The sequence below is a fragment of the Fluviicola chungangensis genome (assembly GCF_007558725.1).
GTDB lineage: Bacteria > Bacteroidota > Bacteroidia > Flavobacteriales_D > Crocinitomicaceae > Fluviicola > Fluviicola chungangensis.
The window spans coordinates 288,357-519,042 of the sequence record NZ_VLPL01000003.1 but is presented as its reverse complement, the minus strand read 5'-3'; the positions used below and the strand labels follow the sequence as shown (position 1 = coordinate 519,042).

Annotated in this window: 204 protein-coding genes, 5 tRNA genes and 2 pseudogenes (2 of these 211 only partly in view); 52 read left to right on the top strand and 159 right to left on the bottom strand. The window is 41.6% G+C overall.

The annotated features are described in order from the left end of the window. Together FO442_RS08520 and FO442_RS08515 are read left to right on the top strand one after the other, a co-directional pair. Positions 1-567 carry the 3' portion of a response regulator transcription factor gene (locus FO442_RS08520; RefSeq protein ID WP_144332737.1) on the top strand. It extends 123 nt beyond the left edge of the window, so only the last 567 of its 690 coding nucleotides appear in the window; its start codon lies beyond the left edge, outside the window; its stop codon occupies positions 565-567. Further along, positions 564-1,649, top strand: a complete 1,086-nt coding sequence (locus FO442_RS08515) for an ATP-binding protein (protein WP_144332736.1) — start codon at positions 564-566, stop codon at positions 1,647-1,649. The genes FO442_RS08520 and FO442_RS08515 overlap by 4 nt, the downstream gene beginning before the upstream one ends. A gap of 54 nt (positions 1,650-1,703) precedes the next feature. On the opposite strand, the gene FO442_RS08510 is transcribed toward FO442_RS08515, so the two are convergent. Together FO442_RS08510 and FO442_RS08505 are read right to left on the bottom strand one after the other, a co-directional pair. Continuing rightward, the gene (locus FO442_RS08510; RefSeq protein ID WP_144332735.1) at positions 1,704-2,627 is read right to left on the bottom strand and encodes a glycosyltransferase; all 924 of its coding nucleotides are present in this window, start codon (positions 2,625-2,627) and stop codon (positions 1,704-1,706) included. Between the two features lie 7 nt (positions 2,628-2,634). Further along, on the bottom strand, positions 2,635-4,569 hold the full coding sequence (locus tag FO442_RS08505; RefSeq protein ID WP_144332734.1) for a KUP/HAK/KT family potassium transporter: 1,935 nt from the start codon (positions 4,567-4,569) through the stop codon (positions 2,635-2,637). A 109-nt stretch (positions 4,570-4,678) separates the two neighbouring features. On the opposite strand from FO442_RS08505, the gene trmB reads away from it, so the two are divergent. Further along, on the top strand, positions 4,679-5,359 hold the full coding sequence (gene trmB, locus FO442_RS08500; RefSeq protein WP_144332733.1) for a tRNA (guanosine(46)-N7)-methyltransferase TrmB: 681 nt from the start codon (positions 4,679-4,681) through the stop codon (positions 5,357-5,359). A 140-nt stretch (positions 5,360-5,499) separates the two neighbouring features. On the opposite strand, the gene clpX is transcribed toward trmB, so the two are convergent. The 6 genes from clpX to porN (FO442_RS08470) all read right to left on the bottom strand — a co-directional run bounded on the left by clpX (position 5,500) and on the right by porN (FO442_RS08470) (position 13,299). Continuing rightward, on the bottom strand, positions 5,500-6,720 hold the full coding sequence (clpX, locus tag FO442_RS08495; RefSeq protein WP_144332732.1) for an ATP-dependent Clp protease ATP-binding subunit ClpX: 1,221 nt from the start codon (positions 6,718-6,720) through the stop codon (positions 5,500-5,502). A 75-nt stretch (positions 6,721-6,795) separates the two neighbouring features. Beyond that, positions 6,796-7,464 carry an ATP-dependent Clp endopeptidase proteolytic subunit ClpP gene (gene clpP / locus FO442_RS08490; RefSeq protein ID WP_144332731.1) on the bottom strand — a complete coding sequence of 223 codons (669 nt, stop codon included), beginning with the start codon at positions 7,462-7,464 and terminating at the stop codon, positions 6,796-6,798. 106 nt (positions 7,465-7,570) lie between these two features. Next, complete coding sequence (locus FO442_RS08485; RefSeq protein WP_144332730.1) at positions 7,571-8,368, bottom strand: DUF2797 domain-containing protein; 798 nt, start codon at positions 8,366-8,368, stop codon at positions 7,571-7,573. A gap of 107 nt (positions 8,369-8,475) precedes the next feature. Next, positions 8,476-10,410 (bottom strand): ABC-F family ATP-binding cassette domain-containing protein, encoded by a 1,935-nt coding sequence (locus FO442_RS08480; protein ID WP_144332729.1) that lies wholly within the window; start codon positions 10,408-10,410, stop codon positions 8,476-8,478. Positions 10,411-10,467: 57 nt separating this feature from the next. Continuing rightward, a complete protein-coding gene (gene porM, locus FO442_RS08475) occupies positions 10,468-12,207 on the bottom strand; it encodes a type IX secretion system motor protein PorM/GldM (protein ID WP_144332728.1) in 1,740 nt (579 codons plus the stop codon). A gap of 93 nt (positions 12,208-12,300) precedes the next feature. After that, complete coding sequence (gene porN / locus FO442_RS08470) at positions 12,301-13,299, bottom strand: type IX secretion system ring subunit PorN/GldN (protein WP_144332727.1); 999 nt, start codon at positions 13,297-13,299, stop codon at positions 12,301-12,303. Between the two features lie 216 nt (positions 13,300-13,515). Between porN (FO442_RS08470) and FO442_RS08465 the strand changes: the two are divergent. After that, positions 13,516-15,012: pseudogene (locus tag FO442_RS08465) on the top strand (aminotransferase class V-fold PLP-dependent enzyme). 177 nt (positions 15,013-15,189) lie between these two features. On the opposite strand, the gene porN (FO442_RS08460) reads toward FO442_RS08465, so the two are convergent. From porN (FO442_RS08460) to topA, 7 genes are all read right to left on the bottom strand, one after another. Further along, the gene (gene porN / locus FO442_RS08460) at positions 15,190-16,200 is read right to left on the bottom strand and encodes a type IX secretion system ring subunit PorN/GldN (protein WP_144332726.1); all 1,011 of its coding nucleotides are present in this window, start codon (positions 16,198-16,200) and stop codon (positions 15,190-15,192) included. A gap of 27 nt (positions 16,201-16,227) precedes the next feature. Next, entirely contained in the window at positions 16,228-17,964 is a 1,737-nt protein-coding gene (gene porM / locus FO442_RS08455; protein WP_144332725.1) for a type IX secretion system motor protein PorM/GldM, read from the bottom strand. Between the two features lie 67 nt (positions 17,965-18,031). Further along, a complete protein-coding gene (gene porL, locus FO442_RS08450; protein ID WP_144332724.1) occupies positions 18,032-18,853 on the bottom strand; it encodes a type IX secretion system motor protein PorL/GldL in 822 nt (273 codons plus the stop codon). A gap of 59 nt (positions 18,854-18,912) precedes the next feature. Beyond that, positions 18,913-20,457 carry a T9SS ring complex lipoprotein PorK/GldK gene (gene porK, locus FO442_RS08445; protein WP_144332723.1) on the bottom strand — a complete coding sequence of 515 codons (1,545 nt, stop codon included), beginning with the start codon at positions 20,455-20,457 and terminating at the stop codon, positions 18,913-18,915. 113 nt (positions 20,458-20,570) lie between these two features. After that, entirely contained in the window at positions 20,571-21,542 is a 972-nt protein-coding gene (locus FO442_RS08440; protein ID WP_144332722.1) for a PorP/SprF family type IX secretion system membrane protein, read from the bottom strand. Between the two features lie 188 nt (positions 21,543-21,730). Next, positions 21,731-22,888, bottom strand: a complete 1,158-nt coding sequence (locus FO442_RS08435) for a formimidoylglutamase (protein WP_144332721.1) — start codon at positions 22,886-22,888, stop codon at positions 21,731-21,733. Positions 22,889-23,074: 186 nt separating this feature from the next. Further along, positions 23,075-25,579, bottom strand: a complete 2,505-nt coding sequence (topA, locus tag FO442_RS08430; RefSeq protein WP_144332720.1) for a type I DNA topoisomerase — start codon at positions 25,577-25,579, stop codon at positions 23,075-23,077. Between the two features lie 250 nt (positions 25,580-25,829). Between topA and miaB the strand changes: the two genes are divergently transcribed. The 7 genes from miaB (at position 25,830) to groL (ending at position 32,636) form a co-directional block, all read left to right on the top strand. After that, on the top strand, positions 25,830-27,269 hold the full coding sequence (gene miaB / locus FO442_RS08425) for a tRNA (N6-isopentenyl adenosine(37)-C2)-methylthiotransferase MiaB (RefSeq protein WP_144332719.1): 1,440 nt from the start codon (positions 25,830-25,832) through the stop codon (positions 27,267-27,269). Positions 27,270-27,275: 6 nt separating this feature from the next. Further along, positions 27,276-28,541: a sigma-54 interaction domain-containing protein gene (locus FO442_RS08420; RefSeq protein ID WP_425460002.1), complete on the top strand. Its 1,266-nt coding sequence runs from the start codon at positions 27,276-27,278 to the stop codon at positions 28,539-28,541. Further along, positions 28,538-29,050 carry an LPS assembly lipoprotein LptE gene (lptE, locus tag FO442_RS08415; RefSeq protein ID WP_144332718.1) on the top strand — a complete coding sequence of 171 codons (513 nt, stop codon included), beginning with the start codon at positions 28,538-28,540 and terminating at the stop codon, positions 29,048-29,050. The genes FO442_RS08420 and lptE overlap by 4 nt, the downstream gene beginning before the upstream one ends. Then, complete coding sequence (locus tag FO442_RS08410) at positions 29,050-30,120, top strand: hypothetical protein (protein WP_144332717.1); 1,071 nt, start codon at positions 29,050-29,052, stop codon at positions 30,118-30,120. The genes lptE and FO442_RS08410 overlap by 1 nt, the downstream gene beginning before the upstream one ends. A gap of 1 nt (position 30,121) precedes the next feature. Beyond that, positions 30,122-30,436 (top strand): preprotein translocase subunit SecG, encoded by a 315-nt coding sequence (gene secG / locus FO442_RS08405; RefSeq protein ID WP_144332716.1) that lies wholly within the window; start codon positions 30,122-30,124, stop codon positions 30,434-30,436. A 165-nt stretch (positions 30,437-30,601) separates the two neighbouring features. Beyond that, positions 30,602-30,880: a co-chaperone GroES gene (locus FO442_RS08400; protein WP_144332715.1), complete on the top strand. Its 279-nt coding sequence runs from the start codon at positions 30,602-30,604 to the stop codon at positions 30,878-30,880. A gap of 124 nt (positions 30,881-31,004) precedes the next feature. Beyond that, a complete protein-coding gene (groL, locus tag FO442_RS08395) occupies positions 31,005-32,636 on the top strand; it encodes a chaperonin GroEL (protein ID WP_144332714.1) in 1,632 nt (543 codons plus the stop codon). 144 nt (positions 32,637-32,780) lie between these two features. Here the strand turns inward: groL and FO442_RS08390 are convergent, their stop codons facing one another. Further along, positions 32,781-34,238 (bottom strand): metallophosphoesterase family protein, encoded by a 1,458-nt coding sequence (locus FO442_RS08390; protein WP_144332713.1) that lies wholly within the window; start codon positions 34,236-34,238, stop codon positions 32,781-32,783. A 231-nt stretch (positions 34,239-34,469) separates the two neighbouring features. Further along, entirely contained in the window at positions 34,470-35,900 is a 1,431-nt protein-coding gene (locus FO442_RS08385; RefSeq protein ID WP_144332712.1) for a hypothetical protein, read from the bottom strand. A 156-nt stretch (positions 35,901-36,056) separates the two neighbouring features. Here FO442_RS08385 and FO442_RS08380 point away from each other — a divergent pair, with 156 nt between their 5' ends. After that, entirely contained in the window at positions 36,057-36,380 is a 324-nt protein-coding gene (locus FO442_RS08380; protein ID WP_144332711.1) for a 2Fe-2S iron-sulfur cluster-binding protein, read from the top strand. Positions 36,381-36,429: 49 nt separating this feature from the next. Here FO442_RS08380 and FO442_RS08375 read toward each other — a convergent pair whose 3' ends face one another. The 4 genes from FO442_RS08375 to FO442_RS08360 form a co-directional block, all read right to left on the bottom strand. Continuing rightward, positions 36,430-37,251, bottom strand: coding sequence for a hypothetical protein (locus tag FO442_RS08375; RefSeq protein ID WP_144332710.1), 822 nt, complete (start codon positions 37,249-37,251; stop codon positions 36,430-36,432). After that, a complete protein-coding gene (locus FO442_RS08370) occupies positions 37,248-39,497 on the bottom strand; it encodes a M48 family metallopeptidase (protein ID WP_144332709.1) in 2,250 nt (749 codons plus the stop codon). The genes FO442_RS08375 and FO442_RS08370 overlap by 4 nt, the downstream gene beginning before the upstream one ends. Continuing rightward, a complete protein-coding gene (gene nadE, locus FO442_RS08365) occupies positions 39,494-40,270 on the bottom strand; it encodes an NAD(+) synthase (protein ID WP_144332708.1) in 777 nt (258 codons plus the stop codon). Before nadE ends, FO442_RS08370 begins: the two co-directional genes overlap by 4 nt. 79 nt (positions 40,271-40,349) lie before the next feature. After that, entirely contained in the window at positions 40,350-41,234 is an 885-nt protein-coding gene (locus FO442_RS08360; RefSeq protein ID WP_144332707.1) for an outer membrane beta-barrel protein, read from the bottom strand. A gap of 68 nt (positions 41,235-41,302) precedes the next feature. Here FO442_RS08360 and gldB point away from each other — a divergent pair, with 68 nt between their 5' ends. Both gldB and gldC read left to right on the top strand, forming a co-directional pair. Then, positions 41,303-42,328 carry a gliding motility lipoprotein GldB gene (gene gldB / locus FO442_RS08355; protein WP_144332706.1) on the top strand — a complete coding sequence of 342 codons (1,026 nt, stop codon included), beginning with the start codon at positions 41,303-41,305 and terminating at the stop codon, positions 42,326-42,328. 40 nt (positions 42,329-42,368) lie between these two features. After that, positions 42,369-42,719: a gliding motility protein GldC gene (gene gldC, locus FO442_RS08350; protein ID WP_144332705.1), complete on the top strand. Its 351-nt coding sequence runs from the start codon at positions 42,369-42,371 to the stop codon at positions 42,717-42,719. 128 nt (positions 42,720-42,847) lie between these two features. Here the strand turns inward: gldC and FO442_RS08345 are convergent, their stop codons facing one another. Continuing rightward, positions 42,848-44,968 carry a S46 family peptidase gene (locus FO442_RS08345; protein WP_144332704.1) on the bottom strand — a complete coding sequence of 707 codons (2,121 nt, stop codon included), beginning with the start codon at positions 44,966-44,968 and terminating at the stop codon, positions 42,848-42,850. Between FO442_RS08345 and FO442_RS08340 the strand changes: the two genes are divergently transcribed. Next, entirely contained in the window at positions 44,946-45,698 is a 753-nt protein-coding gene (locus FO442_RS08340) for a hypothetical protein (protein WP_144332703.1), read from the top strand. The two genes, FO442_RS08345 and FO442_RS08340, sit on opposite strands and share 23 nt — an antisense overlap. 105 nt (positions 45,699-45,803) lie before the next feature. On the opposite strand, the gene coaE is transcribed toward FO442_RS08340, so the two are convergent. Genes coaE through FO442_RS08325 form a run of 3 tightly spaced genes read right to left on the bottom strand, consistent with a single transcriptional unit; the run spans position 45,804 to position 47,370 of the window. After that, positions 45,804-46,382, bottom strand: a complete 579-nt coding sequence (gene coaE / locus FO442_RS08335; protein WP_144332702.1) for a dephospho-CoA kinase — start codon at positions 46,380-46,382, stop codon at positions 45,804-45,806. Positions 46,383-46,420: 38 nt separating this feature from the next. Then, positions 46,421-46,804: a DUF1987 domain-containing protein gene (locus FO442_RS08330; RefSeq protein WP_144332701.1), complete on the bottom strand. Its 384-nt coding sequence runs from the start codon at positions 46,802-46,804 to the stop codon at positions 46,421-46,423. Between the two features lie 8 nt (positions 46,805-46,812). Further along, positions 46,813-47,370 (bottom strand): SiaB family protein kinase, encoded by a 558-nt coding sequence (locus tag FO442_RS08325; RefSeq protein ID WP_144332700.1) that lies wholly within the window; start codon positions 47,368-47,370, stop codon positions 46,813-46,815. A 174-nt stretch (positions 47,371-47,544) separates the two neighbouring features. Between FO442_RS08325 and FO442_RS08320 the strand changes: the two genes are divergently transcribed. The 3 genes from FO442_RS08320 (at position 47,545) to FO442_RS08310 (ending at position 49,813) form a co-directional block, all read left to right on the top strand. Further along, positions 47,545-48,288 (top strand): class I SAM-dependent methyltransferase, encoded by a 744-nt coding sequence (locus FO442_RS08320; RefSeq protein WP_186279992.1) that lies wholly within the window; start codon positions 47,545-47,547, stop codon positions 48,286-48,288. Then, positions 48,285-49,028 (top strand): ZIP family metal transporter, encoded by a 744-nt coding sequence (locus tag FO442_RS08315; protein ID WP_144332698.1) that lies wholly within the window; start codon positions 48,285-48,287, stop codon positions 49,026-49,028. The genes FO442_RS08320 and FO442_RS08315 overlap by 4 nt, the downstream gene beginning before the upstream one ends. A gap of 125 nt (positions 49,029-49,153) precedes the next feature. Continuing rightward, complete coding sequence (locus FO442_RS08310) at positions 49,154-49,813, top strand: hypothetical protein (RefSeq protein ID WP_144332697.1); 660 nt, start codon at positions 49,154-49,156, stop codon at positions 49,811-49,813. Positions 49,814-49,971: 158 nt separating this feature from the next. On the opposite strand, the gene FO442_RS08305 is transcribed toward FO442_RS08310, so the two are convergent. Then, positions 49,972-50,403: a hypothetical protein gene (locus tag FO442_RS08305; RefSeq protein ID WP_144332696.1), complete on the bottom strand. Its 432-nt coding sequence runs from the start codon at positions 50,401-50,403 to the stop codon at positions 49,972-49,974. 178 nt (positions 50,404-50,581) lie between these two features. Here FO442_RS08305 and FO442_RS08300 point away from each other — a divergent pair, with 178 nt between their 5' ends. Then, the gene (locus FO442_RS08300; protein WP_144332695.1) at positions 50,582-52,195 is read left to right on the top strand and encodes an ice-binding family protein; all 1,614 of its coding nucleotides are present in this window, start codon (positions 50,582-50,584) and stop codon (positions 52,193-52,195) included. Positions 52,196-52,274: 79 nt separating this feature from the next. Here FO442_RS08300 and hemH read toward each other — a convergent pair whose 3' ends face one another. The 3 genes from hemH to lipA all read right to left on the bottom strand — a co-directional run bounded on the left by hemH (position 52,275) and on the right by lipA (position 56,085). Next, the gene (gene hemH / locus FO442_RS08295) at positions 52,275-53,297 is read right to left on the bottom strand and encodes a ferrochelatase (RefSeq protein ID WP_144332694.1); all 1,023 of its coding nucleotides are present in this window, start codon (positions 53,295-53,297) and stop codon (positions 52,275-52,277) included. A gap of 210 nt (positions 53,298-53,507) precedes the next feature. Next, the gene (gene lpdA / locus FO442_RS08290) at positions 53,508-54,911 is read right to left on the bottom strand and encodes a dihydrolipoyl dehydrogenase (RefSeq protein WP_144332693.1); all 1,404 of its coding nucleotides are present in this window, start codon (positions 54,909-54,911) and stop codon (positions 53,508-53,510) included. A 292-nt stretch (positions 54,912-55,203) separates the two neighbouring features. Further along, the gene (gene lipA / locus FO442_RS08285; protein ID WP_144332692.1) at positions 55,204-56,085 is read right to left on the bottom strand and encodes a lipoyl synthase; all 882 of its coding nucleotides are present in this window, start codon (positions 56,083-56,085) and stop codon (positions 55,204-55,206) included. A 189-nt stretch (positions 56,086-56,274) separates the two neighbouring features. On the opposite strand from lipA, the gene FO442_RS08280 reads away from it, so the two are divergent. From FO442_RS08280 to FO442_RS08270, 3 genes are read left to right on the top strand one after another with little or no spacing between them, the layout of a single operon-like run. Beyond that, positions 56,275-56,679, top strand: coding sequence for an OsmC family protein (locus FO442_RS08280; RefSeq protein WP_144332691.1), 405 nt, complete (start codon positions 56,275-56,277; stop codon positions 56,677-56,679). Continuing rightward, positions 56,672-57,496: a 23S rRNA (guanosine(2251)-2'-O)-methyltransferase RlmB gene (gene rlmB / locus FO442_RS08275; protein WP_144332690.1), complete on the top strand. Its 825-nt coding sequence runs from the start codon at positions 56,672-56,674 to the stop codon at positions 57,494-57,496. Before FO442_RS08280 ends, rlmB begins: the two co-directional genes overlap by 8 nt. Before the next feature lie 33 nt (positions 57,497-57,529). Next, positions 57,530-58,105 (top strand): RDD family protein, encoded by a 576-nt coding sequence (locus FO442_RS08270; RefSeq protein ID WP_144332689.1) that lies wholly within the window; start codon positions 57,530-57,532, stop codon positions 58,103-58,105. A 109-nt stretch (positions 58,106-58,214) separates the two neighbouring features. Here FO442_RS08270 and FO442_RS08265 read toward each other — a convergent pair whose 3' ends face one another. The 4 genes from FO442_RS08265 to FO442_RS08250 form a co-directional block, all read right to left on the bottom strand. Next, positions 58,215-58,976, bottom strand: a complete 762-nt coding sequence (locus tag FO442_RS08265) for an SDR family NAD(P)-dependent oxidoreductase (RefSeq protein ID WP_144332688.1) — start codon at positions 58,974-58,976, stop codon at positions 58,215-58,217. A 165-nt stretch (positions 58,977-59,141) separates the two neighbouring features. Further along, complete coding sequence (locus FO442_RS08260) at positions 59,142-60,062, bottom strand: helix-turn-helix domain-containing protein (RefSeq protein ID WP_144332687.1); 921 nt, start codon at positions 60,060-60,062, stop codon at positions 59,142-59,144. 137 nt (positions 60,063-60,199) lie between these two features. Then, on the bottom strand, positions 60,200-61,930 hold the full coding sequence (locus FO442_RS08255; RefSeq protein WP_144332686.1) for a DUF885 domain-containing protein: 1,731 nt from the start codon (positions 61,928-61,930) through the stop codon (positions 60,200-60,202). 33 nt (positions 61,931-61,963) lie between these two features. After that, positions 61,964-62,830 (bottom strand): YciI family protein, encoded by an 867-nt coding sequence (locus FO442_RS08250; protein WP_144332685.1) that lies wholly within the window; start codon positions 62,828-62,830, stop codon positions 61,964-61,966. A gap of 216 nt (positions 62,831-63,046) precedes the next feature. Here FO442_RS08250 and FO442_RS08245 point away from each other — a divergent pair, with 216 nt between their 5' ends. After that, positions 63,047-63,523, top strand: coding sequence for an energy transducer TonB (locus tag FO442_RS08245; protein ID WP_144332684.1), 477 nt, complete (start codon positions 63,047-63,049; stop codon positions 63,521-63,523). Here the strand turns inward: FO442_RS08245 and FO442_RS08240 are convergent. From FO442_RS08240 to upp, 5 genes are all read right to left on the bottom strand, one after another. Beyond that, complete coding sequence (locus tag FO442_RS08240) at positions 63,520-63,969, bottom strand: KTSC domain-containing protein (protein WP_144332683.1); 450 nt, start codon at positions 63,967-63,969, stop codon at positions 63,520-63,522. The two genes, FO442_RS08245 and FO442_RS08240, sit on opposite strands and share 4 nt — an antisense overlap. A 69-nt stretch (positions 63,970-64,038) precedes the next feature. Continuing rightward, positions 64,039-65,181 (bottom strand): DEAD/DEAH box helicase, encoded by a 1,143-nt coding sequence (locus tag FO442_RS08235; protein WP_144332682.1) that lies wholly within the window; start codon positions 65,179-65,181, stop codon positions 64,039-64,041. A 106-nt stretch (positions 65,182-65,287) separates the two neighbouring features. Next, complete coding sequence (locus tag FO442_RS08230) at positions 65,288-66,004, bottom strand: YjjG family noncanonical pyrimidine nucleotidase (protein ID WP_144332681.1); 717 nt, start codon at positions 66,002-66,004, stop codon at positions 65,288-65,290. Then, positions 66,004-66,474 carry a hypothetical protein gene (locus FO442_RS08225; RefSeq protein ID WP_144332680.1) on the bottom strand — a complete coding sequence of 157 codons (471 nt, stop codon included), beginning with the start codon at positions 66,472-66,474 and terminating at the stop codon, positions 66,004-66,006. Before FO442_RS08225 ends, FO442_RS08230 begins: the two co-directional genes overlap by 1 nt. A gap of 11 nt (positions 66,475-66,485) precedes the next feature. Further along, positions 66,486-67,133, bottom strand: coding sequence for a uracil phosphoribosyltransferase (gene upp, locus FO442_RS08220; RefSeq protein ID WP_144332679.1), 648 nt, complete (start codon positions 67,131-67,133; stop codon positions 66,486-66,488). Positions 67,134-67,298: 165 nt separating this feature from the next. Here upp and FO442_RS08215 point away from each other — a divergent pair, with 165 nt between their 5' ends. Next, on the top strand, positions 67,299-69,059 hold the full coding sequence (locus FO442_RS08215) for an ABC transporter ATP-binding protein (protein ID WP_144332678.1): 1,761 nt from the start codon (positions 67,299-67,301) through the stop codon (positions 69,057-69,059). Further along, positions 69,056-69,922 (top strand): substrate-binding domain-containing protein, encoded by an 867-nt coding sequence (locus tag FO442_RS08210; RefSeq protein ID WP_144332677.1) that lies wholly within the window; start codon positions 69,056-69,058, stop codon positions 69,920-69,922. The genes FO442_RS08215 and FO442_RS08210 overlap by 4 nt, the downstream gene beginning before the upstream one ends. Before the next feature lie 88 nt (positions 69,923-70,010). Here the strand turns inward: FO442_RS08210 and FO442_RS08205 are convergent, their stop codons facing one another. After that, a complete protein-coding gene (locus FO442_RS08205; protein ID WP_144332676.1) occupies positions 70,011-70,286 on the bottom strand; it encodes a hypothetical protein in 276 nt (91 codons plus the stop codon). Positions 70,287-70,311: 25 nt separating this feature from the next. On the opposite strand from FO442_RS08205, the gene FO442_RS08200 reads away from it, so the two are divergent. Beyond that, on the top strand, positions 70,312-70,734 hold the full coding sequence (locus tag FO442_RS08200) for a hypothetical protein (protein WP_144332675.1): 423 nt from the start codon (positions 70,312-70,314) through the stop codon (positions 70,732-70,734). 67 nt (positions 70,735-70,801) lie between these two features. On the opposite strand, the gene FO442_RS08195 is transcribed toward FO442_RS08200, so the two are convergent. The 3 genes from FO442_RS08195 to FO442_RS08185 form a co-directional block, all read right to left on the bottom strand. Beyond that, complete coding sequence (locus FO442_RS08195) at positions 70,802-72,319, bottom strand: ArnT family glycosyltransferase (protein WP_144332674.1); 1,518 nt, start codon at positions 72,317-72,319, stop codon at positions 70,802-70,804. A 131-nt stretch (positions 72,320-72,450) separates the two neighbouring features. Then, on the bottom strand, positions 72,451-73,764 hold the full coding sequence (gene ahcY, locus FO442_RS08190; protein ID WP_144332673.1) for an adenosylhomocysteinase: 1,314 nt from the start codon (positions 73,762-73,764) through the stop codon (positions 72,451-72,453). A gap of 100 nt (positions 73,765-73,864) precedes the next feature. Continuing rightward, on the bottom strand, positions 73,865-74,671 hold the full coding sequence (locus FO442_RS08185) for a class I SAM-dependent methyltransferase (RefSeq protein ID WP_144332672.1): 807 nt from the start codon (positions 74,669-74,671) through the stop codon (positions 73,865-73,867). A 75-nt stretch (positions 74,672-74,746) separates the two neighbouring features. Between FO442_RS08185 and FO442_RS08180 the strand changes: the two genes are divergently transcribed. Beyond that, entirely contained in the window at positions 74,747-75,358 is a 612-nt protein-coding gene (locus FO442_RS08180; protein ID WP_144332671.1) for a TetR/AcrR family transcriptional regulator, read from the top strand. 13 nt (positions 75,359-75,371) lie between these two features. Here FO442_RS08180 and FO442_RS08175 read toward each other — a convergent pair whose 3' ends face one another. The 4 genes from FO442_RS08175 to ftsA form a co-directional block, all read right to left on the bottom strand. Then, entirely contained in the window at positions 75,372-76,313 is a 942-nt protein-coding gene (locus tag FO442_RS08175; RefSeq protein WP_144332670.1) for an alkaline phosphatase family protein, read from the bottom strand. Positions 76,314-76,403: 90 nt separating this feature from the next. Beyond that, positions 76,404-76,856, bottom strand: coding sequence for a GatB/YqeY domain-containing protein (locus FO442_RS08170; RefSeq protein ID WP_144332669.1), 453 nt, complete (start codon positions 76,854-76,856; stop codon positions 76,404-76,406). 79 nt (positions 76,857-76,935) lie between these two features. Beyond that, positions 76,936-78,468, bottom strand: a complete 1,533-nt coding sequence (gene ftsZ / locus FO442_RS08165) for a cell division protein FtsZ (RefSeq protein WP_144332668.1) — start codon at positions 78,466-78,468, stop codon at positions 76,936-76,938. A 124-nt stretch (positions 78,469-78,592) separates the two neighbouring features. Then, positions 78,593-79,879 (bottom strand): cell division protein FtsA, encoded by a 1,287-nt coding sequence (gene ftsA, locus FO442_RS08160; RefSeq protein WP_144332667.1) that lies wholly within the window; start codon positions 79,877-79,879, stop codon positions 78,593-78,595. Positions 79,880-80,234: 355 nt separating this feature from the next. Between ftsA and FO442_RS08155 the strand changes: the two genes are divergently transcribed. Beyond that, positions 80,235-82,229, top strand: coding sequence for a sensor histidine kinase (locus FO442_RS08155; protein ID WP_144332666.1), 1,995 nt, complete (start codon positions 80,235-80,237; stop codon positions 82,227-82,229). Position 82,230: 1 nt separating this feature from the next. Beyond that, positions 82,231-82,890 (top strand): response regulator transcription factor, encoded by a 660-nt coding sequence (locus FO442_RS08150; RefSeq protein WP_144332665.1) that lies wholly within the window; start codon positions 82,231-82,233, stop codon positions 82,888-82,890. Between the two features lie 633 nt (positions 82,891-83,523). Here FO442_RS08150 and FO442_RS08145 read toward each other — a convergent pair. The 15 genes from FO442_RS08145 to FO442_RS08075 all read right to left on the bottom strand — a co-directional run bounded on the left by FO442_RS08145 (position 83,524) and on the right by FO442_RS08075 (position 99,793). Continuing rightward, positions 83,524-84,330, bottom strand: a complete 807-nt coding sequence (locus tag FO442_RS08145) for a cell division protein FtsQ/DivIB (protein ID WP_144332664.1) — start codon at positions 84,328-84,330, stop codon at positions 83,524-83,526. A gap of 1 nt (position 84,331) precedes the next feature. Next, complete coding sequence (murC, locus tag FO442_RS08140; RefSeq protein WP_144332663.1) at positions 84,332-85,696, bottom strand: UDP-N-acetylmuramate--L-alanine ligase; 1,365 nt, start codon at positions 85,694-85,696, stop codon at positions 84,332-84,334. A gap of 104 nt (positions 85,697-85,800) precedes the next feature. Then, a complete protein-coding gene (murG, locus tag FO442_RS08135) occupies positions 85,801-86,904 on the bottom strand; it encodes an undecaprenyldiphospho-muramoylpentapeptide beta-N-acetylglucosaminyltransferase (RefSeq protein WP_144332662.1) in 1,104 nt (367 codons plus the stop codon). Beyond that, positions 86,901-88,076 (bottom strand): FtsW/RodA/SpoVE family cell cycle protein, encoded by a 1,176-nt coding sequence (locus FO442_RS08130; RefSeq protein ID WP_144332661.1) that lies wholly within the window; start codon positions 88,074-88,076, stop codon positions 86,901-86,903. Before FO442_RS08130 ends, murG begins: the two co-directional genes overlap by 4 nt. Positions 88,077-88,081: 5 nt before the next feature. Further along, positions 88,082-88,549 (bottom strand): hypothetical protein, encoded by a 468-nt coding sequence (locus FO442_RS08125; protein ID WP_144332660.1) that lies wholly within the window; start codon positions 88,547-88,549, stop codon positions 88,082-88,084. 10 nt (positions 88,550-88,559) lie between these two features. Further along, positions 88,560-89,903 (bottom strand): UDP-N-acetylmuramoyl-L-alanine--D-glutamate ligase, encoded by a 1,344-nt coding sequence (gene murD, locus FO442_RS08120; RefSeq protein ID WP_144332659.1) that lies wholly within the window; start codon positions 89,901-89,903, stop codon positions 88,560-88,562. After that, positions 89,903-91,156: a phospho-N-acetylmuramoyl-pentapeptide-transferase gene (gene mraY / locus FO442_RS08115; protein WP_144332658.1), complete on the bottom strand. Its 1,254-nt coding sequence runs from the start codon at positions 91,154-91,156 to the stop codon at positions 89,903-89,905. Before mraY ends, murD begins: the two co-directional genes overlap by 1 nt. A 61-nt stretch (positions 91,157-91,217) precedes the next feature. Further along, a complete protein-coding gene (locus FO442_RS08110; protein ID WP_144332657.1) occupies positions 91,218-92,678 on the bottom strand; it encodes a UDP-N-acetylmuramoyl-L-alanyl-D-glutamate--2,6-diaminopimelate ligase in 1,461 nt (486 codons plus the stop codon). Further along, positions 92,675-94,777: a penicillin-binding protein gene (locus FO442_RS08105; protein WP_144332656.1), complete on the bottom strand. Its 2,103-nt coding sequence runs from the start codon at positions 94,775-94,777 to the stop codon at positions 92,675-92,677. The genes FO442_RS08110 and FO442_RS08105 overlap by 4 nt, the downstream gene beginning before the upstream one ends. Beyond that, entirely contained in the window at positions 94,770-95,279 is a 510-nt protein-coding gene (locus FO442_RS08100) for an FtsL-like putative cell division protein (protein ID WP_144332655.1), read from the bottom strand. The genes FO442_RS08105 and FO442_RS08100 overlap by 8 nt, the downstream gene beginning before the upstream one ends. Beyond that, the gene (gene rsmH / locus FO442_RS08095; RefSeq protein WP_144332654.1) at positions 95,269-96,195 is read right to left on the bottom strand and encodes a 16S rRNA (cytosine(1402)-N(4))-methyltransferase RsmH; all 927 of its coding nucleotides are present in this window, start codon (positions 96,193-96,195) and stop codon (positions 95,269-95,271) included. The genes FO442_RS08100 and rsmH overlap by 11 nt, the downstream gene beginning before the upstream one ends. Continuing rightward, positions 96,185-96,646, bottom strand: coding sequence for a division/cell wall cluster transcriptional repressor MraZ (mraZ, locus tag FO442_RS08090; protein ID WP_144332653.1), 462 nt, complete (start codon positions 96,644-96,646; stop codon positions 96,185-96,187). The genes rsmH and mraZ overlap by 11 nt, the downstream gene beginning before the upstream one ends. Positions 96,647-97,034: 388 nt before the next feature. After that, positions 97,035-97,553 carry a hypothetical protein gene (locus FO442_RS08085; RefSeq protein WP_144332652.1) on the bottom strand — a complete coding sequence of 173 codons (519 nt, stop codon included), beginning with the start codon at positions 97,551-97,553 and terminating at the stop codon, positions 97,035-97,037. 601 nt (positions 97,554-98,154) lie between these two features. Next, positions 98,155-98,835: an RluA family pseudouridine synthase gene (locus FO442_RS08080; protein ID WP_186279989.1), complete on the bottom strand. Its 681-nt coding sequence runs from the start codon at positions 98,833-98,835 to the stop codon at positions 98,155-98,157. 226 nt (positions 98,836-99,061) lie between these two features. After that, the gene (locus FO442_RS08075; protein WP_144332650.1) at positions 99,062-99,793 is read right to left on the bottom strand and encodes a hypothetical protein; all 732 of its coding nucleotides are present in this window, start codon (positions 99,791-99,793) and stop codon (positions 99,062-99,064) included. Between the two features lie 190 nt (positions 99,794-99,983). Between FO442_RS08075 and yihA the strand changes: the two genes are divergently transcribed. Then, entirely contained in the window at positions 99,984-100,595 is a 612-nt protein-coding gene (yihA, locus tag FO442_RS08070; RefSeq protein WP_144332649.1) for a ribosome biogenesis GTP-binding protein YihA/YsxC, read from the top strand. A gap of 62 nt (positions 100,596-100,657) precedes the next feature. On the opposite strand, the gene FO442_RS08065 is transcribed toward yihA, so the two are convergent. Next, a complete protein-coding gene (locus FO442_RS08065) occupies positions 100,658-101,674 on the bottom strand; it encodes an NAD-dependent epimerase/dehydratase family protein (RefSeq protein WP_144332648.1) in 1,017 nt (338 codons plus the stop codon). Positions 101,675-101,822: 148 nt separating this feature from the next. On the opposite strand from FO442_RS08065, the gene FO442_RS08060 reads away from it, so the two are divergent. Then, positions 101,823-102,134, top strand: a complete 312-nt coding sequence (locus FO442_RS08060) for a hypothetical protein (RefSeq protein WP_144332647.1) — start codon at positions 101,823-101,825, stop codon at positions 102,132-102,134. Here the strand turns inward: FO442_RS08060 and FO442_RS08055 are convergent. Then, on the bottom strand, positions 102,131-102,490 hold the full coding sequence (locus FO442_RS08055) for an MGMT family protein (protein WP_144332646.1): 360 nt from the start codon (positions 102,488-102,490) through the stop codon (positions 102,131-102,133). The genes FO442_RS08060 and FO442_RS08055 overlap by 4 nt on opposite strands. An 80-nt stretch (positions 102,491-102,570) precedes the next feature. Between FO442_RS08055 and FO442_RS08050 the strand changes: the two genes are divergently transcribed. Both FO442_RS08050 and FO442_RS08045 read left to right on the top strand, forming a co-directional pair. Then, the gene (locus FO442_RS08050; RefSeq protein WP_144332645.1) at positions 102,571-102,891 is read left to right on the top strand and encodes a T9SS type A sorting domain-containing protein; all 321 of its coding nucleotides are present in this window, start codon (positions 102,571-102,573) and stop codon (positions 102,889-102,891) included. Positions 102,892-103,031: 140 nt separating this feature from the next. Next, positions 103,032-103,403: a DMT family protein gene (locus tag FO442_RS08045; protein WP_144332644.1), complete on the top strand. Its 372-nt coding sequence runs from the start codon at positions 103,032-103,034 to the stop codon at positions 103,401-103,403. Between the two features lie 68 nt (positions 103,404-103,471). Here FO442_RS08045 and FO442_RS08040 read toward each other — a convergent pair whose 3' ends face one another. From FO442_RS08040 to FO442_RS07950, 19 genes are all read right to left on the bottom strand, one after another. Further along, positions 103,472-104,059 carry a sugar transferase gene (locus FO442_RS08040; protein WP_144332643.1) on the bottom strand — a complete coding sequence of 196 codons (588 nt, stop codon included), beginning with the start codon at positions 104,057-104,059 and terminating at the stop codon, positions 103,472-103,474. Continuing rightward, positions 104,059-105,270 (bottom strand): DegT/DnrJ/EryC1/StrS family aminotransferase, encoded by a 1,212-nt coding sequence (locus FO442_RS08035; RefSeq protein WP_144332642.1) that lies wholly within the window; start codon positions 105,268-105,270, stop codon positions 104,059-104,061. The genes FO442_RS08040 and FO442_RS08035 overlap by 1 nt, the downstream gene beginning before the upstream one ends. 57 nt (positions 105,271-105,327) lie before the next feature. Further along, a complete protein-coding gene (locus FO442_RS08030) occupies positions 105,328-106,551 on the bottom strand; it encodes a glycosyltransferase family 4 protein (protein ID WP_144332641.1) in 1,224 nt (407 codons plus the stop codon). Then, on the bottom strand, positions 106,551-107,630 hold the full coding sequence (gene wecB, locus FO442_RS08025) for a non-hydrolyzing UDP-N-acetylglucosamine 2-epimerase (RefSeq protein ID WP_186279987.1): 1,080 nt from the start codon (positions 107,628-107,630) through the stop codon (positions 106,551-106,553). The genes FO442_RS08030 and wecB overlap by 1 nt, the downstream gene beginning before the upstream one ends. A gap of 15 nt (positions 107,631-107,645) precedes the next feature. Then, positions 107,646-108,419, bottom strand: a complete 774-nt coding sequence (locus FO442_RS08020; RefSeq protein ID WP_144332640.1) for an AglZ/HisF2 family acetamidino modification protein — start codon at positions 108,417-108,419, stop codon at positions 107,646-107,648. Further along, complete coding sequence (hisH, locus tag FO442_RS08015; protein ID WP_144332639.1) at positions 108,419-109,036, bottom strand: imidazole glycerol phosphate synthase subunit HisH; 618 nt, start codon at positions 109,034-109,036, stop codon at positions 108,419-108,421. Before hisH ends, FO442_RS08020 begins: the two co-directional genes overlap by 1 nt. A gap of 107 nt (positions 109,037-109,143) precedes the next feature. Further along, positions 109,144-110,400, bottom strand: coding sequence for a lipopolysaccharide biosynthesis protein (locus FO442_RS08010; RefSeq protein ID WP_186279985.1), 1,257 nt, complete (start codon positions 110,398-110,400; stop codon positions 109,144-109,146). A gap of 41 nt (positions 110,401-110,441) precedes the next feature. After that, positions 110,442-111,440 carry an SDR family NAD(P)-dependent oxidoreductase gene (locus FO442_RS08005; RefSeq protein WP_246073832.1) on the bottom strand — a complete coding sequence of 333 codons (999 nt, stop codon included), beginning with the start codon at positions 111,438-111,440 and terminating at the stop codon, positions 110,442-110,444. A 107-nt stretch (positions 111,441-111,547) separates the two neighbouring features. Beyond that, positions 111,548-113,083, bottom strand: coding sequence for a ribonuclease Y (rny, locus tag FO442_RS08000; RefSeq protein WP_144332637.1), 1,536 nt, complete (start codon positions 113,081-113,083; stop codon positions 111,548-111,550). Between the two features lie 78 nt (positions 113,084-113,161). Continuing rightward, the gene (locus tag FO442_RS07995) at positions 113,162-113,458 is read right to left on the bottom strand and encodes a cell division protein ZapA (protein ID WP_144332636.1); all 297 of its coding nucleotides are present in this window, start codon (positions 113,456-113,458) and stop codon (positions 113,162-113,164) included. Next, the gene (locus FO442_RS07990) at positions 113,451-113,762 is read right to left on the bottom strand and encodes a hypothetical protein (protein WP_144332635.1); all 312 of its coding nucleotides are present in this window, start codon (positions 113,760-113,762) and stop codon (positions 113,451-113,453) included. Before FO442_RS07990 ends, FO442_RS07995 begins: the two co-directional genes overlap by 8 nt. A gap of 107 nt (positions 113,763-113,869) precedes the next feature. Then, positions 113,870-115,120, bottom strand: a complete 1,251-nt coding sequence (locus FO442_RS07985; RefSeq protein WP_144332634.1) for an O-antigen ligase family protein — start codon at positions 115,118-115,120, stop codon at positions 113,870-113,872. A gap of 65 nt (positions 115,121-115,185) precedes the next feature. After that, positions 115,186-115,716: a PglD-related sugar-binding protein gene (locus tag FO442_RS07980; protein WP_144332633.1), complete on the bottom strand. Its 531-nt coding sequence runs from the start codon at positions 115,714-115,716 to the stop codon at positions 115,186-115,188. Then, the gene (locus FO442_RS07975; RefSeq protein WP_144332632.1) at positions 115,713-116,786 is read right to left on the bottom strand and encodes a glycosyltransferase family 4 protein; all 1,074 of its coding nucleotides are present in this window, start codon (positions 116,784-116,786) and stop codon (positions 115,713-115,715) included. The genes FO442_RS07980 and FO442_RS07975 overlap by 4 nt, the downstream gene beginning before the upstream one ends. Further along, positions 116,783-117,712, bottom strand: coding sequence for an NAD-dependent epimerase/dehydratase family protein (locus FO442_RS07970; RefSeq protein ID WP_144332631.1), 930 nt, complete (start codon positions 117,710-117,712; stop codon positions 116,783-116,785). Before FO442_RS07970 ends, FO442_RS07975 begins: the two co-directional genes overlap by 4 nt. Then, positions 117,712-118,629 carry a glycosyltransferase family 2 protein gene (locus tag FO442_RS07965; protein WP_144332630.1) on the bottom strand — a complete coding sequence of 306 codons (918 nt, stop codon included), beginning with the start codon at positions 118,627-118,629 and terminating at the stop codon, positions 117,712-117,714. Before FO442_RS07965 ends, FO442_RS07970 begins: the two co-directional genes overlap by 1 nt. Then, positions 118,595-119,929: an O-antigen ligase family protein gene (locus tag FO442_RS07960; RefSeq protein ID WP_144332629.1), complete on the bottom strand. Its 1,335-nt coding sequence runs from the start codon at positions 119,927-119,929 to the stop codon at positions 118,595-118,597. Before FO442_RS07960 ends, FO442_RS07965 begins: the two co-directional genes overlap by 35 nt. Next, positions 119,898-121,067, bottom strand: a complete 1,170-nt coding sequence (locus tag FO442_RS07955; protein WP_186279983.1) for an oligosaccharide flippase family protein — start codon at positions 121,065-121,067, stop codon at positions 119,898-119,900. Before FO442_RS07955 ends, FO442_RS07960 begins: the two co-directional genes overlap by 32 nt. A 157-nt stretch (positions 121,068-121,224) precedes the next feature. After that, positions 121,225-121,533: a DUF3467 domain-containing protein gene (locus tag FO442_RS07950; RefSeq protein ID WP_144332627.1), complete on the bottom strand. Its 309-nt coding sequence runs from the start codon at positions 121,531-121,533 to the stop codon at positions 121,225-121,227. 574 nt (positions 121,534-122,107) lie between these two features. Here FO442_RS07950 and FO442_RS07945 point away from each other — a divergent pair. The 6 genes from FO442_RS07945 to FO442_RS07920 all read left to right on the top strand — a co-directional run bounded on the left by FO442_RS07945 (position 122,108) and on the right by FO442_RS07920 (position 128,158). Next, positions 122,108-122,551, top strand: coding sequence for a GNAT family N-acetyltransferase (locus tag FO442_RS07945; RefSeq protein WP_144332626.1), 444 nt, complete (start codon positions 122,108-122,110; stop codon positions 122,549-122,551). Next, the gene (locus FO442_RS07940) at positions 122,552-123,661 is read left to right on the top strand and encodes an alanine racemase (RefSeq protein WP_144332625.1); all 1,110 of its coding nucleotides are present in this window, start codon (positions 122,552-122,554) and stop codon (positions 123,659-123,661) included. 4 nt (positions 123,662-123,665) lie between these two features. Next, positions 123,666-124,745, top strand: coding sequence for a mechanosensitive ion channel family protein (locus FO442_RS07935; RefSeq protein ID WP_144332624.1), 1,080 nt, complete (start codon positions 123,666-123,668; stop codon positions 124,743-124,745). Positions 124,746-124,749: 4 nt separating this feature from the next. Then, positions 124,750-126,183: a sodium:solute symporter family protein gene (locus FO442_RS07930; RefSeq protein WP_144332623.1), complete on the top strand. Its 1,434-nt coding sequence runs from the start codon at positions 124,750-124,752 to the stop codon at positions 126,181-126,183. 122 nt (positions 126,184-126,305) lie between these two features. After that, positions 126,306-127,145, top strand: a complete 840-nt coding sequence (locus tag FO442_RS07925) for a DMT family transporter (protein WP_144332835.1) — start codon at positions 126,306-126,308, stop codon at positions 127,143-127,145. A gap of 77 nt (positions 127,146-127,222) precedes the next feature. Then, positions 127,223-128,158 (top strand): hypothetical protein, encoded by a 936-nt coding sequence (locus FO442_RS07920; protein WP_144332622.1) that lies wholly within the window; start codon positions 127,223-127,225, stop codon positions 128,156-128,158. A gap of 112 nt (positions 128,159-128,270) precedes the next feature. Here the strand turns inward: FO442_RS07920 and FO442_RS07915 are convergent, their stop codons facing one another. The 29 genes from FO442_RS07915 to FO442_RS07775 form a co-directional block, all read right to left on the bottom strand. Next, positions 128,271-128,780: a hypothetical protein gene (locus FO442_RS07915; RefSeq protein ID WP_144332621.1), complete on the bottom strand. Its 510-nt coding sequence runs from the start codon at positions 128,778-128,780 to the stop codon at positions 128,271-128,273. A gap of 77 nt (positions 128,781-128,857) precedes the next feature. Beyond that, positions 128,858-129,742 (bottom strand): T9SS type A sorting domain-containing protein, encoded by an 885-nt coding sequence (locus FO442_RS07910; protein ID WP_144332620.1) that lies wholly within the window; start codon positions 129,740-129,742, stop codon positions 128,858-128,860. A 112-nt stretch (positions 129,743-129,854) separates the two neighbouring features. Continuing rightward, on the bottom strand, positions 129,855-134,135 hold the full coding sequence (rpoC, locus tag FO442_RS07905; protein ID WP_144332619.1) for a DNA-directed RNA polymerase subunit beta': 4,281 nt from the start codon (positions 134,133-134,135) through the stop codon (positions 129,855-129,857). A gap of 55 nt (positions 134,136-134,190) precedes the next feature. Then, positions 134,191-138,003, bottom strand: a complete 3,813-nt coding sequence (rpoB, locus tag FO442_RS07900; RefSeq protein ID WP_144332618.1) for a DNA-directed RNA polymerase subunit beta — start codon at positions 138,001-138,003, stop codon at positions 134,191-134,193. Positions 138,004-138,115: 112 nt separating this feature from the next. Further along, positions 138,116-138,493, bottom strand: coding sequence for a 50S ribosomal protein L7/L12 (rplL, locus tag FO442_RS07895; protein WP_144332617.1), 378 nt, complete (start codon positions 138,491-138,493; stop codon positions 138,116-138,118). A 74-nt stretch (positions 138,494-138,567) separates the two neighbouring features. Then, positions 138,568-139,089: a 50S ribosomal protein L10 gene (rplJ, locus tag FO442_RS07890; RefSeq protein ID WP_144332616.1), complete on the bottom strand. Its 522-nt coding sequence runs from the start codon at positions 139,087-139,089 to the stop codon at positions 138,568-138,570. 11 nt (positions 139,090-139,100) lie between these two features. Further along, a complete protein-coding gene (gene rplA / locus FO442_RS07885) occupies positions 139,101-139,796 on the bottom strand; it encodes a 50S ribosomal protein L1 (RefSeq protein WP_144332615.1) in 696 nt (231 codons plus the stop codon). Between the two features lie 11 nt (positions 139,797-139,807). Further along, complete coding sequence (rplK, locus tag FO442_RS07880) at positions 139,808-140,254, bottom strand: 50S ribosomal protein L11 (RefSeq protein ID WP_144332614.1); 447 nt, start codon at positions 140,252-140,254, stop codon at positions 139,808-139,810. 83 nt (positions 140,255-140,337) lie between these two features. Continuing rightward, positions 140,338-140,889, bottom strand: coding sequence for a transcription termination/antitermination protein NusG (gene nusG / locus FO442_RS07875; RefSeq protein WP_124746866.1), 552 nt, complete (start codon positions 140,887-140,889; stop codon positions 140,338-140,340). Positions 140,890-140,897: 8 nt separating this feature from the next. Continuing rightward, positions 140,898-141,119: a preprotein translocase subunit SecE gene (gene secE, locus FO442_RS07870; protein WP_144332613.1), complete on the bottom strand. Its 222-nt coding sequence runs from the start codon at positions 141,117-141,119 to the stop codon at positions 140,898-140,900. 22 nt (positions 141,120-141,141) lie between these two features. Then, a tRNA-Trp gene (locus tag FO442_RS07865) sits at positions 141,142-141,214 on the bottom strand. Between the two features lie 49 nt (positions 141,215-141,263). Further along, a complete protein-coding gene (gene tuf / locus FO442_RS07860; protein ID WP_144332612.1) occupies positions 141,264-142,451 on the bottom strand; it encodes an elongation factor Tu in 1,188 nt (395 codons plus the stop codon). 86 nt (positions 142,452-142,537) lie between these two features. After that, positions 142,538-142,609, bottom strand: a tRNA-Thr gene (locus tag FO442_RS07855). A 21-nt stretch (positions 142,610-142,630) separates the two neighbouring features. Next, positions 142,631-142,703: transfer RNA gene (locus FO442_RS07850), tRNA-Gly, on the bottom strand. A 24-nt stretch (positions 142,704-142,727) separates the two neighbouring features. Continuing rightward, positions 142,728-142,809, bottom strand: a tRNA-Tyr gene (locus tag FO442_RS07845). Between the two features lie 13 nt (positions 142,810-142,822). After that, positions 142,823-142,896, bottom strand: a tRNA-Thr gene (locus FO442_RS07840). 172 nt (positions 142,897-143,068) lie between these two features. Beyond that, positions 143,069-143,365 carry an HPF/RaiA family ribosome-associated protein gene (locus tag FO442_RS07835; RefSeq protein ID WP_144332611.1) on the bottom strand — a complete coding sequence of 99 codons (297 nt, stop codon included), beginning with the start codon at positions 143,363-143,365 and terminating at the stop codon, positions 143,069-143,071. Between the two features lie 6 nt (positions 143,366-143,371). Then, a complete protein-coding gene (locus FO442_RS07830) occupies positions 143,372-144,253 on the bottom strand; it encodes a tyrosine-type recombinase/integrase (RefSeq protein ID WP_144332610.1) in 882 nt (293 codons plus the stop codon). 96 nt (positions 144,254-144,349) lie between these two features. Continuing rightward, positions 144,350-144,826 carry a hypothetical protein gene (locus FO442_RS07825; protein WP_144332609.1) on the bottom strand — a complete coding sequence of 159 codons (477 nt, stop codon included), beginning with the start codon at positions 144,824-144,826 and terminating at the stop codon, positions 144,350-144,352. Beyond that, positions 144,792-145,850, bottom strand: coding sequence for a hypothetical protein (locus FO442_RS07820; RefSeq protein WP_144332608.1), 1,059 nt, complete (start codon positions 145,848-145,850; stop codon positions 144,792-144,794). The genes FO442_RS07825 and FO442_RS07820 overlap by 35 nt, the downstream gene beginning before the upstream one ends. 97 nt (positions 145,851-145,947) lie before the next feature. Continuing rightward, entirely contained in the window at positions 145,948-146,322 is a 375-nt protein-coding gene (locus FO442_RS07815) for a hypothetical protein (protein ID WP_144332607.1), read from the bottom strand. Positions 146,323-146,334: 12 nt separating this feature from the next. Next, on the bottom strand, positions 146,335-146,745 hold the full coding sequence (locus tag FO442_RS07810; protein ID WP_144332606.1) for a hypothetical protein: 411 nt from the start codon (positions 146,743-146,745) through the stop codon (positions 146,335-146,337). Positions 146,746-146,884: 139 nt separating this feature from the next. Then, positions 146,885-147,076, bottom strand: coding sequence for a 30S ribosomal protein S21 (gene rpsU, locus FO442_RS07805; RefSeq protein WP_124746872.1), 192 nt, complete (start codon positions 147,074-147,076; stop codon positions 146,885-146,887). A 198-nt stretch (positions 147,077-147,274) separates the two neighbouring features. Beyond that, the gene (locus FO442_RS07800) at positions 147,275-148,414 is read right to left on the bottom strand and encodes an acyl-CoA dehydrogenase family protein (RefSeq protein ID WP_144332605.1); all 1,140 of its coding nucleotides are present in this window, start codon (positions 148,412-148,414) and stop codon (positions 147,275-147,277) included. A gap of 52 nt (positions 148,415-148,466) precedes the next feature. Further along, positions 148,467-148,994 (bottom strand): adenine phosphoribosyltransferase, encoded by a 528-nt coding sequence (locus tag FO442_RS07795; protein WP_144332604.1) that lies wholly within the window; start codon positions 148,992-148,994, stop codon positions 148,467-148,469. Positions 148,995-149,232: 238 nt separating this feature from the next. Beyond that, a complete protein-coding gene (locus FO442_RS07790) occupies positions 149,233-150,093 on the bottom strand; it encodes a ComEA family DNA-binding protein (RefSeq protein WP_144332603.1) in 861 nt (286 codons plus the stop codon). A gap of 12 nt (positions 150,094-150,105) precedes the next feature. Then, positions 150,106-151,017: an SDR family oxidoreductase gene (locus FO442_RS07785; RefSeq protein ID WP_144332602.1), complete on the bottom strand. Its 912-nt coding sequence runs from the start codon at positions 151,015-151,017 to the stop codon at positions 150,106-150,108. A 12-nt stretch (positions 151,018-151,029) separates the two neighbouring features. Then, positions 151,030-151,269: a PspC domain-containing protein gene (locus FO442_RS07780; protein ID WP_144332601.1), complete on the bottom strand. Its 240-nt coding sequence runs from the start codon at positions 151,267-151,269 to the stop codon at positions 151,030-151,032. A gap of 77 nt (positions 151,270-151,346) precedes the next feature. Next, positions 151,347-152,648, bottom strand: a complete 1,302-nt coding sequence (locus FO442_RS07775; protein ID WP_144332600.1) for a DUF2851 family protein — start codon at positions 152,646-152,648, stop codon at positions 151,347-151,349. A gap of 155 nt (positions 152,649-152,803) precedes the next feature. Between FO442_RS07775 and FO442_RS07770 the strand changes: the two genes are divergently transcribed. Continuing rightward, complete coding sequence (locus FO442_RS07770) at positions 152,804-155,206, top strand: LTA synthase family protein (protein WP_144332599.1); 2,403 nt, start codon at positions 152,804-152,806, stop codon at positions 155,204-155,206. A 135-nt stretch (positions 155,207-155,341) separates the two neighbouring features. Next, positions 155,342-158,185, top strand: coding sequence for a T9SS type A sorting domain-containing protein (locus FO442_RS07765; RefSeq protein WP_144332598.1), 2,844 nt, complete (start codon positions 155,342-155,344; stop codon positions 158,183-158,185). Positions 158,186-158,268: 83 nt separating this feature from the next. Here FO442_RS07765 and FO442_RS07760 read toward each other — a convergent pair whose 3' ends face one another. The 11 genes from FO442_RS07760 to FO442_RS07710 form a co-directional block, all read right to left on the bottom strand. After that, positions 158,269-160,449: a peptidase domain-containing ABC transporter gene (locus FO442_RS07760; protein WP_144332597.1), complete on the bottom strand. Its 2,181-nt coding sequence runs from the start codon at positions 160,447-160,449 to the stop codon at positions 158,269-158,271. Then, complete coding sequence (locus FO442_RS07755) at positions 160,449-161,756, bottom strand: radical SAM/SPASM domain-containing protein (RefSeq protein ID WP_144332596.1); 1,308 nt, start codon at positions 161,754-161,756, stop codon at positions 160,449-160,451. The genes FO442_RS07760 and FO442_RS07755 overlap by 1 nt, the downstream gene beginning before the upstream one ends. Before the next feature lie 28 nt (positions 161,757-161,784). Further along, positions 161,785-162,021, bottom strand: coding sequence for a hypothetical protein (locus FO442_RS07750; RefSeq protein WP_144332595.1), 237 nt, complete (start codon positions 162,019-162,021; stop codon positions 161,785-161,787). 89 nt (positions 162,022-162,110) lie between these two features. Beyond that, a complete protein-coding gene (locus FO442_RS07745) occupies positions 162,111-162,344 on the bottom strand; it encodes a hypothetical protein (protein ID WP_144332594.1) in 234 nt (77 codons plus the stop codon). A 22-nt stretch (positions 162,345-162,366) separates the two neighbouring features. After that, a complete protein-coding gene (locus FO442_RS07740; RefSeq protein ID WP_144332593.1) occupies positions 162,367-162,588 on the bottom strand; it encodes a hypothetical protein in 222 nt (73 codons plus the stop codon). An 85-nt stretch (positions 162,589-162,673) separates the two neighbouring features. Further along, positions 162,674-165,031, bottom strand: a complete 2,358-nt coding sequence (locus FO442_RS07735; protein ID WP_144332592.1) for an outer membrane beta-barrel family protein — start codon at positions 165,029-165,031, stop codon at positions 162,674-162,676. A gap of 319 nt (positions 165,032-165,350) precedes the next feature. After that, positions 165,351-165,662: a hypothetical protein gene (locus FO442_RS07730; protein ID WP_144332591.1), complete on the bottom strand. Its 312-nt coding sequence runs from the start codon at positions 165,660-165,662 to the stop codon at positions 165,351-165,353. A gap of 250 nt (positions 165,663-165,912) precedes the next feature. Then, positions 165,913-166,977 (bottom strand): S-methyl-5-thioribose-1-phosphate isomerase, encoded by a 1,065-nt coding sequence (gene mtnA, locus FO442_RS07725; protein WP_144332590.1) that lies wholly within the window; start codon positions 166,975-166,977, stop codon positions 165,913-165,915. 85 nt (positions 166,978-167,062) lie between these two features. Next, the gene (locus FO442_RS07720; RefSeq protein WP_186279980.1) at positions 167,063-167,764 is read right to left on the bottom strand and encodes a T9SS type A sorting domain-containing protein; all 702 of its coding nucleotides are present in this window, start codon (positions 167,762-167,764) and stop codon (positions 167,063-167,065) included. A 120-nt stretch (positions 167,765-167,884) separates the two neighbouring features. Continuing rightward, positions 167,885-168,580, bottom strand: a complete 696-nt coding sequence (mtnC, locus tag FO442_RS07715) for an acireductone synthase (protein WP_144332588.1) — start codon at positions 168,578-168,580, stop codon at positions 167,885-167,887. Between the two features lie 69 nt (positions 168,581-168,649). Continuing rightward, the gene (locus tag FO442_RS07710) at positions 168,650-169,189 is read right to left on the bottom strand and encodes a 1,2-dihydroxy-3-keto-5-methylthiopentene dioxygenase (RefSeq protein WP_144332587.1); all 540 of its coding nucleotides are present in this window, start codon (positions 169,187-169,189) and stop codon (positions 168,650-168,652) included. 187 nt (positions 169,190-169,376) lie between these two features. Here FO442_RS07710 and FO442_RS07705 point away from each other — a divergent pair, with 187 nt between their 5' ends. Beyond that, complete coding sequence (locus FO442_RS07705; protein WP_144332586.1) at positions 169,377-170,237, top strand: OmpA family protein; 861 nt, start codon at positions 169,377-169,379, stop codon at positions 170,235-170,237. A 193-nt stretch (positions 170,238-170,430) separates the two neighbouring features. Here FO442_RS07705 and FO442_RS07700 read toward each other — a convergent pair whose 3' ends face one another. The 13 genes from FO442_RS07700 to FO442_RS07640 form a co-directional block, all read right to left on the bottom strand. Next, positions 170,431-170,724: a hypothetical protein gene (locus FO442_RS07700; protein ID WP_144332585.1), complete on the bottom strand. Its 294-nt coding sequence runs from the start codon at positions 170,722-170,724 to the stop codon at positions 170,431-170,433. A 19-nt stretch (positions 170,725-170,743) separates the two neighbouring features. Then, the gene (locus FO442_RS07695; protein WP_144332584.1) at positions 170,744-171,934 is read right to left on the bottom strand and encodes a T9SS type A sorting domain-containing protein; all 1,191 of its coding nucleotides are present in this window, start codon (positions 171,932-171,934) and stop codon (positions 170,744-170,746) included. 90 nt (positions 171,935-172,024) lie between these two features. Beyond that, the gene (mtnB, locus tag FO442_RS07690; RefSeq protein ID WP_144332583.1) at positions 172,025-172,627 is read right to left on the bottom strand and encodes a methylthioribulose 1-phosphate dehydratase; all 603 of its coding nucleotides are present in this window, start codon (positions 172,625-172,627) and stop codon (positions 172,025-172,027) included. A gap of 1 nt (position 172,628) precedes the next feature. Beyond that, on the bottom strand, positions 172,629-173,522 hold the full coding sequence (locus tag FO442_RS07685) for a sterol desaturase family protein (protein WP_144332582.1): 894 nt from the start codon (positions 173,520-173,522) through the stop codon (positions 172,629-172,631). 12 nt (positions 173,523-173,534) lie between these two features. Continuing rightward, positions 173,535-174,353: an orotidine-5'-phosphate decarboxylase gene (gene pyrF, locus FO442_RS07680; protein WP_144332581.1), complete on the bottom strand. Its 819-nt coding sequence runs from the start codon at positions 174,351-174,353 to the stop codon at positions 173,535-173,537. Positions 174,354-174,409: 56 nt separating this feature from the next. Further along, positions 174,410-175,189: a DUF4249 family protein gene (locus tag FO442_RS07675; RefSeq protein WP_144332580.1), complete on the bottom strand. Its 780-nt coding sequence runs from the start codon at positions 175,187-175,189 to the stop codon at positions 174,410-174,412. A 70-nt stretch (positions 175,190-175,259) separates the two neighbouring features. Continuing rightward, positions 175,260-177,581 carry a TonB-dependent receptor gene (locus tag FO442_RS07670; RefSeq protein WP_144332579.1) on the bottom strand — a complete coding sequence of 774 codons (2,322 nt, stop codon included), beginning with the start codon at positions 177,579-177,581 and terminating at the stop codon, positions 175,260-175,262. A 172-nt stretch (positions 177,582-177,753) separates the two neighbouring features. Then, positions 177,754-178,833: a peptide chain release factor 1 gene (gene prfA / locus FO442_RS07665; protein WP_144332578.1), complete on the bottom strand. Its 1,080-nt coding sequence runs from the start codon at positions 178,831-178,833 to the stop codon at positions 177,754-177,756. A 152-nt stretch (positions 178,834-178,985) separates the two neighbouring features. Beyond that, entirely contained in the window at positions 178,986-180,158 is a 1,173-nt protein-coding gene (locus tag FO442_RS07660; RefSeq protein WP_144332577.1) for an AIR synthase related protein, read from the bottom strand. 139 nt (positions 180,159-180,297) lie between these two features. Then, complete coding sequence (locus tag FO442_RS07655; protein ID WP_144332576.1) at positions 180,298-182,472, bottom strand: OmpA family protein; 2,175 nt, start codon at positions 182,470-182,472, stop codon at positions 180,298-180,300. A gap of 162 nt (positions 182,473-182,634) precedes the next feature. Next, the gene (locus FO442_RS07650; protein WP_144332575.1) at positions 182,635-183,663 is read right to left on the bottom strand and encodes an RluA family pseudouridine synthase; all 1,029 of its coding nucleotides are present in this window, start codon (positions 183,661-183,663) and stop codon (positions 182,635-182,637) included. A gap of 3 nt (positions 183,664-183,666) precedes the next feature. Then, positions 183,667-185,877, bottom strand: a complete 2,211-nt coding sequence (locus FO442_RS07645; RefSeq protein ID WP_144332574.1) for a T9SS type A sorting domain-containing protein — start codon at positions 185,875-185,877, stop codon at positions 183,667-183,669. A gap of 15 nt (positions 185,878-185,892) precedes the next feature. Beyond that, complete coding sequence (locus tag FO442_RS07640; protein ID WP_144332573.1) at positions 185,893-186,681, bottom strand: PASTA domain-containing protein; 789 nt, start codon at positions 186,679-186,681, stop codon at positions 185,893-185,895. 149 nt (positions 186,682-186,830) lie between these two features. Between FO442_RS07640 and FO442_RS07635 the strand changes: the two genes are divergently transcribed. Continuing rightward, positions 186,831-187,802: a D-alanine--D-alanine ligase gene (locus FO442_RS07635; RefSeq protein ID WP_144332572.1), complete on the top strand. Its 972-nt coding sequence runs from the start codon at positions 186,831-186,833 to the stop codon at positions 187,800-187,802. 491 nt (positions 187,803-188,293) lie between these two features. On the opposite strand, the gene FO442_RS07630 is transcribed toward FO442_RS07635, so the two are convergent. The 5 genes from FO442_RS07630 to FO442_RS07610 all read right to left on the bottom strand — a co-directional run bounded on the left by FO442_RS07630 (position 188,294) and on the right by FO442_RS07610 (position 196,574). Further along, positions 188,294-188,866, bottom strand: coding sequence for a leucine-rich repeat domain-containing protein (locus FO442_RS07630; RefSeq protein ID WP_144332571.1), 573 nt, complete (start codon positions 188,864-188,866; stop codon positions 188,294-188,296). Then, on the bottom strand, positions 188,826-189,764 hold the full coding sequence (locus FO442_RS07625) for a bifunctional riboflavin kinase/FAD synthetase (protein ID WP_144332570.1): 939 nt from the start codon (positions 189,762-189,764) through the stop codon (positions 188,826-188,828). Before FO442_RS07625 ends, FO442_RS07630 begins: the two co-directional genes overlap by 41 nt. 69 nt (positions 189,765-189,833) lie before the next feature. Beyond that, on the bottom strand, positions 189,834-193,319 hold the full coding sequence (locus FO442_RS07620; RefSeq protein WP_144332569.1) for a T9SS type B sorting domain-containing protein: 3,486 nt from the start codon (positions 193,317-193,319) through the stop codon (positions 189,834-189,836). A 131-nt stretch (positions 193,320-193,450) separates the two neighbouring features. Continuing rightward, positions 193,451-196,258, bottom strand: coding sequence for a T9SS type B sorting domain-containing protein (locus FO442_RS07615; protein WP_186279978.1), 2,808 nt, complete (start codon positions 196,256-196,258; stop codon positions 193,451-193,453). Between the two features lies 1 nt (position 196,259). Next, positions 196,260-196,574 carry a hypothetical protein gene (locus FO442_RS07610; protein WP_144332567.1) on the bottom strand — a complete coding sequence of 105 codons (315 nt, stop codon included), beginning with the start codon at positions 196,572-196,574 and terminating at the stop codon, positions 196,260-196,262. Between the two features lie 450 nt (positions 196,575-197,024). Between FO442_RS07610 and FO442_RS07605 the strand changes: the two genes are divergently transcribed. The 4 genes from FO442_RS07605 (at position 197,025) to sufD (ending at position 200,932) form a co-directional block, all read left to right on the top strand. Beyond that, the gene (locus tag FO442_RS07605; RefSeq protein WP_144332566.1) at positions 197,025-197,348 is read left to right on the top strand and encodes a HesB/IscA family protein; all 324 of its coding nucleotides are present in this window, start codon (positions 197,025-197,027) and stop codon (positions 197,346-197,348) included. A gap of 18 nt (positions 197,349-197,366) precedes the next feature. Next, on the top strand, positions 197,367-198,812 hold the full coding sequence (gene sufB, locus FO442_RS07600) for a Fe-S cluster assembly protein SufB (protein WP_144332565.1): 1,446 nt from the start codon (positions 197,367-197,369) through the stop codon (positions 198,810-198,812). An 84-nt stretch (positions 198,813-198,896) separates the two neighbouring features. Continuing rightward, a complete protein-coding gene (gene sufC / locus FO442_RS07595; protein ID WP_144332564.1) occupies positions 198,897-199,649 on the top strand; it encodes a Fe-S cluster assembly ATPase SufC in 753 nt (250 codons plus the stop codon). 14 nt (positions 199,650-199,663) lie between these two features. Then, the gene (sufD, locus tag FO442_RS07590) at positions 199,664-200,932 is read left to right on the top strand and encodes a Fe-S cluster assembly protein SufD (protein ID WP_186279976.1); all 1,269 of its coding nucleotides are present in this window, start codon (positions 199,664-199,666) and stop codon (positions 200,930-200,932) included. A gap of 71 nt (positions 200,933-201,003) precedes the next feature. Here the strand turns inward: sufD and FO442_RS07585 are convergent, their stop codons facing one another. The 3 genes from FO442_RS07585 to FO442_RS07575 are packed head-to-tail and all read right to left on the bottom strand — an operon-like array spanning position 201,004 to position 204,094. Further along, complete coding sequence (locus FO442_RS07585; protein ID WP_144332562.1) at positions 201,004-201,264, bottom strand: hypothetical protein; 261 nt, start codon at positions 201,262-201,264, stop codon at positions 201,004-201,006. A 13-nt stretch (positions 201,265-201,277) separates the two neighbouring features. After that, entirely contained in the window at positions 201,278-202,297 is a 1,020-nt protein-coding gene (locus tag FO442_RS18950; protein WP_144332561.1) for a collagen-like domain-containing protein, read from the bottom strand. Positions 202,298-202,309: 12 nt separating this feature from the next. After that, positions 202,310-204,094, bottom strand: a complete 1,785-nt coding sequence (locus tag FO442_RS07575; protein WP_144332560.1) for a T9SS type B sorting domain-containing protein — start codon at positions 204,092-204,094, stop codon at positions 202,310-202,312. A gap of 501 nt (positions 204,095-204,595) precedes the next feature. Here FO442_RS07575 and FO442_RS07570 point away from each other — a divergent pair. Next, a complete protein-coding gene (locus FO442_RS07570; protein ID WP_144332559.1) occupies positions 204,596-205,327 on the top strand; it encodes a TlyA family RNA methyltransferase in 732 nt (243 codons plus the stop codon). Between the two features lie 145 nt (positions 205,328-205,472). On the opposite strand, the gene FO442_RS07565 is transcribed toward FO442_RS07570, so the two are convergent. The 4 genes from FO442_RS07565 to FO442_RS07550 form a co-directional block, all read right to left on the bottom strand. Beyond that, entirely contained in the window at positions 205,473-207,476 is a 2,004-nt protein-coding gene (locus tag FO442_RS07565; RefSeq protein ID WP_144332558.1) for a S8 family serine peptidase, read from the bottom strand. A gap of 378 nt (positions 207,477-207,854) precedes the next feature. Further along, positions 207,855-209,210 carry a hypothetical protein gene (locus tag FO442_RS07560; RefSeq protein WP_144332557.1) on the bottom strand — a complete coding sequence of 452 codons (1,356 nt, stop codon included), beginning with the start codon at positions 209,208-209,210 and terminating at the stop codon, positions 207,855-207,857. A 3-nt stretch (positions 209,211-209,213) separates the two neighbouring features. Further along, on the bottom strand, positions 209,214-209,732 hold the full coding sequence (locus tag FO442_RS07555) for an RNA polymerase sigma factor (RefSeq protein ID WP_144332556.1): 519 nt from the start codon (positions 209,730-209,732) through the stop codon (positions 209,214-209,216). Further along, positions 209,732-210,400 carry a hypothetical protein gene (locus tag FO442_RS07550; RefSeq protein WP_144332555.1) on the bottom strand — a complete coding sequence of 223 codons (669 nt, stop codon included), beginning with the start codon at positions 210,398-210,400 and terminating at the stop codon, positions 209,732-209,734. Before FO442_RS07550 ends, FO442_RS07555 begins: the two co-directional genes overlap by 1 nt. Positions 210,401-210,499: 99 nt before the next feature. On the opposite strand from FO442_RS07550, the gene FO442_RS07545 reads away from it, so the two are divergent. The 4 genes from FO442_RS07545 to fabF all read left to right on the top strand — a co-directional run bounded on the left by FO442_RS07545 (position 210,500) and on the right by fabF (position 213,902). Then, positions 210,500-211,735, top strand: a complete 1,236-nt coding sequence (locus tag FO442_RS07545; RefSeq protein ID WP_144332554.1) for an aminotransferase class V-fold PLP-dependent enzyme — start codon at positions 210,500-210,502, stop codon at positions 211,733-211,735. 57 nt (positions 211,736-211,792) lie between these two features. Then, the gene (locus FO442_RS07540; protein ID WP_144332553.1) at positions 211,793-212,209 is read left to right on the top strand and encodes a SufE family protein; all 417 of its coding nucleotides are present in this window, start codon (positions 211,793-211,795) and stop codon (positions 212,207-212,209) included. Position 212,210: 1 nt separating this feature from the next. Next, a complete protein-coding gene (locus tag FO442_RS07535) occupies positions 212,211-212,516 on the top strand; it encodes an SUF system Fe-S cluster assembly protein (RefSeq protein WP_144332552.1) in 306 nt (101 codons plus the stop codon). Positions 212,517-212,660: 144 nt separating this feature from the next. After that, positions 212,661-213,902 carry a beta-ketoacyl-ACP synthase II gene (fabF, locus tag FO442_RS07530; RefSeq protein WP_144332551.1) on the top strand — a complete coding sequence of 414 codons (1,242 nt, stop codon included), beginning with the start codon at positions 212,661-212,663 and terminating at the stop codon, positions 213,900-213,902. Positions 213,903-213,949: 47 nt separating this feature from the next. On the opposite strand, the gene FO442_RS07525 is transcribed toward fabF, so the two are convergent. The 12 genes and pseudogenes from FO442_RS07525 to FO442_RS07470 form a co-directional block, all read right to left on the bottom strand. Beyond that, a complete protein-coding gene (locus tag FO442_RS07525) occupies positions 213,950-214,783 on the bottom strand; it encodes an alpha/beta hydrolase family protein (RefSeq protein WP_144332550.1) in 834 nt (277 codons plus the stop codon). After that, complete coding sequence (locus tag FO442_RS07520) at positions 214,773-216,017, bottom strand: T9SS type A sorting domain-containing protein (protein WP_144332549.1); 1,245 nt, start codon at positions 216,015-216,017, stop codon at positions 214,773-214,775. The genes FO442_RS07525 and FO442_RS07520 overlap by 11 nt, the downstream gene beginning before the upstream one ends. An 87-nt stretch (positions 216,018-216,104) precedes the next feature. Beyond that, entirely contained in the window at positions 216,105-216,980 is an 876-nt protein-coding gene (locus tag FO442_RS07515; protein WP_144332548.1) for a DUF2279 domain-containing protein, read from the bottom strand. A gap of 56 nt (positions 216,981-217,036) precedes the next feature. Then, on the bottom strand, positions 217,037-218,602 hold the full coding sequence (locus FO442_RS07510; protein WP_186279974.1) for a YceI family protein: 1,566 nt from the start codon (positions 218,600-218,602) through the stop codon (positions 217,037-217,039). Between the two features lie 672 nt (positions 218,603-219,274). Then, entirely contained in the window at positions 219,275-220,018 is a 744-nt protein-coding gene (locus FO442_RS07505) for a tyrosine-protein phosphatase (RefSeq protein ID WP_144332546.1), read from the bottom strand. A gap of 2 nt (positions 220,019-220,020) precedes the next feature. Continuing rightward, positions 220,021-221,079 carry a dTDP-glucose 4,6-dehydratase gene (gene rfbB, locus FO442_RS07500; protein ID WP_144332545.1) on the bottom strand — a complete coding sequence of 353 codons (1,059 nt, stop codon included), beginning with the start codon at positions 221,077-221,079 and terminating at the stop codon, positions 220,021-220,023. A gap of 178 nt (positions 221,080-221,257) precedes the next feature. Beyond that, positions 221,258-221,498, bottom strand: a pseudogene (locus tag FO442_RS19040) (IS1 family transposase); the annotation flags it as partial. A 189-nt stretch (positions 221,499-221,687) separates the two neighbouring features. Next, positions 221,688-224,756 carry a T9SS type A sorting domain-containing protein gene (locus FO442_RS07490; protein ID WP_144332544.1) on the bottom strand — a complete coding sequence of 1,023 codons (3,069 nt, stop codon included), beginning with the start codon at positions 224,754-224,756 and terminating at the stop codon, positions 221,688-221,690. A gap of 138 nt (positions 224,757-224,894) precedes the next feature. Beyond that, complete coding sequence (locus FO442_RS07485; protein ID WP_144332543.1) at positions 224,895-226,451, bottom strand: helix-turn-helix transcriptional regulator; 1,557 nt, start codon at positions 226,449-226,451, stop codon at positions 224,895-224,897. A 290-nt stretch (positions 226,452-226,741) separates the two neighbouring features. Continuing rightward, positions 226,742-229,087, bottom strand: coding sequence for a PKD domain-containing protein (locus FO442_RS07480; protein ID WP_144332542.1), 2,346 nt, complete (start codon positions 229,085-229,087; stop codon positions 226,742-226,744). Between the two features lie 159 nt (positions 229,088-229,246). Beyond that, complete coding sequence (locus tag FO442_RS07475) at positions 229,247-230,548, bottom strand: nucleotide sugar dehydrogenase (RefSeq protein WP_222101979.1); 1,302 nt, start codon at positions 230,546-230,548, stop codon at positions 229,247-229,249. Then, positions 230,526-230,686, bottom strand: partial view of a Gfo/Idh/MocA family protein gene (locus tag FO442_RS07470; RefSeq protein ID WP_144332541.1) — the end only. Its footprint extends 880 nt past the window's final position; the window shows 161 of its 1,041 coding nt (coding positions 881-1,041); its start codon lies off the right edge, out of view — the gene reads right to left on this strand; the stop codon is at positions 230,526-230,528. The genes FO442_RS07475 and FO442_RS07470 overlap by 23 nt, the downstream gene beginning before the upstream one ends.

Here is a 230,686-nt window from a genome sequence, read left to right as displayed (position 1 = left end):
GGAGTCGAAATGGCTCAAAAAGTTTCTCCGGACCTGATTCTGATGGATGTGATGATGCCGAGAATGGATGGAATCGAAGCATGCCAGACTATCCGGCAAGATCTTCAGCTCAATTCACCTCTGATCGCCTTTTTGACATCCAGAGCGGAAGATTATTCACAAGTTGCCGGCTTTGAAGCGGGAGCGGATGATTATATCACTAAACCGATCAGACCGCGCCTGTTGGTATCGAAAGTAGAAGCCTTACTTAGAAGGGCGGGGCGCATCAATGGTACCGAAGCTGAAATCAAAACCTCTTCCATTACCGTTAATCGCGAAAAATTCCTGGTTTTCATGAACGATCAAGAGATCCAACTGCCCAAAAAAGAGTTTGAACTGATCGAATTATTGGCTTCCAGACCCGGAAAAGTCTTTACACGCGAACAGATCCTGACAACCGTCTGGGGAGATGAAACCATTGTCGGTGAACGAACAATCGATGTTCATATCCGAAAATTGAGAGAAAAATTAGGAGAATCGTATATTCGTACCATTAAAGGTGTTGGTTATACATTTTCTGAAAAGTGAAAAAATTAAATCCGTTTACCATTATTCTTATTGGAAGTGGCATCGTTGCTGTTTGCTTAGCACTCATTCTCATCGTTGTTAATTTCTTCTATCCGATTCCGGTCGGTGTATTTGTTTCAGTCATTTTGCCCGGAGCACTGGGAACTTTCATTGCTTTCTATTTTCTGTTTAGGGCTTTTATTTACAACCGATTGCGCATTCTCTACCGTTCTATCCGAAAGGGAAAAATGATGCCGGATGAAAAGTTGTATATCAATATGTCGGAAGATATAATCGGAAATGCCGAGTCGGATTCCAAAAAATGGAGCGAGCAACGAACCTCCGAGATCACACAACTGCAGCAACAAGACAAATTCAGACGGGAATTCATCGGAAACCTCGCTCACGAATTAAAAACGCCTGTTTTTTCCATTCAGGGATATGTTTTGACACTATTGGAAGGTGGACTGGAAGACGAACGGGTCAACCGCATGTTCCTGGAACGTGCTTCCAAAGCAATCGACCGGATGACCAATATCCTGAATGACCTGGATGAGCTCACCAAATTGGAAGTAAATGACCTGAAAATGGACATGCGTCCTTTTGATCTGAAAGAACTGGTAAAAGAGGTACTGGAAAGTTTAGAACTGCGTTCACAGGAAAAACACATCAAGCTTCGTTTTGCCAAGGAATACAACAAAGAAATCATGGTGCGCGCCGATCGGGGGAAAATCGCGCAAGTATTAACAAATCTGATCAGTAACTCCATTTCATACGGAAATGAGAACGGGGAAACACAAATCCGGTTTTACGAGGTAGATGATTTGGTCTCTGTAGAAATCTCGGATAACGGACCGGGAATCGAACCGCATGAGTTACCGCGCTTATTCGAACGTTTTTACCGCGTGGAGAAAAGCCGTAACCGAAATGAAGGAGGATCCGGACTGGGTCTTTCCATCGTAAAACACATCCTGGATTCTCACAATCAAACAATTTCTGTCCGCAGTACGATCGGTGTTGGAAGTACATTTACCTTTTCATTAGATAAATTTGAAGGAACTTCTTCTACACTGGTTACTTCACGAGGGATCACAATCAAATAATTGAAAATGTAAAATTGAGTTCCGATAGCTATCGGAATGAAAGGATTTTGAAGCTTACCCTATCTTTTCAATTTTAACATTGTCCATTTTTAATTCTACAAGGTATTCCTGCTCCAACTGCCCCGGCGTCGGGATCAGTACCGCTTTCTTTTTCAAAAACTGTAAATCCATCAAGGTTGAATATCCATTCCGGGAAATCAGCGTGTCTGCCGAAGCTATTTCCGCATCAGCCTGTCTCCAATCGGTAATGGCGGTTACATGTTGAGGTATCTCAGAATAGACTCTGGGAGTAATCAACGTTAAACTCGCTTCTCCATACTGTTCCAGTATCCAATGAAAGAACTGCTCCGAGTACGGTTCCGGACCGCTCACAATTCCCACCATTTTTCCGGGAACGAGGGAAATCTCCCGATTCTGAAAGCGCGAATAAAATCCGATATAAGTCGATTTTGGAACAGGTTTACTCAATGCGCCTGCAAGTCGTTTTTGTTGATCATCCATGATCCAGATCTCCGAAAAGCGATTCATCCATTTTCTGTGAATACGTTGCGCAATCCAACCGGCTTTCGGCGGTAAGAAAACCTGGTGCGTAATAAAAACGGATTTAACCGTATCGGAACGAAAACCGTAACAATGGTCCGACAGAACCAATGAAATCTGAAATTCACTTACAAGTTTTTCAACCTGTCGTTGTTCTTCGCTGATAGCACGGGAAAAGCGCCAGGCATTGCGCCGCATTTCCGAAGTAAAGTTGCCGTCGCCTTTAAAGCGGAACAGAAATCCCTCAGCCACGATATACTTTGCTGTAATTCCGTATTCGGAAAAAATTGCTTTTTGAGCCGGATTACAACAAATAAATAATTTGTTTCCCTGGCCGGACAACTGCTTCAATAAAGAAATCGATCTGGCCGTATGTCCGTGTCCCCAATTGAGGCAGGCAAATAATATGCGCTCTCGTGACAATTCAGCCGGATGCATACTTACTCTATTGACTTCGTTTCAGATTGATCGGAGCAGCTTTAGAAAGTACATATGGGAAATTTTCCTCCACGTAGGAACTCGGATCCAATCCGAATTCGTTCTTTTCCGACAGGGCTCTTCCTTTGATAAAGAAGTAAGCATTCATAATCAATTTATGGAACCAGGGCAATTCATTGTCATTTGATAAGAACTTACGAATTACAATAAATCTAAAGTCCCCGATATGGTCACTATGATGGTATTCACATGCATAACGCGAGCGGATCTCAATTTCTCCATTCTGCACCAATTCTTCCACTACCTGCTTGAACATCATGTCCAGTTTCGGCTGAATGCGAAATCCTAATTTGAAATCAATCCGAATCAAATCGTTTTCATCGTGTTTGGTAACCTTGTACTCTTTCGTATACGGTTCATCCGAAGTAATCACATGTACAAACCAATAGCGCTCGGCACGTTTGGGCTGTTGCTCCAGGATCGAATAAAACACTTTAGACTCTACTTCATCAACGCGTTCTGCACTGGTCAGGTAAACCAAATGGGTGGCATACGTCGGGATCTGATCATCCACGGACAATTTACGAAGGATCGGTAAGTAACTTTTGATCTTTACAAAGTCAATGATGCTGTTTCGAATGATCTTACTCTTGAAAATAACATACATCACCGACATAACGGAAAGTGCGATCGTCAAAGTAATGTAACCACCCTGCGGGAACTTATCGATCTGAGCAATCAGGAAACTACTCTCAACGATGAAGAACAAACCGATCAAACCGTAACGCAATATCGGATTCCAATGCTTGCGAAGGAAATAGAAATACAGCAACACCGTGGAACTGATCATCGTCAGAATGATGGACAAACCGTAAGCGGCTTCCATATTCTCTGATTTTTTGAAAAGGTAAACAATAGCAATACATCCCAGCATTAAGAACCAGTTGATCGACGGAACGTACAATTGTCCTTTGATCTCGGAAGGAAAGTTCACTTTTACGCGCGGCCACAAGTTCAATCGGATAGCCTCATTGATAAGCGTAAACGAACCGGAAATCATTGCCTGAGAAGCAACAATTGCAGCTACGGTTGCGATAATAACGGAAGTCAGTCTGAACCCTTCAGGAACAATCGAATAGAACGGATTTCCTTCAATATGTCCATGCAGGTTGTCCATTAAATAAACTCCTTGTCCGAAGTAATTCAACAAAAGCATTGCCTTTACAAAAACCCAGCTTACACGGATATTTTCTCTTCCGCAGTGCCCTAAATCAGAATAAAGCGCCTCACCACCGGTTGTACATAAGAATACAGCCCCAAGCAGCCAGAATCCTTTTGGATAATTCACTAAAAGATCATAAGCGTATGTCGGATTAATTGCCTTTAAAATTCCCGGATCTTTCATGAAATACATAAATCCGACTGTCCCGATCATCAGGAACCAGATCATCATTACCGGACCGAAAAAACGCCCGATAAACTTGGTCCCGAACTGCTGAATAACAAAGATCCCGATGATAATAGCTATGGCAATCGGAACAGTATTGATCTTCGGGTTAATATACCCAAGTCCTTCTACAGCCGAAGAAACCGAGATTGGCGGTGTAATAATTCCGTCCGCCAGCAAAGAAGCCCCGCCGATCATCGCCGGAATCACCAGCCATTTCCGCTGCCGGCGTACCAATGTATACAAGGAGAAAATCCCCCCTTCACCTTTGTTGTCTGCCCGCAATGTAATAATTACATACTTCAGTGTCGTTTGAAGCGTGATTGTCCAGAAAATACAGGATAACCCCCCAAGTATCAACTGTTCAGTGATTTCTCTTTTTCCGGCAACTGCCTTTAAAACATAAAGCGGTGAAGTTCCGATATCCCCGAAAATAATTCCCACCGTGATGATCAATCCCGCGAATGAAAGCGCGTGATGATGACTTTTTGACATAAGGCGTAAAAATTAAACCGTAAAGGTACATATTGGGAAAGTTACATACTAGGATTTGGTGAAAAATCCTCAAAAAACTTTCAGGGATTGTGTACTTTTGCACCGATTTATGGGAAAGAATAAACTGAGACGCTTTGCGGAAATGAAAAATTGGGATAATGTGTTCGAACCAACACTTGAACCGAATCCGCAGGAAGCATTTCCATTGAAGGGAAAATGGCATCAAGACTACTTTAAGAACACGCATCCGATTGTCCTGGAACTGGGATGCGGAAAAGGAGAATATTCCGTTGGATTGGCAAAGCACTATCCCAATAAGAACTTTATCGGGGTTGACATCAAAGGTTCCCGGATGTTCGTGGGAGCAAAAGAAGCATTGGATGAAAAACTTACGAATGTTGCTTTCCTGCGAACCAAAATTGATTTTATCGAATCGTATTTTGAACCGAATGAAGTCGATGAAATTTGGCTGACCTTTTCAGACCCGCAACCGATCAAACCACGAAAAAGATTGACTTCCGAACAATTTATTGCGCGTTACAGACGCATTTTGAAACCGGGAGGCCTGGTTCATTTGAAAACGGATTCGGATCTGTTGTTCGAATCAACAGAAGAACAAATCCGGGAGCACGGATATGAACTGATTGAATCGACCTGGGATTTATACCAATCCATCCCGGAAGATCTGGATCCGACGATCCGCGAAATTTTACATATCAAAACGCATTACGAACAACTGTTTACAGCAAAAGGTTCGGTGATTAAGTATTGTTCGTTCAAGATCAATTGAAAATGTAAAATGGAGAATTGAAAAGATTTTTAATTCTCCGATACTACAAAATCAGATTTCTAAAAAAGAAAAATCCTCTCTGTTTTCACAAAGAGGATCAAATAACTTTTCAATTTTTACATTCTCAATTTTCAATTCGCTTATGCGACTTTCAATCGTGCCACCTTGCTTTTTGAGAACTGTGCTTTCGCATATTCCAGGTCGACACGGAATTCCTTTTCATTTTTGGAAGGTAATTCGTACATCGCATCCGTCAAGATTGCTTCACAAATGGATCTCAATCCACGTGCTCCCAATTTAAACTCAATGGCTTTCTCCACGATAAAATCCAATACGTTTGCATCAAATGTCAAACGGATTCCATCGATCTCGAACAATCGTATATATTGCTTAATAATTGCGTTTTTAGGCTCTGTGATAATCCGTTTCAAACTTTTGGCATCCAACGGTTCCAGGTAAGTCAATACCGGGAAACGCCCGATCAATTCGGGAATCAATCCGTATGATTTCACGTCTGTCGGTGTGATGTACTTTAGGAAATTATCCTCATCCACTTTTTCCGTTACATGAGAACCAAACCCGATCGTTTGTCTGTTCACGCGGCTCGCAATGATTCGTTCAATTCCGTCAAAAGCTCCCCCACAAATAAACAAAATGTTCTTCGTATCGATCGCGATCATTTTTTGTTCCGGGTGTTTTCTTCCTCCCTGCGGCGGAACATTTACCGTAGAGCCTTCCAATAGTTTCAACAAGGCCTGTTGAACTCCCTCTCCGGATACGTCACGCGTAATAGATGGATTATCGCTCTTACGTGCAATTTTATCAATCTCATCAATGAATACGATCCCGTGTTGCGCCGCCTGAACATTGTAATCCGCAGCCTGCAATAAACGGGAAAGAATGCTTTCCACATCTTCTCCCACGTAACCTGCTTCCGTTAAAACTGTTGCATCCGCAATACAAAACGGTACGTTCAACATTTTTGCAATGGTCTTTGCAAGCAGGGTTTTTCCTGTTCCGGTGCGTCCGACTAAGATCACATTCGATTTCTCAATCTCTACTTCTTCGATCTTGGTTTGATGTAAGCGTTTGTAATGATTGTAAACCGCAACCGAAAGCGTTTTCTTGGCATCGTCCTGTCCGATTACGTACTCATCCAATCGTTCCTTGATATCCTGCGGTTTTAATACATTTACCGGAGCTCCTTGAGTAGAAGTTTTGGTTGTCTGATCTTCATCAACTATCATTCTTGCCTGCGCAATACAATGGTCACAGATGTGTCCTGACAAACCCGCTATCAATAAACCTACTTGACTTCGTGGTCTCCCACAAAACGAGCAGGAAGTTTCCTTTTTTGACATATTCTAATTTTAATCGACAAAAAAGTCATCCCGGCTGAGCTGGGATGACTTAGGATAATATGATGCAAAGTTAGACTATTTTGGGTTGCGAAGCAAGATCTCGTCCACCATTCCGTATTCTTTTGCTTCTTCAGCTGTCATCCAGTAATCACGGTCTGAATCAGCCCAAACTTTTTCATACGATTGTTTCGAATGGGTAGCGATAATATCGTACAATTCTTTTTTCAATTTCTGGATTTCTCGTGCTGTGATCTCGATGTCAGAAGCCTGTCCCTGAGCACCTCCAAGTGGCTGGTGAATCATTACACGTGCGTGTTTCAGCGCAGAACGTTTTCCTTCAGCCCCAGCACACATCAGAACCGCTCCCATTGAGGCGGCCATTCCAGTACAGATCGTTGCAACATCCGGTTTGATATACTGCATGGTATCATAAATTCCCAAACCAGCGTATACGGATCCTCCCGGTGAGTTTAAGTAAATCTGAATATCTTTTTTTGCATCCACAGATTCCAGGAATAATAACTGCGCATTGATGATATTCGCGACCTGATCGTTAATTCCGGTTCCCAGGAAAATGATCCGATCCATCATTAAACGTGAGAACACGTCCATTTGTGTCATATTCAAATGACGTTCTTCGATAATATACGGTGTTAAAGAAGATTCGATGTAGCTTTCTAAGTGCATGCTTGAAATTCCGACATGCTTTGTGGCGTACTTATTAAATTCGTTTTTGTCGAACATGTTGATAGATTTTTTAAGAATATTAAAATTAATACGAATCCGAACAATTGATTCTTTTTTTGGCAGAAATTAACTAGAATAATTACAACATCAAAAAGTTCAAAACTTAATCGTGTGTAAATTCGATTTCATAGCTTGTATGTTTTCGGATATTCAGAACCCGTTCATCATCAAAAATCAAGTACTGGCCTTTAATCCCGGCTAATTTTCCCCGAATCACAGGTGACTTGTCAAAGCTTACACTTTTCACTTTCAGCGGATATTTTTCAACCGGATAATTCAGCGAAATAATCGTGTCATTCATACTTACAAAATCACGCATGTCGAATGGCAATAAATCTTCCACTCTTCCCTTTTCATCCAGCAAATCCAATTCGTGGTTGATCTCGTTTTTGAGCATGCGCTGCCAGTTCGTTTTGTCTGTCATGTAGGATTTCAACGCAACTTCAATTATTCCGGCCTCATATCGATTGGTTGTTTCGGCCAGGATAATTGCATGGGATGCTCCCTGGTCGATCCAGCGTGTTAATGTTTGTTCGGCACGAGTCACTCCGACTTTGATGGTGTCGGAAGCGGCCAAATATACCACATGTGGCTGATTGTGGTGTTTATGTTCCCACTCGATATCTCTCCCTTCACCCAGATGAGCTTTACAAAGCTCCGGGTTGATGATACACGGAGCAGCTTGCGGTGCAGACTGAAAACAATTGAAACAAAATCCCTGTCCGAAGGAATTCTTTGTTTGTTTTCCACAATTCGAACAAATGATTTTTCCTGTCCAGTTTAATTCAATTTCTCTTCCGATCAGGGCATTCATCCCTATTTGCGGTTCGTTATTTAGAACCAGCTGGTATTGAATGGGCTCCTCGAAAGAAACCCGCATTTTATCTAATAATCCTTTCATCTTTTTTGGATTTTAAGACTCTCAGATTTCAGGATTTCAGGACACGAATTGACTTAGTTATAATGTCATGTAATCCTAATATCCCGATGTCCTAAAGTCCTGCTGTCTTAATCTTGTATACTTTCCAATTCTTCCGTTGCTTCCATCCACAAATCCGAATAATAATCCAATTTGGATTTCACTTCTTCAAATGCTTTCAAAACCGGGGTTGTTTTCGTTGAGTCAGAAAAATCCATGGTAGCCAGTTGATCTTCCAGTACTTTTACTTCCTTTTCCAGTTCCTGGACACGTTCTTCATGCTGTTTTATTTTATTCTGAAGCTGATTCTTCTTGCGCTTCAATTCTTTTCGTTCCTCATTCGACTGAACCTTTACCTCAGGTTCTTCTACCACTTTCTGCGTCGGTTTGTTTTCCGTTTTGGCCGAAGCCGGTTCCATAGACAATTTGCGCTGCAGGTATTCATACACGCCGAAGTGATGGATTTTCAGGGTTTGATTCTCAATATCCCAAATCCGGTTTGTCAACCCATCCAGGAATTCCCGGTCGTGAGAAACGATTAAGAAGGTTCCTTCGTATTGCAGCAGTGCCTTTTTCAATACCTGCTTGCTTTGGATGTCCAGGTGGTTTGTCGGCTCATCCAGGATCAAAACGTTCGAAGGGCTTAGGAGCAATTGGCATAAAGCCAGCCGGGTACGTTCTCCTCCCGACAATACACCAACTTTTTTATCGATGTCTTCCCCTGAAAATAAAAATGCTCCCAAAATGGACCGCAGATCTTTCCGGACATCACCGGAGGCAACCAGGTCGACTGTTTCGTAAACGCTTAGATTCTTGTTCAATCGTTCGGCTTGATCCTGAGCAAAATAAGTAATCTTCACATTGTGACCATATTCCACTTTTCCTTCAAAGTCGATTTCTTTCGTTAAACATTTGAATAAGGTGGATTTCCCCACTCCATTGGGTCCGAGCAACGCGATTTTCTCACCTCTTCCCACAGTAATGGAGATCTCTTTAAACAAGGTCCTGGATCCGTAGCTTTTCCCCAAATGGTCCATTTCGAGTACCCATTTTCCGGGTTGAACATTCAGCGGAAAGAAAATATTCATTTTTGCTACGACATCACTTTCCAATTCGATGCGTTCCGTACGGTCCAATTTTTTGATCAGTGATTGTGCAAATGCCGCTTTATTTTTTTTCGCCCGGAACTTATCGATCAATTCCTGCGTTTGTTTGATTTCCTTATCCTGCTGCTTCTTTGCATCCGCCAGCCGTTCCAGCTCTTCAGCCCTCAATTCTTTGTATTTGGAATACGCATAAGGGAAATCCAGGATTTTTCCGAAAGAAATTTCCCAGGTCCGGTTCGTTACATTATCCAGGAACAATCTGTCGTGGGAAATGACAATAACAGCACCGTCAAATTTTGTCAGGTAATTCTCCAACCATTGAATGGAAACAATATCCAGGTGGTTTGTCGGCTCATCCAGCAACAACAAATTCGGGCGATTCACCAGGATCTTAGCCAATTCGGCCCTCATTTTCCATCCGCCGGAGAACGAATTTAGGGGTTTCTCAAAATCTTCTTTCTGAAAACCCAATCCGTCCAAAACAGATGCAATCTTTTCTTCCCATTGGAATCCGTCGTGAATATTGAACAGGTCATTGGTAGCATTCAGATCATTCAACAACTCCAGGTAGGATTCGGATTCATAATCTTGACGGGTTGTCAGCTGTTTGTTAATTTCATCAATGTGCTTACGCAAATGGTTCAACTGATCGTTCGAAAAAAACAGGTAATCAAATACACATTGGGTGGTATCGATGACAATATCCTGGGTCAGGAAACCCACTTCCAATCCCTTCTGACGATGGATCTGGCCGTCTGTTGGTTTTTCTGTTTGAGCGATCAATCGCAACAGCGTTGATTTTCCTGCACCATTTTTACCAACCAGACCAATTCGATCTCCTTGATTCACTTGAGCAGAACATTCCTCAAATAAATAACCTTGCGGGAAATGCACTCCCAATTTTTCCAAAACAAGCATGTACAAAGGTATAAAATGTAGAGGCGGAAAATTTCCACCCCTCCATTTTTTTTGAACCTAAAGCACAAAAGATGCAATTTTTTTACGTACGACCTTGTCCGGACCTACATAATCCATTTTAACATTTACGATCGTTCCCGGTTTTCCCTGACGTAATAGTTTAGTTGCCTCCTCAGAAATCCGGCTTCCTTTTCCTTTTTCAGGTCTCGGCGCTGTGTTCAAACTCAATTCCCAATTTAAAATTGTAAATTTTGCGTCCAGCGGACTGTCTTTATATCGTGAGAACAAATTCTTTTCTGCAGGTGAAATCCTTCCTCCTTCTTCTACTGCTCCAAAAAAGAATTCAGGATTTGGGAGTGTCATGATACGAAATGAAAAGGTTCCCAACTTCACCTTTTTCTTTGAAATAGAATTCATTCCGTAAATCTCAATGGATGCTGTTTTGCTGCTGGTATTGACTCTTGCTATGAATTGATCACCCGATTTTCCTAAACTGATTCCTGTATTGCTGCTTAGGATCGTCTGATCATAGCCGGAGGCAACTCCTTCAATCAGGTTATCGTAACCTTTGTAAAGTACATTCATCTTCGGCAGGGAAATCGTTCCTTGTGGCTTCATGATCTTAATGGTGTGTGACCAATTTTCTGTTTTCATTTGCCCGGATTTATTTTTAATCGACACAGTTCCGTTTAGTGTCACCTCTGTTCCCGATCCCACTTTTGTTCTGATCAATCCTTTTCCATCCGTACCACGGAAAGAACTTCCATTATAGGTAACTGTCGGTTGATTATCGGAATCAAAGGCTGCCATCATTACGTTCAGCTCCACTTCATCCCCGGCATTTGCTATTTCAGGTCCGTAAACCAGCCCAACAATCTTATTAAACGAATATTCTCCGACAGACACTTTCGACTTCAAATGTGCCAAAGCCATGGAGCGGGCAGAAAGTACATCCTGCTGCATAGAAGACAACGAAGCCAAGGCAGCAACAAGAGGTGCATGATCAAAGGTTTGCCCGATCCAATGTACTCCCGAAATATCGTTTTGAGAAACCCGTTCGGGTTTTGTCAGGTTCATATATATAGACGAAAGGACTTCTTCATCGTCTTTCAGATTTGCTTTCGAATCCCGGAGCATCCGGTCAACCTGGTCCTTCAGATCCTGATTATTTTTAAACGTATTGATGCTTTTCGGTTGAATGGAATAAGTATGTTTTCCTTCGCTGTAGGTTCCGACTGCCCGGATTAATTTCGAACGGAACCCGTTGTAGTCGTTCCAGATCTTCTTCCCTTTTCCTGTCGGATTCTTAATATCATCTCCAATTAAAATATACATGGGAATGTCGTACTGATCTTTTGCCTGAACTGCCATCAGGTTCATGCGTGTCGGTTTGCAGCCGGTTCCTTTCTCCCAGATAATGGCCTGGTTATCCAGTGGCTTCACTGTAGCCACGTCTTCACCCGATTCTTGCAGCAATTGCATCTTTACCTGATCAATTTCCCGGATTAAATTCGCAGAAAGCTTATCCACCTGCTGCATTTGATTCATCACTTTTTTGAGCTTTCGGAGCTTTTCGGCGTTCTCTTTTCCGTTTGTCGAATTAATTTCATCCGATACATCAGAGATTAGCTCTGACCCCCGGTCAACTTGCATTCCATTTGATTTCTGGGTATTTTCTTCAATCGCAACAAATGCGTCGAGAATCGTTTTCGATACATTCAATGCCAAAAGTGCGGTGAGTACCAGGTACATCATCCCGATCATCTTTTGTCTTGGGGTTTCTTTTCCTCCAGCCATGACTTAAATTTTAAGGTTATACCAATCGAATGTGGTTTATCCGATTAGTAACAGCTGAGTCAAAAAAAAATGCCGATTTTCACCGGCATTTTTTTAAAAGTTCCAAACGTCCTGTTCAAAGGTCCGGATACTTTCGATAATATCCACAGATTCCTGTAAGGCATCCACACCTGTGCGATAACTGTCTATTGACCGGTCGAATACGTTACTTTCCTTGTAAACGTTACTTGAAAACCTGCGTTTCCAAAAAAGATCATCGAAACTCATCCATTGAGCGTCATTCTTTTCGTTGTATACATAATAATTCGAAAGCAGGTATCTCAAATGCGGAAAATAAACCCAAAACTTGGTTTCCAGCCCTGAGATCATTTTTTGCCCGTTGGGCGCCGTTTCTTCTTTCAAAACTACCGGAGCAATTCCCAGTATCCGGACATCCATAACGGAACGTTCCTTATCAAAAAACCAATCTTCCTTCAAGAGGTACTTCACAATATGCTCCGAATCAATCCACATCGTATCGGGATCCGCATAAACATATTCTTCCACGCCGTTCACCCATCTGGTCGAATCTCTTCCATCCCAGGTTGACAATATGACATCTGATCCGGGGCCTACTTTTCCCAAATAATAAAACACTTCATCCCGGAATACGGAATCATTGCAGTAATTCCCTCCCGGTCCCGGTGCAATGGGATATTTGAATTGATCACCATCCAGGATATCAAATTGATAAGGGTTATAGGGTGAAAAGATCTTTAATTCTCCCTGAATAATATGATGCCTCATAATTGTCCATAAAGACCAGCAATTGGTATTCCTCACATATTGCCCGGAAGGCGTGTGGTGATCAAACGGATAATACAGCGGATGATTGATTTTCTCTCTCAAATCAATCTCCCGCCAAACCCGTTTACTCCAGACAACATCTGCCTCTCGGACATATTCGTAAGGAATGGTCCTTTTAGTCAGGATGTGTTCTTTTACATACGGATAATCCAGGGTTGGCGTCATGGAAATAAAATCCGTTGATTCACATTGCGCATTCACATCATAGATTGCAGCAAAAAATAAGATAAAGGTAACTTTCTTCATGGCTTGGGTTTTTCAAATAGCGCAAAAAAACTCCTTTCGTTACAACTGATATCCAAGCGATTATTAAGAATGTTACCACATTTTTCTATTCTTCTACCCTATGTCAGAAGTCTGTATCAAAGAACTGTTTTCCCTGAAATTTTGCGCCCATTTGCGCACTGCTATGAAACCTCTTTGAAATACTTATATTTGGGTCGAAACTAAAAGACTGATTGGATGCCGGCTTCAGAAAAGACTCCTCTTAATACAGAACTTGAAAACTATTTCCTCCCATTCCGCCAAAATATTATCGGAATAGAACAGGAGTTCGACTCACCGTTCGGTAAACAACGTATTCTGTATACAGATTGGACAGCCAGTGGAAGATTGTATCGTCCCATTGAGGAAAAGATTACCAATGAATTCGGACCTTTTGTAGCAAATACCCATACAGAAACTACCGTTTCGGGAACTGCAATGACCAAGGCTTATCATGAGGCACGTCACATTATCAAACAACATGTAAATGCGGGCCCTGATGATGTGTTGTTAACGGATGGTACGGGAATGACCGGGGTTATCAATAAATTTCAACGGATTCTCGGTCTGAAAGTACCCGAACAACTGAAAGGATGTACTGAAATTCCGGAGGCATTGAGAATGGTTGTTTTTGTTTCGCACATGGAGCACCACAGTAACCAGACTTCCTGGTTGGAAACAATTGCCAAAGTGGAAATAATCCCTGCTAATTAGCAAGGACTCCTGTGTCTTGACAGTTTGACCGAATTGCTTGACAAATACAAAACATATCCGCTGAAAATAGCTTCCATAACTGCCTGCAGTAATGTTACAGGAATTAAAACGCCTTACCATGAAGTCGCTGAGCTTATGCACAAAAACAACGGTTTGTGCTTTGTGGATTTTGCCTGTTCGGCTCCGTATGTCACAATCGATATGCATCCGGCAAACAGCAGTGCCTGGCTCGATGCCATTTTCTTTTCCCCACATAAATTTCTAGGGGGACCAGGTACAAGCGGCGTGCTCATTTTCAATAAAAAACTATATAGCAACACCATTCCTGATCATCCGGGTGGGGGTACCGTTAAATGGACAAATCCTTGGGGAGAACACAAATATTTTGACGATATCGAAGAGCGTGAAGATGGTGGTACTCCCGGGTTTCTTCAGGTGATCAAATCAGCTCTTGCCATAAAGTTAAAAGAGAAGATGGGCATTGCTAAAATCCTGAAGCGTGAAAAAGAGTTGATTGATTACATCTTTGAACAGCTTGAAGAAATACCAAACCTATCGCTTCTTGCACCCCAGCATAAAAACAGGCTCGGCGTAATTTCCTTTTATATTGACAAGTTGCATTTCAACCTGGGCGTAAAACTACTTAACGATCGGTTTGGTATACAGACCCGAGGTGGTTGCAGTTGTGCAGGCACTTATGGTCATTACCTGCTGCATGTTGACCAGGAACAGTCAAACTACCTCACCGAAAAGATCAGCAGTGGAGACCTTATGGTGAAACCGGGATGGATCCGGATGTCCGTGCATCCCACAACGACCAATGAAGAAATACAATACGTTTGTGAAAGCATCCGGCAACTTGCAGAAAACCATACGGAGTGGGCAAATGATTATCACTACCACGCTGCAAGCAATGAATTCATTCACCATTCGGTAAACACTGTAGAAATTGATCTGGTTAAACAATGGTTCCGATTATAACCGGTACTGAGAAGATAATGTTCTGTCGTTCCTTCCAATCACCGACATAGAACTAACCATCTTCAAACTTGCGCCTATTTCAAAGAATAGTTCAAAACAATTTTGGCTTCCGACTACCCATAAAAAACCCCGGCCTTCTGTTACGAAACCGGGGTTCATTTTTATTCTTTGATTCGATTAGAAGTTCCAAACATCGTGTTCGAAGTTTCTAATTTCTTCAGTAATCTTTTCAGATTCCATCAATGCATCTATACCTGTTTTGTAGCTGTCAATCTCGCGATCAAACACGTTACTTTCACGGTAGATTGTACTAGTAAATCGACGTTGCCAGAACAAGTCATCAAAACTTTGCCATTGTGCGTCATTCTTATCGTTATACACAAAGTAGTTAGCTAAAATGTAACGACAATGCGGGAAATACAACCAGAACTTTTCATCCATTCCGGTAATTGTCTTACCACCTGTTGGAGAAACTTCTTCTCTGTATACAACCGGTGCAATTCCCAAAATACGCACATCCAATACAGATCTTTCCTTATCGAAGAACCAATCTTCTTTGAGACGGTACTGAACGATTTGTTCAGAATCAATCCACATGGTGTCAGCCGGAGGGTATTTGAAAGTGATCGTTCCGTCAGGAAGAGTAATTTCAATCGGATCTCCGAATTCGTTTGTTAATGGAACATCACTTTGAGCACCTAATTTTCCTAAATAATAGAATACCTTATCGCGGAATAAAGAATCAGTATAATAATTCTTACCTGCTTCAGGTACGATCGGATATTTGAATTGATCTCCATCTAACATATCAAACTGATATGGGTTGTAAGGCGAAAACACTTTCAAGTCTCCGTTGATGATATGGTGACGCATAATTGTCCACAAAGACCATCGGCTCGTATTTCTAACGTACTGACCAGACGGAGTGTGATAATCAAACGGCAAATAAATCGGGTGATTCATTTTTTCACGCATATCAATCATGCGCCAAACACGATGACTCCAGACTACATCAGCTTCACGAACAAACTCGTACGGAATCATTCTTTTGGTAGGGATATGTTCTGTCATATACACCCCGTCAATTACATCCGCCTGAGGAACATTCACTGGTCCACCATTGATCTCCTGCGCGTTCGTTAACAACGAACCGGCAAGCAAGGTACTTAATAGAACTAAACGTTTCATGATTGACACTCTATTATTTATTATTTATTAAATGGTGAACACACCACTTTTCTTACGTAGGATCCCATCCGGCCCTTTAACCTGAGTCATAAAGCTGATCGTAGATCCCGGTTTTGCTTGTTTCATTAAGCTGATTCCATCTGCGTTCAATGTGTTTCCGGTTCCTTTAGCAGGACGCGGAGCACCCGCAACATTTAATTCCCAAGATTGAACTGAGAACTCAGCTTTCAACGGACTATCAGAGTAACGTGCAAACAATCGGGTTTCTGCTTTTGAAGCTTTACCACCGTCTTCAGTTGCTCCGAAGAACAAAGATGGAGGAGGCAAGTTCATCACGCGGAATGTAAATGTTCCTAAAGGAACTGTCTTGTTGGTTACAGAGTTTTTACCGGAGATAGAGATTGTAGCAGTTCTTCCTGCTCCACTCACACGACCGATATACTGATTTCCTGATTTTGTCAAAGAAACTCCATTACCGTTCAGGATTGTCTGATCGTAACCAGAAGCTACCCCTTCAACAATATTGTTGTATCCTTTGTACAATACATTCAATTCAGGAAGAGAAACCGTTCCTTGTGGTTTCATAATCTTGATTGTATGTGTCCAGTTCTCAGTCTTCTTAATTCCTGATTTGTTTTTGATAGACACAGTACCACTCAATACCATTTCTGCACCACCAGCAACTTTTGTTTTCAAAGTTCCCTGACCTCCTTCGATTGTAATCGCTCCAGGACCTGTTACTTCAGGTTGGTTATCCGAGTCGAATGCAGCCATCATTACTTTCAATTCCACTTCATCTCCAGTATTCGCAATCTGAGGACCGTAAGCCAAACCAACAATCTTGTTGAAAGAATACTCTCCTGTTGAAACTTTTGATTTCAAGTGAGCTAGTGCATAAGCACGAGCAGACAACACATCTTGTTGCATAGAAGTTAAAGAAGCAACTGCTGCAACCAATGGAGAGTGATCAAATGTAGCCCCGATCCAGTGGATACCATCCATATCGTGAACCTTCACTCTTTCCGGTTTTGTCAAGTTAATGTATAGGTCACTCAAAGCCTGGTCATCCTCCATGTGATTCACATTGCTTTTCTTAACCATATCAGTTACCTGCTTTACCAAATCAGCATTACTTTTGTAGGTATTGATAGCTTTCGGGGTGATAGTATATGTCTTTCCTCCTTCTTTGTAAGAACCTACTGTACTTACAAGGTCTGCACGGAACTTGTTAAAATCAGCCCACAACTGCTTTCCTTTCCCGGTTGGAGTTTTGATATCTTCTCCTACGATCTCATGCATTGGAATATCGTACTGGTCTTTCGCCTGAACAGCCATCAAGTTCATACGGATAGGCTTACAAACAGAAGCTTTCTCCCAAAGAATGGTATTCTCATCATCCTTTTTGTATTCCTTTACAGCCTCACCGGATTTTTCTAAGATTTCCAATTTAATTGCATCAATACTTTTTAGTAATTTATCAGACATTTTATTTACCTGATCCATTTGACCTAAAATTTTCTGCAATTTTTCTCTCTTAGCAGCATTTTCGGCATTCTTAGGAGTTGTAGTCAACTCTTCTTCAACATCCGATTTGAATTTATCACCTCGCTCAATCTGAGCGATGTTTGCTTTTTGTATGTTTTCTTCAATTGCGACAAAAGCGTCGAGAATCTGCTTTGATACGTTCAACGCCAAGAGCGCCGTCAATACCAAATACATCATACCGATCATCTTCTGTCTTGGGGTTTCTTTTCCACCTGCCATGACTTCTAAATTTTGTTATTTACTGTTAGTAATAAATATTCTAATAAAGTTTCTGTTGACTAATGAATTAGTCTCTTGAAATTGTCATAGCTTTCAACATGTTGCCATAAACTGCATTCAAATCAGTTAAGTTTTTAGACAACATTGCCATATTTTCTTTGTAACGACGAGTATCTTCCGCTGAATCAGATAAGTTCTTCATCATTTCAGTTACCTGACCCTGGAATTTCTCAGTAGCTTCCAAATGAGCAGAAGAACCTTTTAATTGTAATTCGTAAACATTGTTCAAAGCAGCCAAGTTTTTAGAAACTTTTTGCATTTGCTCACCGAACGATTCACCTTCTTGAGTATTTGAAGTCATTCCGGAAATAGAAACAGATGCTCTTTCGTATGCCTCGGATAATGAAGATACTTTATCAGATGCTGCCTGTAATGAAGAAACATAAGAGTCAGTTGCCGCTGCTGCAGATGTTACACCTTTCAATTGAGAAGCATTCTCACCCAATTGACGCATTCCATCTCCTAAACGCTCCAATAATTGGCCATCGATTTTTGCTTCCTCTAACATTTTGTCTAAGTGCTCTGTAATTCCGGTTCCTCCGGAATTTCTTCCTCTTCCTCCTGCTGCCGGTAACGCATCGTGATCTAAATCGTCACTGTGAGCAAAAGCTAATTCAGGATAAACAAGCTCCCAGTTCGGATCTTCATGAATCGGTTCGAACGCCGAGAAGATGAAGATAATAGCCTCAGTTGACAGACCGATTACAAGCATCGGACCAGCTCCCGGCCAGTGCATAATTTTAAATAAGGCTCCAACGATTACGACTGCCGCACCGAAACCGTATAATTTCGCCATAAACTTTTTCCATCCTTTACTTCCTGGTTTCATAGTTTTCTTTGTTTTTTAGGTTTAACCAAATTTATTGTTTTGTAATTGTTTGTTTATTCCTAGCGAAGTTGGATATCGCTACGAATTTCTTCGCCACCCTCTTTTGAGAATTCACGTCCACCGCGACCTAAGTGTGTTGCCACATTTCGGAATCCGACGTACGATTTAGCCGTATCTTGATACTCGTAAGTACGAGTTGAAGTTTGCAAATAATACCCGACATCTTTCCAGGAACCTCCGCGAATCACTTTACGTTTCATTGCCGGCGGATCCCAGTCCATTGCGTCGTATCTGTATTCAGTATTCAAGTCATGCGAGAATTCATACATTGCCTCATCGTAAGCCGTTTCACACCATTCCGAAACGTTACCTGCCATGCAATAAAGCCCCCATCCGTTTGGATTGTAAGAATAAGCTTTTACCGTGTGGAAACCACCGTCTTCAAAATAACGACCTCTCATTGGTTTGAAGTTACCCAGGAAACATCCGCTTTGGTTACGAATATACGGTCCTCCCCATGGATATGGTGAGTTATTCAAATCCCCACGAGCAGCTCTTTCCCATTCAGCTTCCGTAGGCAAACGGAAATCATTCACAAATAAATCTCCCATTGCTGTCAACCAACTGTTCAGCAACTGTGTTCTCCAGATGGAAAACGCTTTAGCCTGTACCCAAGTGATCCCGATCACAGGATAGTTATCGTATGCCGGATGCCAGAAATACATATTCGTCATCGGATCGTGGAATGAATACGTAAAGTCACGTACCCAAACTAGTGTGTCCGGATACACATTGATTTCTTCATCAATGATAAATCGCTGACGATTCTCGTGACCACGAAGACCTGTACTTTGACCTTTTTTGTTGAAGTAACTCAAATCCTTATCCAAACCTTGAGGTTCTTCCGTAAATGGATGCGGAGGTGTAATCAGGTCGCGGTGCTCCGGACTGATTTCATTCCCGTCTTTATCCACTCCATTGTGAACGATCTCAATACGCCCTCTAACAGCAGCTTCTCTTAAGTCAATCCAATAATACTTGAAATTCAATTTTCGCGTATCCACTTCACGACGCTTGTAGAAACGCTCAGGCTGCGGGTAATACATATCTGCCAACAATGGCATCAAATCCGGGTCATCGTATGAAAATCTACGATCCCAATTCAATGAAAATTGCGCACGATTCACATCGCGATCAGAAGGTTCGAATTCAACCATCTCCAATGCACCCTCATCGAAATACATGTCTTGGTAATTGATGTAGCGGGATGCTTCATCATCTTCCTCTAATCCGGAATAGATTCGTTCACGCGCCATAGAGTCTCTCACCCAATCCACAAATTGACGATATTCGTTATTTGTGATCTCAGTTTGATCAATATAAAACGCCTGGACAGACACCGTCTTCGCACGAGTTTGGTGCAAGAAAGGAACATCCTGATCGTTTTCCCCCATAATGTAGGAACCCGATGGAACATAAACCATCCCGAGAGGAATCTCAGGCTGATAAATTTTACGACCTAATGTCCCCGTCAAGTGGCCACTACGTGAGCTACAAGAGGCAATGAAGGCCCCAATTAAACCGATAAACAACAGTTTTTTCATTCTAGTTCAATTTTACAGTTCCGGATTTATCGTTAACATTCTACAGGATCAATTTTGCGATATAACGGAATCGAATAAAAAATGGTTACAAAGATTCTTATTTTTTTTTGATTTTACAACCATTTAGGGTGATGTGCTTTTGTAATTGGTATCACAGGGATATAACAAAACTTAAGCGCAATCTCGTGTGTACCATTGGAAATCTTTGATAATCTACCAATTGTGATATCATAAGAATAACCTACCCACATAAACATTCTGTTCTTTGGCTTGGTAATATTAAATGCTCTCCAGCCTAATAACACAGAAATCGCATCACTATTTCTATAACCTACTCCTCCGTAAAGGAACCCGTTAAAGATATATCGTGCGTTGATATTTCCGGAATACTTTAACAAATCAGTTTGCAATGTTGCCTGAATATCCAAATCACCGGGACCCAACGCTTTGAAGGTATAACCTCCCATTGCATAATAATGGCGCGCCAAATCGTAAGGAACTGTTCCTGTACCGCTAGCAAGCGGAACCGAACTGGTCAGATTCAAAGTTGAAGCCTGCAAGTGACTGGAAGACAATCCTGCGAACCAATTCTGCGCACGGTAATACAACCCGAAATTCAAATCGAATGTGATAGCAGAACTGGCTCCGGGAAAAGTAGGGTCAATTTGTGTCTGCGGCCCAACCCAAGTAGGATTCATACCGAAATTCACCATTCCGACACCCAATCCGATACCTAAACGGCCATTCCCCAATTGAATGTGGTGCGAATAATTCAACATCACATTATTCTGTCTGTTAAAACCGATCGCATCGTGTGTAAAGTTCAAACCAAATCCGCCCGTCCATTTACCAAAGCTTTCCATGTTTGCTTCAGCGTTAAAAACGACAGAATTCGGTGCTCCGTTTACTTTATCCCACTGATTACGATAAATTAAATTTCCACACAACCCTTCTTCAATACCAGTAGCGCCCGGGTTGATGGCGAACTTATTGTAAATAAAATGTGTCAATGCGATATCTTGTTGAGCAGAAGCTCCGAAAGAACACAACACAAACGCTGATAAAATACGTAACGTTTTATTCATATTAAAGGGTCCTAATTATGGTTTTAACATGCTTGACTTTAACAAATTTTAGCCAATTGGCGACTAAAATAAGTATTTTTTAGAACAAACAAAATTTTTTAGTGCAATCAATTCATCTTTTCCACAATGAAATGTTGAAGAGATAAATATTTAACACAAACTCTTAGTACGGAACAACAGGTAAAAGGTTACCCCAGCTTTTGATACGTTTTCCACCACAGATTTGGTATATCACCGTTCAACGCGTTGTTATACTGTGATTTATCACACGGAACCATGTGATGTCTCTCGTATTTAATTCCTTCTTTCGGAGGATAGGGAACTTCCATCCACCAGCGTTCCGAACGATTGCTGCGGTAAAAAATAATGTCGTGATTTATTTCATCCAGGAAAACAGTAAACTTAGTGTAATCCTTTTTTGAGCCGATCGGGAAGTCACCGACACGCTGCGAATAACCGTCTATAAAATACCAGATGATCTGAGCAATTTCAGCATGAGCACTTTCTGCAATATCTCCCGGCAACAAATTAAACAATCCGACTGAAGTCAATTTATCTGATATCCCTGCATACCTGGCAATTTGGCAAATATCCTGGTTATCCAGTCCATTCGGTTGAGAAAAATATTTTCCTTTAAAATCGGATGCTTTTATAGCCTGGAGATCAATACTCAAGAGATCGGTATTTCGAAGAAAAGGTTCTGCAATTCTGAAATCCGCCTTAAATTCTCCCAAGCGGACCGCATCAAAAAACAATTTTTCAAACAGGTCAATTTCCGATGCTTTTACCAATGGAGTCTGATAACCGATTACAGAGAGATTAAACAGGTAACAAGGTCTGTGCATCAGTAATTTGCTTACATACGCATCTTTGCCAATCGGAAGTTCCGGATCTCCCAGATCCAGTTTGGAATCAATGTTCAGGACATTGATTAATTGCTCCAGTTCCTCATATCCCTGGTACATAGCATATGTTAGGTCCTGAGATCCTCCGATAACGATTGGGATCACTGATTTTTTTACCAACTCGGCCACCACCTGTCTCAATGCGAAGTATGTATCCTCTACCCGCTCTCCGGGCATGAGGTTTCCTAAGTCGTAGATTTTAAAATTCCAGCTTCCTGCCGGGAAAAAAGAATTCAAATGATTTCTGAAACGATCATCCGTTTGTCCATGCAGGGAGGGTTCGCCATTTCTGAACTCAGGGACATAAATTAATGCGAGTCCTGCACCATCTATTTCAGGAAAACCGGATGCATCATGACGGAAAATAAATTCTCCTAACGATTCGGAAATGGGATTCCCAACGGTTTCAATGGAACTGAAATAAATAGATATATCCTTCATTCTAGCTGTCTTTCGACAAAAATAACCGAATGGGGTGTTGCAAAAACAGTTCTTGCAATTAAGAATAAAGAGTCAAAAGTTAATAACTCACGTTAATGAAAAATGAAGAATGGTAAAATTGAAAAGAAGAACATATAATTTCAATTCTCATTCCTATAGCTACCGGAATTACATTTTCAATTATAGTTACTTCTTCTTGGCAGCAGGCTTTTTAGCCGGAGCTTTTTTCTTCGCCGGAGTTTTCTTTTCGATTAGTTCCTTCACTTTCTCAAGTGTCAGGCCGGCAGCGTCCACGGTACTCGGAAGTTCTATTTTCAATTTTCCTTTCAGGATAACCGATTTCCCCCAACGTGCCTTTTCAACGCGAATTCCTTCTTCCTTCCAGTCATGAATGACTTTGTCAATGTCTTTCTGGATTTTTTCAGCAACTAAGGTTTCAAGATCATTTTGCGTGAGGTTATCAAAGTCATATTTCTTGCTGACATTAATAAAAATCCCGTTCCATTTGATAAATGGCCCAAAACGGCCCACCCCTTTTTGAACCGGCAATCCATCTACTATTCCAATCGGAGCATCTGCCTGCAATTTGGAATCAATCAATACGATGGCGCGCTCCATGGTTACATCCATCGGATCATCACTCTTGGCAAGAGAAATAAACTGATCGCCAAATTTCACATACGGACCGAAACGACCGACATTTACCTCAACAGTCATTCCTTTATATTCACCCAGACTTTTCGGCAACTGGAACAAATCAAGCGCTTCCTGCAGGGTAATGGTATGTATGGATTGGTTTCCAAGAAGTGAAGCAAACCTCGGCTTGTCCCCATCTTCTTTTTCATCGCCGATTTGGATCATCGGTCCGAAACGACCGATACGTGCAATGACTTTTTTATTGGATACCGGATCAATTCCCAATTCACGCTCACCGGTAGCACGGTCGGAATGCTCCAACGTGTCTTCTACATTGTGATGGAACGGTTTATAAAACGAATTCAACATTTCAGTCCATTCCATTTTTCCGCGTGCAATTTCATCGAATTGCTCTTCCACTTCAGCAGTAAAATGATAATCCATGATTCCACCGAAATGATCGATCAAAAAATCTGTTACGACCATCCCGATATCTGTCGGGAACAATTTATTTTTTTCCTTACCCGTGATTTCTTTTTTTGTCTGTTTTTCAATGGCGGACCCTTTCAATTCCAACACCTGGTAAGCACGTTCTTCTCCTTCTCTTTCCTGCTTTTCAACATATCCACGTTTTTGGATGGTTGATATCGTAGGTGCATAGGTAGAAGGTCGTCCGATTCCCAATTCTTCCAGTTTCTTCACCAAAGACGCTTCCACATAACGTGCAGCCGGTCTTGTAAATCGCTGGGTCGCGCGAATGAAATCACGGTTCAAAACTTCTCCCACCTGAACCGCAGGAAGCAATCCTTCGGTTTCGCTCTCGTTTTCTTCCTCATCCAGGTTTGTTTCCAGGTAAACCTTCAGGAATCCGTCAAATTTGATCACTTCTCCTTTCGCCTGAAAAACTTCCGGAAGTTTTTGATCTCCGATGGAAATGGTGGTTCTTTCCAATTCTGCATGACTCATTTGAGAAGCAATGGCACGTTTCCAGATCAAGTCATATAAGCGCACTTCATCTCGTTCCCCAAAACTCAATGCATGCATGGCAAAATTGGTCGGACGGATGGCTTCGTGAGCTTCCTGTGCATTGGAGCTCTTATTGGTGTATTTGGTCGGATGCGAATATTCTTTTCCGTAAGCAGACAGGATTTCATTTTTGGCGCCCTGCATGGCTGTTTCCGATAAATTCACGGAATCGGTACGCATGTATGTGATGTGCCCTGCTTCGTATAATTTCTGAGCAACCTGCATTGTTCTTGAAACGGAAAACCCTAATTTCAAAGATGCTTCCTGCTGCAAAGTAGACGTTGTAAACGGAGATGCCGGAGTTTTCTTAGCCGGTTTTTGTTGAACATCCAGTACTTTGAAGTCCACATGCGCACAGCTTTCCAAAAAGGAATTAACCTCCGAATCCGTTCCGAAATGCCTGGAAACTTCTGCCTTGATGCGCTCCTTTCCTTTTAGGAACTCTCCTGTCACGCGGAAATAACTTTCTGCATGGAAATTCTGGATTTCCTTTTCCCGTTCAACGATCAGCCGCACTGCAACGGATTGTACACGGCCCGCCGAAAGGCTCGGCCTTACTTTTTTCCATAATACCGGGGAAAGTTCAAAACCTACCAGGCGGTCCAATACGCGTCTGGCCTGTTGTGCATCCACAAGCGGTTTATTGATTTGGCGCGGATTTTCGATTGCTTTTAGAATCGCGCCTTTCGTAATTTCGTTAAAAGTGATTCGCTTGGTGTCTTTTTTAGCTAAGCCCAATGTCTCGTACAAGTGCCATGAGATGGCCTCTCCTTCGCGGTCCTCATCGGTAGCGAGCCATACCACATCGGATTCTTTTGCTAATTTCTTCAATTCGGCAACCAGTGCTTTCTTATCTGAACTGACCTCGTATTCAGGAGCGAAGTTATTCTCCACATCAATTGCCAATCCTTTCGAAGCCAAATCGCGCACGTGTCCGAAACTTGATTTTACAGTAAAGTCTTTTCCCAGATATCCTTCAATGGTTTTTGCCTTTGCAGGTGACTCAACTATTACTAAATTCTTACTCATGCTAACTAAGTTTTGTGCTTCGAAACGATTCGAATCGGTGCAAATATAAATGGATTTAAAAACAAAAAACAAGAACTTGCGGGTTGAAAAAAAACCGGGCTTCTATTTAAACGATAGTTTAGATTTTTTTGAAAACCAAAATTTCATTCAAAAAAACACATTCCTTTTCTAAAAAATTAACACAGATGTGACCATGACATTTTGACATGTCTATCGTAAAACCTATTTTTGCACCTCTTAAAATTCAAGCATGTTAGAGAATCACGGTTTAAATAAAGTTATTGACGAGAGCAGACAGGGAGAAGCAATCATTCTGGAAGGTGGAACGGGCTCCAAAAAACTTTATGTGGAAAGTTATGGTTGTCAAATGAATTTCAGTGATAGTGAAGTAGTGGCTTCCATTATGACGAAAGAAGGATACACAACCACTCGAAACATTGACGAGGCCGATGTTGTCCTTATTAATACATGCTCTATCCGGGAAAATGCCGAAACCCGTGTTCGCAATCGCCTGACAGAATTTAAAAAACGGAAAGCAGACCAACCGAACTTAGTGGTTGGGATCTTGGGTTGTATGGCCGAACGTTTGAAACAATCCCTGCTGGAAGAAGAACAATTGGTTGACTTGGTCGCAGGACCGGATGCGTACCGTGATTTGCCGAATCTGATTGACGAAGTAGGAACAGGCCAGCGCGCAGTGAATGTATTACTTTCCAGAGAAGAGACCTACGCGGATATTTCTCCTGTACGTATGGATCAGGGCGGGGTCAGCGCTTTTGTAACCATAACGCGTGGTTGCGATAACATGTGTTCTTTCTGCGTCGTTCCTTTTACACGAGGAAGAGAACGCTCAAGAGATCCGCAAACCATTGTTCAGGAATGCAAAGACTTGTTCGCTAACGGCTACCGGGAAGTCACTTTATTGGGACAAAATGTGGATAGCTACCGTTGGAATATGAGCAGCAAAGGGGTTATTAAGGATGAATCCATCCCGACAACGAACTTTGCTCAGTTGATGGAAATGGTTGCTTTGATCCACCCGGATCTCCGTATACGTTTTTCCACATCGCATCCAAAAGACATGACCGATGACGTATTGGAAGTCATGGCGAAATATGAAAACATTTGTCCGTACATTCATTTACCTGTTCAATCAGGAAATTCCAATGTACTGGAACGCATGAACCGCGGGTATTCCCGTGAATGGTATTTGGACCGTATCGCAGCAATCAAGCGGATCATTCCGGATTGTGCGATCTCTACAGATATTATTACCGGTTTCTGCGGAGAAACGGACGAAGAGCACCAGGAAACTGTTTCTTTAATGCGGGAAGTTTCTTACGATTTCGCTTATATGTTCAAATACTCCGAAAGACCAAAAACACTGGCTGAACGTAAATTCAAAGACGATGTTCCGGACGATGTGAAAGGAAAACGTTTGGAAGAAATTATTGCTTTACAATTGGAAAGCTCGGCTGCTTCACATAGAAATCAGGTCGGTAAAATTGCCAAAGTTTTGGTGGAGGGGCCATCCAAGCGTTCCGAAGAACATTTCTGCGGAAGAGACGGAAGAAACTCCATGGTGGTATTCCCGAAAGGAAATGCGAAAAAAGGAGAATACGTATTAGTTAAAATTACCGATTGCACTTCTGCAACACTGATCGGTGAATTGGTGAATCACGCTAATTAAGACAAGATGAGTAATATGTCACTTCAACAAATCAAGCAGCGGTTCGGGATCATTGGAAATGCTCCGCAATTGAATCGCGCCTTAGAAGTTGCGATGCAGGTGGCACCTACAGATATTTCGGTTTTGGTGACCGGGGAAAGTGGAACAGGTAAAGAAATCATTCCGCAGGTCATCCATCAATTGAGCGCCCGCAAACACAACGAATACATTGCCGTAAACTGTGGAGCAATCCCGGAAGGAACGATCGATTCGGAATTATTCGGACACGAAAAAGGATCTTTTACCGGGGCAACCGGAAGCCGGCAAGGGTATTTTGAAGTGGCAGACGGTGGTACTATTTTTCTCGACGAAGTTGCTGAATTACCAATGCAGACACAGGTTCGTTTGCTGCGCGTTTTGGAAACGGGAGAATTTATCCGGGTCGGTTCTTCGAAAGTGATCAAGACCAATGTGCGTGTCGTTGCGGCTACGAATGAGAATATGCAACGGGCAATCCAATCCGGAAAGTTTCGCGAGGATTTGTTGTACCGATTGAGCACTGTTCCGATCCCATTGCCTCCTTTGCGTCAGCGACAAGAAGATATTTATTTACTTTTCAGAAAATTCGCAAGTGATTTTGCAGAGAAATACCGCATGCCGGCAGTAAAACTGACCGGAGACGCCGTTGAATTGCTGAACGCTTACCATTGGCCGGGGAATATCCGCCAGTTGAAAAACCTGGTGGAACAAATTTCCGTAATCGAACAAGAGCGCGATATTGACGGACCGCGTTTGCAATCTTATTTGCCACATGCAGAGGAATTTTTTCCTGCAGTAGTGAACGCCCAGGAAACCAAGATCGACGAACGGGAGCTGATGTACAAGTTCCTTTTCGATATGAAAAACGACCTGAATGAATTAAAAAAACTGGTGGTGGAATTATTAAACAACCAGGGCGATTTCAGTTTATCCAACGACCAGGCAGCTGTTGTCAACCGCTTATATCACGATATCAACCTGGGAGAAAAACGCATTCTGCCTCCAACGCCGATCAAAACCGAAACAGTAAAACCGGTTGTTTTCGATTCCGACAATTACCGGGATCCGGACACAGAAGATTATGAGATCCACGAAGAAGTGCAGGAGTCCTTATCCCTGGAAGACCGTGAAAGGGAACTGATCCAAAAAGCATTGGACAAACACCGCGGTAGAAGAAAGTACGCTGCGGAAGAGTTGGGAATTTCGGAACGAACTTTGTATCGCAAGATCAAAGAATACGATATCCAGGGATGAAAAAACTAGCACTTGCACTTATTTTATTGACAGCTTTAACCGGCTGCTGGCCGAAAACATTCATGAGTCCTATTGATACCTCGATGCCTGAGGATTGGAAAAAATTCTACATTACTCCGCTGGAACTAAGCGCTGCAACGGCTCCTTCCAATTATCCGGCGAATCTTTCCGAATCGCTTCGAAGCGGGATTCAAAACAATACCCGTCTGAAGTTAGCTTCCGGTTTAGAAGACGCCCAGGTAAAAATCAGCGGAATTGTTTCAGGCTACAACACTTCACCGATCGCAATTCAGCAGGGAGACCTGGCGGCAAAGAACCGTTTAACGGTTTCAGTTAATTTCACTATTATTACACCATCCAAAGGATTGGAAAAGATGGAATTTACCAGTTCGCGTTTTGCTGATTACGAATCGAATGAACAATTGGTCGATGTGGAGACCCGCTTATTGGAATCCATTAACCAGCAAGTGGTACAAGACGTCATCAATAAATTGTTATCTAATTGGTAATGCTCAATACAGAACAAATAGCTGAATTTATCCTGCGTCCGGAGCTCATGCGTTCCGAAGACGTGGAGACTTTGCGCGAATTATCTGAAAAGCATCCGTATTCCTCAGTTTATTCGCTCTTGTATCTGCAGGGAGTCTCCTTGTTTCAATCTGTTCACCTGGATGAGATTCTTCCCAAACAAGCCTATAAATTATCGGATCGTGCACGCCTGTTCCATTTACTGCATGCTGCATTTGAAGCAGAGGAAGCATCGCTTTCGAAGGCTGAAGCTTCATTCGACAGAGATGAAAAGCTGGAGGAACAAGCGTCGTTTGCCGGACAGGATGAACCAGGTGCAACAAGTGAAGCTAAAATTATACCGATAATCCCTGAAGAAAAGGAACCGGTACATTCACAAATTGAGGACAGCATTCGTCAGGAAGAAATCCTAATTTCAACGAACGAAATGCAGGCTGAAGAACAACCGGCAGTTTCGGAGACAACAGCAGAGGTAAAAGATATTTTCGACTTCGAAACGGTAGCTGCTACTTTATCACAGGATTACCTGGGCATTAGTCCGGAAGCGGAAGAAAAGCAGGATGAATTTCCTGCTCTTAAAACGCATGCTCACGCAGAAATGAACGAGACGGAAGATCAGGAAATAAGCGAAGAACCATATATTGAACCTCATGTGCATGAGGAAAAACAAGCTCCATCTCCTCTTCATCCCGATGCAAAGCGCTCGTTTACAGGTTGGCTAAAAGCAGGACAACACGAACATACGGAATCCAAAGCAGAGACCAAACCGGAGCCAAAAAGCACCCAACAGGCAATTATCGATAAGTTCATCGAAACCAATCCCAGCATGCCAAAACCGAAGGCTGAATTTTATTCTCCTTCCAAAAAAGCAAAAGAAAGTTTGGATGATGAGCGCATTCCGGTTTCGGAAACTTTGGCAAAAATATATGCCGCACAAGGGAATTTTCCAAAAGCAATTCATGTTTATCATCAATTAAGTTTGGCGTTTCCAGAAAAAAAGAGTTTATTTGCACTCCAAATTGAAGAATTAAAGAAAAAAATTACCTCATAAAATGATAGCATTAATTTCAATTTTACTCGTATTAGCAAGCGTTTTATTAATCGTAGTGGTGTTTGTTCAGAATCCAAAAGGAGGAGGTTTATCTTCTGATTTCGGTGCTGCTCAGCAAATTGGTGGTGTACAACGTACCAATGATTTCATCGAAAAAGCAACATGGACACTTGCAGCAGTAATCTTAGTAGCAAGTATCGGTTTGACAAGCATGATGAAACCGGCAAAAATAAAACAACCGGAGAAAAAAGAGCAACAAGGTGGACCTGGAAGACCGGGACAACAAGGTGGTGCTCCACAAGGACAAGCTCAGTAAGCAGTCACCCGACTATAATAGCATTTGAAATGTCAGTATGTCACACATACTGACATTTTTTATTTATATCCCTTCATAAAAATGAAAAATTGACACCCGGAAAGAAATGGCATAATCTTAGTCAAAAGAAATCCGTCAAATTTTATCTAAAAAAAGAATAACAATATGTCAACAACATTCAAACCTTTAGCAGACAGAGTGCTAATTGAGCCTGCAGCAGCAGAGCAAGTAACAGCAAGTGGTATTATTATTCCGGACACAGCAAAAGAGAAACCGTTAAAAGGGACCGTCATTGCAGTTGGACCTGGTAAAAAAGACGAACCGATGGAAGTAAAAGTAAATAACATCGTTATTTACGGTCAGTATTCCGGTACAGAGATCAAAATCGACGGAAAAGATTATTTGATCATGAAACAAGGTGATATCTACGGAATCGTAGGATAAGTTTAAAAAGTTAAAGAGTTCAAATACGTTCAGAAAATTGAATCGTGAAGTGAGAAGTTGTTAAGGAAAACTTTGAACTTTTGAACATTCATTCAAACAATTAACATCATTAAGAAATAAGAAAATGGCAAAACAAATCTATTTTGACGTTGAAGCTCGTGAGAAGCTTAAAAAAGGAGTTGATTCATTGGCAAATGCGGTGAAGGTAACCCTTGGACCAAAAGGAAGAAATGTGGTGATCGGGAAGAAATTCGGAGCTCCGCAAGTAACGAAAGATGGTGTTTCGGTTGCTAAAGAAATTGAACTGGCTGACCCAATAGAAAACATGGGGGCTCAGATGGTGAAAGAAGTAGCCTCCAAAACAGCAGATATTGCGGGTGACGGAACTACCACAGCAACAGTATTGGCTCAGGCAATTATCACAGCAGGATTGAAAAACGTGGCTGCCGGAGCAAATCCAATGGACTTGAAAAGAGGAATCGATAAAGCGGTTCTTTCGGTAGTGGCAGATTTGAAGAAAATCTCCAAAGAAGTGGGTTCAGACAATGATAAGATCAAGCAAATTGCTACTATTTCTGCCAACAACGACGAAACGATCGGTTCTTTGATCGCAGAAGCGATGAAAGTAGTCGGTAACGACGGTGTCATTACTGTGGAAGAAGCAAAAGGAACGGAAACGGATGTAAAAACGGTAGAAGGAATGCAATTCGACCGTGGATATTTGTCTCCGTACTTCGTTACAAATACGGATAAAATGATCGCTGAAATGGAGCATCCGTTGATTTTGATCTATGATAAGAAGATCAGCAACATGAAGGAATTGCTTCCGATTTTGGAACCGGTTGTTCAAAACGGAAAATCATTGATCATCATCGCTGAAGATGTCGACGGTGAAGCATTGACCACTTTGGTTGTAAACCGTTTACGCGGATCCTTGAAAATAGCTGCTGTGAAAGCTCCGGGATTCGGTGACCGCAGAAAAGCCATGCTGGAAGATATCGCTATCCTGACAGGTGGACAAGTAATTACTGAAGAGCGTGGTTTGACATTGGAGAACGCGACTTTAGACATGCTTGGAACTGCAGAAAAAGTAGAGATCGACAAAGACAATACAACGATCATCAACGGTGCCGGACAGAAAGATGCTATTCAGGCACGCATCGGTCAAATCAAAGCACAAATGGAATCCACTACTTCCGATTACGATCGCGAAAAGTTACAGGAACGTTTAGCGAAACTGGCAGGTGGTGTGGCTGTTCTTTACATCGGAGCTCCTACGGAAGTGGAAATGAAAGAGAAAAAAGACCGTGTGGATGATGCACTGGCTGCAACAAGAGCCGCTGTGGAAGAAGGAATTGTTCCGGGTGGAGGTGTTGCCCTGATTCGCGCAATGGATGCATTGGATACGCTGACAGGAGTAAATGAGGATGAAACAACAGGTATTGCCATTGTAAAACGCGCAATTGAAGAGCCATTACGTCAAATCATTGCCAATGCGGGTGGTGAAGGAGCTGTTGTTGTTCAGAAAGTCCGCGAAGGAAAAGGGGATTTCGGATACAACGCACGTACGGAACAATACCAGAACCTGTATGAAGCAGGTGTCATCGATCCGACGAAAGTGACACGTATTGCTATCGAAAACGCTGCGTCTATTGCCGCAATGTTGCTGACGACAGAATGTGTCATTGCAGATGAACCGGAAGCAGAAGCTCCGCATTCACACGGAATGCCGGGTGGAATGCCGGGAATGATGTAATTTCGAAAATAATTAAATCAGATATAACAGGGGCAGAAAATTTTCTGCCCCTGTTATTTTTTAGCTGAATTTTGTTACCCCAATTATCACCAAACAAAAAAAGCGTTGTGAACTCACAACGCTTTCAATAAATACGATAACTTACTAAAGATCGATCTCAGTAAACTGCATTAAAAAAGTTGCAGGGGCTGCAGCATTTGCAAATCCTGTTTTAAATTCCATGAAATACCTCACGGCAACAAACTTCTTGTTTCCAACTTGTGCGATGAAACAATTTTGACGAAGATCATATACATTTAATCCTTTTTCGGCCAATGGTTTACTTAGTTTAGCAATCAATTCCTCCTGATCCTGAAATTCGATATCAAATTGATAATAAGCATCTTTTTCAACATCATAATAACCTAATCCTTCTTCGCTTCTATCAATGACAGACACATTTTGTTCTTTATCGATTATTACATAAGCCGGTACCGGATCTTTACCACGCTTGTTCTTAACAAAATTACCCGCTAAGACAGAATAATCATCGCCCTTTATGTTCTTATAATCAAACACTCCGTAAATCTGAGGCTGAAGAAGAGATACCACTTCTACAGGGAAAACATGATCGTTTGTTGTAACTTCTCCCGACTCTGAAAGGCTGTACATCCTTCTTTTCAAAGCATACTTATCTGAATTAGCTATATGCTCTGTCCAATTCAAAGAAATTCCGGTCGGATGGGTTTGAATCGAAGTATACACAGCATCAGATGCTGATTCAATGGTTATTTTCCCTATGGCTTTCGTTTCTTTTGTTTTGATATTGTATGTGTACATTTCATAATCTCCGGAATACTTATACCCTCTGATTTGGGGATGTATCAACTTTTTATTGAAATTGGAAACTCCTATTTGAAATTCATTATTTTTAAATCCTACAATTTCGATCAACGCTTCAGCATCATTGCTTCTGCTAATTTTAAACACATCCTTCATAACATATTCCTCATTGATCTCCATTGATTTCAAATTGATGTATGTTAACCTTACAAATGAATTATACGCATCTTTTTTCGGTGTTTCAGCTCCATGGCTATTCTTCGACATGGAAACATAGCTTCTGGCAATCACCACATTATCTTCATTGATAAAATGAACGTCTGTGCTTATAGCTGGTTTGCTGGAATAATAATTAAAATCAGCTTTCTTGTCATCGTGTTTGTAAATCGAACCTTTGAAGTTTTCCAGTTTCGGAACAGCAACTTCTATCAATTCCGGTTTCTCAGTGGAATAGTTCTTAACAAACACATAGTTTCCGTCCATCAACAAACAGTAAATATCACTTTGAGCAATATACCCAGTGTATTGGTCCAAATCGTATTTATACTTTTTTGCAGTAACAGGGTTGACCGTACGATGCGCTATCTTTCCCTGCGGATTAATCAGGATTAGTTCCGAATCAAATCCAACCAGCATACTTCCGTCGGTCGTTTGAAGCATGGTTGGCGCATTGTATTTGCCTTTTCCTAAAAGTTCTTTGACATCGATTACCTGATCTTGCGCACTAACTTTTGGAACAGATAACAGACAAGTGATGGTTAGAAAAATAAATAATCTCATAGTTATAATTTTTAAGTTTTAGATCAATTATCCGGCAAATATACAAACCAAATCACCAGCCTCCTAAGAAAAGGATCTACGAAGAAAAATCTGTAACTTTGAATCAACTTACAGTTCTCCCGTAAATACGGGAGGGCTTTCCGATCCTCCTTCCCTCGGCTCAGCCGAGGATAGACAGGAACGACTATATATAGATCCGGCAGTAAATCTTATCGATGACTGCCGGATCACTTATAACTCTATTTTTCCGGTTTTCAGGAACAATTGTTTTGTCTTACCTGCCTCTTCAAGGCTTTCCAGGTGTAAAACAAGGATCGTATTCCCAACCTTTCTCAATTTTAAAATTCGCGTATGCGGCACTTGTGAAGGAATCGCTTCCGGCAAATCACTCAACAGCTTGTTTTCCTCCAAGGAAAGATCCTTCAAACAGGGAAGGCACAGTAAATCAGCGTCTGACAATACGAAATTTTTGTTCAAATCCCATTTCAACAGGTCGTTGTGCCCTATTTTCAGTACGGAATTTTCGTCCATCATAAAAATAGTCGGATCATTCGGGATTGCCGTACAATACAATTCCCTCCCGATTAAGTCCTTATAAACCCGTATATTGGGCGTTTGGGATTTTTCCAATTTAAATTCCCGCGACGGAAAATGGACAGTGGCTTCCTGAACATCATAATCCCTATCCAGTTTAAATCGGCGTGCATGAAACGTATAATAATCCTCTCTTGGCTCGGTCCAGCTCAGAAGCCATCCACCATTTCCAAAAACCAAACTCACGGACGAAGCACTCTTCACCGATTCAATAACGGTTGAATAGACCTTCTTCTGAGAATAATCGCTGAGATTGACAGACCAAATGTCGATCCCCGATTTACAATAATCCACTCCTTTATAATCACTCAATGAAAGTGGTGGAGCGTCTCTGTCTTTAAACGATGTTTTACTGACACTGAAAAGCAATTCCTGTTCTGCATTCATCCCGATACACTTAAAATCAAACAGATCAAGTACCTCCTTTTTTTTTCCGTAAGCCGGATTAAACACATCGATCAAAAGGTATTCGTATGAAACGGTATAATCTTCCAGGTTTACAATACTCAGCCTCATGTAGGTATTGATTCCTTTTGGTTTGAACATCCCCGGATGTGTATTTGTCGAAATGGCGAAATACGTTTGATAAAGGATTATTTTTCCTTCAATGGAAGTAATGATGCCTGCATCCACATGATTGGAATTATTTGAATATTCATCCCAAACACTTTTCACTACATGTTCCTGTTTCTCCAAGGGAATGGCCTTGTACTCGTTGTTTCGGTCAGGAAACATACGCTCAATATGAATGATATTATCAGCCAGTGTGTAACGAATATTTTTCTTCATATCAAAAGCAGTGCAGCCGCTCGTCTTTTGGTCCGGAGAACCTTCTACTTCCACTATCAGCTGAATTAAACTTCGATCTAACACTCCCTGGCTGTTGAACTTAAAGCGGTAATTTCCCTCACTTAACTGAAAAGATCCGTCTTCAAAAAGATAGCTGCCGATCTGATAAGGTGATTGATCCTTAAAGAATTCGGAGTTCTCTGTCCAGGTATTGGACTGCGCCAGGCAGATGGAGCAAAAGAAACAGAATGAGAGTGAGAAAGAGAACGTCCACAGCATGAAGAAAATTTTAGTTTATTAAAAATAGTGTTTTTAAGATGCGGGTTTAAAAAGTTAACGAAGATAAAATACCATCAGTTTGTTTACTCATGAAATTTCAGAAGAATTCTATGCTGAAATCGGGTTAGTTAGTACCTTTGCAGCAAATTCTATGCAATGGCAGACATTAAGGTAACAATTATTGACCGCGAAGGAGTTGAACATGTATTGGATGCTCCTACAGACATGAACATGAACATCATGGAGCTTTGTAAAGCTTACGAACTTCCTGTAAAAGGCGAATGTGGTGGAATGGCCATGTGTGCTACATGTCAATGTTACCTGGAATCCGACACTCCCTTGGCGGAACAGAGCGATGCCGAACTGGATATGCTTGACCAGGCATTTTATGTAAAACCGAACAGCCGCCTGGGATGCCAAATCCCTATTTCCGAAGAGATCGACGGGATTGTTTTGAGATTGGCGCCGGAAGCGGAGTAATTAAATACAAAAAGAAACAGTAGGGGTAGAAAATTTTTCGCTCCTACTGCTATAATGTAAATGTAAGACCAGTTCCAAAACTAAAAATACCGAGTTGTCTTCGGAGATTTACTTTGGACCAAAGCTCCCGCCCAGAGAACCAATATTCGGATTCATCCATACGCCGGAATTTCTTTTTACTGAATTGAAAGGCATACTGATAACGGAAACCGATGTGAAATAAGACCCGTTTGCTTATCGGATAATTCATCCGGAAACCATACATAAAAACCAATCCTCGGAATTCTTCCGCTCTGGAATCCAGCAACTTTTCTTTCACCTGCGCTGCCTGGTCAGCATTTGTTGAATTCAGCAATTCAATATCCAAATTCCTATTCGGAAATTGGATCAGTGAGTAACCTATTCCGATTTCACTTGCAAAACCACACGGTACACGGCTGTCATTTAACGCAATCAAAAGCTTCGGCATGAAAACGGTTTCACGGATCGGGAGGTATGCTACTTTTGCAGGCAAATATTCCGTAACCATCGTCCCCGAAGTATCTGTAAAATTCCGGGTAATCTCATCAATCGACTGTAAGTTCACCTGGTAAAAGCGCTGCGAAAATTCGATTCCGAATCCCACAGGTTCCGTAATTGCAACATTCAAGCTTGCCCGGTATCCCAGATCGAGCAGGTTATACGAACTATTAAGCGTTCCATTTTTTGAAACATAACCTTTCCGTTCCCCGAATACATTTTGAAGCAGTGGAATTTGTCCCTGTCCGTCCAATTCCAAAAAGATGCGATGTCCGTAATACCCCACTTCCTGAGCTCCCGAAACAAAACTGCACCCCAACAAATAACCAAGAAGAATTCCTTTAATATTCATTCTTTGCCTTGTTTTAATTGATGAAACAGGCCGTTAAGGCGTGAACCGATACTGTGCCTGGAGGCCGGTTCATTGACATAGTAAGATCGTTCCAGCGCCAATTCTCCTGTTTTCAGATCCAGTACATAGAATTGCCAATCGGAATAATGCCCGGAAAGAAGGGCGATGGGAAAGTAAACCAATCCAACCGGGAGCAATACGGTAAATAAAACAACATTTCCGGCATATAAATCGGGCGCAAAGCTATGCTGGTACTCCAAAAACAATAGTTTTTCCGTCTTCAACCTGGAATGGATCACATGGAGGTCGGCAATATCCAATACGAAATAATCATTTTCATAATCCGCGATCGCACGGGTCAGACTGCGTTGAAGCAATGAATAATCGTTCCAATCTTCTGCACGCAACATTTCCAGATCTTTCAGGCTCAAACTTTTCAGGTGAATGTTCAGATCCGCTGCAGTTGAATAAATCTCTTTGAAAACCAGGTCCCGCGTTTTAAAGGTTTTGTATACATCCACTTCAGATGACCGGGTAGTCTCAAAAATCGCCGGTTGAAAGATCAGCATGGTGTCCATTTCCAAATGAACCGCATTGTCGTATTTGAAATACTCATGTTCTTCCTGTTCGGCATCTGTCATCAGGTTAAATTCATCCCGGTCCTTGTCAATAATGCCTTTTTCAAGCGAAAACCGTCTGAACTCTTTCATAAAATTGCTGTCCCGGATAATATCCGCAATCCCATACATGAAAAACTTGGAAGAATCAATTCCAAAATCTTCCGTCACCCCCTTCGACTGGTTTTCAATGATTGTATATTTATCCCATTCTACGGCGTGTAACTTTGATTTGGACGAGGTATCCTGTTTCAGATTTTCCAGGTAAGCCAATGTTTCGGAAAAGTTTGTGGTTGAAAACTTTTCCGGTTCAAAATCATCACTTTTCACCACCAAACGAATAGCTGTTTCATAGCAGCTTTTCGCTACCGGGTTAGTTGTATCCGATTGGTAAACATCGTAGATAATCCGCAGTCCCATGGCTAATTTCCCCGTTTTCGGGAGAACATTTATAAACTGGTTCAAAACGGAAATCTGTCCTTCGTGGTGCTTCATTTTTTTCCTGTTCAGGGAAGTATATTCCGTGTAAGCCGTTCCTTCCTTTTTGATGGTTGTTTTCATAATATCCAGCCAGGCCTGGGACTTGCAAGTATTCAGGAAGGATGATCCGGGGTATTTCTTCTCCAAAATGTAGATCGCATACAATGCTTCAACCGGTTCGTCTGCATATACTTTGTTCAGGACATATTCAAACCGGGCAACATCGCGGATGTAATAAAACTGAAGACTATCCTCGTATAACAGTTCTTTGTCCCAATTTTTGAATTTGTCAATTTGATCGGTCACCTGTTCCTTGCGTTTAGCCAGGTTCGGATGAGACATCAGGTAGTCATTGTATTTAAATTTTGCAGAAATTTCATTTCGTTTGAAGTCAAAGTACATTTCAGGCACATACATTTCACGGGTGTTGAAATACGTTTTATCGAGCTTCATTTCTTCAAACGGCAAGTACGAATAAAGCAACACGTCAAAGGTTTTGTTGATCTCGCTGGATTTGTAGCCTGCATCGTGAACCATTTTAACCGCCAGGCGATCCGCTTCCAGTTCATTCTCTCTGGAATAATTGCTTAAAAACCTGGCCCGTTCATTATAGGAGTAAAACTTCTCTTTGATCGCATGTTCGAAGAGGTCCAGCACATGGTGTTCCTGGTAATGAATTATTTCATGCGATATAACAAACGCCAACTGGGCTTCCGATGTCAGCTGTGCAATCAAACCGGTAGTAACGAACACGATTCCCTGCCTGGTGGAAAAAGCATTTGCTTCGGTAGAATTGTAGACATAAAAACGTAATTTTCCGCTCAGGTCCGTTTCATTGGCAACCAAGCGGTCTCCCAATTGCTGAAGGTAATTACTGATAGTATCTCCAAAGGTCACATTTCCGGAATGCAAAATCTCATCAATCGAATAATTGATTTGCTCAACGAAAAATTCCCGCTTTTTGTAGTTCAAAGATTTCAGATCTTCCCGTTGGTCCCGTTTGATTTTTGCAAGCGTGGAACTGGAGAAATCCACGGGAACAGGACCTTTACTGCACAAGGATTTGTAGTGATTGAAATCACCTTGTCCAACTGTTTGAAACAGCAGCATCAGCGCTCCAAAAAGCAAGTTTGTTCCCTTGTTTGTCATTTGATGTTTTTCGGAAGCAAACAAACCGGAATCGGTTCCATTTTATGTTTATTTGCTCTGTTCAATTTACGATAAATTGCCAAAACTTCCTGTTGTCTTGAATTCAATGATTCTTCGTTTCCGCTAAATTCCATTGCCCATTCCAATTCGGGGTAAGTCGCTCCCATCTGGTCTTCATCCGAACGCCCATCTTCCCACAATCCATCCGTCGGTTTTGCCGTCAGAATCGATTCCACAATATTCAGGGAACCAGCCAGTTCAAAAACTTCTGTCTTAGTCAAATCTGCTATCGGGCTAAGGTCCACTCCGCCGTCTCCGTACTTTGTAAAGAATCCGACTCCAAAATCTTCAATTTTATTCCCTGTTCCGGCTACCAGTAACCCATGAGTTTGTCCCAGAGCATATAGGGTTGTCATGCGCAATCTTGCCCTGGAATTTGCCATCGCCAGGTGGTTTTCCACGGTGTTTGCCGGAAACGTTTTTTCAAGTTGATGGAACGTATCGGTAAGATCAATTGTCTGCGCCTCCACATTCGAGAAATTGGTCTGGAGCCAATCAATGTGTTCCGTAGCTCTCCCGAATTCAACTTTCGGCTGGCGAATCGGCATATTCAAAACGAGTACCTTCATTCCGGTTCTGGCACAAAGAGTCGATGTCACTGCGCTATCCACTCCGCCCGATATTCCGACCACAAATCCATTTGCTCCCGCATTCAATGCATATTGCCTCAACCAATTTGATATATAATCGATTACTTCTAGTTCTTTTTCCATAAATCCTGGTAGTAAAAATAGAAAAAAATCCCGTCTCGGCTAAGCCAAAACGGGATTTCTAAAAGGATTACTTTATTCGTCAGAACAAAATACCGATTTTCAAACAAAACTGAGTTTGGGTTGTTTTCAAACCGAAATAATCGCTTGAACTAGGGGATCCCACCGTTCTGTTGAACAATGTTTTGTTTTTTCCGCTTCCTTCGATATTGATTGGAGTTAATCCATAGTAAAATCCTAGTTCCGCAAACAACATCGTATTTCCTGTAAAAGTCCACTGGGTGCCACCTGCCACACCTAATGAACAGCGAATAGCACTGATATCATTTCCGTAAGGTGTTTTCATTCCCTCCATTTCACTTCCTGTAGATGAAACAGCTGACGAATTCATCGCGATTGCATCAATATCCGCTCCAGTAGCCTCGTTGTTCCCGACTTTGAAAATATTCCCCTGATCAGTTTTCGTGGATTTTACCAGGAAACTTGTTCTCGCTCCGAATTTTCCGTAGTAACGGAAATCACCCAAGGCATTGGTTCTAAAGATCAACATCGTAGGAATGGTTGCATAAATATTCTTATATTTTCGCCCGGTCAGCTCGAACACTTTATACTTGCTCATATTTGCTTCGTCTCCATTCAGTTCCTCTTCCTGGATAATTTTGTTGTCGCTGTATAAATAATAATTAGCTCCATTCAAGGTATTCATGGACACTTTGTAGGATTCAAAATCGAACTCTACGCCTGTAGCAAACCCAATATTGTCGTTGAAGTTGAAATTGATATTTAAGCCAAATGCATTTTGAACTCCCACTCCATCCTTATCAATTCGCTTTGTTCCCGGTTTTGTAAAGTTTAATCCTAATTGATAGGCAATACCCATATTCACTTTTCTGTCGGTACCGCCATCCTGAGCAAAAATTGAAGCTGAAATACTTACAGCCAAACATGTTACTATTAATCTTTTCATAAGTTATATTAAAAGTGAATCAAATATAGTTTCTTTCATTGAGACTAGAATGATTATTTTTGACCAATATGAATTACACGCGAAAAATCGGGCTCCTTTTGTTACTGTCACAGGCCTTGCTCATCATGCAGTCGTGTTCAGACGATTTGCTGGATACAGATATTTCAAAGAGTAACTACCAACTCAAAAGTGTTCATTTGGATAGTATCATCAAGCACACCCCGGATGCACAATTGGGTGCCGAACTTTTTGACCTGTCGCAAAAATTCCCGGAGATCGTAGACTATCAATTCTACTACTGTTACAAAACCGGGCTTCCGAAAGACACCGTTTTCCAGGCAAACTGGATTGAATTCACTCATAATCCGTATTATAAGCGCTTATCGAAACGAATCGACGAGCGATTCCCGGATACAGAGCACTCCCGGAAGATCATTGAGGATGGATTCAAGCGGATCCACGTGCATTTGCCGGATGCAAAACTTCCGAAAACAATCTTATTTATGAACTCCTTCTTTTCATCCAGTATGTACTGCACGGAAAACGAAATCGGAGTTGGACTGGAACGCTATCTCGGTGCCAAAACAGATGTTATTAAAGAACTTCCCGGCGATGTTTTCTATGAATGGATCAAAGAAGCTATGGAACCGGAATACCTGGAACGCGATGCCGTTTGTGCCTGGGTCTTGACCCACATTTGTGAGCCGGGGAAAGACATGAATAACATCGAGGCAATCATTCAATGGGGAAAAATCCTGTACATCACCAAAGCAGCTTTGCCCGAACAGGAAGAGCGCATCTTATTGCGATATCCTGCAACGGATTATACATGGGCCATCAAAAATGAACGTGCCTTTTGGGAATACCTCGTAAAGCACAACATGCTGTTTGTCAAAAGTGAAACGGATCAGGCAGCATTTTTACAGGAAGCACCCTTTACATCCGGACTTCCCCAAAAAGGACCGGATCGCTTGGGACAATTTTTAGGTTATCGCATTGTTGCTAGTTATATGGAACAATATGATGTAACTTTGCAGCAATTGTTGGACAAACCATACAATGAAATTTTGGCTGAATACGAGATAGATGATTAGTCATTAGCAAATAGATAAAACATACTATAATTAAAGCGACATGGAAGAGGAAATAGTAAACAAACGATCTTCAATAACTGTACAAATCGGGCTTAACGCAAACAACTTACCTTTAGAAATGCATTGGTCTGCCGAAGATGGCGGAATTACAAATGCTCCGGCAAAAGCTATGATGCTTTCCCTGTGGAATCCGGAAGACAAGAATACCATGAAAATAGACCTTTGGACAAAAGATATGTCCGTTGAAGAAATGAAACAATTCTTTCATCAGACCTTGTTAACTATGGCAGACACCTTTGAGAAAGCGACAGGAGAGAACCTGATCTCCGAAGATTTAAGAGATTACTGCTATCACTTCGCGGAGAAAATGGATATACTGCCTGAGAAATGACAATAGGACTTTTGGATATTAAGATTTTAGGAGTTAGATCCACAAATAAAAAAGCCTTTGGAAATCCAAAGGCTTTTTTATGACTCCAATTCAAGTCCTGGTATCTTGATGTCTTAACATCCTAAAATCTATTTCACCAACTCCATTTCATCTACCAAATGCTTCGCACCGCAATACACATCCATCACCCACATCACATAGCGGATATCTACCACAATGTTTCTGCAGCGATTCGGATCGAAATAAAAATCGCTCATCGTACTTTCCCAGCTACGGTCAAAGTTCAATCCCATCAGATTTCCGTTTGCATCCAATACCGGAGATCCCGAATTCCCACCGGTTGTGTGGTTTGAACCCGTAAAACATACCCAAAGCTCTCCGTTTTGGGAATAATTCCCATAATTCTTTGATTGGTATAAATCGATCATGCGTTGATCCAGATCAAAATCCGGGTTCCCGGTGTTGTACTTATCCACCATTCCTTTCAGTGTTGTATGTTCCGTATATGCCATTCCGTCAACCGGAGCAGATCCTTCCAGCAAACCGTAAGTTACCCGCAACGTTGAATTGGCATCCGGCCAGTTTTTTCCATCCGGGAACATCTTTAGCTTTCCTTCCACAAAATCTTTCAGCAGGGCATCCATTTCAACATTGTAGTCGTTCGCCCCTGCCGCGATCTCATTGCGCATCAGAGTAAAACACTCAACAAATAATTTGTATCCCGGATCTTTCGCCAATTTAGAAAATGATTTCTCCGTCAGTTTGCTCAGGAATGCAACATATTTTTCCTTGTTCACGAGGATGGATTTCGAATAAACCTCGGAAGCTAATTTTTGGTTGCTCAGCGAAGGGATCACGAAGCGTTTGTCCAGGTAATTCTTAAACGCAGGAGTCTGTACATCAAAGATTCCCTTGTCTACATTGACATCGTAATTCTTAAAGAAACTCTCTGCAGAACTGATCAGGGTCTTTATTTTCGCTTCCAGTTCATTATTTTCACGGTACTTACCGTAATTACGCTCCAAATCTTCCATATTTCTCGCCAGTCGGAAAAACTCGGGACCGACGAACAGGTACTCTACAAACAAGGTATAATTGTATTCGTAAACGGCTTTTTCGTCCACTAATTTATTCATGCGGTCAATCAAAGGTGCATATCGGTTCCACTCTTCTTTCGAATTTGCCTTTGCAATATACTCGGCTTCAAATTTCTTTTTCAGGGAAACTGCATCCAATTGCTTCAATCCGTCAATCTGGCCGATGTATTTTTTCCAGGCGTTGGCAATGCGCGCCTGTTTTGCCATATACTGAATGCGCGTCAAATCTGATTTGGTCATGGCCTCATTGATTACCGCCAAACTTTTTGTACGCATATCAATTTCCATCGGCCGTTGTTTCTCGATGTAGTATTTCAGGTTCCCGGAAGTCAAATGTTGTTCCGTTTGGCCGGGAAAACCATAAACCATCGTAAAATCACCTTTCTTCCGGTCGTTAAACGCAATTTTCAAATGTTTGATCGGAGTATAAGGAACGTTTTCTGTATTGTAAGCTGCCGGGTTGTTATCCTTTCCTGCATATACGCGGAAAACGGAAAAATCGCCGGTATGTCTCGGCCAAACCCAATTGTCCGTATCACCACCGAATTTCCCGATGGAACTTGGAGGAGCACCAACCAGGCGCACATCCGTAAATACTTCCTTCACCATGAGGTAGAAACTGTTCCCGTAATCAAATGCCTGGATATCTCCCTGGTAATGAGTTCCCCTCGTAGCATCTTCGATGAGTTTTTTCATGTTCCGTTTCAGTACTTCTGCAATCTTATTTCCATCTTCCAATCCCTGAACGCCAAACATCACTGCTTCCGTCACATCTTCGATCCGAACAATACGTGTAGCGGTCAATCCAGGATTCGGAAGTTCATCGCTGAATTGTTTTGCCCAAAACCCATTTTTCAGGTAATCGTGTTCTGTTGAAGAATGCTTCTGAACGGCATCCAATCCACAGTGATGATTGGTCAGCAATAATCCTTTTTCCGAAACCAGTTCTGCGGTACACCCTCCGCCGAAATGCATAATGGCATCCTTTAATGACGCATGATTCACCGAATAAATATCTGCGGCTGAAAGTTTCATTCCTTTTGCTTTCATATCCGATTCAAAGGCTTGAAGTAATGAAGGGATAAGCATTCCCTCCTCTGCGTGAAGCGCAAAGCCGAGAAAGAGGATCATGGCAACCAAACAATTTTTCATATTCACAATTTTGCCCAAATATACCAATACCCTGCCAAAACAAGTTGTTCAATTCAACCCTTTTTCGCATTTTTGTTCTGTGGAATTTATCAGTTTAATCTTTCGACTGGGAGTCATTTTAGCGATTTTCAGTTTTATTTGGGGAATTTTAAAATTCGGATTTGTACTGCTCCGGGGTGGTGTACCGATGTCGTATCCCTTAAACCTGGCATTTAAAACGCTTCAATACCTGCTCATTGCTGATGTTGCGATTATTTTCTGCGAGAATAATCCGAAAGGGAACTTGTCTACTTCGATCATTACCGGTCTCATTTTATTGATGTACTTTATCGGGAAGGTCCAAAATATGCAATTCAGGGCCATGATGTCTATCCAGATCCAGGGGAGAAACCTGACAGAAGGCCCGAAACCCAAAATGGGTCTTGAATTCGGAATTGTAGCTCTGGCGATGGCAGTTTTCGGTTTTCTGTTGTGGAATCCCGAATTTGCAGAGAATGCTATTTCGAACTGGTTTTATAGGAACATTATAGATATCGAAGACACTCCGATCTTCGGATTTATCTTCAAGATCGTCGGGTTCTTTTTCACTATTGGAATGCTGATCCGAATGTTTAATGCCTTAAGTATGATCTTTTCAGGCAGGGCTTTCGGAAATCAACACCAGGATCAAAACCAAAGAGACGAACGGCGTGACAATGACCGTTTTGATGACTATGAAGAAGTGGAGTGATCCGGTAGAATAACGCAAAGGAATTAAGCAGACTTTTTAGCTGTAAGCAATTGTTTCTCGCTTGACACCACGCCAGCTTATCTCCTGCTAAGGAACTCCCGGATGTTATTTGAACTTCTTGAGCAATTCGAGGATTTGGGGAACGAGTAATTGGTTGCCATCGTTGTAAATGACCAGGTCCGTCAACTTCATTTTTTCTGCTTCGGGCATTTGCGCATCCAACCTGGAGCGAATTTGCTCATCTGTGAGCCGGTCGCGTTCTTTTACACGTTTCATACGGATTTCTTCCGGCGCGCTAACCAGTATGACCGCATCAAATGATTTATAATTCCCTGTTTCAAATAACAGAGCGGATTCCTGGAACAATATCGGGGATTTTTGACGGCTTGCCCAGTGTTGAAAATCTTCTCTTACAGCCGGATGTACCAATTGATTCATAGCCGTTCGCTTGGAATCATCCCGGAAAATTTGTGCAGCAATATACGGGCGATTGAGTTTTGAATCCAGGTAGGCTTCTTCTCCAAACAATTCTTTTAAACTGCGAATCAGCGCCTGATTTTCGTTCATGATTTCTTTCGCACGCTGATCGGATGAATATACGGGATATCCCATCAATTGCAGAATCCTGGATACCATTGATTTTCCGGAACCAATTCCGCCGGTTATGCCAATCTTTTTTGCCATAAAACAAAAATCCTCTGCCAGCTGACAGAGGATTCGGATTAAATTTCTTCTACTTCAATAATATTGAAAGGCAGACTGATGATTGCCTGGTAATCCTGACCGGCCTCTTCCATATCTTCATCATCTTCCTCAAAGAACCAGTTCACAACAACTTTTGTTTTAGAACCGGAAATGGCTTCCAGTTTTTTAAACAAGTCTAGAATGCACTTGGAAGAAGAGGTATTAAAATATTCTAATTTAACATCCACAGATGTTTCTGCGATCGGATCCTTTCCATAAGCATCAATCCAATCATTTAAGGGTTTGTAAAATTCCACTGAGTTTTCAGGAATAGAACGACCTTTCAACTCAAGTTTTCCAGTAGCGGCATCAAAATGGATCGAAGGTGTTTTTGCTGATCCTTCTAAGTGTAAATTTTCCATATTCGTCATTAATCAATTTTTATATTCAAGCAGAAAAAACTATTGACGTCGTTTATTGGCAAAAACTGATACTCTAGTTTATTTCCCGATTTTCTTGCAATATCAATCATACCAAGGCCTGCCGTTCCCTTATCCGATAAGGTCCCGTTACTAAGCACTTCCTGGTAATATTTTTTTAATTCATCCTTATCCATTCCATTGATCATATCCAAACGCTCTTCCAAATCAATCGCGCTTGCCTTATCAATATAATTTCCCGTTCGAATAACAAAATGATCGTCTTTTTTCGCTATCATGAATAAGGCAGATTTTACCTCAATTCGCGTAAAGCTGCGATCCTGCTCTTCATTCGAATCGATATGGTGATACAAATTCTGAAGGCATTCCACCAACACATTGAAAACCTTTTTCTTCATTTTTGGAGATTCATCCATGTAATCCATCTTGGACTCCATAATTGAAAGAACGGATGATAATAATTCCGAAGTAACTACTCCTTTAAACGATAACAGGATGTTCTCCCGCTCCATTGTCTGGTAAAGTTCGTAGATATCGTTTTTTATCATTGTAGTTTTCGAAGTGCAACAAATATAATAATCCTATCGAACTAATAGTGTTATTCGCCGAAAAAAATGAGCAGATGGTAGAATTTTCGATTGGGATTCATTGGCTGGGTACTTACCCAACTTTCAGGGGTAAAATTGATGCAGTTTCGTTCAAGTTTTTGTACTTTTGCAACAATGATGCATTTAGACAGGCAAAAAGAATGGTTCTCTACGTGGTTTGACTCTCCGTTCTATCATGTATTATACGACGAACGAAATGAAAAAGAGGCCAACGAATTTTTAAATAACCTGGTGGCGCTGCTGAATCCCGAACCCGGATCAAGTGCCTTGGATCTGGCTTGTGGCGCAGGAAGACATTCCAGGGCCTTGGCTTCACACGGATTAACCGTTTCCGGTTGCGACCTGTCTCCAAACAGCATTGAAGAGGCAAAAAAAAATTCAGATCCTGACCTGAAGTTCTTTGTGCACGATATGCGCGAAAAACTGGATGAAAACTATCAGTATGTTTTCAATTTATTCACCAGTTTCGGCTATTTCGAAGATGTCTGTGAAAATGCAAAGGTCTTAAAAAGTGTTTACGATGCACTGATCGATCCGGGAATCCTGGTGATTGATTTTATGAATGCACACAAGGTTGTGCGTGACCTGCGTAAGCGCCAGGAGATCAAAAAATGTGATATCCTATTCCACATAAAAAAAGAAGTCGTGAATGGGCGCATCGTTAAAACGATTGCTTTTGAGCACGACGGGAAATCCTATTTCTTCCAGGAGAAAGTACAGGCGTTGGAACTCCGGGATTTTGAAAAGCTTTTGTCTGATGCACATTTCGAAATTATTCAGTTAGCAGGAAACTACCGGCTGGAAGCTTTTGATCTGGAACAATCGGATCGTTTAATCCTAATTTGCAAAAAGAAATGAGTGAAACCATCATGACCATTTTCTTTTTGATGCTATCCGTTGCGGCGGGTGGCGTGTTGGTCGTTTTTCTGGAAAAAAAGAACCAGGCAACCTTCATTAAGCTTTCCCTTGCTTTTAGCGGTGGATTCCTTCTGGCGATCGCTTTCATTCATTTTTTGCCGGAACTGTACGCCGAACAGCATACATCCATCGGAGTTTGGGTCCTGGTTGGGTTCCTGGTACAGCTATTTTTGGAGTACTTTTCAGGCGGGATCGAACACGGACATATTCACGCACATGCAAATAAAAGGATCCCCTACGGATTATTGATTTCCCTGAGCATTCATTCGTTCATTGAGGGAATTCCACTGGCCAATTCTGCCATACACGAGCATACGCATGCTCAGGAACAGCTGATCGGTCATCACCATCATTCGCTCCTGCTTGGAATTATTCTTCACCAGCTTCCGGTTGCCATTGCACTGATGACCTTGTTGCGAAAATCCCTGATCAAATCAAGTACCTCGTGGATCCTGTTGATTGTTTTCGGATTGATGACTCCTTTGGGGCTGATCTTTGGAAAATTCATTCCGATGGACTCTTCCATTCCTTTCATGGATATTTTACTGGCATTGGTAGTTGGTATGTTCCTGCATATTTCAACGACCATTATCTTTGAAACAAATGAGAACCATCGTTTTAACCTGGCAAAGCTCACAGCCATTTTGCTGGGTGTTGGTTTGAGCGTAGGATTAATCTAGTTCAACGAGATTCGAACGAGGTTGCAAAGTTCAAAGGGGTTCAAAAGAAGTACAAAAGTTTAAAGAGATTCATTTGAACAGTGAGCCAACCAAATATTTTTTAATTTTACCTAAAAAATCAACACATGAAGATACTCTTCTCACTTATATTCATCCTTTGCGGTGTCACCATCTATGCCTTTAAATCCTTTGAACTTGGTTTGTTGAATAATGGGTTTTCCTGGACTATGTCCAAACTGCTTCCTTATTTGACGCTCGGAATCGGTGGAATTCTTCTCGCCTATTCTTTTGCGAAAGGTTTTAAGATCAACTCCAAACCAGTGAAGATACTCGCTGTAATCATCCTCTTCGCCGCGCCATTTGCCGTTGGATTTATGTTACACCCTATTTTTGACGGGGATTTCAGTTCAGAGGGAAGTGAAGTAAAAGCAACTGCCGTGCAAGTTGATGAAAAATACGACTTACTGATCGTTACCATTCCGGATTGCCCGTATTGTTTGGAATCCATCTTCCGTTTGAAATTAATCAAGCAACGCAATCCATCTGTGAAAATGCTTTTCTCAGTGTGTTCGGATGACAAACAAAAATTGAAGTTATACAAAGAGATTATTGCCGGCGATTTTGATATCGCACTGGCAAAAGATATTGACGCTTCGGTTCAATTGGCAGAAGGTCATTTCCCAACCTTTGTCAAATTGAAAAACGGCCTTCCGTCTTATAAATGGTCGAATGATCAATTCGGAGCCGGAGCTATCGATGAGTTTGAGGGGGAAATTAGCAAGTAATTTCTACCCATTTAATTATCCAAATCCCGCTGTGTCACTGCTCAAACAGCTCCATATCTATCCATCTTTTTGAAGGGTGTTGACAGATTAAATCTCTCAGGCAGCTGATACAACTAAAACCAGGGGATGATACGCGAAATTGCAGGCAACTTACCGGATCACCACTGCAGTTCAACGCTCTGGCATTCATTCGGAGACGCTTGAAAAGTTCCCTGGAAATGTAAGGTACCATCTTGTGCCCGGCCTTCGTAAGTATAGGTTTTTTTCTCTGTTCCGGTATACGCATTATGTACCGTAAGGTTGTTTCCTCCGCAATCGGCTCCTGTCTTCCAATCTGAAACAGCAATTTGTCCTACTTCTTTATCATCTACATAAATATGTAATGTGGTTACACCGTAAGAAATCAAATAATTGGATTTTTCTTCACTGAACCAAAAAGACACCCGGGATTCAAACTCACATTTCCCGTCATTCAATTTTGCCTTCTTACTGTAGTTGGTTGCATTTTCATAGGTACATCCTTTTCTTTTGCAGGAATAGGATGTTGACAAAACCATAAGGCCCAGTGCGATAACGAAAACTTGTTTCATGATATGAAGTAATTATTTAGTTTGACTTCAAAAATACTATTTAATCTTTAAAAATTCTTCCGTACCAAATCTTATGCGCAGTTCCTATTTACTGCGATCAGTGATTTATGTAACTTTAATCAGTTCAAATAGCCTACCTTCACCCCGGCAGATATTCTTTTGCCATTAATCCAACTTTATGATAAATAAGTTACTTTCTATACTCACGGGTATTATCGTGTTAACATTCCCCCTTTCTATCATCGCACAAGCACCTGATCTTGGAACTACTGCTAATTTCGCACTATTCTCTACTTCCGGCGCTATAACCAATACAGGACTGTCTCAAATCACAGGCAATGTCGGCTCGAATAACGGCCCGATTACCGGATTTGGCAATGTAAACGGTTCGATGCATAACAGTGATGGGGCAACAGCTCAATGTTCTGCTGACCTTCTGATAGCCTACAATCAACTGGATGCTGCCGTCACCACCAATTCACCTGCACCTTCATTGGGAAGCGGTCAAACACTTTTTGCCGGAGTTCATTCAATTTCAGGAAACACGACTATTAACGGAGTTTTAACCCTTGATGGTCAGAACAATCCCGATGCAGTCTTTATCATCAAAATCCAGGGAACCCTATCTTCGGGAGCTGCCGCAAAAGTGACGCTTACGAATGAAGCACTCGCATGTAACGTTTTTTGGAAGGTAGAAGGTGCAGTAAACCTAGCTTCGGGGACCTTTATGTGTGGAAGTATCATCGCAAATAATGCCGCGATCGATATGGCAACCGGAGATACGCTTCAGGGACGTGCACTTTCTACGGCCGGTGCAGTTACATTAAACGGAACGATGGTCTATACACCGATAGGTTGTGGAAGCCCTGTTCTGGATGGCCCTACAGCTCCGCAACTCGGTGCTACTGCCTGTTACGCTTTATTCTCATCCAACGGTGCGGTTTCCAATACAGGGACAACCTATGTTACCGGCGATGTGGGCAGCAATACGGATGCCCCAACCGGTTACAATCCGGCGTTCATCAATGGTACGCTTCACCTGACGCCTGACGGATCAACTGCACAATGTGCTTCCGACCTGTTGCTGATGTATAATTATGTGAATACGCTTCCTCATGACATTGAATTGCTGTATCCGGCACAATTCGGAAACAACCTGGTGTTGACTCCACACACATACTTGTTAGACGCTGCAACTACATTAAACGACACGCTGTATCTGAATGCAATGGGAAATGCAGATGCCATATTCATAATCCAGGTAAACGGCGCACTCACCGCCAATACCAACTCAAATGTCGTTCTGATAAATGATGCACAATCGAAAAATGTTTTCTGGAAAATCGAAGGAGCAGTTGACATCAGCGCCAACTCCATTTTCAGAGGAACACTTATTTGCAACAATGCAGCTATTGGAAATTCCGGTGTTCTGCTTGACGGACGGGCCCTGGTTACTACCGGCGCATTATCTACCGACGCGACCATCGTGGTTGCAACGACAATTCCAACGAATTGTGCCACGTTAGGCCTTACATCTCTTGAAGCTGCAAACATCATTTCAGTTTATCCGAATCCTTTCACTGCTTCTGTGACGATCGAATTCGAAGAGACGAGCCTGGTAACCAATTCTGAATTGTATCTCTACAACCTGCTTGGATCAGAGCAATCAAAGACTTTGATTACCGGTAAGAAGACCACATTGAATACGGAGCGATTCCCTTCAGGTGTGTATTATTACAAGCTTATCAATAATGGGAAACTCATTCAGACCGGAAAACTGACAGCACAATAAAGTAAAAAGTCATCGGATTATTTAGGAAGCCATCCTCAGTAAAAACAGAGGGTGGTTTCTTTTTTCCTTAACTTCGATCTCAAGAGGATTTCCTTACCAAATCTTCCAAACAGTCGATAAAGCGCGGATGATCATTCGAGCTTGGAACCAATTGCACTTTTTCACCTCCGTTTTCTTCGAAAATTTCCTGGTATTCCCCACCGATTTCAATCAATGTTTCCAGGCAATCAGCAACGAAAGCCGGACTGAAAGCCAGAACCCGTTTCTTTCCTTCTTTCCCCCATTGTTCAATTACTTTATCGGAAAAAGGCTGAATCCATTTCTCATCCAAACGCGATTGAAAACTAACGATGTATTGGTCTTCCGTCAAGCCTAATTTGGCTGCGATCAGGCGGGTCGTTTCATAACTTGTTGCCTTATAACAGAACTTATTTTCTTCTGTAATTTCTTTTTCACAATCGTGATCCTGACACAGTCCCGAGTCGTATACTTTGTCTACCTGTCTTTCCGGAAGCCCATGATAAGAGAACATGATCTTGTCGTAGGAAGCGATATCGAATTCCTTTGCCCTTTCCACAATCGAATCAATGTATCCTTCGTGATTATAGAATTGAGAAACGACTCTGATATCCGGGATTACCCACCATTTTTTGATGATTTCCATGGCTTTATCCACAGCAGATCCCGTCGAAGCACTTGCATACTGAGGAAACAAGGGCAAGATAATGATTTGTTCATAGTTTGCTTTGCGCATGCGTTCCAAAACGGATTCCATAGAAGGATTTTGGTAGCGCATCGCCATTTCAATCGTCACATCTTCTGAAGCGAAACGTTGCTGAAGCAGGCTTTTTACCGATTCCGTATAAGTCAAAAGTGGTGATTTACCGTTTCCGAGTTCCCATAATTGTTTATAGATTTTGGCGGATTTCGGGGTTCTGAAAGGAACAATAATTCCTCTAACAAGCAGCAATCGGGAAAAAAACGGGATGTCAATCACACGCGGGTCCATTAAAAATTCTTTCAGGTACCGACGAACATCACTGTTTTTGGGACTATCCGGGGTTCCCAACTGAATCAATAACACACCGATTTTCTTACTCATCTCATTTGTTTAAAGGCTGTGCAAAAATAATATAAAAGGCAAGAAGGGAGGATGACCTATGTCATTATTTCCCGCAGATTTCGCTGAGGTATGCAGATCTATATTTTGGCGGGAAGCACATCAAAAAAGAACAGGATGCATATCATCAGCGGAGGAAAACAAAAAAGCCCTTCCTGCAAAGGAAAGGCTTTTCAAATTTTAATTTATCCGTTAAATATGCAATGCTCTGTTGTCTGTTGCAGCCAAAGCCGCTTCTTTCACCGCTTCAGAGAATGTTGGATGTCCATGGCAAATGCGGGAAATATCTTCAGCTGAAGCACGGAATTCCATTGCTGTTACCGCTTCCATGATCATATCAGCAGCGCGTGCGGCGATCATGTGAACGCCCAACACCTCATCTGTTTTCGCATCCGCTAAAATTTTAACGAAACCTGCAATATCCATCGATGCACGTGCTCTTCCCAAAGCTTTCATTGGGAAAGAACCTGCTTTGTACTCTACTCCGGAAGCCTTCAGTTCTTCTTCTGTTTTACCAACAGAGGCGATTTCCGGCCAGGTATAAACTACTCCTGGAATCAGGTTGTAATTGATATGCGGTTTTTGTCCTGCCAATTGCTCGGCAACCACCACTCCTTCTTCTTCCGCTTTGTGAGCAAGCATTGCTCCGCGAACTACGTCACCGATTGCATAAATATTCGGAACTGCCGTTTGCAAATGATCGTTCACATCGACCTGACCGCGATTATTTACCGTCAAGCCCACATTCTCAAGACCTAAACCTTCCGTATATGCTTTGCGTCCAACTGCAACCAGGCAATAATCCGCCTCCAGGGTTACTTCTTCGTTCTTTTTGTTCAAAGCAGTCAATTTAACACTGTTTCCAGTATTTTCAACTTTCTGAACTTGGTGTTCCAAATGAAATTTGAATCCTTCCTTCTTCAGGATTTTCGTCAATTCTTTTCCTAATGAAAGGTCCATCGTTGGAAGGATACTCGAAGCGAATTCCACTACTTCTACTTCTGTTCCCAAACGCGCGTAAACAGACCCCAATTCCAAACCGATTACTCCACCTCCGATCACGATCATCCGTTTCGGGATTTCCGTCATTTTCAATGCTTCCGTAGAAGTAATGATCCGTTTTTTATCCGGTTCCATTCCCGGAAAGAAATTAGGTTTGGATCCTGTAGCGATAATGGTATTTTTCGCAGTAATGTTGGTGCTGTTTCCTTTGTCGTCTTTGATGGCGATCGTCGTTTTATCCACAAACGAACCCACTCCCTGGTAAACAGTTACCTTGTTTTTATCCATCAGGAATTTTACGCCGTTGCATGTTTGGGCAACCACCTCTTCCTTTCGGGCGATCATCTGCGCAATATCCGCCTCTACGTTATCTACTTTGATTCCATGAGTTGCAAAATTGTGCTTTGCGTTGAAAAAATGCTCCGATGAATCCAATAATGCCTTTGACGGGATACATCCTACGTTTAAACAAGTTCCTCCAAGAGTTGGGTATTTTTCGATCAAAGCAGTATTCAATCCTAATTGTGCACAGCGAAGAGCAGCTACGTATCCACCAGGACCTGAACCGATAATCGCAACATCAAACGTACTCATAGTTTCAATTTCTAAAATGTGGGATAAAGGTAGGAATTAATTGAAAATGCAAAATGTAAAATGCAAAAGAATGTGCTGAAATTGCTATGACTGTAGGAATAAGATAATAGCTTTTCTTAAATTAAATCTTGACCAAACCTTTTCAACAGATTGTTCTCAACAAATGAAATACCGGCTAAGGTTAAAACTAGCGTGAATTATCTGCTGCGATCAGATTCTTATTCTTAAATATCCACCTATTTCTTTAACTACGTTTACCTTTAGGACAGAATGAACTTCCTGTTCGATTTATCTATAAATCAAAAATATGCTTCTCCGCATGATAAGAAGAACGCACCAGTGGTCCGCTTTCCACGAAACGGAATCCCATTTTCAATCCGATTTCACGGTATTTATCGAAACGTTCCGGAGTTACGAATTCAACAATAGGTAAATGTTTTGGCGTTGGCTGCAGGTATTGGCCCAAAGTCAGGATATCTACACCGACAGCTCTCAAATCTTCCATTGTTTCAATCACTTCTTCATCTGTTTCACCCAAACCAAGCATGACCCCTGATTTGGTTCGCATTCCTCCTTTTTTCAGGCGGAACAGCACTTCCAGGCTGCGGTCGTATTTTGCCTGAATGCGCACTTGTTTTGTAAGTCGGCGCACTGTTTCCAGATTGTGTGAAACAATTTCAGGAGCGACATCGATGATCTGCTGTAAATTTTCCCATTTACCGGCAAAATCAGGGATTAGGGTTTCCATCGTTGTTCCCGGACTTTGATGACGAACCGCTTTCACGGTCTGAACCCAGATTCCCGCTCCGCCATCTTTCAGGTCATCACGGTCTACCGAAGTAATTACCGCGTGTTTGATCTGCATGGTTTTAATAGAATGAGCTACTTTTCCAGGTTCAAATTCATCGATTGCTTCGGGCTTCCCGGTTTGAACCGCACAGAAACCACACGAACGTGTACAGATATTTCCAAGGATCATAAACGTAGCCGTTCCTTCCCCCCAGCACTCGCCCATATTCGGGCAGGAACCACTTTCACAAATGGTATGCAATTTATGCTCATCCACCAGAGCACGTACCTTCTTGTAATTCTCACCGATCGGTAATTTTACACGCAGCCAGTTTGGCTTTTTGATGCGAACGTTATTTTCTGCTGTTGTAATTTCTTCTGACATAGTCGTGCCTTTCCCTTTTCAAAAATTCAGTACCTTTGGTGCTGAGAAATTTGATACTACAAAAGTACAAAGAACAAATAAACGAAGTTCAAAAAGTTTAAACTGTTCAAAAAACATAAGAGTTCAATTCAGTGTCACATGGAGGAACATTTGAACTTTCAACACGTTGAACTATTAAACAATTAAGTTATGCCCACATCAACAGTAAAATACCTTGGAGGACTGCGCACAGAATGCACGCATCTTCAATCGGGAACGGTGATCCACACCGATGCGCCGACAGACAATCACGGAAAAGGAGAGAAATTTTCACCGACAGATTTGGTTGCAACTGCCTACGCTTCCTGTATGATCAGTATTATCGGTATCTACTGCAATGAGCATGGACACCATTACGAACATGGTTCTGCAACGGTCACCAAGATTATGGCGGCAAACCCGAGAAGAATCGGGAAACTGGTCATTGAGATCGACCTGAGAAACAACGGTTGGGACGAAGCAACCAGTGAAAAGGTAAAACGCACTGCCCTGGCTTGTCCGGTTGCAAAATCAGTAAGTGAAGATATCGAACTTGAAATCACATTCCATGTATAATAAGAAAAACGACCGCGAAGAAAGCCGCGGAGGATTTAACAAAGACAAACGCAATTTCGAACGCAAACCAAAAGAAGATCCTTCGGATATCATCTATGGAATTCGCGTAGTAATCGAAGCGATCAAAAACGACGTTGAAATCAATAAGATCCTGATCCAAAAAGGAATTGACAAGGATTTGTTCGAAGAATTGAGAACGGTATTGACGGGTAAAGATTACCAATTGCAGTTTGTTCCTATAGAAAAATTAAATAAACTGACGGCAAACAATCACCAGGGAGTGATTGCATTTACTTCTCCGGTTGCCTACAAAAACATCGAAGATCTATGTGACCAATGGCTTTCGGAAGGAAAAGAACCGTGTATATTGGTCCTTGACCGCATCACCGACGTTCGTAACTTCGGTGGAATTGCCCGCACGGCAGCTTGTATGGGCGTCGATGCAATTTTGGTCCCTTCCAAAGGAAGTGCACTGGTTTCCGCTGACGCCATTAAAACATCTGCCGGAGCATTACACAGCATTCCTGTTTGCAAGACCGATTTACTGAAGAACAGTCTCTTCTATCTGCAGCAAAGCGGTTTCCAGATCGTTTCCTGCACAGAGAAATCGAAAGTTTCAGTTGAAAATTACTCATTCTTTGGTCCGACAGCTATTATCGTGGGATCCGAAGAAGATGGAATTTCACATGATTTACTGAAAATGTCGGACGTTCGTTTATCCATCCCGATGGCCGGAGATATTTCTTCGCTAAATGTTGGAGTTGCAACCGGAATGATCTTGTATGAGCGATTAAAGCAGGTAAAAGCAGTAAAATAATCTTTATCTTTAGCTCGAATTTAAATCCACCTAATGAAAACAATCGAAAATCTAAGAATTGAGAAAACAGTCTTTAAAAATCAGCGAGACGAAAACGGAATTGTCATTAAAGTACCGGAAACGAAGATGGTAGGTAGACCTCCTGAAGTTGTAAGTCAGGGAGTGCGCTTTGGATATTTCATGATCGATGTGGTATTCTTTTACATCATAACGTTTATTGTCGGAATCCTTATCGGAATTATTGTGGTTGCTACAGGCAATGTAGAAGCCTTGAGACCTGATTCAACCCTTATAGGGGTGCTGAACTACATCGGCTACCCGATCTTCTTCCTCTATTATGCTATTAGTGAAGGACTGGGAGGAGCTACTTTAGGCAAATTGATTTGCGGTTATACGGTTATCGACGAATACGCAAATAAAGTAAGTTTCCCGAAAGCTTTGTTAAGGACTATTTGCAGATACATTCCCTTTGAAGCTTTTTCGTGCTTTGCAGAACGCGGTTGGCACGACACTTTGTCCAAAACATACGTGGTCAAACGATCCGAAAAAGCAGAACTTCAAAAACTATTGGGTTCGTATACTTCCAAAGAAGCAGATATCCTGGATTAACCGGAATTTTAGAATTTTAGGACTTGAAACCATAAAGTTAAAAAGCCCCGGAGGTATCTTCCAGGGCTTTTTTTGGTACATATCCAAGTTTTAGCATCTTGAAATCCAACTATAAATGTGTTCCTCCGGAAACTTCAATGCGTTGTCCGTTGATCCAACGGGATTCATCCGTACACAGGAATGCCACTACGTCCCCGATATCATCCGGTAGCCCCGCTCTTCCAAGCGCGGTTGCATCTGCGATCATTTTATTGTAATCCGCATTATCGCGCACTGCTCCGCCTCCGAAATCTGTTTCAATTGCTCCCGGAGCCACACAGTTCACACGGATTTGGCGCGAACCTAATTCTTGGGCCAAATAACGCGATAGTTGCTCCACTGCTGCTTTTAACGATCCGTAAACCGAATACCCGGGCGCAGTAAAACGGGCTAATCCACTGGAAATATTCACAATTCCACCTCCGTCATTCACAAACGGAACGATCAATTGCGTTAAGAAAAACGGTGCTTTGAAATGAATGTCCGTCAATGAATCAAACACGGATGGTTCGGTTGCTCCCAGCGGTGTAGACAACCCAATTCCGGCATTGTTTACCAGGAAATCAATTTTCTCTTTGTCGAAGTTGCTTTTAATTGAACTTCTCAGTGTTGCAACAAACGACTGAAAGGTGTCTGCTTTACTTACATCCAACGGAAGAGCAAGTGCTTCTGCTCCCTTTGACTGAATTTCTGCCACTACTTTATCTGCTTCTGCTTTGTTGGTGTGGTAAGTAATCACCACATTGATGCCCTTTTCTGCCAATTTGTTTGCCATGCTTCTCCCCAAGCCACGGCTTCCTCCAGTAATGAGTGCTAATTTACTTGTTTTCATGTATTTAAATTTGATGAAACAAAAATAGCCCATGAATCAGGTGGTTTGTTTGCGCGAAGCAATCCAAGAGTTGCAAAAAACAAATAATTATCAATTATGAATGCTTCAATTATCAAGAAAGCAACTTTTCAACCGTTTGATAATTGATAATTTCGTCATTGATCATTAATTCCGGAAGGAATTAGGAGTGATTTGAGTTTGTTTGCGAAAGAAATTGGAAAAGTGCGCTACTTCTTCAAACCCCAAACAGTATGCAATCTCCGAAACGGTCCAGTTTGTTTGTTTCAACAAGATCTTGGCTTCCTGCGTAATCCGGTTTCCTATCACCTCGGTGGTTGTCCTTCCGGTATTTTCTTTTAACACCTTATTCAAATGGTTCACATGAACCGCTAAACGATCTGCATAATCCTTTGCCGTTCTCAAACCGATGCGTTGCTGATTGGACTCGATCGGAAACTGGCGTTCCAACAACTCCACAAATAACGAACTTACCCGTTCAGAAGCAGAGTGTTTCGGATACAAAACAGACGCCGGTTGCAGTTTTTGGCCCTGGTGGATCAGTTCCATGACATAAGTACGGATCAAATCGTATTTAAAGGCATAGTCCGAAGCCTGTTCCGTTCTCATTTTAGAAAAAACCGTTCTCAGGTATTGGAATTCATCTTCCGTTAATTCAAAAACCGGTATACTTCCCGGACTGAAGATAGGAAGTTCATCCAACATAAAACCGGTATTCGATCTGGTAATGAAATCCGGACTAAAAACACAAAATACCGCACTGTGTTCTTCATCTTCGGATGTATAGTTATACGGAACTTTCGGTGTGGCAAAAAGCAAACCGTATTTCTCAATATCTATTACTTTATCGGCGTACTCAGCTGTACTTCTTCCTGAAATCAGGCTTATTTTATAGTACAAACGCCGATTGTAGGGCATTTTTCCTTTCTTACCGCTGTTTTGCGCCAGCAATTCGTTGGTATCAAACACATTGAACTGTCCCAGTTCTTTGCTAATCCCCTCCGGAACTATTGATGAGCCGCCATTACAAATCGACCGGTAAAATTCTTCCAGGCTGATAAACTCCATTCACTGATAAATTGCAAAATTCAAATATACAATAATTAAAAATGGACAATTGAGAATTGAAAAGATCAGATTGCTCTAAACAGGTCGATTTAGGCAACTTTAAACGAAATTCTTTTCAATTTTTGCATTCTCCATTTTCAATTAGCAAGCATCATCGCACGGATATCTCTCACCGGGGCGCTTCCATAACTCAGGAATTTTTCGTGGAATGTCTTGAGATCAAACACCTTTCCTTGTTTTTTCATTAATTCCCTGCGCAAATTGCAGATTTCAGTGAAACCGGTAAAGTAGCTGCATAATTGCACCTGGCTCAAAGTCGCCCGTTTCCACTTCCCTTCAGCTTCAGCTTGCTGCTGGTAGGCTTCATTGACCAATAGGTTCATCGCCTGCTCTTTCGTATAATTCAGGTTATGAACCGAGTAATCCAAAATGGTATTGCAGGTAGTTCGTAAATTCCATTTGTAATACATCAGCCACATTTCCGGGCTATTGTTGCCGTAACCGTTTTCCAACATCATCAGTTCCGCATAAACCGCCCAGCCTTCTACCATTGCTCCGTTCCCAAAAATGGATTTGATGATACTCGGTGAATTATTGCTATAAATCAATTGGGTATAATGCCCCGGAACCGCTTCGTGAATATTCAGGATCTGCAAAACATGATCGTTGTACTCCCGCAAATAACTTTCCGATTGTACAGCCGGCCAGCCATTCATGCTCCCCACATTGTAATACGTATTTCCTCCTTTATCGTATGGTCCCGGAGCAGAAATGGAGGCTCCTGCAACTCCGGCCATATAATCCGGTTCTTTTCGAACCACCAACGGTTTCTTCGGGTCCAAATAAATCAACTTCTTATCCCGAACGAACTTCTCCAATTCCGGAATCTGTTTTTCAATGTCTTTCTGGAAATTTTCCGGTTTGGTATGTTGAAGGGAAATTTGATCGATTAATTGTTTCACCAGTTCGTATTCATTTCCGGGCATTGTTTTTTTCCCCATATGCTTACTCCAAATACTGCGTGAAATCTTCACCATTTTTTGATGCAGTTCCTTTTTGTGTGTCAACGCATTTTCGTAGATTTCTTTAGCCGATTGATCCGATTGAATGTCAAACTCAAATTTCTTTGCATACAACGTACTTCCCAAACGGAAACTACGTGGATGCGGATTCGGCAATTTTTCCAGCCAGAAAGCATACTCTTCAATAGCTTTTTGTGCAGCCATACTTCGTTTAAGCAATTCTGATTTTTCGGTTTCGCTCAGTTTACTTTTTTCCAAACTTGCGGGAAGATCCGCAGAGAAAACAGATAACCCTCCCCTGTTCTGTTCAATTGCCAATTGGGTATGTTCTTTTGTAGGATTGTTGATGTTCTTTTTTGCTGCTTCGTAATAGGCCGGAACATGTTTCAAACGGATGGAGAAATTTCGCAAGCGTTCGTCCAATGGAGCGTAATTATTCCCCAGCATTTCAGCAAATCCGCCGCAAACATTGTAATTGGAAGGATTCCATTCTCCGGACTTCAGGGTAGTTTGTTCCCAAAGTGCTCCTTCCAGGTAATTCCGTATGAGCTTCCAATCAATTCGGTTTGCTTCCGAAAGTATTTCAAGCTTAAATTCATGAAGTTGTTCCAGTTCCTTTTGAATAAATGCACGTTCTTTTTCCTGCCGAGTTTTATCCGGAACAACTAATACCGAATCAAATTTGTGATATCCCACACTGCTGGCCCAACCCGGATTCATTTTCCACAAGCGTAAAACAAACGCCTCTTTGTAGTGATTAAAATCCACATCTGTTTTTACTTTCTCCTCCCGACAAGCTGTTAGAAGAATGAAAATCATCATACTGAAACCAAGGTACTTTTTCATACGAATTAATTTAAATTGAGGTATACGGGACCATTAAAATTTCTTGCGCCAGATCTTATCGGAAGCATCCAGGTATTCGGAGAGCGCCGCTGAACCGTACCAGGGAATCAAATCGTACGCTAGTAACCCAGAATTCACTGCCGGATCCGTTTTCAATAATGCTTCGGCTTCTTCTTTTGTTTTCACATTAAAAATGAACAATCCGCGATACGTCAGGTCGTTTTTACCAAAAGGTCCCGCAACAATTAATTTCCCTTCATCCACCAGGCGTCCGATATTTCCCATGTGTCCGGTGAAACAACTATCGATGTACTTTTTATCCGTGGTGGTATTCGTTCCTGTTTTCAACGCAACAAACACATAGCTTTTCATTCCGTAATCGTCGCCTTGTAATTTTTCTGCCAATACCTTATCGTACTTCGGGTTATCTGTTGCATTCTTTTCATTGATTGTTTCGGCAAGCGGCTCTTTTTTCGTCATTTTGAAGCTGAAACCGGTGTTTTTATCTCCCAGAACCTGAACAAAGACCTCTGTGGCGGAAAGCATTTTGTAACAAATTTTCTTGGGAAAATCGTGTGTTTTATTTTCAAAGACGAATGCGGAATCCGAGGAAGTCAATTTGAATTCGACCGGTTTTCCGTTATTCTGTCCAATGACTGTCGGTATGTAGAACGTTCCGTCCTTTCGTTCTATCAAATCCAGGTATTCATTCACTTTAATCTCTCCGTTCTTTACTACGTAAGAATAGCCTTTCATGGAAGACGGGGAAAGTTTGTCCCAATGCTCGTAGGTACTTTGGTCTTCAGAAAACCAGGTACCCACCAGGAAATCAGGGAATTTATTTTGTGTAAAAACGGAACCTGAAATACCAAGTCCCAATACGAATAAGAGCTTTTTCATAAGTATCGATCTGTCTTTCAAAAATAACCAATTTGACGAGGAATCATTTGTCTGTTTTTTCCAACAAAAAAAGACAAACCACTTAGGTCATACAATGCATATATTTTTTTTGGTTTTATTTTGAGATGGCCCGGTAAAATAAACAAAAGTAATCGATTACTATTTCACAGAAAGCTCTTCCGGTTCTTCACCTATATTTGTTTGAAAACTCAGTCCATGTTCTCTATTCAAAATATTCATTTTCAACTGGCTGTTAAAATCGTTATCGGATTGATCAGCTTTTTTCAACCTGTTCACGCGCAGGAAGAAGTTGATCCTTTTAAGTTCCCTGCAACCAACACAACTTCCATTTCATGTAGAGACGTTTCTGATAAAAACAACGGGGTTGATCTGTTCTTTGACGACGGCTATCCTGAGTATCCCGGCGGGATCATTGCGATGCGAAGTTTTTTAGAAGAAAACATCATTTATCCTTCCGATAGCGTGGAGGGAAAAATTTATGTGTCATTACTTATTGATACGATGGGACATGTAACAAAAGTCAACGTTAAAAAATCACTGAGCCCGTTGGCCGACGCTGAAGTTATTCGCGTAATGAAATTGATGGTTTTCAAACCAGCACTTATAAATGGCAAACCAATTAATTCAAGGATTTCACTTCCCTGTTCCTTTAGCCTCGGAAAGAAAGATTAAACTTCCACTGTTCCCTTACCCGCCATTCGATACGTGTGCGCCGTAAAAATATGCCTGCGTGCAAAACGCTCCGGTGTTGCACTTTGGTTCAGTTTCTTGTAAACATTGTTTGGAACTCCGAAATATTCGAATACCTGTCCGTTCAGGAAAGTCACTTTTAAGGTTAAGCCTTTGTAGTGATAATCAGCAATCATGGAAGTATTGATCGTTTCCTGGTATTCTTCCCTATTTTGCTCCAGGGTTTCAGGCGCAATGCTCACCAGGAAATGGTAGGCATCAATGATTTCCAAACTACGTTGTTCAGCTTCTGCCTTCAGGGGATCTGCTTCCTGGTATTTATCCGGATGCCACTCTTTTACCAGTTTGCGGTAAGTGGTTTTCAATTGGGATAACGTGATTTCTTCTTCTACCTGGAAGAGTTTTTTATATGCTGCAATGCGTTTCATACTTTTTAGATTTTAAGATTTCAGGATGTTAGGACTGAAACCCGGTCTGTTTGGTGTTTGGAGAGCGAATTAAAATCCGTTCAGGTCCAGTTGGTCTGTTTCCTCAAAGGGAACCTGTTTTCCCATTTTCTTTTGAATGATTTTAAAATGGTGTTCGTCTTCCGGACTGACGAATGTGAGCGCCTCCCCGGTTGCTTCTGCCCTTCCCGTGCGACCAATCCGATGTACAAAATCCTTTGGAGAACGGGGCAACTCGTAATTGATCACGAAAGGCAAAAACTCGATATCGATTCCACGGGCAATCAAATCCGTGGCAACCATCACTTTTAAATGTCCGGCCTTGAAATTACGCATCACGCGCGTTCTGGCATCCTGGCTTTTCTTACTGTGAATAGCCTGTGCATCAATGTTATTTTTCCGCAGTTTCTCAACCACCTGGTCGGCCTTAAAAGTAGAACTTGTAAAAACCAGTACCTGTTTCATTTTACGCGAACGGATCAAATAACGCAACAAGGGGCCTTTTCGATCATCCGAAACACGATAAGCGGTTTGTTGGATCAGGTCAATGGAATCTTCTTCTTTTTCGATCTTCAATACAATCGGATCATGCAACACCAACTGAGTAATCTCGGAAACCTTGTCGTTTAAAGTAGCTGAAAACAATAAGTTCTGGCGTTTCTTCGGGATCCAGCCCAAAATGCGTTTCAATTCCTCCTGGAAATCCAGGTTCAGCAATTTATCGGCTTCATCCAGCACCAATGATTTCAAGGCTCCCAATTGGATCGCATTCGATTCTGCCAGTTCGATCAAACGTCCGGGAGTTGCAATCAAAACGGAAACACCCATCATGGCTTTCATTTGCGGATTGATGGAAACCCCACCGTAAACTGCTTTTACTTTTTGAGGCTCCGGAAATGAACGTGCAAATTCCTTGAACACTTCTTCTACCTGGATCGCCAATTCGCGGGTCGGGACCAAAATAAGTGACTGAATATGCCGGTTCTTTGCTTTTTCGGCTTTGGAAAGTTGTGTTAAAATCGGAAGTACATAACTCGCTGTTTTACCGGAACCTGTAGGTGCAATACCCAAAACATCTTTCCCTGTCAAAATTGCCGGAATAGCGATTTCCTGAATGGGAGTCGGCTTTTCGTAATTCGTTTCGCTTAAAGCTTTTAATAAAAATGGCGATAAGCCGAAAGAAGAAAAGGACATCCTGTTTTATTTGAGGGCACAAAGATAGGGAAATTAGCTATTATGATGCTAAGACTTCGGGATATTAAGACAGATCAGACGCTCAATTCCTGCATTTTCAAGAAATTTAGCTTGCCACGATCGGTAAAAGATTTACCACTTCCGGAATTTCAGCCAATTCCCGGATTCTGGGAACATTTCGTTCTTTCTTGTACTTGTGCTCCGGATCAAAATGAATCGCGGTCCAGCCGGCGTTTAACGCGCCGATGATATCTGCTTTGAAATCGTCTCCGATCATGATGGCATGAGCTGTCTTACAATTAGTTAAGCGCTGGGCTTCCCGGAAAATTTCCCGATGCGGCTTGGTGAAACCAATTTCTTCGGAGCAAAGCACGGTATTGAAAAAATGACTGATGCCGCTTTTCTGCAACTTGATGTGTTGTACTTCCTTAAACCCATTGGTGATAATATGCATGGAATAATCCTGCTGTTTCAAGGATTCCAGCGTTTCGATCGCTCCCGGGAAAAGGTTTGTTTGCTGTGGAGAAAGCTCGATGTATCCGTCACTCATCTGCTGTGCCAGTTCAAGGTCATGAATTCCATGATGAGCCAAAGCCTTCCGAAAACGATTATCCCTCAGTTCCTCTTTGGTTAATTTTCCGTTTCCGTACTGCTGCCATAAATCCGCATTAACCCGAATATAGGTGTGATGAAAATGCATGAAGTGCTCGATTGTTTCTCCCAATTTCAAATGGTCATACAAATGCTGCAGCGCAAAACGCGAATTGGTTTCAAAATCCCAAAGGGTTCTGTCCAAATCAAAAAACAATTGACGAACTTTCATTAAAACAGGGCTTTGACTCCGTATGCCAGTCCGGTTGTAATGGCTCCATTGATACAAATACCGAGCAGGATCAGGGGAAATGTTCGTTTTTCTTTTCCATAAAACTTTGCTGTCACGATGGATCCCAGGGGAACCGACAAAAACAAGGGTGCGTAAAAAGCAATTCCATAAATTCCGAAACGGCGTTTCAGCTTCACGATCAATTTATTGAAGCGTGTAAACTTCGGCTTGTATTTCAGGGGAGTTCCTTTTGTTATGGAATCGTGCAATGCGGCTTTACGTTTTTTGTGCGCACGAATCATGAAAAACTCGCTGGAGAAGTAAAAAATGAAGGCAGCTGTGAAAGCTCCGGCGATACAGGAAAGGTAAGTTTCAAAAAAATTTAATTTCATTGCCGGACCACCAAACGGAGCGAACATGAATTTGATCATGGATAATCCAAAGAGTGAAAAATACAGGTGCCAATGCATAATTTATCTCCTTAACATTTTACTCCGTAAGCCAAATCGCCGGCATCACCCAATCCAGGAACAATGTATGATTGAGCGGTCAATTCTTTATCGATCGCTCCCACCCAGATACATGCGGTATCCGGAAGGTGTTTTTTTACAAACTCAATGGCTTCGGGAGCAGCAATTGCAGACACAATATGAATTTTGGACGGTTTTCCTTGTTTCAATAAGGCTTTATAGACCATCACCATCGAACTTCCGGTTGCCAGCATCGGATCCGAAATGATCAGTGTTTTCCCGTCAATAGAAGGAGATGCCAGGTATTCTACGTGAATATCAAAGTCCTCGGCAGTAGTGTGTTTCCGGTAAGCAGAAACGAATGCGCTTTCCGCACGATCGAAATAATTCAGCAAGCCCTGGTGCATCGGCAAACCTGCACGCAGAATAGTTGCCAGCACAGGTTGCTGCTTTAAGGTCGAAACTTCCGCTTCACCCAGTGGTGTAGTTACCAATTCCGTTTGGTAATCCAAATGCTTACTTAACTCATAAGCCAATACTTCGGCCACGCGTTCCAAATTACGTCTAAAACGCATGGGATCAGTTTGAACGGTACAATCTCTTAACTCTCCCAGAAAGGTATTGAAGATGGATGTTGACTGACCTAAATTGTAAACCATAGTATTGAATATTGGAGGTGAATTATGTGCTTTCTCATCAGACATTTTGCCTATCCGCAAAATAAAGGAATAAAAGCAAACAATGGAAATAAAAATGTGTTTTGTTAGTGAATTTTAGTAGTTAAAAATAAGTCATATCCCAATCCTTAGATGTAATTTTGTAACATGGCCAAACAAAGCAAAATTGATTTTCGAATTTTCAGACGCTTATTGAAATTTGCAAAACCCTATAGAGGGCTTTTGATTTTGGCTTTCATCTGCACCGTTTTACTTTCGATACTTGGCCCATTACGCCCTATGATTATCGGGAATATGGTTCAAAAATACGTTGTCGACAGTCCGAATACCAGCTTATTTTTCCAATGGACCCTGATTGTCGGAGGAATTTTAATTTTCGAAGCGCTCCTTCAATTTTCGGCGGCATATTTCTCCAATTTGATGGCCCAATCGGTCATTCGCGATATTCGCGTGAAAGTTTTCAATCACTTGTCCACTTTCCGGATGCAGTTTTTTGATCGCTCTCCGGTTGGTGGTTTGGTTACACGGGTAGTTTCTGATATTGAAGCGATCTCAGAGGTTTTTTCTTCAGGATTGATCGATATCCTGGGAGATTTACTCATGTTGGTTGTGGTTTTGGCATTGATGTTTACAAGCAACTGGCAATTATCTCTCCTGACACTGATTCCTATCCCGATTCTCATTTTTGCGACCCGTGTGTTTGCTAAGGCCATGCGCAAAAGCTTCCAGCAGGAAGGAACCGCTGTACACCGCCTGAACTCGTTTGTCCAGGAACGATTGACCGGAATGAACATCGTTCAGGTTTTCGGAAGGGAAAAAATGGAGTACGTCGCTTTTCAGGAAGTGAATAAAACCCACCGGCAGGCGCACGTTAATGCAGTTTGGGCGTTTTCCATTTTCTTTCCCGTAGTCGAGTTCCTGAGTTCGCTTTCTGTTGCTTTACTTATTGTTTGGTGCGCTTTTTCCATGACAGACGAAAAAGTGGGAGACAAACAATTGTTCGGAACGGTGTTTAGCTTTACTCTTTGGATCCAGATGTTGTTCAGGCCCATTCGTATGCTGGCTGATAAATTCAATATTCTTCAGCGTGGAATTGTTCGTGCCGATAAAGTATTCGAATTGCTGGATACGCACGAACATGTGCAGGAATCAGGAACGGTTACACATTGTGATTTCGAGCAGCCTTTAAAATTCGAGCATGTTTATTTTGCATACAAGGACGAAGATTGGGTCTTAAAGGATATCAATCTGACGATCCAGCCGAAAGAAACAATCGCATTTGTGGGAGCAACCGGAGCAGGTAAAACGTCAATCGTTAACCTGTTGAGCCGCTTTTATGAATACCAGAAAGGAACAATCCACATTGGCGAGTTGGAATTGCGTGAAATCCAAATGGATACGCTGAGAAAGAACATTGCCATTGTGCTCCAGGATGTTTTCTTGTTTTCGGATACGATTCACAACAATATTACCTTGGGAAACGAGGAAATCAGCCGGGAAGAAGTGATTGCGGCAGCAAAAGCAGTCGGAGCCGATAGTTTCATAGAAAAACTGCCGAATGGATATGATTACCAGGTCGGTGAACGTGGAGGAGTACTTTCTGTGGGCCAAAGACAATTACTGGCATTCATCCGCGCATACGTCTACAATCCGCATATCCTGATTCTGGATGAAGCGACTTCGAGTGTTGACAACGAATCGGAACTCCTGATTCAGCGTGCTACCGAGCAGCTTACCAAAGGGCGGACTTCTATTGTGATCGCACACCGATTATCTACCATACAAGCAGCAGACAAGATAATTGTCCTGGACAAAGGTGAGATCCAGGAAATCGGATCCCACGAAGAATTATTACGCAAAGATGGAATGTACCGAAAACTGCATTCCATGCAATTCACAAAAAAATGACAAACGAATTAGGTCTTAAGATTGGTGGTGTTCCTGAACATTTTAATTTACCCTGGAGATTGGCAATTGAAGAAGGCCGCTTCCAGGAAATCGGGTTAAATCTGCATTGGTCTGACATGAGTGGCGGAACGGGACAAATGATCCGCGGACTGGAAACAGAATCGCTTGATATTGCTGTACTTTTGACGGAAGGAATTACCAAGTCCATTCTACAGGGTTTGGATGCCAAAATCCTGGAAGTATACGTCGTTTCCCCCTTAAGCTGGGGAATTCACGTTCCCAATAAAGGTGCGATCAAAAAACCGGAAGACGTCAAAGACCAAACTTTCGCTATTTCGCGCTATGGTTCCGGATCTCATTTAATGGCATACGTGATGGCAGATCAGTACGACTGGGGCTTGGAGGACTTGAAATTTAACGTTATCGGTGACGTTTACGGAGGATTGTGGGCATTGGAAAACAATGAAGCCCAGGCTTTCCTTTGGGAAAAGTATACGACTTTTCCTTTTGTAGAACAGGGAAAATGTGACTATGTAGGCGACGTGATCACTCCATGGCCGTGTTTTGTTATCGCGGCACGCACGGAAATCGCAGAGAAATATCCGGAAATGTTAAAGAAAATGTGCGCAATCGTTAACCAAAAGGCATTGGAAGTAAAGAAACAGCCAGATTCTGCAGAAATGATCTCCTGGCGCTACAACCTGCCATTGGAACAGGTAAAACAATGGTTATCAGAAACGGATTGGAATTATAAAGGGGCTGAGTATCCGCTTGCATTTGAGAAGACAACCCATTATCTGAAAAAATTGAATTTACTGTCGGAAGAAGAGGCAGAAGACTGGGAAGAGAAGTTGTTTGTTTAAGTATCAAGAGTTCAAAATGAGTTCAAAATGAGTTCAAAATGAGTTCAAAATTGCAACATTTTAAACATTTGAACCTATTGAACTTGTTTTACCAGCCATTCGACTGCCGTTTCGCTCTTTTTTGGCGTTTTGCATTTCGCTTGACACTTTTCTTGGCGGCTTTGGATTGCCTTGCCCAAAAAGCTTTTTTGGATTTCTTTGCTTCCTTTTTGGCGGCTTTGGCTTCTTTCTTTCTGCGTTTTGCGATCGTTTTCTCGGCTTTGGCAACAGATCCGTCCTGGCCATAGGATGAAGTCACAGATCCCGCGCCAAAAATAAACAGCCCACACAATACAATCCCTTGTAAAATCGTTCTTAACTTCATAATTTTGTCATTCCAATAAGGTAAAGTGAAAATACGAATCTTTTTATTGATTTTAGTCTTAGCCGGCGTTTCTTGTAAAAAAAACAGGACACACCCGGTTCCGAGTGTTGCATTCGATTTTCAGATCGATTTGACTTTACCCTCATACCAGGAACTGAACAGCGTGGGAGGCTGGTCTTACGTTTCAGGCGGAATAAAAGGAATTGTTGTCTACAGACAATCCCTGGACGTTTTTGTAGCCTGGGAGCGCATGTCTCCGGAAGATCCGGACAATGTATGCGCCACGGGATTAACAGCAGATTCCACCAATTTCCTGCAATTAAAAGATCCCTGTTCGGGTGCCGTTTTTTCGATGTATGACGGATCTCCCATTTCGGGATCCAGCTGGGGCTTGCGCAAATATCAGGCTATCTGGAACGGAAGTAACTTGTTGCGGATTTATAACTGATAGTTCAATCGTTCAAGTTTCTAAATGAAAACTTTTTACTTTATTGATTTTATCTGATCCCCTAAACTTATTTTTTGAACTCTTTTGAACTCCCATCCGCTTCGGTTTTCCAGATCTCTACATATGAGTTCGAATTTCTTGGATTTATTCCGTGTAAGAATTTATCTACGAACCCCGGTTCTATCTGGGATTCCAAATGCATATCCGGATAAATTACCTTGAAGGTATCAATACGCTGTTCCAAATTCTTCTGTCCAAAGAAGAAAATATAATCCTGTGGTTCAACAGTATAATAGCTTGCCGGATTAATGGTATCCGTATTCCAGCGTTCCAGAATCGTATACTGCCATTTTCCCGAATAGAAATACGGCATCATTTCCGGATTGGTTTCTCCTGTTGCTTCAATTAAAATGTGTTCATCCCCATGCGTTTTCCCATACAGCGCATACATGGTATTCACCCGTGATTTCTTTGAAGGCATCACCGTTACGATGCAAAAGAGCGGAATATTTAAAATCCAAAATCCGATCCAGGAAACTTTCCAGAAACCATTCCAGAACTTGCGTACCCGGAGTTGTTCTATCCCAAGGAAAACCAGGATGACTACCAAGGGAAAAATTGTCAAAATAAACCGTTCCTGCCTGTTTGGAAAGATGGTGTGAAATAAGAGGAAAACGAAAGTAGGAATAAACAAAATGAGGTACTTCCTGGCAGACTTGAAATAAGCTATCAAAGCCAGAATTCCGAGTGGAAACAGTAAAAACCCGAAAAGTACATAGAAATACATGAAGTAATTCGCATTTTTCATGTAGCGGGTTCCTTCGTTCATGTTATAAACCACATACCCTTTGAATTCAGCGAACGGATATCCCCAAATGAAGTAATCTACCACGCCTTGTGTCAGCAGAAACATCACCAGAGACCCCGTACTCATTAAGATCAATTTTCTCCACTCCCCTTTAATGAGATAATAAATCCCCAAACCAACTGCATAAATTGTAATCTGGTAACGAAAAGAAATGGCTACTCCTATCAGCAACCCGGCATAAAACAATGCCCATTTGTTGTCTTTCAAACTCAGCCAGACTGCCCACATCAGGAATGGAATGCTCACCACTTCCACCAGGTTTCTGACAGAAAGGAAAGGCATTGCCCATAAAAGTGCCAGTAACCAGCCAACATACGCCGCTGTTTTCTTGTTGGATAACTTTTCAGTGATCAAATACCCGAATCGGATAACCAGCAATGAAAAGAAGGCATGAACAACTCGGTTTATTAGCATAAGTGTTTTAGGATCTGAAATCCCTATCGACTTCAAAGCAGAGAAAAACAGGTAATTCAAACCAACATAGGTAAAACTGTGCCCTTCCGGTGCTGCACCGGCCGGTTTATTCCACGGAAGCCAATGATTGTAATCAAATCCATCTGCCCAGGAACCGGCAGCTTCGATGACCAAAAAATGATCATCATGCATACTGTAACCTTCTGAGAAAATTGCAGCTATTAATCGGACGATCAATCCAACAAATAAGATGGTTTGGAGCGATGTCCAATCTATGGTTTTAATTCTTTCAGAAAATTGCATGAAACAAAATTAGTGAATCTGGTAAATTATCCAATTAAGTTATTATTACTTCTGTGTGCCATCTGCAGGAAGCAAAAAAAGGGATCTTCGCCGAGGCTGAGATCCCTTTTTCAATATATACTAGCTGTTTCTTAGTATCTGTAAGCATCCGATTTGAACGGACCTTCAACAGTTACACCGATGTAATCTGCCTGGTCCTGTGTCAATGTTTCCAATTCCACACCAATCTTAGCCAAATGCAAACGAGCTACTTTCTCATCCAAATGTTTCGGCAACACGTATACATCGTTCTCATAGTTTGCAGAATTTTCCCACAATTCCAATTGAGCCAATGTTTGGTTTGTAAATGAATTCGACATTACGAATGAAGGGTGACCGGTTGCACAACCCAGGTTCACCAAACGACCTTCAGCAAGGATAATCACATCGTTTCCTTTTACATTGTAAATATCCACTTGTGGTTTTACTGTAGATTTAGTAGAACCGTAGTTTGAATTCAACCAAGCCATATCGATTTCGTTATCGAAGTGACCAATGTTACAAACGATTGTTTTATCTTTCATTTTCTCGAAATGACGCCCCATTACAATGTCTTTGTTTCCTGTCGTTGTTACCACGATATCCACATTGTGAACGACGCTATCCAATTTCTTTACTTCAAATCCGTCCATTGCAGCTTGCAACGCACAGATCGGGTCAATTTCAGTAACAATTACACGAGCTCCTGCTCCACGCAAGGAAGCCGCTGAACCTTTACCAACATCTCCGTAACCACAAACTACAGCAACTTTACCTGCCATCATCACGTCCGTAGCACGACGGATAGAATCCACTAAAGATTCTTTACATCCGTATTTGTTATCGAATTTTGATTTGGTAACCGAATCATTTACGTTGATTGCAGGCATTACCAATGTTCCGTTTTTCTTGCGCTCATACAGACGGTGAACACCCGTTGTTGTTTCTTCGGATAATCCGCGGATATCTGCTGTCAATTCAGGGAAGCGGTCAAACACCATGTTTGTTAAATCACCACCGTCGTCCAGAATCATGTTCAATGGTTTTCCACCTTCGAATGCGAACAAAGTTTGCTCAATACACCAGTCAAACTCCTCCTCGTTCATTCCTTTCCACGCATAAACAGGAATTCCTGCAGCAGCAATTGCAGCAGCAGCGTGATCCTGCGTTGAGAAGATGTTACAAGAAGACCAGGTAACTTCAGCTCCCAATTCAACCAATGTTTCAATTAAAACAGCTGTTTGAATTGTCATGTGTAAACATCCTGCAATACGCGCTCCCTTTAATGGTTTTTTTGCGCCGTATTCCGCACGTAAGGACATTAATCCTGGCATTTCAGCTTCTGCTAAAACGATCTCTTTACGACCCCACTCAGCAAGTGAAATGTCTTTTACTTTGTAAGCTAATTTTTCAGTTGTATTGCTCATAAATGATTGTTTGCTCTTATTTTAAGACAGCAAAGATACTGTATAGGTTTGTGAATTAAAAATTATCAATTACACAATTGTAAATTATCCGGGACATCTTTTACCAATTATTCACTCGCAGCTGATCATTTTTCAATCTTTTCGGTTTTCCGATCAAATGCAAAATGGTTACCGGGCCACTTTTCACCTTACCGATGTTCCAATCGTAGTTTTCATGTCCTTTTACCCGGTTTACCAATTCCTCCATTTCCGGAACAGTATACGTGCGCAAAGCGGAAAGAATTCCATCGAGCATGACAAAAAGCGGCACCAAAGGAATGATATATGTAAAGAAAATACGTCCAAGTGAAAATGGTTTAATAAACGGTGTCATCAGTAACACGTTGACAGGCGAAAAGGTCATCGCAAGCACACTCTTTACATTCCGTTCCTGTGATTCGAACAGCGCAATCCGACTGTTGTTGTCTACCGCATTTTTCAGGATCTGAACCGCATCTTCTTCCCGGAAATGATGCAGAGATAAAAACTGGGTGCGTACCCCTTTTAAACGTTCAGGAACCTTACGCGCATCCACTGACTCTTTTTCATAAGTGAAATTCGCGGATTGCTGATGAACATATTCAAACGCTTTCCGATTCGGGTAATAATCGGTGAGGATGATCTTCAAGTCCGGATGCTGCTCCTTTAAACGATTCGACAAGCGATACAAACCACCACCGCCACCTGATGCCAAATCCACAATCGTATGGTTCCCATCTTCCGATACCAATTCAGATAAAAACGGTGTAACCTTTTTATAAATGTCAAATTGATTGGATATAAACTGAAGAAAATCTGTCAGATAATTTCTCAAAAAAGCAGGAAACCATGTTTGATCTTCAAATTCAAATAGCTGCTTACGTTTCATGATAGAATATTTTGTACCTTTAGGTCAAAGGTACTAAAACAATTTGAATTAGGTCAAGTTTACTAAAAAATTAATATGAAAACACGGGATAAAATATTACAAACGGCCTTGAACTTGTTCAACACCTACGGAGTTCCCAATGTTACTTTGCGCAGGATTGCTTCAGAAATGTTTATCAGCCAGGGGAATCTGAACTATCATTTCAAACACCGGGAGGACATCATCGAAGCACTTTATTTTCAACTTCTGGAAGTATTTAACGAGGAGAAAGGAAAACTGGATACGGAAGAAATAAACTTTCAATTTGTACTGGATTCCACCCGTGCGGGAATGGAGGCTTTGTTCCGTTACCGTTTTTTGATGATCGATTTCAACCAGAATATGCGCGAAAATCCGAAATTGCATGAGCATTTCAAACAATTGGAGGAGGTGAGACGAACCACGTACCTGCATTCATTTGACCTGGCAATCAAATCCGGAGTGATGCGTGCACCTGCTTTTGAAGGAGAATATGACGGATTAAATGAACGCATTCGTGTTTTCAGTGACTACTGGATTGCTTCGGCAGAAGTTTACGGAGAACCCGTGGAGACAACTGTCGACAAATACCACAACTTACTGGTAGAAATGTTCTTTCCTTATTTCACGAAAGATTCTCAAAGAGAATTTTTATTGAAGCGATTGTGATTTGGCCGGACAATTACCTAAACAACTCTGTCATTACTTTTCCTTTCCCGGTATAAAAGGGAAAATGAAGCAATTCACCGATAGTGGCGGAAATATCCAATTGATCGTACGGTGTGTTCAACTGCACATTGGATTTAAAATCGGGCGACAATGCGAATAACTCAATATGCCGGCATCCGTCACAATTATCTCCGTGACTCTTATATCCATCTGAAATCCCATCGAGATGCCTTCCATGATCATTGGTAATGATCAACGTGGTTTTATCTTTATAAACAGGTGAGTTCTGGATATAATTCCAAATGATCCCAAGGTATTCGTCTGTTTTTCGGATGGCATCGATATACCGTGCAGAATCGCCTTGATGCCCAAAAAAATCCGGATCCTTAAATGCAATTAACATCAACTTCGGTTGATTAGCTGCCAAGACATTCAATGCGATTTCCAGCGTTACCGAATCAGCCCGGTAACCTCCTGTGCCATCGCCGTTCACGCCACAATTAAAAAATGGCCGATACTGGTCCTGGTAATCCGGATAAAGGCAATTGGACAATACCCGTAACTTATCTTTTGAACCAATGATCCCACATTTGGTGTAGGTTTCGTTGGTACTTTTCAGCCACATCTGGAAAATAGAAGGATAATTGGGCAATTGTGATCCGTCGTTTGCAATGGATTGGTAATTTCCGGTACAAATCGCAGTATGTCCGGGAATAGTGAAAGTTTCTCCCAGGTTCCTGAAATTAGTGAATAACGCTCCGTAAGCGGATAAACTGTCCCGGACCGGAATATTGATGCGTAGCGGGTCGCCCCAGGTTTCAGAGTAGCGCGGACCATCAATGGCGATGATAATTACATTTTGAGTTTGATACTTCCGATACGGGGAGACTTTGTCGTGCGTACAGGCGAGCAGTATCAAGAACACAAATAAGACAGAGAAAAATCGAAAGATCATACCACAAGGTACAAAAAATCCTCCGGCTGAGCCAAGAGGATTCTCCAACAATAAAAACAGAGTCTAAGGAAACTCTTGTTTAACAATACACTATAACTTGGCCAAAGCTTCCTTTACCAACTCGGAAACACGTTTTCCATCAGCCTTTCCTGCCAACTGACCATTTACCGGCCCCATTACTTTCCCCATATCCTGAGGTCCGCTGGCACCAATTTCAGCAATTTTTGCAGCAATTAACTGACGTACTTCGTCGTCGGACATCATTTTTGGTAAATAATCCTCCAACACTTTAGCCTGAAACAATTCTTCTTCCGCCAAATCGTTTCTTCCCTGGTCAACATAGATCTGATACGTTTCCATGCGCTGCTTATGAAGCTTCAGAACAATTTTGTTTGCTGCCTCTTCTGTCAATTCACCTGAGCTACCTGATGTTGCCTCCAGTAATAATTTGCTTTTAATGTCACGCAAAACAGCCAGGCGTTCTTTCTCCTTTGCAAGCATTGCGTTCTTGATATCCTGATTTATTTTTTCTGTAAAGTCCATTTTCTGAGATTTAAGACTGAAGACAAAAGACCATAGACGGATCTGTCTTTAGTCTTGCATCTCAAGTCTATAAGTCTAATTAATCTACGTTATCGTGTAAGAACGAGTTGTTTGTTTTAATCCCGTCATCTGACAATCCGAAACGGCTCACATTGGATTCTTCGCTTTTTACGACTTGGTCCAAATGAATATTTCTTCTGACGAATGCCGGTTCATCTTCCAATTCTTTCAACCCTTCTGCTTTCTTCAATTTGTTGTTGTAATTCTTGATACGTTCCATACGTTCCAGGTTACGACGTTGTAACTCTTCTGCACTTACGGGAGCTTTCTGAACAACATTTTCCAATTCCACTTTTGCTTCCGCTTCATCTTCCAAGAAATAACGCTTAGGCTGCTCTTCTACAGAAGGAGTTGACATGGGTGTAACCATTGGTTTCGCTTCTGATTTCACTTCCCAGTCAAACTCGATAGTTCCGGAAGTTGCAGATTTGATCTCTTCAGTCTTCGGTTCCGATTTCAAAAACGGTTCTTCTTCTTTTTTCTCAGGAATAACCTGGTGAGTTGGAGAAGTCAAAGGAGTCTTGATCTCATTCTTCGGCTCGTCTTCCAAAACAGAAACCGTTTTTTCCGGAGCTTTTTCAAAACCCGTGAACGGCGTAGAGTTAAATCCGGTTGCCACTAAAGTAACACTTAATTTATCTCCCAAGCTCGGATCGTAACCATGCCCCCAGATAACGTCTGCAGTTGATCCGGCTTCTTCCTGGATATAATCGGTAATCTCACCGATCTCATCCATTGTTACTTCGATATCTCCGTAAGTAATATTCAATAAGATGTATTTCGCTCCTTCGATGTTATTATCGTTCAGTAACGGAGAGTTCAATGCTTCCTGTACAGCAGTAATTGCACGGCCTTCACCTTCAGCAACAGACGATCCCATAATCGCCACACCGGAATCACGCATGACTGTGTTCACGTCGTTGAAATCCACGTTGATCGCTCCTGTTGTGGTAATTACATCTGCAATTCCTTTTGCAGCTGTTGCCAATACATTATCAGCCATGGCAAAGGCCTGGGCCAACGACATATTGCCGCCAACTTCACGCAAACGCTCGTTATTGATCACCAATAAAGTATCCACACACTGGCGCATCACATCCAACCCTTCTTCTGCTTGCTGGCGGCGGCGGCGGCCTTCAAAAGCGAAAGGAACCGTCACGATACCAACAGTTAATATATTCAACTCTTTAGCAACCTGGGCAATTACCGGTGCAGCACCTGTTCCGGTTCCCCCACCCATTCCGGCAGTTACAAAAACCATTTTGGTACCGCTTGAAAGCAACGAACGGATATCTTCAATATTCTCTACCGCAGCATTTCTACCGATTTCAGGAATTGCACCCGCACCACGTCCTTCAGTCAAGCTAGGTCCCAACTGAATTTTATAAGGCACCGGAGAGATATCCAAGGCCTGACGGTCTGTATTACAAACGATGAAATCAACACCTTTGATTTCCTGATCGAACATGTGGTTTACAGCATTACTTCCACCACCACCAACACCAATTACCTTAATAATTGAAGTTGTTCCTTTTGGCAAATCGAATTCCATATGCTTTTTTTTATTGTTGTTGTTATTGTTGTCTTTTTAATGCATTGGTTTAACTTCTTTTGAAAATGTTAAACGCTTCATTGCTGTCATTCCGGATCAAAAACCCATCGTGGCGAATATAGTATTACTCCTCTTCCGCGAAGAAATTTTTACTTTTTGTTAACAAAGTATCAAAGAAACTTCCTCTTGTCTTGGTAGAATGTCCTTTCACCTGACCGGTTACAGACTCAACCTGCTTTTGCGGAGCTTCATTTTCAAATCCTTTCATCACCAGTCCGATACCGGTTGCGTACATCGGAGAAGTAATCGCTTCAATGGTATTCGTTGATGCCAAGTGTTCTGTCGGAAGACCGATTCTCGTTGTCATACCGGTCATGTATTCAAATAACTGAGTGATGTGTTTCAATTGAGAACCACCACCTGTTACTACAATACCTGCAATCATCTTCTTCTCGTATCCTGAATTCACAATTTCATAATGAACGTGTTCGATGATCTCTTCCATACGTGCCTGAATAATACTTGCCAAGTTGCGAAGCGTGATCTCTTTCGGATCTCTTCCACGCAGTCCAGGAATGCAAACAACCTCCGTTTCCAGGCTTTCAGAAGCAAGTGCCGAACCAAACTTCACTTTCAATGCTTCCGCATGGCGACGAAGGATCGTACAACCTTCCTTGATATCGTCGGTAATCACATTCCCGCCGAACGGAATCACTGCTGTATGACGAATAACTCCTTCATGGAAAATAGCTACGTCTGTCGTTCCACCACCGATATCGACCAAAACCACTCCGGCTTCTTTTTCCTCATCGTTCAAAACAGCATCTGCCGAAGCAATCGGTTCCAAAATGATATCCTTCACCTGGAGACCTGATTTATCAACGCACACTTTGATGTTCTTTGCCGCATTGATCTGACCTGTAATGATGTGGAAGTTTGCTTCCAAACGCACTCCCATCATTCCGATCGGATCAATGATACCCTGCTCGTTATCTACAATGTATTCCTGTGGTAAAACGTGAATAATTTCTTCTCCCGGAGGCATCACCAACTTGTACATATCATCGATCAACGCATTGATATCCTTTTGAGCAATTTCCGTATCCGGATTATTTCGTGTGTAAATTCCACGGTGCTGTAAACTCTTGATATGCTGTCCTGCAATTCCGACATTCACCACACGAATGATCAAATCTGCGTCCACTCGGTTCTGAGCTTCTTCCACAGCGGATTTAATGGATTGAACCGTTTTCTCAATATTGGACACGATTCCTCTGGCAACGCCCAAAGACTCGCTCTTACCCATGGAAATAATTTCAATTTTTCCGTGTTCATTTTTCGTACCAACCAAGCATGCAATCTTGGTTGTTCCAATATCCAATCCAACTACAATCTTTTTTCCCGCTGACATAAAATCTCCTTATTTCTTCAACCTACATCCCGGCATTCATCGCCCGAACTAAATTCGACCGCTTCTAACAGAGTTAACAGAATTTTATCCGATTAAACCTTGTCTTTATCGGGTAAAAACCAGCACATATCGATGTTTTGGTTCTTACCCATCATACGGTATGTACAAACTTAAATTTTATTTTGTCGCGTTTTTCGTGAATTTAGAATACTTATTAAACAACTATTGTTAATAAAGATAGCGTGTTTTTTCAGCTCAAAACCACGCTTTACCCCAGTAAAATCAATGCCTTTCAACTAGTTTGTTAATTATCAGTTCATTCATCATTTGAAAACAAAAAATTTATTTAACTTTAATGACTACGCATGAACCAATTATTGCCATGTCCAAACGACTGTTAATTGTCCTATTATTACTCCCGGCCTTTCAGGTCTTGTATGCTCAAAAAACTGACCTGCAAAGACTTGAAGATTTAAAGCTTAGAATCAAGCAGGCAACCTACTACGACAGCTCAACGGTGTTCACACTCGGAAATCAATGCATCCGGCTTGCAAAAAAACTGCACAAGGAAAATGAGATCGGATACGTTTACCAATATTATGGAAGTTTCAATTATTACGCGAACAATTTAAACCAGGCAAAAAAATACTACTCCAAAAGCATTTCGATCGGGGAAAAAACAAAGGACTACAAATTGATCAATTCCACCATGATCCGGCTTAACTTCCTCACCTTAGACCAGGACGCCCTGAAGGCTGAAGACGGATTCCGGAAACTTCTTCAGGAGGCCCAAAAAAGAAACTACATCGAAAATCAACTGGAAATATACAATGGTTTCGGAATCATGTATGAAACCAGGCTTATGTATGATAAAGCCACTGAAAGTTATTTGAAAGGATTGCGAATATCCGAAAAATACGATAAAAAATTTGCTACGGGATACCTGCTCAACAACTTGGCGTTGCTCAAGTTAAAAGCAAAAAAATACGAAGAAGCAAAAAAAGATCTGGAACGCGCACTCGTCCTCTCAACCGAAACAAATGAATCCCGACTGCGACTCAATGTACTGAATAACCTGGGATTGGTAACGCATGAGATCAAAGACTATAAAGGCTCCGTTATTCATTACAAACAGACTGTTTCAGAGGCAAAAAAAATTGGATTTCCGGCTGGAATTCTCGCTGCATACATCAATTTATCCTCTTCCTATTTAGATAACAAACAGTTAACCGAAGCTTCAAAAAGCAGTGATTCTGCGCTCGCAATTGTTCAAACATATCGCGATCCGCTCTTCCTTATCAATGCGTATATCATGAGGGGAATGGTTTCAACCGAACAAAAAGACTTCGCCACTGCCAAACGCTGCATTGACTCGGTTCAGCTCTTTCTGAAATCCTACAACGATCCCAACTTCCGAAAAGAATTGATCGCGTTACAATCCAAACTGGCATCAGCTCAGGGAAATTTCAGACTGGCATACGACCTGGAACGCGAATACAGCAGTTTATCCGATAGTATCCGGGAGGTTTCAAACGAAAATGAGCAAACGCGACTTCAAACCATCTATGGAAAAGAACGTCTTGAAAACGCACTGACCGATTCGAAACAGCGGAATAAAATCCTGCGAACCAGAAGTGAACTAAAATCTGCAAACTACCGATTTATTTTCCTGGTCGTTCTGTCGGTATTCCTGCTCGTAATTGCAGCCATTTATATTTACAACGTCCGCAAATCACGCCAAATAAAATCCATTTTTTCGCAAAAATTAATCGAACAAATCGATGAAGAGCGTTCGCGCATTTCCAAAGACCTGCATGACGACATCGGTCAAAGCCTGGCCGTGGTCAAATCCAAACTGAATTTGTTTGTTACCGGCAAGATCACACAACTGGACGGTGTTGATACGGAAATCGGGGATATCCTGGAACAAACCAGGGTTCTCAGCCATCAACTGCATCCAACCGCATTGGAAAAAATCGGTTTGGAACGCGCATTAAATTCTATTATTGAAAAAACACAATCCGGAACCGACATGCTGTGTCATTTTGATTTTGATCTGGGCGGTAAGGACCTGGGCCTGGAAACCAGTTCCCAAATCTACCGGATCATCCAGGAATGCATTTCCAATACGATCAAACACGCCCATGCAAGTGCACTGAAAGTAAGTATCATACGCAACAATGATGAACTGGTCATTCAATACAGGGATAATGGAATTGGTATTTCAGATGCCCAGGATAAACTCGGATTAGGCCTTTTAACTATTCATGAAAGAACAGCGATTATAGGCGGGCGATTAGAGATGAAAACGGGTACTAATAAGGGAATTTTTCTAACCATAACCATTTAGGATGAAGGTAATTTTAGCAGACGATCATCCAATCTTCAGAAGCGGTTTAAAATTTCTCCTGGAATCTTCTTTTGACCATGTAGAAATTCAAGCCTATGAAAATGGCTCCCAGGTAGTGGAAAACATTCCACTGTTCAATCCCGACATTGTACTATTGGATATTGACATGCCCGTTTTAAACGGATTGGAAACCTGCTCCATCATCCAGCAACAATACCCTGATTTAGCCGTCATTATCCTTTCCATTCACAAAACAACCGATATTATCAAACTTGCTTTTTACAATGGTGCGAGAGGTTATCTGATCAAAGACAATACTTCAGAAGAAATTGTGGAATGCATCAATTGGGTGAGAGAAGGAAAAACTTATTTGCCGCTTGTTTTGAGAAATCAGCACGACAGGCGTGAAATTGATCCCCGGATGGAATTGATTACGGACGAGATCAATTCGTTGACACCCACTGAACTGAAAGTTTTAAAACTGGTAAGTAAAAAATACTCCAGCAAGGAAATCGCAAACTTGCTTTTTGTTTCACCGAAATCAGTGGAAAACTACCGCTCGCGCATTTGTAAGAAATTGAACCTGGATGCACGCAACAATAGCCTGATCCTGTGGTGCATGGAAAATAAGTTTTTATTGGATTCAGACCAGCTTAAATGAGTTTCAAAGGTTTAAAGAGTTCAATTTGAACATTTGAACTATACCATCCCCAAACAACAAAGAGATCTTATTTTCATAAAACCTCTTTGTTTCGGGGCATAGTTGTGTGTGCCTAAATATGCCTTATGCAGCAGTAAGTAAAGTAGCAGTGTGATAGTGTTTAATATCATATTCCTGTAAACCCTCTTTGTCATTCAAAGATTGCCAATTCGGTCACTTCAGAAAACGGATCTTACCAGATACGCAACTTGCTCCCACTGGGAATATCAATCGCTAAAAGCGTGAATATAACCAGTAAGAGCTTTTATCGTTGCTTGCAACCGCTCAATTGGTATCTCTCCATTTTCGCCACCTTGACTAAAGCAGCGTCCACTACCAAGTTGAACAGTTTGCCGATGATTTAACGTAACATCTTGTTGTGTCACAGAACTAAAATACACAACTTGAAAAAAAGTAGTAGTAGATTATTACGTGTCATCTATTCTTAAAAAATTCTTAGTTAAGTTTATACTGACAAATCTATAAGTACAAAAGCATATATTTAAGAGGGCTGCCCCCTCAAAAAAAAGTTACTAAACTTTAGTGAAGTGAAATTTCAACGACTCCTTGCTAAATTTGTTTAAAAACAAACAGTTAAAGCGTGTCACGCAAATAGGTGCATACCACTTGATTGTGGTATTTCAGGTTAATCGTTTTGTATTTATTCCAACCAACATACGGGAGACCATTGGTATAAAAAACAACGAGTTTTTTTAATTTTTCAGTGATCTCATGCTCAGATGGTGCCGGCCCCAAAACAATTCGTTGTGCGCCTACACGCGGGATCAGGATGAAATCCCCCCATCGGTCCCGGTGAACCTGACTGATTTGAGCACTTAAAAACGGGTTTTCATGAATAACCTTCGCAATATGAAAAATCTCGTCCAGGCTTCTTTCATTCTTTAATTTCGGATTTGCTTCTATATCACTTACAAGCAGCGTATCAGACTTATCTTTGATATTTCCGGTGAAAACCAAAATCCGGGCAGTAAAATTAGGGGTCGGGTCCATGGTTGCACCTTTCGAATCAACATAAAAGCTTTCACCAAACTGGTTGAATACACGAGCGTATGGCTGTCTTACTTTTAGTTTAATTCCCCAGTTTCCGCCCAATTGTTTATAAACGTTCACCTCTTCTACTTCATGCATTTTCCGAATATTTTCTTCAATTGCTTTTGTATTGAGGTTTTTCATGAGTTGATTCGGATAAAAAAGATTTAAACGCTTCAAACGAACCAGCAATTCACTTTCCGTTAAAAACGCATTCTCATCCACAACGGAAATCGAAATATTGGGATCCTGAACGATGGTTTCATCCTGATTTTTACCCGCCAGCAACAATACCGTGATAACGGCAACAGCAAACAAAGCCCAGGCTGCTATTTTCAGTTTCTCTTTCAATTTATTTTTTTTCCAGTATTCTCTTCATTTCCGGAACAATCCGGTCAATATCCCCCGCACCGATTGTCAACACCACACCTTCCTTGAGTGTATTCGCAAATTCCAACACTTGTTCGGGCGTTTTCAAAGTAGCTTGCTTGCCGATCTTCCTGACCAATTCGTCACTTGTGACTCCCGGAACCGGTTCTTCCCTGGCCGGATATATCGGCATGATGATCACTTCATCCAACTGCCCCAGTTCGCTCACAAATCCTGCTTCAAAATCGCGCGTACGCGAAAACAAATGCGGTTGAAAAACACCGATTATCTTCTTATCCGGGTAAAGTAACCGAATGGAAGAAACCAGTGCTGCTATCTCGGTAGGGTGATGCGCGTAATCATCGATATAAACCAGTTTCTCAGTACGCACCTGGTATTCAAAACGTCTCTTAACCCCTTTGAAATTCTTTAATCCGGAACGAATTTCTGCTTCGGAAAGCCCCAATTCCCGGCACATGGCAGCCACTGCAAGTGCATTTTCCGCATTGTGAATCCCCGGAAGACCCAAAACAACTTCTTTCCAGACTTCCTCTCCGAAATGAAGGTCCATCAAGAAACGACCGTTTTCATAATGCAATCCGGTTCCGAAAACCATGGCATCCTGCTGGTTAATCCCATAGGAAATCCCCTTAAATCCGGTTTGACGAAGAGGAAGCCCGTATTTGTAGATCAACAACTGATTCTGCTTATGTTTATCGGCGTATTCCTGAAACCCTTCAATAAACGATTCTTTGGTCCCGTAAATATCCAAATGATCCGGGTCCATTGCCGTTATAATACTCGCATACGGCTTGAGCCGCAAAAAGGAACGGTCAAATTCATCTGCTTCAATAACCGAATATTCAGCCGAGGGATCAACCAATACATTGGAATTGAAGTTGGAAGAAATTCCACCCAAAAATGCAGAACAGTTCACATGAGATTGACTTAATACATACGCCAGCATCGTAGAAGTGGTTGTCTTACCATGAGTTCCTGCAACTCCCAGTCCTTTGCTGGTTTGAGTAATCAGTCCCAGCACCTCGCTTCTTTTTAAAACCCGGTGTTTTTCCTGTACATACACCAATTCTCCCATTGTTTTTGGAATTGCAGGTGTGTAAACCACCAGGGTCGATTCAACTTCCCGATAGGCAACCGGAATATTTCTGCCTAAATCTTCGAAATGAATCGCGATGCCTTCTTCCTGTAATTCGTCCGTTAAAGGAGACGGCGTTTTATCGTACCCGGCCACATCAAAGCCCTTCGCTTTAAAATAGCGTGCCAGTGCCGACATCCCGATTCCGCCGATGCCTATGAAATAAAAGCGTTTTATGTTGTTTAAATCCATTCCAAAATCTCCCCCTTTGAAGGGGGATTGAGGGGGATGGCCTTCCCCGGTTATTTTGTATTGAGCAGGCGCCACCCTCCTCAATCCTCCCTCAAGGGAGGAAGCTAAATCATTGTCTCAATCACATCCACAATATCTGCTGTTGCATTCGGTTTTGCCATTCGTTTAATTGCAACGCGCAATTCATTCATTTTATCGTTGTCATTCAGGATTTGTATAGCGCCTGAAATCAATTGTTCTTTGGCCACATCATCCTTAATCAGGATGGCCGCCTGATTTTTTACCAGTGCCATTGCATTTTTTGTCTGATGATCTTCAGAAACATTCGGCGAGGGAACCAGGATCGCTGGTTTCCCAACGATACACAATTCAGAGATCGATAATGCACCTGCCCGTGAAACAATGACATCGGCAACGCCGTAAGCAGCATCCATTCGTGCAATGAAATCTGTTAAGTATACCGGAGCTTTTTTACGTATCTCCAACTCCTGTTTCATCGCTTCAAAATAGTATTTTCCGCATTGCCATAAAACCTGTGTATTTGAATCCGCCAACCGATCCAATCCGTGAAGTACCCCTTCATTTAAAGTGCGTGCACCTAAACTCCCCCCCATCACCAACACGGTTCGTTTCGTCGGATCCAATGCCGGAAACTCCCGAAACGCTTCTTCTTTGGTAATAGAAGTACGATTCAACTCTTCCCGGACCGGATTTCCGGTTAAACGAATGGTCGCCGGAGGAAAGACGTTTTCAAGCCCTTCATACGCTACACAAACCGCCTTGACTTTTTTAGATAATAAGCGATTGGTCTTTCCCGGGTAAGAGTTCTGTTCCTGGATCAGAGTCGGAATTCCCAAACGCTGCGCCATCCGCAATGTCGGCCCACTTGCATAACCACCTACTCCAATGACAACTTCCGGTTTGAAATCTTTCAATATATTTTTCGCAAGGGAAAGGCTCTTCAACAATTTAAAAGGAAGCGCCAGGTTTTTAACGGTTAATTTTCTTTGCAGACCGACAATTGGCAACCCGACAATTTTGTAACCGGCTGCAGGAATTTTTTCCATTTCCATTTTTCCTTCCGCACCTACAAACAAAATTTCGACTTTCGGATTCCGTTTCTTAATCTCATTAGCAATGGCTAAAGCAGGAAAAATATGTCCTCCTGTTCCACCACCCGATATCACTATTTTTTTCAATTCTTTCATGCAAAAACACCTTCAGATTCGACAGAAACTTTTTCTTCTTGTTTTTGGGCAACTCCCTGCACAATCCCAATTCCCACACACGCCATGATCATGGCGGATCCTCCCATTGCCAGGAACGGCATGTTTTGACCCGTGACCGGGAAAATCCCCGTACAAACCATCATATTTACCGCTGCCTGGGAAAGCAACAAAATTCCAATTCCCAAACAGATGTATGTTTCAAACAACTGGTTCGACCGGAGTGCAATCCGCATAATCCGGTAGAGCAGAATGAGGTAAAACAGGATGAGAATAATGGCTGAAAACGATCCGAATTCTTCCACAAAAGAAGCGTAGAAGAAATCGGCATAGGCTTCCGGAATGAATTCCTTCACCTTTCCTTTCCCAATTCCCTGCCCGAGGAAACCTCCCAAATAAATTGCCTGTTCGGCATTGTTTGCCTGCAGATTCCCGGCCTGGTCAATATCTCCGCTGTTCTCATACCGATTTGAAATCCGGTTCATCCAGGTATCAAAACGCGGAAGGATATTCAATTCCGGTAGTGCCTTGTGCAGACCTACCGCCATAAAAAAAAGGAGCACACCGGCAAAAATGACCGAAAACAGTTTGGAAAACGGCACTCTCCCAAGGAAAAGCAGCGTAAAGCTGATCATAAACAGGATGGCAGCCGTTGAAAAGTTATCCTTAACAATCAACCCACAAATAATAACTATCGGTGCCATCACAGGTAAAAAGCCTTTTTTCCAATCATTCATTTCATTCTTCTTCTTGACCAACATCCTGGAAACATAGATCAACAGGGCCAGCTTGGCAAAATCGGAAGACTGAAAGGTTAATCCCACAAACGGGATTTTCACCCACCTGCCTGCTTCGTTCACTTTTGTTCCAAAGAAAAGGGTGAAGATCAACAAGGCAATTGAACCGTAATAAATAATCCTGGACATTTTGGAAATAACCATCGGGTCGCGTTTATGCACCCAGTACATTGCCAAAACAGCAAGAAGTATGTAAATAAAATGTTTGAATAAGTATTTAAACGGTGTTCCACCCTCAATCTTTACCAGAATCGGGACAAAACTGTACACAGAAACCAATGAAAACCCGAGCAAGATGAGTGTAATCACCCAAATCACCAGATCTCCCTTAAAATGCTTTCTTAAAAACTGTACCATGTTACTTACTGATGTAGCTTAACAAAGTTTTCGAACACCTCCATTTTTGTTTTCCATTCGTTTCCCTGAACGGTAAAGAGCAGAATGTGTCTTGCCTGTTTTGTTTTTTTCAAAAACTCCAATGCATCTTCAAGCGATTCCGTGCCGGTAACCAACGGCATTCCGGAAATAATGTCGGACGGAATGGAAAGTTGCGGATTATCGAATTGAGCACACCACTGAACGGAACGCAACGTTTCCGGATCCACTTGTGCCATTTCCCGGATATTGATTTCGCTTGACAACCAAAAAACCGGAAAAGGGAAGGTAGAAATTGTCGCAGAAAGTTCAACAACAGCCGGTTTATACCAGGTAAACACATCCATTCCCCACAACTTACCCAATGGTCTCAGGGACATCCGCTCGGCGGCATCAAGCGATTCTTTTCGTGCCTGAAGCAATTGAGCCTGCTGATCAACCTTTTTAATTTCCATGACACCGGTATTAAAGTGAACGAACGGCCTCTTTAAATTGATTTCCTCTGTCTTCGTAATTTTCGAACAGGTCAAAGCTTGCACACGCAGGAGACAATAAAACTGTTTCATCCTTTTTCGCCAGACGGTATCCGTAAGCAACCGCTTCCATTGCCGAACCCGCTTCTACAATGGTTTCTACATGGCCGGAAAACGTATCAATAATCTTTTGATTGTCTTTTCCGAGACAAATAATTGCTTTTACTTTTTCCTTTACCAGGTCCAACAATTCGGAATAGTCATTTCCTTTATCCACCCCACCAACAATCCAAACGGTCGGCTGCTCCATGCTCTCCAAAGCAAACCAGGTTGAGTTTACATTGGTAGCTTTGGAATCATTGATAAATTCAATCCCGCATACTTTGGCAACAAATTCCAAACGGTGTTCCACATTAACGAAGTCGGACAGACTTTCACGCACGATTTCCTTGCGAATATCAAGGATTCTTCCCGCCAGCCCGGAAGCCAGGGAATTTTGGGTATTGTGCTTACCCTTCAATGCTAGTTCATGTATTGACATAGTGAATTGATTGTTAAAGTTTATGATGAGTTGTTTGTTTGCTACATATCCGCCTTCTTCAAATTCCTGAGTCAATGAAAAAGGAAGTTTTTTTGCCGGAATCGAGCGTTTCCCGATTTCAGCCATGATTGTTTTGTCGTCTGCGTTGTATATGAAGTAATCATTCGCAGTTTGATTGTTCAGTATCCGGAACTTTGAATTCACATACAATTGCATGTTGTATTCATAGCGGTCCAGGTGATCCGGAGTAATGTTCGTCAGGATGGCGATTTCAGCTTTGAAATCTTCCATATCATCCAACTGAAACGAACTCAGCTCCAATACGTAGATTTCATTCTCTTCCAAAGCCACCTGTTTTGCAAAGCTATACCCGACATTTCCCGCCAGTCCCACCTTCAATCCAGCTTTTTTGAGCATGTGATGAATCAGCATCGTTGTGGTCGTTTTCCCGTTACTTCCGGTAATGCATACTTTCTTAGCAGTTGTGAAGTATCCCGCAAATTCGATCTCAGAAATTACTTTGATTCCCTTTTCGCGAATGGCTTTCATAACCGGTGCCTTCTCAGGAATTCCGGGAGACTTAATCACCAAATCGGCTTCCAGGATGCGCTCCATGGAATGCATTCCTTGTTCCCACTCCAATTGGTATTCATTCAATTCAGCCTGAAACGAATCTTTAATCATTCCAAAATCCGAAACAAAGGTTTTTGCGCCCTTCACCTTTGCGAGGATCGCAGCACCAACACCGCTTTCACCGGCGCCCAAAACAACCACTATTTTGTTTTGAATATTCATTAACGGAGCTTCAGAGTTACGATGGATACAACTGCCAGTAAGATTGCCACAATCCAGAAACGGGAAACAATCTTCGCTTCGTGCAATCCTTTTTTCTGATAATGGTGATGAAGCGGTGCCATGCGGAAAATGCGCTTTCCTTCACCCAATCTGCGCTTGGTATATTTGAAATAACCTACCTGCATGATTACCGATAAATTCTCGATCAGGAAAATTCCGCATAGAACCGGGATTAATAATTCCTTACGAATCGAGATCGCAAATACTGCAATGATGCCACCTAAAGCCAAACTTCCCGTATCTCCCATGAAAACCTGTGCCGGATAGCTGTTGTACCACAGAAAGCCAATACAGGCGCCAACAAATGCTGCAATGAAAATTACGAGCTCTTCCGCATAGGGAACATACATGACATTCAGGTAATCCGCGAAATGAACATTGGATGTCACATAGGCAAGTACTGCCAACGCTATTCCCGCAATGGCACTCGTTCCGGTGGCCAGACCATCGAGTCCGTCCGTCATATTTGCGCCATTCGAAACCGCAATTACCACGATGATCACAAAGGGAATGAACAAGGCCCAACCGTATGATTTGTCGATGTCACCGATCAGCCAGTTGTAATTGAATTCGTTGTTTTTCACGAAGGGAATCGTCGTTGTCATATCACGCGTCACAATCCATTTCGAAGGAATCGTATCCGAAACCACATCTTTCGAGTGCTGGTGTGTCACGAATGATTCTCCTGCCTGCAACTGGTAATTCGCAGCAACGCGTTTGTGAACCTGCACATCCGGATGGAAGTATAAGATTGATCCGACAATCACTCCCACTCCAATTTGACCGACCACTTTGAATTTTCCTTTTAACCCTTCTTTGTTCTTTTTGAATACTTTGATGTAATCGTCGATCAGACCGATCGCTCCCAGCCAAACTGTTGCTACCAGCATGGTAAACACATACACATTATGCAGTTTTGCAAACAAAAGAGTCGGGATCAGAATAGCGGAAAGAATGATAATTCCTCCCATTGTCGGAGTTCCTGATTTTTCAATCTGGCCCGCCAAACCCAGGTCACGAACGGTTTCACCGATTTGCTGACGACGCAGCAGGTTAATCAATCTTTTCCCGAAAATAATGGATACGATCAGCGAAGTAATCAAGGCCATTGAAGCTCTGAATGAGATATAATGGAAGAGTCCCGCTCCCGGAAAATCCAATTGTTCTAAATAATTAAAGAGGTATGTTAACATGTCCTTCTATTTAAAATTTCCTATTCATTGCGCTCATCCGCCGCAGCAGATTTCGCTTTTCTTATTTTTTCAATTTGTCAAAGTAATTTTTCACTACATCGAAATCATCAAACGGATATTTTACTCCGTTGATTTCCTGGTATTTTTCATGTCCTTTTCCTGCAATCAGAATAATGTCTTTTGGCTGTGCCAGAGAAACGGCCGTCTTAATTGCCTGATCCCGATCCAAAATCGAAAGAACCCTCATGCTTTGGTGCGCTCCAACACCTGCTTCCATTTGTTTCAGGATTTCAGCCGGATCTTCTGTCCGCGGATTATCGGAAGTCAAAATGACTTTATCGCTTAACTCACAAGCAATCCGTGCCATTTCCGGACGCTTCATTGCATCGCGGTCACCGCCGCAACCAACAACCGTAATCACCTGCTCATTTCTTGTACGGATATTTTCAATGGTTTTCAACACATTTTCCAAGGCATCCGGCGTATGCGCGTAATCCACGATCGCCGTAATATCTGTTTCGCTTTTGGTGAACTGGAATCGGCCGTCTACCGCCTCCAACTTGCTCAAGACCGTAAGTACTTCCGTTGAATCGGAACCCAACAACTGGCTGATCCCATAAACCGCGGCAATATTGTATGCGTTGAAATCCCCGATCAACCGAGTCCATAATTCGACTCCGTTTACTGTCAAAAGCAAGCCGCTGAAACTGTTTTCAAGAACCTTCACTTTGAAATCCGCATGGGTTTTCAATGCGAATGTGGACACTTTGGCTTTGGTGTTCTGGACCATCACCATTCCGTTTTTGTCGTCTGCATTCACCAAAGCAAAAGCATCTTTTTCCAACACATCAAAGAAAGCTTTCTTCGCAGCTATATACTCTTTAAAAGTTCCGTGGTAATCCAGGTGATCGTGCGTAATATTCGTAAACGCGCCACCTTTAAAAACCAATCCCGCAATGCGATGCTGTGCAATTGCATGAGAACTGACCTCCATGAAACAATGAGAACACCCCTGGGCAACCATATCAGCCAGTAGCGCATTCAACGCAATCTGATCGGGTGTCGTGTGCGTAGAAGGGATCACTTCTTTTCCGATTAAGTTGACCACTGTTGAAAGCAATCCGACCTTATATCCCAAACCCGTATACAAATCATGTAAAAGCGTAGTTGTGGTTGTTTTACCGTTTGTACCGGTCACACCAACCAGATGTAACGACCTGGAAGGATAATCATAAAAGGCATGTGCCAATTCACCCAAGGCCAAAGCGGTATTCGGAACAACCAACAAAGTGACATGCGCCGGAACATCCACCACTCTTTCCGCAACAACTGCCGTACACCCTTTTTCAATCACCTGCGGAATGAAATCGTGTGCATCTACCTGTGTTCCTTTTACAGCAACAAACAGCGTCCCTGAAGTTGCCTTTCTGGAGTCGGAAATAAGCGCAGAGATTTGCGCATCAGCAGGTCCTATCCACTGATTCACTTTCGTTGCTTTTGCTATTTCACTGACTGTTTTCATTCCAATATTAATTCCATTAATCCTCCGGCCACCACTGGTGATCCTGCGGGAATTGTTTGTTTAACTACTTTTCCGCTTCCACGGATATACACATGTATCCCCAGCCGTTCTATCAGGTAAACCGCATCTTTGGCAGTTAATCCGGTGACACTCGGCACGGTTGCGGAAGAAATTTTTCGGGGAACGATCGAAATATGTGATTCCGAAACGCGCACCCTGGACCATTCGCTGTAAGCATCCATTTGATAAGGCAAATGCAAGCGTTTCAGGACAACCAGCAGGTCATTGATATTTCCATCCTTAATCAGCGGAGCCTCTTTGACGCGTTTTTTCTCTTCGTTAATTGCCTTGTGGTAATTCAAAGAATTGGAATAGACTTTATTTGCAATGGCAGAGAATACTGTTCCCGAAACCGTAGCCCCATAAATATCTTTGGATGGAGCTGCAACGACTACGATACACGAGTAAAGCGGTTCGTCAGCAGGAAAATATCCAACGAAAGATGCCTGGTAGGTTTTATTCCCATCTTCACCATAATGACCATCCTCGTTTTGTACCACTGCCGTTCCGGTTTTCCCGGCAATATCGAACAAAGCCGATTTCAATGCGCTCCCGGTTCCACGCTTTACAACTCCTTTTAAACATTCCTGCATCAAATGAAGCGTTTGGTCCGAACAAATTTTCGGACGCAGCACTACCGGCTTAAATGACTTAACAATTCGCTGTCCTCGACGTATATGCTCCACAAACTGCGGACGAACCAAGGCTCCGTTATTCGCAACTGCATTGTAGAAAGCAAGGGTTTGCAACGGTGTTTGCCGCACTTCATAGCCGATCGACATCCAAGGCAATGAAATTCCGGACCAGTTCTTTGTTCCCGGAGAAGGTAATGTTGGTCTTGGTTCACCCTGGATAGCAACACCCAATGTATCTCCGATTCCAAAAGTCCGCAAACGATCAATAAACACCTGCGGTTCTTTTCGATACGCATTGTTGATTACCCGCGCGATCACATTCGAGGACAATTCGAACGCTCTTCTGATTGTAATCCGACCATAGCCATACGGATTGGAATCTGTTAACTTAAGATCGTAGAACTGATATTCACCCACTGCATTCACTGTATCATCCAAGGTAATTTTCCCATCTTCCAAAGCAGCCATTAAAGAGGCCAGCTTGAAGGTTGAGCCAGGAACTTCTTTCGTACCAATTGCATGGTTATACAACTCGTAATATTCTCCATCCGAAGCCATTTGCAAATTGGCCATTGCACGAACAAAACCGGTTTTCACATCCATTACGATTACGCAGCCACTTTTCGCTCCCTGGTTTTTTAACTGACGGTACAATTCCGAATGCGCCACTTCCTGGATTTCCATATCAATGGAAGTAATCAGGTCTGCCCCTTCGATCGGTTCCCGAATCATTTTACCCGTCTTTTTCCAACCGGAAGAAATACGCTGCTCCACTTCCTCACCGGGTTCTCCGGCCAAAACCTCGTTGTAAGCCCCTTCAATCCCTACACGTAATTCTTTTGAATTCCCGTTGTTTTGATAGTATCCCAGCGTTCGTTTCAGAATTTCTCCATGCGGACGTTTTCTCAAAATCGTTTCATCCGTATCAATCAAACCACCTTTATTTCTTCCCAAATTGAAAATCGGAAGTTCCTCCAGGCGATGCCTTTGTTCGTTCGTAGCCTTTAGTTTAATGGTGATATACCTCCTTTTGAGCGCCCTTCCTTTTCGAATGTAATTTTCAAAGTCACGCGCCGAAGTTTCCGGGAAAACCTGGTTCAATCCGTTGCACAATGCGCCGATTTCCTTATCAAAAACCTCCTGATCCACTACCGTAGGATCCATGTGTATGTCAAAGAACGACACCGATGTAATCAGCGGTGTATAATTCCGGTCCAACACCTCTCCGCGACGCGGGTATTTTTTCACCGCCCGGGTTGGAATCTTTTCTTTCGTTGCTGTAAACAAAGAAGCGCTGCCTTCAGACTGAATCATGATCGTTTTCACAATCACCACAATCAAGGCAATGAAAAAACCTATGTAAACCAGGTAAGCCCGCCACATTAAGTCTTTTTTATCACTCATTGTCTTTTCGCTTTAATCGTATCACCTTCACCGGATTGACCGTCTCTTTCAACCCCCTTTTCTCCAATGCCTGAACCAATCGGTAACGCGAGGTCGATTCCTCCAAACGCGCTTTATTCTCAATATATTCCGCCGTACGTGCATCCACATCAGCCTGCAAATCAGTTATATCTTTTTGCAATTGCTTTCCGTAATATCCTTTTGCCACCATCAACATCAGGAGCAACAAAATGAAAAAGATGAAAGTCAGATTGTTTAACACAAAATCCCTTGTCAATATCTCCCCGTTCAACACCTGAATCAAAATATTTTGACGCTTTGGCTTAACCTTCGCAGCAGTGGTTTTCGTTTTCGCAGAGGAATTTGCAGCAGCAACCTTTTTAGCACTTTTCTTTCCACTTTTTTCATTCGGAATTTCCGTAGAATAAGTCGTGCGGGATGCCTTGCCCCGTACAGCATCCATTGGATTCACATCCTCCCGTTCTCTGTACTCATTTTCCATCGGCTACTCTTTTAGCAATTCTCAACTTCGCACTGCGCGCACGCGTATTTCGCTGAATTTCTTCTTCTGTTGGAAGAATTGGCTTTCGGTTCACTTCTTCAAACGGCTTCAATACCTTCCCGAAGAAATCCTTCTCAATCGAACCATCCAGATTCCCGCGTTTCATCAGATTTTTAACCAACCGGTCCTCCAATGAATGATAAGACATTACCACTAAACGCGCTTCCGGTTTCAACACCTCCGCGGTTTGCAGAAGAAACTTCTCCAGCACTTCCATTTCCTGATTCACCTCAATCCGAAGTGCCTGGAACACCTGCGCAAAGAATTTATGATCTTTAAACTTCGGCGCCACCGGCATCAGCGCTTCCATCAATTCACCGGTTGTTTTGATCTTTGATCTATTGCGCGCTTTCACCAACTCAACCGCTGTTTTGAACGGATGGTCCAATTCGCCATACTTCCGGAAGATAGCTGCCAATTGCTCTTCATCGTAAGTCTGAACAATTTTCGCAGCCGTAAAATCCCCGGCCTGATTCATTCGCATATCCAACACTTCATTGGAACGAATGGAAAAGCCGCGTTTTGCATCATCGAATTGATGAGACGAAACACCCAGATCAGCAAGAATCCCATCCACTGCCGGAATTCCCAAAACACGTAAATGATTTTTCAGGAAAGCAAAGTTTGCAGCCACAAAATGGAAATTCGGAGCTTCCCATGCATTTGCACGGGCATCCGGATCCTGATCAAAAACGATCAGCTTTCCCTTTGAAGAAAGTTTTTCGAAAATCGCACGGGAATGACCGCCGCCACCAAAGGTTACATCCACATAAATTCCATCCGGATTAATATTCAATCCATCCAGGCACTCCTGTAACATGACAGGCACGTGATATGTCGCGTCATTATTCGTCATCATTCCCCAAATCACCCATTACTTCATCTGCCAAATCAGCAAAATCAGCCATGTTTCCATCGATCAACTCGAAGTATTTGGACTTATCCCAGATTTCAATTCGGTCGTTGTATGCGATCAGCATCACCTCTTTATCCAAACCAACACGCTCCATATGCATTACCGGGATCAAAACACGACCGGCATTATCCAGTGCGATTTGCTTTGCTCCCTGATGGAACAAACGGTAGAACATACGGTTCTGCGGCTTAAACAAATTCAGCTTCGACAATTTTGCCGACAATTTATCCCATTCGTTCATGGGGTAAAGCGTCAAACATTCCTCAAAGCCTTTATTCAACATGAATTGTTCCTGAGCTTCCGGAGCGAGTTGTTTGCGCAAACCAGCCGGGAAAAGAAATCTTCCTTTTCCGTCCAGCTTCACCTCAAATTCTCCGACAAGTCCAGCCATAGCTATTAATAATGGGTAAAATTAGGGAGAATCACCCACTTTTTACCACCAAATTACACTTTGTTGATAACTTCTAACGTAATCAAGCTCCACAAGGTTACAACAATTTACGCAAAACTACTGTATTTACTGATTTTTTATGATTTAAACAGATGGTGGTAAAAAGTGGTAGAAGATGAAAAATTGTGGAAAAAATGATTGCTTAACAGGATTATACATGTCATTAAAAACACGGAAAAGCGTTTAGGATCAACCTATTTTGAAAAAAGGCAAGATAAAGGGTCGGAAGCCATACCCAGATCAAGGTCGACCAGATAAAAAACAAATGAAACAGGGCAAGAAAACCGATCCTGCTTGTCAATTTCACCAAAGAATTTCGGTGGTTAATCTAAATTTTTGCGGCATTTACCCTGGTCTTATATTGATCGATATCTTTTAAAATAGATTCGATTAATTCGGATCGGACCAGGCGTGTTTTTTTGGAGTAAACGTCTCTTCTTATTTCAAGCAAAAACTCACTGATCAACGCCAGTAATTTAACGGTGTACGTATCCCATGTTTCAGGATCGGTTCGATACGCGTCACTCTGATAAAAAGATTGTATTATTTTATTGAAGGTTTTCAATGTCTGATCACTTCCAAAAGTTGTCAGATCAACAATTGCCCGTTTGTATTCCAGGGATTGTAATTTTTCTATTTCACGATTCCGTTCTTCATCCGAAATGGAAACAGTGAATGCAGCGATAAACGGTTCCAATAATTTGCGATAGGTAGTGATCTTAAATTCCCGCGCTTTTTCTTCAGCATTAACCAATTCGTCTTTCTTTGATTTTAAAAACCAGGAAATAAGTCCGCCACAGGTTATCAAAACGGGTGAAAGAATTGTAATAAATAAGGAATTTTCCATCTTTAAGGTTCTGAATAGTGACTACTGGCAAACAAATTTGCCATTTATTTCGTTAAAGTAGTCATTTTCGAAAAAATATTGCAGAAAATTACCGCGTTAATTTTCAATCACTTAAAACTAAAAATTTCTTACAAAATCGATTTATCTGCGGAAAACCACATTTTCATTTTCAGTATTTATACGGTTGCGCAGCGCTTAATAAGTCATTACCTTTGTCTCAACACTATTCGCAAGGGGTCAGAAACTGTTTCAGGCAAACCGTTTATCAAAAAACAGGTGCACTGTCTGACAGGTATTGGATGACTTTAAGGAATTGAATACGACTGGGAATTTTAGATTCGCAAGAGTTAATTTCCCAGTCGATTCACCAAAAGAGAAATTAGTTAGTCAAAGATATGGAGCACTTGCTGTTCAAACAGCGCAAAACAGTAAGTCTTCAAGGTACTCTTACGCAAGAGTTAGTTAGGTTAAGTTGTAGTAGAAAAGCCCCGGTATTAATACCGGGGCTTTTTCTTTACCCTTTTGTGGTAATTGACGTAATAACGCAATATTACGTCACATACTTTAGACAGAACAGGTTAAGTCACTTCAAAACAAATTGTCAACCAATAAACAATTCCCAAAAACCAGGTAATTCCGCCCGCAACCTAATTTCTTCATGCGTAAACGGATGTCTAAATTTCAAGTGGTATGCATGCAGGAACAATTCCCCGATTCCCAGTTTATCCTGAAAATAATGGTTGTGGTGACGATTTCCATATTTCGGGTCATTGATGATCGGATGTGCAATCTTATTGGCATGAATTCGCAATTGGTGCATTCTCCCGGTCACCGGAATCATTTCCACCAAACTGTAGCGCTGCTTTTCATAAGGCGGAATCGTGTAATCGCGCTCAAAGTGCTCCAAACATCTGAACCGGGTTTTTGCCTCCTTATAATTTCCCCGGTCATTTTTTACCGGAGAATCAATTTCTCCTTCGGCTTCCAGATGCCCCCGCAACAAGGCCAGGTATTTTTTTTCAATTGCTCCGTTTGCAAATAGGGACTGAAAATCTGCAACCCATTCGGCCTGCTTTGTAAAAAGTATCAGCCCGGAAGTTTTGCGATCCAACCGATGAACCGGGCAAGCTTCTGCCCAACCTTGCTCCCTTATGAGTTCTGTTAGAGAGGTTTCTTCGATGTTTCTGGCATAGTATGAATGATGTACAATGAGGTTATTGGGTTTATAAACTACCAAGCACCACTCATCTTCAAAAAGCACCTTTACCAATTCTTCACTCACACTTGTTAATTGAAGCACAAAGGTATTCCGAAAATTCAGAAACAAAAAAACGTGGAAGAATACTCCCACGTTCCAGGTTGGTTTTGGTTTTAATTTCGTTGAATTGGCAAGATATCCCTTCCGAAAGAAAGGCTGTTAACAACCGCGGGAAAACACCGCACTATCGCAACAGCAACATTATCGCCTCAGAAAATAAACCCTGTTTCTGCACTTTAATCAGCTTACGCTATTCGATTGTTACCGCCAATTGGTTAACACGTTCCTTTCCAAAATAGTAATTCTTCCCGTTCACATTTGCCTGCATTAATTTGTATGGAACAATCATCACCACCGACGTACCCGCGCTTAAACCGCTCAATTCAGAAGAAGAAAAGGTACAGGAATTAGCACTTCCGCTAATGGTTTTAGATACGTTTCCAACCAGGAACAACGTAGAATCAGCATCGCTAACCGTAGAACAAGCTAATGTATACCCGCTTGCTTTTGTAACAGTAGCCGAACTGGTTATTGCCGAACCCACAGGAAATGCTAAAGAACTTGCATCATACGTAAACGCTGCATGACCATTTCCACCTGTAACCGCCCAGTTAGTCGATGATAAATCCAATCCTGCAGGCATCGTCTGGCTCGGAGAAAAAGTGTACGCGTTATTCGAAGACATCGTGAGGTTCGTTGAATTTACAGAAACTGTTCCCACATTCACCAGATCTGTTGTTCCATTCATGAAAATCCCAACTGCTGTTCCGATGTCAATAGTGAAACCCTGAACCGAACTGGTTGATTTGATTGCCCACATGACACCGTCTGCGTTGGTTGGAATTGGAGTTGTGCTTCCTGCCGGGGTACTCACCGGCGTCGGAGCCGGTTCCTCCGGCAGGATGTCTTCCTTTTTGCAAGAGGACACAAACAGACTCAACGAACAGAGTAAAACAAACAGGGTCGTTTTTGAATTTTTCATAAGGTATTATTTATTGGTTACTGCAAACTTATCCCAGCCAATGCAATCATTCAATACATCATATGCCGTATTTTCCTGGAAAACCAAGTTTCAGCACTCACACCCAGGTCCCGTCTAATTGGACGGGAATAACTTGTGACATGAGGTATAAGATTAAATTCTCGTAACTTTGCAGGCAAATAGAGAAACAATGATTATCAAGGAAGCCAAATTCGTTATCAGTAATACAGACATTAAACTTTGTCCGACAGACGGGAAACCGGAATATGCCTTTATCGGCCGATCGAATGTGGGAAAATCTTCCTTGATCAACATGCTGGTAGACAAAAAGGATCTTGCCAAAACTTCCGGAAAACCTGGAAAAACACAGTTGATCAATCACTTTTTGATCAACGATGAATGGTACCTGGTTGATTTACCGGGATATGGATATGCCAAAGCCTCAAAATCGAGCAGACATCAATGGGAAAAGTTCATTTCGGAATTCCTGACAAAAAGGGAAATGCTGATCAATATTTTTGTATTGATTGATTCGCGTCTGGAACCTCAAAAAATTGACCTGGAATTCATGACCTGGTGTGCTGAAGAACAACTTCCATTCTCCATGGTGTTCACGAAGATTGATAAACTTTCCAGTTCGGCATTGCAGAAAAATCTTGCTGCTTACAAAAAAGAAATGTTGAAATATTGGGAAACGCTTCCGCCGGTATTTACAACTTCCAGCGAATCTCAATTCGGCCGTGAAAAAATCCTGAATTACATTGAACAGATCAATACGGATCTAGCGAACAGCAAAGGGTAATTGGGTAATTGAAAAGGTAAAAAACAAGGTTTCGCCAGAAAGCGAGTCCGTTACTTTTCAATTCAAAGATCTGTTCTTCCTTTGATCGTTACGGCGATTGTTTCTTCTATGGGAGTAAACTTGAAATCCGGGAAATCGCGCAATAATTTCTCATTTGAAAATTGAGAACTGCTTTGAGAACTCCGTGCGCTTTCCTTGGTAATAGTGGGTCGTTTTCCTTGAATCCGACCAAGAATTCCGGATAATCTCCAGGCCAAACCGGTCAAGAAAGGCCCCGCTAATTTGGATGGTGCTTTTACATGCAGTTGTTCGCAAATCCGGTCAAATAATTCTTTGAATTTCAGATTTGAACCTGTCACCAAATAGCGCTCCCCGGTTTTTTCCGTCTCAATGAGTTTTAAAATCAATGTTGTCACATCCCGGACATCCACAAAAGCATTCGCCCCTTCGGTGTAATATTTCAATCCTTTATGAAGCGTTCTGAATATTTTGAGAGAGCTTTCTTCCCAGGAACCGGGACCAAACATCACGCTTGGGTTCACGATAGAAACCCGTAATCCCTCCTCACTTGCTCTCCATACTTCCTTTTCAGCACTGAATTTGGATAATGAATACCCACTTACTTCATCGTTCGGATTCCATAAATTACTTTCACGTTTCATGCCATCTGTAGCTTGAGAATCACTTCCTATGGCAGCGGTCGATGAAACATGGATGAATTGATTTACATCAGAATTCAGTGCAAAATTGACCAGGTTGGCCGTTCCGCGACGATTTACCCTGAAAAGCAGATTGAAATCTCTTCTGTGAAAAGATACAAGCGCAGCGCAATGCACTACTTTCGAAACTCCAACAAGTGAATCCTCCACATCTGCCAGATCCAAAATATCTCCCCGAAACCAAGTTAATTTTTGAAGGAATACTTCCTTTTCTTCCGGGTAATAGAAATCGATTAAGCGGTAAACAACCTGTTTTCTTTCCTCGTCACGAAACATGGCTCGTACTTCATACCCTTTACGAAGTAATTCAACCACTACATGTGATCCGAGAAGTCCTGTTGAACCGGTTACCAAAATCATGCTTCACAAATGTAAGCAGGATTCTCGAGTGTAAAATAGAATGCTCCGATTATTAATTTGAATATTCTATCAGAAAAAATGAATATTTAACGCTTTTGAGAAAACAACCGATTTTTTTAATTGATTGGTTTGTATGTACCTTTGACACATGAAATGGAAAAATCTACTACAAGTCCTTTCAATTCTTGCGTTTTTGAGTTCATGTCAGTCGGAATATGAGCGCCAGATTGATCATGCAAAAAAATTAGTTGAAAAAGAGCGTGGCTTACTGAATCAACTAAATGAACTGGAAACTGTCTCTTATAGTTATACCACCCTGGAAGCAATTCAAAAAGAACTTTCGTTCCGTGCGCATCTTTCAGGCAATGAAGAGCTTTTCAACGAGGAGATTGCAGATTACCGGACAGATTGTGAAATCAAAGCCGGCGATAGCCAAAAATTGATTTCCAAATTCCCTTAATCGATCTGTAATTCAGTCATTGGATCCCAAAAAACCTCTTTCCAATTGACAATCTGATCATTTTTTACTTCAATTCCATCCAGTTGAAGTAGCTCTTCCATTTTGGTAGGTGTCTCGAAATGCATTTTACCAGTCAACTGGCCGTTTCTGTTTACTACACGTTGTGCAGGGATTTCGCGAATGCTATGTGCCGCATTCATTGCCCATCCTACCATCCTACTTCCGCTTTTTGCACCCAGGTATTTTGCAATTGCTCCATACGATGTGGCTCTCCCTTTCGGGATTAAGCGCACAACCTGGTACACCCGGTCAAAAAAATCGGCATTGGCTTCTGAAAGTTTGATTGGTTTTATCATGAACCAAATTTAATTGAAAATGGAGAATTGTTGTAACGTTTCCCAATTCGTGCAATTATTAAGGTTAAATCCAAAATACCATGAAAACCTTAGTTTTATTAGGTGGGCTACTCCTTTTTTCCAGCTCATTGTCGGCACAAAGTACAGATCCTCCGGTAGAAAATCAGTTACCGGACTGGGATTTGAAAGTATATCCGAATCCAACGAGCGATCTGCTTATGGTTACTTCCTCTCTCGAAATTAAAGACATCACCATCATCGATTTGAACGGCCAGGTACTGAAAAACCACGCACTGCCGAATTGGTGCTTTTCGCTTCATGACCTTCCGCAAGGTTGGATTTTTGTTTACATCGAAAGTGTTGACGGGCGGATTGAAAAGAAAAACGTATATAAAAACTAATCCGATTCCAGGTTGACAATTCCAAATCCTTACTTTTTGGAAGCATCCCAAATTATTTCTGCCAAAAAAACAATCCGAAATCCTCTTGGCTTAGTTAAGGGGATTTTTTATTCCTATTACATTTGCGGGAAAAAGGAATTATGAGGGCTCTTCTTACAATCGCGTTATTACTTGTTTCCAATTCATTTATGACCTATGCTTGGTATGGTCATTTAAGAGATAATCCGGAAGCGAAAAAAACGGGGGTTTGGGTTTTTGTTACAACCATTTTAATCAGTTGGGGAATCGCTTTCTTTGAGTATATTTTCATGGTTCCTGCCAATAAACTGGGTTATTACGGAAACGGCGGTCCCTTTTCCCTGATTCAATTAAAGATCATTCAGGAAGTTACTTCCATCTTGGTTTTCATGGTTTTCTCCCTGATCTTCTTTAAAGACGAAGCTTTTAAATGGAATCATGCAATGGCCTTTTTGTTGATTTTGATTGCGGTTTATCTTGTTTTTAAAAAGTAGCGTTCAAAAGGGTTCAAAAGGGTTCAAAAGGGTTCAAAAGTTCAAGAAATTCTATTTGACCATTTGAACTACTTAACCATTTTCAAAAACGTCAGCCACATGATTTTGATATCCTGACCCAAGGTTGGATTGGCAAGGTATTTTTTATTCAATTCAATTTTGGCGGGCATGATTTCATGAATGTAAGTGTCTCTTGGATTATCCGATTGCCCCAACAATTCATTTTCTTTGAAATACTCCAATGAAGCATAATCTGTAATACCCGGTTTCACGGAAAGCACTGCACGCTGGTCGGGTGTATACAGATCTACATACTCCTGTACTTCCGGACGTGGGCCTACGATACTCATTTCACCGAGTAATACATTGATAAATTGAGGAAATTCATCGAGTTTCGATTTACGTATAAAATAACCCACCCGGGTAATTCGCGGGTCGCGCATCCCTACTGTTAACTTTCCCGATTTATCAGCATCCACACGCATCGTTCGAAATTTCCATAACAGAAAGGGAATGCCGTTTCTTCCTACCCGTTGCTGCCTGTAAAAAACACCTCCTCTGCTCTCACAAACAATTGCAATGGAAATGAGGATTCCGAACGGTAGAAACAGCATTAAAACAATGAATGAAACACATATGTCAAACAGGCGTTTCATTATCCCAAGACCTGTTTTACCGCATTTTTAACCGCTTGAATGACAATTTGTACCTGTTCATCCGTTAAGTCAAAATAAACCGGTAAGGTGATCTCATTCGCGTATTTATCCCAAGCTTCCGGGTAATCTTCTATTTTGTATCCCCTGCTCTTATAGGCAGTTAAAACCGGAAGTGGCTGAAAGTGAACATTCACGGAAACATCCTGATCAAAAATGGCCTGCATGATCGCATCCCGCTGTGCTTCAGAGGCACCTGCAATTCGTAACTGGTATAAATGATAACACGTCTCACGTTTTTCGTCCTTCATTTTTGGGAGAAGTGCCCAGGATTCGTTTTTCAAGCCCTCATTATATGCCAGACAAATGGTTCTTCTGCGATCCAGGTTTTCCTGAAAACGATCCAGCTCCACTAAACCGATTGCAGCCTGAATATCTGTCATATTGCATTTAAACCCTGGTTCTGTTACATCGTAACGCCAATTCCCTTTCTGCGTTTTTGCCAGTGCATCTTTATTTTGACCGTGAAGGATTTTTACACACAAATCCTTATAAATAGCTTCGTGATCAAACCCATCCGGTAAGTTGATGGACATGGTACCTCCTTCCGCAGTCGTCAGATTTTTTACCGCGTGAAACGAGAAACAACTCACATCTGCGATTGCCCCGGAGCGTTTCCCACCATATGTTGCGCCAAAGGAATGAGCAGCATCAGCGGCAACCAGGATACGTCCCAATCGTTTTTGCAGATCCGAATTCGGTTGAAACAGGCTTTTAATGGACGGATCATTTACAATTTGAAAAATTCCGTCATAATCGCATGGAAAACCTGCTATATCTACAGGCATAATAACTTTCGTTCTGGGAGTAACCGCTCTCCGGATAGCTTCAACGGAAATATTGAAATCATCCGGGTTAATGTCTACCATGACCGGTTTAGCTCCGGTATGTATCACCACATTTGCAGAAGCACAGTAGGTAATTGCCGGAATAATAACTTCGTCACCCGGACCTATTCCCCACCAACGCAATACCACCTCCATTCCTGCTGTCCAGGATGCAACAGCAACCGTACATTTGTTCCCGCAATATTCGGTTAATTGCCTTTCGAACAACTTGGTTCTCGGACCGGTTGTAATCCAGCCTGAAGTTAAGGCTTTTGTTACCTCATCAATTACGCGTTGATCTATTCTGGGAGGTGAAAACGGTATCATGTTATAAATTTTGAATCAAAGTTAACTAAATATAAAGGGAAGAATCCAACCGAATGATTACTCACTCAATGTTTTTAAAAAGTTGGAAGCGATCACATCCCGGTTGAATTGGATCTCTGCATATTTTCTTCCTTTTTTTCCCATTTCCTTGGCCAATTCCGGATTATCTGCCAAAAACAAGACATTCTCTGCCAAAACGGAGGCATTTTCAGGCTCTACAAAAATAGCAGCTTGTGCCTTGTCAGCGAAATGAATCCGTGCCTCCCCATTGACGCCTAAAAGAATCGGTATTTCCATTGCCAGTGTCTCAAAAACCTTGGAAGGGATCGCCCCTTCAAACAAGTCCAATTTTCTGAGTGGAATTACAGCGACATTAATTTCTTTTAAAACTCCGGGCATTTCGGATTTGTCTACAGGAGGCAAAAAATGGACGTTTTTAACATTCATTTCTTTTTTCAATTCCAGTAACCGTTCTTTTTCCGGGCCTGCACCCTGAATGATGAATTGAATTTCCGGACGGTGTTCCACTAATTTAGCAGCATTCAGGATCACGTCCAATCCTTGTGCATAACCAACCACTCCTCCATAAAAAAACAAGATATCCGATTCATTCAGATGGTTTCTTTTACGGTACCCGATCGGTTCAATCTCTGCTGGATTATAATAACCCAAATCCACTCCATTCGGAAGCCACACTACTTTTTTATCCGGGAATCTTCTCGAAATATCATCCACAATCCCCTGCGTCTGACCGGTAATTAAAAAGGATTTCCGGTAGCATTTTGCCTCCAAACGATAAGCCATTCCCAATAAGAACTTATTGGTAACCAACCCTAATTTTTCTGCGCTTTCCGGCCACAAATCAGAAACATTGAAAATCAGTTTTGCCTTTAGTTTCCTGGAAAGCCGCATGGCTGAATAGCCTAAAAACAACGGCGGAGATTCAACCATCAGGAAATCGAAGTTCTCCAATTTCTTTCCTCTCCAATAAGAAGTGAATACAAAACTGAAATAGTTCAGCAAGCGTTTGACAATTCCTTTGGAAGCAGAAACGTAAATTTTTGCTCTATGAACCGGAATTCCATCGATGGTTTCTTCTAAAATCTTTCCATTTCGGTAAGCTTCATGAATTTCCATCTTTGGATAATTCGGCATGGCAGTAAGCACTTCAACATGAAGGCCCTTTGCTTTCAAACGAACAGCCAATTCGTGCAGACGATTTTGCGGGGCGCCAATTTCAGGCGGGTAATATTGAGTTAAAATAAGTAATCTTAATCCCATTAGATCCCTTCTTTTTTATAATTTAAAATAGGATCTACCATTAATTGAGAGGCATTTCCTTCTCCAAAATACGTTTTTCGTTCACTGGTCGGGTTAAAGCTTCTGATTGCATCCACAATCTTTGCTTCATTCGCTCCAACAAGTATATTCCAGCCGTTATGAACGGTTTCAACCCATTCTGTTTCATCTCTCATGGTAATGCAAGGAATCCCAAGGAAAAAAGCTTCCTTCTGAATACCTCCGCTATCTGTCACGATTTTCTTCGCTGTAGATTCCAAACGAACCATATCCAAATATCCGACAGGTTCGATCACCCGTATCGTATCCGCCAGTTTCAACCCATAATCCGTGATGTACTTCAATGTTCTGGGGTGAAGAGGTAAGACAACCAATTCTTTGCAGGCATTCAAACCTGAAACGATGGCCGTTAACCTTTCCAGACTATTCGTATTCTCAGCGCGATGGATCGTACATAATAAAAATTCACCGGCATTCAGATTCAATTCTTCAAGAATATTACTTTTCTCCTGCGCAATTTTAGTGAAATGTAAAATACCATCGTACATCACATCTCCAACCAAATGAACACCTTTGGTAATTCCTTCATTCTTCAGATGATCTGCAGCCGTTTGTGTCGGAACAAACAACAAATCGGAAATATGATCGGTTAGAATCCGGTTTTGTTCCTCCGGCATGGCCTTATTGAAACTTCTTAGTCCCGCTTCCACGTGAATCACCGGAATCAGTAATTTGGACGCAGCCAGAGACCCTGCAATCGTTGAATTTGTGTCTCCATAAACCAACACAAAATCCGGCTTTTCAATTTCCAGTACTTTTTCGATCTCGGTCAACATCGCTCCAGTCATAGCACCATGCGAACCTGAACCTATATTTAAATGGTATTTCGGATTCGGAATATTTAATTCTTCAAAAAACACATCCGACATATTTGCATCGTAGTGCTGCCCGGTATGAACTAAAATTTCATCAAAATACCTGCTAAACAGTGAAGAAACTGCCGCCGCTTTAATAAACTGCGGTCTTGCACCTAATATTGTTACTATTTTCAATTTTCCCATTGAGAACAAAATAAACTATTTCCGTTGAATACTTGAATAAATTCTTTTTAAACTCACATGATCCGGATAAGAAATTAACACGGCCGCGTGCTTTCCATGGAAGACAAACATGCTTCCGGCAGCAACCGCTGTGGCACCACTTTCAACGCCCTGACACAAATGTTCTATAGATCCGGCCCCTCCACTGGCTATGAGCGGAATGCTAACTGCCTGTCGAAGAGTCCTGATCAGATCCAGGTCGAATCCGCTGCGGGTTCCTTCCCGGTCAATTGAATGGATCAATAATTCTCCGACCTGCAATTGTTCCAGCTTTTGAGCATATGCGATCGGATCACCTTTTACCAATTTTGTTCCTGATCGGGTGTACAGTGCATATTCACCCGAGGTACTTTTTTGGATATCCAGCGAAACACAAATGCTCGAACTACCGAATTCCATTACAGCCTGTTTTACGAATTCCGGATTTTCAATGGCCTCGGTTCCGATAATTACTTTTTCAATTCCTATCTGGATAATCTGACGGATATCTGCTATTGTTTTTATTCCGCCGCCGTAAGCCAGAGGCATAAAACATTCTTCTGCAATTTCTCCTAACAACCGAAAGGGAATCGGAGTTTCCATGGCAGAAGCATCCAAATCCAAAAAAACCAGTTCATCCACTTCTTTTTCATTGAAGATCCGAACAGCATTTAGCGGATCACCTATGTATTTAGGGTTCTGAAACTGAACCGTTTTGACCAAAGCTCCATTCTGAAGCAGGAGAACAGGAATACATCTTGGTAATGCCATCAGAAACCGGAAACAAAATTGGTTAATAATTGCATCCCGTAATTGTGGCTTTTTTCGGGATGGAACTGAACCCCTGCAATGTGACCTTTTTGAATGGCAGCGTCAAATGGATGAATATACTCCGCTTCCAAAATCACCTCTTCCCGGTTATTACAACTTACATAATAGGAATGTGCAAAGTAGAACTTCGTTTCCTCATCAAAACCCTTTAAGAGCTCACTGTGAGTTTTAGTGAATGAAACATATTCCCACCCCAGGTGAGGAACAGGAAATAACCGACGAACCTGCGGATCTAATTTTTTACTTTCCTGATCAACCCAAGACAACCCCGGCAAAGTCCCTTCTTCGCTTTTTCGCCCGAATAACTGCATTCCCAGGCAAATTCCCAGGATTGGAACACAATCAACCAGGACGCGCTGATTCAAAACAGGGATCAGCTCCCTTTCATTCAAATTCATCATTCCCTGATCAAAGGATCCGACCCCCGGAAGAATCAGTTTATTTGCCGAAGAAATCTGGTCTTTATCACTGGAAATTATCGCTTCAAACCCGATAAATTGAAGCATGTTCTTTATCGAGCCCAAGTTCCCCAAACCATAATCAACAATTACTATCATACTAAAATAAGTTCAAAAGGTTTAAGGGTTAAAAAGTTCAAACCATTTCATTATTAAAGCTAATTTGAACATTTGAACTAGTTCATCTTTTCTATCAAATATACTCTTTATACATTATCAGCATACAGCCTTTTGGTCAATCTCAAAAAGAGCACGATAATGATCAAATAAACTGCCGATAATAAAACCGAATTGAATCCCAAAATCCAATGAAAGGAACTAAAACCCGTATCCGTGAAATGAAATTTATCCAATACCTTCATCAACACAGGAAGCACACCAAAATCGAACAACTGGAAAAAGGCTACCGTCAACCCAAAACCGAACATGAGTTTTTGCTTCGACAAGACCAAAGAAAGGGACGAAATTGGGGAAACAATGAAATTCAACATCAAAGCCGGTGCTAATATCTCCGCAATTCTTCCCGCTTCAATCCAACGTTCACCGAAAACGACCCCAAATAAGTCACTTCCGAAGAAGAAAAGCAGAGTGAACGGAACAATAGATAGGAAAAACAAGGTTCGAAGCGTTTTCATTGTTAAAGGGTACAGGGATTTTTGTTGATTGGCCAATTCGGAACTTTTATTGAAAAAAACCTGGCCAAGTGACTGTCCGAATAAGGATAAAGGAAGTTTCAGCATCAGATACGCATAACTGTAAGATCCAAAAGTTCCCTTCCCATAAAATTCCACGATACATGCTGCCAGCGCCAAATCAACCGATAAATCCAGCAACACATGCGGCAGGTAGACCGTTGGATACGATTTGTAATTTTTTGCCAGGACCCGCATCCTTTTCAAATCAGCTGTAGAGGCATAACTTTTCTTATTGGACAAAAAGGTTTTTACAAACGCAAAAATAGATAAGAATGAGCCAAGCAATGTCCCGAAAATCAATCCGAACGCACCCCAATTCAACACTCCAAAAATCAAACGCAACGCGTTCACGGATACCGAATTAATCATGCGTTGCACGGAAATCTGTCTGAAGAGTTTTTTCCTAACAGACCAATTTGTTCCCAGGTTGATCCAAACACTGACATACGCACTCAGCACAGAAATCAGCAGGAAAATATAATTGGAAAAGTTATAAGGTCTTAACAGGTAATAAGTCATCCCGATCATAAATACAGCTGTTAAAACGATCAGCGAGATCCGGAATGACAGGCGGTACAATGAAAAGGCATGATTATCCTGCTTGGCGACGGGTAAGGTTGCTTCGTAACGCGCAGTAGCTATTGCTGCAATAAAAGCAACCAGACGGGTATACACTCCCAATTCTCCCATATCGGCAGTGGAGTAAATGCGTGTTAGGATCGGGTAAATGAGATACGCTATTAACTGGGCAATTGCAGTACCTGTCATCAACGTAAGTACTGATTTTACAAAGTCAGATTTGAGCGCTTTTATTTGCATTGCAATACATGCCGAAGGTATTCATGGATTCCTTCTTCAAAGGTGTATACGGGTTTATAATTCAAATATTGCTCCATCTTAGCAGTTGAAGCCAATGAATCTTTGATATCACCCATCCTGGGAGGACCATAACTCAGCGTGTTTTTCGGAACAGTGCCCAAATCCTTCAACCCTTCCTGCAGACTGTGGATCACATGATTCAACGTCAAACTCCGACCACATGCCACATTGTAAACTTCTCCGAACGCTTTTTCATTTTCGGAGATCAGGGAAAGGAGGTTCGCATGGATCGCGTTTTTCACATAGGTAAAATCACGCGATTGTTCGCCGTCTCCATTTACTAAGATTTCACCTCCCTGCAACATTTTATCCAGGAACTTCGGAATAGCAGCAGCATAAACTCCGTTCGGGTTTTGAAAAGGCCCGAACACATTGAAATAACGCAATCCGATTGTTTCCATCCCATGCAATTGATGATAAACCTGTCCGTACTCTTCATTTAATTGTTTCGTCGCAGCATACGGCGATAGCACTTTTCCTTCCTGCCCTTCATGCTTTGGTGAAGCCTGGGAATCTCCGTAAACGGAAGACGAACTTGCGTATACAAAACGTTTCACATTTGCCTGTTTCGCTTCATGTAAAATGGTCAGGAAACCGGTTGCATTTACCCGGTGTGTATTCAAAGGAAATTCAATGGATCTCGGCACCGAACCCAAAGCAGCCTGATTGGAAATTGCATCTACCTCTTTGAGCAAATGACGGTAATCTTCCGGGTTGCAAATATCCCCATTTACGAAGCGGTAATTTTCGTAATGTGACAGCCGATCAACGTTTGATTGAAGCCCTGTTTCCAGATTGTCCAAAACAATAACAGAGGCCCCTATTTTTAATAGTGCCTCTGTTAAATTCGAACCGATGAAACCGGCACCGCCGGTCACCAGAATGGTTTTATCCTTTAATTTTTGTACAATTTCAATGGGTGTATTCACAATTAAATCACATTAAACATTATTCAACCCTTTGTCAATACCAATTATCAATTCATCGTCTCAGGTCCTCACTAACGTTTGACCAACATTGAAAGCGACGCTTTCTCTTATTTCGCGTAATTTACGGAACGTTTTTCACGGATCACAGTGACTTTCACCTGTCCCGGATAGGTCATTTCCGTCTGAATTTTTTGAGAAATCGCGAATGATAATTCATCTGCACGTAAATCGGTTACTTTTTCACTTTCAACCAATACACGCAATTCGCGACCTGCCTGAATTGCATAAGCTGAATTCACCCCGTCATAAGACAATGCCAAATTCTCCAGGTCTTTGATTCGCTTAATGTATGATTCTACAACCTCACGGCGTGCTCCCGGACGCGCTCCTGAAATGGAGTCACAAATTTGTACGATCGGTGATATCAGGGATGTCATTTCGATTTCGTCGTGGTGCGCACCGATCGCATTCAATACATCCGGTTTTTCTCCGAATTTCTCAGCAATTTTCATTCCCAGGATCGCATGTGGCAATTCCGGTTCTTCGTCCGGCACTTTACCGATATCGTGTAATAATCCTGCGCGTTTCGCTACTTTCACGTTCAGGCCTAATTCGGCTGCCATGATGGCACACAAATTGGCAACTTCACGACTGTGTTGCAATAAGTTCTGCCCGTAAGAAGAACGGTATTTCATACGTCCGACCATGCGGATCAATTCCGGATGTAATCCGTGAATTCCAAGGTCGATACATGTTCTTCTTCCCGTTTCAGCAATTTCTTCTTCCAGGGATTTCTTTGTTTTAGCAACCACTTCTTCAATGCGGGCCGGGTGAATACGACCGTCTGAAACCAATTGGTGTAAAGCCAAACGGGCAATCTCTCTTCTTACCGGATCGAAACACGATAAAATGATTGCTTCAGGGGTGTCATCTACAATAATTTCCACTCCCGTAGCAGCTTCCAGGGCACGAATATTTCGACCTTCACGACCGATAATACGTCCTTTTACCTCATCCGAATCGATGTTGAAAACAGAAACGGCATTTTCAACTGCCTGCTCGGACGCTACACGTTGAATTGTTTGGATCACAATCCGTTTTGCTTCGCGGTTCGCATTTAGTTTTGCTTCCTCGGTGATCTCTTTGATGTGGACCATTGCTGAAGTTCTTGCTTCGTCCTTCAATGATTCCATCAATAGGTTTTTCGCTTCTTCAATCGACATTCCTGTGATTTTTGTTAGCTCGGCAACCCGCTTTTGATGCATCTTATCCAGTTCCTGGTGACGAATCTCGTTTGCCTCTACCTTCGTAGCCAATTCTGCCTGCAAGCGTTCTGTTTCCTTCTCTTTCCTGGAAACCTCTTCGATTTTTTGGGTCAGTGATTTTTCTTTGCTCTTCACCCTGTCCTCATTCGACTGCATGCGTCTTTCACGTTCTTTCACGTTTTCCTCATGCTCTTCTTTCAGTTTCAGGAATCGTTCTTTTGCCTGAAGGATTTTGTCTTTTTTCATTGCTTCACCTTCCAGGTCAGCCTCTTTCAAGATTTGTTCTTTTCTTTTCTTGAGCATCGTATTCTGGATAATGAAAGTAGCCACACCACCTCCTATTAACCCGATCAATGCTCCAATAATTACATTTACCATAGTTTCTTAAATAAAAAAATCCCACTGCTTACGGAGATGTTGCGTAAACAAGTGAGAAAAAGACCAGCTGTAAAGCAATTAATTCAATGCATCCAAATCATCAGAAAGTGCTTTCAATGCAGCAGTTGCTTCAGAGAAATCAGCTTGAGGAGCATTCCCTGCAGTTGCGGGCGCTTTTCCTCCTCTGGTAGACAATTGTAAGGCGGTCATCGCCAATAAGTCTTGCATATCGCGGACAGCAAAATTGTCTTGAAGTTGTTTGATTGCTTTATTAATATCATCAGCTGCATGCTGTACCTTTTCAACTTCCGTTTCCTGGACAGTTAAGGGATACGTGCGGCCGGCAACCACTACTTTTAAAGACACCTTACTCATTCGCTATTTTTAATTGTTGAATGCAGAAATCAATCTCTTTCACAAGTACATCAATTTCAACCCCATTGGTTGAAACAGGTTGTACCTGAACTTGTTCACGCGCTTGGCTCAATTCTGATTTCAGGTTTTGGAGCTCATCCTCCATTGCCTTTTTCTGGCTTTGATACTCAGAAACCTCAGCATTGAGACGATTAATTTCATCTGTCATAGAACGAACGCGTTCTCTTTCAGTCACCAAGGATTGGTGTAACTGACGAGATTTCGCGCCAATTTGTTCAATTAAAGATTTCAACTCTGACGTCATCCAATAAGCGTTTGTACAAAAATAACAGGTAAAACCAATTCTACAACAATTTTATTGTAAGTTGTGAACAGTTTTTTGGCGATAACCGGAAAATTCCCGACCATGCCTTATGATTTCGGGTCGAAATTCGAGCTCTTGTTTTGAAGGTAAACGGTAAACAAACAGAAAAGCAATACGTAAAAAACTATTCCGCTTTGTCTCTGGAACATAGATTCGAACAAACAATTGAAAGCGAGGTTCAATGTCAGCCAAAACAACAAACCAAAGCGGTATCTTTTGGCCATTCCGAAATAAAAAACGAAAATCGAAAGAAAGATCAGCAATCCAAAAATACCGATTTCAACTGCTACCTGGAGAAACTGGTTGTGCGGATTGTATTTCAATGCGGCATAATCATCCAGGCCATGCGCTGTCAATCTTTTCCCCAGTTTATCATCAAAATTTGCCGTTCCGGATCCCATGGGATGCTCCAAAAACTCTTGGGTTGAAACCGTCCACATCAATAATCGCGTTTGGTTTCCGGAAGGATGACTCCTCACTTTCTCAAACACCAGGTCGGGATTTTGAATATACGCCTGGAAATCCTTCAGGGTACTATCGACCTCTATTTGCACGTGAATGTTTCCGTAATAAGCTCCCATCGGGATCAACGGAAGCAACAGCAACCCCAAAAAGAACCACCTGCGCGAAAATTTTTTATAGAAAAACGCGATTAAACTCACCACAATGATCAGAAAGAAGAAAAGCAGCGATGCAAAAGAAAAACAGAACAGTAAATTGGCGCAGGTCAGCAGGAAATATCCTCCTAATGTCCAATAATTAAATCCCTTCCAGTGATTCCGAAATCCTTCCCGCACCATTAATAAAGTGATTGTGACAATGGCTGCAAAATAGGTCGGATGATGAATGTAAGAATAACTGGTACTGCCAAAGCTATTGTTAAAATCGTGAGTGAATTGATAAACCTGTATCGCGTGAATCACTGACAAGACAGTTGTAACACACGTTCCAACTATTAATCCCCATGTAATGGGTCTTAAATCAATCCGCTTCTCGAAACGAAAGGAAAACAGTAAGGGAAAAAGTACCAGCACCAGCTTCTTCTCCAAATATCCCAGTGCATCTCCCAGGTGATCCGTAAAAAGAATTCCAACGGCATAGGCTGCGTAAAGCAAAACGAAGGAGAAAAGAACCGGAGAAAACACCCATTTCATTTTCTTTCGGATTACCTGGATTGCCGTAAACAAAACCAGAATCATTACAAAAAGACTGATCGATTTCGGAGCAAAACAAAAACTGGCCAAGGCAAGAGCCAATAAATACTCATACGATTTCTCTGCAGTCATTTGTAAATTCATGCGCGTTGCTTCAAATTCGACTTGAAGTTATCCAAAAAATGCAGAATGGGACCAATTTAATTGGTTTAAATCTGTGAGAAAGAAGGAACAGCCTGGCCAATCCCGGTAATCGTCAATTCACCGACTTCGGAGTTACTGCCTATCAGTGTACCGATAGAAAGGTGAACAAACTCACCGATCCGTGAATCATGATCAATTACCACATTTGCATTGACAATGCAATGGTTTCCGATTTTTACCTGAGAACTGATGATAGTTCCCGCCAACACGACAGTTCCGGAACCGATAGACGCACTTTCGGAAATTACAGCATTCGGATGGATAATGGTTTCAAATACAATGGTTCCGGACCATCGGTCCGCAATGTGTTTCCTCACTTCATTGTTCCCGATACCAATCACAAACGCATCACATTGTGCAGCAATTTCATTGAGCTCACCGATGGCACCCAAAACAGGCGCATTCTTATGAATCGGAAAACCCCGTTCGATTTTGTCATCGATGAACCCAACAACCTGAAAAGAACCTATCAAATCAATAGTTTCTGCGATGACTTTCGCATGTCCGCCAGCTCCAATGATTCCTATCTTTTTCATGACTTGACTAATTGATGATACAAGGCCTCCATTCGTTTCATGTTATTCTGCCAAATTCCATTTTCTTCCAGTAATTGTTTATTGATCGGTTCAGCCTGTTTGGTTAATTCATCATACCTGTTCCTGGTTTCGATGAGTTTTTCCGCAAGTAGCCGGACATCGTCTACGGGAATTAAAAACCCGTTTTTATTGTCTTCTATCCATTGTCTGTTCGCCGGAATATCTGTTGCTATATTGAACGTCCCGCATGCCATTCCTTCATTGAGCGAAATATTGTTCCCATCGGATAATGAAAGACTCACAAAAACATGACTTTGGTTTAAGAGTCGCGCCATCTCCGGCTGTGTTTTCTTTCCTGCAAACGTTACATGCTGATCGATCCCCAAATCCTTACTCATCCGGATCAATTCTTCCTTCAGACTTCCTGCTCCCAGGAGAGTTACATGAATATTCGGAATTTCGGGTAAGACCAGTTTGATCGCCTTCAGCAAATGTGGAATATTATAAATCGGTTCAAAATTGCGGGTACTGATAACCTCAAACCGCTCTTCGGACAATTTGCGGTTTCCGGAATTGAAGACCAATTGATCGACTCCCATTGGAATTGCAAGCACATTTTCGGGTTTTGCTCCCAGTTCAATTGCCGCAGTCCGCATATGCTCTGCAACAACGGTTATTTTATCCGTTCGTTTAAATGCATACCTGAGCAATATCCGGTAAATTCGGGATTGTTTCGGACTGATGAGAATGTCTGTGCCAAGTGCTGTGATAATATACGGATGAAATGAACAAAGCGCACCTGTAATCCCATAACTTGTAGCGTAGAGTGAGTGAAAAATATCCGGTTTGATCTCTTTGAGAAGCTTTTTTACCGCCCGGTATTTGAAAAGTGTTTTCCAATTTCCCCCGGAGGTTTTGATTCCTTCCATGTTTAACGGGTAAACAGATATCCCCTCTATCAAAGCAGATTTCAAACTTATCAGGTGTACGTCATACCCCATCGATTTGAAATAATTACACCATCTGATGGTATGAATACTCTCACTATCTGCAAAAAAACAAACCTTCATTTTAACATGCCCTTTTTACGAAAGTAGTCAATTGTTAAGTCTAATCCCTCATCTATCCCGAATTGATAGTCACCCATGAGTTTTTTCAATTTGGAATCATCGTATATAACCCGGTTTGAAATGGCTCGCAATTTATGGATACCAATCAGCTCTACACATCTTATCAGGAAATAAGGGATTGCCCATTTTTTGCCCTTTACCTTCAATTTTTGTTCTATTTTTTCATAGAATTCAATCAACCTGATCGAATTTCCTACCTGAAAAACTCCCGGATGCCCCTCATTTTCCAGGAACCACCGGATGGATTGACATAAATCTCCCACGTACAAGTAATTAACCTGTGCCTGTTTGGTATAAACCATTGTTTTCCCGGACTGGATGTGATTCAATAAATTATTCAGGGCATTGAAAGGGTGCATTTCTCCGAACACATTGGTAGGACGAAGAACGACCAGTTCAACCTGCATTTTGTGTACTTCCAAAAGCAATTCTTCAGACCTTAGTTTGGTTTGTTCATACCTGTTTTGCGGCGTCGGAAGTTCATTTTCATTTACCCGCAACGGTTCCGAACTGTACCCCTTTCCAACAACTCCCACACTGCTTAAATGGATGACTCTTTTGATTCCGGACGAACGGATGGCTTCGATTAGATGCTGTGTCCCGTTGATATTGGTTTGTTCCAACAATTCCTGATTCCTTACTTCAGCCGCGAGATTAATCAGGATGTCCTGGTCACGGAACGCCTTTTTTAACGATTCCGGATCATTCAGATCTCCGCAAACGACAGAAAACCCTTCTGGGTTCGCAGATAATTTATCCGGATTTCTTGTAAGTAACGTGTACTGGTACTTTGTCGGGTCCAGGAATGTCAATAAATGCTTTCCAACAAATCCGGTAGCTCCCGTAATAATAACGTTCTTTTTCATCAGGCAATTCCTTTTGGCGGATTAAACACTTTCGGAAGAGTGTATAAGTACGCTTTTAATTTTCTAAAATAAGTGACTTTGATGGGAGAAAGCAACCCAAACAAAATAATCTTAAATACGACATGAAACAAACTGATCCACTTCACCATTATGGCCTGAAACCGGCTTCCATGCTTTGAGAAAAATTTGATCTTATTAAAAATCTGGTTTGATAAGGAAATGGTATAATTTTTCTTGGCACTTTGTCCAACGTGGTGCAGGATCTGGGTACCGGGGAAATACATACTTTTCAATCCTGAATGATTGATTCTCCAGCAAAATTCCACATCTTCTATCCAAAACATCGTTTCGTCCAGCACCCCCACTTTTTCGAAGAGCGCCCTTCTGAAAAAAAGAGCAGCCCCCGAAAAGGATTCTCCTTCAAATGGTTCGTTGAAGTCCTTATCCGCATAGTTTTTCTTTTTGAGGAAAAATGTCAGGTAAAATGCTTCGCAAAAAACAGATTTGACGGTTGGATATCTCCAGGCACTTAACTGAAAACTCCCATCCGAATTAAGCAGTTTAGGAGCAATCAAAGAAATGTCCGGATGCTTATCGAGGTAATCTGTCATCCGGTCAATGGAGTTCTCTTTAAACTCCGTATCCGGGTTTAGCATAAAAATATATTCACCGGTAGCGAGCTCAAATCCCTGGTTGTTTCCTTTGGGAAATCCCGCGTTAAAGTCATTCTCCAGCAAGATGACCTGGGGAAATTCTCTTTTTATGGCATCACAGGAATCATCTGCAGAATGGTTATCCACAACGATTACTTCCAGATTTTCGGAAGAATTAAACTGGTACAGCGTTCTGAGACTTGTCAGAATCAAGTCTCTTACATTATAATTAACTATGACTACCGAAACTTTCTTTCCTAGCATTCCCGTTTTGTTTCAATTTGAAGACAAATATTCCCAGTAAAAACCAATACAAGTATGCAAAAAGATAGAAATCCAATACATTACTAACAATGTTCACCAAACCGGTCACCACAAAAATCGTAAAAATAACCGTTACAAAATCGAACCTGTTCTTGCTGATATACTTTATCATCGCGACAAAGAAAATCAGAGCCATTGCTAAATACAGTACCAGCGCAGGAATCCCCGTTTCGATCATTAATTTAAAATACCAACCATCGGTAGAGGCAAAAGAAACTCCCGGCGTATTCGGTGGAAACAATTGCACTGCCGTATGCCCTGCCTTACCCAATCCCAATCCCATCGGATCGTGTTTAATCGAATGAATAACATCCGTCCACAAACTTACCCGTGTATTCGAAGTTTCAAGGGTTGCCGTCTGTTTGGATGAAACAAACACCCATTTCATAAGTGGTATAAATTGTTTTTCAAACAATGTAAGAATAGCGATTTCGAAGAGTATAATCCCGGAAATAATCCATTTCAACTGATTTCTTTTTCCCAAAAATAATAGAAGTACAAACGCTACAGCAGAAGTAATCATCGGACCTCGTGAAACACTTAAAAAAACCGCATTGACCATAATCAATGAAAAAACAAGCGCGAAGTTGTTCCCCGTTTTCAGGTAACGGTACGTCCAATAAATAAATCCTGCCAGCATCAACATGGCAAAAACTACCGGGGTCCACAAAATGGATGTCATCCGTATAAATCCCTTAAAGGCCATTACGATCGGTTGGTTCCCGCTTGCGATCCGATGGAAATAAAGATGTATTTCGGGGAAAATAAAATAGATTATCAATCCGATAACTGCTATTAAAACCAGGATCCGGAAGAACCCGCGGAAAATGCGTTCGAGGTCTGCTTCCTTATCCCAATAATACGAACAGACAAAGTATCCGAGCATTGGGAGATAGGTCAATCTGAATCCGTATAAACTCGCTTTCAAATCATGGGCCAGGTAAACACCGATCAGAATATTGAAAAGAAAATAAGCAATGACCAGCTTATCCAATAGGTGCGTTTGCCGATCGGGATCCTGTAAAAAACGAGTCAATGACCAAACCAAAATCAACACGAACAGCAATTCCGGAATTAACCCGAATACCAGATCCAAACCTGCTGCGTGTCCTGAGCCGACAACAAGGAGCCTGGCACTTGGAAAAAAAACCAAAACACTCAGGAATACACTTAACTGATTCGATTTAAGATAATTATAAACACCCATTTTATTGATGATCGCGATTAGATAATTTGGCATCGTAAGCTTTAGAAATTCTTACAGTCCAGTTAATGAGTGCGAATATAAGCAAAACTTGTAAAGCTGAAGTAATCATCAGGATCATTCCCAGCCGAAGTTCCATAAAATGCCCTATTATGAAAACGAGCAGGATCAGCAGGTTACTTGTGATTGAAAAAATCAGCAAAACGTGATGTTTATTGAAAATCAACGGTATTTGTGATAAAGACGCCCGAACGAAATCCATGCAGACCCAAGCCGCCAAATAGCGTGCATATACTCCTGAACCAATCCATGCCTCGCCGTAAACGAACGAAAACAATAAAGGGCCTGCAACTACCAGAATCACAAAAACGGGACTAATGACCAGGCAACTCATTTTTAGTGTTCGCTTGACATGGGGAAACAAAGGTTTATTTTGATGTACCAGGGAATTCGCTTCCTGGTAAAAAACCTGGGAGATCGCTCCTCCGATGAAACCCATTGGCAAAAATAAAATGCGGATTGCCAAAGAAAAAACACCTACGTAATAATCACCGAACAAAAAAGAGATGATGTAAATCAGACCATTGAGCTGCAAAGCATCCAACAAGGCCTGAAAGGTATTAATTAGCGGAAAACGAACATATTTCTTTCCAACAAACCACATTCTGCTCCAGGATAACCCGTTGATAATCAATCGAAAATCAGACCTGATCTGGTAAATAGCAACAAGCAGGGAAATTAACCCGGAACCCAGATACGCCAACAGTACCCCGTTGAAAGGAACTTTTGCAAGGCTGGTGGAAATTGAAAAAACATTGTTGAAAAGCGATTGAGAAACACGGAAATTCGCTATTTCCCGGTATTTCTTTCTCCTGTTATTCCAGGCCACCACTGATTGACTAAAACCGACTATCAGCACGAAGACCGGTAATAAATAATACCAAACTCCGAGCCGTTCTCCAAAACCGGCAAGTGCGATTAAAAATAAAACCAGGTAAAACAAGAACGCAAATCCCAGGTTTACAACCAGGGAAAGCCCCAATAAATTAATGGCCTCCACGTTCCTTTTGGGAACAAGTAAAGCAACTTCGTATCTTCCGCAGGCAACCAGTGCAACTACACCATATATGGAACTCACCAATGCAAAGAATCCCCATTCTTCCTGGGTAAACATTCTTTGAACTATCGGCGAAAATGCAATGGTAAGTAACTGCGCGATAGCAGTACCTGTGATTAATTTCAGAATATTCTTAATGAATTCAGACCGATTTTTAAGATTCAGCTTCGCAACCAATTGATTCTGATTAATGAATAATAATGATGTAAATCAATTAGGCCTGATTCATGGTCCCTCCAAAATTCATGGGCGGAAACGGCGGTGTGTCAACATCGTTAATCACCCCATTCAATTGTTCATATTTTTGGATATTCTCAGTCAAGGCACGCATCAAACGCTTTGCATTTTGCGGAGACATAACTACTCTTGACCGCACTTTTGCTTTCGGCATTCCCGGCATCATTTGGATAAAATCCACTACAAATTCGGACTGTGAATGGGTAATTATAGCCAGATTCGAATAAACCCCTTCCGCCAACTCTTCGTTTAGCTCAATATTAATCTGATTGTCATTTTTTTCCATACAACGAAAATACGAAATCCATTCCAAAAGAGCCGCTAATCCTGTTAAGACAAATCCATCTTTTTGGATAATTGTTGTTGGTCAAAGCATTTTTTCATAGTTATCCAATACGTGTGTTTTTTCAATGGTAATCAATGAGACTGATGACAAGACCGAATAATTTTATGATATTTTAACATTTAAATCCTTTTTCTGACAGAGCCAAATCCTGTGAATCCCTTCATCTGCAACGAAAAGCGAATCATTTAACCTGGTATTCCCAAACACCCGATTTTCTGTAAAAAGGAGCTTGTAAACCATTCAACCCGCGTGCTGGCGAGGCGTCTTTTTTTTTAACCCATCAAATTTAACTAACTTGATAAAGGAAATTTTTCGAATTGACAATTCAGATCTGTTAATCCCGCCGGGATTTTGTCTAAAAGATTTGTGTCAATTCCTCACACTAAGTGTTGCCGCCGGCAGTGCTGTCATTCGGGACTTAAACCTCCCGGAATAATTAATTGAAATAAGGGCACAGCCCGCAAAATCAGGCGCACTCATGAACTTCGCTTCAGAGAGCGCCAAACTATTTTTTATGATACAACATATTTACACCCCCGAAAACCCGCTCACAGAGTCTGAAAAGAAAGAACTAGTTGCTTTTCTTCATGAACACCTGGAACAATATGGTGACTCAGAACAGGATATTCTTAAAGCAATCAATTACGCGCTCTCACCCGAAAAAAATAAAGGTGGTCTAATCATTACTGCGCATTATGACAGATTGCTTACCGGTGTCGTCGTAGTCAATATAACCGGCATGGAAGGATATATTCCTGAAAATATCCTGGTTTACATTGCCACTCATAAGGATTACCGGGGAACAGGAATAGGAAAAAAACTTATGAAGAGCACCATCGAAAACACAAACGGAAGCATTGCCCTTCATGTTGAAGCGGATAATCCGGCTTTGCGTTTATATGAAAAAGTGGGATTTGTAAATAAATACCTTGAAATGAGATTAACCAAATATTCATAAATGGCATATATTACACTCAACACACATAAGCTCAAAGCAAATTTTCAGTATTTGGACAACCTATTCAAATCGCATCGGATAGAATGGTCCGTTGTTGTCAAAGTGTTTTGTGGAAATCGCAAATTCCTGGAAGCAATCTTCCGGGAACTGAACCTGAAACAGGTTTGCGACAGCAGAATTACCAACCTGAAAATCATCAAATCCATTGCCCTTGAAATTGAGACCGTTTTTATCAAACCTCCGCCAAAAAGGATGGTTTCCCGGATTATCGAATTCGCTGATATCAGTTTTAACACCGAATTGGAAACCATTAAACTGCTTTCAAAGGCAGCCGTTCTGCGCAATAAAACACATAAGGTGGTGATCATGATCGAAATGGGAGAATTGCGCGAAGGAGTAATGAGAGAACAATTCATTGATTTTTACGAAGCGGTATTTGACCTGCCCAATATCGCCATTGTCGGAATCGGGACCAACCTGACCTGTATGTCCGGTGTCCTTCCGAACCAGGACAAACTGATCCAGCTCTGTCTTTATAAACAATTGATCGAAGCTCGATTCAATAAGGTAATTCCCTACATATCCGGAGGAGCCTCTGTAACAATACCACTCATTGAGCAGGGACTTCTTCCTTTGGGGGTCAATCATTTCAGGGTCGGTGAAACCTTGTTTCTCGGAACAGATGTCTATAACAACAATCCGCATCCGGAATTGCATCAGGATATTTTCAAGCTTTATGCCGAGATCATTGAACTGAGCGAAAAACCGTTAGTTCCAAACGGGGAACTAGGGAAGAATTTACAAATGCAGGAACTTTCCATTGACGAGACCTTACTGGGAACATCTTCGTTCCGGGCTATTGTTGACATTGGCTTATTGGATATTGATGAAACAACTATTCAACCGGTCTCTAAAGACATGACGATCGTCGGTGTAAGTTCAGATATGTTCGTGCTGGATTTAGGTACAAACCCCAGAGGCCTGGAAGTGGGAAATCTCATTGAGTTCAGCATGAATTACATGGGTATTTTACGGATCATGAACTCCGATTATGTAGATAAACGATTTGAACTCAGTGATTCAAAAAACAGCGTATTAGCATCGAAATAAAATTATGAAAAAACTACTCGCTTACCATTTTCTGGGTAATAGCCTATATGCATGGATTGTTGCTCTTGGGATTGCGTTGGGAACAATGATTGTCATTAAACTCTTCAGCTTATTGGTTATTCGTAAAATTAAAGCTCATTCGATAAAAACGGTCAATACATGGGACGATCATTTGATTGACGGTATCGAACGGTTCGTCATCCCGGTGCTTTATATCAGCGCGGTCTATTTTTCGATCTACTATCTTCAATTTACGGTCAAAATCCGGTTCGTTTTACATACTGCTTACCTGGTTGTTTTTACATACTTCAGCTTGCGTGTCATTAGCAGCATTTTTAAGAAAATAGTCAGTTCTTTCGTAAAGAAAAACAACGGAGGAATCGATAAAATGGAACAGGCAAATGGGTTGATCATTGTTGTAAACGTTCTCATTTGGTTCATCGGTATTTTGTTTTTATTCGACAATCTCGGCTACGATATAACAACTTTACTTGCCGGTTTGGGAATTGGTGGTATTGCTATTGCCCTGGCGGCACAGGCAATCCTGGGAGATCTTTTCAGCTACTTTGTCATATTCTTTGACCGCCCGTTTGAGATCGGAGATTTTATTATTGTTGATGATAAATCGGGAACCATTGAACAGATCGGAATCAAAACCACCCGGATAAGAACCCTGGGAGGAGAACAACTGGTCTGTTCCAACACGGATTTAACAAATTCAAGGGTACACAATTACAAACGGTTGGAAAAACGACGAATTGTTTTTCAGCTCGGAGTTACCTATCAAACTTCTCATGACCAATTAAAACAGATTCCCGGGATGGTAAAATCGATTATTGAGTCCGAACAGGATGTGGAGTATGAACGCGGTAACTTTTCAGGCTTTGGTGATTCAAGCCTCAATTTTGAGTTTGTCTATCATGTATTATCCACTGATTTTGATTTTTATATGGACAAACAAGAGAAAATATACCTCGGTATCTATGGACTTTTTGAACAGTTAGGTATTGAATTTGCTTATCCGACACAAACATTATTCGTGCATTCGGAGAAACCTCTTTCACCCGAAACATTAAACGCTTAAACCTATGGCTTGGATCGACATCGTAATTTTTATCATCTATTTTCTTTTAATGCTTGCTGTGGGTCTTTATTTCTCCGGAAAACACAGCAATGAACGCGATTATTTTGCCGGTGGAGGAAACATGAGCAGTTCACATGTCGGGCTCTCGGTTGTTGCAACGGATGTGGGAGGAGGATTTTCAATCGGTTTGGGAGGTATTGGTTTCACAATGGGACTTTCAGGTTCCTGGATGCTTTTCACAGGACTCATCGGTGCATGGGTAAGCGCGGTCGTCCTTATTCCCAAAGTATTTCACTGGCAGCGTGCACATGGAAGGCATTTCCTTACATTACCACAGGTATTTGGTTTTTTATACAGCAAAAAAGTAGCGTTTGTCGCAGCTATTATCTGCATCATCGGTTACAGTGGCTTTACCAGTTCACAGTTGTTGGCAGGATCAAAATTATCGGCAGCGGTTCTTCCTTCTGTCGACAGCGAAATCATGCTTTGGGTCATGGGTTTTGTGGTGGTGTTCTATACCATGCTCGGAGGAATGAAAGCGGTGATCTACACAGACACTTTTCAATGGGTTATTTTACTGTTCGGATTAATGGGAGTGGCGATTCCGATTGCCTGGTCTACTTTGGGAGGATATGAGGGAATCAGACCCTACTTAAGCAAAGACATGTTATCTCTCACCAATATCACCTGGAGCCAAATTGTTAACTGGAGTGTTACGATTATTCCGATCTGGTTTGTAGGGATGACATTATACCAGCGTATTTTCGCTTGTAAAAATGAAAAAGCCGCTAAAAAAGCCTGGTATATTGCCGGAATACTTGAGTGGCCGTTTATGGCATTCACCGGAGTTGTATTGGGAATGCTTGCGAATGTTGCCGTTCAAAAAGGAATCATTCCCGTAGCTGAAGGGACATCAATAGACAGCGAAATGGGACTTCCCATGCTGATTCACCGGATCCTTCCTGTTGGGTTTGCGGGAATTGTAATCGCAGCGTATTTTTCAGCCGTCCTTTCAACTGCAGACAGCTGCTTAATGGCAGCGTCCGGAAGTGTGGTAGGTGACCTGATTCCCAAAAGCTGGAAATTCAACAATTCTTCTGTGGTAAGGATTTCGCAAATAACCACACTTTTAATCGGGGTGATTGCAATTCTTTTAGCATCCGTCATGCAAAACGTTATTTCACTCATGTTGTACGCTTATGCTTTTATGGTTTCCGGTTTGTGTGTCCCGATAATCGCTGCATTGATCTTAAGAAGGCGTTTTCCTCAACCGGCTTTATTTTCAATGATCACCGGCGGCGGCGTCACCCTCATCCTGATCCTGATTGATAGGCCTCTTCCCTGGCAGCTGGATGCAAATATTTTCGGGCTAACCGCAGCGATCTTGGTATATTCCATCACACACCGGGTTATGATTCGAAAGAGGCGTCTGATCTAAAATCTAAAACGGCCTTTTTTAGTTTTTCACATGTGCACGTGCAATTGATCCATTGTGTACATTTGCCTTCTAAAAAAGGAAAATTGCCAAGATTTGACAACACTGTCAGCCTCACCGCTGCAATGATTATAAGTATGATTATTTGGGGCATCAGCTGGCCATCCAACAAAGTACTGACTTCTTTTGCATCACCGGCAGTACTTGGAGTATTCCGTTATAGTCTCGTCCTAATCAGTCTCTTGATTCTGCTCATATTGCTTAGAACAAAATTGGTCATTTCCAAAAAAGGAATTCCTTTTTTATTGGTCTCAGGAACGCTGATGGCAACTTATAATTACACTTTCCTTGCAGGATTAAAGAACGGAAGTCCGGGAGCGGGAGGAATTTTGGTTACGACCCTGAACCCGGTAATGGCTTATGGTCTGGGAATGTTAATCGACTGGAAAAAACCCACTAAAAATGAGATCATCGGTTTACTGTTTGGTGTAATTGCCGGATTGAGCCTTTTAAAGGTATGGGGAAACAAGGATATTTTTGCCGAACCGGGAAATCTTTTTTTCCTGTTAAGTGCACTTACATGGGCCGTTATGAGCAAATTTACATCAAAATCTGCGAAATACGGTTCACCCTTCGCCTTTACCTGGTGGATGTATTTTGTAACGCTGACCTGCCTCATTCCCTTCTCCGACTTTACAGAAATCGGTAAGTTGGTTCAAACAACGGATATGCATTTCTGGGGAAATGTACTGTTCTCAAGTGTTATTACCGTGACTTTGGCAACGACGACCTACTTTTTCGCCACCTCCAAAATCGGGGCGGAAAAAGCCAGCAGTTTCATCTTTATTGTTCCCTTCAGTGCGGCTGTTTTCTCTTTTCTGATACTTGGTGAAAAATTGGAAATCCACACAATTGTTGGGGGGTTACTGGGAATAGCAGCGGTTTATATGATTAACAAAAAGTAGTATCGTTGTACCGAAACCGTTATCACTTCGAACAAGTCTTTTATTTTCTCTATTTTTGACCCTCTAAAACATGAAACATGAAAAAACTAACGCTTCTGCTTGTTCTGCTTGCTGCTACTTCAATGGGATGCAAGAAAAAGGGCTGTACGGACCCCAACGCGACGAATTACAATTCCAACGCAAATTCCGATGACAAAAGTTGTACTTATCCGGAAGAAACGGGCCCTTATTTAATTATTAAACTACATTTTGACTCTTTGGCCCCACGCCTGGACAATTTCGGAAATCCGGCAACGATTCCGGCAAATCATGGCACTCAGTCTCCAACATTTTACGGAATGAGTGCACATTATATTGAATTTGCGCAAAACATGTATACCCAGCTCGGAGCCGGTGAAATTTTGTATCACGGAGCTGAAACAACCGCAGGTGGTTCTAACGCGGTTGATTTTAGCAAAGCGATTATTAAAGGAGACAATGAGGTCTTCCTGAAAATTCCATTGAAAAACATTTCTCCGGATACCTACAATTGGGTTCGCATGTCATTGACCTATCAAAACTACGATGTGGATTATTTGTACAATGGTGTGGATTACACAGGCCGATTGGCATCTTTCGTAGGGTTCAACACCTACATTACCAATTACAAAATCTGGAATCAGACAGTTACCTTGAACGCAAACAAACTGCAAGGTTATTGGGGCTTTGAAAATCTTGGAATTGTCTTTCAAGGACAAGCTGCTTCTACAACCGTACCTAATCCATTGTCCGCAACTTCACCGGTTCCTGCCGGGTCTTGTGTAGTAACAGGAAGTTTCGACACACCGTTTACCATTACAGGAAATGAAACCCAGGATATTACTTGTACGATGTCCTTATCTACCAACAAAAGTTTTGAATGGTATGATGTAAATGGGGACCACAAATACGAACCATTGTTACCAAACGGAAATTCAAATGATTATCCGACAGATATGGGATTAAGAGGTTTGAAGCCAATTATTTCTCAGTAATATAAAATCATTGATTTTGAAAGGAGTTCGAATTCGGACTCCTTTTTTTATGCCTGATTTTACCGGAAAAAGGTTCTTATCTTATTCAAAAAACCGGCAGAGCTATCTGTTATTATTTGGCTGCATTTGCCCTTGTTTCGGCAATTTCCCGGGCACTTGCTTTATGTACATCAAAAAAATAGAGAAAACTGGTACTTCTTTTTCTTCGGGCGGAAATAGTTACCGGTCCGTCTGCAGGTTGGGATATTTCAAAAACATACGGGTAAATTGTTGGACTGTTGAAGTTGTTTGTCGCATGAATTCGGATAACCGATACCCCATCAACTATCACCGTTTCCAAACTATCAACCGTCCCGTTAAAAAAGAACGAAGTTCTGGGTGTTCTGGCCCCTACGCTGATTTTCCCATCTTCCACCTGGAAAAAATTCACTCCTCCCACTACAGTTCTCTTATCCGGATTACGCGGATCGGTATACACCCTATCAATCATATAAAAGCAGGTGATATCGTCTTTAGCTATAGACTTTGTGTTTCCCGGGCCCTCGATTTGTGCATAACCACTGGCATAAAATGCGAGGACAAATAACTGGATAAATAACATCTTTTTCAAAAGCTCATTCATAACACATGTGTTTGGAGTTACTTGTGTTTAAAAATAAAAAATCCCGAACTAGTCATCCGGGATTCTTCTTATTAAAATTACATTTTCTGAAATCTTAAAACTTTTTGGTTTTCATTTGCTGAAAGAAAATAAATCCCGTTTTTCAATTCCTTTATTGAAATACCGGAATGGATGTCTGACAAAGGAATCTTTTGAATGATTGTTCCTCTTGTATCGTAAATGGCCAAATCGGATATTCTTGTCACATCTCCCGAAAGATTAATAGTTTCAGATGTCGGGTTCGGAAACAAATCAATTTGGATCAAATCATTTTCACTCATTCCCAAATCACACATGGGTGTCCAGGGTGTTTCCTGTCCCGGAGGGGTTTGCTCACCATCTTCGCGGTAACAAATCTGCTCTTCGGAAAATTCAAATCCATTTACATTCAACAGCCCTCTGTATGAATTCAAACTAAAGGAAATATTCGGTTGCGGTAAAACTTCCAGGCGATAGGTCGTACTATATGTTCCATTCGATTCGAGAACACTATCTGCCTGCGCAATCTGAAAAGTATCGCAATTTGTACAAATTCCCTGCATATCCACATAGCATCTGAAGGTATTCAACAAAGCAGAAGTATCTGTTATTATAGTACCAACAGTTAAAAAAGGACTAATGGTAATTTCTGTCTCTACATTACTCCCATTGATAAAAAATCGTTGTTGATTCGGAACATCTTCACGAATTCCTCCGACATAAGAACCATACTGGAAAATCCTTACATAATTTTGTCCACCAATGGCTGTGTCTCCCGACCACACTGTTTTATGAAATGACTCCACATTTTCACTTCCGTTCCAATGTTGATGACGATAAACATATTGTGTGTAATCTCCATGGATAGGTTGATAACTAATGGTCTGGGCTTTCAGTGTCAGAAAAGAAAACACGCAGCATGAAAAAAGTAACTTCTTTTTCATAAAAAATCGATTTAGTTGTTTCTTTATTAATACACAAAAGTATCAATGGTTGTAAAAAAAATCCCCGAATTAGTTAAGAATTCGGGGATTACTATTTTCAGATAATCAAATCTTAAGAGATTGCATCCATTTCTTCCTTGTTTGCAACAAGTACTTTTTGGAAGCGGCGCACACCTGTCCCAGCCGGGATCAAATGACCAACAATTACGTTTTCTTTCAAACCTAATAAGTGATCTTCTTTTCCGGAGATTGCAGCTTCATTCAATACTTTCGTTGTCTCCTGGAAGGAAGCCGCTGAAATGAACGATTGAGTCTGCAATGAAGCACGGGTAATACCCTGTAACAATGGAGTTGAAGTTGCAGGAACTGCATCACGTGATTCTACCAATTTCTTGTCGGCACGTTTCAATTGTGAATTTTCGTCACGCAATTTACGTGCAGAAACAATCTGACCTGCTTTCAACGTGGAAGATTCTCCCGCGTCAACTACTACTTTCATTCCATAGATGGAGTCATTTTCTTCCATGAAGTCTGCTTTGTGAACAGATTGTCCTTCCAGGAATCGGGTATCTCCCGCATCCACGATCTCCACTTTCAACATCATCTGACGAACGATTACTTCGAAATGTTTGTCGTTGATTTTTACCCCTTGCAGGCGGTAAACTTCCTGAATCTCATTTACAATGTATTCCTGTACTTTCGTCGGACCTTGAATATTCAAGATATCGTTCGGTGTAATTGCACCATCGGATAACGGTTGTCCAGCGCGTGTGAAATCGTTCTCTTGTACCAGGATGTGCTTGGAAAGCGGAACCAGGTATTTGCGAACATCTCCCGTTTTGGAAGTAACCTGGATCTCCCGGTTACCACGTTTGATCTTACCGAATTCAACGATCCCGTCGATTTCAGAAACCACCGCAGGGTTAGAAGGGTTACGTGCTTCGAACAATTCCGTTACACGCGGAAGACCTCCTGTGATATCCCCGGTCTTACCAGCAACACGAGGAATCTTAACAAGGATCACACCTTCTTCCACTTTATCACCTTCACCTACGGAAATATGGGAATCAACCGGAATGTTGTACTCACGCAATACTTCTTTCGTTTTCGGATCAATAATATGAATCGCAGGGTTTTTCTTCTTATCACGCGATTCGATGATCACTTTTTCAGTAAATCCGGTTTGCTCATCGACTTCTTCACGGTAAGTAACACCATCAATAATATTTTCAAATACTACTTTACCTGCAACCTCTGAAATGATGACCGCGTTATACTGGTCCCATTTACAGATCACATCACCTTTCTTCACGGTTGTATTGTTTTCAATCAACAACTCAGCTCCATAAGGGATATTTGAAGTCATCAATGCAACTCCGGTTTTAGGATCTGTAATTTTCAATTCAGCCGAACGGCCAACTACAATTACTTTATTTGTTCCATCTGAACCTTTACGTGTAATCGTACGCAATTCGTCGATTTCCAATTTACCGGCAGATTTTGCTTTCAAATCGGATTCATCCGTAATGTTCGATGCAGTACCCCCAACGTGGAATGTACGAAGTGTTAACTGTGTTCCCGGCTCACCAATTGACTGAGCAGCAACTACACCAACAGCATCTCCATCCTGCGCAGGGCGGTGAGTTGCCAGGTTACGTCCGTAACACTTGGAACAAACTCCGCGACGCATTTCACAAGTCAATACCGAACGGATCTCCACTTCTTCAATACCTGCTTTCTCGATTTCATCAGCAACTGTTTCAGAGATCAATTCACCCGCAGCCACAATTAATTGTTCTGTTTCAGGGTTGAAAATATCATGAACAGAAGTTCTTCCTAAAATACGATCGATCAACGGTTCAACGATTTCATCGTTCTTCTTCAATGAAGTAGCAACCAAACCTCTCAATGTTCCACAATCCACTGCATTAATAACAACATCTTGAGCAACATCCACCAAACGACGTGTCAGGTAACCTGCATCCGCTGTTTTCAATGCTGTATCGGCCAAACCTTTACGCGCACCGTGAGTAGAGATAAAGTACTCCAAAATCGAAAGACCTTCCTTAAAGTTGGAAAGAATCGGGTTTTCGATAATTTCCTGTGCAGAAGCTCCTGATTTCTGAGGTTTCGCCATCAATCCACGCATACCGGACAACTGACGAATCTGTTCTTTCGAACCACGGGCCCCGGAATCAAACATCATATAGATGGAGTTGAATCCTTGATCGTCATTCTTCAACTGATCCATCAACGTATTCGTTAAACGAATGTTGGTATGTGTCCAGATATCAATGATTTGGTTATAACGTTCGTTATTCGTGATAAGTCCCATGTTATAATTGGCCATTACCTCTTTCACGTCTGTTTCAGCTTTCGCTACCAAAATCTCTTTCTCTTTCGGGATAATGATATGATCCAGGTTGAACGACAATCCACCGCGGAATGCCATGCCATACCCTAATTCTTTGATATCATCCAGGAACTTCGCTGTTTTAGCTGTTCCACAGATTTTCAATACATGTCCGATAATATCACGAAGTGCTTTTTTGGTTAGTACATCATTGATGAAACCAACTTCTCTTGGAACAACCTCATTGAATAAGACACGACCACACGTGGTATCGATCATCATCAAAGTCGGCACACCTTCATCATTCAAATCGTATGATTTTACTTTGATCGGAGCATGCAGATCCAATTTTCCTTCGTTATTCGCGATAATTACTTCTTCCGGAGAGTAGAAAATACTTCCTTCTCCTTTTACTTTATGCTCCGGGGTACTTGTACGCATCTTTGTGATGTAGTAAAGACCCAAGACCATATCCTGAGAAGGTACCGCAATCGGTGCTCCGTTCGCAGGATTCAAAATGTTATGAGAAGCAAGCATCAGCAATTGTGCTTCCAAAATTGCAGCGTTACCCAATGGTAAGTGAACCGCCATCTGGTCACCATCGAAATCGGCGTTGAATGCCGTTGTTACCAACGGATGCAAACGAATCGCCTTTCCTTCGATCAATTTCGGCTGAAATGCCTGGATACCCAAACGGTGAAGCGTAGGAGCACGGTTTAACAATACCGGGTGTCCTTTCAATACGTTTTCCAAGATATCCCAAACAACCGGCTCTTTGCGGTCAACGATTTTCTTTGCAGATTTAACCGTTTTCACAATTCCACGTTCGATCATCTTACGGATGATAAACGGTTTGTACAATTCCGCTGCCATGTCTTTTGGCAAACCACATTCATGCAGTTTCAAATCCGGTCCAACAACAATTACCGAACGTGCTGAATAATCCACACGTTTTCCCAATAAGTTTTGACGGAAACGTCCCTGCTTACCTTTCAATGAATCGGAAAGGGATTTCAACGGACGGTTTGATTCTGTTTTAACAGCAGATGCTTTACGGGAGTTATCGAATAATGAATCGACAGCCTCCTGCAACATACGCTTCTCGTTACGCAAGATTACTTCCGGTGCTTTGATCTCAATCAAACGTTTCAAACGGTTGTTACGGATAATTACACGACGGTAAAGGTCGTTCAAATCCGATGTTGCGAAACGTCCACCATCCAGCGGAACCAACGGACGCAATTCCGGTGGAATAACCGGGACAACTTTCACAATCATCCATTCAGGATGGTTTTCGATACGTGTTTGAGATTCACGCATTGCTTCAACCACCTGGAGGCGTTTCAAAGCTTCGTGCTTACGTTGAACGGATGTTTCCGTATTTGCCTGGTGACGTAACTTGTAAGATAAGTCTTCCAGGTTTAATTTACGCAACAAATCATATAACGCTTCAGCACCCATCTTAGCGATGAATTTATTCGGATCCGTATCTTCCAAATACTGGTTTTCTCTCGGCAAAGTATCCAGGATATCCAGGTATTCTTCTTCCGTAAGGAAATCTTTTTCAGTAAGAGAAGTCCCATCCAAATTATTTGCGATACCCGGTTGAATAACTACGTAACGCTCATAATAGATGATTTGATCCAATTTTTTGGTAGGTAATCCCAACAAATAACCGATTTTATTCGGCAATGAACGGAAATACCAAATGTGTGCTACCGGAACAACCAACGAGATGTGTCCCATACGCTCACGACGTACTTTTTTCTCAGTAACCTCAACACCACAACGGTCACAAACAATTCCTTTGTATCGGATACGTTTGTACTTACCACAATGACATTCGTAATCTTTTACCGGTCCGAAGATGCGTTCACAGAACAATCCATCTCTTTCCGGCTTGTATGTACGATAGTTAATTGTTTCAGGCTTGAGTACCTCACCGCTTGACTGATCGCGGATCACCTCAGGAGAAGCCAACGAGATTGTAATCTTGTTAAAGCTACTTTGTTTTTTCGGTGTTTCTTTTCTGTAAGCCATGTTATAACTTTCTTTAATTCAATTTGACAATTTGTTTTCGAATGACTTCTTGATCTTAATCCATTGATACATTCAACCCAAGACCTCTCAATTCATGCAACAATACGTTGAATGATTCCGGAATTCCCGGTTCAGGAATGTTATCACCTTTAACGATTGCTTCGTATGCCTTCGCACGACCCATTACGTCATCGGATTTAACTGTCAAGATTTCCTGTAGGATATTAGCCGCTCCAAATGCTTCCAATGCCCAAACCTCCATCTCACCAAAACGCTGACCTCCGAATTGAGCTTTACCACCCAATGGTTGCTGTGTAATCAGTGAGTATGGTCCGATTGAACGTGCATGCATTTTGTCATCCACCATGTGGGATAATTTCAGCATATAAATCACTCCTACAGTTGCCGGCTGATGGAAACGGTCTCCCGTTCCTCCATCGTACAGGTAAGTTTTACCCGAACGTGGAACACCTGCTTTGTCTGTCCATTCATTGATCTCTTCCGGTTTAGCACCATCGAAAATCGGAGTAGCGAATTTCACACCCAATTTTTCTCCGGCCCAACCAAGTACTGTCTCGTAAATCTGACCTAAGTTCATACGGGAAGGTACTCCCAATGGATTCAATACGATGTCCACCGGTGTTCCATCCTCCAGGAACGGCATATCTTCAGCACGTACAATATTTGCAACGATTCCTTTGTTACCGTGACGACCAGCCATTTTATCACCCACCTTCAACTTACGTTTCTGAGCAACATATACTTTCGCCATTTTAACGATCCCTGCAGGTAGTTCATCTCCAACTGAAATATGGAATTTTTTACGTTTGTAAATCCCCAACAAATCATTTGCCTTAATCGTAAAGTTGTGTAACAAACGACTAATCAATGCGTTTACGTGAGGATCCGTTGTCCAGTTTGTTGGGTTCACGATCGTGTAATCGATCATCAACAAATTCTTATGAGTGAACTTCGTTCCTTTCTTAATGATCTCTTCTTTGAAATTGTTGAATACACCGGCTGATTTGTTCTCACCTAAAACAGTCATCAACTTATCAGCCAATTTTTCTTTCAATTCAGCATAATCCTTGTCGTATTCCGTATCCAGAACTTCCAACACCGGTTTGTCCTGAGCTTTCGACTTACGATCTTTGATTGCACGAGAGAACAATTTTTTCTCAATCACAACACCGCGTAGAGACGGACCTGCTTTCAATGAAGCATCTTTCACGTCACCTGCTTTATCGCCGAAGATTGCACGTAATAACTTCTCTTCCGGAGAAGGATCTGTTTCACCTTTCGGAGTAATTTTACCGATCAGGATGTCACCTTCTTTGATCTCAGCACCAATGCGGATCAAACCGTTCTCATCCAAATCTTTTGTTGCTTCTTCCGAAACGTTTGGAATATCAGAAGTTAATTCTTCCATTCCTCGTTTGGTATCACGAACCTCCAAAGAGTATTCGTCAATATGAATCGATGTAAAGATATCGTCACGAACAACACGCTCAGAAATTACAATCGCATCCTCAAAGTTATACCCTTTCCAAGGCATGAATGCAACTTTCAGGTTTTGACCCAATGCCAACTCTCCTCCTTGTGTTGCGTATCCTTCACATAGAACCTGTCCTTTCTCAATTCGGTCCCCTTTGCGAACAATCGGCTTCAAGTTGATTGTTGTACTTTGGTTTGTTTTCTGGAATTTTGTTAATGAGTAACGAGTTACCTCACTATCAAAGCTTACTAATTTGTCATCAGCAGACCAATCGTAACGGATCACGATTTCGTTTGCATCAACATATTCAACGGTTCCCGGACCTTCAGCATTGATCAATACACGTGAATCACGTGCCACCAATTGCTCAATTCCAGTACCAACTACCGGTGACTGTGGTTTCAACAACGGAACAGCCTGGCGCTGCATGTTAGATCCCATCAAGGCACGGTTCGCATCATCATGCTCCAGGAATGGAATAGAAGATGCTGCAATCGACGCGATCTGGTTTGCACCAACGTCCATCAGGTTCAAATCTGTCGGTGGAACAACCGGGAAGTCACCTTCATAACGTGCTTTCACAACGTCTGAAAGGAAATTTCCTTTTTCATCCACTTTCGCATTTGCCTGAGCGATCATTTTAGCATCCTCTTCCTCGGCAGATAAGTAAACCGGCTCAGAAGAAATATCTACTTTACCGTTAACTACCGGGCGATATGGAGTTTCGATGAAACCTAGTTTATTTACCTTCGCGAATACACACAACGAAGAGATCAAACCAATGTTTGGTCCTTCCGGTGTCTCAATCGTACACAAACGACCGTAGTGCGTGTAGTGAACGTCACGAACCTCGAAACCTGCTCTTTCACGAGAAAGTCCACCTGGTCCTAGTGCAGACAAACGACGCTTGTGAGTTACCTCTGAAAGCGGGTTGGTCTGATCCATAAATTGAGACAACTGGTTTGTTCCGAAGAACGAGTTAATAACGGAAGACAAAGTCTTCGCGTTAATCAAGTCAATCGGAGTAAAGACTTCATTATCACGAACGTTCATACGTTCACGGATAGTACGAGCCATACGAGCCAAACCAACACCAAACTGAGCGTATAATTGTTCCCCTACAGTACGAACACGACGATTTGACAAGTGGTCAATATCATCCACATCCGCTTTCGAGTTGATCAATTCGATCAAATATTTGATGATTGAAAGAATATCGTTTTTAGTCAAAACACGAGACTCTTCCGAGTTATCGATATTCAACTTTTTATTCATTCTGTAACGCCCTACTTCACCTAAGTCATAACGTGCATCCGAGAAGAACAACTTCTCAAAAACGCCTTTTGCCGTTTCATAATCAGGTGGTTCAGCATTACGTAACTGACGGTAAATATGCTCAACAGCTTCTTTTTCAGAGTTTGATGTATCTTTTTGAAGCGTGTTATAAATAATGGTATAATCAGCCGTATTTGCATCCTCTTTGTGGAAAATAACTGTTTTCACACTTGCATCAAGGATTTCGTCGATGTGGTGATCTTCCAATACCGTTTCGCGATCAAGGATCACTTCATTACGTTCGATAGATACTACCTCTCCTGTATCTTCGTCTCCAAAGTCCTCAATCCAAGACTTCAATACACGAGCAGCCAGTCTTCTACCAACACATTTTTTCAAATTAGCTTTGTTTGCTTTCACTTCATCAGCTAATCCGAATATTTCTAGTATATCTTTATCTGTTTCATATCCAATCGCACGGAAAAGAGTTGTGACAGGCAATTTTTTCTTACGATCGATGTAAGCATACATTACGCTGTTGATATCCGTTGCGAATTCGATCCAAGATCCTTTAAAAGGAATCACACGTGCAGAGTACAATTTTGTACCGTTTGCGTGACGGCTTTGACCGAAGAATACCCCTGGTGAACGGTGTAACTGGGAAACAATCACACGCTCGGCACCATTGATTACGAACGAACCTTTTGGAGTCATGTATGGGATTGTACCTAAGTATACATCCTGCACGATTGTTTCGAAATCTTCGTGTTCAGGGTCTGTACAATATAATTTTAGTTTAGCTTTTAGCGGAACACTATAAGTTAAACCTCTTTCGATACACTCATCAATAGTGTATCGGGGTGGGTCGATGAAATAATCAAGGAACTCCAGCACGAATTGATTTCGTGTATCAGTAATTGGGAAATTTTCCGCAAATACCTTGAACAATCCTTCACTTTCACGATTCTCAGGTGTTGTTTCCAATTGGAAAAACTCCTGGAAGGATTTAAGCTGAATATCCAAAAAATCTGGATAAGCGAACTGATTTTTGCTAGAAGCAAAATTAATTCTCGTTGATGTATTGCTTGTTGTTGCCAAGGCGAAATAAATTTAATTGAGAAAAGGACTTTAAAATTGGCTAAAACGCCGAAAAACAGGAATAGGCATCCGTCAAATGACGGACACCTCTCCTGCAAAATTTAGTAACTAATTACTTGATCTCTACTTCAGCACCAGCTTCTTCCAGAGACTTTTTAAGGCCTTCAGCTTCGTCTTTAGAAACACCCTCTTTCAATGTAGCAGGAGCTCCGTCAACTAAGTCTTTAGACTCTTTCAATCCGTTACCAGTTAATTCTTTAACCAACTTAACTACTGCAAGTTTGTTAGCACCACCTGATTTCAAGATTACATCGAATTCAGTTTTTTCAGCAGCAGCTTCACCACCACCAGCAGCACCACCAGCTACCATTACAGGAGCAGCAGCAGCAGGCTCAATACCGTATTCGTCTTTCAAGATTGTAGCTAGTTCGTTTACTTCTTTTACTGTCAAGTTTACTAGCGTTTCTGCGATTTGTTTTAAATCAGCCATTTTTATAAATTTTAAAAAAGGTTCTTAAATAATTTGTTTTTAACTACACCTTCGCCTATGCTTCGGTGCAAGCTTTATGCTCTTTCTTCGAGCGTTTTAAGGATTCCGGCAATTTTGGAACCACCACTTGTAAGACCGGAAATAACATTTTTCGCCGGGCTTTGTAGTAATCCGATGATATCACCTAGTAATTCTTCACGAGACTTGATTGCTTCAAGCGCATCCAATTGGTTATCACCAATGAAAATTGCTTCTTCAATATAAGCTCCCTTCAGAATCGGCTTATCATTTTTCTTACGGAAATCTTTAATCAATTTTGCAGGAGCATTTCCTACTTCCGAGAACATGATAGATGTCGGACCACTTAGCACGGATGCCAGGTTATCGTAATTTCTACCCTCAACCTTCGCCATTGCTTTAGCCAATAAGGTGTTCTTCACTACACGTAGTTCGATACCTTGTTGAAAACAACGACGGCGTAATTGGTTGATTGTTTCTACTGTAAGAGCTGCCGTATCTGCAAGATAGAAGACATTTGCTTTCGATAAATCTTGAGCAAGATCTTCAATGTACTGTGCTTTTTGATCTTTATTCATACTTCAAGATTTTAAGCTACAACAGATTTAGCATCAATTTGGATACTTGGAGACATTGTAGAGCTGATGTAGATACTTTTAATGTAAGTACCTTTTGCAGCGGATGGTTTCAATTTGATCAATTGCTGGATCAATTCAAATGCATTGTCGCGAATCTTAGCTCCTTCGAAGCTTGCTTTCCCAACAGATGAGTGAATGTTACCGAATTTGTCCACTTTGAAATCAATCTTACCTGCTTTCACTTCTTCAACAGCTTTACCGACTTCCATTGTTACAGTACCTGTTTTTGGATTCGGCATTAAACCGCGAGGTCCAAGGATACGTCCTAAAGCACCTACTTTACCCATCACTGAAGGCATTGTAATAATTACGTCGATGTCTGTCCAACCACCTTTGATTTTGTCAATGAATTCATCCAATCCAACGAATTCAGCACCAGCTGCTTTTGCTTCGGCTTCCTTGTCCGGTGTACAAAGTACCAATACTCGTACATCCTTACCAGTTCCGTGAGGCAATGCAACAGTACCACGAACCATTTGATTCGCTTTACGCGGATCTACACCCAAACGTACAGAAATGTCTACTGATGCATCAAACTTAGTAGTTGTAATGTTTTTTACTAAATCACACGCTTCTACCAAGGTGTAAGTTTTAGTCAAGTCATACTTTGCTAAAACTTCTTTTCTTTTTTTAGAAATTCTTCCCATGATACTCGCGATTATTTAGTTGCAGGAGCTTCACCTCCTTTAACAGTTACACCCATACTACGTGCTGTACCAGCGATCATTGACATTGCAGAATCAACTGTAAAACAGTTCATATCCGGCATTTTGTCTTCAGCAATTACACGGATTTGATCCCATGACATTGATCCGACTTTGCTTTTGTTAGGCTCAGAAGAACCTTTTTTAAGCTTAACGCTGTCAATAATCTGCACTGCTGCTGGAGGAGTTTTGATGACGAAATCAAATGATTTGTCACTGTAAACAGTAATCACACATGGTAATACCTTTCCCGGCTTATCTTGCGTACGCGCATTATACTGCTTGCAAAATTCCATAATGTTGACCCCTTTCGCACCAAGTGCGGGACCAACTGGAGGAGCTGGATTGGCTTGACCACCTTTGATCTGTAATTTGATCAATGCTGCTACTTCTTTAGCCATTGTTTATTTAAATTATGCAGTCGTAACGTGGGCGTTAAAGGGAAGCTTTAATCAATAATCCCACTGCTGCGGTTAATACATGTTTATCCTTCTTTCTCCACTTGCATATAGCTAAGCTCAAGAAGGTTCTTGCGACCGAAGATTTTAACCATTACTTTCAACTTCTTCTTCTCTTCATTGATCTCGTCAATTACTCCGGAGAAATTGTTGAACGGTCCGTCGATCACCTTAACCGATTCTCCGATAACAAATGGGATTTTCACTTCCTCTTCTGTTTCGGATAATTCGTCAACTTTACCTAAAATCCGATTTACTTCAGACAAACGCATTGGTTGTGGGTCTCCCCCTTTTTCAGCTCCCAGGAAACCGATTACATTCGGAATCCCTTTAATCACGTGAGGAACCTCACCGATCAATGCTGCTTCAATCAATACATATCCTGGTAAATATGCTTTTTCCTTTGAGATTTTCTTTCCGTTACGGATTTGGAAAACCTTCTCAGTTGGAATCAATACCTGAGATACATAATCGTCCAGTTTTAAACGGGAAATTTCCAGATCCAGATACTCCTTCACTTTTTTCTCTTTTCCACTTACTGCACGTACTACGTACCAACGTTTTTTAATATCTCCCATTTTTCTAATTAAAAGAAAGAATAGATAAACCCAACAACACCCTTCCAAGTAGAAGTAGGAGTTCCGGTAATTCCAAAGACATTGTCCATTGCGAATATCAACAACGCAAAAATCACAGACGCAACCACCACGATCAGTGCATTACTCTGCAATTCTTTCCACGTCGGCCACGTAACATTCTGAGTCATCTCAGTAATTGTTTCGCTAAAATAATTTCTAAACTTTGACATGGTCAATTTATTTTGTTTTTTGCACGGGCGGTAGGATTCGAACCCACGACCAATGGTTTTGGAGACCACTACTCTACCAGCTGAGCTACGCCCGTGTAAAAAGGGGAGTTTTAGCTCCCCTTTCATTCAATATGTTATCGCGAATTAAGCGATGATTTCAGTAACCTGACCAGCACCTACTGTACGACCACCCTCACGGATAGCGAAACGTAGACCTTTGTCCATTGCTACAGGTACGATCAACTTAACATTGATTGTTACGTTATCACCTGGCATAACCATCTCACGTCCGTCTGTCAAGAAAATCTCTCCAGTTACGTCAGTCGTACGGAAGTAGAACTGAGGACGGTATTTGTTATGGAATGGAGTGTGACGACCACCCTCTTCTTTCTTCAATACATAGATTTCAGCTTTGAAGTCAGCATGAGGCTTAACAGATCCTGGCTTACAAATAACCATACCACGTTTGATTTGAGATTTCTCAATACCACGTAATAAAAGACCTACGTTGTCACCAGCTTCTCCACGATCCAAGATCTTACGGAACATCTCAACCCCAGTTACAGTAGAAGTCAATTTCTCTTCACCCATACCTAAGATTTCAACCGGATCTCCAGAGTTAATAACTCCTGTTTCGATACGACCTGTTGCTACTGTACCACGACCTGTAATCGTAAATACGTCTTCAACCGGCATCAAGAAAGGCTTATCAACATCACGAGGAGGCAATTCGATATAACTGTCAACCGCGTCCATCAACTCTTCTACTTTAGCAACCCACTCCGGCTCACCGTTCAATGCACCTAGTGCAGAACCTTGAATAACCGGTGCATTGTCACCATCGTAATCGTAGAAAGACAACAATTCACGAACTTCCATTTCAACTAGCTCTAACAACTCAGCGTCATCTACCATATCCACTTTGTTCATGAATACAACTAGACGAGGAACACCAACTTGTTTTCCTAATAGGATATGCTCACGTGTTTGAGGCATCGGTCCATCAGTAGCAGCAACTACCAGGATCGCTCCATCCATCTGTGCAGCACCAGTAACCATGTTCTTTACGTAATCCGCGTGACCTGGACAGTCAACGTGTGCGTAGTGACGGTTAGCTGTTTCGTACTCAATGTGTGACGTGTTAATAGTAATACCACGCTCTTTTTCTTCAGGTGCGTTGTCAATTGAAGAGAAATCACGAACGGCAGCTAATCCTTTAGCAGCCAATACGCTTGAAATAGCCGCAGTCAAAGTGGTCTTACCGTGGTCAACGTGACCAATAGTACCAATGTTTACGTGCGGTTTGGAACGATTAAAACTTTCCTTAGCCATTTGTTTTTATTTGTTACGTAGTTAATAAACCTTTTTCTTACTAATACAAAATTTCACCCATAAAACTAATGAGTGAATCCCTGCAGAGCCAATGACGAGAATTGAACTCGTGACCTCTTCCTTACCAAGGAAGCGCTCTACCCCTGAGCTACACCGGCCTATTCTTTATTTCGTAATTGAGCGGGAGACGAGATTCGAACTCGCGACCCTCAGCTTGGAAGGCTGACGCTCTACCAACTGAGCTACTCCCGCTTATTATTATAATTTTCCTTGTCGTGGGAGTGGCTGGACTCGAACCAGCGATACCGTGAGGTGACAGATTTACAGTCTGCTGCAATAGCCACTATGCGACACTCCCATCCTTTAATGCGAGCCGGTGGAGGGACTCGAACCCCCGACCTGCTGATTACAAATCAGCTGCTCTAGCCAGCTGAGCTACACCGGCATTAAAGTTTGGTTTTTATTACGATTTTAAAGAACGATTCTTAAAGTGTTTTCCCGTTTGGGTTTGCAAATGTAGTAAAGAAATAAATAACTGCAAGGGGTTGAGCGAAAAAAAATCAAAAAAAAATGGACGGCTCAAAAGGCCGTCCATCTAAATTATTCATTTCCAATTACTAATTAGCTAATTTGCCTTTGTATTTTTTTACCTGTGTCCGCAAGGCATCAACACACAGATCTGCCGCTTCTTCAAAAGATTTACATTGTTTCTTTGCAAACAATTCTTTTCCGGGCATTAATATTTTCACTTCTGCTATCTTGTTTTCTTTGTCCGAATTCTTATCCAATCGTAAAAAAACTTCCCCTACAATGATGTGATCAAAAAAAACCTGGAGCTTTTCTACTTTGTCGTTAATAAAATTAATGAGTTTTTGATCCGCTTTAAAATGGATAGAATGCACTTTAACGTCCATGACTTTTTACTTTTTGCGCCCACGTGGATGAGCATGTGAATATATCGAGTTTATTTGGGCGAACGAATTATGCGTGTAAACTTGAGTTGCAGACAAATTTGCATGCCCCAAAAGTTCTTTCAAAGTTTCAAGCCCTGCACCATTGTTTAACATGTGGGTAGCAAATGTGTGACGCAAGATGTGTGGGCTCTTTTTCTCCGCGTTCGTTACACTTCCAAGATATGTATTAATTTTTCGATAAACAAACTTTGACGACATTTTTCTGCCATCTTTTTTGACAAATAACAAAAGTTGGCTGTCGGGTCCGGAAGGCTTGAGTTTCTCGTAGGAACGGATGATTTCATAAAGGTCTTTCCCGATCGGGATAATCCGTTCTTTATTCCTTTTTCCCAATACTTTAATGCTCCCGCTTGTGACATCTTTGTTCTTCAATTCAATCAGTTCACTTAGACGGATGCCAGTCTGATAAAACAATTCAAACATCAATCGGTCGCGGACACCTTCAAAATCGGAGGAAAACAACTGCTCTATCCGCACAGAATCTATTTCCGATTGTTTCACGAACTGGGGAAGTCGTTTTTCCACTTTTGGCCCGCGAATGCGAAGCATCGGATTCTGCTCCACCTTTCCGTTCGACAGGAGCCATTTAAAAAAAGAACGCAAACATGAAAGCTTACGTGAGACCGTGCGATTAGTCTGCCCGCTTTCTATCAAATGAACGATCCAGGAGCGAACCAACTGGTGATTCACCTCGTTCCACTCTGCCGATTTCGACAATTCCGCAAAGGTTGTGAATTGATCCAAATCTTCTTCATACGCTAAAATGGTATGTTTTGAGTAACGCTTCTCAACTTGCAGGTAATGTATGAAGGAATCTTTGTAAGACATAACAGAAAACAAGGTACAAAAAAGGCCCCGACAATAACCAGACTTTTTACATTATCTGAAATTCAGAAAAACTTCTTACAATTTCAATGATTTAATTTATGATACTTTCGATTTGAAATGGGTCCTGACTATTTTACGCATACTTTTAATTCCTTCTTGGTAATTCCGGGATAGCTGGTTGATTTCCTTTTCTTTAATAACGTGAAATGATCCGTTTCGAATTATTGCCATTCCGACTGTACCAAACTCATCAGGTGTAAGCTCTGATTTTGACACAAAAAATAATCTCGCGTTTTGAATCGGTTGAAAATTGGAAATAGATAACAAACTAAATCGTTCAACAATTACAAGCACCTTTTTACCCATTGAACATTTAACCAAATATTCAGCACAACCAATACAAAAAGCATCCTTCACAACCACAAAACTCTCAGAATCCTTTATCACAGAATGTATTTGATGTCTCTTTCCTTGTTCATCATAAACTGTAAGTGCTGATAAATCTTGACTTAGAACAAAAGACCAAGAAGCTAAACAGCTAATTATTACTAAAAACAAACTTCTCCAGCCCATAATGAAATTCGTTTGAATCTTTGAAAGATGCCTCAATATCTTTTACCCTATCAAAACTCTCTGTTTTCACTTTTGGGTAATATGGAAAAGAAACACAATAAATTTGACCATTACTTATTCTTAAATCAAATACATTTTGATACAAGTTTCCCAGAAACGTATGTTGATCATCATAAGTCTCACCATCCTTGTAAATTTCGTCTCCTGCAACTTGAAGTTGTAAGCGCCAAACACCAGAGCTTTTGTCCCACATATCCAATCTCACTTTCCCTTTATCAGTAAGTGCCTCCTGGGATAATTTAGAAAACACCAGCACTTGAGTAGAATTCAGCATTATAACTTTCCTTATTCGTGAGAACTTTTCATCATCCAATTTCATGAAATTACTTATTCCTTCTTTCGAATATAAATCCGCATTATTAATCAAACCCGTATCAAGCTTAAATAATTCATCAGATAGTTCAATGGAATCAATCGGTAAGAACAGGTCATTATAAAACATTACTTTATACTGACTTGTACTTGCATGAGCAATAGTTCTTTCATAAGTTGAGACCCACGAATTAACGAAACTTCCAAACTTGGAATTATCAATTTCCGGTGTAAATAACTTACCAATCTCCAATGAGGACATATCAAGTTTAACCCATAAATTAGTTTCTGTCTGATCCATAGGATGAAACGAATAACATACGTGCAGCAGAAATGAATTGCCCAATTTTTCAATATGATCAAAACTGTAGCTGTTTTTTATAGTCTTAACTACTTGAAAAGAATTTCGATCTCTGCGAAAAAAATGAATTGACTTATTTGAAAGGACAATAAGATTGCTCCCTGATACAGCAAATTGAATTAGTCGTTCATTCTTAAACCCCTTAATTCCATCCTCTCTTATTGTGAGCGGTTCTTTAGACCGACCATCCAAGTCAACCAAATAAATTGATCGTTCCTTTTTATCGGTATACGACGGCATAAAATACACAACACCATTATCGATACAAGAAAGAACATTTCCTGTTTGCAAACTACCAGTCTGGGGAAGTTTAATTATGGTGGATGTTACTATTTGACTATTTGAGATTCTCCCATTTGAAATAAAAACAAACAGGAGAATCAAACTTTTAAATGAGACCTTTATCACGAGCTTCAATCAATGTATAAATATGTACTTCTTGTTTATCCGCATCTCGATCAAACGTATAGCTAACATAATAATCGCTAGTTTGAAATGAACCAGAACTACTGCCATTCATACATTCCTCATCAACTTTTAAAAGAATACTTTCATATCTGTCATTATTACTTGACAAGGATGATGACCATTCACATTTCAATTTACCAGGATCCGTACAAGTCAAACTTCTCCCAATCGGTTGCTGAGCTTGGTGAACGGTTTTATAACCGAAAATTCCTCGATTATATTTTGTTATAATATCTTCAGCATGAAGATTAGATAGTAGCATTAAAGCTACCAAAGTAAAAAACAGTTTTTTCATAAAATCAAATCGTTAAAAATTAACTCCATATCTTCGAGCCTGAGGAACTGAATAAAGCGTGTATTCTAGATCGTCAGCATCTTCATTAAACAAAAATGTGATTACAACCTTATCGTCGTAAACAATTGTCCCGGAATTTTTTCCAGACAACACCAGGTCATCAATCATACGTTCAATGCTTTCAATGTTCGTTTCAGTCAAGGAAATCTCACCATCATCTCCTACAACGGTAATACCCTGCGCCCTGCAAGCGATCAATCCAGGATCTCTACATGACAACATTATTAAATCTGGAGAATTTGTTTGAGTTACCGTTTTGTAACCAAAAAGGCCACGATCTGATTTCCATTTCTTAACTGGCGGTTCAGCTAGTGAAACTAATACTAACAACGAGAAGGTTGTCAGGGTCAATAGTTTTTTCATATATAATTATTTAGATGTTACTCAAACATAAATAAAAAAATGAAACTCACAGCGACCTTGATAAAAATTCATGCAAATAAAAAGGCCCCGACAAAGAATGTCAGGGCCTCAATTTTTTTCTAATGCGAATAACTCCGTATTAAATCTCTTGAGACTTCATTTTTTGAGCATAAGCTGCACGAATGTTCGCTTGACGATCAACCACAGAAGGTTTTACGAATTCTTTGCGACGACGCAATTCTTTCATGACATTTGTTTTGTCATATTTCTTCTTGTACTTCTTAAGCGCTCTTTCGATGTTCTCGCCTTCTTTAACTGGAATGATTAACATATTCTATTTAAATTCTATTGTTAGCTTTTTAATACCCATCCGCTGATAGGGAGCGCAAAGATATAAAATTTTCCTTTAATACAATCTTCTTTTAAAAAATAATTGTTGAAAACTTCAATTTATCGTCTAAAAACAATTTATCGTTCAAAGAAGTTCAAAAAATTTCAACTGTTAAATGATTCAATTTGAACATTTGAACTATTTCAAAATTTCTCGTGAGATCACTAATTTCTGAATTTCAGAAGTTCCTTCACCGATGGTCATCAATTTCGCGTCACGCAAAAATTTCTCAGCCGGATATTCTTTCGTGAATCCGTAACCACCCATGATCTGAACGGCTTCATTTCCGCATTTTACAGAAACCTCCGAAGCGAAGTATTTTGCAAATGCTCCCTGAGTAGTCATTTTCACGTTTCTATTTTTGTAATCTGCTGCCTGGAATGTCAACAATTCTGCCGCTTCCACTTCCGTTGCCATATCAGCCAGTTTGAACCCGATTGCCTGGAACTTTCCGATCGGCTGACCGAATTGCTCACGTTCTTTTGCGTATTTTACAGATGCTTCGTAGGCACCACGCGCAATTCCACAAGAAAGTGCCGCAATGGAAATACGACCTCCGTCCAAAATATGCATTGCTTGTTTGAATCCTTGTCCAACCTCTCCGATTACTTGTGATTCGTGTAAACGTACATTATCAAAGATCAATTCTGCTGTTTCAGAAGCACGAACTCCCAATTTATCTTTAATTTTTACCGCTGAGAATCCAGGTGTTCCCTTTTCAACGATAAATGCAGTGATTCCATTTGAATCCAACAATTCACCCGTACGAACCAAAACCACTGCCACATCTCCCGACAAACCGTGTGTAATCCAGTTTTTCGCACCGTTGATTACCCAATGATCCCCATCTTTCACAGCAGTACATTTCATACGCATCGCATCCGAACCTGTATTGGGCTCTGTCAATCCCCAAGCTCCGATAAATTCTCCTGAAGTTAATTTCGGAAGGTATTTTTTCTTTTGTTCTTCGTTTCCGTGGTAATAGATATGTCCGGTACACAATGAGTTATGCGCAGCAACGCTCAAACCGATCCCTCCGCATACTTTTCCCAATTCCATCAATGCCGTTGCATACTCCAGGTAAGAAAAGCCGCTTCCTCCGTATTGTTCCGGGATGTAAATCCCAAGCAGACCAAGTTCACCCATTTTCTTCATGGTATCTACCGGGAAATACTCATCAGCATCCCACTGGTTCATGTTCGGGCGGATTTCTCTTTCTGCAAAATCACGCACCATTTGCGTGATCATTTTTTGATTTTCGTTTAGTTCAAAGTTCATGATTAACAGTATTTTGGGGTCTCCGTTAATTTTTTATTTCGATTAATAAATTTTAATAGGCCACTAAATTAGTAATATTATTAGAGTAGTTTTTCAATTTCTCAATCCCATTTAGAAAATTTAACCCTACCAGGAAATTAAAGCCCGCCACTTCTCCCCCGCATTTCTGAATAAGTTCCGCCGCAGCTGAAGCCGAGCCACCTGTAGCCAGCAAATCGTCGTGGATCAATACACGCTCGCCTTTTTGAACGGCATCCACATGCATTTCAATAGTCGCAGAACCATATTCCAAATCGTATGAATGACTAATTTTATGGTAAGGCAACTTCCCCGTTTTGCGGATCAGAACAAAAGGAAGCCCCAATTCCATTGCCAAAGGATAACCAAATAAAAATCCGCGGCTTTCAATACCGGCAATTTTATCCAATTTTTGATCCTTGTAAATGGACGCCAAATAAGCTACTATTTCTTTGGATAAAGCAGGATCCAACATAATTGGAGTAATGTCTTTGAATACAATTCCTTCCTTCGGAAAATCGATTACATCTCTGATTACGTCTTTAATTTTTTCTTCTATCATTCTTCAACTATAAGGTAATGCCGCGGCTTTTCATACTGTTTATCTGTTCTCAAAACTGATTTTGAGCCCGCAATTTTACGGGAGAATTTGCCAAATTCCAAGAAATCTTCCGGATTTGCTTTCTTTAAATCAAGAACCATTCCATTTTTCTAAGTCGGCACTTTCCTGTTTCTCTATTTTTCTTTCCTCACATCGAACGTATTTATATTCATCGGAGAGGAATAAATACGTAACCGAATTATTCTGTTACAAGGTAATGCTTCAATTTTTCAAACAGCTCATCTGTCATTAAAACAGATTTTTTAATCTCGCGTACTTCTTTATAAAATCCGTTTTGAGAACGTATTTTCACCAGGGAGTTTGCCAGGTTCCAGGAAATATAAGGGTGAAAGGATAATTCTTTCGTACTTGCTGTATTGATATTGATCTTGCGGATGTTCTCCGGATCGATGCGTAGGTATTTTTCCCAAACGGCCATTTTTTCGGGAGTTGCCTGCCAAACTTCACTTAACTGACTCATCGAATAAAAGCCACCGAACCGGTCTCTTGTCTTGATGATTTGCTTGGCGTCAAACATGCTGATATCCTGAGCCTGCAAGAGGTCATCCAGACTGGCGCGGTTGATTTCCACCACAACCAGTTTTTGTTCCAGCTTGTATTCCGTTCGATTATCGAAATTTTTTGTTCTTTCCGGGTAAACAGTCGAATCCTTAATCAAATTGTAGAGTTCTTCCGGAATGACAAAAATCCGTTTCAATTCTTCGTTTGAATAGATCTTTTTGGAAGTAAACTTCAACACAATCGCGCTTTGTTTTTCAGAAAGTCCGAGCGACATCCATTCTTCCAGGGTATAATCATTCGGGTTAAAGCGGGACAAGGGCCTTGAATAGTGTTTCTTCTTCCGGCCTTTGCTGTAATTGAAGCCGGATTCCAGGTTTAATTTTTGAGTGACCTGCTTTTCTTCATTAGACCATTGTTCAATCCTGATTTCCGGTTCCGGCCTGAAATATTGGATTAAATCCGGTGTTATAAAAATAACAAGCAACAATCCGGTGAAGAGGAAGATGCCTCGTTTAGTAGATTTTGAATAGTGGGTCATTTTGTAGTGAAATTAGCGGTAGTGAATCAAATCATGTTGAAGGAGCGGTATGGTTTCCCGGATATCCATCGGATGGTAATCCAGTAATTTTTCAGCCTTTGACAAATCGAAACCTGTTCGCGGAGGTCTTTTAGCAGCCTGGTTCAAAGTATCGGAAGAAATGGTTTCGATAGTGAAGTCCTTCAATCCCAAAGCCCTGCCTACTTCTTCCACGATCTCATTGACAGCTCTCGTTTTTGGTCCTGAAAGATGAAATACTCCTTTCTGATTTCTCAAGACAATTTCCACACATCCGTATGCCAAATCATCTGCCCATGTCGGAGCACGGAACTGATCATCAACTAATTTCATCACTTCACCTTTCGGAAGAGCTTCCAAAGCCCATAGGATCATGTTGGAGCGGGACAATCCAAAACCGGTCCCGTAAACAATAATTGTTCTGGCTATAGACCAATCCCTGTAATTGTCCGGATCTTTCAATAACACCTGTTCTGCATCTACTTTCGATTGAGCATAAACACTCAGAGGATTTACGGGGTCTTCTTCTTTGTAAGGACCGTTCTCCCCGTCAAAAACAAAATCAGTAGATAACAATTCAAAATGTGCACCGATGCTTTTCGCAGCATCAAAAAGTACTTTGGTAGATACCACATTTACCTGGTGGCATTCTTCCGGGTGCATTTCACAATAATCCACATTAGTTAAAGCAGCCGTGTGAATAATGGCCGTTGGTTTTTGGTCAGCCACCAATTGGTCCACCTCATCAGTCTGAAGTAAATCCAGGCTAATGTAATTGCTTTCCGGACATTCCGGATTTCTGTTTGACCCTTTTGATGTTGCGATAAACGGAATTTGGTGCCTGATGCAGCGCTTGACAATTTTTTGTCCCAACAAGCCATTTGAGCCGGTGATAAGTATTTTCATGAAAGTTCAGGCTTATAATTCCCAAATAGAGGCGCGTTTAGATCTTCTAAAACCAAAATAATGTTTATGCTCTAAAATCCAGGCCATGATAAGATAAGGAATCAATGGAGAACCCAAACCGATGCAGGTAGCATAGATAAAACCCAAACGCACTTTATTTGTTTGAATTCCCAATTTTGTTGCCCACCAGGAGCACACTCCGAATGAGCGCATCTCAAAGAAAAAAGCTATTTTTTGTAAGGTTCTTTTCATCTTCTTATCCTGTATCAAAATTACGCATTTTTTAAATTCAAAATGGACAATTGAGAATTGAAAAGTTATTCAATAGTCTAAACTCTTTTCAATTTTACATTTTCAATTTTCAATTCACGCTTTAAAACAGCATTCCCAATGACGCATTTCAAGCAGGCCTTTTTTGAACAAAACTCATTTGTAAGTTCTATCAAACCTTGGGATTCCAACCCATTTGCAGGATTGATCCCCATTCTTTTCCAGGTGTTGATTTTCTCGTTCTTTTCAGGTGGAAGCAAAGTAAGGATTTCGAAGGCTTTATTGCGGTAGGAATCGTCACTCAACCGATAAGACAACCACCACAAAAATGGAACAATGCTGTTGATGATAATCGTGTTGGCAGTTGCCAAACTCATCGTTGACGGGGCTTTTTTCTCCTTCCCGAAATCAAAATGTGCGATCCAGTATTCATGAGTAGGTTTCATTAAGCGTGTTTGCAGCATTAAAAGCAATTCGTTTGCCGGTAAATACCAACTATCCGAATCCCAGTTCATTTCATGAATAAAGGTCGCAAATTGGGCCAGTCTCTGGGTTGGAAAACCTCCCGGCCTGCAACCTTTGAACTTCCAGCTGTGCTTATTTTGCGCTTCCAATTTGAGTTTGTAGCGTTGAAAATCCCACTCTTGTTTTAATTCTTCATGGTAGGTACTGGCTTTGCTTTCATTTAAGAACCCTCCCGCTCCAAATGCAATTGCCATTTTTTGTTTTTGACTGGCTTTCATAAACTTTTCAAAAGGAATGCCCACTGCCAATTCCTGGAACGGCAGCTGGTTGACTTTCATGCCAAATGCTTTTGAAATCGCATGAAACAATACTTCCTTGAAGGACAATTTCCTGCTCTGGCACACCTTCTCCAGTTCCATCATTTTTCGTTCCATTCGCTGAAAAAATGCGCGTTCGACCTGGTTTACAACAAACGTTCCTGCAATTCCTTCCAGAAAGGGTTCACACAAGATCGTGTTTGTTCCTTTGTAATAGCTGGAAAACCAATGGAAGTGATCCCAATCGATCACTTGTTTCAATTCCACTGTCGGAAGCGGGATACCCTCTACAAAAATCAATTGGTCATGTTCATACACGACGTGAAGGATCACGTTGGAATAGGCTTTGTCAAATTGATGTCCGTGCAGATTCCAGTCTGAGGATTTTACATGGATTTCGATATTTCCCGAATGTGTGATTTCATTCAGGAGGATCCTTCCGTTGAAAAAATCCGGTCCGGAATCCAGGTTGTGAATTCCTACGTGAAGAATTTCAATTTTTTTGCCATCAACGGTTTGCAAGTAATGGAATGGAAGTCGTTTGTTTTTCCACAGAAAATGCAGGTAATTTTCATTCATTTTTCAACTATTTGAAGCTTGTTTTGAATCAAAAACAATGCTTTTCCTATTTAATTTAAGAAAAAAGGTCGTTTGCTGCAAGCGCTTTTTTAAAAAAGAACGTTTCATATGAATATTATTAAATTTGTGTTAAGCCAATATATCTAAACCGTGAAATGAACCTGCTCAAATCAATATTTAAAAGAGTTCTTCCCTATTTCCTTTCCTTTTTTTTGGTCCTGGTTATCTCACGGATCTTTCAAATGATTATGGAACCTGATGAGATTTTCCGCACGAAGATCAAAACGGAATATCACGTGAAAGGAATGCTAATGGATTTGTTGCTGGCCCTTTTGGTTTCGGCAACCGGAAGCGTTCTGATCATTCTAAGCTCCTTATTCTTTAGAAAGATTCACCTGTTCTTTCTTCACTTGCTGGCTATCATTGCTATCCTGTGCAATTATGCACTTACGGTTTATTTTGTGAAAACGAATCAGCTGTTGGGTGACGTTTTCTATCAGCTGAGTTATTCTGAATTAACAACTTCTGCTAATCTGGATTCCAATCTCACTTTTTTCTCGGTCACCTTTCCGGTCGCATTGCTTTGCATTTACTTTTTTGTTGGGTTTCGCCTGCGAAAAGTTCGTTTCAACAAATTGGTCTTCATCGGTTTTGTTTCGTTGATGTCTCTTTCTTTTATTGCCTATCCCTGGAAAGTGATCAATTCAAGGGATTACGTGGGGGATATGGTAATCAACAACAAGCTGATTGCCTTTATCGGTGTAAGTGAAAGGCATTTTTTCGGAGAAAATGAATTGGACCGGGTAAATACTTCCGTTTTTAAACAGTTGGATGATTCTTTTTTTCCCGATCCGTCTGTGCGGGACGAAGAGTATTCCTTAATTCATGAACTGAAGCCTCAAAGTGAGTTGGGGAATTATCTGAACAAATCGTCAAAAGGGCCTCCGAATATTGTCATTATAGTTGTCGAGTCTTTGTCTACCTTTTTGATCGGTAACAACGAAAACAATCCATGTCATTTTATGCCTTTCCTGGACTCACTGTCTAAGAAAAGTCTCTACTTCCCGAATTTCATGTCGACCTGCGAACGAACACACAATGTGCTTCCGGCAGCGCTGGCCTCGACTCCCAATCCACCTGAAAAAGAATTTATGCAGAAGGAGGAATACCCGCGGCATTGGTCACTGGTTTCATTGCTGGATCCTTATTATTCGCGTTTCTATTGTGGTGTTGACCTAGGGTTTGCCAATATGAACGAGTTCATGGAGTATAACCAGGTGGATTACCAGGTTCATTCCTGGGAACCTCAATTCTCAACCGAAACAAACGGTATGGCAAATTTTTGGGGCTATTCGGACGATCAGCTATTTGAAAAGTCCTTTGTTGATGATCGTAAACACCAGCAAAAACAACCAAAGCTGGACATCTTTTTGACAATCAGTACGCACGAGCCATTTTGCTACCCAAACAAAAAACAGTACATCGCACGTGTACTGAAAAAATTGATGCATTCCCGGTGCACCATCAGGCAGAGAGAAGAAATTCTCCGGCTTTCAGAGATCTACGGAAGTTATCTCTTTACGGATGATGCTCTGAAAAACTACTTTCAGAAAGCATCCAAAAAATCCACTTACGACAACACCATTTTCTTCATTTTCGGAGATCATGGAAATCCCCTGTTCCCGAGAAACGAAATTCAAAAATACCAGACGCCCCTGTTTATTTTTTCTCCTCTATTGAAAAGAACCCAGCAATTCCATGCGATTTCTTCTCATAACGATCTTGCTCCTACGATCCTGAACTACCTGCGAATCAATTACCCCGAACTGGAGCTGCCAAAGCAAGTTCCTTTTTTCGGGAAAGAGATTTCTTTTGAGAAACGTTTTATATGTAAGCGGACGTTGCCCTTAATCACCCTGGACTGCGAAACCAAACACCTGATTTATGGGAACCATTACCAATATGAAGGTCAACTGTACCGCATCCGAAAGGGAATGAAACTGACTCCGGTGAATGATCCTGTTTTGAATGATCGACTTACCGGTCAGCTCTTTGCTTTTCGAAAACTGGCCCAATATTACCACGAGAACGACAAAATTCTTCCCAGGGAACAATTCCAGCGATTTGCACGCAAAGGAAAAAAGACGGTTCTGCGCAAAGATTTTGTGAAAACCATCATCCATGATCAGTCCCGGGACCAATTCATAAAACTGGCTGCGAAAATTCGCATCAAAAAAGGGTGGAAAGCACTGGAGGTAGAACTTACCGGTGAGATCTTCCTAAACAACCGAAAAGAGCTGGATGAATTTGTCAGGTTGTGTTACGCACTCGAACGGATCAAAAAGAAAAAAATGGTCCGGTGGGACGACCATCGTCCGAAACTGCAAGATCCGCTTCAGGTAAAAAAGTGGAACAAGATCACTTATTCTTTCTGCATCGATGTTCGGAAATACAGTTTGGAAGATCAGAAATACGAATTGGTTTATTACCTGTTCAATCCTCAAAAAAACAATGTGAAACTCCGAAAAGGGATGATCCAGGTAGTTGCATGGAAATAATCATCTTGTTTTCTTCTGAAACAGAAGGATAACGTATTAACCAGTTCAATAAAACATTTGTACACTTCACATTTATTTTTTTCCTACCGGGCAGAAATTGGGTAACTTAACCTCAAATCCCTTTATATCCTACCTATGAAAAAAGTATTACTTGTATTTATTTCGATTTTTTTCTTGACCCAGCAATCACACGCACAGTTCAAACGCACCTTTCTGAACAATTACAACAGCCTGCATATTCAGCGACTCAAAGTTCTCGATTCGGATGTTGGGAATATGAAACTTTTGAGCCTTCATGAAGGAGGAAGCGCCACCGCATTTAAACTGAAAGTTTCCGAAATAAACGAGACCGGTGACTTGTTATCTGCTACTGATTTTTCATTGAATATTCCATCGGCGAGCGGGAAGTCCGTTTTCATTTCGAACGGTTTTGAAACAAGTACGGAATACGTGTTCAGTTTGCTGATCAAGTCACCATCCGATCAGCTCCTTACTTTCTTCAAAGTGAGCAAAACAACAGGGCAGGTTATTCAAAACTTTGAACTCCCGGATACATTCATGGTTGGATTTGTGGAGACTCAGCACATCAATAATGAATTGGTCACATATATGGTAAAACAAGGCGGTGGTTTGTACCGAACCTCCATTTCATTTTCCAATCTGAACACCTATTACACCGAACTTGTCGATGGCTCTTTGACGGTCTCAACCGGTAATTCTTCCTATGTAAACACGAAAAGATCCACGGAACTCGAGCTAATCGGAGGAAAAGAATTAACCGTGATGAGCTATCAAAATTATTTGAAGATCTACGTTCGGAACAGCCTCAATAATTTCACTCCGAATACGATTTCCGGCTCCAATGGTTCGGGTATTCACCTGATCCCGCTTTCATTGGATACCTTGCTTGCATGCGATGCCGTGAGTTGGTACAAATTAAATTCCGCTGCTCAGGTATTGGCCTCCGGATCGTTTACCACCGGGTCCAATTTCGTCCAGCACCTGATTGTCAAAAAACCGAATGGATTTTATCGGCTGGGAAAGACCGGTTCGTCATTTCTGTTCGAAAACCTGGACAACCATTTAAATTTATTAAGCAGCAATACTTATCCTGGAATTCATTTCATGAATGAATTCGTTTCCCGGCAGGACCAGCAAATTCTTTTGGGAGCTTCTACATTCATTTCAGCCACTTTTGATATCAACGGAAATGATAAAGAAGCGTATCAGGCATTTGTTCATTTAATCCAAGATGACCAGGTAGATTTTAAATTACCCCAGGAATACCAGACATCCTTCACAAAGGATGATATTGAATTGAACTTTAGTGAAAGTTCCACTGTAATTAGCGGTTATTATGCCTTCGAAAGTGGTGCCAAATTCAAAGGAAACAAGCGTATTGCATATGACCTGGAGCAAGTTTATACCGGTATTACCCAAAACGGGGACACTGTTGGAAAATTCAACGGAGGCTTATTCGAATTTTCACGGGTTGGGCCTTATACTGCGAACAATTTGTTCAATGATGTCGTTGAAAGCAAATACAATCGTGGTTTTTATGTTACCAAAGCCATGATCGAAGCACATATTGACTCTATTCAATCAAATTCTGCCGGCTACGTGGTTCCTCATGGCATACGGGAATGGCCCGGAAACGGAGATGTTTCTCTTGGTCAAAGTGCCCAAATCGCTCCGTATGTGGATGTAAACTCAAACGGCATTTACGAACCCATGCTGGGAGAATATCCGATCATTTACGGCGATGCCTGTTTCCTTCAGATCTGGCATGACCATCCGAACCTGGAACGGCCCGGCGGGATCGAAACCCACAATTATGCTTACACCTTTGACTGCGACACTACTGATACTTATAGCAATGCGATTTTCTTCAAAACAAAATACATTTCGCGCGAAAATGATTTCAGTCGTTTCAGTATCGGAAGCTTCCTGGACCTGGATAACGGAAATCCGACCGATGACTATATCGGTACACACGTGGAATTGGGAATGGCCTATTGCTACAACGGGGATTTGTTTGATGAGCCATTCGGCTCGGACAGCAATTTTAAAGATACCTTACCTGTTCAGGGATTCATGGTTTTAAAAGGAAATAAAATGGATTCGGACGGGTTAGACAATCCGGAAGATGCTTCTCCTATCGGATGTACCAACGGACTCGGTTTTAACGACGGGATAATTGATAATGAATATTTTACACTGGAACGGACACTGGCTTCTTCTGCTTATGGTGGTATAACCATTCCTGATCCTCAAACAGCAGCGGAATGGGAACGAATTACCAATGGTTTCTGGCCAGATGGAACCCCGTTGTTCTACGGTGGAAATGGAAACATTTTTTCCGGTACCACTACAAATACAAAAGCCCGTTTCATTTTCCCAGGCGGAAGCGATACCTTGTTTTATGGAACGGATGGTATAAATCCCGGATTTGACTGGACACCGCTTCAAACAGCTGTATCATCGGGACCAATACTTCCTCCTACGGATTATCGCATTTATGCTTCCCATGGTTCCCGTGCTTTTACGCAAACGGATACCATCGAGTTCGACTACGTGTACATACTGTATTATGATTCAACACATGCAACAACCAGTATAACAGAACCTTTGGGTGGCTTGTTTGCCAAAGCGGAGAAAATCAAATTGGCCTACAATCAAAATGCAGGACCTTGCGGAACGAACTTCAATCCCATTGACAACGATCTGTCTGTTAAAGGAGCCAGTCTGCTTCAGATCGGAGTTTACCCGAACCCGACAACCGGTATTATCCGATTCAGTGGAGTCAATGACACAGAAACATCGGTGGTTGTCTACGATGGAAGCGGACGCACCCTGAAAAAGACACGCATCCAATCGGAAACGGATTCCATTGATCTTTCCGATTTACAGGGTAACTTGTTTTTTGTGAAAATCCAGCAAGGACAAAATATTCGTACGCATAAGATCATTAAATACTAACAGAATCAGTTACTATGTCCTATGTGGAAAACAGCAAGAGACCACCACAAACCTCATCTAAAAAAAGTCCATGAAGTACAAAATTATACTCCTAATTCTAATTGGTTCTCTACGAGAGAATAATATGCTCCACGTTGTGAAACCAAACTTTGATGTGAACCTATTTCGACGATCTCACCTTTTTCCAAAACGATAATTTGATCAGCATTTTTAACTGTTGACAAGCGATGCGCAACAATAACAACCGTTTTATTTTCGAAATATTTATTCAGGTTATCGTAAATAATGCGTTCATTCTCTGAATCAAGTGAAGAAGTAGCTTCGTCTAAATAGAAAAAATCAGCGTTTTTGTACACAGCGCGGGCGATTAATAATCTTTGCTTCTGTCCACCAGAAATTCCTACTCCTGAAATTCCCAGTTTTGTGTTCTCACCTAACGGAAGATCATTAACAAAATCTGTCAGGTTAGCAATTTCGATTGATTGATTGAATCGTTCTTTGTTCTCAGTTGATCCCATAACCACGTTTCTGAAAAGCGTTTCCGAAAAAATGAATCCATCCTGCATTACAACTCCACAATTTGCCCTCACACTTTTGGCAGTCAAATTGTTTATTCCAACATCATTTATTCTAATTTCCCCTTCAGAAACCTTGTAATACTTCAAAAGCAGTTTTATTAGAGTTGTTTTTCCACTACCGCTAGTTCCTACAATCGCGGTAGTTTTTCCATGAGGGATTGTGAAGTTTAGATTTTTTAAAACAACAGGAGATTCAATACCATCGTATTTAAATGAAACATTATCAAATTGAATGCCTTTTTCAATTCTTTTGGCCTCAGCAATATCTATTTGGCTATCGTTGTCCTCTGAATCGTAATCCTGAATTTCCGATAAACGCGAATAGCTTAGTTTGGCTTCCTGCAAGGAACGGCTAAATTCAATTATATCGCTAATCGGTGCATTCATTTGACCAACAATATAGGACACACTTAGCAAAGAGCCTAATGTAAGATCGCCTGTTGTAACCAAATTAGCTGCAAAGAATACAACAAGGATGTTTTTCACTTGATTCAGAAATTCATAACCGAAACTTTGGATCTGTCCTAACTTCATTTTTCTTAATCGAATTCGAACAAATTCTTCCTGGACTTTTTTCCAATTGTTTTGCTTGTATTCTTCCAGGCTATTTAGTTTCATTTCCGACATTCCAGTTAAAATTTCGGCAAGTGAAGCATAATTTTTTGATCCAATCTGGAAAATGAGGTAATCAATCTTTTTCTGTTTTTGCAGCCAATAATAGGACCATATCAATGCAAGACTTGTCAAACTTAAATAGGCAAGTAATATAGAGAATCCGAAGTAGGGTAAAATACACAGATATACAACCAGGGTTACAATAGAAAAGGCTGTGGTTATACTTTGGTTCGTTAAAAACTGCTGTATTCGATCATTGTCTGAAATTCGTTGATGCAAATCACCGTGCATTCGTGATTCGAAAAAACTTATTGGTAAAGTGAATAATTTCGAAAGAAACTCTATAACGACCGTTATCCCGATTTTCGATCCGATAAACAGCAAGTAACGATTTCGAAATACGTCGAATATGGTCATTGAAATATACAGTGTCAATTGAGCGATTAGTACATATGTTATGTAACCTAAATCTTTATTACCGACACCATTATCAATTAATGATTTTGTAAGGAATGGGAAAGTCAAAGAAATTGCATTTCCCAGCAGCATCAAAATTATCAAGATGAAAAATTGTTTTTTATGCGGTTTTATATAACCTAACAATTTCGTCAGTTTTAATTTTTTCTCCAGATGATTTTCGATACTGTAAAAATCCTCAGTAGGTTCTAAAAACATACCAAACCCTGAATTGTCTTCACTGATCCACGCTAACTCAAAGTTTTTCTGCTTCAGTTTAATTTTTCCATAACTCGGATCGTAGACTACAAAAATATTCTCGCCCTTTTTCTTGATAATTTCCTTAAGAACTACAAAGTGATTTGAATTCCAATGCAAAATCACCGGTAGTTTGAAATTTTGAATTAAATAATCTACAGTAAACTGTCCGCAGGCTGTCTTAAAACCGATTTTTGAGCAGGTATGTTCAATACTCAATAATGAAATACCTTCTCTAGTTAGTTGGCTTTCGCTCCTTAGATAGTCTAATGATAGTGTTTTACCATAATGGGATGTGACCATTGCGATACACGATGGTCCACAATCCATTATGTTCTGTTGGCGAATATATTTCATTAAGAAATGTAATATAGGTACTTGTCTTTAATTAAATCTGTTTTTTTGTCTTCATCATAGTCGTACAAACAATAATCCCGGCCCGCATGTTCCATTGCTTGCTGCGAACACCCTCCATTACAAATAGGTAGTAATTTACAACTTAAACAAGGTGCGTTTTTAAATTTGGATTCCATTCTTTTAGAATAAGTCTGGTTCCATTCAATTTCACCATTTTCTAATAAAACCCCTTCTCGAGAACTTGATTCAAAATCACGTGCTGTACATTTAAAAACGTCACCATTGTAATTGATGGTGGCCTGATTGTTTTTATCTGCGTAACAAGAACTTCGCATTGAGTCTATATTTGCTCCATGAAATAGCGTGTGTAATCCCATACTTCGGAAACGGTTAACAACTTCCTGAATGTCGCCCACAATGTCCTTTTCCTCTTGCCAAACCTCATGAAAAGAAAAATTCATGTACTCTTTTTCCGAATCGGTCAAATCACTAAAATCTTCTGTTATTTGCATGATGTTTTCCAAAGTTTCTTCAGATACGTTAATTCTAACTGAAACTCTTACTTCATTTTTTACACAAAGCTTGATATTGGAAACTATTTCATCGTATGAACCTCTTTCTTTACTCACATATCTAACCTGATTATGTCTTTCCCGATGTCCGTCCAGAGTTATTTGAAAGAAGTCTGACCGGTATTCCTTACATAAATCAATTACTTTCTGATCAATCAAAAATCCGTTTGATGTGAACCCAGCAGTAAATTGAACGTTTCGTTCTTCACAAAACGGCACAACTTCCTGTAAAATTGGAACTACGGTTTTATAGAAATACAACAATGGTTCCCCCCCGAACCAGGATAGGCTAAAATACTCCAGATCACTGTTCCCTGAAACAACCTTCTTTACGTGATTCACAACATTTGTAATTGTCTGTTCACTCATTTTAGAATCCTTGATGTGAGTTTCATAACAATACCAACACTTGAAATTGCAATTCATAGTTGGATTAATAGTCAAAGTATATGATTTTCGATCATTCTGATCCATTTCATAAACAGCCTTCTTTACTTTTTCTACCTCATTCGCATCATCTGGGATAATAAATCCTAATTCCACTAGTGCATCAAAAAATTCAACATGTATTTCTTGTAATCCTACCCAATCTTTGCTTTTGATAACGTCTTGCAGGATTGAATACAATTCCGGGTTTAATTCCAAGAATTCATTAGAGTATCCGTTATAGCCAACCATCATTCCCTCATGAGGAAAGAATACATTAAATTGACTGTTTTTATAGTTTGTGTTCATGGTTGAAAAATTAAGTTATTCCATTAATTCATTCGATCGTTCTACAGACTCCCGCGTTTTGAGTATCTATACAACTCTCAACATGGATATTTGTACAAAAACTCCTATTTAAATTATCCCGACAAGCTTTATACTCTTTATTTGTGCATGTATCATTAACGATGATACCTCCAGTGATTTTCTTTAGCTTTTCATGTGACAATACCGAAAATCCTCCTTTTAATTTTTCATTCTCTTGAATTAAGTTTAATTTTTTTTTTTTCATAATGTGATAATTTTATTGGTTATAAAGTGACATAGTAAGGAGGCGAACTTAATCGCCTCCAAAGTTGATTAAAGCTTGATACACCAGAATTAACTAGTTCTATTTTGACAATAATCAGCGTTGTAAGAATCCGCACAATGCCCATTGTAGTTAGTACAGGTGGTTTTGTTGGTGGTATTACAAACCCTTGAGTCGTTATTCGTACACTTTGTGTTTGGATCGGCAACACCGCCATTGATTCTTCTTAGCTTCTCAGTTGATAACACCGAAAAGCCCCCAAGCAATTTATCATTTTCTTGGGTCAATGCTAAATGATCTTTCATAGATTTTTTGAATTGAAGATGATTAAAATTTCGTGCAGACAGTTCTATTAAGTGCCTCTGCACAACCGTACTGATTTTTGCATTCCTGTGTGTTAACAGATGGACACGTACCGGAATTAGTACAAATACGGTTTATCTGTTCCCCTCCCTTGATTTGTGCCAACTTAGTTGAACTCAATTTTTGGAAGCCACCAGATAGTTTTTCATCGACTTGTTTCAATTCAAGTCCTTTTTGTTTACTCATGATGAATAGTTTAAATGCACGCTTCGCACTTTGCTAGGCGTATTTAGATACAATGGTCTGCGCACAACTCCTGTATCTAAATATCTTACTTACCGATCCTACCTGCTTCGCCAGTACTATTAGTACTATGCTGATTCACTAACAATCGGGTATTTCCCAATTTATATGTGAAACAAAAACGAACTTCTTGAGTATCGTAATAACTAAATTGTTTTATCGTCGTTTGATTGCTCGTAGTGTTTGTTGATCTCCTTTGAAATCTGAAAGGATCACTACAACTCAATTCGAGCGTTATTCTGTTTTTTAGAAGATTTTTTTTCAATTTCACCCCCATGCTAGGCCTTGTTGTGGTTAATGAAATTTGTTCAAAATATGGTGTGTGGTAACTGATAGCTGCTTTAAGAAAAAAACTTTCTCTTTTATCTAACACTTGGTTTACTGAAACATTGATATAGCCAGAAAAAATATTTAAGTTCTGAGATGCAATCGTCGATATTACAGTACGGTTAACGTAACCACAACTTATATATGCATCAATTGTAGTTCGCTTCTTTATAGTCTTGTAGTAGTTCACACTAAAATCAATCGACCGAGACGAAAAAAGATTAGAAATGGTGGTTTGTTGAACTTGTGTCGCTTCATCGTAGATCGTTACATTCGTTTGCATTTTTTCGATGTAACCAAAAGAAAGGTAAAATTGGAAATCCTTAACACCGGTTGAAACAGATAGATTATGCAAAATTATTGGTTTTAGATAAGGATTACCTGTGGTATAACTATATGCAGTAGTATAATATTTAAACGGGTTCAGGTCAGTATAATTCGGACGCACGAAATTTCTCGAGTAGTTGAAGTTCCAGTATTGACTTTTTTTTGTTTCAAACATCGCAAATGCTTTGGGCAGCAACTCAAAATAATCATTCTTTATTGACAGGGCAGATGTTGGTGAATTAGCCAAATAATATGTATTTTCTCCACGAATACCTAATTGGAATGACCATCTATTTTTCTTCCATTGCATTTCTGCATACCCTGCCTGGATATGTTCAAAATAGTTGAACTTGTTACTTTGAGATGTATCTGGAACTTCCGGATTAGTTAGGTTATTAAAAACAGCCAAATCTGTATTATTCTCTGAATAAGAATATCGAGCGCCAAAACTTAGATTTACATTCTTTTTTGGAAGAACATAATCAATTCCTCCGGATAATAAATTAGCACCAGCTAGGTTTTGATTTCTAATAGATGTGTGGGTGCTACTCATCAGATCTCTATTATCAGTTTCAAAATTAATTTTTCCGTTCCTATTGTAATTGGTATAATCAACGTTGAAATCTAACTTTTGCCCAAGTGAATCGAGACGCTTTGATAAATTTAGATTAAATGCGTATTGATTCTTAATTCCTTTGTTAACGGTTAAGTTATCAATTGTTCCATAGCCTAAATTAGAGATTTTCTCAATAAAACTACGATCGGTATTTCGTCCGTTAAAATTATCGACAACAGCCAATAAGCCTAATTCGGTAGAGGAGTTTATTTCATAATTTAAACCGACAGAACCTGTAAGCATACCTAGTTCTGCAACTGTAGTACCATTCTCATTCCATTGTAAGGTATCGTAGTCAATTGTTTTTGTGCTTATGTAATGGTATTTTTCTTTATTTGCACTAATATTTGAGTATAAACTGAATCTTCCGGATCTGTATGAATAATTCGCCATCAATCCTAATTGATTGTAAAAACGCTGCCCAAAATCGGCACGAAGACTTCCTTTGCTTTGTCTACTTTTTGCACCAATAACTAGTTTAATATTAATCAAACTACCACGAACAGTTGCTGCATATTTCACGGGAGGTATTGGAATAATCTCCACATATTGAATGTCTTCTGTGGGAATTGATCGAATAAATGAAATCAGAGGCAATCCTGTTAGTGGTATCAGCTTATCATTAAGCATCACTTGTGCCGAAGAACCACCAGCCACTTGAATATTATCACCATTTATAATAACTCCAGGTGCAAACTCGATTACATCTGATGCATCTCCACCAACAAGAGCAGGTATGTCAGTAGGATTAAAAATAGTACGGTCAACCTTCCTAATTACTACTGGCTTTTTTCCAATAATCTCTACATCGTCTAAGTATTTCCCATCATCAATTTTTAGATCTACAATGGTCGGTCCGTTTACTACAACCATTGTATCAATCGTTTGAAATGGAACTCTTATACTTAGTTTGTATTCACCCGAAGAAACCGATTCGAAAGCATAATTCCCGATTGAATCTGTACCCACAGTTTGTAATACCATAGAATCCTGAATCAGTAACAACTTGCAATAAATCTGTGGTTCCCCGGAAATATTTGAGATTTTTCCTGATAGGGTGCTTTGTGCCACTAAAGTAAATGGGAATAATATCAGTGCTAGGGTTAGTAACTTCATAAATAGTGCTAAGCTCTCCACTCTTGCCACCGTGGAGGTTAATGGTGTTGAATTAGATTAATGTAATGTGCTAGTTCAAACAATGTTACAAAATTATTTTGATCACAATCAACTTTTTAGAAAATTGTACTTAAAATAGAATAATTCCAAATAAGTTAAATATAGAATAACCTTTAGCAATTAGATCTTCAAAGAAGATAACATATTTCTTCTTTGTATAATTAATAAAATCCGAGTCTTTTATTTGGGGCTTAAAACAAGAAAAGCGGCTTAAAACGCTGAATTTTTCTTTATTCGAACTAGACCTATCGGAAAATAATCACGATTTTACTTGCTGTTTCAGTCCTAAACGAAAACAGATTAAAGTTATAATCAAAAAAGCGACAGAAATCAAGGTCGCTTTTTTATTGATTTGAAGAAGTATTGCCCGTTTGGATTTTTCCGTGGGTAATTTTTCTACTTCATTCCAATCAGATTTCTTAACTTTAACTCCAGTATAATAGCGAAGCGGTTTATATACATAAGTTTGCTTCAAAGCATCAAACTCTTTGTACCCGAAGTTCATTACAGCTAATACAGGAATTTCTCCTTGAACTCCTGTTTTTAATATGAAATTGATCTTTAATTTCATGGTGATTCATTTATTTGGTTGATTCAAACGTATAAGTAATAACTTATAGTTTGGATACTAAAAAGGGTAGGAAAATTGGAGGTTTGACCCCCAATTCCCCTAAATTCTTCTTGGTTCCTTCCCATATAACGAATGTGCTGAATCCTTTATTGTAACTGGGCTACAGAGATTTCAAAGGATTTTAAAGATTTTGGCTATTTGTCCTATGTGGTTTAATAAAAATGAACCACATGGGACATAAGGAACATCCTTAGTTGTATTCCGGGAAGAGCTTCAACAATCCTTCTTCGCTGGCATTGCAAACTCCGCGTTCTGTAATCAATGCCGTTACCAAACGTGCGGGAGTCACATCAAATCCGTAATTGCTTGCCTGCGTGGTTTCCGGGCAGATCAGTACTTCATCCAACTGACCGGTGATCTTGCTTTTACCGACCACATAGCGTACTTCATTCTGGTTTCGCTGTTCGATCGGGATTTCTTTCAAACCATCACGAATCGTCATATCCAAAGTCGTTGACGGAAGCGCTACATAAAACGGAATGTGATTATCGTGTGCTGCAAGTGCTTTCAGATAGGTTCCGATCTTATTGGCGACATCTCCCTGACGAGTCGTTCGATCTGTCCCAACAATACACATGTCAACCATACCGTGCTGCATCAAATGTCCGCCCTGGTTATCTACAATCAGTGTATGCGGAACATCGTGTCTTGTCAGTTCATAACAGGTCAGATTTGCACCTTGCAGGCGCGGACGTGTTTCATCCACCCAAACGTGCACTTTAATTCCTTTTTGGACAGCCTGATAAATCGGTGACGTAATGGTTCCCCACTCGATGCAACCCAACATTCCTGCGTTGCAATGCGTCAGGATATGAACCGTTTCTCCCCTTTTTTTCTTTGAAATAGCCTCAATCAAAGGCAAACCGTGCACACCGATCATGCGGCACGTTTCGACGTCATCTTCCACAATTTGAGCGGCTTCTTCCCAGGCAGTCTGAACCAGGTCTGTTGCACCGGCAAGTTTTGCTTTCATGCGGTCTAGTGCCCAGAATAAATTCACTGCTGTCGGTCTTGAAAGTCGCAAATCGGCAAATGCCTCATTTAAATCCGCACCTTCTTTTGCTGCCAGGTAAATACCATAAGCAGCAGTAGCACCAATTAACGGAGCACCACGAACAACCATCTCTTTGATTGCACGTTCCGCGTCTTTATAGGAAATCAATTTTTCAACTACCCATTCATGGGGTAATTTGCGTTGATCAATAACTTCCACGTAGTGGTCCTCGGTTGTCCAAATGGTTCTGAATGCGCTCATAAACTTATTTTATGCCGCAAAATTAATCTATTTGAACCAATTCAATTGACCGGGAGTCTATTTTTAGATTTACAGATGAAAAGATTTAATGCGAAACTATCAGTTTCCTGACAATCGTTCCTAAATCATTCGTGATGTTCAATAAATAAACACCATTTTTCCAGTTAGAGCAATCAATCTTCTCTCCGTTATCCCGGTTAAAATCCACCCTGTTTCCTTGCAAGTCCATAACGGAGACAACTGAATTCTCATCTGCCCCGATTAAACTAAAATGATCATTTGCGGGATTAGGGCCTATTTTAACAGTGGAAAGTTCATGTGTGGAAACAGATAAATTATTGGAAGTAACATGAACTGTAATACAATCCATATTATTCGATTGGTCGGGGTCTTCAATTGGATTTTGGGCGTTTTCAGGTTTCACATAAACGCACACATCTACTGTCATTCCAACAAACTGGTCTGAAAATCCGATAATTCTGGGAATATCAAAACTCTGCATTGGAATCAGTGAATTTCCTGTGTAGTCCAAATGATTTTGGTTATTCTGTGCAAAAACTGTTGTGTCACCAAAAAGAATAAAATAATAATAGACTGAATCCGTTGCTTCCAGACTTTCAACAGAATCAGCGTTTTTGACGTTTACAACGAAATTAAACGGTACCTCCGCTTCAATCGTATCTCCATTTTGAGGAGCAGTGATGGTGAGTTGTAAATCAAGCAATCGTTGCGCGCTTCCCCAAAAACAAAGCAAGCCCATACTTAATGAAAGTAGTATTCTCTTCATAGTTATGTAGTTTAAATTTTGTTCCATGCGAATATCACATGGGCAAGACCAAGCTACAGAATATAATACCTCATTTTATTGAAAAATTGCGAGCTGTGTTAAGAATTGATTCTTCTGTTATTATTCAAAAGTTATCTCATCAAACGAAGTCGCAAAGTGCTTCCAGGTTGGAGTCATCCCTTCTCTTGCCAGCTGAATGGTTTGAAAACCGTTTGAATCAGCCGCTTCCAGTTCTTCGGAAATATCACTTAAAAAAAGAATTTCGGATGGTTTCAGTTGAAGCGCTTCGGCAATTTTTGCATAAGTCTTTGCTTCTCTCTTTCCGCCCGTATTGGTATCGAAGTAGGCAGAAAAATAAGGTGTCAGGTCTCCGGAAACACTATATCCGAAAATGAGTTTTTGTGCCGGAACAGAACCCGAAGAAAATACTCCCAAGTCAATTCCCTGCCCTTTCCATTTCTTCAGATTCGCAGCTACTTCCGGGTAAACATGCCCTTTTAGTTCACCGTCGCGGTAACCTTTGTCCCAAAGAACTCCCTGCAAGGTTTTCAACGGCGTAATTTTACGATCTTCCACACTCCATTCGTATAATTTATCGATGATTTCCTGATCGGTAGCAATACGTTCCCCATCTTCGGACCAAGCCAGTTCCACAGTTTGTTTAAACGCTTCTTTTACAACCGGATTATCTGTCAATTCCATTAAGTCAAGAATGTTATTCCGGAAATAAGGGAACAGTTTTTCTGCAACAAATGAAATGGAAGAAGTGGTTCCTTCGATGTCCGTGAGAATGAATTTGGGTCTTTGAAGTGTCATTTTAAATATCTTTATTAGGGAATTGTCTGACGTAATATTGCGTTATTACGTCAGAGAACGCAATCTGGTTTATTTTGAGACCCTAAAATTGCTAAATCGCTCCTCCAGCCTCGATTCCGTATAATGAGGAACCCACCCGCTCATATCAATGAAAATGCGGATCGCTTTCACAAACGGATTCGTTTCACCTGCATCGAACCAGTGTTTTGTGCCTGCGGGTACAGAAATCAGATCACCCTGTTCACAAAGCAGGTTGAAAACAGGTTCATTTTCCAGGTTAAACCAAAACAAGCCATGCCCATCAACGAAAAAGCGAATTTCATCTTCGGAATGGGTGTGTTCTGCCAAAAACTTCGCACGGATCGCTTCGTAGTTTTCCGTCAGTTTATTGATTGTAATCACATCTGCTGTCTGATAACCGCCCGCATGCATGAATGGAGTCAAACTTGATTCATATGCTTTCAGGATTTCCTCCTGACTGGCACTGTCTTCAAAGACGATGTCTGCCTGCCATTGATCGAAAAAGATTCCTCGTACCTGCATAAACTCGCGGATTTTCTGCGGATCACGCTCCGTAATATTCAAATCTGGAATGGATAATATTGCCATGAAACAAAGTTAATTAATTGCGAATCGCAATGAAGAGAATATACTAAAAAAAATGTGTGCATGAAGTTGTCTGACAGATCCCCGTAAATCACAATTAATTCCAAACTATCCTAAAAAAACCTAATTAGCTTGAACCGCTTTTTCCGAATTCCTTTTCTTTAATAAACCAATTATAAAACAAAGAGTTATGAAAGTATTCAACAAATCCATTCTGATAGGCACACTCGCCGTTGGAATGCTGGCAGTGTCCTCTTGTAAACCGATTTATAAATGTGGTGACCCTATTCCGGAGAAACAAAAAGGTGGAAAACGGCTTCAGGCTGTTGTAGCAGAGCGCGATTCATTGTGTACTTCCCTCGCTGATCAAAAATCTGTTAACGAGCGACTTACAGCGGATAACAGAAGTCTGCAAAATAAACTTTCCGGCCAGGAAAACATCAACGAAAATCAGTCTGCACAGCTCAGCCAAAAAGAGCGGGACCTTCAAAACAAGAACAAAGATCTCCAGGAGAAAGAACGCATGCTTCGTGAAATGCAGGCGATTATTGCACGCCAGGATGAAATGACCCGGAAACTGAACCAAACTTTACGCGATGCATTGGTCGGATTTAACTCGGATGAATTGACCATGGAAATCAGGGACGGTAAAGTGTACGTTTCGATGTCGGACAAACTCCTGTTTAAATCAGGGTCCAATACCGTTGAACCGAAAGGGGTGGAAGCTTTGAAAGTATTGGCCGATGTACTGAACAAAAACCCGGATATCCAGATCCTGGTAGAAGGTCATACGGATAATGTACCGATCAAGACAGCTGTTTACAAAGACAACTGGGATTTAAGTGTGGCGCGTGCCACTTCCATTACACGTATGTTGAACGAAAAATACGGAGTTGCTGCAACACGTATGACCGCTTCCGGTCGTGGTGAATACTATCCGAAAGCATCCAATGATACGCCCGAAGGAAAAGCAAAAAACCGGAGAACGGAAATCATTCTTTCTCCGAAACTGGATGAGATCATGAATTTACTGCAAAGCTCTGGAAAATAAGGGAATAACTTATTTATCGTAATAAACGGTAGCAGGGATGCAATTAATTGCATCCCTGCTACCCAACTCTAAACCTTCTTCTCTTCCAACGTGCCATCCGCGTGCAATGCAAAACGCGTTTTATTCCGGTCGTGTATCTGGGAGAAACCGTTCATTGCAATTGAGTTTTAGAAAAGCATGTAAAAACAGCTCATTATTTCTGCTTCTTTCTCCAGAAAAAATTCACCAGCAAAGAAGCCACACTTGTTAGCAACAACCACGCAGCAATTTGAAACCCTCTTTCATAAGCAGGGATTTGATCATCGGAAAGAGTTCCCTGATCCAGGAAAAAACCGTAGAGGAAATAGAAAGTGATGCCACAAACAATACTGAAAATGGATATCACATAAAAAATTCCCTTATTAGATTTTAGCTTGATAAAGAGCGTTATCAACTGGAATACGATCAATAAACAAATGAAACCGAATGCGAGTAAATTCCAATCCATATCCCAAGACCTTAATTGATTATTCTTTAACCAATTTACGCATAATGGTTGATTTTTCGGAACAAATCACAGCAAAATAAATTCCCTTCGGACAAGCCCTCAAATCAATTTCGTTTCCATTTTTTACAAAAGCAACACGCTGACCGTTTGCAGCTAAAACTTCTATAGAAAAATCACCGGATAAATTCCCGGAAACCTCAAAAATTCCATTTCCCGGATTCGGACCGATCTGAATACCTAACTCATCGTTCTCTTCCAAATCAGCCGTATTCGCTGCCAGTCGCAAAATCGTTCCGTTCAATCCGCAGGAATAGCCTATCCCATTTCCAGGAAAACAAACTGCCAATTGTCGTGAAGATGATGATGAGACCGGTGACCAGGAAGCCCCCTGTCCCGTTGTTTTCATGATCACGCTCGTATTACCGCTAAAACTTCCTCCCACGGCAAATCCAAGAGAATTGTCGGGGTAAAAACCCAATCCGTTTAAGACCGTTCCGGAAAAAGTATTCGAAGTCCAAATAGAACCCGCATTGGTTGTACGCAAAATGATTGCTTCGTTTGAAGCAGTGATCCCTCCGGTCACAACTCCGGTATTTCCGTCGGTAAAATAAACGTCTGTCAAGGAATGCGTATTGGTCCCGCTGGTCAGAAAATTCCATGCCTGGCCCGCATTAATCGTTTTCAGGATCGTTCCCCCATCTCCTACTGCGTATCCGATGAGGTCGGAAACAAAAAAGATCTTATTCAATTTGAAGGAAATCCCGGTATTGGTCGCTGTCCATGCATTACCGGAATTGGTCGAAATCAGGATCGTACCGTTCACCCCGGTAACATACATATTCAACCCGTTTACAAAAATTCCTGTCAGGTCATTAGTCGTACCCGAATTAACGGTTGACCAGCTTGTTCCTGAATTGGTTGTTTTGAGAATGGTTCCATTCTTACCGACTGCCAGGCAGGTCGTTGCATTTAAGAATGCTATTCCCGTCAGATCCTGCATAGTCCCGGAATTCGAAGCCGTCCAGTTTAGCCCGGAATCGCTCGTTTTTCGGATTACACCGGAATTACCGGCAACCATCCCAACAGAGGGGCTAAAAAAATCAATTGCGTTCAATTGGACAGATACACCGCTGTTTTGAGGGGAGAATGTTTGCCCGTAGGAAAATAATCCGGCGAATAATGTGATGATCACTGTAAAACGTAATTTCATATTAGATGCTGCTTTGGTCTTTTCTTAAATTGATATCAGGGATATCAATTCACAACGAGTGTCCGGAAAAGATGGTTGGGTAAATTTTGCTTAATTGGAAATTTTCCAATCTACTTCGAACAAATATTCCGCTGTTTCCAGGTGACGTTTGGCTTCAAACAAGTTTCGTCCCCAAGCATAGGTACCATGTTGACGCATAATGAACGCCGGAACAGTCAATCGTTCTTTTTCGCGCTCCAATACATCCGCAAAAGCAGGCATGTCTTGTGTATTGTCGAAAACCGGTACTTGAACGGTTGTTTCGTGAGTTTTAATGCCTTCAAAACCTTTCAGGACTTCATAACCGCTCAATTCAACAGCGGCTCGGTTCTTCATGGATTGCAAAACCGAATACATGGAATGACTGTGAACAATACACATCATTTCAGGAAACAATTGGTACAATTTGCAATGGATCAGGGTTTCAGCAGACGGACGGATTCCTTCATAAGCAGGGAGTGCTTTTCCTGACATATCCACTTCCATAAAATCAGCAGCCGAGAAAAGTGATTTGTCAATCCCCGATCTGGAAACACTGATCACATCCGGATTTTCAACCGTTCGGAATGAATAGTTGGTGGAAGTGGCTGGTGACCAGCCTTTTTGGTGATAAGCACGAATCACATCTGCCAATTCTCTTTTGATTTCTTCCATCCTATTCTTTTTGTCCTTGTTTTATATGATCACGCAATTGCTTCGAGGTCAGGGTACTGCCATCATGACTCCATCCGGGTGGTTTGGTAATGTATAACCATTTATTTTTCAACCCGTTTGTTTTACGGATATCTTTATAAATGGAAACCCATTCGTGAAAGATGACATTGGCCGGATTATTGTCAATTTTTTTTTCGTACAACCCGAATTCAATCGGAAGTCCGTCAATTTCAGCCTGGAATGTACCGAACAGTTTATCCCATATGATCAGGATCATTCCCATGTTTTTATCCAGGTATTCCACATTGGAAGCATGATGCACCCGGTGATGCGAAGGCGTGACCAAAAAGTATTCTAATATACCCATTTTTCCAACCGTTTTGGTATGCACCAAAATCCCGTAGGTTTGGGTAATTGAATACATGATGAAAATATCAAAAGGCTCAAAACCCAAAAACACCAGCGGAATAAACCAAATGAAGCGATATACCGGCTGAAAAACGGATGACCGGAAACCGGTCGTCAGATTATACTTATCGGATGAATGGTGTGTTACGTGAATTGCCCAAAAGAAACGGACTACGTGATCAATGCGGTGAATCCAGTAGAAAATGAAATCCTCGGCAAAAAAAAGTGCTCCCCAATAATACCATGCACGTGTATCCCAACTGACTATTCGGTAATCAAAGAAGAACAGGAGAACAAATAAAGTAATCCCACGCATCAAGACATCGACTCCCATATTGGCAATCATCAAATACAGGTTCTGAACGGTATCACCGACCGAATAGAGCTTTCTGTTATGCCAATTACTCAGAATGATTTCACCCAGGATCAGGAACACATAAATCGGTGTACTGATAAAGATGATGAGTTTTTCTACGTAATCAACCATACAAATTTCGTTTTAGAAATTCTTAGCCGTCAAAATTTGAGCCATTTCCTCCTGCAATTTTTGAGCTTCTTTTCGTGCTTCAATTGCAAAGTCAGCTGAGTTTGATGCATAAATAACGGATCTGGAAGCATTTACCAATAAACCACAGTCATCGTTCCAACCGTACTTGGCTACATCTTCCAGGCTTCCGCCCTGTGCCCCTACTCCGGGAACCAGGAAAAAGTGATGGGGAACAATTTTACGTACTTCGGCTATTCCTTCAGCCCGGGTTGCACCGACAACATACATCAGGTTATTTTCAGAACCCCATTTGGAGCTTTTTTTCAATACTTTTTTGTACAATTCTTCACCGGAAGCATCTGTTGTAAATTGAAAATCCAAAGCACCTTTATTCGAAGTGAGTGCCAGTAAAATTACCCATTTACCTTCAAATTCCTGGAAGGGGGTGACGGAATCTTCTCCCATATACGGAGCCACTGTTACTGCATCGCAATTTAAATAGTCAAAGAATGTTTTAGCATAATAAGTGGATGTATTCCCGATATCGCCGCGTTTTGCATCTGCGATAGTCAGACAGTGAGCAGGAATATAATCGATCGTCTTTTTTAGGGACTCCCAGCCTTTCGGACCCAAGGCCTCATAAAATGCAACGTTCGGTTTATAAGCTACACACAAATCCTTTGTAGCATCAATGATTGCTTTATTGAATTCGAATACAGGATCTTCCGTCTGCAATAAGTGAGCAGGAATTTTATCCAGATCGGTATCCAGACCAACACATAAAAACGATCTTTTTTCACGAATTTGTTGAATCAGTTCCTGTCTTGTCATCACGTTGTTTTAAGCCTGCAAAGATAAGCAAATAGAACTAAAAACAAATGCAGGTACTACTGTCCTACAACAATTGTCCGGGAGTCAAACGTCCGTGCGGAGAAATATCCCACGCATCCGCCGTTCAGATTGGAGATCGGATTAGCCGGAGTAGCCTGGCTGGAAGAATTTACTCCCAATTGATTGAAATAGGTATGAATCGGTTTGTCGATACAGAAAAAATCTACACGAACCGTATCTCCTATTGCCAAATCAGACACAAATAAAGGCTCAACAACCAAGTTTCCATCTGTGAACTGATCATCCTGGATGTAAACTGTTTTATCTCTTTCCCCGTTCACATACACGTGGAATTGATAATAATTGGCAATTCCCTGCTGGTCAAAATGAGCCGGAACCAACGAAATCAGGGTGTCTGTGCCAAAAGGATAGAATTCAACATATAAATCCTGCAAGGGCTGATAAGCAGGCAGGGTGCTACTTCCGGAATACGAGTTTCCGTCGACAACTGCGGTTAAAGTATAGGTTCTTCCTTCAAATCCCGGGTAATTGGTCAATTCATACCATCCGTTCCCAACCGAAGTAAACGTTCCCGCATTCCCCAAATTGTCTATCACGGTTATGGATGCATTATCCACCACCGGAGGAGCGGTGCTCTCATCAAAATTCTGTGTTTTGGTAATCCTGATCCGTTGAACGGTATCTCCGTGCAAAATGAATCCTTCTATGACCACTTTCTGTTCCGTATCGTTCAGATCCACATCGATTACTTTCTCGCAACCTGAAAATACAAGGATAAAAGTAAAAGAAACCAAGGCTGTAATTATGAATTTCATCTTTGTTGCATTTAATTTGTTCAATCCGCTTCCGTGAATGCTTTATCGTCTGCCGCGGTGGGTTCTGTTCTTATTTGAATTTAAAATTATAGGTAATTGCGGGAACGATCCGGAACAGGGTTGTTTGAACCGCTTCCGTTTTGGAAGGATCGTCCTTATTCTCTCTGAATGTAATGGAATAGGCATTTTCATGCGCATAAGCATTGTAAATGGAAAAGTTCCAACTGCTTTCAAACTTTTTCGTGTTTTTGCGAAGCCAGGTAACCCCCAAATCCAGACGGTGGTAATTCGGCATGCGGTAGCCGTTGCGTTGGGTATAAATGAAATAGGTCTGACCATCTACCTGGTATTTTCCGGAAGGAAACGTCACAGCATTTCCGGTATAGAACACGAACAATGCCGAAACCGACCATTTCGGTGTGATCTCATAAATTCCTACAACAGACAAATCGTGTGTTCTGTCCTGCTTTGCCAGATACCATTTTCCGTCATTGATCCCATCGATTCTCCGTTCTGTGCGGGAAAGGGTATAACCGATCCAACCGGTAAACTTGCCCGACTTCTTCTTCAACATAATTTCCAACCCATAAGCACGGCCGATCCCTGAAAGTAATTCTCCTTCCAAGCGCTCATTAGCCTGTTCATTTGCCCCATTTTTATAATCCAATTGGTTTTGCATCCATTTGTAATACACTTCCGTACTCAGTTCCAATTTATTGTCCAGGAAGTTCTTGAACCATCCCAAAGCAACCTGATCGGAAATCTCCGGTTTGATGTTCAAACTGGAAGAAAGCCAGACATCTGTCGGCGAACCGGAAGTAGAATTCGAAACCTGGTGGATATTTTGCGTATTTCTGGCATATGCTGCTTTGATCGACTGCCCTTTCAGGTATTGCCAGCTGAAAGAAAGTCTGGGTTCCACAAAAAAGTAGGACTTCAGCAACTTGTTTTTCGACCAGGTATCAGTTGTTGCTACTGTTCCGTCCGGATTGTAGGTGTACATTTCGTCGCCACTTGCAAGTGCCATCAGATTGGAACCGCGCAATCCATAACTCAGTGTGAAGTTCTCGGTAATGGAATAGTCATTGGTGATATAAACTGCATTTTCAATGGAGTTGGTTGGTTTCAGACGCTTCGTATTAATGCCCGAATTTTCATTGGCATCAATTTGTCCCGGAGTGATCCCGTGATTGATCACGTTCAAACCGATCTTCACTTTGTTTCGGTTATTCGGGAACCACTGGAATTCCTGCTTCAAATTAAAATCCTGGATTTGTGAAGTAATATCAAACTTTACATCTCCTCCCGAAATGGAAATTTTGTAATCGTATTTGCTATATATAAAGGAAGTATTGGAAAACCACTTTTCATTGATGATGTGATTCCAGCGCATCGTTCCGGTTGCATTTCCCCAATTAATTCCAAAAACATCTCCCAAACCGAGCTTGTCCCGTCCGAAATATCCCGATAAAAACAACCGGTCTTTCTTCCCGATGCGGTAATTCACTTTCGCGTTCAAATCATAAAAGAACAATTTATTGTCTTTGAATTTATCCGATAATTTCAGGAAAAGGTCCGCATATGTTCTTCTTCCGGAAATTAAAAAGGATGCCTTATCTTTCGCAATCGGCCCCTCCACGATCAGTTTGGAAGAGATCAATCCGATTCCACCGCCGACATTGTAGCGTTTCTGGTTTCCATCGTTCATTTTAATATCCAGTACAGATGAAAGCCGTCCACCGTAATTCGAGGGTTGATTTCCCTTATAAAGCATTGCATCTTTGATCGCATCCGAATTGAATGTCGAGAAAAAACCCAATAAATGGCTTGCATTGTAAACCGGTGCCTCATCCAACAAGATCAAATTCTGGTCTGCTCCACCACCACGCACATAAAACCCGGAACTACCTTCACCTGCATTTTTCACCCCGGGCAATAATTGCATGGTTTTGATCAAATCTTTTTCACCGAAAATCACCGGGATCTTCGAAATTTCTTTCGGGTCGATTTTCTCCACTCCCATCAACGGGTCCCGTACATTTCCATCCGGCCTGTCGGAAGAGATGACTACTTCTTCGAGTTCTTTTTCATCCTGTTCCGTTTTCAACTGAAAATCGATTGATTGAGAGGCGGAAAGATCCAGTTCCTTTTCCATTAAAAGGTATCCAACTGCCGATACCTGAATAGTGTATTTTCCGGCAGGAAGTGTCAAAGAATAAAATCCGTATTCGTTTGTTACGGCACCTAATCTCTGATCCTTTACCCGGATAATGGCTCCGATAATTTCTTCACCTTTTGCCTGGTCTTTCACTGTTCCGCTCAAGGTTGCGTTTCCCTGACCGAACGAAATGACGGTGATTAGAACAAATAAAATGGGTAATCCTAATTTCATGTTGTTGAATTGTGGTATAAAATTCGCATTTATCTTTCAAAAGCATCAAAAAAAAATGGCGAATGGTTGTCATTATTCGGTAGAATGAAAAAACTCTCCTTAAATGGGAGAGTTTTTTCATTGTTCAAAGAGTTAAAGATGTTCAATGGTTCGAACGCTTTTATCTGTTGAATTAATTCAGCTCGCCTTTCATTTTTTCCGCATTTTCTGCCATTTTCAGTGCATCAATCATTTCCTGGATATCTCCATTCATAAAAGCTCCGAGATTGTACATCGTTTTATTGATTCGATGATCTGTAATCCGGCCCTGCGGGTAATTGTATGTTCTGATCTTTGCAGAGCGATCTCCGGTCGATACCAAAGTCTTTCGCTGAGCCGCTCGTTCCTGGTGGACGCGATCTAACTCTGCCTGGTATAAACGGGAACGCAAAACAGATATTGCTTTCTCTAAGTTTTTATGCTGTGAACGGCCATCCTGGCACTCTACTACTACTCCTGTAGGAATATGCGTCAAGCGGATCGCAGATTCTGTTTTGTTAATATGCTGACCACCCGCTCCGGATGCTCGGAAGGTGTCTTTGCGCACATCATTCATATCCAGTTCGAAATCCACTTCTTCCGCTTCAGGCAACACCGCCACCGTAATTGCAGAAGTATGCACCCGTCCCTGGGATTCGGTTTCGGGAACCCGTTGCACACGATGTACACCGGATTCGAATTTCAGCATTCCGTAAATTCCCGCTCCTTCAATACTCATAGAGATTTCCTTATAGCCTTTCCCCGAAGCTTCGGAGGAGTTTGCAATCTCGTAATTCCACCCCATCTCTTTGAAGTACATTGTGTACATTCTGAATACGTCTTCCACAAAAATACAGGCTTCATCTCCACCTGTTCCGGCACGCAATTCGAGAATGGCATTTTTATCGTCTTCCGGATCCTTCGGGATCAGCAATATTTTGATCTCTTCTTCCAGCTCCGGTTTCTTTTGTTCCAGCTCATTGATCTCCATTTTCGCCATTTCACGCATTTCCGGATCTGTTTCCACTTCGAGCATCTCTTTCGAACTTTTCAGGTTGTCCAAAATATTCTTGTATGCTTTGTATGTGTTATCTACCTCCTCCAGGTCTCGGTATTCTTTATTTAATTTCACGTAACGGTCCATATCCGAAATGATATCCGGATCGGTAATCATTTTACCAACCTCAACAAATCGGAAATGAATGGCTTCCAGTTTACTTAATAAATCTTGCATCTATTCTTCTAATCTTTTAATTCTTATTCTTCCTGAACAAAGAGCATTTCAAGCTTTGCGCTCTTTTGCTTCTTAGCAGCAGGAATAAATCGTGTATTAAACCGCCAGAAATGAGAGGCGCGAAAGGCGTAAGATCTCTTTATTGATTCCAGCTATCCGTTGTAAATAAATTCACCAACTTCCGAGCGAACGGTCACCTGTTTTCCCGACATTTTTTCTACCCGGCCGATAATTTGTGCATCAATTCCAAACGATTGGCTGATCGAAATGATTTGCTGTGCTTCACTTTCCGGCAAATACACTTCCATGCGGTGTCCCATGTTAAAGACTTTATACATTTCTTTCCAATCGGTACCTGATTCTTCCTGGATCATCCTAAAAAGTGGCGGAATCGGGAATAAATTATCTTTAATCACGTGAACATCATCCACAAAGTGCAATACTTTCGTTTGCGCTCCACCCGAACAATGAACCATTCCGTGAATGGAAGAGCGGCATTTGTCCAAAATCGCCTTGATAACGGGTGCGTAAGTACGCGTAGGTGAAAGGACTAATTTTCCGGCATCTACAGGAACTCCTTCAATCCGATCCGTCAGGTTCTTCGACCCGGAATACACCAATTCGTCCGGAACTGCGGCATCAAAACTTTCAGGGTACTTCGCAGCCAGAGTTTTGTTAAATACATCATGACGGGCAGAGGTTAATCCATTCGAACCCATTCCGCCATTGTATGCATTCTCGTAGCTTGCCTGACCATAAGAAGCCAATCCAACGATTACATCTCCATCCTGGATGGTATGATTCGAGATCACCTCGGAACGTTTCATGCGGCAAACAACCGTTGAATCCACGATAATTGTACGAACCAAATCGCCAACGTCAGCAGTTTCACCCCCTGTTGAATAAATCCCGATTCCCTGTTCCCGAAGTGTTTCTAATAATTCTTCTGTCCCATTGATAATTGCCGCGATAACTTCCCCGGTAATGAGATTCTTGTTTCTTCCAATGGTTGAAGAAAGTAAGATATTTTCCGTTGCTCCTACACACAGCAGATCATCAATATTCATGATCAGTGCATCCTGGGCGATTCCTTTCCAAACGGAAATATCCCCGGTTTCTTTCCAATACATGTATGCCAAAGACGATTTTGTTCCTGCTCCATCGGCGTGCATCACAATACAATACGCTTCGTCTCCTGTCAGATAATCAGGCACAATTTTGCAGAAAGCTTTTGGAAACAAGCCTTTATCGACTTTTTTGATCGCATTGTGTACTTCTTCTTTTCCTGCGGAAACACCCCGTAAATTGTATCGAATATCTGACATACTAAAAATTGAAAGGGCAAAGTTACAAAATTCAATTGAGAGGAAAGCCCACAAAAAAAGGCCTTTGAAACAAAGACCTTTTTTGTGACTGCGCTGACGCTTATCTTTTATCGAAAGCAATGCTTTCTCATATTTAAAATTACCTTGCTTTTGGAAGTGGTTTAAATATCAGGTAATCCGGATTTGCAGGAGGTGCATTGGTTGCATCGAACTCCAGTGTAACCACTTTACCTTCCGTACGTCTGTTGTACTGTTGCAATTGCTCAAACAATTTCTTGTTTGTTTTCTTGAACTGGTTCATGTATGCTTCTTTTAACACGATTGTCTGTACTCCTGGAAGTACATTTCCATCCGCATCTCTCGGTTCAGATTCCATGTATACACCACCTGATAAGTAAACTGTTCTCGGTTCACGCTCTCCTTTTCCAACCGGGATAATTCTGCGCGGATCAATTCCTTTTTCCTCTACCAGGAACTTGTAGCACGCTTTCGCACGGTTTTCGGAAAGAACCTGGTTGTACACGTCATTACCTCGTGGATCCGTATGAGAACTCAACTCCAGAACCAATCCCGGATTATCTGTTAACAAATCATATACGAACAACAGGGAATCCTTAGAATTAATGGAAGAGTCAACTAACAAATCCCATTTTGCCAAAGGATAACGTACCTCCGGAAGACGGATTGGTTTTTTCACCGGGAACAATCCCATATCCAAAACGAAATCCTGGTTGTACTTCAATCCTTTTGTTGAAATGGAAGCTCCTGCTTTGTTCTCATAATATCCTTCTTTGGAGATCATGATCTTGTAATCGGATTCTTCCTGAATATAACGGTCACCGTTTGGTTTTTTATCCCAGAATACAGATCCGTCTTTTGCAGTTAATCCTTCCCACTTTTCGTTTGCGTTGGATCCGGTAACTACTACTTTCACACCATCAATTTTTGTTTGACGCGTCTTATCCGTCAAGTCAAACACATTGATTTTTAAAGAGAACACGTTCGGAGGCAATTCATACATCCATAAATCCGGGCTGAATTGCTCACCCACATTTCCTTTACGCTCAGAAGTAAAATATCCTTTGCGGTCATCCACTTCCACCATGGCATAGTCGTTGAACTCGGAGTTGATAGGAGACCCATAATTTGTCGGTTTCTCCCATTGATTCTTATCTCCTATTTTTTCAGCACGGAACATATCCAATGCACCCATTCCCGGAAGACCATCGGAAGCATAGATCAAATCTCCGTTTTTCGCAAAACTTGGGAATAATTCATTTCCTGCGGTATTGATTTCAGGCCCCATATTTGTCGGCATGGACCATGAATCGGATTTTTTGTCATAAGTAGTGTACCATAAATCATGTCCTCCCTGACCTCCCGGCATGTCAGAAGCAAAAATCAGGAATTTCGCATCGTCCGACACACATGGATGTCCAACTGACAAGGTATCGTTTGGTTTCAAAGAAAGTTTTTTAGGACGTTCCCAACCTTTACCACCCATTTCAGACATATAGATATCACAACCTAAGTTTTTCTTTTTCAAACTCGGACAACGTGTAAAGAACATCGTTTTACCTCGTGCATCGATACACATTGTACCTTCGCTGTCTTCCGTATTGATACTGTCTCCTTCGATTGGTTTCGGTTCCAACCAGTTTCCTTTTTTATCCAATTCAGATACGAAGATGTCCATATACTTTTGACAAGTCAACGGATCTTTCGCTTTTCCCTGAAGGCCTTCACGCTCACTGGACGTTCCGAAAGCAATTTTTGTTTCTTTCTTATCAACGAACATCGGCGCCATTTCGAACCCTTCTTTGTTCAGGGCCTTTACATTGGAAACCGTATGACGTGTTCTGTTTTCTTTGAATTCTTCGAACATCTTGCATGAAGCAATTCCCACATCTGCTCTCGGATCGTCCGGAACCAATGCTTTGTAAGCCATGTAATTCTCCTGTGCTTTTGTCAGTTCGCTCATTTGACGAAGCATATCAGCATTATATAACAAAACAAGCGGTTCCTTTTTCTGGAACTTTAACAAGATGGCTTTTTCATACCACTCATTAGCTCTTTTGAAATTATCTGTCATTCTGTAACATTCAGCCGTTTTAAAAGCCATGTCACCTTTCATTGCAAGACCTGATTTAGACTTACGTTTGATTTTGGAATAGGCTAATTCACATTTTGCTGCAGCTTCACAGTAATTTCCACTTCTAAACTGAGTATTTGCATCTTTAATTTGTTTCACTTGTCCGAAAGACACGCTGGAAACAACTAAAAGTCCAGATAAAATAAGCGTTTTAACATTCATAGCAAGGTGCAATCTTTTTATAATAAACACAGTGACAATAGAGAAACTATGGCTTAAAGGTATAGTTAAACAGTTGTCGTGATTGCCGAAATTAAATTAAAATTTTGAATACGCGTTATTTATCACGGAAAAAAAAACGTCTAACCTGCTTTTTGTGAGATTTTACTCAGAGACGTATCTGTCCCATTTTTGCAGTAAAACTTGAAATCCGTCGGGTAAATCGGACTCAAATTGCATCCACTCTCCCGTTTTCGGATGTTGGAATCCTAACGATTTGGCGTGTAATGCCTGGCCGGGGACTAAATCAAAGCAATTGGCTATAAACTGCTTGTACTTATCATGGGTTGTTCCTTTTACGATGCGGTCTCCGCCATATTCCAGATCATGAAACAACGGATGGCCTTTCCATTTCAAGTGTGTGCGAATCTGGTGTGTCCTTCCGGTCTCCAGTTTACATTCGACTAAAGTCACCAAACCATACCGTTTCAGGACCTTCACATGAGTAACTGCATGTTTTCCATGATCTCCTTCGGGAAACACCGTCATGACCTTTCTGTTCTGCAAAGAGCGTCCCAGGTTTCCTTCAATCCGGATATCTTCTTCCAGATCACCCCAAACCAATGCCTGGTATCTTCGCTCGGTGGTTCGGTCATAAAATTGTCTTGCCAGGTTCGTCAATGCGTCTTCCGTTTTGGCTACAACCATAATACCGGTGGTATGTTTATCCAAACGATGAACCAAGCCGGGCCTTCCGAAATAATCCGATTTTCGTTCCGGTAAATTATCGAAGTGATAAACCAGGGCATTAACCAGGGTTCCTGTGTAATTTCCGTACCCCGGATGAACAACCATGTTTGCAGGCTTATTTACGACAATGACTTCCTGGTCCTCGTAAACAATGTCTAAAGGTATGTTCTGCGGAATTAATTCAATTTCGCGCACGGGATAAGGCAAAACAATCGCCACCTCGTCATGCGGTTTGATCTTATAGTTCGACTTAACCGGTTTGCCATTCACCACGACACTGCCGTTTTTGGCTGCCGATTGGATTTTATTCCGGGAAGTATTTGGAAGACGGTCCAGTAAATACTTGTCTATCCGAACGGACTCTTGTCCCGGATCTGCTTTAAAACGGTAATGTTCAAAAAGTTCCTCTTCTTCTTGCTCAACGTCCTGAACATCGTCATTCATCTCTTATCTGATAATTTTTTTAACTGTTTGTGAGTTGTTTAATCTCAAAAAATAAATTCCCGAAGGAGCATCACTCAAATCAAAGCGAAGGTTGTCCGACTCAACAGTTAAAAGTGTGCGTCCTTGTGAATCTACCAGAACCGCACCCGGAAATGCCGCTTCCGATCTCCAGTTAATATTTACGATTCCGTTAGTCGGGTTCGGGTAAACATTCCAGTTGATCTCTTCTTTTGAAAATTCATCCACCGCAAGATCAAAATTATCCATTGTTCTGATAATCGGCCGGATCATTGGTACTCCCTGTTGTGATGAATTTGACCAATTGACACCCCCGTTCAGGGAGAAAAACAATTTTCCGTTTTGCGGTGTGTTCTTATCAAATCCAATATTCAACGGATCCACATCAATTTGTCTCATCCCAACGTAGAATGGGCCCGAACCCAGTGGAAGGCGTTCACCGTCATTCAATAAATAATCTGTAAAGACCCCTCTTCCATCTTCATAGATCGGTGTTCTCGGGTAGAAAAATTCATCCTCGTAAAGTACCGCACCGGGCACACCGTTATTGTCACCCCAAACAGTCAACAAGAATAATTTGTTGGATAAATCCTTAACTGTAGGCACAAAACACATTCTTACTCCAAGCAAGGTATCTGCCTGGTAAGGCTGAAATTTCAATGCCACTCTTCCCTGTACCTGTGAAATTCCATAAGCTGCTTCTGCCGACCCGTCGTCATAGGCGTATACATTTTCAAATACCTGTTGTGTATACGAAGAATCGTTGAGTGCCAAATTCGGGAATTGCGCACCGGCACTACCAATGATATCGAATGTTTTTGTGTTGACTGCCGGTGTAGTTGAGAACGTATAACCTCCTGTGAAATCATGCAAACTTGAATACGTGGTCCGTGGTGCATAATTGATATTACCACCTGATAAGGTCTGAGCCACCAGGGTAAATGTTCCTTCCGTCGTTCCACCGAAATCCACTTTCACATTTCCGTTCAGGTTGTTTTCCGGAACATTCGAATTGTTTCTCACGGTTACTTTCACCGCTGGGTTCATATGTGTCGGATCATTGACCCAATGCTCCCATGGAACCTGAGTATAGGTATCTATCAATGAACCGATTGGGTAAACAAAGGCAAAATCCTTGAAAAGGGTATCCTGATAACCACTTCCGTTTCTTAAATGCACATAATCCAGATGGAATTCATCCAGCATTCCTGATAGTCCTCCGTAATTCTTAAACCGGAAACGGAATCCGTTTGTTAAATAAGCTGCATTGACAATTCTCAGATGCCCCACTTTAAAATCACCCTGCACTCCACCGTTTATAGCCCAAACACGGTCCCATTCATCGGTATTCTTGTCGTAAAACTCCAGGACCAGGGAATCCTGCAGTTCCGGAGCATCTCCGAAACCCTGGCGCTGAACTAAAAAGCTTAAATAAATAGAATCACCCGGTGTGTAGGAAGAAAGATCGATTGTTTTGGACGTCAGGAAATCTGCGTAACCGGTTTGAGTAGTATTAATTGCATACGGATAACCGGTTTCGTCCAGTCCGTCAAAAGTAACAACTCCCAATGTCCACGGATTAACTGCATGGGTGTAATTATGATATGCCGACAGGTCAGTCCAGTAAGCGGTCGGATCTGCTTCATGTGCAAAGAAAATAGTCACTGAATCCTGTTTGACATCCGGATTTGACAGGTTGATCGTATCGGTAGTATTCGCAAAATCAAGCGTGTCATAAATGTTGTATGGCGGATATAACTGAATCGTTGAATAAACTACCGGATAGTTTTGAAAATCAGCCATTTTAATACTGATTAACGGTAAATCCGTTTGAGTAGTGGTTCCTGCAGACGTGGTATAACGTCTGGTTGGAGAAGTGGAAAACACCCGGTCATTCGACAACGGAACATCCGATAAGTCTGTCAGGTAGAAAAACTTCTGTTCAGTCACGTTTGCATCTCCGGGCTGTGCATCCAGAATCGGAAATTTAGAATGTGAAAACTCGTCCAAAAGTGGTAAGGACAAGGTATCAAACGAATACACAAAGGTACTGTCAATATTGGCGGTACTTTTCAAGTGAAGGGATCTTTTGGCAGAAACCTCTCTTTTCATTGCTCCGATCGGACTCAACACTTCCTGTCCGAACGAAACAAAACCAATAATAAAAACAAAAACGGTGACTAAACTAAATTTCATCCAATTAAAAATTACCTACTTTTTTTCAGCTGAAACCATAATTGTAGTACCGGATGGAACCGTAGCTCCTTCCATAAACTCAGGGCTCTGAGAATAAATCTCAGCATTGGCTGAATCGGCAGCATTTGTACATCCGTCGCATGCACCAACTGAAATCTGTAGCGATATTCCACTTAAACGCGCTTTGGCATCAGATATTGTTAACCCGATCAAATCAATTACTGTAACCGGTTGTGCCTCGTTATTCTGACCGACTACCAGGGTAATGGTACTTCCAACCGGAATCTTTGTTCCTTCCTTGATTTCCTTACCGTTATAAAGCTGTCTCAACACGGCTCCGTTTGATTCCGATGTCGGAACATACGTTTTTCGGCATTTCAATCCTCTGTTCTTTAGAATACTTTCGGAAATGCGTTCCGATTTATCAATCAAACTCGGCATTTCAACCAACCGCGATTTTTTAGAAACCTGCACGCGGATAATCCGGCCCGGTTTTACACATACCAATGATTTGGAAGTTGGCAGCGGATCTTGTGAAACAATTGTTCCCGCAGGCAATTCAGGTTTGTAGACCGAATCCAATACTTCTATTTTCAATTCCAGAGCTTCCAGTTTCGATTGAGCGCTGCTGGTTTTCAACCCAACCACATTCGGAACATCAATTTTTTCACCGTGATTGGTATATTGGTCCAGATAAACGATCAATATGGAGATCACGATAATATAAGTAAGCAAAATGAAGATTGCATGCTTCAAAAAATGCCTGCTCCAAACAAATGCCTTAAGCTTCTGAAAAAACTTCATAAATCGATTGTAAGTTGCACAAATATAAAAAGAATGTTCCTCCAAGGACACAATGCCTATACGAAGCTTTTAACAATCGATTCTGAAAACTTTTCCACTTGGGTCAAACGTCCTTTTAAATATCGGCTAATTTTGTGAAAAATGACGATATGAAGCTGGTTGGTTTGTTTTGTGGCGGGTACTCTTCGGAATTTGAGATCTCATTGAAAAGTGCTCAAACTATTATGGATAATTTTCCGGAAACCTATGAAGTGGTGCCAATCCATGTATTTGAAAACGGATGGTTTGTTCCCAGTGGTTCGGAAAGACTTCCGTTTTCTATTGAAAGCATGAGCTATCCGATCAACGGCGAAGAACGCAGGATCGATGTTGGCCTGATATATATTCACGGAGATCCGGGCGAAAACGGCAAAATCCAGGCATTGCTCGACATGAAAGGAATTCCGTATGTGAATTCCAATGCACTGGCTTCCGAGTTGAGTTTTGATAAATGGTACTGTAACCAGTTCCTTTCCCGCTTCGGCATTCCAGTTGCGAAATCGTTGTTTTTAAAATCCCGGGACCAGTATACAACGGATCAAATCATAAACGAACTGGGAATACCTTGTTTTGTCAAACCCTCCGATTCCGGGTCAAGTTTCGGGATCAGCAAAGTTTCCAAATCAGAAGACCTGCAACCCGCGTTAGACAAAGCATTTGAAGAAGGAGATACCGTTGTGATCGAATCTTTCCTGAAAGGAACAGAGGTAACTTGCGGAATTTATCGCTCTCCAAAGGAATTGGTCACCTTGCCCTTGACTGAAATCGTTACTGAGAACGATTTTTTTGATTACGAAGCAAAATACCTGGGTCAGTCACAGGAAATCACCCCTGCCCGCGTTTCGGACACGATCCGAAATGCCGTTTGGGAAACGTCAAAAGAAGTATATAACCTCCTGCAATTAAAATCGATCGCACGTATTGATTTTATGTTGGTAAATGATATTCCACATGTCATCGAAGTAAATACAACACCGGGATTCTCAGCAGCAAGCCTGGTTCCTCAAATGTTGGCGGAAGCAGGAATTTCGATCACGGATTTCTGGACACAGATTTTTGAAGTGGAACTGGGCAAACGATAGGACAACATTTATTTAACCGCAAAGGAAAGAAGGACGCAAAGTCTTTAACCTTGTTATTTTAACAAATTTCTTTTTGAAGAAGCTGAAGCATATTCTAACTCTGCGTTCTCAGCGCTCTTTGGAATGAAAAGGAAAAGAGGATTTGGTTTTAGGAAACCTTATAAAATGAAAAAGGGTACAATCCAAAAAGTACCCTTTTCCAAACCTAAAACCCAATTTACCAAACCAATCAGAGAGATTTCTGATATATACTTGACACCCCTATGATGCGGCATTTTTTAAAAGGTTGGAAAAAAAATAATTATTTTTTCAGATAATTAAAATTCAAGCAGGTTATAAATTATAACCTTGTTTGAATTCGTCCGTTTTCGCGAGCCTTCGGCTTGCTAGTCTTGTGAGACAGAGCCTCGGTCTTCGTCCACTTTCACGCGCTCCCTCGGCTTGCCTGTCTTGTGAGACAGAGCCTCGGTCTTCGTCCACTGCGTGGACTCTTACTCTACGCAATGGCAAGGCGGATCAAAATACCACTTGACCTGCGGCATTCCCTCCTGCCATTTTTGCTGGAAATGCGGTCCCAACATAATTGCTCTCATATCCACAGCTTCCAGCTTTTTCAGGTTCATAACCTCATCGGGAAGTACATTGATCGGGTTATCCCAGATATCCAGGATTCTTAAATCGGTCAGATATCCGATACAAGCCGGCAAAGAGCTTATTTTGTTTCGTGCCAAATGCAATTTCTGAAGTTTCGGCATTTGACAGATCACAATGGGAGCCTGTTCAATATTGTTCTTTGTAGCATCCAATGTTTTCAGCGATTTGAATACCGCCATTTCCAATGGAAGTTCCTTTAATTTATTTTTGGAAAGATTTAAATACTTCAAATTCTTGAATGTGTACAATTTTTCAGGAATCTGATCCCATTTCAATTTCGATGCATCGATAGCCAAAACCGTATCGGGATTTGCCTTTTGGACCATTTCCCACGGGTAAATCCGTAAGGTATCCTGAGCGAAAATAATGTTACTTATACAAAGAAAAATAAGTGCGGGCAGTAATTTCATCGAGTTGAATTTGATGTTTCAGATCTTCTATATTTTCAAAACGCTTTTCATCGCGTATATGTTGCATTACTTCCACTTTAATCTGCCGGTCATAAATTTCCTCATGAAAATCGAACAGGTAGATCTCAATGGTCACCCGTCCATTATTTGCAACGGTTGGTCGCGTACCGATATTCATAACTCCATAAATCAGCTGATCGCCAAGATATGCTTTTGCTGCATATACTCCGTTCCCGGGAATGATTTTCTCCGTATTTTCCAGATCAATGTTTGCTGTCGGAAAACCAATTGTCCGGCCGATTTGTTGTCCTTTCACTATTTTTCCCTGCAACACAAAAGGGCTTCCCATCATTTCGGCAGCATATTCGACTTTCCCTTCTAAAATGGCATTTCGGATCTTGGTAGAGCTGATAGTAACATTACCAACAGAAATTGCAGGTAACTGAAACACCTTAAAATGATAGATTTCACCCAGTTCCTGTAATTCCTGGAATGAACCCTCCCTATTCTTCCCAAAATGATGGTCATGTCCGATATGCATTTCACTCACTCCAATTTGGTTCACCAATACATCCCGTACAAATTCCATAGCAGACAGACGGGAAAATTCTTTCGTGAAAGGAAAAAGGATAACAGTGTCTAATCCAAGTTTTTCGAGTTTTGCCAGTTTTTCGTCGACTGTATCTATCAACTTGACCGAATAACTTTCCGGATAAAGTACTTTTCTGGGATGCGGTTCAAACGTGAACAAAACAGATTCTTTGTTTTCTCTTTTAGCCTTTTCCACCAGCGACGTGATAATTTCCTGGTGTCCTAAATGAACTCCATCATAAGTCCCCAAAGTAAGAATTGGATGATTAAACTTCGTATCTGAATTCAACTGCCGAACTACACGCATAGTACAAATGTAGTTAAACAAAAAAAGACTACAACTGATGTAGTCTTTTTTGATTGAAGTTTCGTTTGTTTATCTGATTAATTGAATATCTCCCTGTCCGGTAAGTACTTTTCCATTCATTCCTTCTACTTCATAGGTAAAGAAATAGACACCCTCTGAAGCCATATTTCCATTAACCGTTCCATCCCAGTAAGCTTGTACACCTTCATAATTACACATTTTATCTCCCCAACGGTTTACGATCGTTACTTTAACCGATTTCGCATAACTTACCGTAAGAAAGAATGTGTCGTTATTATTATCCCCGTTTGGAGTAAAGATATTTGGAATTATTACGATCGGGTCCGGAAGTGGATTAACTGTAATATGAACAGTATCTGTATCCGTACACGATCCGTTTGCAGCAGTCAGGACAACCCAATATTCTCCCGGACTTGTATAGACATATTGCTGTCCGGAGGTGTTGTTGGAATTTACCTGAGCCCCATTTCCAAAATTCCAATGATAGGTAGCAGCATCGAATGACATATTCTCGAAATTCACGGTCAAATCCGGGAAACCTTCTGTTACATCGGCAGAAACAACCGCTGTCGGCATCGGCACGATAGTAACTGTGATTTGATCGGTGTTTACACAACCATTGATATCTGTTCCGGTCACCGTATATGTTTGAGTAGATCCCGGGGTAAATGGTACTCCGTTTGTAACTCCATTATTCCAAACATACGTTTGAGCTCCTGAACCCGAAAGGGTCACTGCACTTCCGATACAAATGGATTGATCTGCTCCGGCATTCACATTTGGAAGCGGATTTATCGTTACAGTTACCTGGTCGGTACTTTGACAACCAAGAGCATCCGTACCGGTTACAGTATATGTTTGGGAAGCTCCCGGTATAAATGAAACGCCATTGGTAACCCCGTTGTTCCAACTATATGTTTGAGTTCCCGTTGCCGTTAGTGTTACAGATCCGCCCTGACAAACCGATTGGTCGATTCCGGCATTAACAGGAGCAGGTAGATTTACCGTTATGGTTACCTGGTCCGTATTCGTACAACCGTTCGCATCAATTCCTGTTACAGTATAAGTCTGTGTGGAACCAGCCGTGAACGAAACTCCATTTGTAACCCCGTTATTCCAGGTATAGGAAACTGCTCCCGAACCATTCAATGTGACAGAAGTTCCCTGACATACTGATTGTGGTGCACCTGCGTCAACTGGAGGAAGTGGATTTACGGCAACAACCACTTGATCCGACCCTTGACAACCATTAGCATCTATCCCTGTAACTGTATAAGTTTGTGTGGAGGCCGGTGTAAATGAAACACCATTTGAAACACCATTGTTCCAGGTATAAGACTGCGCACCCGATGCGTTCAATATTACCGAACCCCCGATGCAGATTCCCTGATCACTTCCTGCATTAACCGGCGGACTCTGATTTACTGTTACCTGAACGATTGAGTTTGCAGCACATCCGTTCACATCGGTTGCAGTAACGGTGTAATTGGTCGTTGCTGCAGGACTAACCGAATTGCTTGGTCCGTTTGGCAATGAATTACTCCAGGTGAAAACGTAAGAACCATTCCCTCCGGTTGCCTGGGCATTCATGGCTACACTTCCACCACTACACATGGATAACGGAGTGTTTGTTGTCACATTTACCGGAGTAGGCTGGGCAATTGTAACTGAAATTGTATCGTGGCAATTATTCCCGTCTGTTACAACATAATCATAAGTTCCCACTGCTAAACTTGAAAAAGTGTTTGAAGCCTGAGAAGAACCTCCTACAAGCGAATAGGTATATGGCAACGGAGTTCCTGTTCCTCCAAGCTGCACGCTTCCATCACTTAATCCATTACAGGATACATCCTGATTATCTACCAAAAGAGCTGTCAGGTTGTTTACGGTACCTACTGCAGCCATTACAGATGCAGGACAACCATTATCATCTACAACCTGAATCGTATATGTTCCGCCCGCAACATTGCTAAACGTCGGACTTGTTTGAGACGCTCCACCATTCGAAGAATAATGCAGTGTTCCTGTTCCTCCTGCTCCGGATACAGTTAAACTTCCGTCACTGCCCGAGCAACTTGCATCTGTTGCAGAAACAAAAGAAAGCGTTACAGCTATCGGTTGTGTTATGGTTACGGGTTGAGTATCGGTACATCCGTTCGCATCCGTTACCTCAATTGTATAGGTTCCGGCCGCTAAGTTCGAATATGTCCCACCTGATTGGGCTGATCCCCCGTTTAAGGTATACGTATAAGGAAGTTGCCCACCTGAAATAGCAGTTACAGCCGAACCGTTTGACCCCCCGTTGCAAGAAACGTTGGTACTGTTTGCCAATGTTAAATCAAGCGTACTTGCCGGACCTACTGTAGCAGCGATGCTTCCCTGGCAACCATTCATATCCTGGACCAGGACGGTATAGTTCCCCGCAGCGAGGTTGGTAAATACTCCGCTTGCCTGCCAGTTCACACCATTATCAATCGAATATTGATAACCGCCTGCACCGCCGATCCCCTGAACTTCAAAACTACCTGTAGCCCCGGAACAAGAAGGAGGTGTTGAAGCAATTTCATTTCCTGAAGGAGTAGCAGGATCGGGAGTAACAACCACATCATCTGTTTTGACAATAACTGTTCCGTCACAGGCTGTATAAGTAGTCGTAGCCGTGTATGTAGTTGCTGCAGTAGGACAAACGTTTATTGTGGTATTGGTTCCAAGACTTGTTGCTCCCTGAAACCATTCGGTAGTATAGATTGGAGCACCATTCGGAGTAAAACGCCAGCCTTCCGGTGTTGAAACTGTCCAATTGGGTGAGGTATTTCTGTTTGGAGCCGCAATTCCTGCAGTTCCTGCCGGATTTTGAATCCCAATAATTGCTGCACCACCATTCCAGGAACCACACAAACCTTTGTTATTGACATATACGTCGATCACATTCGTAGTTTCGTACAATACCATCATAAAGGTGGAGAAAACGCTGTTGTTACAAGATGCGGAATAGTGAGGTAAATTATTATAAGACACCACAAATATTCTACAAGGAGCTGCCCCTACAACATACCATTTTACAGTTCCCCCGTAAGAAGGATCGATATCGTGGTAAATACCAAAAATATCCCCTGCCGATGTCAAACTGGTAGAAGGACATGAAGCCGTAAATGACCAGGGTTGTGATGTTGGTGCATAGGTACCGAATTTAATGGATCCGTTCGATCCGATCTTACAGGACGTATACGATTGTCCATAGTAACAAAATGTAAACGGCAGAGTAATTTGCGGACTCCAAACATCATCAGTACCAACGGAAACTCCTGTTCCGCCTGTTTGATTGTAAGCAATGGGCGGGGTATGGGGAATCGAAGCAACAGTATATGTACTGGTAGCACCGGCATGAAACGGAGTGGCAGTCAATGTGGCACATGGTTGGTTACACGTAAGTGTCTGATCCGCACCGGCGTTGACACTCGGGCATCCCGGAAATTGAGCTAATGCTGTTGAAAATACTGACAGAATCCCTATCAGTGTAGTAGTAAGTTTCATATTTAGTAGCAATAAGTAACGTAGTCTAAAACGAAAATACACAAAAAAGGTTGCATTCCAAAAAAAGATGTGCAAATCATTGAATATCAATGTCCGCACACCCTTCACACTTTTCTATGTATTTATCCGTTTTAATCTCTCATCAACTCTACATTTCCTTGCCCAGTTTGAATGGTACCGTCTAATCCGGTTGCCGTATAATTATAGAAATAAACTCCTTCAGCCGCCGGGTTACCATTTATACTTCCGTCCCAGGAAGCTGCCAGGCCGGAGAAAGTAACCATTTTATTTCCCCATCTGTTTATGATTGTAACATCCACGGATACTGCATTCTCCAATCGAATGAAAAACACATCATTCTTTCCGTCACCATTCGGTGTGAAAATATTCGGTGCCACAATATTCATCGGAGGGAAAGGAATAACAATCACTTCCAGATGTGACGTATCTTCACATATTCCATTACTTGCCGTTAAAACAACCGTGTAGGTTCCAGGTGTCTGATAAGTTGCATCCGGTTCTGCCGAACTATTTGTGGTATTGTAGGAAATTCCATTCCCGAAAGCAAAATTGTAAGAATTCGCATTCGTACTGGAATTGGTAAACTCAACTTCTAATCCGGGATAACCTGTAAGTGGTGAATTACTCTCCAGAACGGCATTCGGCACCAAAATAACCGTTACAACAACGGTGTCTGTATTTTGACAACCGGCAGCCGTAGTTCCTGTTACAACATAGGTATTGGTTCCCAATGAAGGCACAAAGCTTAAATTATTCTGCACACCATTCGACCAGGTATAAGAAGTTGCGCCGGAACCACTCAATATAACCGGACTTCCTTCACAAATGGTTTGGTTTGCTCCGGCACTGACAACCGGAATCGGATTGACAGTTACAACCACCTGATCTGTTCCCGTACAGCCATTTGAATTTGTACCTGTTACGGTATAAGTAGTCGTTGTCCCCGGGGTAAATGAAACCCCATTAGTTATTCCATTGTTCCAGGAATAAGTTTGAGCACCGCTAGCCGTTAAAGTAACGCTTGTTCCCAGACAAACTGCCTGATCAACACCCCCACTTACCGTTGGTGAAGGATTAATTGTAATAGTGACTTGATCCGTATTGGTACAACCATTCGCATTTGTTCCGGTAACGGTATAAGTTTGTGTTGCATTGACAATAAATGGAACACCATTCGTAACACCATTGTCCCAGGTATATGTTTGTGCTCCCGAACCCGAAAGAGTAACCGATTGTCCGGAACAAACCGTTTGATTTATTCCTGCATCCACTACCGGAAGCGGATTTACCGTCACCAAAATCTGGTCAGTTCCGGTACAGCCATTTGCATCTGTTCCTGTCACCGTGTATGTCATTGTGGATGCCGGTGCAAAGGAAACCCCGTTCGTAACTCCATTATCCCAGGTATATGTTTGAGCTCCCGAACCCGAAAGTGTAACCGATTGACCAATACATACCGCTTGATCCGCTCCGGCATTTACAGGAATCGTTGTGTTCACGGTTACCAATACATCGTCCGTATCCGTACAACCATTTGCAGCTGTTCCAACAACTGTATAAGTAGCAGTTGCTCCCGGAGTGAATGGGACACCGTTTGTTACTCCGTTGTCCCAGGTATATGTTTGTGCTCCGGAACCCGAAAGTGTTACCGATTGTCCCATACAAACTGTTTGATCAGGTCCCGCATCCACAACAGGATAAACAACAGTTACGCTCGTTGAAGCAGGTGGCGGCGAACACGTTGTTGTTCCATACGTTGTTGTTGCTGTCAATGTAAACGTGGATGTTCCAGCAGGTAACCCGCTTGAAGTCGTGTTACCGGTAGTCGGGTTTGCAATAGAACCCGGACCGGCCCACAACAAAGTTGTTGTAGCCGTAATCGTAATCGGTGTGCTTAAGGTTGGTGAAACCGGCACCTGGAAAATAGAAGCTGTCGCTGCTGAACAGGAGTTATCATTAATTGCCGAGTTGATTGCGCCTGAACTATATCCGATCGAAGTCGGTGATCCACAAATCGATGTCAGGTTTGAAAAAGTGATGTTCGCATTAGTTAACGCTCCGACATCCTGACCGATACAGTCATAAATTTGCACTGCCCATCCTCCTGCCGCAGCATTGCAACCTATCAGGCTCGACCAGTTGATCGGAGTATTGGAAGGACCATACGTGCTGTAAGTTCCGCTCAAAGAAGAGGGTGACGGGTTACAAACATTGATGTTTCCCCCACCAGTAGTTGTAAAGCATAAGTTATTCACATTATCACCGCTGTTACAAGTAGATCCCTGTCCAATTGCTCCTGGATTCGGAAGCAGTAAGATCGTAGGAGAACCACACGCCGGCGGACCAACTAAATAAAATGCCAGGTCAGAAACAAAGGTGTGATTTGCTGTAAAACAAACCTGGATTTCCGTATTGACATTAATCAGTGATTGCGGTGGCGGCGGATTGTAGTATGAAAATGATCCAGTTGTATTTACAGTAGAAGACAACGAGGCATTATTACAGTTTGACAAGGAACTGGAAGCAGTAACTTCAGTGTTGAGGTTCCAGACCCAAGCCACAAAACAATCGGTCAGTGTATTCGATGCGTCTCGTATTTCTACGCGGTATCCGTCACTTGCCAAATTAGAAATGGTGGAAGTACCCACTCCTGCATCAACAGATAAGGACTGCCAGGAAGAAGTGCTCTGATCATGATAAAACCAGTTGAAGGTGAAAGGTCCTGTTCCGCTTGTAGGGGTTGCCGTTAAACTTCCCTGCTGATCACCGAGCGCGTCCCCGCACCAAATATAAATCGGGTCATTGGGCGCACCGTTGGTGTAAGAAGTCGTAGAAGAACCGGAGTTTCCATTGGGAACAAGCTGCCCGTAACTGTACACTGAACTGATCAGTATCAGAAGAATCACTAACTTTTTCATCTTAATTTCCGGATTTAAGTTCATTAATACGTTGAACAATGCGTCCCTTTTCGCTCAGATAGCGTGCACGTTCCTGTTCAGATGCTTCATTCAGCTTCATTTCCGTATGGGCCAAAGCATCAATGCATTCCGGAAGCGTCCAGTCCTGTAGGGTTCTTACATGCATCGGCTCTTGCTTTGTTGCTTGCGGGGTTCCTTCCACTCCCTGCGCCTGGTGAACGACTACACCGTTGGGCAATTGAGTGGTATTTGTTTGTGAATGGCCGAATGTATGGATAGCGCATACAGACAGACCAAAAAGAATGATTTTCTTCATTTTAGTAGGTATAACAATATTAAATGGTTGCTTCAGCAATGTCTCTTGAAAAACGCACACTATTTTTGAAAAGTTGCACCCTTTCAACGTTTTTCTTCGTTGATATATCAAGCTATAAAGCCTTTATTTTACTGGGATTTAAAAAAATACAGAGGCATTTCACACCACAATAAAGAGGCTGCAAAAGCTGATTTTGTTCGAATCGACGAATATGGACACAACAACTTGACAAATCAAGCATTTCGGCGATTTTAAACACTAAAAAACAGCAAAATAAATTTCAACTATTTTTAGTGGCACGCACCTATTGGGGTGATTTAATATAAAATAACAGTGATATTCAATAATCTTTGTCATTTTATTGCACCAATACCATAAATGTGGTATTTTTGTCAACGAAATACAGCTTTATTTAAAATTAATCTAAATAAAGGATACAAGATACTTGTCATGATTACAGTAACAGAACAAGCAAAAAAACAGGCAATTCGCTTGATGGAAGACGAAGGCAAAGCAGGCTATTTCATTCGTGTTGGTGTAGAAGGAGGAGGTTGCTCCGGGTTAATGTACCAACTGACATTTGACAATCAAGAGAACGCAGACGATAAAATTTTTGAAGACAACGGAATTAAGGTCGTTGTTGACAAAAAGAGCTTTTTATACCTCATCGGAACAACATTGGATTTTTCCGGGGGATTGAACGGAAAAGGGTTTGTGTTTTCCAATCCAAATGCGGGAAGAACTTGCGGTTGCGGGGAATCCTTCTCATTATAATTATAGTACAAAGTTTAGATGGGTTATACTGAAAACGATTTAGCGAAAGACTTAGAAAATTCGGAATACAAATTCGGTTTTACAACTGATATCGAGTCGGATAGAGCTCCCCTTGGGTTGAACGAAGACATTATCCGGTTTATTTCCGCTAAGAAAGAGGAACCGGAATGGTTGTTGGATTACAGGTTAAAATGCTACAAAATCTGGTCTGAAATGACCGAACCTTCCTGGGCACATATTACATATCCGAAACCTAATTTTCAGGGTATTTCGTATTATGCAGCGCCAAAACAAACCAAAAAATACGAAAGCTGGGACGACGTGGATCCGGAGATGAAAGCAACCATGGCAAAGTTGGGAATTTCATTGGAGGAACAACAACGCTTAACAGGTGTAGCCGTGGATTTCGTAATGGACTCAGTTTCTGTTGCTACCAGTTTTAAATCCAAATTAAAAGAATTGGGAATTATTTTCTGCTCGTTTTCGGAAGCTGTTCAGGAACACCCCGAATTGGTCAGACAATACATGGGATCAGTGGTTCCTGCAACGGATAACTTCTATGCAGCTTTGAATTCAGCAGTATTTACTGACGGTTCATTCTGCTATATCCCAAAAGGTGTTCGATGCCCAATGGAATTGTCGACCTATTTCCGGATCAACGAAGCAAATACGGGTCAGTTTGAACGCACATTGGTGATCGCAGACGAAGGTTCATATGTTTCCTATCTGGAAGGATGTACGGCTCCTCAGCGCGATGAAAACCAATTGCACGCAGCGGTAGTGGAATTGATTGCATTGAAAGATGCCGAGATCAAATATTCAACAGTTCAGAACTGGTATCCGGGTGATAAGAACGGAGACGGCGGAGTTTTCAATTTCGTGACCAAACGCGGAATTTGTGAAACCAATGCAAAGATTTCCTGGACACAGGTAGAAACAGGTTCAGCTGTAACCTGGAAGTACCCGTCCTGCATTCTGAAAGGAGACAATTCAATCGGGGAATTTTATTCCGTAGCCGTTACCAATAACTATCAACAGGCTGATACCGGGACAAAGATGATTCACCTGGGAAAAAATACCAAGAGCACCATCATCTCCAAGGGAATTTCAGCAGGAAAATCACACAATTCTTACCGTGGATTGGTTCAAATACACAAAAATGCACACCATGCAAGAAACTTCTCGCAATGTGATTCGCTGTTGATGACCGATGAATGCGGAGCGCATACTTTCCCATACATTGAATGTAAAAACCCGAGTGCCAAAATTGAACATGAGGCAACTACATCTAAAATCGGGGAAGACCAGATTTTCTACTGTTTACAACGTGGAATTTCGGAAGAAAAAGCAATCAGTTTGATCGTAAACGGATATTGTAAAGAAGTGTTGAACCAGCTTCCTATGGAATTTGCCGTAGAAGCTCAAAAATTGCTGACCATTAGTTTGGAAGGGTCGGTAGGATAGTTAAAATAATTAGCAATGAATCAATTATCAAGCTTCATTCTGCTTGATAATTGATTACTCAGCGATTCATAATTGAAGAATAAGATGTTAAAGATCAAAAATTTACATGCGTCGATTGACGGAAAAGAAATATTAAAAGGGCTTAACCTCGAAGTAAATCCAGGTGAAGTTCATGCGATCATGGGACCGAACGGTGCCGGAAAAAGTACTTTGGCAAGTGTTCTGGCAGGACGCGAGGAATACGAAATCACAGAAGGTACTGTTGATTTTGAAGGAGCGGATTTACTTGAAATGGCAACGGAAGACCGTGCCAGAGAAGGTTTGTTCTTAGCGTTCCAGTATCCGGTTGAAATTCCGGGAGTTTCCAATGTAAATTTTCTGCGTACGGCTTTAAATGAAATTCGTGAATACAGAGGAGAACCTGCTATTTCTGCAAAAGATTTCATGGCCCTGGTTAAAGAAAAAAGTGCCATTGTAGAATTGGATGCCAAACTGGCTTCCCGATCTGTAAACGAAGGATTTTCAGGAGGGGAAAAGAAACGCAACGAGATTTTCCAAATGGCGATGCTGGATCCGAAATTGGCCATCCTGGATGAAACGGATTCCGGTCTGGACATTGATGCACTTCGCATTGTTGCCAACGGGGTAAATAAATTGAAGTCAGATAAAAACGCAACCATTGTAATTACTCATTACCAACGTTTGCTGGATTATATCGTTCCGGATTTTGTTCACGTGCTTTACAACGGTCAGATTGTAAAATCAGGCCCGAAAGAATTGGCTCTTGAACTGGAGGAAAAAGGATACGACTGGATTAAAGCAGAATTTGCTCATTAATTTAAATCATGCAGATGCAAACCATTGAAAAAGAATCGGCAGCAAGTGTGAATTGGCAATTAAAGGGGACTTTTCTTTTAAATCCCGAACTGCGGCAAAAAGCACTGGAAGTCCTAGAACATACTCCTTTTCCGACTACCAAAACGGAAGCTTGGAAATACACACGTGTTGCGAAAATCAAAAACAGCAACCTGGCCATCCAGGAAAATCCGGTTACACTTACAGGAAATTTCGGATTATCAACTGAATCCATTCAATACGTATTTATAAACGGGCATTTTTCCGAAACTCTTTCTTCAAAAACTTATCCCGACGGACTGAAAATCGGTGCACTTTCTCAAATGGATGACGCGGAAGTACGGGTTATGGGTGGAAATGTCCTGTTGGACGGAGAAGTTTTTTCTTCCATCAATACAGCCTATGCAACAGATGGATTGTACGTTCACGTTTCGGCAAAGATGCAAATTGAACCGGTCATTGAAATCATCCAGATCAATACGGATCAACACATGCTTTCCAATTTACGCCATGTATTGGTTGCAGAGGCATTTTCAGAAGTGAAATTCGTTCAGCGTTCGATTTCCGTAAATGGTTCGGATAATTTTACCAATGTCATTTCCGAAATCCACATTGGGAAAAATGCAAAACTGACAATGGATAAACTGCAGGAAGAAAACGAAACGTGTTTCCAAATTTCCACCGAGCTGGTAAATCAACACCAGGACTCAAATTTCACCATCAATACGGTCACTTTAAACGGTTTATTGGTTCGCAATAACCTGACAATCGAAGTAGACGGTCAAAATTGTGAAACACATTTGAACGGAGCGTATATTTTAAATGGAAACCAGCACGTTGATAATCACACCGTAGTGGACCATAAAGTGGCAAATTGCGAATCCAATGAGTTATACAAAGGAGTTATTGACGGAAAAGCTACCGCTGTTTTCAACGGAAAAGTTTATGTTCGAAAAGATGCTCAAAAGATCAATGCTTTCCAATCCAACGCAAACGTATTGTTAAGCGACGACGCTACGATCAATAGCAAACCGGAATTGGAAATCTATGCAGATGACGTGAAGTGTTCGCATGGTTCAACGACAGGTCAATTGGACGAAGAAGCTGTTTTCTATCTTCGTGCAAGAGGTTTGAGCGAAGCAAGTGCAAGACAACTCATGGTAGGCGCTTTCATCGAAGATGTGATCCAGAAAATTGAAAACGAAGCGGTTACTGACCGCATCCATGAAATATTGAAAGAACGATTCAATTGGGTTATTGAATAAAAACAATACTTTCAAAAAAAAGAAAATCCAGCCTTTCAGCTGGATTTTTTATGATCTATTATCCCGGAAACCTATTCCGGTTTTCTATTTGTAGAGTTCAAAACAGGTTTTTCCTGGCTATTGGAGTCCTGATTCTCTTTAGGCACGACAGGAGAAATCAGATTTATTTGCTTGGTTGCAGAATTTACACCAATAGAATCCGAAACTTGCAATTGACTTGTGTTTGCTTCTACCGGAGCCGGAGGTAGTTTTTTTGCATTCGAAATCTGCTGTTGAGAGAAAGCAGCTGTCGAGCATACAAACAGTCCGATCAATACTAAAAATTGCTTCATGATCAATACTTATTTAGTTTAACACCATAATTGTCAACTCTCCCGGATTCACTTCCAAAGCAGAGTTTCCACCGATCGTTACAACCGAAGTTCCTGAAGAACGGTTTGTTCTCAGATCAATTGTATGTATACCTGCAGGAAGTGTGATCATTGTATTGATAGCACAGTTCCCCAAACCTGTTGTAGCAGACGTATTTGTAATGAACATACGGTTCCATCCCCCATTTGCCAAAGGGTTCCCGTCCACATGCACTACCATATCAACAGTTGAATAACCAGTAGTTGTCAAAGTAGTGTTTAAAGCTCCAATAGTCGCCCAAATAATCACTGTCGAAGTAGCTGATAATGTAAAGGTCTGAGTCATTCCCGGTTGCACCGTTAATGCGGTAGTGTTCACTCCTGCTCTTCCCGATGTTCCATACACGTGATATTTATTAATCACTCCCGGAGGGCCTTGCGGACCCGTTGCCCCCGTTGCTCCTGCCGGACCGGTCGCTCCTGTTGCTCCCGTAGCACCTGCCGGACCCGCTGGACCTTGTGGACCAGTTGCACCAATTGGGCCTTGTGGGCCGGCTACACCATCCACCCCATTTGTTCCCGCAGGACCTTGAGGACCCTGAGGACCAGTCGGACCTGCAGCACCATCCATACCATTTGCTCCCGCAGGACCTTGCGGACCGGTTGCTCCTGTAGCACCTGTCGGACCAGCGGGACCTGCCGGGCCTTGTGGACCAGCCGGACCAACTCCACCGGCATTGCATAAACTTAACCAGGATGTCGTACTGCTTTCGTAAAAGAAGAAGCAATTCACATCAATATCATAAACCAGCAATCCTTCGGTTGGAGCGGCTATTGCATTTCGTTGAACCGTTGTCATCCTTGGTACCAGAACTCCCTGGCTGGTTGACTGCATTTCCAAAATGGCGTTCGGATTCGGGGTAGTCGTTCCGATCCCGACATTGTTCTGAGCATGCACCACATTCAATCCGAATACGAATGCGATAGCTGCAATAAAGTTCTGTTTTTGTTGCATAGTACTTTTTGATTAGTTTCTGACAACTGTTACGTTGCCTTGATAGTTGTATTCTTTGGTAGCGGAGGAAGCTTTTAGTTTATAGAAATAAACGCCTTCATCTACCGGTTTTCCATCGCTTTTCCCATCCCAGATCACAGTCGGGTCACTTGACGTAAAAACGGTATTTCCCCAGCGGTTAACGATGATCAGGTCATACGATTTAATTCCTGCTGTTTTGATTAAGAAAAAGTCGTTTGTCCCATCGTCATTTGGAGTAATGATGTTCGGAACAGTAATATCCTGGAAAATTTCGATTAGTTGAGTAAGGCTCGCCATACAACCATTTGTTGCTGTTACCTGCAAGGTTACCGAATAAGAATCCCCGTTATCTTCGTATACATGCACCGGGTTCTGACTGGAAGAACCCTGTCCGTCACCAAACGTCCAGTTCCATGCAGTGATTGAACCTGCAGTTTCATCCGTAAAGCTGTAATTTGTTCCTTCTTCCGTGTACGAAAATTGTGCTGCAGGAGACGGTTTAATGATTGGTGTACAGGTCCCTGGTTGTGAACTGCATCCGTTTGATCCCATATCAACAACCGTTATCTCCCCGCTTCCGGTGTTCCAGTCAACAAGTACAGTAGCTGTTCCCTGTCCTGAAGTAATGGTTCCGTTTGAAGGAAAGGTCCATTGAAAATTTCCCGATCCCCCATTCACGGAAAAGACATTGTTAAAGGAATTCTCACAAATTGACGGGCAATTCAAAGCAGGAGGTCCCGGTTTACTTGTGGACAAAATATAAGGAAATCCCGGATTTGCAAAAGTCCAGGCAGTTTTAGTTCGCGTAGTAAATCCACCGCTAATGTTCGATGACGTAGCCGGCATATCATTCCAATCGGAACTTGCTGTTCTCCAATGAGACATTCCCGTCCAGTCGCCGTCGTCAGCGATGACATAAAACAACCGAATGTCCGTCGGCGCATTACCTATTAAACGTTCAATCGAATGATAGTATGCCGGATTCAGGGCACACATGTTCCCATCCGTCTGCGTACGGTCAAATGCATCCGTATTGGCATCATAATTATTGAAGCGAACGGTGTATTCCGATCCTACATTTGTTTGAGGGGTCAATTCAACCGGTCGGAAACGCAGCGTTCCAGCACTTGAACCTGTCGGGAAAATATACGTATTTGCGAAATTGGTGATCCGGGAAAGTGTTCCCGGCTCCAAGCTGCTGACAAACCCTTCAGATCCAAACACATTGGAATAAGTAACTGCTGAAACAGCCGGATTTAAAACAAAAAACGAATTTGTTTGTGTCTCCAATTCCCGGTCATTCAGCTGGAGAGTTCCGGATGCACCGGTAGATGCATTGACGCTCTGCAGAGTCTTTTTCCTGTTATTCCCCACTCCTGCTCCGGTAAGAACCAGGTTATTAAAAACCGTTGAAACTCCATTGGTGGAAGTAATAAATTGTTGGGTATTTCCGAACAAAGTAACGGTTGATGTTCCAAAGTTGAATATTCCGTCATTTACCCAATCCTGTTCAACCAGGTAAAATCCATTTCCACTGACCGCGGAATTGTTCCCTATTTTAAATGTTCCCGGATTTGGAAAAGTCGAATTCTTTGTAATCGTGACAGAACCTTCATTGGTCAAAGTCGTTGTTTGAGCCAGCTCAGCACCCCCGTTTATTTGGACCAATGTTCCCGCAGAAATGGTAAGCAAAGCACCATTTGAATAGAGAATCTGTCCCATGGAACAAAGAGGTAAAAATAGTGCCGGTAGCAGCGCACCCGTTAGTAGTTTCATGTAGTGTCCAATTAATGTATGACAAAGATAATTAACGCTTTCAGAATTATCTAAAAAGTAGACGTGTAAATGCGCGAATTAGTTGCCTATCCCATTGATTTTATTGAGATTAGGTGAAAACACGGTTTGGTTTGTTAAATAAATCCTGTCCACTTTTCATATTTTAATTTTACGGTTAAAAAATGTATTCTTTTTCTTCCTTCACGCTCTCTGAATAATTTACTTAAAAGCTACCAAAACCGGATCAGGACCAATCACTTTTTCCCAATTCAGGCGGATAAGCCGTTGGTTAGAAGCTTCAGAAAAACAGTTCTAATAAAAAACGCGTTATCTGTAAGTAAGTTTACTAACATGCTTATAGCTCCACATTGGTTTTGTCCGATTGACTTAACCGTAAACCAGTTAGTCCATTGCATTTCAACACTTCTTCCTCCCTATTCAACCTTCGGAATTAGAATACCGAAATCATCAGGACGTAATTATTTAAACTAACTTTGCAACATGGAAGAACGTTTGGATAAACTATTGGTTGATCGCGGATTGGTAACCTCCAGGACACGAGGTGAAGAGCTGATCAAAAACGGCGATGTACTCGTTAACGGCATTTCTGTGGAAAAACCCGGAAAGAAGATCGCGATTGATTCCAAAATCCTAATGCTAAATGAAGAACTGACCTGGGTTTCAAGAGGAGCATTGAAATTACTGAAAGCGATCGAACACTTCCAAATAGACGTCGCAGATAAAACATACATTGACCTGGGAGCTTCTACTGGTGGTTTCACCGAAGTATTGCTCAGCAAAGGTGCCAAACATGTTTTTTGCGTGGATGTAGGTCATGGACAATTGCACGAACGCATCCGAACTAATCCTTCCATTACAAATATCGAGAAAACACATATCCGCGAATTGACAACGGCTCATATTCCCCAACCGGTTGATGGGATTGTAATTGACGTTTCCTTTATTTCACTGGAAAAAGTGCTTCCGTTTACCGGTTCTTTCGTAAAAGAAGGCGGAATCCTGGTTGCATTGATTAAACCGCAGTTTGAATTGGAAAAACGCTTCCTGAACAAACACGGCGTGGTGAAAAGTGCCGCTGTTTACCCGGAAGTCTTAAAGCGGATCGAAAAAGCGGCTGTGGATTCGCATTTTGAAGTGAAGGGAATTATTGATTCTCCGATTATTGGAGGAGACGGGAACAAGGAATTCCTGATGTACGCAGTTAAAAAATAGCTCCCGCAGATCGCGCGGATTACGCAGATATTACATGTGTTTTGCTTTATTGAGTAGCTTATAATGAATCCGCGGCATTAGCGTAATCAGCGGGAGACAAACAAAAAAAGTCCCCCGAAAATTCGGGAGACCTTTCTAAAACATTTTATCTCACCAATTTCGAGTTAGCACTCAAAGTACCTTTATCATACAAATTCAGAATATACATTCCATTACTATAATTCTCCAGAGATATCAGTGTGTTCATAGAATTCAAAGTTCCGGTTTCCCAAACCAATTCTCCCAAGGTATTGTACAATTTCAGGTTTTGGTTCCCTGTCAGTTTATCCAGCTTCAATTCATACAAATGATCACTAATTCTGGCAATGTTCAATTCATCCAAATGAACCTCCGGTAAACCTACTACTTCATTGAGTGAGTTAATACAGCTTACACGGCCATAAAAAGCTGATATATCAAAACCAGGTGTTCCTGGAAAAGCATCATAAACATACATTCCAAGTCCTGTAGTAGGATATAAATTGAAATCGTGAACTTTATCCGCACCATCTCTAAGAAATTGTGTGATCTCATTATTCGTTAAAGTCGGATTCTTCTCCAAAATAAGAGCTGCAATAGCGGAGACGAGTGCACTTGCAAATGAAGTTCCTGTTTTTACAACATAATCACTAGAATTATAGCCATCACTTCCTTGTAAATCGATTGTTTGGATCAATTCACCAGGAGCAACAACATCGTAACCATACGAAGGGGGCCCATTAGCTGAAAAATTAATTCCATTGGTAGTAGTCCAAGAAATGGTTGGATCAGCATAATGTCCAACGACAACATCCGTTGGATTTGTCGCTCCAACTCCTATTACACCTATTTGATTTGCGGGAAAATTTCCATCATTCGGACTATTAGGAGGCCACTCACCAACAGAAGCGATCAAAACAATTCCAAGATTGTTTCTACCTATCAAACGGGCATTATTTAATTCATTTACTATATTGGAATTATGTGCAATAACGAAGCTCATATTGATTATATCCACTTCATCTTCAATTGCTTTTTGTAAGGCGATCACTACATGAGCAGCTGAAATATTGGTTCCAACCAAATAAGGATGAATCTCCGCATTATAAGCAACACCAACAGCTATTTTATCTCCATTACTATTGTTATTGGGAGTTGCTCCAATTACACCTGCCACTGCCATTCCATGACCATCGTAATCGGTATAGGTATTCGTGGTGAAGTGACTCCCATTATTTACAGTACAGTCATAACCCGGAGCCAAATTGGCTAAATCCGGATGATCGTATTCAAACCCGCCCACATCAATAATTCCGATTTTAATTCCCTCCCCGGTAAATCCTTCTTCCCAACACTCACAAATATCTGCATCCGCATCCACTGTTCCGTTCATTCCATTCCAGATGACTCCTCCATTGTTATCAATATGCCAGGTTCCATGTGTTGCATTCGGATTTAATGACGTTTCACCTACCAATTCGCAATCCATAGGATCACCTCCTATAATATTCGGCTGTGCAATTTTCACCAGGTTTGACTCGTACAAATACAACATATTCGCCAAAATCATACTGTTCATAATCGTATCCGGTTTTCCCACCATTCTGAAAATATAGGTCCAACTTACATCGTCATCCAGATTTATAGACGGTTTATGTACCAACTCTAAACTGTATTCGTTCATCAAACTATCTACAGTTAGCGAGTCAATTAAGGGATCGTGAAACGTGACCAACACCTGGTCATCCGTTCGGTAATACAATTGCTGCACATTCTGATCATAGGGATATTGCGTCAAAACTGGAGCAAAAATACTAAACTGCCCGGAATTGATAATCGAGTCTTTCAAATCCATAAAGTCTTGAAGCGTGGCATTGCTGTTGAGTAAAATCTCGTTGAAATTCTCTAAATCGTCAAAACCGAAATTTAATTCATCAATCACCACCGTATCGATCCAGCCTGTGTATGCACTATCATTTTGACATCTAAATAATAAAACATCCGGTTGCAAGTACCACCAACTTTTAGTTCCATCTTCATTATAGTAGAAAACACTGTCTATGTTTTGGGTGTACGAAAAATTGGAAAATCCAAGAAGGAATAGCAAGGTTGCTAGAATAGTTGTTCTCATGTGAATAGCATTAAGTTTCTGGCTATGAATATACTAACAAATGTGAGAAAAACACTTTTAAACCAAATTATTTTTTAATCACCTGAAATGCAAATCAAAAAATCAATCAAATTGAAATTACAGCGACCATTAGGTGTCATTGATATTTGCATTTGTGGTAAAAAAATCCGCGCCATCAGCGAAATCAGCGGGAGATAAATGGGGAAACAAAAAAGTCCCACTTACGCGGGACTTTTGTTCAAGCCAGTTCTACCTTGCCTCGACTATTTCGTTATCGCTTTGAGCTGTAGTAATTTTTCAAACTCCTTTGGAGAAGTTGACAACGAAATAAATATCTTTCTTACCCCTTAGATGCATTTCATTTTGAAAGGTTGGAAACTAAAATGAATATTTTAACTGGAGCTTCACCCCTTGTATGTCATTGAATACCGTATTCTCACTTTTCAGCCTGGAAACAAACTGGTATTGAACGCCTAAGCCCAATGCCGTTTTATTCCGGAATGGCGTGAAATGATAATCCACTCCGGCCATCGCACCGATCTGTAGTTTCTTCGAATTATACACGTTGGTAATCGCTGTTCTGTTCTCTTCATATCCGTTCAACAACCGATTGACAGCAATTCCACCATAAAAAGTCACTCCTTTGAAAGTGTATCCCACAGAAGACATCAGGTGGATCGTATTCAGTTTTTGGCTTGAATTCGTATAACGTCCATTCACATAACTTCCATTGGATTGCGCATACTGGCTGAATCCAAGATCCTGTGTAAATCGCCACTTTCTCAGGTATGCATGGTATTGTGCATCTGCTGCAATTCCCATAGAAGGAAGTGAGCTGGAGAATGCATCGCGGTTTTTCTCATTGATAAAGGAGAATTGTCCACCAACCAGTACACTGAATCGCGGTTTGAATGGCGCCTGGAACGGAAGGAAGTCAAAATCCCCGATCACACCTGGCTCAGAAATTGTTCCCGGTGCTCTTGCAGGAAGTTCATCCAATGAAGCCAGATCGTTTGCAGTTGTGTTCTCTTCACTTACTGTATTTGAAGAAGTCGTTTCAGTTCCACGGTTATTGTCATTCGCATTTGCGATCAGTACATTATTCTGATTTCCGTTGGTTTGTTCCGGATTCCCTAAACCATTCGGACTGTTCGTTTGCTTGTTGTTTGCAGCAGCCATCAGTTTCTGAGCATTTCCTTGTTTAGGAAGTGCATTCATTCCTTTATTGAAAACCGCATGTGTTCCATTTACAGATGCAATAGCTCGATTGTTATTTCCGGTTGAATTTGAAGTGCTTTCAGTTGAAGTCACACCGGCAAAATTGGACGACTCCCTGTTCGATGTAAACTGGTAATCCGTATAGAATGCAAGGAAAATAAACAACACAGAAGCTGCCGCCATTTTCATCCATGGAATACGGGTTGTAACCGGGTAACTTAATGTTGTATTCAATCGGGTCCAAACGCGTTCCCTGGAAAGCTGTTCTTCCAAACGCGACCACCCGTCTCCGGATGTATTCGGTGACCAGTTTTCGTACGATTCCACCAATGCCTTGTCCGCAGAACTTCCGTTTGCTTCCAGGGTTTCGTCCAAACGGTCCCAAACAGCAGAAACAGCCAAATCCGCCTCCAAATTCTCCCACAGATCAGCAGACGGTTCCCCTGTCTCCCAATTCTCAAAGGATTTTTGAAGCGTTTTGAACTCCCGGTTTGTATTTCGTTTTTCTAAAGACATGAATTAAGACACCAGTTTTTGTTTGAGCACCGAACGTGCATAGTTTAATTGTGACTTGGAAGTTCCAACCGAAATTTCCAGTTCTTCTGCGATCTCGGAATGTGACCATCCCTCGAGTGCATATAATTTGAGTACCAGTCCTGCTTTGGTAGGCAACAGATTGATCTCTTCCAGTACTTTTGCAAACGGAATTCCTGTTTCCAGTTCGCTTTCCTCCTGGTCTATAAAAGGAACATCACCCAATTGGGCGAAGTTCTTTCTTTTACGCAATGTCTGAAGGCAGCAATTTACGGTAACTCTGCGCAGCCAGCCTTCGAATGACCCGGTAAAAGTATAGGAACCGATGTTTTTATAAATGTGCATGTAGGCATCGTGCAGCATGTCCTCTGCATCCTGCGTATCCGCGCCGTACAATTTACACACCTTGAACAAATCCTTGGAGAACAACCGATACAAACGTTCCTGTGCAGATCGTTCCCAATTTGCACAGCCTTCGATGATATCTTTGTATTCTGCAGACATTATTCGACTGTTATTACCAATGCATTTGGTAGTTGTGCTGTGATTGCAGCATACATTTGTCCACCACCATTAGGATTATTGGGTCCATTAAGAACTACCTTTTCAACTCCGTCTTCAACCGAAATGGGTGGAGACTGAAGAAAGGTGTTGGCAATATTCAACAGCTTACTCACATCAAATCCAATGAAAATCTTGTAATTCTTTTTCTTTTTCAGGAAGAATGGGTTTTGCACCTTGAAATCCAACTCATCCAGGTTGTTCCATTCTATTCTCATCGGGTAAACCAGGTTCCCTTTGGTATACGTTCCTTCTAATTTCAAACACGGTATATTTGATTTATCCAGTAAGGTTTTCAAAGTAAATTCCGTATAATCACCCATCGGAACATCCAGGGAAATCCCCAAGTCATTTTGGGTCGAAAATTGAATCTTATTGAGTTGATCCGGCAAATCTTTTGTGATTTCAACCGGAGATCCTTTTTCACGGGTACCTGAAATAACAAAGGACTTGGAGTAAAAGTACCCATTCGTAATGCTGTAATTGCCCTGAGCATTGCTGGTATTCGCAAATCTCCAGTTTACAGCCATATACGCCGGTTGTTTCAAGTTATATTTCTCACAACCTGAACCCAAAACAACCAATATCAATAGTAGGTATAATGCCCTCATTTGTAATCCATTTACTGCTAAGATACAGCTAAAATAAAAAGGTTGGAAATTAATCTTATTTAGAAGGATTACAAATAGCATTATAACTATCTTTGTACTATGGAAAATCCATCAAAAAGAAAATTCAGTGTGCGTGAGATTCGTCAGGACTTCCCTGCATTGCGCCAACAGGTATACGGAAAGAACCTCATCTATTTCGATAACGGAGCAACATCCCAAAAACCGCAGATGGTTTTGGATGCTATCAACCAATATTACAGCATGGACAACGCGAATATTCACCGTGGAGTCCATCACTTGAGCCAGAAAGCAACCAATGAATACGAGGAAGCGAGAGAGATCATCCGCCGTTTCATCAACGCCGGGAAAAAAGAGGAAATTATTTTTACCAAAGGAACAACCGATGGAATCAACCTGGTTGCCAGTTCGTTTGGCGAATTGCTGAGTGCCGGAGATGAGATCATCATTTCTGCCATGGAACACCACTCCAATATCGTTCCCTGGCAAATGCTCGCCGAACGCAAAAAACTGGTGTTGAAAGTCATCCCGATCAATAAACGGGGCGAATTACTGATGGAAGAATACCAGAACATGCTTTCTTCCAAAACGAAACTGGTTGCGGTTACTCACATTTCAAACAGTTTGGGAACGATCAACCCGGTGGAACAGATCATTGAATCTGCGCACGCCGTGGGAGCAAAAGTACTGATCGACGGTGCGCAAAGCGTACAACATACGAAAGTGGACGTTACAGCGATGAACTGCGACTTTTTCGTGTTCTCCGGGCACAAAGTTTTCGGTCCCACCGGGATCGGAGTTTTATACGGAAGAGAATCCATTTTGGATGAAATGCCTCCTTACCAGGGGGGCGGAGACATGATCGCAAAAGTAACTTTCGAACGCACAACATATAACGAACTGCCCTTCAAATTTGAAGCGGGAACTCCTCATATTGCAGGTGGGATTTGTTTGGGAACGGCTTTGAATTACCTGGACCAATTCAACCCGAAAGAACTGGAAGAATACGAACGCGAACTGACGGAATACGCCCAGGAAATGCTGGAAACCTTTGAAAATATCAAATTGATAGGAACAGCAAAAAACAAAACTTCCGTAGTTTCTTTTGCCGTGGATGGAATTCATCCGTTTGACATCGGAACACTGCTGGACAAACAAGGAATCGCTGTCAGAACCGGACATCATTGTACACAGCCCTTGATGGACTTTTACCAGGTTCCGGGAACGGTTCGTGCTTCATTCGCATTTTACAACACACGGGAAGAAATTGACCAATTTATAGCTGCAGTGGAGAAAAGTATTTCCATGCTGGGTTAGAAGAGAAAGCACTGCTTTCGAAGACCTGGCGCCAGCGCCGGGACAATTTGACAGATTATGACAATAGAACAAAAACAACAAGAAATCATTGACGAATTTGCCATCTACGATGACTGGATGGAGAAATACGAATACATCATTGAGCTTGGAAAAGAACTTCCCTTAATCGATCCCGGAAAAAAAACGGATGATCGCTTGATTGAAGGCTGCCAAAGCAGGGTTTGGCTCGACGCAACAATCGAAAACGACAAACTTCAATTAACCGCAGACTCGGATGCAATCATTACCAAAGGAATTATCGGTTTATTGATCCGGGTACTGGATAACGAAAAACCGGAAGACGTGGTGAAAAGCGATCTTCATTTCATATCAGACATCGGACTACAGGAACATCTTTCACCGACACGCGCGAATGGTTTACTGAGCATGGTAAAAAAAATCAAATTATTGGCATTGTCCGCAATCCCAAAATAGCATGGAACATTTAGAAGATAAAATAGTAGAAATCCTAAAAACCATATTCGACCCGGAAATCCCGGTGGATATTTACGAATTGGGATTGATTTATGAAGTCCGGATCTCCAAAGAAGGAGTAGTGGAAATCGATATGACCCTGACTTCTCCGAATTGCCCGGTCGCTGAATCGCTTCCAAAAGATGTCAAAGAAAAAGTTGAAAGTGTGGAAGGAGTTACTGAAGCACATGTCAATATTGTATTTGATCCGCCTTGGGACAAAGATATGATGAGCGAAGAAGCAAAACTCGAACTGGGTTTTTTATAAAACCAGTTCAAAGTTGAAATGTTCAAAAGTTCAATTTAAACTTTTTGAACGCTTTGAACGTTTTGAACCCCTTTAGCATTTAAATTTGCAACGCAGGATCGATCATCTTATCGGATTCGCAATTATTAATCGAAACTTTATATTATGACAAGAAGAGTTGTAATTACCGGTTTGGGAGCCCTTACACCCATCGGGAATAACGTTCCGGATTTTTGGAACAACATGAAAGCAGGTAAAAGCGGTGCAGCACCAATTACCAAATTTGACACCTCCAAATTCAAAACAACTTTTGCTTGCGAAGTGAAAGGATACAATCCGGCAGATCATTTTGATGTAAAGGAAATCCGGAAATACGATCCGTTCTCTCAATATGCCCTGGTTTCCGTGCGCGAAGCAGTTGCTGATGCCGGAATCAACTTTGAAGAATTGAACCGCGACCGTATCGGCGTGATTTGGGGATCCGGAAACGGGGGAATCCAAACATTCCAGGACCAGATGAAGGAATACTGTGCTGGTGACGGAACTCCGCGCTTCACACCGTTCTTTATCCCACGGATCCTGGTGGATATCGCTTCCGGAATTATTTCCATGGAATACGGTTTGCGCGGAATCAATTACTGCGCGGTTTCCGCTTGTGCTACTTCCAATACGGCGATGATTGATGCCTTTAACTACATCAAGTGGGGAAAAGCAAACATGATCATCACCGGAGGATCTGAAGCAGCGATAAACGAAGCCGCAATCGGCGGATTCTCTTCTGCCCAAGCTTTGTCCAAACGCAATGATTCCCCTGAAACAGCTTCCCGCCCATTCGACGTAACGCGCGACGGATTTGTGATGGGAGAAGGTGCAGGAGCCATTATCCTGGAAGAATATGAACATGCGGTAGCGCGCGGCGCAAAGATCTATGCGGAGGTTGTCGGCGGCGGAATGGCGGCTGATGCTTACCACTTAACAGGAACTCACCCGGAAGGTGACGGTGCCGTTCTGGGAATGGAAGAAGCTCTGCGCGATGCGGAAATTACACCGGACCAGATCGATTATGTGAATATGCACGCCACTTCTACTGCGCAAGGAGACAACAGCGAATTGATCGCATTGAAACGGGTGTTCGGTGAAAGACAATCACTGAGTGTTTCCGGAACGAAATCCATGACCGGACACTTGCTGGGAGCTGCGGGAGCCGTGGAAGCCATCGCATGTATTCTTGGAATTCAGGACTCCGTTGTTCCTCCAACGATCAATACAACAGAAATAGAACCGGAATTCAAGGACCTGTATGATTTCCCGCTGGCAAAAGGAAAATCCAAAGAGATTCGTTATGCAATGAGCAACACCTTCGGATTCGGCGGACACATTGCTACGGTGATCTTCAAGAAAATATAAAAACAGATGCCGCCTGTGTGCACGCGATTAATCGCGTGCACACAGGATTATAAATTTTCAATCCAATTCACCACCTGTTCACAAAAAAAGCGTAACTCTTCCGAATCACGTTTCATCGGATGTGTCGTATTCAGCGTATGTCCCGCATTCGGGATCGGTAAAAACGCATTTTGGGAATTGTTTTTATACACCCAGGAAAAAATCGTACGTCCATGCTCAAAAGGAACTGACTCGTCGTCTACTGCATGAGCAACAAAACACGGAATGGTCAGTTTCTCCACAATTGGCTGCATATTCCAGGTTGTACCACTCGCCAACGTTTCCGCTAAAAACTCAGGACCCTGAGGCAGTTCTTGTTTGGTGCGCATATTGGACCGGAAATAAACCCCATTCGCCTTCCATTCTTCCATGATCTCGGGGGTTCGCACATCCAATGTCCGCAGCGCATTCAATAAAATAATTCCAGCAAGTTCGATCCCCGAATTTTGAATAGTTTTTGAAGCAAATACGACCGAAAAACCACCCATGCTATGTCCCAGAAGGAATAAATGATCCGGTTTGTGGAAGAGCGGATTCGTTGCAATCTCTTTTGCCATAAAAGTCAGATCCTCCACTTCCAGTCTGCGACAATTCGCTTTATATCCTTCCAGGTCATTGAAATAATCCCCGTCATCTGAAATACCACAATGCGTGTAATTAAATGCAACGGAAGAAATGCCTTTTTCAGCAAGAAGTCGTTGAATCGTGGGGAACATCCCGAAATGATAAAACCCATTGTGCCCGCAAGCCATCAATACCAGCGGAGAGTCTGTACCGCAAGAAGTGAAATTTCCCCGTATGGTTCCGTTCGGGCACTCGATTTGAATATGCTTATTTTCCATTTTTGATCAGTTGTACAACTCCCACATTGGTTTGTACAAAGTAAACACCTTCTTTCAAATATTGTGCTTCAAAAGAATAACCCGAAGCTACCTTTTGCACGTTTACCGGCAATTCGTGTCCAAGCACATCAAATACATGAATTTCAGTTAGTTCAATCGTTGTTTTAAGCACAAAATCCGACTGAAAAGGATTCGGGTAAATGTTTATTGAATTCCGTTCATTTTCGGAAATTCCATTCAAAGGTTCACAGTAAGCAATTCGCAAATTGATCGTTGAGTCACATGGAAACTGGTAACTCGACATTGGCCGCGTAATGTATGGAGCATCGGTCTGAAGCATCGGTTTCAATCCGCCAGGAAGTGTGACTTGGGCAGACGAACCATTTCCAAGGCAAACGTCCTTCGCCGCCATATTTCCATTCCAGGTATAATCTGCCAAGGCATCGAGTATGCGGTAAATTCCGTAATAATCGTGTGCATTCAATGCAATCACCGTATTCGGTGTGTTGTGATCTGCCGGGTAAACATATCCATTTACCGTATCTCTTTGAAGGACCAGGAAATCCTTCTCTGCATTTGAAATGGAAATATTGCGGAAAATGTCTGCTGCCAACCGGTGATCATTCGTGGAATCGCTTTCGTAAATCTCCGTCACCAGTTTCACATCCGAAGGAAAGCTCTGCAAATCGTTCTGGTTGATGTTGTAGGAATACCATTCTGCAGAAACATAGATGAATCTTCCGTTACTTCCCCAATTATTCTCTGTAAAACAGGTGAATGCGTTCCCGAATGAAGCTCCGCCGCCAAAAGAATGTCCCATGAAAGCTGCACGAGTGGTATCAATGATGTCCGGATAATCGCGTGCTGCTTTGCGGAATCCTTCCAGCAAATTGGCATAACGATCCGGAACTGTGACTCCCAGCGTTTGGTAAGGAACGAATACCAGCGCATATCCCTTTTTCGCGACAAAATCAGTCAATCCTTTGATGTAAACGGGATTGTTCCCGCCGTAACCATGTGAATAGAAAATCGTCGGGACCGGTGTGGTAATTTCCTGCGGGTGATAAATCACGATGTTCTCCCCATTGTAATGGTCATTATTAAAGGCCTCGGAAGCAACCGTATACGTTCCGTCCGACCCATAACCGGAAGTTGGTTTACCTACATTCGGATCCGAATATTGAGCGGTAAGAAATAAAGGGAAAATCAGAATGAATGAGAAGATAATTTTCATGTGTGTTCGTTTGTAACATTTAGATGCACGCGAGTCCCGATAGTTTAACCCGTTTGAGAAAACAGGACACCACTTACCGAAAAGTAATTAAAACATCCCGAAATAACACACCCCATTCCTCCAAAACACAGCAGGAAAAGGTATTTTAATCGCATTCAAAGGTTTCAATACTTTTTTTAACCACGGTTTTTTGATGGGAAGTTGCGACCAGTCTATATCCAATGAAAGGGCATATTCTGACCGTGCGAAATAGGTCTTCCCCGTATTTACGTCCGTATAGGTGTTTAAATCTCCGTTCAGTTTCGCATCGATGCTATATCCAAAACCGATTTGGATCCATTTCGGAAATGTTGATTCTTTGAGAAAAGTGCCGGGGGCTACACACAACCAGTAGCTTTGTGCATTGTAGTCCTTTAATAAGCGTTCGGAGAAAGAAGAACCCAGTGTATTCGGGCGAATTGCCGCATAAGGCGATGGTTTGTATCCGAATTTGAGCTGGAAACGCTGTTCGTCCCAACCTAATTGCTGACCGATGAATAAACCTACTCCGGCCGTATTTGCTGTCAGATCTGCCCAGGAAAATCCCCATTCGGCACTGAACCCATCCAGGATCTCTACCGAAAACTGGTAAGTCCAGGCAATTCCACCTGAAACCAAAACGGCTTTCTTCTTCGGCATCCGTGCCCAGCGCCAGGCAGCATAATTAACCGTTGACAATTTATAAGAGGTATATGCATGTCCCAATTTGTCCATGTACAACCATTCATTGGAATCATTGAAGGCATGAAATTTGGATTTAGGGTATTCCTGGTACCAAACAGCAGAAAGTAAGACAACGCTTCCACCTCCCAATACCAGGTCGGTCCCGCCTACCCAGTAAGAACGCTTATTCCAGGTCGTATCCGGAAGTTGTGCAGAAACACCGAAGGCCAACGAAAAAAGACAGAAAAGAAGCACTTTCACGAGCGAAAAATACAACTTTCTGTCTTTACAATCCGAGTGAATCTGCAAAATCTATCTTAACGGGCTACGGCAACTTCAAACGTTACATCCACCAAATCCCCGATCTTGGAATCGGAAGTCATGTTGTGCTTGGTTCTGTCGACCACCGTTTTACCAACAAATACCAGGATTTCACTTCCATCTTTCTCTACTTTCGACACAAAGCGCAGGTTCAAGACCGTTTCCACTTTTGCACCGACAAATTTCAGGTCGCCGGTAATTTTATAATCTTCCCCTATTTTCTCAATTTTCTTCGACCGGAAGGTTATTTTCGGATACTTTTCACTTTCAATAAACTCATCACCCAATACCGATTCATCCCGGATGTCATTGAAAGTTGTCAAGCTCGCGCTTTTCATTTCCACATTCAAATTTTCCAGAACCCCAGCTTTATCCAACTGAATATCAACTGTGAAATCTTTAATCGCACCAGATGTTCTACTGGCAGCCGGACCTACTTCAAACTCCAGTTTTGAATTGGCAGCTATACTTTCCCATGCTCCGGCATCACCATCAGTCAGTGCAATTGCCGGCATGTCCATCACATCCTTTTTCTTAGCCGGCTGGCCGGTTAATTCATCCGATTTTGCCAACAAGGTCTCAACTTCCAATTTTTCACGCCGAAGACAGGTAGCCGTAGGAAATGTAAAACCGATCAAAATAAGTGGCAGCAACATTCCCTGGAAAGGTTTTTCTGCCTCCGGCTGTTCAATGAGAGCAAGCGCCAAAGAAGAACCGATGATTGCTCCCAGGTAGGTCGGCATTCCCCCAAAATTCTCATTGATTAATCCGAAACTTACCAATACGCCGATGATCACCAGTGGAAGGAATAAACTCAGAAAAATGCGTGCTTTTTCACTTCGAATCGATTTGCATGCCCAAAGCGACCCCAAACCGGCCAAAATCCCCATCCATAAGTTCCCTTTCAGAAGGGAATCCGGTATTTCCAGCGCATTTAAGGAAAAGAAAATCCAGGAAACTGCGAAAAGCAATATACTCAATTGCAAGCCATTGTTTGAGCGCAAAGCCAAATTGGCTGCAAAATATCCTGTTGCCAGCAAGATCACCCCGAATGTGGAAACCATGAACGAAGCCACAAAGACAAAAATCCCCAGGTAAACCAATGAGACCGCCGTACTGAATTCCACCTTATTCGCACCGAACCACCGTTCCGCAAACCAATCCTTTATTTTGGCAAACAACGGAATAATGGACCCAATAATTGCAAATGCGGCAACTTCAAATGTCCAGTTCACTTCGAATCCCTGGTAATTTGCTTTGGCTCCGATCGGGATTAAAGCCAGCATGCCGACAAAATAAGGTGCAATGCTCCTGATTTTTTCCGGAAGCAGGGAAATCACATACCCCAAGGCAATCATTCCGATCAATGTAAAACAAATCAGTTCCAATGAAGGATCGTTTTCAAATCCATTGGTCAAAACCACAGTCAAACAAATGATGGCGATGCACAGTGAAGTTTTAAAAAGAAATGCGGAACGCACTAAAAAGGCGCTGATGATTGCAATTATTCCAACGCCCATTCCCAGGTAATTTTCCATAGCGGTGCTTTTAAGTGTAGTCATTATTCCAACTTGGAATTGCCCGATCGTTTTCGCGGCCAAGTGAAAAATTAACTTAAAAAAACGAACTTTCCAAAGAAATTTTAACAATTGACCATTAATCATCTGCCTTAAAAAAGACCCGGGTTATTCATAATTTTCAGTAGCTACAGGCAGGCATTCGTTATCTTTCCCGCAAATGCCCAGATTAACTACTCGGCTAATGCTTACGCTGACCTTGCTCTGCCGAAGGGGCTACACAAAGGCAAGAGCTTCAGCAAAGGCGCAACGCACTCGCTTAAGTGGCGACTGGTATGCGCCACAGATAATCAGTGCATCTGTGAAAAAATGGTCACTTAAATTATTAGAGAATATTTTTCAAAACGCATTGTCCTAAAGTTTAGGTGATTTTTTTTAGAGCACGCAGATTATATGGACTCCGACATGGTCGGAGCGCAGATTTTGATTATATATTATCTGCGTGAAAAATTGTTTATCACCTATATTCTGGGACACTACTTTTCAAAAATAATCGGTTTCAGAAGTTACCTGTGTTAAGTATATAATTCCTTTTACCGGTCGCCTTTTTCCTCAAAATTAACTCTAGAGTCATTCTATCAGAACGTTAATTTCAATAGCGGGACCGGCAGGCGAGCATTTTATTTGCGCATTTGTGAGGAAATAAACTGATGCGGCTTAAAGAAACAACGGGTTTTTGACTTTTAATTCCAGTAATTGATGAAAAACCGATTCTTTCAGTGAGCTTTCCAACAATTCCAGGTGCTGGATCCGGTGGCAATCACTTCCCAGGATATCGATCAATCCGGCTTTCAGTAAGCGGATCGCCTGGTTCTTCACATCCGGGCCGTAATGACCGGTAAAGGAATTCAGGTTGACCTGGATATAACAACCCCGTTCACGCAGGGATAGTGCAACCTCAATCGACGGATGAAAATACATGTACCGCTCAAAATGGGCTAAAACCGGCTGATAACCGGCTGATTTCAAGCTAAAAACGATGTCTTCGATTTGAGAGGGTTGATTCCTGAAGGAGAATTCAAAGAGAATGTGATTTCCGTGAAAAGGCAATAAATCCTTTTGGCGGACCCGTTCAAACAGGGTTTCATCGAAATAATATTCTGCCGAGGCCTCCAGGACCAGGTTTAACCCCAATTCCCGGCTTACATACCGGACTTCATCAAGTTTTTGCAAAATAATCTCAGAAGTGTTATCATACACCCCCGACAAGATATGTGGTGTGAAGATCAGTTTTTGATACCCCAATTCTTCAAACTTTCGGAGCATTCCGATCGTATGATCCATCGTTGGCGCACCATCATCAATCCCAGGAAGCAGGTGACTATGAATATCAACAAGCAACGTTCCCCCCAAATCGACAGCTTCTTTTTTCTGCCGGTTAAACATGTCGAATAATCCCATTCTTAGCGCTGGTTATACATGTTTTTGTAATAATCCTGGTATGCTCCGGAGGTTACTTCTTTGACCCAATCCTGGTTATTGAGGTACCAGATCACCGTATTTCTAAGACCTTCCTCAAAGGTAATACTTGGCTTCCAGCCCAATTCATCGAACAATTTGGTTGCGTCGATGGCATAACGCAAATCGTGTCCCGCACGGTCTTTTACATACGTAATCAGTTCGGCACTTTCCCCGGGTTTTCGTTCCAGTTCTTCGTCCATGATTTTACAGAGCTCGTGGATCAGGTCAATGTTTCGCCACTCATTCCAGCCACCGATGTTGTAGTTACACCCGATTTCTCCGTGGTGAAAGATCACGTCAATTGCCCGTGCATGATCTTCTACCCACAACCAATCCCGTACATTGATTCCTTCCCCGTAAACCGGCAATGGTTTTTTGTTCAGGATATTATTGATCATCAACGGGATGAGTTTTTCCGGATGATGGTTGCTACCGTAATTATTGGAACAATTCGACCGTTTCACCGGGAAACCGTACGTATGATAATAGGCAGAAACAAAGTGGTCGGAAGCAGCTTTGGAGGCAGAATACGGGCTTCTCGGATCATACGGTGTTGTTTCCGTAAAAAATCCTTCATCGCCCAACGATCCGAATACTTCATCGGTGGAAACATGGTAAAAAATGTGTCCGTCCAATTCTTTCCAGGAAGCCCTTGCCTGGTTCATGAGGTTGACGGTACCCACCACATTGGTATGCACAAATTCCATCGGCCCTTCAATGGAACGGTCCACATGCGATTCTGCAGCCAAATGGATCACATCTGTGATCTGATGCTGTTCAAATGCCGCTTTCACATCCTGCTCAGAAGTAATATCCCCTTTGAAAAAAGTGTGATTTTTTGCATCCATTACGTCCTTCAAATTGGACAGGTTTCCTGCATACGTCAAGGAATCAAACGTGATGATTTGGTAAGCCGGATAGTTGTTTACCAACAGGCGAACCACATGCGATCCGATGAATCCTGCGCCGCCTGTTACCAGTATCTGTTTTTGTGTTGTCATACAAGAAGTAAAAATAACAAATCAGAATGAGAATGAGCGCGAGGATAAGCACATAAATAAAGCTGGCGCGCGTCTTGAAGACGATAGCGACTGGAAGTCTGCTTTAGTAACGACTCGTGCCACGAATTTATCACCAATCAAAACCACCAAAAACTACCCGATTTCTCACGATTGAGAATTATCCCCAAAAATAAATCTTCACAACAGCCAGCAACATGGCTAGTGATTTCGAATAACAAATCGTTCGTCGGTTCAGACGCTTTATGTGCGTTCTTAAAGTGAGGTTTTGCCGTTCGATGTGATTGATCCCTCTGTTTTTGGTTGAATGCATTCTGGATTGGTATGAGTTCTTTGTAGATATTCAGCTTGTCTGTTGTGATTTGTTTTGCATCAGATAAAAGTAAGGTTGAAATAAACAGTCTTTTGTTTTCCTTTTCGGATACAGCGTTCGTTACAATAGTGGCAATTCATACTCAGGTGATTATTGATAACACTACCAACAAAAAAGGTGGTCTGCCGAGACAAACCACCCTTCTAAACTGAGATTATACCTAAAAAATTACCGAACAATTACTACATTAATTCGATAATTGCGTTTAATTCGTTTATTATTCCACTACTAACTTGATCACACTCGTTTTATCCTCACTTTGAATGTGTAAGAAATATACTCCCGGTGTCAGGTCAGCAACCGATACTTCTGTTTTAGCTGTAAAACTGTCGATCGTTCTGACCAAAGATCCGGCCATAGTGAATAGGGAACCGATAGCTTGTGTTGCAGACGGCAATTCAACCGTTACGAACTCGTTAGCAGGGTTCGGGTATACGTTCAATCCATCGATTGCATTTGTTTCAAGACCTGCAGTACTTGTTACCACTACTGTTGCAATGACCGTTTCCGTACCACATTCATTGGTCAAAGTAACGGATACTTGTCTCGGACCTGCTGTCAAATACGTATGAGATACTGTTCCCGGTGCGTTTGCAATTGTTGTCCCGTCACCGAAATCCCAGGAATACTGGTTCGCATTTTGTGGGTTCAAAATAGTGAATGTATACGTCGGCATGTTGTTTTGAACATAGATCGTCGAAGCTGTTGGAGCTCCCATTACATCCACATTGATAGAACCAACCCCGACACATCCGTTAGGTGCAGTTACATTTACTACGTATGGACCTGGCTGTGTAACTATGCGTGTTTGAGTGGTGATTTGAGAGTTACTCCACACATAAGTCGCTCCTGCATTCCCTGCATCCAAAGTCAATGATTCTCCTTCACAGATGGTCGTGTCGTTTCCAAGTAAAACCAATGGATTGGTATTTACGATCTCCACAGTCTCGATTTTCTTCGCACAAGAAGCAGATCCGTTACTGCTGATCCATACATCGTATGTTCCAGGCTGAACATTCGTAAATGTACTTGCAGACCCCCATGCAGTTGGAGTTGTAGTTGCAGGAACAAATGCAAAATCCAAAGAAGGAGCTGTGATCAACACATCTTTAATCGCTTGTCTCATCGCATCACCACCGGTTGCAGCACCGAATACGTGTTTCCAACCTGCAGTGTTTGCATTCATGTATGCTGCCGGCATTTGAACGTTCTCAAATACAGTTGTTCCGTCAACAGTCAAACTAGCTTTTCCGTTCGGATCAATTGTCAATACAACCGGCACGTCCTGCTTCAATTTCCACAAAGCGATATTCCCTACATGGATCAACGTTCCTGCACCTGCAGGCGAAAGTGTCCCCGTTACGTTATACCCTAAATAGATTCCCGCAATGTTCGGGCTGTTGTCATTCGCATCGAAAGAAAGTCTCAATTTAGACCCCGTTCCGTTTTGATTTCCGGTCGCAGTCACGTCGTTCCCGAAAGAATAAGAAATCCCGTCAGCACCTCCGGTACCATAATTGTTGATCGGTTGGTCTGCTGTCATTTTAAAGGAAACAGTCATCGCGTTATTCAATCCGGTATGGAAAGCCGGATCGTTGATTGTCAATGAACCGTTGATGCCCGTTGCAGAAGGAGTCAAAACTGCTCTTCCCGCAGTAATTGCAGCACTTCCACCTAAGGTAACGATCCCTGCTGTAACATCTGTAGGAGCAGCAAATGGGTTCGTGTAAACAGTCTCCGTATTGGTTTGACCGAAAATAGAGCTCAAAGTAACCGTACCACCTAAGTTAATACAATCATAATCTACCACTGCAACGTTTGCACCGAATCCAACAACAATGGAAGTCGAAATGGAATCAATTGCATCCGGGCACGTGTTTGATCTGAAATCAGCATATATTTTGTAAATGCTGTCAGCAGCAGGAGTGAAATTGTACGTGCTGGAAGCACTCCAATCTTGCAGAACAGCTCCGTTTGCATCCATAAACTTGTACTCGTAAGCTCCTCCTCCGAAGATGGTAGCAGGAGCAGCAGTTGCTGTAACTGTTACAGCAGTCCCCGGTGTACAAAGTGTGGTCGGTGAGTAAGTTGCTGTACGTGTAATTTTGTTTATCGGAGTAATGGTAACCATGGCGGTATCTTTACATCCCATGATATCTGTTCCTACAACACTATAAACAGTGGAGTTTGTAGGGTTCGCAATAACGGTATCGTTGTTTGTTACGTTCAATCCGGTGGCAGGCGACCAGGCATAAGTGGATGCACCTGTAGCAACTACTTGTGCCGGAGATCCGGAACAATATGCCAATGCTGCATTGTCTGCAGCAACAGTCGGTGCAGGATTTACACTGATCGAAGCTTCCTCCGAAATATCTTCATCGCCGGTAGCAATACATGTTGTAATCAAATGAACGTTTACAGTTTGTTGTGGAAAAACAGAGAAATCCTGAGTCGTTCCTGCGGGATAATCAACCCATCCTGAACCATCATTGTACTGCCATTGATAACCCAATCCCGTTGCAAAAGTAGATCCTGTAATGGATAAATTTACAGGTGTCGGACTGTTCGAACAAATAGTAGAAACAGAGCTAACGGCAGTAGCGTGATCCGGAGCTGCGGAACAAGCCGGAGCTAATTCATGCACGATTTGAACCTGGGAAACTGCCGAGATTAAACCGGTTGCAGTTGGAGGTGAAGCAGGATCCGGATTCGTACTATCATTTCTGTAAAAGATTGCGCGTGTTCCTGAAGTTGATTGAGACCTCCAATATCCGTCAGAAGCAGAATAACTTCCTTGGTTCTCATCTACCGCAATAACAACGTTGCTAAGCCCATTCCACTGGAATGGGGTTGTTAGTGTAATTTCCATCCAGTTTCCGGCTGCCGGAAAAGTAACTGTTCCGGAAAACACCTGGCTCATAGCAGTCGAAGGAATCCAGTTTGTATTGGAAGAAAAACTTGTTTGATTCGTACTTCCCATATAAATTGTCCAGTTATCCGAATTTGTCACCGACCCGGAAGCATAATAAAAACGAATCTTGGTGATGCTATTCAGTTGTCCCTGAACTCCCGGATCCATTTCAGATGCCAGGTAAATTTGCTGAGAATAAGAATAACCATAGTAAGAAGTAATCGGAATATTTGAACTGGTATTTGTCCCGGTTCCAATGGAGGTGGTAATTGTTTGACCAAAGGCCAACAAAGAACCCATCGATAGCATCAATCCCAACACGAGATTTCTGGAAGCCGATCGATTCCTCATTTTGAAAGTTGTAAGTTTCTTCATAAGATTATGATAAGTTTATTTTTAGGCTAACTTATGAAGAACGCACTGTTTTTACTAAATGATTAGTGAGACAAAAAGGGGACAAACAATATTCTGTGAAATGCTTAACGGTTGAGCTTTCAAGCATGATAAATTACACTAAATAGCCTTGATAAACCGCGTCAAGTCGTCCAGGGATTCAATGTTCAGCTTTTTGCGAAGACGCAGATTGGTCTTTCTCACGGAGTCGGGAGAAATTGCAAGGGTCCGGGCCATCTCCAAATTCGATAAATTCAACTTAATTAATGCCGCCAAACGGATTTCAGCTGCCGTTATCTCCGGAAAGTTATCCTGGAAGAAACCAAAAAATCCCGGATTTAATTTTTCAAACAAACGCTTGAACTCGATCCAATCGGTTTCTGTCAATAATGAAAAAGACTGCAGATCATTCAGCATCGCCTCTTTCTCCGAATCCGTTTTGGAATGTTGATTTTTTTCAAAGGATTCAACCTGCTCCTGTAATTCGAAGATAACTTTGTTTTTATCAAACATGGTTGAAAGCAAAGCGCGCATTTCCCGTTCTGTCGCATGAAGCTCATCCTCCATTTTCTGGGCACGCAGGGTCAATAGTTCTTTATCCTGTTTCCGCTTACGCTGAATTTGCTTGATAATAATGAAACTGGTCAATCCTAAAATAAGGCAGATGACAAACAAGCCCGAGATAATCAGGTCGTCTGTTTTCTTCTTTTCCTTGTAAATGGTATTTTCTCCCTGCTTTCGTTCAAACTCGATTTGGAATTCGGCGTTCTGTATATTGATAAATTGCCTTTTTTCATCGTTGATTTCCTTGTAGGAAATGAATTTCCGGAAACTTTTCAGGGCCATCTCATACCGGCCCAGTTTCTCGTAATAATTAATTTTAGTTTGGTAAAACGTTCCCCACAACTGAGGGTTTGTCTCATGCTTCATCAGACTGTCAAATAGTTTCATCTTCCGGGTCGATTGTGCCAGTTTGTTCTCCATCAGGTCCAACTCAATCAACAAAGCCAGCGCATTAATCTGACTATTGGTCTGATTGCTCTTGGCACTGACTTCATAATCAAACTGGATCAGCTTTCTTGCCTTTGCGTTCTCCTTTTTTGACAACGCAATATATCCCAGGTTTCCCGACAAGATCCCCATCCAGGTTTCATCTTTTAATTTTACAGCCTGTTTGTATGCTTTTCGCAAATACCATTCGGAAGTTTTATTGTCCAGTTTATCCCGGTAGATCAAACTCAGCGTATTGTATAATTTGATCTTACTTTCCTCTGAAACATGGGAGCGATGCAAGGAAATTTTCAAATGCTTTTCCGAGAGATCGTACCTTCTGAAGAAATAGTATAATTGACCTAATGTTTCGTGAAAAAGAGCGAGATAGGGTTTTTGAGAAGTATAAACATCCGTTTCTTCCCGCAACGTGACGTATAAAAAATAATAGGCTTCCCGGTACTTCTGCCCATCGGATAACCGCCGGCCAATAACATAACACAATTCAGGGTAATCTGCCCGTTCCGTAATTTTGTCCTCTTTACACAATTTTTTCAGGAACCGGTTCCATTCTGCAGGGCTTGAAAAATCTGCCTGCTGGTAATTTTCAAACAGTTGAATAAAGGAAGTCCCCTTATGTTCGTTTTCTGAAATAATTTTTGCTATTCCCCGCTCTGAGTTCAACATCCCTCCGAAGGAGAAAGGACTCAAAACGCAAGCAACGATTATGGGAATTAAGTGATAGCAAATTTGTTTCAACGTGTTTTCTTCTAGGGGTAACTGTACAAATGTAACCTATTTCCTCCTTAGAGAAAAACAGGGAGAACTTCACTTCCGCAGGCTGTAAGCAATGCAACACTAATGAAAGCACTGTTCGCGCCAAGAATGCTTGTTCCGGGGCAACCTTCTTTCCTTTCAGCTTTGAGTTTGCTGTAGTAATCGTTGAGTAATCTTCCCGGTATTTGGGCTGAAAGTTCCTACTTCATCAAATTTACATGCCCCGAAAATTCAAATTTTTCGTCGTTATCATCGTCTTTGAAACGAATGATCCAGGTATACAATCCTGTTTGGGACATTCCACCGGCGTAAGTGCCATCCCAACCCACTTGTGTGTCTCTCGACTCAAAGAGCAATTCTCCCCAGCGGTTGTAAACATAGAACTCGTAACTTGCAGGGGAAAATCCGGCGGTCATGATTGGAAGGAAAATATGGTTGTGCTCGTCTCCGTCCGGAGTAAACGTATTCGGAACGTAGAAGATCATCTGGTCTCTCACAACAACGATCCGGTAAGTGGTATCCCGGCAACCCTGATCAGAGATCACGATCAATTCCACATGGTAGTTCCCGATCTGCCCGATAGGAAACTGGTGTGTCGGGCTTACCTGGTCAGAAGTCGTACCATCATCAAAACTCCAGAGATTCTGATCGTTGAATGAAGAAGTGTTCTCAAAATTAGTAGTCGGATCAATGGAAAAAACTTGTTGCGGATTGTAATTAAAGCTGGCAACGGGTAATGGATCCACACAAATCATATCCGGGATCGTCTTGCTGGTCGTACACAAATTATCCGCTGTAATGGTTAGCGTTACATCGAAACAATCAATTCCGGTATACTGATGGGTGACAATCGAGTTATTTGAAGAAAGGGTACCATCTCCCAAATCCCACGCAACAATGGAACCCGGATTTGCCGTACTTTCATTCAGAAACTGAACGTCCAGAGGAAAACATCCTTTGACCACATCCGACGAAAAAGCAATAATGGGATTTTCAGTAATCTGAATCGTCACTTTTACCGTATCATTCACACACAGGGTGTCTGCGGGTAAAACGTAAGCAAACTCGTAATTCCCATTAGCCAAAAGAGACAAGTCCAACACGCCTGTTGCAGCGTCAAACTGATTGGTCGGAAATCCTGAAGTCTCTGTCCAATACGATGCCAATGTCTGGAATGCTCCCGTGGTATACTGATCCAAATCCACTGTTGATCCGGAGGAATTGCACAGATGCAGACTGGTCGGGTTAACTCCTATGGGCTGACTGTTTACTTTGATTTGGAAGCGGCTGGTATCATTCGGACAATAGGTTCCGAACACCACGTATTCCAGTTGGTTCGAACCGATTGCTCCGTTTACGGTCAATTGTCCGCCCGAAGTTAAATTCGTTCCCAGGCCATTATTCAAATCCGTCCAGCTTCCTCCCGCGGTGCTTCCCGCAGAAAGCAGGTTGTTCAGATTCACAACTCCATTGGTTTCACACCAAACCGCCAAACTGTCGTTTCCGGCATGTTTCTGATTCTCAACTGTAACGGTGATCGCATCCGTTTTGGCACATTGAGCTGCATTTTTCACCGTTACCTGGTACGTTCCCGTGGCAGTAACATCCAGGGTTTGGTTCGTTGTACCATCATCCCAGAGGTAAGTACAACCCGGATTTTGTGCATCCAAAACCAGCATGGAACCTTCACAAATGGTCGTATCCGCTCCCAGGTTCACAGAAGGGAACGTACTGTATGTAACCACCACGGTATCGTAAGAATAGCAAATCGGTTTAAAGCTAAGGTCGTCCAGCATGAAGTCATTTCCATCATCGATCAGGTTCTGGCTCAATACACAAATTTGCGCAGAGCTGTTCAGTCCGGAATTCCAGGTTTGAAAAAATTGCTGCCAGGAACAGCCGATTGTTTGGGTTGAAAACACCGTCCCGATCGGTGAACCGTTGATCGAGAACTGCAACTGTGCAACGCTTGGATTATTCAAGGCATTGGAAGCCCAGGCACTGAACTGGTAATCAGTGTTTCCATCCACTGCCACGGTTTGGCACCACACATTGGTTCCTGCTGTTCCAGCACCATTTACCACCATCATTTGCGTTCCGGGTGCTGCCGTATGATCTGTACAGGACATAAAATTGCTGTGAGCAAGTGACGGGTTGGTTGTAACGAGATATGTTCCTGCCAAAGATAGCAAACCCCAGCTTCCACCTGTTCCAATGGTATAACCGGTTGTAAAGCCGGTATTGCCTGATTCAAAATCACCGTTTACGATCAGGTTGCTTCCAAGCTTTCCTACTTTTACACTGTAGGTTCCTGCACTGGTAACAAACCGGGTCGCGGCTGTGGAGTTGTTATTCCATTTGTACGAATCGTATGGGCCCGTTGTTGACGCATTCAGTGTGATGGTCTGCCCGGTACACAAGGTGGTATCCGGCCCCAGATTAACTGGAGTAATCATTCCGCTGCACTGAGACAGGCCATTGAAAGCAAGGACCAGCGGAATTAAAAACCCGAGTTTAACCAAATAAGTGCATTTTGGGAATTTCATTGTTCTGTACCTTTAAAGTATAAACTCCAAAAGTAGATGAACGTTGCTTTAAATTAGCGGGACAAAAGCGGGACAAAACAAAAAAACGGACAAGCCGTTTTTATTTTAACATCAGAACTGTTCACCGGACCAAAATCACATTTGAACCTGTTAGATCCGCTACAAACTCCAATATTCCAGGTCTTTGATTTTTCCTTTATAAATTCCCTTTATATCAACAAAAACACCCTGATTGTCCTTCATCAAAGATTTGAAATAGGTTTCATCCAGGTTCTTGTAGTTCTTATGATTAACCGCAACAATAATTGCATCGTAATTTTTCCCGATTTCGACCAAACCGACTCCGTACTCGTGTTCCATTTCGCCGGAAGACGCATGCGGATCGACCAAATCTACCTTTACCTGGAAAGATTTCAGCTCATTCACCACATCAATGACCTTGGAATTTCGGATGTCGGAAACATCTTCTTTGAAAGTCGCTCCCATTACCAATACTTTCGCCTCCTGGATGTGTTTTCCCTGAGCGATGATTTTCTTCACTGTTTGTTTCCCGATGTAAAAGCCCATGGAATCATTCACATAACGGCCGCTGTTGATGATCTTCGCATGATATCCTGCTTGCTGTGCCTTGTGTGTCAGGTAGTACGGATCGACTCCAATGCAGTGTCCGCCCACCAAACCAGGGGAAAACCGCAGGAAATTCCATTTGGTACCCGCAGCTTCCAGGACATCGTAAGTATTGATCCCCAAGCGATTAAAGATGATCGACAATTCGTTGATCAAGGCAATATTGACGTCACGCTGCGTATTTTCAATGATTTTGGCAGCTTCAGCCACTTTGATGGAAGTGGCACGGTGAACTCCGGCACCTACCACCAACTCGTAAGTCTTTGCTATTTCTTCCAGGGATTCTTCACAGCATCCGGAAACGACTTTCACTACATTTTGAAGTGTGTGTTCCTTGTCTCCCGGATTAATTCGCTCCGGTGAATAACCCACTTTGAAATCTGCTTTGAATTTCAACCCGGAGATTTCTTCCAAAACCGGGATACAGTCTTCTTCCGTACATCCGGGATAAACGGTTGATTCGAACACCACGTAATCTCCTTTTTTCAATACCTGGGCAACTGTTTTGGAAGCTCCCAAAAGCGGTCTCAGATCCGGAAGGTTTGCATCATCAATCGGAGTAGGAACTGCCACAATGTAGAATTGAACGTCTTTCAGATCATTGATGTCGGAGGTGAAATGAATATCACAACCATCAAAGGCAGTGGTTTCCAATTCGTTGCTCGGATCTTTTTTGTTGCGCATCATGTCAACTCTCCCCTGGTTGATATCAAACCCAACCACCCGGATCTTCTTTGCAAATTCCAATGCAATCGGAAGTCCGACATATCCCAAACCGATCACTGCCAGTTTCGCTTCTTTTGCTACTAATTTATTGTAAATTAAGCTGCTCATTTCTTACCTTATAAATGCGTTCAATAATCTCTACCACTTTCAACCCTTCCAAAGCATTGGTGGTAGCAGAAGTTCTTCCTTTCAAAGTGTCAATCACGTTGGTGATTACATAATGATGATTTGCCGCGGAACCTTTGT

What these genes read in the sequence shown, in the direction of transcription:
- FO442_RS08510 (WP_144332735.1), bottom strand. Translation starts at nt 2,627, where the DNA reads ATGCATCCGGCTGAATTGTCACGAGAGCGCATATTATTTGCCTGCCTC.
- FO442_RS08505 (WP_144332734.1), bottom strand. Translation starts at nt 4,569, where the DNA reads ATGTCAAAAAGTCATCATCACGCGCTTTCATTCGCGGGATTGATCATC.
- trmB (WP_144332733.1), top strand. Translation starts at nt 4,679, where the DNA reads ATGGGAAAGAATAAACTGAGACGCTTTGCGGAAATGAAAAATTGGGAT.
- clpX (WP_144332732.1), bottom strand. Translation starts at nt 6,720, where the DNA reads ATGTCAAAAAAGGAAACTTCCTGCTCGTTTTGTGGGAGACCACGAAGT.
- clpP (WP_144332731.1), bottom strand. Translation starts at nt 7,464, where the DNA reads ATGTTCGACAAAAACGAATTTAATAAGTACGCCACAAAGCATGTCGGA.
- FO442_RS08485 (WP_144332730.1), bottom strand. Translation starts at nt 8,368, where the DNA reads ATGAAAGGATTATTAGATAAAATGCGGGTTTCTTTCGAGGAGCCCATT.
- FO442_RS08480 (WP_144332729.1), bottom strand. Translation starts at nt 10,410, where the DNA reads ATGCTTGTTTTGGAAAAATTGGGAGTGCATTTCCCGCAAGGTTATTTA.
- porM (WP_144332728.1), bottom strand. Translation starts at nt 12,207, where the DNA reads ATGGCTGGAGGAAAAGAAACCCCAAGACAAAAGATGATCGGGATGATG.
- porN (WP_144332727.1), bottom strand. Translation starts at nt 13,299, where the DNA reads ATGAAGAAAGTTACCTTTATCTTATTTTTTGCTGCAATCTATGATGTG.
- porN (WP_144332726.1), bottom strand. Translation starts at nt 16,200, where the DNA reads ATGAAACGTTTAGTTCTATTAAGTACCTTGCTTGCCGGTTCGTTGTTA.
- porM (WP_144332725.1), bottom strand. Translation starts at nt 17,964, where the DNA reads ATGGCAGGTGGAAAAGAAACCCCAAGACAGAAGATGATCGGTATGATG.
- porL (WP_144332724.1), bottom strand. Translation starts at nt 18,853, where the DNA reads ATGAAACCAGGAAGTAAAGGATGGAAAAAGTTTATGGCGAAATTATAC.
- porK (WP_144332723.1), bottom strand. Translation starts at nt 20,457, where the DNA reads ATGAAAAAACTGTTGTTTATCGGTTTAATTGGGGCCTTCATTGCCTCT.
- FO442_RS08440 (WP_144332722.1), bottom strand. Translation starts at nt 21,542, where the DNA reads ATGAATAAAACGTTACGTATTTTATCAGCGTTTGTGTTGTGTTCTTTC.
- FO442_RS08435 (WP_144332721.1), bottom strand. Translation starts at nt 22,888, where the DNA reads ATGAAGGATATATCTATTTATTTCAGTTCCATTGAAACCGTTGGGAAT.
- topA (WP_144332720.1), bottom strand. Translation starts at nt 25,579, where the DNA reads ATGAGTAAGAATTTAGTAATAGTTGAGTCACCTGCAAAGGCAAAAACC.
- miaB (WP_144332719.1), top strand. Translation starts at nt 25,830, where the DNA reads ATGTTAGAGAATCACGGTTTAAATAAAGTTATTGACGAGAGCAGACAG.
- FO442_RS08420 (WP_425460002.1), top strand. Translation starts at nt 27,276, where the DNA reads ATGAGTAATATGTCACTTCAACAAATCAAGCAGCGGTTCGGGATCATT.
- lptE (WP_144332718.1), top strand. Translation starts at nt 28,538, where the DNA reads ATGAAAAAACTAGCACTTGCACTTATTTTATTGACAGCTTTAACCGGC.
- FO442_RS08410 (WP_144332717.1), top strand. Translation starts at nt 29,050, where the DNA reads ATGCTCAATACAGAACAAATAGCTGAATTTATCCTGCGTCCGGAGCTC.
- secG (WP_144332716.1), top strand. Translation starts at nt 30,122, where the DNA reads ATGATAGCATTAATTTCAATTTTACTCGTATTAGCAAGCGTTTTATTA.
- FO442_RS08400 (WP_144332715.1), top strand. Translation starts at nt 30,602, where the DNA reads ATGTCAACAACATTCAAACCTTTAGCAGACAGAGTGCTAATTGAGCCT.
- groL (WP_144332714.1), top strand. Translation starts at nt 31,005, where the DNA reads ATGGCAAAACAAATCTATTTTGACGTTGAAGCTCGTGAGAAGCTTAAA.
- FO442_RS08390 (WP_144332713.1), bottom strand. Translation starts at nt 34,238, where the DNA reads ATGAGATTATTTATTTTTCTAACCATCACTTGTCTGTTATCTGTTCCA.
- FO442_RS08385 (WP_144332712.1), bottom strand. Translation starts at nt 35,900, where the DNA reads ATGCTGTGGACGTTCTCTTTCTCACTCTCATTCTGTTTCTTTTGCTCC.
- FO442_RS08380 (WP_144332711.1), top strand. Translation starts at nt 36,057, where the DNA reads ATGGCAGACATTAAGGTAACAATTATTGACCGCGAAGGAGTTGAACAT.
- FO442_RS08375 (WP_144332710.1), bottom strand. Translation starts at nt 37,251, where the DNA reads ATGAATATTAAAGGAATTCTTCTTGGTTATTTGTTGGGGTGCAGTTTT.
- FO442_RS08370 (WP_144332709.1), bottom strand. Translation starts at nt 39,497, where the DNA reads ATGACAAACAAGGGAACAAACTTGCTTTTTGGAGCGCTGATGCTGCTG.
- nadE (WP_144332708.1), bottom strand. Translation starts at nt 40,270, where the DNA reads ATGGAAAAAGAACTAGAAGTAATCGATTATATATCAAATTGGTTGAGG.
- FO442_RS08360 (WP_144332707.1), bottom strand. Translation starts at nt 41,234, where the DNA reads ATGAAAAGATTAATAGTAACATGTTTGGCTGTAAGTATTTCAGCTTCA.
- gldB (WP_144332706.1), top strand. Translation starts at nt 41,303, where the DNA reads ATGAATTACACGCGAAAAATCGGGCTCCTTTTGTTACTGTCACAGGCC.
- gldC (WP_144332705.1), top strand. Translation starts at nt 42,369, where the DNA reads ATGGAAGAGGAAATAGTAAACAAACGATCTTCAATAACTGTACAAATC.
- FO442_RS08340 (WP_144332703.1), top strand. Translation starts at nt 44,946, where the DNA reads ATGGCAACCAAACAATTTTTCATATTCACAATTTTGCCCAAATATACC.
- FO442_RS08345 (WP_144332704.1), bottom strand. Translation starts at nt 44,968, where the DNA reads ATGAAAAATTGTTTGGTTGCCATGATCCTCTTTCTCGGCTTTGCGCTT.
- coaE (WP_144332702.1), bottom strand. Translation starts at nt 46,382, where the DNA reads ATGGCAAAAAAGATTGGCATAACCGGCGGAATTGGTTCCGGAAAATCA.
- FO442_RS08330 (WP_144332701.1), bottom strand. Translation starts at nt 46,804, where the DNA reads ATGGAAAATTTACACTTAGAAGGATCAGCAAAAACACCTTCGATCCAT.
- FO442_RS08325 (WP_144332700.1), bottom strand. Translation starts at nt 47,370, where the DNA reads ATGATAAAAAACGATATCTACGAACTTTACCAGACAATGGAGCGGGAG.
- FO442_RS08320 (WP_186279992.1), top strand. Translation starts at nt 47,545, where the DNA reads ATGATGCATTTAGACAGGCAAAAAGAATGGTTCTCTACGTGGTTTGAC.
- FO442_RS08315 (WP_144332698.1), top strand. Translation starts at nt 48,285, where the DNA reads ATGAGTGAAACCATCATGACCATTTTCTTTTTGATGCTATCCGTTGCG.
- FO442_RS08310 (WP_144332697.1), top strand. Translation starts at nt 49,154, where the DNA reads ATGAAGATACTCTTCTCACTTATATTCATCCTTTGCGGTGTCACCATC.
- FO442_RS08305 (WP_144332696.1), bottom strand. Translation starts at nt 50,403, where the DNA reads ATGAAACAAGTTTTCGTTATCGCACTGGGCCTTATGGTTTTGTCAACA.
- FO442_RS08300 (WP_144332695.1), top strand. Translation starts at nt 50,582, where the DNA reads ATGATAAATAAGTTACTTTCTATACTCACGGGTATTATCGTGTTAACA.
- hemH (WP_144332694.1), bottom strand. Translation starts at nt 53,297, where the DNA reads ATGAGTAAGAAAATCGGTGTGTTATTGATTCAGTTGGGAACCCCGGAT.
- lpdA (WP_144332693.1), bottom strand. Translation starts at nt 54,911, where the DNA reads ATGAGTACGTTTGATGTTGCGATTATCGGTTCAGGTCCTGGTGGATAC.
- lipA (WP_144332692.1), bottom strand. Translation starts at nt 56,085, where the DNA reads ATGTCAGAAGAAATTACAACAGCAGAAAATAACGTTCGCATCAAAAAG.
- FO442_RS08280 (WP_144332691.1), top strand. Translation starts at nt 56,275, where the DNA reads ATGCCCACATCAACAGTAAAATACCTTGGAGGACTGCGCACAGAATGC.
- rlmB (WP_144332690.1), top strand. Translation starts at nt 56,672, where the DNA reads ATGTATAATAAGAAAAACGACCGCGAAGAAAGCCGCGGAGGATTTAAC.
- FO442_RS08270 (WP_144332689.1), top strand. Translation starts at nt 57,530, where the DNA reads ATGAAAACAATCGAAAATCTAAGAATTGAGAAAACAGTCTTTAAAAAT.
- FO442_RS08265 (WP_144332688.1), bottom strand. Translation starts at nt 58,976, where the DNA reads ATGAAAACAAGTAAATTAGCACTCATTACTGGAGGAAGCCGTGGCTTG.
- FO442_RS08260 (WP_144332687.1), bottom strand. Translation starts at nt 60,062, where the DNA reads ATGGAGTTTATCAGCCTGGAAGAATTTTACCGGTCGATTTGTAATGGC.
- FO442_RS08255 (WP_144332686.1), bottom strand. Translation starts at nt 61,930, where the DNA reads ATGAAAAAGTACCTTGGTTTCAGTATGATGATTTTCATTCTTCTAACA.
- FO442_RS08250 (WP_144332685.1), bottom strand. Translation starts at nt 62,830, where the DNA reads ATGAAAAAGCTCTTATTCGTATTGGGACTTGGTATTTCAGGTTCCGTT.
- FO442_RS08245 (WP_144332684.1), top strand. Translation starts at nt 63,047, where the DNA reads ATGTTCTCTATTCAAAATATTCATTTTCAACTGGCTGTTAAAATCGTT.
- FO442_RS08240 (WP_144332683.1), bottom strand. Translation starts at nt 63,969, where the DNA reads ATGAAACGCATTGCAGCATATAAAAAACTCTTCCAGGTAGAAGAAGAA.
- FO442_RS08235 (WP_144332682.1), bottom strand. Translation starts at nt 65,181, where the DNA reads ATGTCCTTTTCTTCTTTCGGCTTATCGCCATTTTTATTAAAAGCTTTA.
- FO442_RS08230 (WP_144332681.1), bottom strand. Translation starts at nt 66,004, where the DNA reads ATGAAAGTTCGTCAATTGTTTTTTGATTTGGACAGAACCCTTTGGGAT.
- FO442_RS08225 (WP_144332680.1), bottom strand. Translation starts at nt 66,474, where the DNA reads ATGCATTGGCACCTGTATTTTTCACTCTTTGGATTATCCATGATCAAA.
- upp (WP_144332679.1), bottom strand. Translation starts at nt 67,133, where the DNA reads ATGGTTTACAATTTAGGTCAGTCAACATCCATCTTCAATACCTTTCTG.
- FO442_RS08215 (WP_144332678.1), top strand. Translation starts at nt 67,299, where the DNA reads ATGGCCAAACAAAGCAAAATTGATTTTCGAATTTTCAGACGCTTATTG.
- FO442_RS08210 (WP_144332677.1), top strand. Translation starts at nt 69,056, where the DNA reads ATGACAAACGAATTAGGTCTTAAGATTGGTGGTGTTCCTGAACATTTT.
- FO442_RS08205 (WP_144332676.1), bottom strand. Translation starts at nt 70,286, where the DNA reads ATGAAGTTAAGAACGATTTTACAAGGGATTGTATTGTGTGGGCTGTTT.
- FO442_RS08195 (WP_144332674.1), bottom strand. Translation starts at nt 72,319, where the DNA reads ATGCAATTTTCTGAAAGAATTAAAACCATAGATTGGACATCGCTCCAA.
- ahcY (WP_144332673.1), bottom strand. Translation starts at nt 73,764, where the DNA reads ATGAGCAATACAACTGAAAAATTAGCTTACAAAGTAAAAGACATTTCA.
- FO442_RS08185 (WP_144332672.1), bottom strand. Translation starts at nt 74,671, where the DNA reads ATGAAACGTAAGCAGCTATTTGAATTTGAAGATCAAACATGGTTTCCT.
- FO442_RS08180 (WP_144332671.1), top strand. Translation starts at nt 74,747, where the DNA reads ATGAAAACACGGGATAAAATATTACAAACGGCCTTGAACTTGTTCAAC.
- FO442_RS08175 (WP_144332670.1), bottom strand. Translation starts at nt 76,313, where the DNA reads ATGATCTTTCGATTTTTCTCTGTCTTATTTGTGTTCTTGATACTGCTC.
- FO442_RS08170 (WP_144332669.1), bottom strand. Translation starts at nt 76,856, where the DNA reads ATGGACTTTACAGAAAAAATAAATCAGGATATCAAGAACGCAATGCTT.
- ftsZ (WP_144332668.1), bottom strand. Translation starts at nt 78,468, where the DNA reads ATGGAATTCGATTTGCCAAAAGGAACAACTTCAATTATTAAGGTAATT.
- ftsA (WP_144332667.1), bottom strand. Translation starts at nt 79,879, where the DNA reads ATGTCAGCGGGAAAAAAGATTGTAGTTGGATTGGATATTGGAACAACC.
- FO442_RS08155 (WP_144332666.1), top strand. Translation starts at nt 80,235, where the DNA reads ATGACTACGCATGAACCAATTATTGCCATGTCCAAACGACTGTTAATT.
- FO442_RS08150 (WP_144332665.1), top strand. Translation starts at nt 82,231, where the DNA reads ATGAAGGTAATTTTAGCAGACGATCATCCAATCTTCAGAAGCGGTTTA.
- murC (WP_144332663.1), bottom strand. Translation starts at nt 85,696, where the DNA reads ATGGATTTAAACAACATAAAACGCTTTTATTTCATAGGCATCGGCGGA.
- murG (WP_144332662.1), bottom strand. Translation starts at nt 86,904, where the DNA reads ATGAAAGAATTGAAAAAAATAGTGATATCGGGTGGTGGAACAGGAGGA.
- FO442_RS08130 (WP_144332661.1), bottom strand. Translation starts at nt 88,076, where the DNA reads ATGGTACAGTTTTTAAGAAAGCATTTTAAGGGAGATCTGGTGATTTGG.
- FO442_RS08125 (WP_144332660.1), bottom strand. Translation starts at nt 88,549, where the DNA reads ATGGAAATTAAAAAGGTTGATCAGCAGGCTCAATTGCTTCAGGCACGA.
- murD (WP_144332659.1), bottom strand. Translation starts at nt 89,903, where the DNA reads ATGAATATTCAAAACAAAATAGTGGTTGTTTTGGGCGCCGGTGAAAGC.
- mraY (WP_144332658.1), bottom strand. Translation starts at nt 91,156, where the DNA reads ATGTTAACATACCTCTTTAATTATTTAGAACAATTGGATTTTCCGGGA.
- FO442_RS08110 (WP_144332657.1), bottom strand. Translation starts at nt 92,678, where the DNA reads ATGAAAACAGTCAGTGAAATAGCAAAAGCAACGAAAGTGAATCAGTGG.
- FO442_RS08105 (WP_144332656.1), bottom strand. Translation starts at nt 94,777, where the DNA reads ATGAGTGATAAAAAAGACTTAATGTGGCGGGCTTACCTGGTTTACATA.
- FO442_RS08100 (WP_144332655.1), bottom strand. Translation starts at nt 95,279, where the DNA reads ATGGAAAATGAGTACAGAGAACGGGAGGATGTGAATCCAATGGATGCT.
- rsmH (WP_144332654.1), bottom strand. Translation starts at nt 96,195, where the DNA reads ATGACGAATAATGACGCGACATATCACGTGCCTGTCATGTTACAGGAG.
- mraZ (WP_144332653.1), bottom strand. Translation starts at nt 96,646, where the DNA reads ATGGCTGGACTTGTCGGAGAATTTGAGGTGAAGCTGGACGGAAAAGGA.
- FO442_RS08085 (WP_144332652.1), bottom strand. Translation starts at nt 97,553, where the DNA reads ATGGAAAATTCCTTATTTATTACAATTCTTTCACCCGTTTTGATAACC.
- FO442_RS08075 (WP_144332650.1), bottom strand. Translation starts at nt 99,793, where the DNA reads ATGAAAAATTCAAAAACGACCCTGTTTGTTTTACTCTGTTCGTTGAGT.
- yihA (WP_144332649.1), top strand. Translation starts at nt 99,984, where the DNA reads ATGATTATCAAGGAAGCCAAATTCGTTATCAGTAATACAGACATTAAA.
- FO442_RS08065 (WP_144332648.1), bottom strand. Translation starts at nt 101,674, where the DNA reads ATGATTTTGGTAACCGGTTCAACAGGACTTCTCGGATCACATGTAGTG.
- FO442_RS08060 (WP_144332647.1), top strand. Translation starts at nt 101,823, where the DNA reads ATGAAATGGAAAAATCTACTACAAGTCCTTTCAATTCTTGCGTTTTTG.
- FO442_RS08055 (WP_144332646.1), bottom strand. Translation starts at nt 102,490, where the DNA reads ATGATAAAACCAATCAAACTTTCAGAAGCCAATGCCGATTTTTTTGAC.
- FO442_RS08050 (WP_144332645.1), top strand. Translation starts at nt 102,571, where the DNA reads ATGAAAACCTTAGTTTTATTAGGTGGGCTACTCCTTTTTTCCAGCTCA.
- FO442_RS08045 (WP_144332644.1), top strand. Translation starts at nt 103,032, where the DNA reads ATGAGGGCTCTTCTTACAATCGCGTTATTACTTGTTTCCAATTCATTT.
- FO442_RS08040 (WP_144332643.1), bottom strand. Translation starts at nt 104,059, where the DNA reads ATGAAACGCCTGTTTGACATATGTGTTTCATTCATTGTTTTAATGCTG.
- FO442_RS08035 (WP_144332642.1), bottom strand. Translation starts at nt 105,270, where the DNA reads ATGATACCGTTTTCACCTCCCAGAATAGATCAACGCGTAATTGATGAG.
- FO442_RS08030 (WP_144332641.1), bottom strand. Translation starts at nt 106,551, where the DNA reads ATGGGATTAAGATTACTTATTTTAACTCAATATTACCCGCCTGAAATT.
- wecB (WP_186279987.1), bottom strand. Translation starts at nt 107,630, where the DNA reads ATGGGAAAATTGAAAATAGTAACAATATTAGGTGCAAGACCGCAGTTT.
- FO442_RS08020 (WP_144332640.1), bottom strand. Translation starts at nt 108,419, where the DNA reads ATGGCATTACCAAGATGTATTCCTGTTCTCCTGCTTCAGAATGGAGCT.
- hisH (WP_144332639.1), bottom strand. Translation starts at nt 109,036, where the DNA reads ATGATAGTAATTGTTGATTATGGTTTGGGGAACTTGGGCTCGATAAAG.
- FO442_RS08010 (WP_186279985.1), bottom strand. Translation starts at nt 110,400, where the DNA reads ATGACAGGTACTGCAATTGCCCAGTTAATAGCGTATCTCATTTACCCG.
- rny (WP_144332637.1), bottom strand. Translation starts at nt 113,083, where the DNA reads ATGGTAAATGTAATTATTGGAGCATTGATCGGGTTAATAGGAGGTGGT.
- FO442_RS07995 (WP_144332636.1), bottom strand. Translation starts at nt 113,458, where the DNA reads ATGAGTAAGGTGTCTTTAAAAGTAGTGGTTGCCGGCCGCACGTATCCC.
- FO442_RS07990 (WP_144332635.1), bottom strand. Translation starts at nt 113,762, where the DNA reads ATGACGTCAGAGTTGAAATCTTTAATTGAACAAATTGGCGCGAAATCT.
- FO442_RS07985 (WP_144332634.1), bottom strand. Translation starts at nt 115,120, where the DNA reads ATGAATTTACAAATGACTGCAGAGAAATCGTATGAGTATTTATTGGCT.
- FO442_RS07980 (WP_144332633.1), bottom strand. Translation starts at nt 115,716, where the DNA reads ATGAAAAAGATAGGAATCATTGGAGCTGGCGGACATGCGAAAGTCATC.
- FO442_RS07975 (WP_144332632.1), bottom strand. Translation starts at nt 116,786, where the DNA reads ATGAAGGTTTGTTTTTTTGCAGATAGTGAGAGTATTCATACCATCAGA.
- FO442_RS07970 (WP_144332631.1), bottom strand. Translation starts at nt 117,712, where the DNA reads ATGAAAAAGAACGTTATTATTACGGGAGCTACCGGATTTGTTGGAAAG.
- FO442_RS07965 (WP_144332630.1), bottom strand. Translation starts at nt 118,629, where the DNA reads ATGCTAGGAAAGAAAGTTTCGGTAGTCATAGTTAATTATAATGTAAGA.
- FO442_RS07960 (WP_144332629.1), bottom strand. Translation starts at nt 119,929, where the DNA reads ATGCCAAATTATCTAATCGCGATCATCAATAAAATGGGTGTTTATAAT.
- FO442_RS07955 (WP_186279983.1), bottom strand. Translation starts at nt 121,067, where the DNA reads ATGTTTACCCAGGAAGAATGGGGATTCTTTGCATTGGTGAGTTCCATA.
- FO442_RS07950 (WP_144332627.1), bottom strand. Translation starts at nt 121,533, where the DNA reads ATGGAAAAAAATGACAATCAGATTAATATTGAGCTAAACGAAGAGTTG.
- FO442_RS07945 (WP_144332626.1), top strand. Translation starts at nt 122,108, where the DNA reads ATGATACAACATATTTACACCCCCGAAAACCCGCTCACAGAGTCTGAA.
- FO442_RS07940 (WP_144332625.1), top strand. Translation starts at nt 122,552, where the DNA reads ATGGCATATATTACACTCAACACACATAAGCTCAAAGCAAATTTTCAG.
- FO442_RS07935 (WP_144332624.1), top strand. Translation starts at nt 123,666, where the DNA reads ATGAAAAAACTACTCGCTTACCATTTTCTGGGTAATAGCCTATATGCA.
- FO442_RS07930 (WP_144332623.1), top strand. Translation starts at nt 124,750, where the DNA reads ATGGCTTGGATCGACATCGTAATTTTTATCATCTATTTTCTTTTAATG.
- FO442_RS07925 (WP_144332835.1), top strand. Translation starts at nt 126,306, where the DNA reads ATGATTATAAGTATGATTATTTGGGGCATCAGCTGGCCATCCAACAAA.
- FO442_RS07920 (WP_144332622.1), top strand. Translation starts at nt 127,223, where the DNA reads ATGAAAAAACTAACGCTTCTGCTTGTTCTGCTTGCTGCTACTTCAATG.
- FO442_RS07915 (WP_144332621.1), bottom strand. Translation starts at nt 128,780, where the DNA reads ATGAATGAGCTTTTGAAAAAGATGTTATTTATCCAGTTATTTGTCCTC.
- FO442_RS07910 (WP_144332620.1), bottom strand. Translation starts at nt 129,742, where the DNA reads ATGAAAAAGAAGTTACTTTTTTCATGCTGCGTGTTTTCTTTTCTGACA.
- rpoC (WP_144332619.1), bottom strand. Translation starts at nt 134,135, where the DNA reads ATGGCTTACAGAAAAGAAACACCGAAAAAACAAAGTAGCTTTAACAAG.
- rplL (WP_144332617.1), bottom strand. Translation starts at nt 138,493, where the DNA reads ATGGCTGATTTAAAACAAATCGCAGAAACGCTAGTAAACTTGACAGTA.
- rplJ (WP_144332616.1), bottom strand. Translation starts at nt 139,089, where the DNA reads ATGAATAAAGATCAAAAAGCACAGTACATTGAAGATCTTGCTCAAGAT.
- rplA (WP_144332615.1), bottom strand. Translation starts at nt 139,796, where the DNA reads ATGGGAAGAATTTCTAAAAAAAGAAAAGAAGTTTTAGCAAAGTATGAC.
- rplK (WP_144332614.1), bottom strand. Translation starts at nt 140,254, where the DNA reads ATGGCTAAAGAAGTAGCAGCATTGATCAAATTACAGATCAAAGGTGGT.
- nusG (WP_124746866.1), bottom strand. Translation starts at nt 140,889, where the DNA reads ATGGGAGATATTAAAAAACGTTGGTACGTAGTACGTGCAGTAAGTGGA.
- secE (WP_144332613.1), bottom strand. Translation starts at nt 141,119, where the DNA reads ATGTCAAAGTTTAGAAATTATTTTAGCGAAACAATTACTGAGATGACT.
- tuf (WP_144332612.1), bottom strand. Translation starts at nt 142,451, where the DNA reads ATGGCTAAGGAAAGTTTTAATCGTTCCAAACCGCACGTAAACATTGGT.
- FO442_RS07835 (WP_144332611.1), bottom strand. Translation starts at nt 143,365, where the DNA reads ATGGACGTTAAAGTGCATTCTATCCATTTTAAAGCGGATCAAAAACTC.
- FO442_RS07830 (WP_144332610.1), bottom strand. Translation starts at nt 144,253, where the DNA reads ATGTCTTACAAAGATTCCTTCATACATTACCTGCAAGTTGAGAAGCGT.
- FO442_RS07825 (WP_144332609.1), bottom strand. Translation starts at nt 144,826, where the DNA reads ATGGGCTGGAGAAGTTTGTTTTTAGTAATAATTAGCTGTTTAGCTTCT.
- FO442_RS07815 (WP_144332607.1), bottom strand. Translation starts at nt 146,322, where the DNA reads ATGAAAAAACTGTTTTTTACTTTGGTAGCTTTAATGCTACTATCTAAT.
- FO442_RS07810 (WP_144332606.1), bottom strand. Translation starts at nt 146,745, where the DNA reads ATGAAAAAACTATTGACCCTGACAACCTTCTCGTTGTTAGTATTAGTT.
- rpsU (WP_124746872.1), bottom strand. Translation starts at nt 147,076, where the DNA reads ATGTTAATCATTCCAGTTAAAGAAGGCGAGAACATCGAAAGAGCGCTT.
- FO442_RS07800 (WP_144332605.1), bottom strand. Translation starts at nt 148,414, where the DNA reads ATGAACTTTGAACTAAACGAAAATCAAAAAATGATCACGCAAATGGTG.
- FO442_RS07795 (WP_144332604.1), bottom strand. Translation starts at nt 148,994, where the DNA reads ATGATAGAAGAAAAAATTAAAGACGTAATCAGAGATGTAATCGATTTT.
- FO442_RS07790 (WP_144332603.1), bottom strand. Translation starts at nt 150,093, where the DNA reads ATGACCCACTATTCAAAATCTACTAAACGAGGCATCTTCCTCTTCACC.
- FO442_RS07785 (WP_144332602.1), bottom strand. Translation starts at nt 151,017, where the DNA reads ATGAAAATACTTATCACCGGCTCAAATGGCTTGTTGGGACAAAAAATT.
- FO442_RS07780 (WP_144332601.1), bottom strand. Translation starts at nt 151,269, where the DNA reads ATGAAAAGAACCTTACAAAAAATAGCTTTTTTCTTTGAGATGCGCTCA.
- FO442_RS07775 (WP_144332600.1), bottom strand. Translation starts at nt 152,648, where the DNA reads ATGAATGAAAATTACCTGCATTTTCTGTGGAAAAACAAACGACTTCCA.
- FO442_RS07770 (WP_144332599.1), top strand. Translation starts at nt 152,804, where the DNA reads ATGAACCTGCTCAAATCAATATTTAAAAGAGTTCTTCCCTATTTCCTT.
- FO442_RS07765 (WP_144332598.1), top strand. Translation starts at nt 155,342, where the DNA reads ATGAAAAAAGTATTACTTGTATTTATTTCGATTTTTTTCTTGACCCAG.
- FO442_RS07760 (WP_144332597.1), bottom strand. Translation starts at nt 160,449, where the DNA reads ATGAAATATATTCGCCAACAGAACATAATGGATTGTGGACCATCGTGT.
- FO442_RS07755 (WP_144332596.1), bottom strand. Translation starts at nt 161,756, where the DNA reads ATGAACACAAACTATAAAAACAGTCAATTTAATGTATTCTTTCCTCAT.
- FO442_RS07750 (WP_144332595.1), bottom strand. Translation starts at nt 162,021, where the DNA reads ATGAAAAAAAAAAAATTAAACTTAATTCAAGAGAATGAAAAATTAAAA.
- FO442_RS07745 (WP_144332594.1), bottom strand. Translation starts at nt 162,344, where the DNA reads ATGAAAGATCATTTAGCATTGACCCAAGAAAATGATAAATTGCTTGGG.
- FO442_RS07740 (WP_144332593.1), bottom strand. Translation starts at nt 162,588, where the DNA reads ATGAGTAAACAAAAAGGACTTGAATTGAAACAAGTCGATGAAAAACTA.
- FO442_RS07735 (WP_144332592.1), bottom strand. Translation starts at nt 165,031, where the DNA reads ATGAAGTTACTAACCCTAGCACTGATATTATTCCCATTTACTTTAGTG.
- FO442_RS07730 (WP_144332591.1), bottom strand. Translation starts at nt 165,662, where the DNA reads ATGAAATTAAAGATCAATTTCATATTAAAAACAGGAGTTCAAGGAGAA.
- mtnA (WP_144332590.1), bottom strand. Translation starts at nt 166,977, where the DNA reads ATGAGCGCATTCAGAACCATTTGGACAACCGAGGACCACTACGTGGAA.
- FO442_RS07720 (WP_186279980.1), bottom strand. Translation starts at nt 167,764, where the DNA reads ATGAAGAGAATACTACTTTCATTAAGTATGGGCTTGCTTTGTTTTTGG.
- mtnC (WP_144332588.1), bottom strand. Translation starts at nt 168,580, where the DNA reads ATGACACTTCAAAGACCCAAATTCATTCTCACGGACATCGAAGGAACC.
- FO442_RS07710 (WP_144332587.1), bottom strand. Translation starts at nt 169,189, where the DNA reads ATGGCAATATTATCCATTCCAGATTTGAATATTACGGAGCGTGATCCG.
- FO442_RS07705 (WP_144332586.1), top strand. Translation starts at nt 169,377, where the DNA reads ATGAAAGTATTCAACAAATCCATTCTGATAGGCACACTCGCCGTTGGA.
- FO442_RS07700 (WP_144332585.1), bottom strand. Translation starts at nt 170,724, where the DNA reads ATGGATTGGAATTTACTCGCATTCGGTTTCATTTGTTTATTGATCGTA.
- FO442_RS07695 (WP_144332584.1), bottom strand. Translation starts at nt 171,934, where the DNA reads ATGAAATTACGTTTTACAGTGATCATCACATTATTCGCCGGATTATTT.
- mtnB (WP_144332583.1), bottom strand. Translation starts at nt 172,627, where the DNA reads ATGGAAGAAATCAAAAGAGAATTGGCAGATGTGATTCGTGCTTATCAC.
- FO442_RS07685 (WP_144332582.1), bottom strand. Translation starts at nt 173,522, where the DNA reads ATGGTTGATTACGTAGAAAAACTCATCATCTTTATCAGTACACCGATT.
- pyrF (WP_144332581.1), bottom strand. Translation starts at nt 174,353, where the DNA reads ATGACAAGACAGGAACTGATTCAACAAATTCGTGAAAAAAGATCGTTT.
- FO442_RS07675 (WP_144332580.1), bottom strand. Translation starts at nt 175,189, where the DNA reads ATGAAATTCATAATTACAGCCTTGGTTTCTTTTACTTTTATCCTTGTA.
- FO442_RS07670 (WP_144332579.1), bottom strand. Translation starts at nt 177,581, where the DNA reads ATGAAATTAGGATTACCCATTTTATTTGTTCTAATCACCGTCATTTCG.
- prfA (WP_144332578.1), bottom strand. Translation starts at nt 178,833, where the DNA reads ATGCAAGATTTATTAAGTAAACTGGAAGCCATTCATTTCCGATTTGTT.
- FO442_RS07660 (WP_144332577.1), bottom strand. Translation starts at nt 180,158, where the DNA reads ATGTCAGATATTCGATACAATTTACGGGGTGTTTCCGCAGGAAAAGAA.
- FO442_RS07655 (WP_144332576.1), bottom strand. Translation starts at nt 182,472, where the DNA reads ATGAATGTTAAAACGCTTATTTTATCTGGACTTTTAGTTGTTTCCAGC.
- FO442_RS07650 (WP_144332575.1), bottom strand. Translation starts at nt 183,663, where the DNA reads ATGAATGACGATGTTCAGGACGTTGAGCAAGAAGAAGAGGAACTTTTT.
- FO442_RS07645 (WP_144332574.1), bottom strand. Translation starts at nt 185,877, where the DNA reads ATGAAATTTAGTTTAGTCACCGTTTTTGTTTTTATTATTGGTTTTGTT.
- FO442_RS07640 (WP_144332573.1), bottom strand. Translation starts at nt 186,681, where the DNA reads ATGAAGTTTTTTCAGAAGCTTAAGGCATTTGTTTGGAGCAGGCATTTT.
- FO442_RS07635 (WP_144332572.1), top strand. Translation starts at nt 186,831, where the DNA reads ATGAAGCTGGTTGGTTTGTTTTGTGGCGGGTACTCTTCGGAATTTGAG.
- FO442_RS07630 (WP_144332571.1), bottom strand. Translation starts at nt 188,866, where the DNA reads ATGAAATTACTGCCCGCACTTATTTTTCTTTGTATAAGTAACATTATT.
- FO442_RS07625 (WP_144332570.1), bottom strand. Translation starts at nt 189,764, where the DNA reads ATGCGTGTAGTTCGGCAGTTGAATTCAGATACGAAGTTTAATCATCCA.
- FO442_RS07620 (WP_144332569.1), bottom strand. Translation starts at nt 193,319, where the DNA reads ATGAAACTTACTACTACACTGATAGGGATTCTGTCAGTATTTTCAACA.
- FO442_RS07615 (WP_186279978.1), bottom strand. Translation starts at nt 196,258, where the DNA reads ATGAAAAAGTTAGTGATTCTTCTGATACTGATCAGTTCAGTGTACAGT.
- FO442_RS07610 (WP_144332567.1), bottom strand. Translation starts at nt 196,574, where the DNA reads ATGAAGAAAATCATTCTTTTTGGTCTGTCTGTATGCGCTATCCATACA.
- FO442_RS07605 (WP_144332566.1), top strand. Translation starts at nt 197,025, where the DNA reads ATGATTACAGTAACAGAACAAGCAAAAAAACAGGCAATTCGCTTGATG.
- sufB (WP_144332565.1), top strand. Translation starts at nt 197,367, where the DNA reads ATGGGTTATACTGAAAACGATTTAGCGAAAGACTTAGAAAATTCGGAA.
- sufC (WP_144332564.1), top strand. Translation starts at nt 198,897, where the DNA reads ATGTTAAAGATCAAAAATTTACATGCGTCGATTGACGGAAAAGAAATA.
- sufD (WP_186279976.1), top strand. Translation starts at nt 199,664, where the DNA reads ATGCAAACCATTGAAAAAGAATCGGCAGCAAGTGTGAATTGGCAATTA.
- FO442_RS07585 (WP_144332562.1), bottom strand. Translation starts at nt 201,264, where the DNA reads ATGAAGCAATTTTTAGTATTGATCGGACTGTTTGTATGCTCGACAGCT.
- FO442_RS18950 (WP_144332561.1), bottom strand. Translation starts at nt 202,297, where the DNA reads ATGCAACAAAAACAGAACTTTATTGCAGCTATCGCATTCGTATTCGGA.
- FO442_RS07575 (WP_144332560.1), bottom strand. Translation starts at nt 204,094, where the DNA reads ATGAAACTACTAACGGGTGCGCTGCTACCGGCACTATTTTTACCTCTT.
- FO442_RS07570 (WP_144332559.1), top strand. Translation starts at nt 204,596, where the DNA reads ATGGAAGAACGTTTGGATAAACTATTGGTTGATCGCGGATTGGTAACC.
- FO442_RS07565 (WP_144332558.1), bottom strand. Translation starts at nt 207,476, where the DNA reads ATGAGAACAACTATTCTAGCAACCTTGCTATTCCTTCTTGGATTTTCC.
- FO442_RS07560 (WP_144332557.1), bottom strand. Translation starts at nt 209,210, where the DNA reads ATGTCTTTAGAAAAACGAAATACAAACCGGGAGTTCAAAACGCTTCAA.
- FO442_RS07555 (WP_144332556.1), bottom strand. Translation starts at nt 209,732, where the DNA reads ATGTCTGCAGAATACAAAGATATCATCGAAGGCTGTGCAAATTGGGAA.
- FO442_RS07550 (WP_144332555.1), bottom strand. Translation starts at nt 210,400, where the DNA reads ATGAGGGCATTATACCTACTATTGATATTGGTTGTTTTGGGTTCAGGT.
- FO442_RS07545 (WP_144332554.1), top strand. Translation starts at nt 210,500, where the DNA reads ATGGAAAATCCATCAAAAAGAAAATTCAGTGTGCGTGAGATTCGTCAG.
- FO442_RS07540 (WP_144332553.1), top strand. Translation starts at nt 211,793, where the DNA reads ATGACAATAGAACAAAAACAACAAGAAATCATTGACGAATTTGCCATC.
- FO442_RS07535 (WP_144332552.1), top strand. Translation starts at nt 212,211, where the DNA reads ATGGAACATTTAGAAGATAAAATAGTAGAAATCCTAAAAACCATATTC.
- fabF (WP_144332551.1), top strand. Translation starts at nt 212,661, where the DNA reads ATGACAAGAAGAGTTGTAATTACCGGTTTGGGAGCCCTTACACCCATC.
- FO442_RS07525 (WP_144332550.1), bottom strand. Translation starts at nt 214,783, where the DNA reads ATGGAAAATAAGCATATTCAAATCGAGTGCCCGAACGGAACCATACGG.
- FO442_RS07520 (WP_144332549.1), bottom strand. Translation starts at nt 216,017, where the DNA reads ATGAAAATTATCTTCTCATTCATTCTGATTTTCCCTTTATTTCTTACC.
- FO442_RS07510 (WP_186279974.1), bottom strand. Translation starts at nt 218,602, where the DNA reads ATGACTACACTTAAAAGCACCGCTATGGAAAATTACCTGGGAATGGGC.
- FO442_RS07505 (WP_144332546.1), bottom strand. Translation starts at nt 220,018, where the DNA reads ATGGGATTATTCGACATGTTTAACCGGCAGAAAAAAGAAGCTGTCGAT.
- rfbB (WP_144332545.1), bottom strand. Translation starts at nt 221,079, where the DNA reads ATGACAACACAAAAACAGATACTGGTAACAGGCGGCGCAGGATTCATC.
- FO442_RS07490 (WP_144332544.1), bottom strand. Translation starts at nt 224,756, where the DNA reads ATGAAGAAACTTACAACTTTCAAAATGAGGAATCGATCGGCTTCCAGA.
- FO442_RS07485 (WP_144332543.1), bottom strand. Translation starts at nt 226,451, where the DNA reads ATGTTGAACTCAGAGCGGGGAATAGCAAAAATTATTTCAGAAAACGAA.
- FO442_RS07480 (WP_144332542.1), bottom strand. Translation starts at nt 229,087, where the DNA reads ATGAAATTCCCAAAATGCACTTATTTGGTTAAACTCGGGTTTTTAATT.
- FO442_RS07475 (WP_222101979.1), bottom strand. Translation starts at nt 230,548, where the DNA reads ATGAGCAGCTTAATTTACAATAAATTAGTAGCAAAAGAAGCGAAACTG.